Annotated in this window: 176 protein-coding genes, 4 tRNA genes, 2 pseudogenes and 1 riboswitch (2 of these 183 cut by a window edge); of the genes and pseudogenes, 95 read left to right on the forward strand and 87 right to left on the reverse strand. The window is 66.6% G+C overall.

Going from position 1 to position 230,686, the window contains the following annotated elements; all coding sequences use genetic code 11:
• Positions 1-511, forward strand: the 3' portion of a protein-coding gene (meaB, locus tag HNR01_RS01020) for a methylmalonyl Co-A mutase-associated GTPase MeaB (protein WP_017482785.1). It extends 479 nt beyond the left edge of the window; the window shows 511 of its 990 coding nt (coding positions 480-990); its start codon lies off the left edge, out of view; the stop codon is at positions 509-511.
• Positions 508-1,155, forward strand: coding sequence for a pyroglutamyl-peptidase I (locus HNR01_RS01025; RefSeq protein ID WP_017482786.1), 648 nt, complete (start codon positions 508-510; stop codon positions 1,153-1,155). Before meaB ends, HNR01_RS01025 begins: the two co-directional genes overlap by 4 nt.
• Here HNR01_RS01025 and leuD read toward each other — a convergent pair.
• Positions 1,137-1,742 carry a 3-isopropylmalate dehydratase small subunit gene (gene leuD / locus HNR01_RS01030; RefSeq protein ID WP_017482787.1) on the reverse strand — a complete coding sequence of 202 codons (606 nt, stop codon included), beginning with the start codon at positions 1,740-1,742 and terminating at the stop codon, positions 1,137-1,139. The genes HNR01_RS01025 and leuD overlap by 19 nt on opposite strands.
• A 156-nt stretch (positions 1,743-1,898) precedes the next feature.
• On the opposite strand from leuD, the gene HNR01_RS01035 reads away from it, so the two are divergent.
• Complete coding sequence (locus HNR01_RS01035) at positions 1,899-2,072, forward strand: hypothetical protein (protein ID WP_017482788.1); 174 nt, start codon at positions 1,899-1,901, stop codon at positions 2,070-2,072.
• 12 nt (positions 2,073-2,084) lie between these two features.
• Here the strand turns inward: HNR01_RS01035 and trpS are convergent, their stop codons facing one another.
• Both trpS and HNR01_RS01045 read right to left on the reverse strand, forming a co-directional pair.
• Positions 2,085-3,146, reverse strand: coding sequence for a tryptophan--tRNA ligase (gene trpS, locus HNR01_RS01040; protein WP_183666083.1), 1,062 nt, complete (start codon positions 3,144-3,146; stop codon positions 2,085-2,087).
• A 241-nt stretch (positions 3,147-3,387) separates the two neighbouring features.
• The gene (locus tag HNR01_RS01045; protein ID WP_017482790.1) at positions 3,388-3,717 is read right to left on the reverse strand and encodes an ArsR/SmtB family transcription factor; all 330 of its coding nucleotides are present in this window, start codon (positions 3,715-3,717) and stop codon (positions 3,388-3,390) included.
• 108 nt (positions 3,718-3,825) lie between these two features.
• Here HNR01_RS01045 and HNR01_RS01050 point away from each other — a divergent pair, with 108 nt between their 5' ends.
• Positions 3,826-4,572, forward strand: coding sequence for a glucose 1-dehydrogenase (locus tag HNR01_RS01050; RefSeq protein WP_183666389.1), 747 nt, complete (start codon positions 3,826-3,828; stop codon positions 4,570-4,572).
• 162 nt (positions 4,573-4,734) lie between these two features.
• Here the strand turns inward: HNR01_RS01050 and HNR01_RS01055 are convergent, their stop codons facing one another.
• Together HNR01_RS01055 and HNR01_RS01060 are read right to left on the reverse strand one after the other, a co-directional pair.
• A complete protein-coding gene (locus HNR01_RS01055; protein WP_183666086.1) occupies positions 4,735-6,804 on the reverse strand; it encodes an ethylmalonyl-CoA mutase in 2,070 nt (689 codons plus the stop codon).
• Between the two features lie 164 nt (positions 6,805-6,968).
• Positions 6,969-8,903 (reverse strand): Hint domain-containing protein, encoded by a 1,935-nt coding sequence (locus HNR01_RS01060; protein ID WP_183666088.1) that lies wholly within the window; start codon positions 8,901-8,903, stop codon positions 6,969-6,971.
• Between the two features lie 312 nt (positions 8,904-9,215).
• Here HNR01_RS01060 and HNR01_RS01065 point away from each other — a divergent pair, with 312 nt between their 5' ends.
• Together HNR01_RS01065 and ccrA are read left to right on the forward strand one after the other, a co-directional pair.
• A complete protein-coding gene (locus tag HNR01_RS01065) occupies positions 9,216-10,688 on the forward strand; it encodes a catalase (RefSeq protein ID WP_183666090.1) in 1,473 nt (490 codons plus the stop codon).
• 179 nt (positions 10,689-10,867) lie between these two features.
• Positions 10,868-12,166 carry a crotonyl-CoA carboxylase/reductase gene (gene ccrA / locus HNR01_RS01070; protein ID WP_017482797.1) on the forward strand — a complete coding sequence of 433 codons (1,299 nt, stop codon included), beginning with the start codon at positions 10,868-10,870 and terminating at the stop codon, positions 12,164-12,166.
• Positions 12,167-12,526: 360 nt separating this feature from the next.
• On the opposite strand, the gene HNR01_RS01075 is transcribed toward ccrA, so the two are convergent.
• The 3 genes from HNR01_RS01075 to HNR01_RS01085 all read right to left on the reverse strand — a co-directional run bounded on the left by HNR01_RS01075 (position 12,527) and on the right by HNR01_RS01085 (position 15,046).
• Positions 12,527-13,180 (reverse strand): pyridoxamine 5'-phosphate oxidase family protein, encoded by a 654-nt coding sequence (locus HNR01_RS01075; protein WP_153875372.1) that lies wholly within the window; start codon positions 13,178-13,180, stop codon positions 12,527-12,529.
• A gap of 165 nt (positions 13,181-13,345) precedes the next feature.
• Positions 13,346-14,365 (reverse strand): ketol-acid reductoisomerase, encoded by a 1,020-nt coding sequence (gene ilvC, locus HNR01_RS01080; RefSeq protein WP_017482799.1) that lies wholly within the window; start codon positions 14,363-14,365, stop codon positions 13,346-13,348.
• A gap of 33 nt (positions 14,366-14,398) precedes the next feature.
• Positions 14,399-15,046, reverse strand: a complete 648-nt coding sequence (locus HNR01_RS01085) for a TetR/AcrR family transcriptional regulator (protein WP_183666092.1) — start codon at positions 15,044-15,046, stop codon at positions 14,399-14,401.
• Between the two features lie 226 nt (positions 15,047-15,272).
• Here HNR01_RS01085 and HNR01_RS01090 point away from each other — a divergent pair.
• The 3 genes from HNR01_RS01090 (at position 15,273) to HNR01_RS01100 (ending at position 16,376) form a co-directional block, all read left to right on the forward strand.
• Positions 15,273-15,347, forward strand: a tRNA-Val gene (locus tag HNR01_RS01090).
• Between the two features lie 151 nt (positions 15,348-15,498).
• On the forward strand, positions 15,499-16,053 hold the full coding sequence (locus tag HNR01_RS01095; RefSeq protein WP_183666391.1) for a tellurite resistance TerB family protein: 555 nt from the start codon (positions 15,499-15,501) through the stop codon (positions 16,051-16,053).
• Between the two features lie 8 nt (positions 16,054-16,061).
• Entirely contained in the window at positions 16,062-16,376 is a 315-nt protein-coding gene (locus HNR01_RS01100; RefSeq protein WP_183666094.1) for a hypothetical protein, read from the forward strand.
• Positions 16,377-16,442: 66 nt separating this feature from the next.
• On the opposite strand, the gene HNR01_RS01105 is transcribed toward HNR01_RS01100, so the two are convergent.
• The 9 genes from HNR01_RS01105 to HNR01_RS01145 form a co-directional block, all read right to left on the reverse strand.
• A complete protein-coding gene (locus HNR01_RS01105; protein ID WP_017482803.1) occupies positions 16,443-17,975 on the reverse strand; it encodes an acyl-CoA carboxylase subunit beta in 1,533 nt (510 codons plus the stop codon).
• A 230-nt stretch (positions 17,976-18,205) separates the two neighbouring features.
• Positions 18,206-18,343: a hypothetical protein gene (locus tag HNR01_RS01110; protein WP_183666096.1), complete on the reverse strand. Its 138-nt coding sequence runs from the start codon at positions 18,341-18,343 to the stop codon at positions 18,206-18,208.
• Positions 18,344-18,514: 171 nt separating this feature from the next.
• Positions 18,515-19,318 (reverse strand): ATP12 family chaperone protein, encoded by an 804-nt coding sequence (locus HNR01_RS01115; RefSeq protein ID WP_183666098.1) that lies wholly within the window; start codon positions 19,316-19,318, stop codon positions 18,515-18,517.
• 76 nt (positions 19,319-19,394) lie between these two features.
• Positions 19,395-20,096 (reverse strand): HAD-IA family hydrolase, encoded by a 702-nt coding sequence (locus HNR01_RS01120; RefSeq protein ID WP_183666100.1) that lies wholly within the window; start codon positions 20,094-20,096, stop codon positions 19,395-19,397.
• 641 nt (positions 20,097-20,737) lie between these two features.
• Entirely contained in the window at positions 20,738-22,093 is a 1,356-nt protein-coding gene (locus HNR01_RS01125) for an RluA family pseudouridine synthase (RefSeq protein ID WP_153875377.1), read from the reverse strand.
• 102 nt (positions 22,094-22,195) lie between these two features.
• Positions 22,196-22,510 (reverse strand): hypothetical protein, encoded by a 315-nt coding sequence (locus tag HNR01_RS01130; protein ID WP_183666102.1) that lies wholly within the window; start codon positions 22,508-22,510, stop codon positions 22,196-22,198.
• Between the two features lie 93 nt (positions 22,511-22,603).
• Positions 22,604-23,851, reverse strand: coding sequence for an Hsp70 family protein (locus HNR01_RS01135; protein ID WP_183666104.1), 1,248 nt, complete (start codon positions 23,849-23,851; stop codon positions 22,604-22,606).
• Positions 23,852-23,950: 99 nt separating this feature from the next.
• Entirely contained in the window at positions 23,951-25,447 is a 1,497-nt protein-coding gene (locus tag HNR01_RS01140; protein ID WP_183666106.1) for a carboxypeptidase M32, read from the reverse strand.
• A 36-nt stretch (positions 25,448-25,483) separates the two neighbouring features.
• Positions 25,484-26,797 carry a replication-associated recombination protein A gene (locus HNR01_RS01145; RefSeq protein ID WP_153875380.1) on the reverse strand — a complete coding sequence of 438 codons (1,314 nt, stop codon included), beginning with the start codon at positions 26,795-26,797 and terminating at the stop codon, positions 25,484-25,486.
• Positions 26,798-26,928: 131 nt separating this feature from the next.
• On the opposite strand from HNR01_RS01145, the gene HNR01_RS01150 reads away from it, so the two are divergent.
• The 4 genes from HNR01_RS01150 (at position 26,929) to HNR01_RS01165 (ending at position 29,191) form a co-directional block, all read left to right on the forward strand.
• Positions 26,929-27,018: transfer RNA gene (locus HNR01_RS01150), tRNA-Ser, on the forward strand.
• A 438-nt stretch (positions 27,019-27,456) separates the two neighbouring features.
• Complete coding sequence (locus tag HNR01_RS01155; RefSeq protein WP_309236195.1) at positions 27,457-27,939, forward strand: response regulator transcription factor; 483 nt, start codon at positions 27,457-27,459, stop codon at positions 27,937-27,939.
• Positions 27,940-28,296: 357 nt separating this feature from the next.
• Positions 28,297-28,566: a hypothetical protein gene (locus HNR01_RS27990; protein WP_056198836.1), complete on the forward strand. Its 270-nt coding sequence runs from the start codon at positions 28,297-28,299 to the stop codon at positions 28,564-28,566.
• Positions 28,567-28,765: 199 nt separating this feature from the next.
• On the forward strand, positions 28,766-29,191 hold the full coding sequence (locus HNR01_RS01165; protein ID WP_309236196.1) for a response regulator: 426 nt from the start codon (positions 28,766-28,768) through the stop codon (positions 29,189-29,191).
• Between the two features lie 527 nt (positions 29,192-29,718).
• Here the strand turns inward: HNR01_RS01165 and HNR01_RS27430 are convergent.
• Positions 29,719-29,967, reverse strand: coding sequence for a recombinase family protein (locus tag HNR01_RS27430; RefSeq protein WP_246417346.1), 249 nt, complete (start codon positions 29,965-29,967; stop codon positions 29,719-29,721).
• Between the two features lie 856 nt (positions 29,968-30,823).
• Between HNR01_RS27430 and HNR01_RS01175 the strand changes: the two genes are divergently transcribed.
• From HNR01_RS01175 to HNR01_RS01190, 4 genes and pseudogenes are all read left to right on the forward strand, one after another.
• Positions 30,824-36,637 (forward strand): HAMP domain-containing protein, encoded by a 5,814-nt coding sequence (locus HNR01_RS01175; protein ID WP_183666110.1) that lies wholly within the window; start codon positions 30,824-30,826, stop codon positions 36,635-36,637.
• A complete protein-coding gene (locus HNR01_RS01180) occupies positions 36,634-38,721 on the forward strand; it encodes a response regulator (RefSeq protein WP_183666112.1) in 2,088 nt (695 codons plus the stop codon). The genes HNR01_RS01175 and HNR01_RS01180 overlap by 4 nt, the downstream gene beginning before the upstream one ends.
• 123 nt (positions 38,722-38,844) lie before the next feature.
• Positions 38,845-39,254 (forward strand): annotated as a pseudogene (locus HNR01_RS01185) (transposase); the annotation flags it as partial.
• Positions 39,255-39,283: 29 nt separating this feature from the next.
• Complete coding sequence (locus HNR01_RS01190; RefSeq protein WP_309236201.1) at positions 39,284-39,445, forward strand: hypothetical protein; 162 nt, start codon at positions 39,284-39,286, stop codon at positions 39,443-39,445.
• A 289-nt stretch (positions 39,446-39,734) separates the two neighbouring features.
• Here HNR01_RS01190 and HNR01_RS01195 read toward each other — a convergent pair whose 3' ends face one another.
• From HNR01_RS01195 to HNR01_RS01205, 3 genes are all read right to left on the reverse strand, one after another.
• Positions 39,735-56,147: a carbohydrate-binding protein gene (locus HNR01_RS01195; protein WP_183666114.1), complete on the reverse strand. Its 16,413-nt coding sequence runs from the start codon at positions 56,145-56,147 to the stop codon at positions 39,735-39,737.
• 158 nt (positions 56,148-56,305) lie between these two features.
• Positions 56,306-58,189 carry an HlyD family type I secretion periplasmic adaptor subunit gene (locus tag HNR01_RS01200; protein ID WP_198580315.1) on the reverse strand — a complete coding sequence of 628 codons (1,884 nt, stop codon included), beginning with the start codon at positions 58,187-58,189 and terminating at the stop codon, positions 56,306-56,308.
• A 31-nt stretch (positions 58,190-58,220) separates the two neighbouring features.
• Entirely contained in the window at positions 58,221-59,912 is a 1,692-nt protein-coding gene (locus HNR01_RS01205) for a type I secretion system permease/ATPase (RefSeq protein WP_246417347.1), read from the reverse strand.
• Here HNR01_RS01205 and HNR01_RS27435 point away from each other — a divergent pair.
• Entirely contained in the window at positions 59,896-60,102 is a 207-nt protein-coding gene (locus HNR01_RS27435; protein WP_246417348.1) for a hypothetical protein, read from the forward strand. The two genes, HNR01_RS01205 and HNR01_RS27435, sit on opposite strands and share 17 nt — an antisense overlap.
• Before the next feature lie 360 nt (positions 60,103-60,462).
• Here the strand turns inward: HNR01_RS27435 and HNR01_RS01210 are convergent, their stop codons facing one another.
• The 8 genes from HNR01_RS01210 to HNR01_RS01245 all read right to left on the reverse strand — a co-directional run bounded on the left by HNR01_RS01210 (position 60,463) and on the right by HNR01_RS01245 (position 81,326).
• Positions 60,463-61,596: a helix-turn-helix transcriptional regulator gene (locus HNR01_RS01210; RefSeq protein ID WP_183666119.1), complete on the reverse strand. Its 1,134-nt coding sequence runs from the start codon at positions 61,594-61,596 to the stop codon at positions 60,463-60,465.
• 1,057 nt (positions 61,597-62,653) lie between these two features.
• Positions 62,654-63,322 (reverse strand): response regulator transcription factor, encoded by a 669-nt coding sequence (locus tag HNR01_RS01215; RefSeq protein WP_153875239.1) that lies wholly within the window; start codon positions 63,320-63,322, stop codon positions 62,654-62,656.
• Entirely contained in the window at positions 63,312-64,274 is a 963-nt protein-coding gene (locus HNR01_RS01220; RefSeq protein WP_246417349.1) for a sensor histidine kinase, read from the reverse strand. Before HNR01_RS01220 ends, HNR01_RS01215 begins: the two co-directional genes overlap by 11 nt.
• A 211-nt stretch (positions 64,275-64,485) precedes the next feature.
• Positions 64,486-65,025, reverse strand: a complete 540-nt coding sequence (locus HNR01_RS01225) for a methanogen output domain 1-containing protein (protein WP_309236197.1) — start codon at positions 65,023-65,025, stop codon at positions 64,486-64,488.
• Positions 65,026-65,196: 171 nt separating this feature from the next.
• The gene (locus HNR01_RS01230; protein WP_183666121.1) at positions 65,197-66,543 is read right to left on the reverse strand and encodes an HlyD family type I secretion periplasmic adaptor subunit; all 1,347 of its coding nucleotides are present in this window, start codon (positions 66,541-66,543) and stop codon (positions 65,197-65,199) included.
• A 21-nt stretch (positions 66,544-66,564) separates the two neighbouring features.
• On the reverse strand, positions 66,565-68,757 hold the full coding sequence (locus HNR01_RS01235; RefSeq protein WP_183666123.1) for a calcium-binding protein: 2,193 nt from the start codon (positions 68,755-68,757) through the stop codon (positions 66,565-66,567).
• Positions 68,754-70,532: a type I secretion system permease/ATPase gene (locus tag HNR01_RS01240; protein ID WP_183666125.1), complete on the reverse strand. Its 1,779-nt coding sequence runs from the start codon at positions 70,530-70,532 to the stop codon at positions 68,754-68,756. Before HNR01_RS01240 ends, HNR01_RS01235 begins: the two co-directional genes overlap by 4 nt.
• Positions 70,533-70,592: 60 nt before the next feature.
• Entirely contained in the window at positions 70,593-81,326 is a 10,734-nt protein-coding gene (locus tag HNR01_RS01245; protein ID WP_183666127.1) for a peroxidase family protein, read from the reverse strand.
• A gap of 797 nt (positions 81,327-82,123) precedes the next feature.
• On the opposite strand from HNR01_RS01245, the gene HNR01_RS01250 reads away from it, so the two are divergent.
• The 4 genes from HNR01_RS01250 (at position 82,124) to HNR01_RS01265 (ending at position 85,236) form a co-directional block, all read left to right on the forward strand.
• Positions 82,124-83,614, forward strand: a complete 1,491-nt coding sequence (locus HNR01_RS01250; RefSeq protein WP_183666129.1) for an FAD-dependent monooxygenase — start codon at positions 82,124-82,126, stop codon at positions 83,612-83,614.
• A 176-nt stretch (positions 83,615-83,790) separates the two neighbouring features.
• Positions 83,791-84,114, forward strand: coding sequence for an ArsR/SmtB family transcription factor (locus tag HNR01_RS01255; RefSeq protein WP_183666131.1), 324 nt, complete (start codon positions 83,791-83,793; stop codon positions 84,112-84,114).
• A gap of 243 nt (positions 84,115-84,357) precedes the next feature.
• A complete protein-coding gene (locus HNR01_RS01260) occupies positions 84,358-84,783 on the forward strand; it encodes a YeeE/YedE family protein (protein ID WP_183666133.1) in 426 nt (141 codons plus the stop codon).
• Between the two features lie 3 nt (positions 84,784-84,786).
• On the forward strand, positions 84,787-85,236 hold the full coding sequence (locus HNR01_RS01265) for a DUF6691 family protein (protein WP_183666135.1): 450 nt from the start codon (positions 84,787-84,789) through the stop codon (positions 85,234-85,236).
• Positions 85,237-85,369: 133 nt separating this feature from the next.
• Here HNR01_RS01265 and HNR01_RS01270 read toward each other — a convergent pair whose 3' ends face one another.
• The 3 genes from HNR01_RS01270 to HNR01_RS01280 form a co-directional block, all read right to left on the reverse strand.
• On the reverse strand, positions 85,370-85,999 hold the full coding sequence (locus HNR01_RS01270; protein ID WP_246417350.1) for a hypothetical protein: 630 nt from the start codon (positions 85,997-85,999) through the stop codon (positions 85,370-85,372).
• Between the two features lie 339 nt (positions 86,000-86,338).
• Entirely contained in the window at positions 86,339-87,043 is a 705-nt protein-coding gene (locus HNR01_RS01275) for a DedA family protein (protein ID WP_246417368.1), read from the reverse strand.
• Positions 87,044-87,048: 5 nt separating this feature from the next.
• Positions 87,049-87,615 (reverse strand): class I SAM-dependent methyltransferase, encoded by a 567-nt coding sequence (locus tag HNR01_RS01280; protein ID WP_246417351.1) that lies wholly within the window; start codon positions 87,613-87,615, stop codon positions 87,049-87,051.
• A 305-nt stretch (positions 87,616-87,920) separates the two neighbouring features.
• On the opposite strand from HNR01_RS01280, the gene HNR01_RS01285 reads away from it, so the two are divergent.
• Both HNR01_RS01285 and HNR01_RS01290 read left to right on the forward strand, forming a co-directional pair.
• Positions 87,921-88,595, forward strand: coding sequence for a response regulator transcription factor (locus HNR01_RS01285; protein ID WP_183666141.1), 675 nt, complete (start codon positions 87,921-87,923; stop codon positions 88,593-88,595).
• Entirely contained in the window at positions 88,592-89,965 is a 1,374-nt protein-coding gene (locus HNR01_RS01290) for a sensor histidine kinase (RefSeq protein ID WP_309236198.1), read from the forward strand. The genes HNR01_RS01285 and HNR01_RS01290 overlap by 4 nt, the downstream gene beginning before the upstream one ends.
• A 155-nt stretch (positions 89,966-90,120) precedes the next feature.
• Here the strand turns inward: HNR01_RS01290 and HNR01_RS01295 are convergent, their stop codons facing one another.
• On the reverse strand, positions 90,121-91,317 hold the full coding sequence (locus HNR01_RS01295) for an acetate/propionate family kinase (RefSeq protein WP_183666143.1): 1,197 nt from the start codon (positions 91,315-91,317) through the stop codon (positions 90,121-90,123).
• Between the two features lie 36 nt (positions 91,318-91,353).
• On the reverse strand, positions 91,354-92,115 hold the full coding sequence (locus HNR01_RS01300; protein ID WP_246417352.1) for an IclR family transcriptional regulator: 762 nt from the start codon (positions 92,113-92,115) through the stop codon (positions 91,354-91,356).
• A 236-nt stretch (positions 92,116-92,351) separates the two neighbouring features.
• Here HNR01_RS01300 and xsc point away from each other — a divergent pair, with 236 nt between their 5' ends.
• A complete protein-coding gene (gene xsc / locus HNR01_RS01305) occupies positions 92,352-94,127 on the forward strand; it encodes a sulfoacetaldehyde acetyltransferase (protein WP_183666148.1) in 1,776 nt (591 codons plus the stop codon).
• A 64-nt stretch (positions 94,128-94,191) separates the two neighbouring features.
• On the opposite strand, the gene HNR01_RS01310 is transcribed toward xsc, so the two are convergent.
• The 9 genes from HNR01_RS01310 to HNR01_RS01350 all read right to left on the reverse strand — a co-directional run bounded on the left by HNR01_RS01310 (position 94,192) and on the right by HNR01_RS01350 (position 103,615).
• Positions 94,192-94,728, reverse strand: coding sequence for a c-type cytochrome (locus HNR01_RS01310; protein WP_183666150.1), 537 nt, complete (start codon positions 94,726-94,728; stop codon positions 94,192-94,194).
• Positions 94,715-96,004, reverse strand: coding sequence for a sulfite dehydrogenase (gene soxC / locus HNR01_RS01315; RefSeq protein ID WP_183666152.1), 1,290 nt, complete (start codon positions 96,002-96,004; stop codon positions 94,715-94,717). The genes HNR01_RS01310 and soxC overlap by 14 nt, the downstream gene beginning before the upstream one ends.
• 102 nt (positions 96,005-96,106) lie before the next feature.
• Positions 96,107-96,454 (reverse strand): SorB family sulfite dehydrogenase c-type cytochrome subunit, encoded by a 348-nt coding sequence (gene sorB / locus HNR01_RS01320; protein ID WP_051061546.1) that lies wholly within the window; start codon positions 96,452-96,454, stop codon positions 96,107-96,109.
• An 11-nt stretch (positions 96,455-96,465) separates the two neighbouring features.
• On the reverse strand, positions 96,466-97,671 hold the full coding sequence (gene sorA / locus HNR01_RS01325; RefSeq protein ID WP_183666154.1) for a SorA family sulfite dehydrogenase catalytic subunit: 1,206 nt from the start codon (positions 97,669-97,671) through the stop codon (positions 96,466-96,468).
• 106 nt (positions 97,672-97,777) lie between these two features.
• Positions 97,778-98,848, reverse strand: a complete 1,071-nt coding sequence (locus HNR01_RS01330) for a YeiH family protein (protein WP_375373196.1) — start codon at positions 98,846-98,848, stop codon at positions 97,778-97,780.
• Positions 98,849-98,943: 95 nt separating this feature from the next.
• Positions 98,944-100,326 (reverse strand): MFS transporter, encoded by a 1,383-nt coding sequence (locus HNR01_RS01335; protein ID WP_183666156.1) that lies wholly within the window; start codon positions 100,324-100,326, stop codon positions 98,944-98,946.
• Entirely contained in the window at positions 100,323-102,011 is a 1,689-nt protein-coding gene (locus HNR01_RS01340) for a GMC family oxidoreductase (protein ID WP_183666158.1), read from the reverse strand. Before HNR01_RS01340 ends, HNR01_RS01335 begins: the two co-directional genes overlap by 4 nt.
• A gap of 398 nt (positions 102,012-102,409) precedes the next feature.
• Positions 102,410-102,625: a hypothetical protein gene (locus HNR01_RS01345; protein WP_026105293.1), complete on the reverse strand. Its 216-nt coding sequence runs from the start codon at positions 102,623-102,625 to the stop codon at positions 102,410-102,412.
• A gap of 126 nt (positions 102,626-102,751) precedes the next feature.
• Positions 102,752-103,615 carry a LysR substrate-binding domain-containing protein gene (locus HNR01_RS01350; RefSeq protein WP_183666160.1) on the reverse strand — a complete coding sequence of 288 codons (864 nt, stop codon included), beginning with the start codon at positions 103,613-103,615 and terminating at the stop codon, positions 102,752-102,754.
• A 236-nt stretch (positions 103,616-103,851) separates the two neighbouring features.
• Here HNR01_RS01350 and HNR01_RS01355 point away from each other — a divergent pair, with 236 nt between their 5' ends.
• Genes HNR01_RS01355 through sucD form a run of 4 tightly spaced genes read left to right on the forward strand, consistent with a single transcriptional unit; the run spans position 103,852 to position 108,798 of the window.
• Positions 103,852-105,159, forward strand: a complete 1,308-nt coding sequence (locus HNR01_RS01355) for an MFS transporter (protein ID WP_017482859.1) — start codon at positions 103,852-103,854, stop codon at positions 105,157-105,159.
• Positions 105,160-105,218: 59 nt separating this feature from the next.
• Positions 105,219-106,715 carry an acylating sulfoacetaldehyde dehydrogenase gene (gene sauS / locus HNR01_RS01360; RefSeq protein ID WP_183666162.1) on the forward strand — a complete coding sequence of 499 codons (1,497 nt, stop codon included), beginning with the start codon at positions 105,219-105,221 and terminating at the stop codon, positions 106,713-106,715.
• Complete coding sequence (locus HNR01_RS01365; RefSeq protein WP_017482861.1) at positions 106,712-107,890, forward strand: succinate--CoA ligase subunit beta; 1,179 nt, start codon at positions 106,712-106,714, stop codon at positions 107,888-107,890. The genes sauS and HNR01_RS01365 overlap by 4 nt, the downstream gene beginning before the upstream one ends.
• Positions 107,887-108,798, forward strand: coding sequence for a succinate--CoA ligase subunit alpha (sucD, locus tag HNR01_RS01370; RefSeq protein ID WP_183666164.1), 912 nt, complete (start codon positions 107,887-107,889; stop codon positions 108,796-108,798). The genes HNR01_RS01365 and sucD overlap by 4 nt, the downstream gene beginning before the upstream one ends.
• Before the next feature lie 134 nt (positions 108,799-108,932).
• Here the strand turns inward: sucD and HNR01_RS01375 are convergent, their stop codons facing one another.
• The gene (locus HNR01_RS01375) at positions 108,933-109,160 is read right to left on the reverse strand and encodes a hypothetical protein (RefSeq protein WP_183666166.1); all 228 of its coding nucleotides are present in this window, start codon (positions 109,158-109,160) and stop codon (positions 108,933-108,935) included.
• A 468-nt stretch (positions 109,161-109,628) separates the two neighbouring features.
• Here HNR01_RS01375 and HNR01_RS01380 point away from each other — a divergent pair, with 468 nt between their 5' ends.
• Positions 109,629-110,171: a gamma carbonic anhydrase family protein gene (locus HNR01_RS01380; protein ID WP_017482864.1), complete on the forward strand. Its 543-nt coding sequence runs from the start codon at positions 109,629-109,631 to the stop codon at positions 110,169-110,171.
• An 88-nt stretch (positions 110,172-110,259) separates the two neighbouring features.
• Here HNR01_RS01380 and HNR01_RS01385 read toward each other — a convergent pair whose 3' ends face one another.
• Together HNR01_RS01385 and HNR01_RS01390 are read right to left on the reverse strand one after the other, a co-directional pair.
• Positions 110,260-112,485, reverse strand: a complete 2,226-nt coding sequence (locus HNR01_RS01385) for a xanthine dehydrogenase family protein molybdopterin-binding subunit (protein WP_153875215.1) — start codon at positions 112,483-112,485, stop codon at positions 110,260-110,262.
• A gap of 14 nt (positions 112,486-112,499) precedes the next feature.
• Positions 112,500-112,970 (reverse strand): (2Fe-2S)-binding protein, encoded by a 471-nt coding sequence (locus tag HNR01_RS01390; protein ID WP_153875214.1) that lies wholly within the window; start codon positions 112,968-112,970, stop codon positions 112,500-112,502.
• A 135-nt stretch (positions 112,971-113,105) separates the two neighbouring features.
• On the opposite strand from HNR01_RS01390, the gene HNR01_RS01395 reads away from it, so the two are divergent.
• A complete protein-coding gene (locus HNR01_RS01395; RefSeq protein ID WP_183666168.1) occupies positions 113,106-113,702 on the forward strand; it encodes a hypothetical protein in 597 nt (198 codons plus the stop codon).
• A 180-nt stretch (positions 113,703-113,882) separates the two neighbouring features.
• Positions 113,883-114,079, forward strand: a riboswitch (cobalamin riboswitch).
• Positions 114,080-114,203: 124 nt separating this feature from the next.
• Positions 114,204-116,420 carry a TonB-dependent receptor gene (locus tag HNR01_RS01400; RefSeq protein WP_017482868.1) on the forward strand — a complete coding sequence of 739 codons (2,217 nt, stop codon included), beginning with the start codon at positions 114,204-114,206 and terminating at the stop codon, positions 116,418-116,420.
• A gap of 58 nt (positions 116,421-116,478) precedes the next feature.
• Here HNR01_RS01400 and HNR01_RS01405 read toward each other — a convergent pair whose 3' ends face one another.
• Positions 116,479-117,366, reverse strand: coding sequence for a recombinase family protein (locus HNR01_RS01405; RefSeq protein ID WP_309236200.1), 888 nt, complete (start codon positions 117,364-117,366; stop codon positions 116,479-116,481).
• A 30-nt stretch (positions 117,367-117,396) separates the two neighbouring features.
• On the opposite strand from HNR01_RS01405, the gene HNR01_RS01410 reads away from it, so the two are divergent.
• The gene (locus tag HNR01_RS01410) at positions 117,397-118,440 is read left to right on the forward strand and encodes a substrate-binding domain-containing protein (RefSeq protein WP_375373194.1); all 1,044 of its coding nucleotides are present in this window, start codon (positions 117,397-117,399) and stop codon (positions 118,438-118,440) included.
• 161 nt (positions 118,441-118,601) lie between these two features.
• Here HNR01_RS01410 and HNR01_RS01415 read toward each other — a convergent pair whose 3' ends face one another.
• The 3 genes from HNR01_RS01415 to HNR01_RS01425 all read right to left on the reverse strand — a co-directional run bounded on the left by HNR01_RS01415 (position 118,602) and on the right by HNR01_RS01425 (position 125,055).
• Positions 118,602-122,054 (reverse strand): PAS domain-containing protein, encoded by a 3,453-nt coding sequence (locus HNR01_RS01415; RefSeq protein WP_183666170.1) that lies wholly within the window; start codon positions 122,052-122,054, stop codon positions 118,602-118,604.
• A 423-nt stretch (positions 122,055-122,477) separates the two neighbouring features.
• Positions 122,478-123,371 (reverse strand): class I SAM-dependent methyltransferase, encoded by an 894-nt coding sequence (locus HNR01_RS01420; RefSeq protein ID WP_183666172.1) that lies wholly within the window; start codon positions 123,369-123,371, stop codon positions 122,478-122,480.
• 250 nt (positions 123,372-123,621) lie between these two features.
• On the reverse strand, positions 123,622-125,055 hold the full coding sequence (locus tag HNR01_RS01425; RefSeq protein WP_183666174.1) for an aminotransferase-like domain-containing protein: 1,434 nt from the start codon (positions 125,053-125,055) through the stop codon (positions 123,622-123,624).
• A 357-nt stretch (positions 125,056-125,412) separates the two neighbouring features.
• Between HNR01_RS01425 and HNR01_RS01430 the strand changes: the two genes are divergently transcribed.
• The 11 genes from HNR01_RS01430 to HNR01_RS01480 all read left to right on the forward strand — a co-directional run bounded on the left by HNR01_RS01430 (position 125,413) and on the right by HNR01_RS01480 (position 136,298).
• On the forward strand, positions 125,413-125,895 hold the full coding sequence (locus HNR01_RS01430; RefSeq protein WP_058191264.1) for an MSMEG_0572/Sll0783 family nitrogen starvation response protein: 483 nt from the start codon (positions 125,413-125,415) through the stop codon (positions 125,893-125,895).
• Between the two features lie 62 nt (positions 125,896-125,957).
• The gene (locus HNR01_RS01435) at positions 125,958-127,031 is read left to right on the forward strand and encodes a Nit6803 family nitrilase (protein WP_183666176.1); all 1,074 of its coding nucleotides are present in this window, start codon (positions 125,958-125,960) and stop codon (positions 127,029-127,031) included.
• A complete protein-coding gene (locus HNR01_RS01440; protein WP_375373198.1) occupies positions 126,967-128,088 on the forward strand; it encodes an MSMEG_0568 family radical SAM protein in 1,122 nt (373 codons plus the stop codon). The genes HNR01_RS01435 and HNR01_RS01440 overlap by 65 nt, the downstream gene beginning before the upstream one ends.
• Positions 128,085-128,630 carry an MSMEG_0567/Sll0786 family nitrogen starvation N-acetyltransferase gene (locus HNR01_RS01445; RefSeq protein ID WP_183666178.1) on the forward strand — a complete coding sequence of 182 codons (546 nt, stop codon included), beginning with the start codon at positions 128,085-128,087 and terminating at the stop codon, positions 128,628-128,630. Before HNR01_RS01440 ends, HNR01_RS01445 begins: the two co-directional genes overlap by 4 nt.
• Positions 128,630-129,628, forward strand: a complete 999-nt coding sequence (locus tag HNR01_RS01450) for a sll0787 family AIR synthase-like protein (RefSeq protein WP_183666180.1) — start codon at positions 128,630-128,632, stop codon at positions 129,626-129,628. Before HNR01_RS01445 ends, HNR01_RS01450 begins: the two co-directional genes overlap by 1 nt.
• Positions 129,625-130,800, forward strand: coding sequence for an MSMEG_0565 family glycosyltransferase (locus HNR01_RS01455; RefSeq protein WP_183666181.1), 1,176 nt, complete (start codon positions 129,625-129,627; stop codon positions 130,798-130,800). Before HNR01_RS01450 ends, HNR01_RS01455 begins: the two co-directional genes overlap by 4 nt.
• Entirely contained in the window at positions 130,793-131,074 is a 282-nt protein-coding gene (locus tag HNR01_RS01460) for an MSMEG_0570 family nitrogen starvation response protein (protein WP_017482879.1), read from the forward strand. The genes HNR01_RS01455 and HNR01_RS01460 overlap by 8 nt, the downstream gene beginning before the upstream one ends.
• A gap of 63 nt (positions 131,075-131,137) precedes the next feature.
• Entirely contained in the window at positions 131,138-132,406 is a 1,269-nt protein-coding gene (locus HNR01_RS01465) for an MSMEG_0569 family flavin-dependent oxidoreductase (protein WP_183666183.1), read from the forward strand.
• A 315-nt stretch (positions 132,407-132,721) separates the two neighbouring features.
• Entirely contained in the window at positions 132,722-133,660 is a 939-nt protein-coding gene (locus HNR01_RS01470) for a pirin family protein (protein WP_153875203.1), read from the forward strand.
• A gap of 106 nt (positions 133,661-133,766) precedes the next feature.
• Positions 133,767-135,533: a monovalent cation:proton antiporter-2 (CPA2) family protein gene (locus tag HNR01_RS01475; protein ID WP_183666185.1), complete on the forward strand. Its 1,767-nt coding sequence runs from the start codon at positions 133,767-133,769 to the stop codon at positions 135,531-135,533.
• Positions 135,534-135,578: 45 nt separating this feature from the next.
• Complete coding sequence (locus HNR01_RS01480) at positions 135,579-136,298, forward strand: cytochrome c biogenesis CcdA family protein (RefSeq protein ID WP_183666187.1); 720 nt, start codon at positions 135,579-135,581, stop codon at positions 136,296-136,298.
• A 44-nt stretch (positions 136,299-136,342) separates the two neighbouring features.
• Here HNR01_RS01480 and HNR01_RS01485 read toward each other — a convergent pair whose 3' ends face one another.
• The 6 genes from HNR01_RS01485 to HNR01_RS01510 all read right to left on the reverse strand — a co-directional run bounded on the left by HNR01_RS01485 (position 136,343) and on the right by HNR01_RS01510 (position 139,678).
• A complete protein-coding gene (locus HNR01_RS01485; protein ID WP_017482884.1) occupies positions 136,343-136,612 on the reverse strand; it encodes a hypothetical protein in 270 nt (89 codons plus the stop codon).
• Positions 136,596-137,270, reverse strand: coding sequence for a hypothetical protein (locus HNR01_RS01490; protein ID WP_183666189.1), 675 nt, complete (start codon positions 137,268-137,270; stop codon positions 136,596-136,598). The genes HNR01_RS01485 and HNR01_RS01490 overlap by 17 nt, the downstream gene beginning before the upstream one ends.
• A gap of 9 nt (positions 137,271-137,279) precedes the next feature.
• Complete coding sequence (locus tag HNR01_RS01495; protein ID WP_183666191.1) at positions 137,280-138,734, reverse strand: APC family permease; 1,455 nt, start codon at positions 138,732-138,734, stop codon at positions 137,280-137,282.
• Positions 138,734-138,904 carry a hypothetical protein gene (locus HNR01_RS01500; protein WP_012452169.1) on the reverse strand — a complete coding sequence of 57 codons (171 nt, stop codon included), beginning with the start codon at positions 138,902-138,904 and terminating at the stop codon, positions 138,734-138,736. Before HNR01_RS01500 ends, HNR01_RS01495 begins: the two co-directional genes overlap by 1 nt.
• An 83-nt stretch (positions 138,905-138,987) precedes the next feature.
• Positions 138,988-139,383 carry a hypothetical protein gene (locus HNR01_RS01505; RefSeq protein WP_153875198.1) on the reverse strand — a complete coding sequence of 132 codons (396 nt, stop codon included), beginning with the start codon at positions 139,381-139,383 and terminating at the stop codon, positions 138,988-138,990.
• 1 nt (position 139,384) lies between these two features.
• Positions 139,385-139,678: a hypothetical protein gene (locus tag HNR01_RS01510; RefSeq protein WP_017482888.1), complete on the reverse strand. Its 294-nt coding sequence runs from the start codon at positions 139,676-139,678 to the stop codon at positions 139,385-139,387.
• 235 nt (positions 139,679-139,913) lie between these two features.
• On the opposite strand from HNR01_RS01510, the gene HNR01_RS01515 reads away from it, so the two are divergent.
• A complete protein-coding gene (locus HNR01_RS01515) occupies positions 139,914-140,528 on the forward strand; it encodes a DNA-3-methyladenine glycosylase family protein (RefSeq protein WP_183666193.1) in 615 nt (204 codons plus the stop codon).
• 5 nt (positions 140,529-140,533) lie between these two features.
• Here HNR01_RS01515 and HNR01_RS01520 read toward each other — a convergent pair whose 3' ends face one another.
• Positions 140,534-140,791, reverse strand: a complete 258-nt coding sequence (locus HNR01_RS01520; protein WP_153875196.1) for a hypothetical protein — start codon at positions 140,789-140,791, stop codon at positions 140,534-140,536.
• Between the two features lie 317 nt (positions 140,792-141,108).
• Here HNR01_RS01520 and HNR01_RS01525 point away from each other — a divergent pair, with 317 nt between their 5' ends.
• A complete protein-coding gene (locus tag HNR01_RS01525) occupies positions 141,109-141,327 on the forward strand; it encodes a hypothetical protein (protein ID WP_017482891.1) in 219 nt (72 codons plus the stop codon).
• 79 nt (positions 141,328-141,406) lie between these two features.
• On the opposite strand, the gene HNR01_RS01530 is transcribed toward HNR01_RS01525, so the two are convergent.
• Positions 141,407-143,104, reverse strand: coding sequence for a methyl-accepting chemotaxis protein (locus HNR01_RS01530; protein WP_183666194.1), 1,698 nt, complete (start codon positions 143,102-143,104; stop codon positions 141,407-141,409).
• Positions 143,105-143,481: 377 nt separating this feature from the next.
• Here HNR01_RS01530 and HNR01_RS01535 point away from each other — a divergent pair, with 377 nt between their 5' ends.
• Positions 143,482-145,104, forward strand: a complete 1,623-nt coding sequence (locus HNR01_RS01535; RefSeq protein WP_183666196.1) for an ABC-F family ATP-binding cassette domain-containing protein — start codon at positions 143,482-143,484, stop codon at positions 145,102-145,104.
• A gap of 7 nt (positions 145,105-145,111) precedes the next feature.
• Here the strand turns inward: HNR01_RS01535 and HNR01_RS01540 are convergent, their stop codons facing one another.
• The gene (locus HNR01_RS01540; RefSeq protein ID WP_183666198.1) at positions 145,112-145,468 is read right to left on the reverse strand and encodes an MmcQ/YjbR family DNA-binding protein; all 357 of its coding nucleotides are present in this window, start codon (positions 145,466-145,468) and stop codon (positions 145,112-145,114) included.
• A gap of 9 nt (positions 145,469-145,477) precedes the next feature.
• Positions 145,478-145,717, reverse strand: coding sequence for a hypothetical protein (locus tag HNR01_RS01545; protein WP_017482895.1), 240 nt, complete (start codon positions 145,715-145,717; stop codon positions 145,478-145,480).
• On the opposite strand from HNR01_RS01545, the gene HNR01_RS01550 reads away from it, so the two are divergent.
• Complete coding sequence (locus tag HNR01_RS01550) at positions 145,716-145,922, forward strand: hypothetical protein (protein ID WP_183666200.1); 207 nt, start codon at positions 145,716-145,718, stop codon at positions 145,920-145,922. The two genes, HNR01_RS01545 and HNR01_RS01550, sit on opposite strands and share 2 nt — an antisense overlap.
• Here HNR01_RS01550 and HNR01_RS01555 read toward each other — a convergent pair.
• The gene (locus HNR01_RS01555) at positions 145,919-154,294 is read right to left on the reverse strand and encodes an ExeM/NucH family extracellular endonuclease (protein ID WP_183666407.1); all 8,376 of its coding nucleotides are present in this window, start codon (positions 154,292-154,294) and stop codon (positions 145,919-145,921) included. The genes HNR01_RS01550 and HNR01_RS01555 overlap by 4 nt on opposite strands.
• 413 nt (positions 154,295-154,707) lie before the next feature.
• On the opposite strand from HNR01_RS01555, the gene HNR01_RS01560 reads away from it, so the two are divergent.
• The 13 genes from HNR01_RS01560 to HNR01_RS01620 all read left to right on the forward strand — a co-directional run bounded on the left by HNR01_RS01560 (position 154,708) and on the right by HNR01_RS01620 (position 171,462).
• Positions 154,708-156,315: a sigma-54 interaction domain-containing protein gene (locus tag HNR01_RS01560; protein WP_183666202.1), complete on the forward strand. Its 1,608-nt coding sequence runs from the start codon at positions 154,708-154,710 to the stop codon at positions 156,313-156,315.
• Between the two features lie 213 nt (positions 156,316-156,528).
• Positions 156,529-157,080: an OsmC family protein gene (locus tag HNR01_RS01565; RefSeq protein ID WP_153875190.1), complete on the forward strand. Its 552-nt coding sequence runs from the start codon at positions 156,529-156,531 to the stop codon at positions 157,078-157,080.
• A gap of 160 nt (positions 157,081-157,240) precedes the next feature.
• Positions 157,241-158,446 carry an acyl-CoA dehydrogenase family protein gene (locus tag HNR01_RS01570; protein ID WP_183666205.1) on the forward strand — a complete coding sequence of 402 codons (1,206 nt, stop codon included), beginning with the start codon at positions 157,241-157,243 and terminating at the stop codon, positions 158,444-158,446.
• On the forward strand, positions 158,443-159,777 hold the full coding sequence (locus HNR01_RS01575; protein WP_183666207.1) for an FAD-dependent oxidoreductase: 1,335 nt from the start codon (positions 158,443-158,445) through the stop codon (positions 159,775-159,777). Before HNR01_RS01570 ends, HNR01_RS01575 begins: the two co-directional genes overlap by 4 nt.
• Before the next feature lie 11 nt (positions 159,778-159,788).
• On the forward strand, positions 159,789-160,739 hold the full coding sequence (locus HNR01_RS01580) for an MBL fold metallo-hydrolase (protein ID WP_198580317.1): 951 nt from the start codon (positions 159,789-159,791) through the stop codon (positions 160,737-160,739).
• Positions 160,740-160,743: 4 nt separating this feature from the next.
• Positions 160,744-161,508: a sulfite exporter TauE/SafE family protein gene (locus HNR01_RS01585; RefSeq protein ID WP_183666209.1), complete on the forward strand. Its 765-nt coding sequence runs from the start codon at positions 160,744-160,746 to the stop codon at positions 161,506-161,508.
• A 171-nt stretch (positions 161,509-161,679) separates the two neighbouring features.
• Positions 161,680-163,041: a CmpA/NrtA family ABC transporter substrate-binding protein gene (locus HNR01_RS01590; RefSeq protein ID WP_183666211.1), complete on the forward strand. Its 1,362-nt coding sequence runs from the start codon at positions 161,680-161,682 to the stop codon at positions 163,039-163,041.
• A 5-nt stretch (positions 163,042-163,046) separates the two neighbouring features.
• Positions 163,047-163,886 (forward strand): nitrate ABC transporter permease, encoded by an 840-nt coding sequence (gene ntrB / locus HNR01_RS01595; RefSeq protein WP_183666213.1) that lies wholly within the window; start codon positions 163,047-163,049, stop codon positions 163,884-163,886.
• A gap of 11 nt (positions 163,887-163,897) precedes the next feature.
• Positions 163,898-164,878, forward strand: a complete 981-nt coding sequence (locus tag HNR01_RS01600) for an ABC transporter ATP-binding protein (protein ID WP_183666215.1) — start codon at positions 163,898-163,900, stop codon at positions 164,876-164,878.
• A 141-nt stretch (positions 164,879-165,019) separates the two neighbouring features.
• Positions 165,020-167,302 (forward strand): ATP-binding protein, encoded by a 2,283-nt coding sequence (locus HNR01_RS01605; protein WP_183666217.1) that lies wholly within the window; start codon positions 165,020-165,022, stop codon positions 167,300-167,302.
• A gap of 1 nt (position 167,303) precedes the next feature.
• Positions 167,304-167,765: a response regulator gene (locus HNR01_RS01610; protein WP_017482907.1), complete on the forward strand. Its 462-nt coding sequence runs from the start codon at positions 167,304-167,306 to the stop codon at positions 167,763-167,765.
• 62 nt (positions 167,766-167,827) lie between these two features.
• Positions 167,828-169,486, forward strand: a complete 1,659-nt coding sequence (locus HNR01_RS01615) for a response regulator (RefSeq protein WP_246417353.1) — start codon at positions 167,828-167,830, stop codon at positions 169,484-169,486.
• A 473-nt stretch (positions 169,487-169,959) separates the two neighbouring features.
• Entirely contained in the window at positions 169,960-171,462 is a 1,503-nt protein-coding gene (locus HNR01_RS01620; RefSeq protein WP_183666219.1) for a Do family serine endopeptidase, read from the forward strand.
• A 149-nt stretch (positions 171,463-171,611) separates the two neighbouring features.
• On the opposite strand, the gene HNR01_RS01625 is transcribed toward HNR01_RS01620, so the two are convergent.
• The 11 genes from HNR01_RS01625 to HNR01_RS01675 form a co-directional block, all read right to left on the reverse strand.
• On the reverse strand, positions 171,612-172,850 hold the full coding sequence (locus HNR01_RS01625) for an ammonium transporter (RefSeq protein ID WP_183666221.1): 1,239 nt from the start codon (positions 172,848-172,850) through the stop codon (positions 171,612-171,614).
• A gap of 159 nt (positions 172,851-173,009) precedes the next feature.
• The gene (yut, locus tag HNR01_RS01630) at positions 173,010-174,026 is read right to left on the reverse strand and encodes an urea transporter (protein ID WP_183666223.1); all 1,017 of its coding nucleotides are present in this window, start codon (positions 174,024-174,026) and stop codon (positions 173,010-173,012) included.
• A gap of 15 nt (positions 174,027-174,041) precedes the next feature.
• Positions 174,042-174,977, reverse strand: a complete 936-nt coding sequence (locus HNR01_RS01635; RefSeq protein ID WP_183666225.1) for an urease accessory protein UreD — start codon at positions 174,975-174,977, stop codon at positions 174,042-174,044.
• 3 nt (positions 174,978-174,980) lie between these two features.
• Positions 174,981-175,628 carry an urease accessory protein UreG gene (gene ureG, locus HNR01_RS01640; RefSeq protein ID WP_017482913.1) on the reverse strand — a complete coding sequence of 216 codons (648 nt, stop codon included), beginning with the start codon at positions 175,626-175,628 and terminating at the stop codon, positions 174,981-174,983.
• Between the two features lie 20 nt (positions 175,629-175,648).
• The gene (locus HNR01_RS01645) at positions 175,649-176,329 is read right to left on the reverse strand and encodes an urease accessory protein UreF (protein ID WP_183666227.1); all 681 of its coding nucleotides are present in this window, start codon (positions 176,327-176,329) and stop codon (positions 175,649-175,651) included.
• A gap of 41 nt (positions 176,330-176,370) precedes the next feature.
• Positions 176,371-177,075, reverse strand: a complete 705-nt coding sequence (locus tag HNR01_RS01650; protein ID WP_153876733.1) for an urease accessory protein UreE — start codon at positions 177,073-177,075, stop codon at positions 176,371-176,373.
• A gap of 23 nt (positions 177,076-177,098) precedes the next feature.
• Complete coding sequence (gene crcB / locus HNR01_RS01655; protein WP_153876734.1) at positions 177,099-177,482, reverse strand: fluoride efflux transporter CrcB; 384 nt, start codon at positions 177,480-177,482, stop codon at positions 177,099-177,101.
• A gap of 9 nt (positions 177,483-177,491) precedes the next feature.
• On the reverse strand, positions 177,492-177,875 hold the full coding sequence (locus HNR01_RS01660; protein ID WP_026105301.1) for a fluoride efflux transporter FluC: 384 nt from the start codon (positions 177,873-177,875) through the stop codon (positions 177,492-177,494).
• A 61-nt stretch (positions 177,876-177,936) separates the two neighbouring features.
• The gene (locus tag HNR01_RS01665; protein ID WP_183666229.1) at positions 177,937-179,655 is read right to left on the reverse strand and encodes an urease subunit alpha; all 1,719 of its coding nucleotides are present in this window, start codon (positions 179,653-179,655) and stop codon (positions 177,937-177,939) included.
• Between the two features lie 35 nt (positions 179,656-179,690).
• The gene (locus HNR01_RS01670; protein WP_017482919.1) at positions 179,691-180,101 is read right to left on the reverse strand and encodes an urease subunit beta; all 411 of its coding nucleotides are present in this window, start codon (positions 180,099-180,101) and stop codon (positions 179,691-179,693) included.
• A 24-nt stretch (positions 180,102-180,125) separates the two neighbouring features.
• Positions 180,126-180,428, reverse strand: coding sequence for an urease subunit gamma (locus HNR01_RS01675; RefSeq protein ID WP_017482920.1), 303 nt, complete (start codon positions 180,426-180,428; stop codon positions 180,126-180,128).
• A gap of 642 nt (positions 180,429-181,070) precedes the next feature.
• Between HNR01_RS01675 and HNR01_RS01680 the strand changes: the two genes are divergently transcribed.
• The 3 genes from HNR01_RS01680 to HNR01_RS01690 all read left to right on the forward strand — a co-directional run bounded on the left by HNR01_RS01680 (position 181,071) and on the right by HNR01_RS01690 (position 185,068).
• Positions 181,071-183,185 carry a TonB-dependent receptor gene (locus tag HNR01_RS01680; RefSeq protein ID WP_183666231.1) on the forward strand — a complete coding sequence of 705 codons (2,115 nt, stop codon included), beginning with the start codon at positions 181,071-181,073 and terminating at the stop codon, positions 183,183-183,185.
• Complete coding sequence (locus tag HNR01_RS01685; protein ID WP_183666232.1) at positions 183,182-183,913, forward strand: DUF4198 domain-containing protein; 732 nt, start codon at positions 183,182-183,184, stop codon at positions 183,911-183,913. Before HNR01_RS01680 ends, HNR01_RS01685 begins: the two co-directional genes overlap by 4 nt.
• 795 nt (positions 183,914-184,708) lie before the next feature.
• The gene (locus HNR01_RS01690) at positions 184,709-185,068 is read left to right on the forward strand and encodes an acid-activated periplasmic chaperone HdeA (protein ID WP_183666234.1); all 360 of its coding nucleotides are present in this window, start codon (positions 184,709-184,711) and stop codon (positions 185,066-185,068) included.
• A gap of 590 nt (positions 185,069-185,658) precedes the next feature.
• Here the strand turns inward: HNR01_RS01690 and HNR01_RS01695 are convergent.
• Both HNR01_RS01695 and HNR01_RS01700 read right to left on the reverse strand, forming a co-directional pair.
• Entirely contained in the window at positions 185,659-186,024 is a 366-nt protein-coding gene (locus HNR01_RS01695; RefSeq protein WP_153876610.1) for a hypothetical protein, read from the reverse strand.
• A 289-nt stretch (positions 186,025-186,313) separates the two neighbouring features.
• Positions 186,314-186,388 (reverse strand) — tRNA-Glu (locus HNR01_RS01700).
• Between the two features lie 147 nt (positions 186,389-186,535).
• Here HNR01_RS01700 and rlmB point away from each other — a divergent pair.
• From rlmB to HNR01_RS01745, 9 genes are all read left to right on the forward strand, one after another.
• The gene (rlmB, locus tag HNR01_RS01705) at positions 186,536-187,345 is read left to right on the forward strand and encodes a 23S rRNA (guanosine(2251)-2'-O)-methyltransferase RlmB (protein WP_017482925.1); all 810 of its coding nucleotides are present in this window, start codon (positions 186,536-186,538) and stop codon (positions 187,343-187,345) included.
• Between the two features lie 336 nt (positions 187,346-187,681).
• On the forward strand, positions 187,682-189,391 hold the full coding sequence (gene rpsA / locus HNR01_RS01710; RefSeq protein ID WP_017482926.1) for a 30S ribosomal protein S1: 1,710 nt from the start codon (positions 187,682-187,684) through the stop codon (positions 189,389-189,391).
• Between the two features lie 137 nt (positions 189,392-189,528).
• Positions 189,529-190,812, forward strand: a complete 1,284-nt coding sequence (locus tag HNR01_RS01715) for a class I SAM-dependent methyltransferase (RefSeq protein WP_246417354.1) — start codon at positions 189,529-189,531, stop codon at positions 190,810-190,812.
• Between the two features lie 331 nt (positions 190,813-191,143).
• On the forward strand, positions 191,144-192,112 hold the full coding sequence (gene sppA / locus HNR01_RS01720) for a signal peptide peptidase SppA (RefSeq protein ID WP_017482928.1): 969 nt from the start codon (positions 191,144-191,146) through the stop codon (positions 192,110-192,112).
• A 56-nt stretch (positions 192,113-192,168) separates the two neighbouring features.
• Positions 192,169-192,477, forward strand: a complete 309-nt coding sequence (gene ihfB / locus HNR01_RS01725) for an integration host factor subunit beta (protein WP_003600667.1) — start codon at positions 192,169-192,171, stop codon at positions 192,475-192,477.
• A 213-nt stretch (positions 192,478-192,690) separates the two neighbouring features.
• Positions 192,691-193,056, forward strand: a complete 366-nt coding sequence (locus HNR01_RS01730; protein WP_017482929.1) for a LapA family protein — start codon at positions 192,691-192,693, stop codon at positions 193,054-193,056.
• Between the two features lie 20 nt (positions 193,057-193,076).
• Positions 193,077-193,724, forward strand: a complete 648-nt coding sequence (locus HNR01_RS01735) for a phosphoribosylanthranilate isomerase (RefSeq protein ID WP_183666238.1) — start codon at positions 193,077-193,079, stop codon at positions 193,722-193,724.
• Positions 193,725-193,865: 141 nt separating this feature from the next.
• Positions 193,866-195,107, forward strand: a complete 1,242-nt coding sequence (gene trpB, locus HNR01_RS01740; protein WP_017482931.1) for a tryptophan synthase subunit beta — start codon at positions 193,866-193,868, stop codon at positions 195,105-195,107.
• 103 nt (positions 195,108-195,210) lie between these two features.
• Positions 195,211-195,287: transfer RNA gene (locus tag HNR01_RS01745), tRNA-Met, on the forward strand.
• 166 nt (positions 195,288-195,453) lie between these two features.
• Here HNR01_RS01745 and HNR01_RS01750 read toward each other — a convergent pair.
• Positions 195,454-196,317, reverse strand: a complete 864-nt coding sequence (locus HNR01_RS01750; RefSeq protein ID WP_183666240.1) for an alpha/beta fold hydrolase — start codon at positions 196,315-196,317, stop codon at positions 195,454-195,456.
• 914 nt (positions 196,318-197,231) lie between these two features.
• Here HNR01_RS01750 and HNR01_RS01755 point away from each other — a divergent pair.
• From HNR01_RS01755 to HNR01_RS01800, 10 genes are all read left to right on the forward strand, one after another.
• The gene (locus HNR01_RS01755; RefSeq protein ID WP_183666242.1) at positions 197,232-198,296 is read left to right on the forward strand and encodes a hypothetical protein; all 1,065 of its coding nucleotides are present in this window, start codon (positions 197,232-197,234) and stop codon (positions 198,294-198,296) included.
• A 45-nt stretch (positions 198,297-198,341) separates the two neighbouring features.
• Entirely contained in the window at positions 198,342-199,457 is a 1,116-nt protein-coding gene (locus HNR01_RS01760) for a TAXI family TRAP transporter solute-binding subunit (RefSeq protein ID WP_183666243.1), read from the forward strand.
• Between the two features lie 523 nt (positions 199,458-199,980).
• Complete coding sequence (locus HNR01_RS01765; RefSeq protein ID WP_183666245.1) at positions 199,981-201,441, forward strand: helix-turn-helix transcriptional regulator; 1,461 nt, start codon at positions 199,981-199,983, stop codon at positions 201,439-201,441.
• A gap of 318 nt (positions 201,442-201,759) precedes the next feature.
• Positions 201,760-202,101: a CsbD family protein gene (locus tag HNR01_RS01770; RefSeq protein WP_183666247.1), complete on the forward strand. Its 342-nt coding sequence runs from the start codon at positions 201,760-201,762 to the stop codon at positions 202,099-202,101.
• Positions 202,102-202,142: 41 nt separating this feature from the next.
• Positions 202,143-203,054, forward strand: a complete 912-nt coding sequence (locus HNR01_RS01775; RefSeq protein WP_183666249.1) for a PhnA-like protein — start codon at positions 202,143-202,145, stop codon at positions 203,052-203,054.
• An 87-nt stretch (positions 203,055-203,141) separates the two neighbouring features.
• On the forward strand, positions 203,142-203,345 hold the full coding sequence (locus tag HNR01_RS01780; RefSeq protein WP_183666251.1) for a CsbD family protein: 204 nt from the start codon (positions 203,142-203,144) through the stop codon (positions 203,343-203,345).
• A gap of 68 nt (positions 203,346-203,413) precedes the next feature.
• Complete coding sequence (locus HNR01_RS01785) at positions 203,414-203,797, forward strand: CsbD family protein (RefSeq protein WP_183666253.1); 384 nt, start codon at positions 203,414-203,416, stop codon at positions 203,795-203,797.
• 170 nt (positions 203,798-203,967) lie between these two features.
• Positions 203,968-204,450, forward strand: a complete 483-nt coding sequence (locus tag HNR01_RS01790) for a YidB family protein (protein WP_183666255.1) — start codon at positions 203,968-203,970, stop codon at positions 204,448-204,450.
• Between the two features lie 69 nt (positions 204,451-204,519).
• A complete protein-coding gene (locus HNR01_RS01795) occupies positions 204,520-204,948 on the forward strand; it encodes a PRC-barrel domain-containing protein (RefSeq protein ID WP_183666257.1) in 429 nt (142 codons plus the stop codon).
• A 263-nt stretch (positions 204,949-205,211) separates the two neighbouring features.
• Positions 205,212-205,823: an SOUL family heme-binding protein gene (locus HNR01_RS01800; protein ID WP_183666259.1), complete on the forward strand. Its 612-nt coding sequence runs from the start codon at positions 205,212-205,214 to the stop codon at positions 205,821-205,823.
• 164 nt (positions 205,824-205,987) lie between these two features.
• On the opposite strand, the gene HNR01_RS01805 is transcribed toward HNR01_RS01800, so the two are convergent.
• From HNR01_RS01805 to mdcA, 7 genes are read right to left on the reverse strand one after another with little or no spacing between them, the layout of a single operon-like run.
• On the reverse strand, positions 205,988-206,911 hold the full coding sequence (locus HNR01_RS01805) for an ACP S-malonyltransferase (RefSeq protein WP_183666261.1): 924 nt from the start codon (positions 206,909-206,911) through the stop codon (positions 205,988-205,990).
• Entirely contained in the window at positions 206,908-207,771 is an 864-nt protein-coding gene (mdcB, locus tag HNR01_RS01810; protein ID WP_183666263.1) for a triphosphoribosyl-dephospho-CoA synthase MdcB, read from the reverse strand. Before mdcB ends, HNR01_RS01805 begins: the two co-directional genes overlap by 4 nt.
• A complete protein-coding gene (gene mdcG, locus HNR01_RS01815) occupies positions 207,768-208,448 on the reverse strand; it encodes a malonate decarboxylase holo-[acyl-carrier-protein] synthase (protein WP_183666265.1) in 681 nt (226 codons plus the stop codon). The genes mdcB and mdcG overlap by 4 nt, the downstream gene beginning before the upstream one ends.
• Entirely contained in the window at positions 208,441-209,157 is a 717-nt protein-coding gene (gene mdcE / locus HNR01_RS01820; protein ID WP_183666267.1) for a biotin-independent malonate decarboxylase subunit gamma, read from the reverse strand. The genes mdcG and mdcE overlap by 8 nt, the downstream gene beginning before the upstream one ends.
• Entirely contained in the window at positions 209,144-210,088 is a 945-nt protein-coding gene (locus tag HNR01_RS01825; RefSeq protein ID WP_183666269.1) for a biotin-independent malonate decarboxylase subunit beta, read from the reverse strand. Before HNR01_RS01825 ends, mdcE begins: the two co-directional genes overlap by 14 nt.
• Positions 210,089-210,090: 2 nt before the next feature.
• Positions 210,091-210,399 carry a malonate decarboxylase acyl carrier protein gene (mdcC, locus tag HNR01_RS01830; protein WP_017483025.1) on the reverse strand — a complete coding sequence of 103 codons (309 nt, stop codon included), beginning with the start codon at positions 210,397-210,399 and terminating at the stop codon, positions 210,091-210,093.
• Between the two features lie 7 nt (positions 210,400-210,406).
• Entirely contained in the window at positions 210,407-212,053 is a 1,647-nt protein-coding gene (gene mdcA, locus HNR01_RS01835; RefSeq protein ID WP_183666271.1) for a malonate decarboxylase subunit alpha, read from the reverse strand.
• Positions 212,054-212,470: 417 nt separating this feature from the next.
• On the opposite strand from mdcA, the pseudogene HNR01_RS01840 reads away from it, so the two are divergent.
• The 3 genes and pseudogenes from HNR01_RS01840 to HNR01_RS01850 all read left to right on the forward strand — a co-directional run.
• A pseudogene (locus HNR01_RS01840) lies at positions 212,471-212,664 on the forward strand (malonate transporter subunit MadM); the annotation flags it as partial.
• 5 nt (positions 212,665-212,669) lie between these two features.
• On the forward strand, positions 212,670-213,356 hold the full coding sequence (locus tag HNR01_RS01845) for a GntR family transcriptional regulator (RefSeq protein ID WP_043376498.1): 687 nt from the start codon (positions 212,670-212,672) through the stop codon (positions 213,354-213,356).
• A 241-nt stretch (positions 213,357-213,597) separates the two neighbouring features.
• Positions 213,598-214,596: an SDR family oxidoreductase gene (locus HNR01_RS01850; protein WP_183666272.1), complete on the forward strand. Its 999-nt coding sequence runs from the start codon at positions 213,598-213,600 to the stop codon at positions 214,594-214,596.
• A 22-nt stretch (positions 214,597-214,618) separates the two neighbouring features.
• Here HNR01_RS01850 and HNR01_RS01855 read toward each other — a convergent pair whose 3' ends face one another.
• Positions 214,619-215,818, reverse strand: coding sequence for a DUF2252 family protein (locus tag HNR01_RS01855; protein WP_183666413.1), 1,200 nt, complete (start codon positions 215,816-215,818; stop codon positions 214,619-214,621).
• A 526-nt stretch (positions 215,819-216,344) separates the two neighbouring features.
• Between HNR01_RS01855 and HNR01_RS01860 the strand changes: the two genes are divergently transcribed.
• The 3 genes from HNR01_RS01860 to HNR01_RS01870 all read left to right on the forward strand — a co-directional run bounded on the left by HNR01_RS01860 (position 216,345) and on the right by HNR01_RS01870 (position 222,500).
• Entirely contained in the window at positions 216,345-218,762 is a 2,418-nt protein-coding gene (locus HNR01_RS01860) for a hybrid sensor histidine kinase/response regulator (protein WP_183666273.1), read from the forward strand.
• Positions 218,763-218,928: 166 nt separating this feature from the next.
• Complete coding sequence (locus HNR01_RS01865) at positions 218,929-220,455, forward strand: ATPase domain-containing protein (RefSeq protein WP_183666274.1); 1,527 nt, start codon at positions 218,929-218,931, stop codon at positions 220,453-220,455.
• On the forward strand, positions 220,452-222,500 hold the full coding sequence (locus HNR01_RS01870; RefSeq protein ID WP_183666275.1) for an ATP-binding protein: 2,049 nt from the start codon (positions 220,452-220,454) through the stop codon (positions 222,498-222,500). The genes HNR01_RS01865 and HNR01_RS01870 overlap by 4 nt, the downstream gene beginning before the upstream one ends.
• 109 nt (positions 222,501-222,609) lie before the next feature.
• Here the strand turns inward: HNR01_RS01870 and HNR01_RS01875 are convergent, their stop codons facing one another.
• From HNR01_RS01875 to HNR01_RS01885, 3 genes are all read right to left on the reverse strand, one after another.
• Positions 222,610-222,951, reverse strand: a complete 342-nt coding sequence (locus HNR01_RS01875; RefSeq protein WP_183666276.1) for a hypothetical protein — start codon at positions 222,949-222,951, stop codon at positions 222,610-222,612.
• A 48-nt stretch (positions 222,952-222,999) separates the two neighbouring features.
• Positions 223,000-223,617, reverse strand: a complete 618-nt coding sequence (locus HNR01_RS01880) for a hypothetical protein (protein ID WP_183666277.1) — start codon at positions 223,615-223,617, stop codon at positions 223,000-223,002.
• Positions 223,618-223,958: 341 nt separating this feature from the next.
• Positions 223,959-224,450: a helix-turn-helix transcriptional regulator gene (locus tag HNR01_RS01885; RefSeq protein WP_183666278.1), complete on the reverse strand. Its 492-nt coding sequence runs from the start codon at positions 224,448-224,450 to the stop codon at positions 223,959-223,961.
• Between the two features lie 768 nt (positions 224,451-225,218).
• Between HNR01_RS01885 and HNR01_RS01890 the strand changes: the two genes are divergently transcribed.
• From HNR01_RS01890 to HNR01_RS01915, 6 genes are all read left to right on the forward strand, one after another.
• The gene (locus tag HNR01_RS01890) at positions 225,219-226,352 is read left to right on the forward strand and encodes a hypothetical protein (RefSeq protein ID WP_183666280.1); all 1,134 of its coding nucleotides are present in this window, start codon (positions 225,219-225,221) and stop codon (positions 226,350-226,352) included.
• A gap of 221 nt (positions 226,353-226,573) precedes the next feature.
• On the forward strand, positions 226,574-226,906 hold the full coding sequence (csgH, locus tag HNR01_RS01895) for a curli-like amyloid fiber formation chaperone CsgH (protein WP_183666282.1): 333 nt from the start codon (positions 226,574-226,576) through the stop codon (positions 226,904-226,906).
• 303 nt (positions 226,907-227,209) lie between these two features.
• Entirely contained in the window at positions 227,210-227,842 is a 633-nt protein-coding gene (locus HNR01_RS01900) for a hypothetical protein (RefSeq protein ID WP_183666284.1), read from the forward strand.
• A gap of 39 nt (positions 227,843-227,881) precedes the next feature.
• Entirely contained in the window at positions 227,882-228,325 is a 444-nt protein-coding gene (locus HNR01_RS01905) for a curli production assembly/transport component CsgF (protein ID WP_183666286.1), read from the forward strand.
• Positions 228,326-228,458: 133 nt separating this feature from the next.
• Positions 228,459-229,382 carry a CsgG/HfaB family protein gene (locus HNR01_RS01910; protein ID WP_183666415.1) on the forward strand — a complete coding sequence of 308 codons (924 nt, stop codon included), beginning with the start codon at positions 228,459-228,461 and terminating at the stop codon, positions 229,380-229,382.
• Between the two features lie 25 nt (positions 229,383-229,407).
• On the forward strand, positions 229,408-230,262 hold the full coding sequence (locus HNR01_RS01915; RefSeq protein WP_246417355.1) for a lytic transglycosylase domain-containing protein: 855 nt from the start codon (positions 229,408-229,410) through the stop codon (positions 230,260-230,262).
• Between the two features lie 275 nt (positions 230,263-230,537).
• Here the strand turns inward: HNR01_RS01915 and HNR01_RS27995 are convergent, their stop codons facing one another.
• On the reverse strand, positions 230,538-230,686 hold the final stretch of the coding sequence (locus HNR01_RS27995) for a curlin repeat-containing protein (protein WP_183666290.1). 181 nt of this gene lie beyond the right edge of the window; the window shows 149 of its 330 coding nt (coding positions 182-330); its start codon lies beyond the right edge, outside the window; the stop codon is at positions 230,538-230,540.

A 230,686-nucleotide genomic window follows, 5' to 3' on the forward strand; every position in this document is an offset into this window, starting at 1 on the left:
GTCCGAGACGGCGGTCGCGGACCTCACCGACTTCTTCCTCGTGCTGATGCTGCCGGGCGCGGGCGACGAGCTCCAGGGCATCAAGAAGGGCATCCTCGAACTCGCCGACATGATCGCGGTCAACAAGGCCGATGACGGTGAGGGCGAGCGCCGCGCCAATGCCGCCGCCTCCGAGTACCGTGCCGCGCTCCACATCCTGACGCCGCCCTCCGCCACTTGGACGCCGCCGGTCGTCACGATATCCGGCCTACACGGCAAGGGGCTCGACGCCCTGTGGTCTCGCATCGAGGACCACCGCGGCAAGCTCACGGCGACCGGCGAGATCGCCAAGAAGCGGCGCGAGCAGGACGTCAAGTGGATGTGGGCGCTGGTCCACGAACGGTTGCACCAGCGCCTCGTCGGCAGCGCCGAGGTGCGCCAGGCGACGGCCGATGCCGAGCGGGCGGTGGCGGCCGGCGAGCACTCGCCCGCCGCCGGCGCGGACGCGATTGCGACGTTGATCGGTCTGTGAGCCGCCTGCTCATCACGGGGTTCGGTCCGTTCCCGACCGTGCCCGACAACCCGAGCGGGCGCCTTGCGCGGCGGCTGGCGGCGTCACCGCATCTACGCCGCATCCTCGGGCAGGCGCCGGACTGCCTCGTGCTCGACACGCGCTATAGCGCCCTCGAAACGCAGCTCGCCCCGGTCCTGGCGACGAGTCCGAGCGCGGTTCTGATGCTCGGTGTCGCCGCGCGGCGCCGTCGCGTCTGCGTCGAGACCCGCGCGGTGAACCGGGTCAGCCGCCTGTTCCCCGATACGGAAGGAAGTGTCGCCCGAACCCTCGCCTTCGAGTCGGAAGGGCCGGCGCAGCGACCCAGCCCGGCCTCGCTCCCGGTCAGGATCGCGCTGAAGCGGGCCGGGCTCGAGGCCGCGGCCTCGCGCGATGCCGGGCGCTACCTGTGCAACGCCTCCTACTACCGCGTCTTGGCGCTGGGCTGCCCGGCGGTGTTCCTGCATATTCCGCTGCCGCCGCGCACGCGGCGGCCGCAGGCCGGGGGAGGGCGCCGCCGTCCCGAGCTCGATCGTTGGGCAGAGGCTTTCGCCGAGGCGGCGCGGGTGCTCGCCCTGCGGAGCAGGGCGCGACCGTCAGCGGCCTCTCAAGCCCATTCGCGCTGAGCCAGCTTCGCCTCGTAGGCATCGATCGCCGGAGCCTTCTGCTCCAAGGTCAGGCCGATCTCGTCGAGGCCGTTGAGCAGGTTGTGCTTGCGGCCCTCGTCGATCTCGAAATGCAGGGTGCCTCCGTCCGGCCCCTTGATGGTCTGCGCCGCGAGATCGATCGTCAGCGTCGCGTTGGCCCCGCGCTCGGCATCCTCGAACAGCTTCTCCAGTTCGTCCGGCGAGACCACGATCGCCAGGATTCCGTTTTTGGCGCAGTTGTTGAAGAAGATGTCGGCGAAGCTCGTCGAGATCACGCAGCGGATGCCGAAATCCGCCAGCGCCCAGGGGGCGTGCTCGCGCGAGGAGCCGCATCCGAAATTGTCGCCGACGACGAGGATTTTGGCGTTGCGGTAGGCCGGCTGGTTGAGAACGAAATCCGGGTTCTCCGAGCCGTCGTCGTTGTAGCGCATCTCCGAGAACAGACCCTCGCCGAGCCCGGTGCGCTTGATCGTCTTGAGATACTGCTTGGGGATGATGCGGTCGGTATCGATGTTGATGATCCGCATGGGCGCGGCGACGCCCTCCAGGGTCGTGAACTTTTCCATCGGTCTTCTCGAAATCGTCGTCGGAGGCCGGGTACAGATCGCCGGCCTCGGTCTGCCGGTATCTAGCAGTCGAATCGTCCTGCCGGTAGACGGCCTGTTCAGGCCGGCACCGAGCTTGCGTTAGCATCGGGTTGGACGAGGGGGAGCAGGCGGACGATGGCCGACACGTCAGACACCTTCAAGAAGGCGCCGAAGCGCAAACCGTCGAAAGGCAAGAGCGTGTCCGTCTCGCCCGAGATGCGTCAGGCCTATGCCGACCTGATCAGGGAGCGCGAGGAGAAGGAGCAGGCCTATGGCCGTCACCTGCGCAAGGACGAGCCGCGCCGGTGACGGTGCGGTCCCTCACACCGCCCTGAGCGCCGGCCCTTTCCGGACGAAGCCGACGATGTCCTTGACCGCGTCGAGAGTCGGGGCCGCGATCGCTTCCGCACGGCTCGCGCCGTCGGCGAGAACGCCGTCGATATAGGCCGGATCGGCAACGAGCCGCTTCATCTCGGCACCGATCGGCGCCAGCATCTCGACGGCGAGATCGACCAGGGCCGGCTTGAAGCTGGAGAACTGCGCACCGCCGAAATCCTTCAGCACCTCGTCGCGGGTGATGCCGCGCAGCGCCGCGAAGATTCCGACGAGATTGTCGGCCTCCGTCCGGCCGGCGAGGCCGGTGGCCTCCGATGGAAGGGGCTCCGGGTCGGTCTTGGCCTTGCGCACCTTCTGCGCGATGGCATCCGCATCGTCCGTGAGGTTGATGCGCGAGTACTCGGACGGATCCGATTTCGACATCTTCTTGGTGCCGTCGCGCAGGGACATCACCCGCGCCGCCGGGCCGCCGATCAGCGGTTCGGTGAGGGGGAAGAACTGCTCGCCGTGACCGTGGGCCAGGATCGACTGCGCGAAGTCGTTGTTGAACTTCTGCGCGATGTCGCGGGTAAGTTCGAGATGCTGCTTCTGGTCCTCGCCCACGGGCACATGCGTCGCCCGGTAGGCCAGGATGTCGGCGGCCATCAGCACGGGATAGTCGTACAGACCGATCGAGGCGTTCTCCCGGTCCTTGCCGGCCTTGTCCTTGAACTGCGTCATGCGGTTGAGCCAGCCGAGGCGGGCGACGCAGTTGAAGATCCAGGCCAGTTCCGCGTGCTGCGGCACCTGGGACTGATTGAAGACAATGGAGCGCTTCGGATCGATGCCGGCGGCGAGAAAGGCGGCCGTCACCTCGCGGATCTGGCCCTTCAGTGCCTGCGGATCCTGCCAGAGGGTGATCGCGTGGAGATCGACGACGCAATAGAGGCACTGCGCGTCGCGCTCCTGCATCTCGACGAAACGCTTGATGGCGCCGAGATAGTTGCCGAGGTGCAGATTGCCGGTCGGCTGGACGCCGGAGAAGACGAGTTCGTTGAACGCGGCCATCGGCGCGGGTCCCAGGAATAGAGGTCCGGGCCGAGGCGATCTCGCATCCCGCTTGAAGCGGCGGTTTCTGGCAGAGCCGGCGGCGGCGGGTCAAGCAGGATGGACAGCTCGGATGCGCTGAGGCAGATCTCGAATCGTCACGTTGCAACGTCGTCGTCCGCGCGACGCGCGACCGAGGCGCTGAGCCTGCCTTCGAAACTTCAAGATCGGGCAGGCGCTGAGTCCGTCGGTCAGACCGTCTTCAGGACAGGCGCGCCGCGTAGGCGTTCATGATCGCGGACAACAGGCCCGGAAACCGTGCCTCGACCTCGGCGCAGCGCGAGTGGTTGCGCATCTCGACGCCGTGGCGCTCGCAGCGGATCAAACCCGCCTCGCGCAGAACCTTGAAATGGCTGGAAAGCGATGACTTCGGGATGACCTGATCGCCCACCGAAGAGACGGCGGAGCAAGCCTCCACGCAGCCCGCCTTCGTAATCCGGGCGAAGATCGCCGCCCGGCGCGGATCGGACAGAGCGTGCAGGATCGCTTCCGGCTGGACGTCCTCAATCGCAGGGTGAAACAGCGGCCTCATGATTCATCCATATGGGGGCTTGAAGCTCGCTTCCATAGTTCCGAAATCCCGAACTATGGGACAGCGGCAGCCGCACCGGAGCCGGCCCATCTCGAAGGGTTAGCACAGATGTCGAAGCTTGAGGGCAAGGTCGCGGTGGTCACCGGCGGATCGAAGGGGATCGGCGCCGCCATCGCCAAGGCGTTGGCAGCGGACGGTGCTTCCGTCGTCGTCAATTACGCGTCGAGCAAGGCCGGTGCGGATGCCGTCGTCGAAGCCATAACGGCGGGAGGCGGCAGGGCCATCGCGGTTCAGGCTGACATCTCGAACGCCATTGAGGCGCATGGCCTGATCGAAGCCGCCGTCGCGAAATTTGGCCGGCTCGACGTGCTGGTCAACAATTCCGGCGTCTACGAGTTCGCGGCGATCGAGGAGGTGACCGCAGAGCACTACCGTCGCCTTTTCGACGTCAACGTCCTGGGTGCATTGTTCGCGACGCAGGCAGCCGCCAGACACCTCGGCGAGGGCGGCAGCATCATCAACATCTCGTCCGCCGTCACTGATGTGCTGATGCCGACGAGCGCGGTCTACACCGGAACCAAGGCGGCCCTGAACGGGATCTCGGGCGTCCTGGCCAACGAACTCGCTCCGCGCAAGATCCGGGTCAATACGGTGAGCCCCGGCTACGTCGTCACCGAGGGTACGCACACCGCGGGTATCGCCGGCTCGGAGATGGAGGCCGGTCTGGTCGCGCAAACACCGCTCGGCCGCGCAGGGCAACCGGATGACATCGCTCGGGTCGTCGCCTTCCTCGCTTCGGACGACGCGCGCTGGGTGACCGGCGAGGTCATCAACGCCAGCGGCGGCGTTCGCTGAAGCTCAGGGACTGCGACCCCAGGACGTCCGTCGCGGGCGGGGGCTCTCGCCACGCCGCCTTCGGCACCGCCACAGAGCGGGTTCGACAGCCCTTTTCCTCGCCGAGAGGCAGAGGAGAAGGGCCGCTTCTCGTGCGTCTTACCCGAGACGGGACCGCCGCCCTCAGAAGACCTGCGCCGCGGTCCCGTTGTTGCGCTTCGGCGCGCCCGGGACGCCGGCCTCCGTATCCGCCCGATCGGCGGCGCGCTTATCGAGCGCTCGCTCCACCACCTTGGCGAGGCCGACCATGATCTTGTCGAGCTCGTAATCCTTCGGAGTGTAGACGGCGGTGACGCCCATGTTCTTGAGCACCAGCTCGTCCTCGCTCGAGATGATGCCGCCGACGACGACCGGCACGTGATCGAGCCCGGCCTCGCGCAGCTTGGCTTTCACCTCACGCACCAGCGGCACGTGGCTGCCGGAGAGAACGGAGAGGCCGATGACGTGGGCGCCGCGTTCCTTCGCCTTGGCGACGATCTCCGTCGGCGTCTGCCGGATGCCGTCGTAGGTCACGTCGAAACCGACGTCGCGGGCGCGCAGGGCGATCTGCTCGGCCCCGTTGGAATGGCCGTCGAGACCCGGCTTGCCGACGACGAGCTTCGGGGTTTCGCCGAGCCGCTCGCCGAGATCGGCGATGAGCAGGCGGGCCTCCTCCGCCGCGCCCGACGTGACAGTCTCGAGTGTGACGCCGGTCGGCGCGCGATACTCGCCGAATACCTCGCGCAGGCGCTGGCCCCACTCTCCGGTAGTCACGCCCGCCTTCGCCGCAGCGATGGAGGGCGGCATGATGTTGGCGCCCGAGCGTGCCGCCTGCTCGAGGTCGTCCAGCGCCCGTGCGACCGCACGGTCGTCGCGCTTGGAGCGCCACTCGCGGATGCGCGCCTCGGCCTCCATCTCCACCGTCTCGGAGACGGTGAAGATCGCGCCGTCTCCGGCGGTCAAGGGCGACGGCTCGCCCTGCTGCCACTTGTTGACGCCGACGACGATCTGCTCGCCCTTCTCGATCGCTGCGATGCGCTTTGCATTCGATTCCACCAGCGCCCGCTTCAGCTCGCCCGCCTCAACCGCCGAAACCGCGCCGCCGATCTCGGCGATCCGCTTCAGCTCGGCCCGGGTCTGCTCCTTCAGCGCCTCGACGCGGGACTCGATCACCGTCGAGCCGTCGAAGATGTCGTCGTATTCGAGCAGGTCGGTCTCGAAGGCCAGGATCTGCTGCATCCGCATGGACCATTGCTGATCCCAGGGCCGGGGCAGGCCGAGCGCCTCGTTCCAGGCCGGGAGCTGCACCGCGCGGGCGCGGGCGCGCTTGGAGAGCGTCACCGCCAGCATCTCGATGAGGATGCGATGGACGTTGTTCTCGGGCTGCTGCTCGGTGAGCCCGAGGGAATTCACCTGGACGCCGTAGCGAAAGATCCGCTTCTTGGCATCGGTGATGCCGTAGCGCTTCTGGGCGATCTCGTCCCACAGCTCGGCAAACGCCCGCATCTTGCAGATCTCGGTGACGAACCGCATCCCGGCATTCACGAAGAACGAGATGCGGCTGAAGACGTCCGAGAAGCTGGCCTCGTCGAAATCGGGATCGTCGCGCACCGTGTCGAGCACGGCGATGGCGATGGCCAGCGCGTAGGAGAGCTCCTGAACCGGCGTCGCCCCCGCTTCCTGCAGATGGTAGGAGCAGACGTTCATCGGGTTCCACTTCGGCACGTTCTTGGTCGTGAACAGGATCACGTCCTTGGTCAGCCGCAGCGAGGGCGCAGGCGGGAAGACGTAGGTGCCGCGCGAGAGGTATTCCTTGATGATGTCGTTCTGCGTCGTACCCTGAAGCGCGGCGATCGGCGCGCCCTGCTCCTCCGCCACCGCGAGATAGAGCGACAGCAGCCACGGCGCCGTGGCGTTGATCGTCATCGACGTGTTCATCTGCGCCAGCGGGATCTGGTCGAACAGGGTCCGCATGTCGCCCAGATGCGCGATCGAGACCCCGACCTTGCCGACCTCGCCGCGGGCGAGTTCGTGGTCGGGGTCGTATCCGGTCTGGGTCGGCAGGTCGAAGGCGACCGAGAGGCCAGTCTGACCCTTGGCGAGGTTGCCGCGATAGAGCTTGTTCGATTCCGCCGCCGTGGAGTGACCCGCATAGGTGCGGATGATCCACGGCTTGTCGCGCTTGACCTCGGTGACGCTCGCTTGCGCGCTCATCCCACTCGACTCCCTCATCCGATGCGATCGCGCGCCTTCAGGCGCGGCTGTTGGCCGGCACCGTAGCGAAGCCGCCGCGGCTCGTCATCTGGGAGAAAGGTCCACGATCGATGGCCTTGCCGTTGGAAAAACTTGAGGAGGCGTGAAGCGGATTTGGATATCCCTCACGTCGAAGGGGCCGCGAGAGCGTTTGTGCTCCAAAGGCAGGCTTGTTCGAGTCGATAAGCGAATACTGCATTCAAACGGATGCGCTCCGCCTCCACGAGCGGACCCTCGAAATGGACGGCCCGGCAGCGTCCGCGCCATCCCGGCGGTATGAAATCAGGATTGTGGAGCGCGTGGTCGGAGGCCTCGGCGAAGAAGCTGCGATCTCCGCCATCAAGGTAGCTCTCCGCCGCCAGACCTTCCGCGAGCAGGATGTCATGCGCATCGAGCTCGACATGCCAGTAAGCGATATCGGTCACTGTCTCTCGCCGGATGGTGGTGCCGTTGATCAGGCAGAGGATCGGCACGAGCGCCTCGCTTCCATCGGCCGCCTCGATCAGGACGGGGTGGCCGGGTGAGAGGAGAAGATCGCGCCTAGGACGCGGTTGGCCTTCGCCGTTCCAGCCGAAGGCGCCCGTGCGAATGCGGATCGGGGCCTGATCCGGCGCGATGGGCCTGTCGGGCGAGCCGAGCTGCCGATGCCCGATCCAGCGGATGACGCGGCGTCCGCCTCCCGCAGTCAGGGCGATGTCGCCGACGCGCAAGCATTCGACCGGGACCTCGACGGGACCGCCGTCGCGCATCAGAGCGATCCGGGTACCTGTGGTGAAGCAGACCGGAGGCCCGGAAAACTCGATCGTCTCGATGTTTGTCAGGCGGTCCGTCGCGCCGGTCAGCTTGTTCACGGCGAGGGTCGCACCGTCCGGGCCTCGCGAGATCGCGAAGTCGCTGGCGGCGCCGGCAAGGTAGACCGTATCGGATCCGGAACCGCCGTCGATCGTGTTGCCGTTCCCGTTCGTGAAGAACGTATCGTTTCCGCTGCCGCCGATGGCCTTGTCGATCCGCGTGTCGAAGGCGATGCCGATGTTGTTGACCAGGGTTCCGTTCTCGCTCGCGCTGCTGAATGTTCCTGGGGCCAGGTTGATCGTGCTGTTTGTCCTGAATCCCGAAACGTCGAGCGTGTTGCCAATCCCGCGATTGTAGATCGTTAGGACGGGGTCGAGGTTGTTCGTGAAGTCGTAGAATTGGCGGGATGTGCCCGCGATGTTCGTGTTGAATCCGTATGTCTGGCCGCCTGCGAAGGTGTTGCTTGTCGAGGCACCGTAGATGCGCTGCATGCCGAGGATGTCGAGCATCATCGGTGTTTGGGAGTGAAGCCCATAGACCGCGCCGGAATTATTCGTTGACCAGTTGGTTCCCTTAACCGGACTCAATGCGTTGAACGCGCCCGCCGTGTCATCCGGCTTAACATACGACATCACCGACCAGAGTTGGCTGTCGTAGACGCCCGATTGCGCCGAAAAGTCCGCGCCGTTGTATCGACCCGCATGGCCGAGACCCAACGCATGACCCGTTTCGTGGATCACCGTGCTGAGGGTGTAGGCGGCATCTGGAGAGAAGCTGTTGAAGTTCTGATCCGGCGCGTTGATGCTGATGTGGAGTTGTCCGCCTCGCGTATTGGGGGAATTCTGTGATGGAATCGCGGTGACCCCCTTTCCCGTATCGGAGGCACCGTTGCTGGGTACGAAGGTGATCCCGGCCCCCTCGTTCGTCGGGTCGAAACGGATGCCGGCGGATGCGATGCTGTCGGTTTGTCGAAATTGGATGTTCGCGACATCGGACCAGAGATTGAGGGCCGCCGCGTACGCCACCTTCTCCTGCTCCGAGAGGCCCGACGCGAATGCGTAGGTGACGGTTCCGCCCCCCGTGCCCGCCGGACTTGATGCGGAGCGCACCACGCCGTTCCCGTCATTGTTGAATTTGGAGAGCCAAGCTCGGCCAAGATCCTCTCCCACGCTCCAGGTGAAGTACGTGTTGGCGGCGATGGCTCCGTTCCCGTCGATGCCGGTCAGAAACGTCAGCTCGTCCCTTTGGCCTGTCGTCAGATCCGCCATGTCCGCCTGTCTCGTCCTCGAACTCGAAGCGCTCACCGAGAGGTGCTCTTCGGTTTGTCGAACGAGGCACGAAAATTGACACGCGGCGCGTTACCGGTCCCGCCGACGCGCCGAAGGCGCAGTCGCTTCCCCTTCGAGGCCTCGAGACCGAGCGATCGACGCCATCGGAGGAGGCGGCGCGGTGAATCGCCGTTTCGAACGGCTCCAAACCCTGTATCGTGCGTTGAGGGGCGGCGGCCGGTGCACCGTCTGCGGGCGTTTGGTGCGAAGAGCCCTGATCGCACCGCCGGCCGCAGATGGAGAGACACAGCGATGGCAGACCACAGCCCACGCCTGACCACGGCCTTCGGCAACCCGATATCCGACAATCAGAACTCACTCACCGCCGGCCCGCGCGGGCCGGTGCTGATGCAGGACTATCACCTCATCGAGAAGATGGCCCACTTCAACCGGGAGCGCATACCGGAGCGGGTGGTGCACGCGAAGGGCTACGGCGCCTACGGCACCTTCCGGCTGACCAAGTCGCTCAGCCAGTACACGCGTGCCAAGGTGCTGACCGAGGTCGGCAAGGAGGTGCCGATGGTGGCCCGCTTCTCGACCGTGGGCGGCGAATCCGGCTCGGCCGACACCGCCCGCGACCCGCGCGGCTTCGCCCTCAAGTTCTACACCGAGGAGGGCAATTGGGATCTCGTCGGCAACAACACGCCGATCTTCTTCGTGCGCGACGCGATCAAGTTCTCCGACTTCATCCGCACCCAGAAACGCGACCCGCGTACCCATCTGAAGCCGCACTGGCGCCGCTGGGACTTCTGGAGCCTGTCGCCGGAGGCGATCCATCAGGTGATGTTCCTGTACTCGGATCGCGGCACGCCGAAATCGGCCCGCTTCATGAACGGCTACGGCTCGCACACCTTCTCGCTCTGGAACGACCGCAGCGAGCGCTACTGGGTAAAGTTCCACTTCCACACCAAGCAGGGCATTCAGAATTTTTCGGCCGACGAGGCCGATGAGATCGCGGGTAAGGACCCGGATTACTCGTCCGCCGACCTCTCCAACGCCATCGAGCAGGGCGACTTCCCGAAATGGAAGGTCTCGGTTCAGATCATGCCCGAGCTGGAGGCCGACACCTACCGCATCAACCCGTTCGACCTCACCAAGGTCTGGCCGCATAGCGACTACCCGCTGATCGAGATCGGCGAGATGGAGCTGAACCGCAATCCCGACAACTACTTCGCCGAGATCGAGCAATCGGCCTTCGAGCCCTCGAACGTGGTGCCGGGCATCGGCTTCTCGCCGGACAAGATGCTGCAGAACCGGGTGCTGTCCTACGCCGACGCCCACCGCTACCGGCTCGGCGTGAACTATCAGCAAATCCCGGTGAACCAGGCCAAGAATGCCTCGGTGCAAACCTATCACCGCGACGGGGCGATGCGGACCGACGGCAATCACGGCGCTCAGGTCGATTACGAGCCGAACTCGTTCGGCGGGCCGAAGCAGGATCCCTCGTTCAGCGAGCCGCCGCTGCGCATCAAGGGCGATGCCGGTCGCTACGGCTGGCCCGGCGACGACGAGGACCTCTACGGACAGCCGAAGCTGTTCTGGACCAAGGTGCTCGACGAGGGCGGCCGCAAGCGGCTCATCGAGAACATCGTCACCTCCATGGGCGACAGCCCGCGCCACATCCAGGAGCGGATGATCGCCCACTGGTTCAAGGTGCACGAGGATTTCGGCCGCGGCGTCGCCGAGGGGCTCGGGATCGACACCGCGCGGGCCGCCGCCGAGTAGTAAAATCAAGTTTATTTTGAATACAGAGGTGCCGGCTTCCGTCGGTGCCTCTTTTTTGTGCGGATGCGGCGAAGCCTTGTCTTTTAGGCCACTTGGAAGGCCGGAAACATCGTGCTTATAGCGTCGGCCAAGGTCGCGCGGTTCGTCACGCGCGTGCCAGGACAACAGGGAGTGCCACGATGGCTGCAAGCGCAGCGCCGGCCTGGACCGGGCAGACGGCGGAAGCCAAGGACCTTTACGAGCTTGGTGAGATCCCCCCGCTCGGCCACGTGCCTGCCAAGATGTACGCCTGGGCGATCCGCCGCGAGCGCCACGGGCCGCCGGAGCAGTCGCACCAGCTCGAAGTGCTTCCCGTGTGGGACATCGGCGACGACGAGGTGCTCGTCTACGTCATGGCCGCGGGCGTGAACTACAACGGCGTCTGGGCCGGCCTCGGCGAGCCGATCTCGCCGTTCGACGTGCACAAGGGCGAGTACCACATCGCCGGATCGGACGCCTCGGGCATCGTCTGGAAGGTCGGCGCCAAGGTGAAGCGCTGGAAGGTCGGCGACGAGGTCATCGTCCACTGCAACCAGGACGACGGCGACGACGAGGAGTGCAACGGCGGCGACCCGATGTTCTCGCCGACCCAGCGCATCTGGGGCTATGAGACGGGCGACGGCTCCTTCGCCCAATTCTGCCGGGTGCAGTCGCGCCAGCTCATGGCCCGGCCGAAGCACCTGACCTGGGAAGAGGCCGCCTGCTACACGCTGACGCTCGCCACCGCCTACCGCATGCTGTTCGGCCACGCGCCGCACACCGTGCGTCCGGGCCAGAACGTGCTGATCTGGGGCGCCTCGGGCGGCCTCGGCGTGTTCGGCGTGCAGCTCTGCGCGGCCTCCGGGGCCAACGCCATCGCGGTGATCTCCGACGAGTCGAAGCGCGACTACGTCATGAGCCTCGGCGCCAAGGGCGTCATCAACCGCAAGGACTTCGATTGCTGGGGCCAGCTGCCGAAGGTGAACAGCCCTGAGTACAACACCTGGCTCAAAGAAGCCCGGCGTTTCGGCAAGGCGATCTGGGACATCACCGGCAAGGGCAACGACGTCGACATCGTGTTCGAGCATCCCGGCGAGGCGACCTTCCCGGTCTCGTCGCTGGTGGTGAAGCGCGGCGGCATGGTGGTGTTCTGCGCCGGCACGACCGGCTTCAACATCACCTTCGATGCCCGCTACGTCTGGATGCGCCAGAAGCGGATCCAGGGCTCGCACTTCGCCCACCTCAAGCAGGCCTCGGCCGCCAACCAGTTCGTCATGGACCGGCGGGTCGATCCCTGCATGAGCGAGGTGTTCCCCTGGGACAAGATCCCGGCCGCCCACACCAAGATGTGGAAGAACCAGCACCCGCCGGGCAACATGGCGGTGCTCGTCAACTCGACCCGCGCCGGTCTGCGCACGGTCGAGGACGTGATCGAGGCCGGACCGCTCAAGGCGATGTAAGCCGGCCTACGTGACACGAAGAAGCCCGCGTATCCCGGTGGATGCGCGGGCTTCTTTCGTTTGAGGACACGCCCAGCGGTAGAACAGCTTCGAGAAGGCGTCGCCACCGCGCGTCCTCACCTCTGTCCGTTCGCGGCAGAAGTCGTTGGCCGGGCTGTCGCGGAACAGACCCGGCGACCTGGCGAGGGATGCGATCGCCCGCTTGATCTGCGGGTGGTTCTGCAGAGTCCGTACGAGGAGCGTGATGCCGTGAGGCGGTCTGCGCGTTGTTCGAGACCGCGAGCACGACCCGGCACGGCTCGTTGAGCCGGCCGGATCGAACGATCGCGAGAGGTGCGGCAAGCGCCCTGCGGTTCGACCTCAGGCCTCGCCGCGGGCGACGAGCACCTCGTATTCGGAGACTTCGAGGCGGCCCTCCTTGGCGACCCGCGCCTTGTCCTCGTCGCTGATCACGTCGCCGGCGAGGTCGAGCCGCTTCCACGCCGCGAGCGGTGTCTCGCGGTCGGGGCGCGGAACGTACTTGTTCTGCTCGAGCTTCTTGTATTTGTGGATGTAGCGGGGGCAGTTGACCCAGATCTTGGTCACATCGACCTTCACGAGGTACTTCGCTTCCGTGTACTCGGCCATCAGCGGATCGTCGCGCAGCAGCGAGGCGTGGCCCTGCACGCGGATGCGGTGCGGCGTCTCGAAGTCGATGAACAGGAGGCCGACCTTGGCCTGCCCGGCGATGTTGCCGACCGAGTAGAACATCCCGTTGCCGTCGAAGCCGGGGAAGACCAGGGTCGAGCCGTCGAGCACCTTCACGAAACCCGTCGGGCCGCCCTTGTACGAGACCGTCGGCATGCCGTCGGGATCGACGGTGGACAGGAAGAACATGTCGCGCGAGCCGATGAAGGCCGCTTCCTCCGGCTGGACCGTCTCGTGCACCCAATCCTCGTCGAGGCGCACGGCGAGCTTGGTCGTACCGAATTCCTCTTGGAGCGCGCGGTGCGCCTCCGAATAGAGCGATGCCATCAGCGTTTCCTCCGGGGCCCGTTGCCTCGGGCCTCCTCGGGCAGCGTTTACGGCAAAGCGGTGCCGTCGCAAACGGGGCCGCGAAAAAGGCCGGTCACGCTCGCGCGAACCGGCCTTCTTGCTCAACGGAGGAGGCCGAGCGAAGCACGGCCTCCCAATTCGCAATCAGTTCTTGGTCTTGTCGACCAGGGCCTTCTCGGAGATCCACGGCATCATGCCGCGGAGCTTGGCGCCGACTTCCTCGATCGGGTGGGCGGCGAGCTTGGCGCGGGTGGCCTTGAACGAGGTCTGGCCGACCTTGTTCTCCAGCATCCAGTTGCGGGTGAAGATGCCCGACTGAATGTCGTTGAGGACGCGCTTCATCTCGGCCTTGGTCTCCGGCGTCACGATGCGCGGGCCAGTGACGTACTCGCCGTACTCGGCGGTGTTCGAGATCGAGTAGTTCATGTTGGCGATGCCGCCCTCGTAGATGAGGTCGACGATCAGCTTCACCTCGTGCAGGCACTCGAAATAGGCCATCTCTGGGGCGTAGCCCGCCTCGACCAGCGTCTCGAAGCCGGCCTTGATCAGCTCGACGAGGCCGCCGCAGAGCACGGCCTGCTCACCGAACAGGTCGGTCTCGCACTCTTCCTTGAAGGTGGTCTCGATGATGCCGGCGCGGCCGCCGCCGTTCGCCGAGGCGTAAGAGAGGCCGAGGTCATGGGCGTTGCCCGATGCGTCCTGAGCGATGGCGATCAGCGTCGGCACGCCGCCGCCCTTGAGGTACTCGCCGCGCACGGTGTGGCCGGGACCCTTCGGGGCGACCATCAGCACGTCGAGGTCCTTGCGCGGCTCGATCAGGTTGAAGTGCACGTTGAGGCCGTGCGCGAACAGAAGCGCGGCGCCCTCCTTCATGTTCTTCTCAAGCGACTCCTTGTAGATATCGCCCTGAAGCTCGTCGGGGGTCAGCATCATGACGACGTCGGCCTGCTTGGCGGCATCGGCCACGTTCATGACCTTGAAGCCTTCGGCCTCGGCCTTCTTGGCGGTGGCCGAGCCCTCGCGCAGCGCGATGACGATGTCCTTCACGCCGGAATCGCGCAGGTTCAGCGCGTGGGCGTGGCCCTGGCTGCCGTAGCCGACAATGACGACCTTCTTGCCCTTGATCAGGTTCAGGTCGGCGTCGCGATCGTAGTAGACGCGCATGGTGATGTCCTCTCTGCTTGGATGGGCTTCGGTTCAGGGTTTCGCCTGGCGGTAGAGGGCCAGGAACTGCTCGACGGCACGGGCCGCGTCGCTTCGGATCCCGGCGGCGTCGAGGTCGAGCGCGTCGCCGAGGAGAAGTCGGATCTGGATATCGCGGCCGACCAGACCGAAGAAGGTCCGGAATGCCGCTTCACTATCATCGAAGGCGAGAAGACCCGCCATGCGGCCGGCCTCCAGAACGGGCTTCACCCGTTCGCCGATGGCGAAACGCCCATTCGCCAGCACGATGCCACCGAGATTGCTCTTGCGCGATCCGGTCTCGGCGATGGCGATGCGATTGAGCGCCACCGAAGTGCGGCTACAAATCACTGCAAGCCAGCTCTCGGCGAAATCGAGGAGGTTCTCCCTCAGGGCCACGGCATCGAGATCACTGACCTCGTAGCGGCCGGCATGAACCCGCGAGGCCTGCCAGCGCACCGTGGCCGTGAGCAGACCATCGCGGTCGCCGAACCACTTGTAGAGCGTTTCCTTCGAGCAACTCGCCCGGCGCGCCACCGCATCCATGGTGAGCGGTTCGCCGCCATCGACCATCAATGCCAACGCAGCGTCCAGCACGGCCTGCTGGCGCGGGGATGGCGCCTCGGTCGTGGGCGCTTCGGCTTTGAGGGGGCTCGCCCGCATGAATCGACTTAAAGACAGTACCGTACGGTACGGTACGCCTCCCTAGCCGACCCGTTCGGAAGCGGCAAGACGAGGTGTTCAGATATCCTGCGAAGATCGTCGCCGGCACGATTCTATCGTGGCGGCGCGGAAGCCGCTTGCCGAGCGCACGGCCTCGGCGTATACGGCCCTCCGTCGCCACGGCGACGCCCGTGCCGCCTTCTCCGCAGGTGGCACCGTGGGGCTCGGGTGCGTAGCTCAGCGGGAGAGCATTCGCTTCACACGCGAAGGGTCACAGGTTCGATCCCTGTCGCGCCCACCACCGCCCTTTCCGATCTTGAGTGCTGCAGTCCTTGGATCGCTGATGATGCCGCCCTTGGATCGCTGATGATGCCGCCCGTTTGACCCTCGCGCATCAGCGTGTTGGGCTATCCGGTGATTCGCATCATTTGTGCGTTCGCGGAGACTGCCTGTTGCCGATCCTCATCATTTTTGGCGCCGTCATCGTCAGCGTGTTGTTCTGGCTGCTTCGAGCACACTACACCGTCAAGCAGCTCAAAGAGATCGATCAGGACACCAAGGGACTCCAGCGCAAGGCGAAATCGGTGTTCGAGAACCTCGTCGGCACGCCGCTACAGCGGGTGAACGACGTGAGCCTCGCCGCTGTGATCCTGATGATCCAGATCGTGCGCACCGGTAGTCCGATCACGGCGTCGGAGAAGACGCGTATCCTCGAACTCATGGAGAGCCCGCTCGAGATCCAGTCGATCTCCGCGACCTTCAAGCGAGCCTGGCGCTACACGCAGGAGCGGCGCCCCTTCTCGCTCGTGGCGGATCCGCTGCTGCCACTGTTTCGCGAGAAGCTGACGGAGGCCGAGCGGATGCAGCTCGTGGACATGCTGACTATGGTCGCCTCTGCCCATTCTGCCCCGAGCGAATTGCAACGCGAGGCGCTGGTGCGGCTCAGGCGGCGGCTTAGCGGCGGCATGCCGGCTCTCGCGACGAACCGCGCCGGCAACTTCGACTGAGCCACGCTATGCTCGCACCAGACGCGAAGCTGTTCGTGTTCACCGCGCAGGCGGTGGCGGGTGAAAACCTGTCTTTCCGACCGGGCGCCCGACATGCCCTGCTCATCTACACCACCGCTCCTGACGCGGAGCGGGCGGCGCGGACGGCCGTGGAGCGGGTAACGGCCGAAGGCTGGCTCCACGTCGATCTGCTGCGCAGCAAGGTGATATCGACCGAGACCGGCCTCATTTCCGACGATACCATCCGGGCGGCCGCGGAGAGCGCCCTCTCGGATGGCTGTGCCTTCATCATCTACGGCATTCCGATGCGGCCCGACGCCTGAAGGCGCCGGCCCCTATCGTCACACCCCTTCAGCGATCGCTCGACGAGCGGTCGCACCCGTTCCGGCTCAGAGCGGGATGTTGTCGTGCTTCTTCCAGGGCTGCTCCATCTCCTTGGTGCGCAGCATGCCCAGCGCCCGCGCGATGCGCTTGCGGGTGGAGTGGGGCATGATCACCTCGTCGATGTAGCCGCGCTCGGCCGCGACGAAGGGCGAGAGGAAACGATCCTCGTACTCCTTCGTGCGCTCGGCGATCTTCCCTTCGTCGCCGATCTCGGCACGGAAGATGATCTCGACCGCACCCTTGGCGCCCATCACCGCGATCTGTGCGGTCGGCCACGCGTAGTTGAGGTCGGCGCCGACATGCTTCGAGGCCATGACGTCGTAGGCGCCGCCGAAGGCCTTTCGCGTGATGATGGTGACGAGCGGCACGGTGGCCTGCGAGTAGGCGAAGAGCAGCTTGGCGCCGTGCTTGATCAGGCCGCCGTATTCCTGCGCGGTTCCAGGCAGGAAGCCCGGCACGTCGACGAAGGTGACGATCGGGATCGAGAAGGCGTTGCAGAAACGCACGAAGCGCGCCGCCTTTCGGGAGGCGTCCGAATCGAGCACACCCGCGAGCACCAGCGGCTGGTTGGCGACGAAGCCGACGGTGCGGCCCTCGATCCGGCCGAAGCCGGTGATGATGTTGCGGGCATAGGCTGCCTGGATCTCGAAGAAGTCGCCCTCGTCCACGACTCGGCGGATCAACTCGCCCATGTCGTAGGGCTTGTTCGGGTTGTCCGGGATCAGGGTGTCGAGCGACTTGTCAAGGCGGTTGACGTCGTCGAAGCTCTCGATCTCCGGCACACCCTCGATGTTGTTGGCGGGCAGGAAGTCGAGCAGGCGGCGGATCTGCAGGATCGCCTCGACGTCGTTCTCGAACGAACCGTCGGCGATCGACGACTTGCTGGTGTGGACTTTCGCGCCGCCGAGTTCCTCGGCCGTGACGACCTCGTTGGTGACGGTCTTCACCACGTCCGGGCCGGTCACGAACATGTAGCTCGTGTCGCGCACCATGAAGATGAAGTCCGTCATGGCCGGCGAGTAGACGTCGCCGCCCGCGCACGGCCCCATGATGACCGAGATCTGCGGGATGACGCCCGAGGCCGCCACGTTGCGCCGGAAGACTTCCCCGTAGCCGCCGAGTGCCGCCACACCCTCTTGGATGCGGGCGCCGCCGGCGTCGAAGATGCCGATGATCGGCGCGCGCATCTTCAGTGCCATGTCCTGCACCTTCACGATCTTGGCCGCGTGCGCCTCGGAGAGCGAACCGCCGAACACCGTGAAGTCCTTCGAGAACAGGAAGACCGTGCGCCCGTTCACCGTGCCCCAGCCGGTCACGACGCCGTCGCCGGGAATCTTCTGCTTTTCCATCCCGAAATCGGTCGAGCGGTGCTGGACGAACATGTCGAACTCCTCGAACGACCCGTGGTCGAGCAGAAGTTCAATGCGCTCCCGCGCCGTGAGCTTACCGCGCTTGTGCTGCGCCTCGAGCCGCTTCTCCCCGCCACCGAGCCGGGCCTGGGCACGACGCTCCTCAAGCTTTTCGAGAATATCCTTCATGGCTCGGCGAGACTCCCTGGCAATCAAATCGTTTTTTGAATGCAGATCAGAGCGTAAGAGCTTGACCTTGCACCGATCCGTCGCCCTTAGCACGCGTTCTTGCCCTCGGGAACGGCCCGGCAGGAGCCGATCGAAGCCAATTCTCGCGGCCTCTCCCCGGCGCGGCGGTCCCGGTCCGTGGACCGCGACCGCCAGCCTTCGAAAAGTCTCTTGCGGCTGGATCCGACTGCTCAACCCTTCTTGACGAGCGGCGTCGGTTCGACGGGGGCGGGCGGGGGCTTTGTGGCGCAGGCGGCAATGCTCAGAGCGAGCACCGCGGCGACGGTGGCAAGGATGACCTGCCGGGCAGTGAGAGGGAGGATCGGCACGTTCGTCTCCAAAGTCAGACGCGAAGGAGACTGGAGCGCGAGCCGGCCGGCCCGATAGTGCAGGGGAGCGACACCGGATCTTAAAGCGACTAATACAGTCCAATCGCTCTAAGAAGAGGCATATTGCGAATCAAATGAACGCTACAGTCCAGGCGGCGTGCAGTGCGAGGTTCAGGCGGTTCGCTGAGCGATGACGGCCGCCGCCTCGAACTCGGTCCGGCGGTGAGCGAGTCGGGCTTCGGCCTCCGCGTCGCGACCCCAGATGCTGGCCTGATAGCTCTCGTCGACATGGGCCGCCGCCCAGGCCTCGGCGGCGCTCAGGCGCCTGTGCAGCACCGCCAGCGCGATCACGAGGGAGCCGGTCAGCGTCGTCAGGGCGTGAAGCGCCGCCAATCGAAACGGATCCTCGACCGCGTCGATCGCGGCACGGAGGGCCGCCACCGAGTCTTCCGGCTGCTCGACATGCATCACTCCCTCGGCAAGGAACAACCGCGCGCCCAGTGCTTCTGCGGCCCAGTCCACCAGCGGATCCCACGCAGCGGCCTGTTCGGCGACGAGGCGCTCCGGCGTCCCGGCGCGGTAGGCCACGAGATCGGTGCCGGCGAAGGCGCCGAGATCCTCGGCAACCGCGGCACGGCGTTCGACGACGCCGTCGATCGTCGTGTTGACGAGGCGGGTCAGCGGCATTGTGCGGGGATCGATCACCGCTTCCTGCGCCGCCCACTCCGCCGCGAGCGCTTCGCCGAGCCCGAGATCCGGGACTACGAGCGGTCGGCGACCGGGCGTGTTGGCGCCACGCCCATCGAGAACGAGGCGAAAGCCGCCCTCGGCCGGCGCGACGGCGGCCTGCCCGTAGAAGCGCTTAGGCAGTGTCGGAGCCGCACTTGCGCGGGCTGCTTTAACGGGATCGGTATTTCCGTCCTCGCCGGGTTCGCCCAGCCAATCGCGGGTCACGTCGTCGCCTGAGATGCTCATGGCTCGCAGATAGGACGTCTCGAAGCCTCGTGCGAGTCTCCGATATCGGCGGAGCTTTCGGCGAACCCCGATGCGTCTACAAGGCGGCGAGCCGCGGCGTGACCGGGCCGGCTTTCGTGTCGTTGAGCGGGCCTGAGAACAACTCGCCCAGGGCCGTGGACGTATCGACCACGGTCACCGCGCCGGCGCTGAACAGGGCACCGGGCGCGTGGTAGCCCCAGCCGACGCCGATGGCCGCCACGCCCGCGTCCCTGGCCATCATCATGTCGTAGGTCGTATCGCCGATCATCACCGTCATCGACGGTTCGGCGCCGGCCTCTGCCATCGCCTGGAGCAGCATGGTCGGATCCGGCTTGGATGGAGCATCGTCGGCGGTCTGGATGGTGGCGAACCAGCGCTGCCAGCCGTGCTTGTCCACGAGATGATCGACGCCGCGGCGCGACTTGCCCGTGGCGATGCCGAGTTGGATGTCGTCGCGGCGATGCAGCCGCTCCACCAGTTCGGCCATCCCCGGAAAGAGCGGCTCTTCGTAATCGGGATCGACGCGCAGCGCCTGGAACGCCCTGCGATAGCTATGCGAGAGCGACTCGATCGGTCCGGCCTCTCCGACCAGCCGGCGGAACGCGTCCGGCAGGGACAGCCCGACGACGGACAGGGCATCCTTGCGCGGGGGCGCCTCCAGGCCGTGCTCGGAGAAGGCACGCCGCTGGGCCTCTACGATCAGGTGCTGGCTGTCGACGAGAGTGCCGTCGACATCGAAGACGATCAGCTTGAGCACGATTGCGGGGCCTCGCAGGCTCAAGGCCGGCGGGTGGGCGCCGGCTGCGAGGCCGGGCGCCGCTCGTAACCGAGACGGCAGCGAACGAGAAAGCGGCGGCGGGCGCCGCCGGAAAGCTTGCGGCGATGTGATTCGCGGTTGCAGGCCGCGTAGGAGATACGGCGGCGCCGCTCCGCGGCACGGGCGGCAGGACCCTGCGAACGCGGAGCGGGCGTTGCCTGAGCGGGCTGAACGGTCGATTGCGGCGGGGCCTGAGGCAGCGGCTGTGCTTGGCCTTGAGGCTGCGGTTGCACCTGGGACGGCGCCTGCGCCCCCTCGCCGGGCGGCGCCGCGCCGGCCGACACGACAGCGCAGAGCAGGCCGGCAAGCGCGACGGAGAACAGCGTGACGGCCCTCATGCGATCCTGAACCTCGTTGCACCGTCAGCCGACGGCAGGAAGACGCTCGATTGGCCCGACAGCAAACCCTGTCGCGGCCCCTCGCTCCGGGCGCCGTTGACCGGCTTCGCCGGATCGAACGTCGGCGAGATTGAAGCATCTCGCCGCGATCCCGTCCACGCGGAAGGCCTGCCATGCAAGACGTATGGCAGGAGCCGCGTCTTCCAAGGCGCTCCGCGTATTTGTGAGGGACCCGCAGACGGGTCAGGCTTCCGGCGCCTCGACGATCGGGTCGTAGCGGGCGGCGTCGAAGCCGAGCAGGTTCCAGCTTTGGGCCATATGCGGCGGCAGCGGGGCGCTGACGTCGATCGGCTGGCCGCTGCGCGGATGCGGAATCACGATACGGCGGGCGAGCAGGTGCAGGCGGTTCTGGATGCCGCCGGGCAGCTCCCAGTTCTCGACGTCGAAGTATTTCGGGTCACCGACGATCGGGTGGCCGATATGCGCGGCGTGGGCGCGAAGCTGGTGCGTGCGTCCGGTGACCGGCTTCAGCGAGAGCCAGGCGAGCTTCTGCGCCGCCTGATCGACGGTGGCGTAGTAGGTCAGTGCGTGGCTCGCTCCCTCGTCGCCGTGCTTGGCCACCCGCATACGCGCATCGGCGTCGGTCGGCTCGTCCTTGACGAGGTAGGTCGAGACCCGGCCCTGACGGGTGCGGGGCACGCCGGCGACCAGCGCCCAGTAGATCTTGCGCGCGGCGCGGGAGCGGAAGCTCTTGGCCAGGGTCGCGGCGGCGAGGCGCGTCTTGGCGACGATCAGGCAGCCGGCCGTGTCCTTGTCGAGGCGGTGGACCAGGCGCGGGCGTTGCCCGTCCGGTCCGGTCAGCGCCTCCAAGAGGCCGTCGACGTGGCGCACCGTGCCCGAGCCACCCTGCACCGCCAGACCGAACGGCTTGTTGAGGATCATCATGTCCGCGTCCTCGTAGAGGATCAGCGAACGCAGGAACTCGGCATCCCCCGCGACCTTGGCGGCGCTGCGCGGCCGGTCGGCCGGCTGCTCCAGTTTCAGCGGCGGTACCCGCACGCTCGAACCCGGCTCCAGGCGATCGTTCGGCTTGGCGCGCTTGCCGTCGACCCGCAACTCGCCCTTGCGGACGATGCTCTGCACGCGGGTGAAGGGAAGCTGGGGAAAGCGGGCGCTCAGAAAGCGGTCGATGCGCATCCCGGCCTCGTCGGGTGCGACCGTCAGGGTTTGGACGCCGCTCGCCAGCGTGGCCGAGGCGGCGGCACGCTGCTCGCGCCGCGTCGGGCCGGCGGGCGGGGCAGGGGACTCGCTGCGCCCCGCCCCGGTGCCCGGCCCCTTCGAAACCGAGGGCTTCGCACGGGTCCGCGAAGCATCCGGCTTCGCTGCGGCAGTTCGCGGAGCACGCTGCGGGCGCGGCGCGCTCTCGGTGCCCGCGCCGTCATCCCAGGGCGAGCGGTCGCTGACATCCTCGCCGCGGTTGCGCGCAGCACGTTGCGCGGCATCCTTGGCCGAGGTGCGCGGCCCCGTGCCGGCGCGCGGCGCATAGCCGCCGGGTCCGCGTTTCGCGCCGGACCCGCGATGTGGAGGACGTCCCTTCATGCGCCGCTGCTATCATCCTGAGATGTCGGCGCAAAGCGCGGCGAAGCGTTGTCGGGCGAATTCGCCGGCCACGACCCGCGCTTGACGCCGCCTTGGACGGCCTCAGCGTCCGGTGCTGCCGCCGCCGCGCGACATCCCGGTGCCGGTCGAGCCGCTGCGCGCGCTGGTATTGCCGCCCTGTCCGGCGTCCGAACCGCTGCCCGACACCTGCCCCGACCCACCGACGGATCCGGCGGCCGTGCCGTCGGCACCGCTGTTCGAGCCGCTTCCGCTCATCCGTGAGCGAGCGGGGCCGGCGGGATCGCCGGCGGACTGAGCGAGGACGGTGCCCACGGGAGTCATCAGCAGCAGGGTGGCCAGAGCCAGGCCGACCCGCAGGCGGCGGGACGAAGGGATCGTCGTCGATGTTTCGGACATGCGGATCCTTGCCTTAAGCGGGGCGATCGCCGTCGACGGGGTTCCGGGACATGCGCGGTCCGTGAGCGAATGTTCCGCGGCGGCGTCAACACGTCAGGCCGCGAGCCGCATCGCCTCGAGGGTGAGGCCGAGACCGACCGAGCCGAACGTGTCGCCATCGACCACTCGCGCCATGGGCACGCAGCCGGTCAGCGCGGCGCGCACATGGGGCAGACCGGTCGAACCGCCGGTGAGAAACAGCGCGTCGATCCGGCCGGCGGACAGCCCCGCCTGTTCGAGGCAGCGATCGATCCGCCGCGCCATCCGGTGCGCGAGGTCGTCGGTATGCCCGGCGAGCCGGGTGCGATCCACGTCGGCCGCGAGCCCCGCCTCGACCCAGTCGAGATCGATCGTGCCGGTTCCGGCGTCGGAGGCGGCGATCTTGGCGCCCTCCACCGCCATGGCGAGCGAGTGACCCCGCTCCGCTTCCACGACGGTGCGAAGACGGGTGACGAGTTCCGGCTGGGCCGCATCGCGCACGACCTCGTCGATCTCGCGCAGGGTCTTGGAATTGTAGAGCCGGTTGATGCTCGACCACGTCGCGAGATCGTGGAAATAGGCGTTCGGCACGGCGAGGTCGGCCCGCTTCATCGGGCTCCCGAGCCCGAGGAGCGGCATCACCACCCCGAGACTCAAGGAGCGGTCGAAATCGGTGCCGCCGATGCGGATGCCGTCATTGGCGAGGATATCGTCGGCGCGCTCATCGCGCCGGTGCCGCTCGGGCGAGAGCCGGACGATGGAGAAGTCCGAGGTGCCGCCGCCGATATCGGCGATCAGCGCGATCTCTTCCGTCGTCACCGTGCGCTCGTAGTCGAGCGCCGCAGCGATCGGCTCGTACTGGAAGCGGAAGTGGCGGAAGCCGATGCTTTCGGCGATCTGCCGAAGCGTGTCCTCCGCTTTGCGATCGCCGGCCGGATCGTTGTCGACGAAATGGACTGGGCGGCCATGGACCACCGTGTCGAGTTCGAGACCGGCCTCCGCCTCACCGCGCGCCTTGACCAGGGTGAGATAGCGGGCGATGACGTCGCGGAAGCGGATCCGCTCACGCCCAACCGGCGTGGTCTCCTCGATCAGGGGTGAGCCGAGCACCGATTTGAGCGCCCGCATCAAGCGACCGGGCGTACCCTCGACATAGGACTCGATCGCCGCCCGACCGATCTGCGCCTCGCGACCGGGTGCGAAGAAGATTGCGCTCGGAAGGGTACGGTGCCTGCCCTCCAGCGGAACCAGGACCGGGCGTTGTTCCGCGCCGATCCCGAGAGTGGTGTTGGACGTGCCGAAGTCGAGGCCGCAGGCCGCCATGGGGACCGGATCGCTTGGTTTCTGAGGAGGAGGGCGGCCCCGTTACGGTCCCGGGCCGCTGAGCGCAATCCCCGAAACGCGACAGCGGCGGCCCGACCCTTACATCTCTGCGCCGAGATAGCGGCGGCGCAGATGGGTCAGAAAATCGTCGGCACCGAGCGGCTTTCCGGTTGCGGCGATCAGCAATTCGTCGGTTTCCATCAGGCTCGCACGGGAATGAACGTGCTCTCGCAGCCACCCGCGCAGTTGCGAGAAATCGCCCTCGGCCAAGGCTGGGCGGATTCCAGGATGCGCGGCGCAGGCGGCCCTGAACAGTTGCGCTGCCGCCAGCGCGCCGAGGGTGTAGGTCGGGAAATAGCCGAAACTGCCTCCGGGCCAGTGAATGTCCTGGAGACAGCCGTGCCGGTCGTCGGACACCGTCAGCCCCAGCAGCTCCTTCATCCCGTCGTTGAAGGCACCGGGCAGGTCGGCCACGATAAGGTCGCCCGCGATCATCGCCGTCTCCAGGCGGTAGCGCAGGAGGATGTGGGCCGGGTAGGTCACCTCGTCGGCATCGACCCGGATGAAGCCGGGCTCGACGCGGGTGTAGAGGCGGTGCAGGTTCCCCGCCTCCCAGGCCGGCCCGACGCCATTGAACGCCCCACGCAGCGTGGGCGCGAGGTAGGCGCAGAACTCGGCCGAGCGGCAGGCCTGCATCTCGACGAGGAGCGACTGACTCTCGTGCAGACTCATGCCGCGGGCCCGGCCCACCGGCTGGTGGCGCCACGCGGCCGGGCGACCCTGCTCGTAGATGGCGTGACCGGTCTCGTGCAGCACGCCCATCAGCGCCCCGGTGGCGCTGGCCTCGTCGTAGCGGGTGGTGATGCGCACGTCGTCGGTGGCGCCACCGCAGAACGGGTGCAGGCTGACGTCGAGCCGTCCGCGCGTGAAGTCGAAACCGACGGCCTGCATCAGCCGAAGACCGATCTCCCGCTGGATCGCCACCGGAAACGGACCCGGCAGCGGAAGGGGAGGAGCTTCCGACGCCTGCCGCTCGCGCACCGCGGCGACGAGTTCCGGCAGCACCCCGCGCAGCTCAGCGAAGATCGGATCGATCCGCGCGCGCCGCATGCCGGGATCATAGCCGTCCAGCAACGCGTCGTAAGGGTCGAGCCCGAGCGCCGTCCCCTTGGCTTCGCCGACGAGGCGCTGAAGCCGCAGCACCTCCTCGAGATGCGGGCGCAGCTGCGCGAAATCGGAATCGCGTCGTGCCTCGCGCCAGATCATCTCGCAGCGCGTCGTCGCTCTCGAGGCAGCCGCGACGAGGTCGGCCGGCACCGCCGCCGCATGCGCGTAGGCCCGACGCATCTCGCGCAGGTTCGCACGCTCCCACTCGTCGAGGCCGGCCTGGCTCTCGGCCGCATCGAACCGCTCGGCATTGCGGGGATCGGTGAGGATCTCGTGGGCGAGTACGCTCAGCACGGCCAACTGCTCGCCTCTGGTGTCAGCGGCGCCGTCGGGCATCTGGGTCTGCGTGTCCCATCCGAGGATCCCGCTCGCATCCTCCAGGGCGCCGAGGCGGGCGAAGGTGGTGGTGAGCGTCGCGTAATCCTGCATAATCGGTCGAGATCCCTCGGTCGTCGCGCGAAACGGTCAGTCTTCGCCGCGGCGTTCCTGCCGCAGCCGTTCCCAGTAGGCGAGCCGTTCCCGGTAGCGTGATTCCATCCCCCGGTCGGTCGGCTCGTAGAAGTGCTGTCGCCCGAGGGCTTCCGGCCAGTAATCCTGACCCGAAAAGGCGTCGGGCTCATCGTGATCGTAGCGGTAACCCTCGCCGTAGCCGATCCGCTTCATCAGACCCGTGGGGGCGTTCAGGATGGTGCGCGGCGGCGCGAGCGACCCGGCGGCCTTCGCCACCCGTGTCGCCGCCTTGTAGGCGGTGTAGACCGCGTTCGATTTCGGCGCGCAGGCAAGATAGACGGTGACCTGTGCCAGGGCGAGTTCGCCCTCGGGCGAGCCCAGGAAGTCGAAGGCGTCCTTGGCGGCATTCGCCACGACGAGGGCCTGCGGATCGGCAAGCCCGATATCCTCTACCGCCATCCGCACGAGCCGCCGGGCGATGAAGAGCCGGTCCTCGCCCGCATCCAGCATCCGGCAGAGATAGTACAGGGCCGCATCCGGATCCGACCCGCGCACGGTCTTATGCAGGGCGGAGATGAGGTTGTAATGTCCCTCCTGCGCCTTGTCGTAGATCGGTGCCCGGCGCTGAACGAGCGTCTGGAGCTTGTCCGCGTCGAGGATCTCGTCGGGGCGGGCGGAACGCCATACCTCCTCCGCCAGCGTCAACGCGGCGCGCCCGTCCCCGTCGGCCATGCGGATCAGCGCGGCGCGCGCCTCTTCGTCGAGGGGAAGAGGCCGGCCGTCCATCGCCTCGGCCCGCGCGAGAAGCCGGGCCAGGGCCGCCGCGTCTAGGGCACGGAACAGAAGCACCCGAGCACGCGAGAGCAGGGCGGCGTTCAGCTCGAAGGAGGGATTTTCCGTTGTTGCGCCGACCAGCGTGACGGTGCCGTCCTCCATGACCGGCAGGAAGGCGTCGAGTTGCGCGCGGTTGAAGCGGTGGATCTCATCGACGAACAGCAGGGTGCCCTGACCCGTCGCCCGGCGCCGGCGCGCCGCCTCGAACACCTTTCGCAGGTCGGCGATGCCGGAAAAGATCGCAGAGATCTGCTCGAAATGCAGGTCTGTCTCGTGGGCGAGAAGCCGCGCGACGGTGGTCTTGCCGGTGCCGGGCGGACCCCAGAACACCAGCGAGCCGAGCGAGCGCGACGCAAGCAGTCGCGTCAGCGCCCCATCCGGCCCGGTCAGATGCTCCTGCCCCACGACCTCGGCGAGCCGGCGCGGGCGCAGACGATCGGCAAGCGGCCGGGGCGCACCCGTCTCAAGGCCGGCGGAAACGAACAGGTCGGACATGCGTGGCATCAACACCGCAGCCCGCGCCATCCGCAAGAGCCTTGAAGCCGGATGACCACTTCGTCGCGAAGCCGGCTTGTGGGACCGCCCGACGCATGCTAGGGCGCATCCCGTCGATACGACACCTCTGCGGAGAGGTGGCAGAGCGGTTGAATGCACCGCACTCGAAATGCGGCATGGGTGCAAGCCCATCGGGGGTTCGAATCCCCCCCTCTCCGCCAAGTCGCCCTCAAGTCCTGCGATAACGGTATCTTTCTGATTCCGTAGGCTTCTCAACTCGCTCCTGCCACGAAGGAGTGCTACGAAGCCATGAGGCAGATGGTGGGCTTGGTCCAACGTCGGGGCATCTTCTATTTCCGTCGTACCATCCCGGAAGCGCTGCGCGCCGGCATGCCGGCCGTGCTCGGAACGGCAAGGCCTGGGATCTTCGACGAGAGCGCCCCTGTCTCGCTGAAAGGGAGCCGAGCGGGCTGGGAGTTTTGGGTCACGCTTGCAACCCGCGATGAGGATGAGGCCCGAAGCCGGGCTCGCCGGCTGGACGGCGAAGCCGACGCCCTGAGGCGCTGCGCTGGCTGCCCGACGAGCCTGCCGCCACGAACGTCGTGCCCCTGCGTGGCGTGACGGACCCCGGCGCGACGGAGGGCGGGCGAGCCCGCGTCGTGCTGGCAGACGACAACGCGGACATGCGAGCCTACGTCGAGCGTCTGCTGGGGCAGGACCATGAGGTGGTCGCGGACGACGCCGAGGCGCTGAAGGCGCTCCGGGCCGGGCCGGCGAACCTGCTGCTGACCGACGTGATGATGCCGGTGCTGGACGGCATCGGGCTGACCCGGGCGGTGCGCGCCGACCCGTCGCTGTGCACGGTGCCGGTAATCATGCTCTCCGCGAGAGCTGAGGCGGAGGCCGGAGTCGAGGGTCTTGAGGCCGGTGCCGACGACCATCTCGTCAAGCCGTTCTCGGCGGCCGAGCTCCAAGCACGCGTCCGGGCGAACCTTGAGCTGGCGCGCCTGCGGGCGGAGGCGCAGGAGCAGGCCGTGCAGGCCCGTAAGATGGGGGCGGTCGAGCAACTTGACCGCGGGTGTCGCGCATGCGGGCCGTCAGGCACGCGCACGCCGAGGGAGGAGACCTCCATGAGGCGTTAGGGGTGCCAGAAGTCCAACACGTGCAGGGGGGCGTCTCATCGATGACTGGCTCGGGGCGAGGATCAGGCAATCCAGCTTAGGAAGGCACACCACATCAGCGGGCGACCGCCTGTCGAGACTTCCTCTCAAAATCGGAAAGAAGGCTGTCCGAGCGGAGTGAGCATCACGCGAGTGTCTCGGATGACGTGATCGTGGCGCTTCCCGGCGCGCTCTGCGATCTCCAGGCTCGACATGGTGGGCTGCTCACCGGGCTGCGGGAGCAGGTCAGGTGCCGGCGTTCGGCACCATCGCTCACCTCGGCAGTTAGTTTTGTGAAGCGCGGTGCACTGCCAGCGCAACACATCAGGAGCTGATTCCATGAAGCGGCTATTGCTCGCCTCTGCCCTCGTCCTGTCTCCGCTCGCTCTGTCCGCGACGGCTCAGGCTCAAGGGACCATCCGCGGTGCTGAGCGCGGCGTGGAAGACGGCAACCGCGCAGCGGGCCCGGTCGGGGGCGTTGTGGGCGGTGCCGTAGGGGCTGCGACCGGGACCGTGGGTGGCGTGCTCGGGGTCGATCCTGATGCCCGCCGTGAAGAGCGCATTGAGCGGCGCGAAGAGCGGACCGTCCGTGAGCGTCCTGCCCGGTAATCGAGGCTGAGAGAGCCGGGGGTGATTGCCGCTCCCGGCCCCTTCAAGGATGCCGGTCTTCGACGCCACACCCAAGCCCAAGTTCACGGTCTTTTTTGCCCTTTCCTCAAGCCGCTCCCCCCGCCACTGGAACGCATCTTCCTCCTTCCTGTTCTCTCGCCAAGCTTGCGCGCTTACAGCCGCGCCGACGTGAGGGCCGATGAAGATGGACATGGTCGGAGGCGGCACTACCAAGCCTATCGCATTGGTCGTAGACGATGACTTCCTCATCCGCATGGATGTCGCGAGCATCCTCGAAGATGCCGGGTTTGACACGCTCGAAGCCGGTGACGGTGACAAGGCTATCACCCTTCTGACGAACGCCAACGAAACCGTGCAGGTGGTGTTCACAGACGTTCAGATGCCGGGAAGTCGAGACGGCTTTGCGCTGGCTCGTGAGGTGGCTCGACGGTGGCCAGACATCGGCATCGTCGTCGCGTCAGGGACCAGACGCCCTGGGCCGGATGAGATGCCCGAGGGCGCAACCTTCATCGCCAAGCCGTTCGGTGCCGAGACCATTCACGAACATCTCTGCAAGGTGCTGCCAAACGAGCGCCGGCCAGCACCGTTACGGGATAGAGCGTGATCTACCAGCGCGCCTGTGGGCCCACATCACGCCACGGCGCCCGGCATCCTCACGCTTAGCGATGGGAAGCTGTCGAGAAACCTGCCTCGCTCCCAGAGGTCCACGCCGTACGCATTGGCCATGCGGGACGTGAGGGCGATTGCCTCATCATCGTTGCGGGCATCAATGCGCTCTACCCCTTCAACTCCACCCGAGGAGCTGAGGCGAATGGCACGATAAGCGAGGGGACCAGGATCAGGGGCGAAAGCGCCAACGAGCGCGGTCAACATGTACACTCCTTCTGCGATCAGGCGGGAGCACACGTCTCTCTCAGCCGCTGGTGCCCAGAGTTGTGACCAGCGATACAGGCAGCCTACCTCCTTCGTGTGAGGAGGCCACTACCTGGGTTAACCGATGTGGGTGGTAAGGCGCCGCAGCCTGAGGGTCGCTCGGCAGCTCACAGGGCCTCGCTGACTGCGTCCAACCTGTGCGTGAAATAAGTCTGCTTAACTTCCGCTCGCGGGCCCATTGCCGCCTCGCGCGCCCCTCTACGCGGCAGGAGCGGCTGGATTCAGCACCCGATGCACAGAGCCGCTTCCGATGCCCAGTTCGGCCCCTATGGCGCCCATGCTTACGCCCTGTTCGGCAAGCGCCTTGATCTCCTCCGAGCGGGCCCGAACGGTCGGCTTCCGGCCCTTGTAGCCGCCCTCGGCCTTGGCCTTCGCGATGCCCTTACGCTGCCGCTCCAGCATCATCTCCCGTTCGAACTCAGCCACGCCTCCGAGGACGTTGAGCATCAGCTTGCCGGTGGGCGTCGCGGCATCTACGCCCTGGTCCAGGATGCGTGGGGCACGCCTTGGCCTTAAAGATCTCGATGATCTTGCCCAGGTGGACGACGCTACGGGCGAGGCGGTTCAGCTTCGTCACTATGCTGAGCTTGGTCTTCAACCATGCCGTAGCAGCGAACCCGGAGATTGGCAGCAACCCGGTTGGTCGGCTACCTGACGCAGCGGAAAGTCCAAATGATAGCGTCGGCGTCAGCCACCACGAGTTCTAGCCGAGCAGCATCAGCATCGATGTCTAGCCCGCCTACGAGTGTCCGCTCCTCGCAGCGAAGGAGACATCTCGGATCAGCGAGCGCAATTTCCGCAACGGCTCAGGAGTTCGCATTCCTCTTGTTCGGCTTTGCCCATCAACGGACGGTCGTCTGCCGCCAGCGGATGGTTTGCTGTTGCTACAAGTTAAGCCCGCCATGCGGGCAATAATTGGTTCTCTGAGGGCCGACATAATTGGGTGCAGGGTTAGTATCAGATACATCAGACGGGTAGGCTTTCTGGGACAGGCTCATATTTATCATCTGAGCCTCCCAGCCCGGCAAGGCCATAACAGCATCTAGCTTGCTGCTCGTATCGGCAGAGCGCGCCGCGAAACGAAAAAACAACGATCTGCCCTGCTACGAGCGGGCCTATTCTCAGCCGAACGGCCATGCATCGGAAAGAGCAACGTGCGGGGCCGCTCTGCGGGCCGAAGGATTGAGCAACCATTTACGTTGCGCCCTATTGCCGTTCTTCCTCGTCAGTGGTTTGTCACAGCCGCCGACGACCCAAAGAATGCCTCGCTGGGCTGTATCATCTACCCTAAGGGTGTAACCGAATGACGCCGACTACGTTGCAGTTGGAGCCGAAGCTCCTTCTGAAGAGCCTTCGTGCGTTTCGGAAAGGTGATTTCTCGACCCGGCTGCCCCTGGATCTCACCGGCATCGAGGGGGAGATCGCGGAGGCGTTCAACGACATCGTCGAACTCAACCAGGGACTTGCGCGCGAACTCGACAGGGTCGCGCGCGCGGTCGGCAAGGACGGGCGCATCGGCGAGCGCGGCAAGCTTCCGACCGCGACCGGCGGGTGGAACGACTGCGTCGAGTCGATCAACACCATGATCGGCGACCTGGTTCAGCCCACCACCGAGGTGGCGCGGGTCATCGGAGCCGTCGCCAAGGGCGACCTCGGCCAGACCATGCAGATCGAGATCGAGGGCCGGCCCCTGCGCGGCGAGTTCCTGCGCATCGGCAAGGTCGTCAACACGATGGTGGATCAGCTGAACTCCTTCGCCTCGGAAGTGACCCGCGTCGCCCGCGAGGTCGGCTCGGAGGGCAAGCTCGGCGGGCAGGCGCAGGTCAAGGGCGTCGGCGGAACCTGGAAGGACCTGACCGACAACGTGAACCTGATGGCGGCCAACCTGACGGGCCAAGTGCGCAACATCGCCGAGGTCACCACCGCGGTCGCCAACGGCGATCTCTCCAAAAAAATCACCGTCGATGTGAAGGGCGAGATCCTCGACCTGAAATTGACCATCAACACGATGGTGGACCAGCTCAATTCGTTCGCCTCGGAAGTGACCCGCGTGGCCAAGGAAGTAGGATCGGAGGGCAAGCTCGGTGGTCAGGCGCAGGTCAAGGGCGTCGGCGGCGTCTGGAAGGACCTGACCGACAACGTCAACATGATGGCCGAGAACCTCACCGGCCAAGTGCGCAACATTGCCGAGGTCACGACCGCAGTCGCGCGGGGCGACCTGTCCAAGAAGATCACCGTCGATGTGAAGGGCGAGATCCTCGCCTTGAAGCTGACCATCAACACGATGGTGGATCAGCTGAACTCCTTCGCTTCCGAGGTGACGCGCGTTGCCCGCGAGGTCGGCACGGAGGGCAAGCTCGGCGGGCAGGCGCAGGTCGAGGGCGTCGGCGGGACCTGGAAGGACCTGACCGACAACGTGAACATGATGGCGGCCAACCTCACGGGCCAGGTGCGCAACATCGCCGAGGTCACGACCGCGGTCGCCAACGGTGATCTCTCCAAAAAGATCACCGTCGACGTGCGCGGCGAGATCCTGGAGCTCAAGAACACCATCAACACGATGGTGGACCAGCTGAACTCCTTCGCCTCCGAGGTGACGCGCGTTGCCCGCGAGGTCGGCTCGGAGGGCAAGCTCGGCGGGCAGGCGCAGGTGCGCGGCGTCGCCGGCACCTGGGCCGACCTCACCGACAACGTGAATTTGATGGCGGCGAATCTCACCGGACAGGTGCGTAACATCGCCGACGTGACCACGGCGGTCGCCAACGGCGATCTCTCCAAAAAGATCACCGTCGACGTGCGCGGCGAGATCCTGGAGCTCAAGAACACCATCAACACGATGGTGGACCAGCTGAACTCCTTCGCCTCCGAGGTGACCCGCGTCGCGAAGGAGGTGGGCTCGGAGGGCAAGCTAGGCGGTCAGGCCCGCGTCGAGGGCGTGGCCGGCACCTGGGCCGACCTCACCGACAACGTGAATTTGATGGCGGCGAACCTCACCGGACAGGTGCGTAACATTGCCGACGTGACCACCGCGGTCGCCAATGGCGATCTCTCTAAAAAGATCACTGTCGACGTGAAGGGCGAGATCCTGGAGCTCAAGTCGACCATCAACACGATGGTGGATCAGCTGAATTCCTTCGCCTCCGAGGTGACGCGCGTTGCCCGCGAGGTCGGCACGGAGGGCAAGCTCGGTGGTCAGGCGCAGGTCAAGGGCGTCGGCGGCGTCTGGAAGGGCTTGACCGACAACGTCAACATGATGGCGGCCAACCTGACGGGTCAGGTGCGCAACATCGCCGAGGTGACGACCGCGGTCGCCAACGGCGACCTGTCCAAGAAAATCACGGTCGCCGTCGAGGGCGAGATCCTGGAACTTAAATCGACCATTAACACGATGGTGGACCAGCTGAACTCCTTCGCCTCCGAGGTGGTCCGCGTCGCGCGTGAAGTCGGCATCGAGGGCAAGCTCGGCGGACAGGCGCAGGTGCGCGGCGTCGGCGGGACCTGGAAGGACCTCACCGACAACGTGAATATGATGGCGGCCAACCTCACCGGCCAGGTGCGCAACATCGCCGACGTGACCACAGCGGTCGCTAACGGCGATCTGTCAAAAAAAATCACCGTCGATGTGAAGGGCGAGATCCTGGAGCTCAAGTCGACCATCAACACGATGGTGGATCAGCTGAATTCTTTCGCCTCCGAGGTGACGCGCGTCGCCCGCGAGGTCGGCTCCGAGGGCAAGCTCGGCGGACAGGCGCAGGTGCGCGGCGTCGGCGGGACCTGGAAGGATCTGACCGACAACGTGAACATGATGGCGGCCAACCTCACGGGCCAGGTGCGCGGCATCGCAGACGTCGTCACGGCGGTGGCGCAGGGCGACCTCAAGCGGAAACTCTCAGTCGATGCGAAGGGTGAAATCGCAGCGCTCGCCGACACCGTCAACGAGATGATCGAGACGCTCGCGACCTTCGCCGACCAGGTGACCAACGTGGCTCGCGAGGTCGGCGTCGAGGGCAAGCTCGGCGGACAGGCGCGGGTGCCGGGCGCGGCGGGCCTCTGGCGCGACCTGACCGACAACGTGAACCAGCTCGCGGCCAACCTCACGACCCAGGTGCGCGCCATCGCCGAGGTGGCGACCGCCGTGACCAAGGGAGACCTCGCGCGCTCGATCTCGGTCGAGGCCTCCGGCGAGGTCGCCTCGCTGAAGGACAACATCAACGAGATGATCCGCAATCTGCGGGACACGACGCTCAAGAACGCCGAGCAGGACTGGCTGAAGACCAACCTCGCCAAGTTCACCCGCATGCTGCAGGGCGAGCGCGATCTCGCCACGGTCTCAAACCTGATCCTGTCCGAGATTGCATCGCTCGTGAACGCCCAGCGCGGCGTGTTCTACATGGTGGAGAACGAGGGCGGCGAGCCGGTCCTCGACCTGATGGCGAGCTACGCCTTCACGGAGCGCAAGAACCTCTCGAACCGCTATCGCCTGCGTCAAGGCCTCGTCGGCCAATGCGCATTCGAGAAGAAGCGCATTCTCCTCACCCACGTGCCCGGCGACTACATCACCATCGGCTCGGCTCTGGGCGAGGCGCCGCCCCTCAACATCATCGTGCTGCCCGTCCTCTTCGAGCAGGAAGTCCGAGCGGTCATCGAGCTGGCGTCGTTTAACCGCTTCAGCGAGACCCACCAGTCGTTCCTCGATCAGCTGACCGAGTCGATCGGGATCGTGCTCAACACGATCGCAGCCAACATGAGGACGGAAGGCCTCCTGAAGCAGTCGCAGCTCCTGACCGGCGAGTTGCAGAGCCGGCAGGAGGAATTGAAGAAGACGAACGATCGCTTGGAGCTGCAGGCCGCCTCGCTGCAGCAATCCGAGGACCTCCTGAAGAACCAGCGGGAGCGACTGCAACAGACCAACGAGGAGCTGGAGGAGAAGGCGCGCCTGCTCGAAATCCAAAAGCGTGAGGTCGAGGGCAAGAATCGCGAGGTCTCGATCGCCAAGTCGGCGCTGGAGGAGAAGGCCGAGCAGCTGAGCCTGACCTCGCGCTACAAGTCGCAATTCCTCGCCAATATGAGCCATGAGCTGCGCACACCGCTCAACAGCCTCCTGATCCTCTCGAAGCTTCTCTCCGAGAACCGCGACGGGAACCTCACCGACAAGCAACGGGAATTCGCTAAGACGATCAACGCAGCAGGGACCGACCTCCTGTCACTCATCAACGACATCCTCGATCTCTCCAAGATCGAGTCGGGCACGGTGTCGCTTGAAATCGGCGACGTTGGGCTGCAGGACATCAGCGAGAACCTCAACAGAACCTTCCGGCAGATGGCCGAGGAGCGCCACCTCGCTTTTGTGATCGAGGTCGATCCTGGCCTGCCGCGCTCCCTGCGGACGGACTCGAAGCGCCTACAGCAGGTCCTGCGCAACCTTCTCTCCAACGCCTTCAAGTTCACCGAGAAAGGGAGCGTCTCGCTCAGGATCAGTTCGGCGGAGGGCTCGCCCCTGCGCGCCGGGACCCAGTGGATCGCCATGTCCGTCACCGATACCGGGATCGGCATCGCCGAGGACAAGCAGCGGATCATCTTCGAGGCGTTCCAGCAGGCTGATGGGACCACGAGCCGCAAGTACGGCGGCACGGGCCTCGGCCTCGCAATCAGCCGCGAGATCGCGCGCCTGCTGGGCGGTGAGATCGTGGTCGAGAGCCGGCTGGGTTCGGGCAGCACCTTCACCCTGTTCCTGCCCTTCGAGCCGCCCGCGCAGGCGGTCACCGGCCGCGCGGCGGAGCTGTCCGACGGGCACGCCCCATCGGCGCCGATGGGCCGCCAGCCGAACGCCGCGATGGCGCTCTCGTCTTCGGCGGACGATCGCCACGCGATCAACCCGGGCGACCACATCGTGCTCATCGTGGAGGACGACGCGATGTTCGCCTCGGTGCTGCTGGAACTCGCGCGCGAACGTGGTTTCAAGGGTTTGATCGCGCAAGACGGAGCCGGCGCGCTGAGCCTCGCGCACCGCTTCAAGCCACATGCCATCACCCTCGACATCGGCCTGCCCGACATGGATGGCTGGGCTCTGCTCGACCTCCTGAAAAACGACGCCCGCACTCGGCACATTCCGATCCATGTGATCTCGGTCAACGACGAGAAGAAGCGCGGCCTTCGCGCGGGCGCATTTGGGTTTCTAGAGAAGCCGGTCGAGCGCGAGGGCCTGATGCGCGCCCTGGAGCGCTCCAAGGAGCTTATCACGCGGCCGGTGCGCAACCTCCTGCTCGTCGAGGACGACGAGAACCAGCGCGCCAGCATCACAGCGCTCCTGAGCGAAGAGGACGTCAAGATCTTCGGGGTCGGCACCGCCTCCGCCGCGCTGGAAGCCTTGATAGGCGGTCGGTTCGACTGCGCGATTATCGATCTCGGCCTGCCCGATATCAGCGGTTCCGAGCTGATCGAGCAGATCCGTGCCTCCCAGGACGGAGAGGAGTTGCCAATCATCGTATATACGGGCCGCGAGCTGACGGCCGCCGAGGAGCAGCATCTGAGGCACACCGCCTCGACGATCATCCTCAAGGACACGCGCTCGTCCGAGCGGCTTCTCGACGAGACAGCGCTGTTCCTACACCGCGCTATCAATCGTATTGCAGTCGAGGAGCAGATCCTCGTCGAGCGGAAGGACGCGGTGTCACTTCAGGGCTGTCGGGTTATCCTGGTCGATGACGACTTACGCAACATCTTCTCGCTCACGAGTGCCCTCGAGCAGCACGGACTGGAAGTCTTGTTCGCCGAGAACGGGCAGGACGGCATTGCCCTCCTCAAGTCCAACCCGAACGTCGATGCGATGCTGATCGACATCATGATGCCAGGAATGGACGGTTACGAGACGATGCGCGCGATCCGGGCGGAGGCCAGCTTCGGTAGCCTGCCGCTCGTCGCGGTAACCGCGAAGGCCATGAAGGGCGACCGCGAAAAGTGCCTCGAGGCGGGCGCCTCCGATTACGTCTCAAAGCCGATCGACCTGGATCAGCTCCTCGCGGTGCTGCGGGTGCAGTTGGCCCAACGTGGCGAGGTCGCACACGGCCCCGCGCCCACGCTCGGCGATGCGACGACCCTCTATCGGCAACCACAATGAAGGACGGGCTGAGTTTCCTTCCAACCGAGACCGGCAGCTACGCCGAGCAGCCGAGTGCCCGCACTGAGCCCGATCCGGTTCGGGCGAAGATCCTGATCGTCGATGATGATCGGCGCAATCTCCTCGCCGCCTCCGAGGTCCTCGCCGATCCGGCGATCGACCTCGTTCTGGCGAATTCGCCGGAAGAAGCCCTGCGGCAGGCGCTCAGGGAGGATTTTGCCCTGATCCTGCTCGACGTGCAGATGCCGCGCATGGACGGCTACGAGGTCGCCTCCCTGATCCGCAGCCGCTCGCGAACGTCCCGTGTCCCGATCCTGTTCCTCACGGCCCATAACAAAGAGGACATCCACATCTTCCGCGGATACTCCGCCGGAGCAGTGGACTACGTGTTCAAGCCGATCCAACCGCTCGTCCTTAAATCGAAGGTCGACGTCTTCGTCGACTTATACCTGAAGACCGCAGAAATCCAGCGCAAGGCGGCGGCCGAAAAGCAGCTGCTCCTGGAAAACCTGCGCGTACGTGGCGAGAAGCTTGCAGCTGAGCAGGCTCTGCGAAGGCGTGAAGAACACCAGGCAGCCGTCCTGCGCGGCCTGCCCATTGCGCTGTACACCTCACCGTTCCGTGGAGACGATCGACGGCTTCACTTCACGAATGACAGCATCGAACGCATCACCGGCTTCACGCGCGAGGCCTTTGCTGAATCAAACCTATGGGAAAGGCAACTTGAACCGGATGACAGGTACAGGATCTCTGCAGATTTGAGCACGGTCTCGGAAGCTGGCGCGGCAACTCTCGAATATCGCTGGCGCAACGCAGACGGCAGAGAGCGGCACATCCTCGATCAGATCGTAATCAACGGTGATGCGAACGGTACGCCGGCCGAACTTTTTGGGATGTGGTTTGACGTAACAGAGCGCAAGGAGCTTGAACTCAGCTTGCAGCACGCCTCTAAGCTCGAAGCGGTTGGCCGTCTGACAGGCGGTATTGCGCACGACTTCAACAATATGCTGAGCATCGTGATCGGCAACCTCGACTTGGTGAAGAACTCGTTGCTGGGCAACGAGAAAGCGCTTCGCCGCGTCGAGAGCGCCATCGAGGGAGCCCACCGCTGCGCTGAACTTACCAGCCGTCTGCTGGCCTTCTCCCGGCGCTCGCCTCTTCAGCCGAGAGCGCTGGACTTCACAAGCTTCATACCTGGGCTGATCAGGCTCCTAGAACGCACTCTTGGGGAGCGGATTGCGATCTCCGCGGACCTGGAGGATGGACTGCCAGAAGTCTGCGTTGATCACGCTCAGTTCGAGGCCGCCCTCATCAACCTCGCTGTGAATGCGCGGGACGCGATGCCGGACGGGGGGGCCTTGGGCATTCGCATCAAGCGGCATGAGGCCGTCGCGCAGGAGGACTCCGAGCCGTTGCACTCAGTAGAGATCGCGGTCACCGACTCGGGCACAGGGATGTCTCCAGCTGTTCTCGCCCGCGTATTTGAACCCTTCTTCACGACAAAGGAGGCCGGTAAAGGCACCGGACTCGGTCTGAGCATGGTCTACGGATTCGTACAACAGAGTGGCGGAACCATCGCCGTCGACAGCAATCCGGACCAAGGCACCCGGTTCATTATCACGTTGCCCGTGCTTGCCGGGCGGACTTTTTCGTCGGAGGAAATCGATCTAGGGGACGCCCCTGAACAGCTGAACCCGATGAATGGTGCAGGGGGAGCCGTACTCGTCGTCGAAGACGACGCTGATGTTCGCTCTACAGTTATCTCGACTTTTGAGGCGCTTGAATTTGAGGTTTTCAGCGCGCAGGACGTCGACGAGGCCCTCCGCATCCTGCAAACAGAACCGAACATTGTTCTCGTTTTCAGCGATGTGAATATGCCTGGCGCTATGAACGGTATCGAGCTTGGGCACATCATTCGCCAGCGATGTCCAGGCATGCCAATATTGCTGTCGTCTGGCTACCTTCGAGAGGATCAGGACGCGAACGGCTTCTCATTGATCCAGAAACCGTACCGCGCAACCGAATTGGTTGAAGCCCTGCGTGGCTTGCTCAACAATGCGCATGAGACAACGCCACTCGAATAAGAGTTGGAGATGTACTTCTTGCAAGTGATGCCCGACCCGACAAGTGCCATGCCGTGACGGGTGACCTTGCCCCCTGGCCTGCCCTCGTTCTGAAGCTAGGGTCCGTCGATGAGGAGACGGACGATGAAGAAGAGCCGGTTCAGCGAAGAGCAAATCATCGGCATCCTGAAGGAGCAGCAGGCGGGGCTACCGGTGGCTGAGAGCTGCCGCCGCCACGGCATCAGCGACGCGACGTTCTACACGTGGCGCTCGCGCTTCGGCGGCATGGAGGTCTTTGACGCGCGGCGTCTGAAGGCGCTCGACGAGGAGAACCGCAAGCTCAAGAAGCTCCTGGCCGAGGCGATGCTCGATGTGGCGACGCTGCGTGAGGCGCTGGGAAAAAACTTCTGACGCCCGGCGCACGCGGAACAGCCGTGAGCTGGGCCATCGAGGAGAAAGGCTATTCCCAGCGTCACGCCTACGGGCTGATCGGCCTGGAGCCGAAGACGTACCGCTACGCCTCGACCCGCGGTGACGATGCGGCCGTGCGGGTTACGTCGGCTCCGTCCACGTGCTCGTCCGGATGCTCGACGTGCTCGTTCGGGTCGCCGAGGTCGAACGGTTGATGCAGCGTGCTGCGAACTCGCCCGCCATGCGGACCTCTTCATCGCCGCTGCCCGGCGTGACGTGGCGGATCCGTCTGATCTCGCCGACTTGGAAGATCGCTATCAACGGTTCGGCGTAACTGCGCCAGTCGCCGATGCCTAACCCCTGGAACGTCTGCAGGCCCCTTCGTCAGGGAAGGTTCGAGAGATGGCCGCAGGCCTTACAATGCACGGCGGATGGCTGCTGCCGCTGCAAACCGCAGTCACATCACAGGGAAAGCGGAATATGCAACAAGCAGCACGTTTGAGTGATTGCCGCCATTATAAGAACCTCGACTTGAATACTAATCGGCACACTGTGCCGCCCAAAGTGAAGCAGAGCGGTGCAGTGTGCCATGATGAGAGCCTATCAGCACATTCTCCTGCCTGTCAGGCGATGTGCATCAACATCTCCAACTCACCCAGTGCTGGTGAAAGTGGTTCGGGAAGTTGATCACTTGAAGCCTGCTCCAAGGGCGGCAACTGGAAGCCGACCGAGTCGGGCATCACAGGCATGGCGAAGCGTACTCCAAAGTTGAAATGCGTCGGCGTGCTGAACAGTGCCTTGGGAACGGCGATGCCGCTCTGCGCGTCCATGAACACTGGCAATCCGAGGTCCGCTTCGGCCGCAAAAGGCAGGTGTGGATCCGCTGCCGCACCATGACCCGCTTGCGAGAACGCTTCGAGGCCATTCAGCTCGGACATCGCCGAGATCATCATCGCGTATGCATCGTTCGGGGCCACATTCGCGAGATTCCAGGCGAATTTCTCGGCTGCTCCAGTTTGCATCGTGGCGGAGAAGGCGCTGTCCGTTTCGTGCGCGCCGAGGCCGGTGTCGGATTCGGCCGTCAGCGCGGACAGAGCATTCGGGCCGGGCTCGCGCAGGTCGAGAGTGAAGGAGCGCAGATCCAGCAGGTAGGGTGAGCCGGCCTGAGGCGTGCCGTTGAAGGTCAGCCGCAGGGTCTGCACCCCCTCTGCCAGGTTGACCCCGATCGGCGCCGAAGCCTGGAACGGCGCCGCGTCGAAGCTGGTGCCACCGTCCTGCAACTGTGCCGTGCCGAGCACCGTCGTGCCGTTGAGCGACACCGCGATGCTGGCGTTGCCGAGCGGCGTCTTGGCCAGGAAGCTCAGATCGTAGATGCCGCTGGTCGGAGTGTTGATCGTGTACTCCACCCACTCGCCCGGCCGAACGTAGCCGATGTCGTTCTGGCCGTTGACGAACTCGACCGCTTCACCGGCACGGAAGGTCGTGCCGCCGTCGCGTCCGGCATTGTCACTGTAGGCGATGCCCTGGCCGCCGGTGTCGAAGTTCGACGCGTCCACCGTCAGCAGGCCATTCGTGAAGGTCGGGGCCGTCCCGCCGAACGGGTTCTGAAGGCCGCCCGGCACGGCCGCGACGGCGACCGCGAGAGGCGTGGAGACGCTCGCCGCGCCGTCCGAAGCCGTCACCTGCAAGGTGAGCGAACCGGCGGTCAGGGGCGTGCCGCTGATGACTCGGGTCGCCGCGTTGAAGCTCAGCCCCGCCGGCAGGCCCGTGACGGTGTAGACGAGCGCGTCGCCGTCGACATCCGCGAAGGTACTGGCCGGAACGGTGTAGCTGAAGAACTGTCCCTGCGTCGCGCTGGCCCCCGTAAGGGGCTGCGCCACGGTCGGCGCCACGTTGGCGCGATCGATCGTGAAGGTGTCGAGGTCGAAGGCGCCGCCGCCGAAGCTGAGCCGGACCGTCTGGACACCAGCGGCCAGGCTGACCTGGACGGGTGCCGTGGCGGTGAACGAGGTGTAGTTGTTGGTGTCCACCACAGCGGCCGAGGCCGCCGTGACATAGGTCGCGCCGTTCTGCTCGAACGAGGCAGTGATGGTGCGTCCCGGATCGGGCGAGGCGGCGGCGAAGGTCAGCGTATGCACGCCGGCCCGCGCCACGTTGATCGTGTACTCGATCCACTCGCCGGCCGCGATGTAGCCCACGGCCTGGTTGTTGCCGACGACGTCGACGCCCTCGTTGCGGCCCTGGGAGCCGCCCTCGTCGTTCGCCGTCGTATCGTTGTAGGCCACACCCTGACCGCCGAGATCGAAGCGCGTGGCGTCGATCACTACCGGGGCCGCCCCGATCAGCGGCGCGGTGCCGCCGAACGGCGTCTGAGCCGTGTTCGTCGTGTCGAAGAAGTTGACGAGACCGTCGCGATCGCTGTCGTTCTGCAATGCGTCGTTGATACGGTCGCCATTCGCGTCGTTCACACCCGTCAAGACATGCGGCTTGACGTTTTTGATGACGAACATGTGGTCGTTGTAGTCGTAGTTTCCGGCGCCCGGATAGTCCTGGATGCCGATATACGTCCCCGCGATCACCGCTCCATTGGCATCGCGCGCTTCGAAGAAGCGGATCAGGTGGCCCTGGTCGTCGCCGACGAGTTGACCGAACTGAGGATCGATGCGGTTGGCGACTGGATCGGTCCAGGACGAGTAGGTCGGCCGGCCATCGACGGAGATGTAGAGGCCGAACGGCGTGCTCTGGTTGATGGTCCCGCGCGCCACGTTCGCGCCCGCGCCCGCACCGGTCACCAACTGGTCGGGCAGCACGGTCTGGCCCTGCTGATCGTCGTTGGCGAACAGGTTGGTGACCTGGGACGAGGCGAGGCCGTGGAAGCCGAGCCGCGCCACGTTGCCTTGGTTGAGGAAGGCCGCGACCTGGATGACCTCGACCGCCTTCGAAGCGTCGAGCCGCTCCAGGTAGGGCATCAGGACCTCGTTGCCGATGGTCTCGACGCGCCCGCCGTTCGCGAGGTCGCCCTGGGCCATGTCCGTGCTGTAGCCCAGCGCCTTGACGATCTGCGCGACCGTCGGCTCCGAGTTGTTCTCCGAGAACTCCTGGGCAAGACCGGCAAGCGCGATCACCTTCTCGCCCTGGGCGAAGTCGTTCGAGCGGATCGTCAGGGTCGACTCGGTGAGATCCGCGCCGGCGGACGTACCGCCATGCGTTCCGACGAAGCGGACCGTGACGGTCGCGCTCGCGCCCGCCGCGATCGAGGTTGGCGGCGTGCCGACAATCTGGAAGGCCGGGTTGCCGGTCGTCACGCTCTCGATCGTGAGCGCCGCGGCGCCGTCATTGGTGATCGTGAACGTCGCCTCGTTCCGGAACGCCTGCGAGGCGTTGGCCGGCGTGTCGATGTTGGTGAAGACGAGCCGGTCGCCGGCCGCCGCGTCGTCGAGTCCGGTCACGACCATGTGCTGGCCGAAGCCAACAGGCGCCACACCCTCGATGACGAACAGGTTGTCGTTATAATCGTAGTTGATGCCGGTATAGTCCATGATCCCGAGATAGACGTTCGGGATTGCGTTCCCTTGCGCGTCGAGCGCCTGAAACATCTTGACGGTGTGGCCCTGCTGCGCGCCGGGGACTTCGACGTTGCCGCGTGGATTGAGCCGCGGATCGGTGGAAAGTCCGGCGACCGAGATGCCGAAAACGTCGTTGCCGGCCCAGCCGTCCGGAATCGTGCCCCGGTCGAAGGTTCGCGTCGCGAACGTGGTGTCGTTGCCGGCGTTCGGCAGCAGGCGCTGATTGTCTGTTCCTTCGTGATTCCAGAATTGGAGGTTGGTCCCCTTGTTACCGGGATTGTGGATGTGCAGCGTCGCGCCGCCGGTACCGTGGAAGGCGGCGATCTGGGTGATCTTGGCCTGCGTGACCCCGTCCGCAATGCGCCAGTAGGGCGACAGCACCTCTGTTTCGTCGGTCTTGGAGAAGACGTCGTTGGTGCTCAGCACGGAGTTCTCGCCGCCGCCGCGCAAGGTCAGACCTTCGACCACATTGCCGAACCCGAAGATTTTCCAGATTTCGTTGACGTTCGGCTCCTGCCCGCTCTCATCCCGCGCCTGCCAGAAGCCCGCGAGATCGATCGTGGTGACCGGCGTGTCGGCATCGTTGGTGATGAGCTTCAGCGCCCCGGTGAAGACCGTGGAGGTTGCGTCGACGTTGGTGGTCGGCGGCGTGTAGGCGGCCCGGTTGAACAGCACCGTGACATCGACCGACTGACCAGCCGCAATGGCGAGCCCGTCGAGCTGGGTCGGGTTGGCGAGGACGAAGGGCCCGGTGAGGTCGTGGTCGGTGAAGGTCAGGGTTTCGGTGCCGGTATTGGTGATCCGAACCGTACCGGAGTCCTTGAAGTCGCGATCGGCATCATCGGGAGCAATCGCGTCCGGATCCTCCAGATAGCTGAAGTGCAGCCGGTTATCGTGGAAGGCAGGATCGAGGCTCTGGACCGCTATGTCGGCGTTCGGATTGCCCGGTGCCCGCCGTACGTCGAGGTAGTCGAGCGCGTTGGCACCCGGCGCCGTCGAGAGCACGCGCAGGTCGTAGGACGTGCCGGCTTCGAGATTGACGTAAACCGTCCGCTCGCCCGCCGTCCCGGCGCCCGGGAAGGTGACCTCCTCGATCGCCGCGCCGTTGAGGAACAGGCGCAGGGTCCCACCGTTGGCCGCACCGGCATTGGCCGCGAGGTCGAGGGCGTAGAGCCCATTCGACGTGACCTTGAAGTAGAACTCTACGGCTTGGCTGTTGAGGATGCGTGTCGAGCTGTCGGCGGTCTGCTCGAGCTCGATCCGGGCCTCGGAGGAGACGGGCACGTAATCAGGCTCGAACGGGGGAGCAGCGGTGCCGGTGGCGACACGAAGCTGATCGATGTTCGGACCGACGGCGTTCGGGGCCGTGACCGTGACGGTGTTGACGCCCTGCCGGAGGTTCACCAGAGCCGTCTGGAACTGCCAGGTGTTCTCCGCATCCGGTCCGAAGCCCTCGAAGTTGACTGGGCCGAGATTGATGCCGTTGACCGTGAGCGAGAGCGGGCGGTCCGCCTTCGAGGCGGCCAGCGCGTAGCGGAAGCCGATCTCGAACGAGCCGGCACTCGCCGCATTCACCGTCCAGGTGATCGATTGGTCGCCGGTCCCGTCGAAATCGACGAAGCCGGTGCCGACCTGGTTGCGGCTTTCCGTGACGACCTTGGCGCCGACGATCTGCGCCGTCTCCGCCTCGTAGAAGGTGTAGGGATCGCTCGGCACCGCTGCCTCGGGCACTAGAACCTCGATCTGATCGATGTTCGGGCCCGTCGCCGCGATTGACCGGAAGGTGATGGTGTTCAGGCCGGCGACCAGATTGGCGGGCACGTCGACCGTCTGCCAGACCGTCCACGCCGGGTCGCCCGTAACGCCGGCGGGCGGGACAAAGCTGACATTGCCGAGGCTGACCCCGTTCAGCACCGCCTCCAGCGGCCGGTCCGCGGTGGCACCGTTGGCGTAGCGAACTTTGATGACACCCGCGCCGGCCTGGGTGCTCGGCACCGAGAAGCTGAAAGTGACGAAGTCCGCGTTGCTGGAACCGAAGTCGGCGTAGCCGCCCGGTACGCCATCGGTGTTGCTGGTGTTTCCGTCGAGACCCACCGCGCCCGGACGCAGGCCGTTCACGTAGCCCGTTCCGCTCACGCCGGGTTCGGGGTTGGCCGCGCTGCGAATCTGGATCTGCGCGGCCGAGCCCGTCGCCACGGTGACGGCGGTGCCGTCACCCGGCGTGGTGTCCTCCGCCTGGATCGTCATCAGGGAGACGAGGCCGGTCGGGCCGGGGTTCTGTCCGGGGGTGAAGCTCGCGGTCGTGGAGGCGCGGTTGAGCGCGTCGTCCGTGACTTCGACCGTGGCGATCACCGGCCCCGTCACCGTGCCGAGATCAACGGTGAAGCGATTCTGAGCGTTGAGCGTGACGGTCTGGCTCGACCCACCGTTGAACGACACCCGCACCGCAGTGATGTCGCTGTCGAGCCCGTTGAGCTGGAAGACGGCCGCCGCCGGGTTGCTGACGTTGACGGCCACGAGCGCGAGGTCGCCGCCCTCGTCCGCCGTGAGGTCCTGCGTCACGCCGCCGGGGGCGGGGGTCAGCAGGATGAGCTGGCTCGCCCCCGTGCCGCGGTTCAGCGTCATCAGGTAGAGCTGACCGGTGACCGGGTTCTCGATGATGTCGAGTGGATCGATATAGTTGTTGATCACCGAACCGTCGGGCCGCCGCAGCACGTCGTCGCCGATGATCTTGCCGCTCGCATCGACTCGGATCGCGCGGACGTTGTCGCCGGTCGAGAACTGCGCGAACAGCACCGCACCCTTAAGGTTCGTGCCGAAGGCGCTGCCCTTGTACTCGATCGCTCCGTTGGGAGACTGGTTGCGGCCAAGGCTGTAGGCGCCGTCGATGTCATAGTTCGGGTCAGGCCGGACACCGGGATCGTAGCCGTCGGTGTTCGGATTGCCGTCCTTGCGATCGGTCACCTCGTTCTTGTCAACACCGGACGTCGGATTGCCGCCATTGAGGATGTACTCGTCGCGCAGGATGTTGGGGTGGCCGTAATATTTGCCCTGCTCGACGGTGAAGAAATAGTCGTCTTGAGTCGGCGAGTTGACGATGACCTGGCTGCCGGCTTGTGTCGGGTCGTCGAAAGTCTTGCCGCCCGACGCCGTGCCGTTTGTGGGCATGTAGAGGTGGCCGTTGGAGTGCCAGACGAGATCGTAGGCGTTGCGGATGCCGGTGGCGTAGATCTTGAGGACGGCATCCGCCGCATAGGGGTTGTAGAAGCCCGGATAGGTGCCGTCGCTATTGAAGCTCGAGAGCGGGTTCTGCGTGGTCGGAAGCGTCACCGGCTCCGTGCGCACGTCGAAGCCGCCGGCGGGTGCCTTGCGGGTCGGGTCGATCTCAAGAACGGAGGCATTGAGCAGCCGCTCGGGCCGGTTACCCCAGGCGCCGTCGGGCGCACCTGCAGCCGAGTTCGACCCTTGGGACAGGTAGAGGAGGTAGGCCGGCTCACCAGCCTGCCCCGCATCGGGGTTGGCGCGGAACTCCAGGCTGTTGGTGACGTGGTCACCGCCCGAACGCGGCAGACCGGTGATATAGGTCTCGGCGGTGGCACCCGTGAACGAACCGTTCTGTCCCAGGGTGATCTTGCTTACCCGGCCGGAGAATTCCGGCGTGTCGAACGCCTTGTTCTCGCGCGGGATCGGATAGTTGTCACTGATCCAAATCGTGTTCGGGTCGGTCAGGTCGAAGGTAAACCCGATGATTCCGCGCCGATCCTCGCCCGACTGCAGGTAGTCGAGGGTGAGGCTTTCCTTCGACGCCTTGTTGATCGAGCCGTCCTGGTTGACGCTCCAACGGAAAATCTCGCCCATGATGGTCGCGACGTAGAGTTTTCCGTCGGGGCCGAACTCGATCGAGGTGAAGCCCCCGGCGCCGTCGACGAAACCGTTGAGGAGCGTCGATGTCGTGAAGGCGACCTCGCGTGCCACCTCCGTCGGCGCCACGCCGGTCACGAAGGTCGTCGTGAGATCCTGCATCTGGCGGATGGCGGCTGCGGCATCCGTGATGCTGCCGAGGTCGAGCACGTCCTCGACCTTCAGGGTGTAGCTGGTATTGGCCTTCAGCGCCTGTAGCGGACGGATCGTCAGCGAATCGGCGCCGCCGGAGATCTGCACGTTGATCGCGACCTCCTGGCCGGTCAGCGTTTCGACGAGCTTGATACCCTCGACATGGGCGATGTTCGGGCCGCGGTGGTTCGGCGCCTGCACATTGACGCCGACGACGAAGCTCGACAGCGGGTTGATGCCGGTCGGCAGTTGCCCGTTCTCACCGAGCGCGATCGAGACCTGATCGTTCAGGTAGGCGGCGCGCGGCGCGGCGAAGGTCGAGTAGTCGAGATCCGCCGTCCGTCCGTCGGTCGGCGTGAGGTCGGGCAGGCGGTCGATCTCGAGATACTGGATCTCGGTGTTGGTGCCACCGATCGAGTCGATCGTCAGACGCCCGTCGGAGACCTGCACGATGCCGGTGACCAGCGTCGAGCGGAAGCCGCCGCCGTTCTGCGAGCCGTCGATCGGGTTGACCGGCACCCAGGAGGGCATGAAGCGCTTGCCCTCGATGTTGAGGGCGTAGTTGCTGTCGAAGGCGCCCGCGGTGTCGCCGATCGAAAGCTTGACCTGATAGGTCCCGTTGGCGAGCGCCATCTCCCAGGCCCGCGCCCCAGCCGCACCGGCGCCCGGATACTCGAAATGGGCATAGGTCTTCTGGAGGTTGGACGCGCCCGTGACGATGTTCTTGTACCAGTGGGCGTTGGCAGGCTGGGCGGCCGCGATGGTACCGTTGGCGGTGCCGTCGGCGACGCTCGCCTCGGTCACCCAGCCGTAGCTGAAGCCGTTGCCGCGGTCGCCGTAGGCGGCACCCGTGTCGGCGAGGTAACCGGCGGGCGTGACGTAACCGGCGGGCAGGCCCTGCGTGGTCTGCCCCGGGGCCGGCTCGAAGTTGATCTTGACGACCTGCTCGAACAGCTCGCGGCCGCGCGGGTCGACCGGGGAGCCGTCTCGGCTGATCGTGACGCTGTCGATGTTGGGACCGTTATCGATCGTGTTCGCGATTCTCACCGTGTTGGCGCCGGCCGCCAGATCGATCTCGACAGTCGCGGTCTGCCAGTTGTCCCAGCCGTTCACGCTGGTGCCGGGGAACGAGAGCGACTTGGTGACGCCGTTCACCGTCACCGTCATCGCGCGATCGACCTGCGGGTTGCCACCGTTCGAGTAGCGGAACGCAAAGGTGTAGGTGCCGGCTTGCGGAGCCGTGAGGTTGAACGAGGCCGCATCACCGGCCTGCGCGCCCATGTCGAGGTAGCCGGCACCGGTGAAGCCGTCCCACAGCCCGTCACCGTTGACGTCGCGCAGCAGCGGAAGGGTCGGCTCCTTGTTGGCGAGCGTGCGCGCCTGGGTGATCGCGTTGCCGGTTCCGGTCGTGTCGATCGGCGTGAAGGTCTCGGCCTCGATCGTGAGCAGGAAGGGCTGCGGCTGGCTCGGCCCGCTTCCCTGGTGGACGAAGCGGATCTCGTCGATGTTCGGCCCGGCAATCCCTCCGGTCGGGATCGCCAGCGCGATCGTATTCGCGCCGGCCTTCAGGGTCAGCTCGACCGTCTTCTCGACCCAGGATTCCCATCCGGACGCAGTCGCGCCGGTGCCGATCACCGGACCGGGAACGAAATCGACCGAGAGCGCCGTGCCGCCGTTGAGCCGCAGGTCGAGTGGCCGATTGGCTGTGCCGCCGTTGGCATAGCGGAAGGTGACGAGATAGGTGCCGGCTGCGGGCGCATCGACGTTCACCGTCATAGCGTCGCCCGCATTGGCACCGAAATCCATGTACGCGCCGCCGACCGCACCAGCCCGGTAATTGCCGGTCGCATCCGGATGGGCCGCGTCCACCACACGGGTGAAGTCGGTGTTGGTCGGAAGGCCGGTATCCTGGACTGTGACCTTCGTGGCGTCCTCGGCCTGGATTGTGAAGGGCGCCACCGTCACGGTGCCCCCGATCACGATCGACATCGAGGATGAGGCCACATTGCCGGCACCATCGGTCACGTAGACCCGCGCCGTGTAGGATCCCGCCGCGAGGCCGGAGCCGTCCGCGACGAAGTCACCGTCCGCATCGGGCCGGACGAGCGTGCGGGTGACGCCGTTGTCGAAGCTGATCTCGGTCTTGACGATATCCGCGTCGACGCCCGCGATCTTGAAGTTGATCGACTCCTTCGCCGCTCCCGTCAGCTCGCCGGTCGGACCGGAGAGGAACAGGGGGATGTCGTCGGCATCCGCCGAGACGTCGGCCGGTGCCTGCGGCTTGCTGAGCGTCAGGCTGTCGATGTTGGGGCCGTTGACGCGCCCGGCAGGGATCGCGAGCGAGAGGGTGTTCGCCCCCGCCGCGAGAGTGACGGTCACCGACTTGGTGACCCAGACGTTGAAGCCGTCGACCGCGGTCGTACCGCTCGCCGGCGTTCCGGTGCTCGCGAACTCGACCAGAGTCGCGGCTCCGGTGCCGACCGCCAGGTCGAGGGCCCGGGCGTCGCCGGACGCGTAGCGGATGGAAAGCTCGTAGGTCCCGGCCTCCGCCACAGTCACCACGAAGCTGGCCCGGTCCCCGGCATCGTTGCCGAAGTCGAGGTAGCCGGTCCCGGTATAGCCCGCCCGCAGCCCGTACTGGTCGAGGATCTTGGTGGCGCCGGGCGTCTCCGGATTCGCCGTCATGGTCCGCAGCAGCGTCGAGTTGGCATCGGGCGCCTGCGTCAGGGTGACGGTGGCAGCCTCACCCTGGATCACGATGGGCTCAAACGGCTCCGGAGCCCCGGGCTGCTCGACCGTGACCGTGAATGCCACGGGCGTCGAGGCGAGTTCGCCGTCGCTGGCGATGGCTTCGATCGCGTAGGCGCCTGGCGCAACGCTCGGCGCAACCCGCAGGACGTTGCCGTCGAGGACGATTCCGGTCGGCAGCGCGCCGCCACCCGCGAGACGGACGGACAGCGTCGTGGCATCACCCGCATCCGGGTCGGCGGCCGTGAGCACCGCGAGGCTGACCTCGCCGCCGGTGTCGCTCTGGAAGACTTGGGCCGCGATGGTGCCGGTCAGCGTCGGCGCCTCGTTGACGTCGGTGACCGACAGCGTAACCTGCGCGGTCGTTGTCGCGCCGCGGGCATCGGTGGCCACGACGCTGACGCTCGTGCCGTGATCCGTCTCGTGGTTGAGGCTCGCGCCGGCGGCCAGACGCAGCTCGGTCTGGCCGGTCGTGGTGTTTCGGACCACGACGAAGCGCGGATCCGACACCGTGAAGCTGACGGCGTCACCCTCCGCGTCCGTGGCCGAGAGCAGGCCGACGAGGGCGCCCGCGGCGTTCTCGGCCACCGCTCCCGTGAGGCTGATGCCGGTCGGCGCGGCGTTCGGAGCCTCGACGCGCTCGAAGGTGAAGCGGTCGATGCGCAGGGACTCGCCCCCGATCGCCTGGCCGTCGAGCGTCATGACGCTGCCGGCCTCGACGCGGACGATCGTGTCGAAGGTGATCGCCTTGAGGTTGCCCGGGTTCGCGGCCGTTCCGCGTGGCGCCAGCGGGTCGACGAACGTGCCCGGACCCGCGTCGTTAAGGACGACGGTCGAGGTTCCGCCGATCCGCAGCGGGGTGCCGTCGACCGAGAGCGTGAAGGTGCTGGCGCCGTCCGTCTCGTCGAAGACGTAGGCGGTGACCCGGTAGAAGCCGTCGGCGAGGCCGTTGGCCGCGAGGTTGGTCGAGACCGATCCGGCATCGCCCTGATTGAGCAGGATCAGCCGGTTGCCGGAGGCGGCGGTGGCCCCGGTGGCGAAGAAGCCGTCGGCGATCGAGATCCCCGTGAGGGCCTCGGCCTCGACCGAGACGACGTTGCCCGCGCCCGACGCCTCAACGACGAAGGTCAGGGTGAGCGTGTCGGACAGGCCGGTCGGATCGGTCGCCCGGACCTTCACGGCGAAGGTGCCCGACGCGATCGGGGTGCCGCTGACATAGCCCTCCGCGTTCACGCTCAGGCCCGGCGGCAGATCCTCGATCGTGAAGGTGAGTGCCTCGCTCTCGGGATCGCTGAAGAACGACGACAGTGCGTTGATGTCGAAGCCGGAAAAGGCCGTGCCGACGCGACCGAAATACGGTTCAAGCGCCACATCCTCGGCCACAGGTGCCTTGTTGACGTGCGTCACCGTCAGCGAGAAGTTGTCCTCCGCAAACGCCGTCCCATCGCTCGCCCGCACCGTGACGGTGAAGACGCCGTCGCCGAGGGCCGCGACATCGCCGGAAAGGATACCGTCGGTGATCGTCAGGCCGCTTTGCGGGACGACGACACCGGCCGCATTCTTCACCTCGAGCGTGTAGGTCAGCGCGTCGCCGTCCGGATCGAGGAACGGCAGGTCGATCTCGAGCGAGCCGGTCTCCGGGATCGTACGGTCGGCAATGCCGCCGCCGACCACCACCGGCGCGGCATTCGCGTCGGCCGCCTCCACGAACCGCATGTTCGTGTAGGTGGAGGAGCCTAGGTCCGGACGGCTGTCGTCGTCGTTGATGACGACCAGCGACGTCAGGGTCTTGCCGGCATGGGCGCCGAGGTCGATGACGAAGCGCACCGTCCCGTCGCCGTTCGGAGTGCCCGAGCCGCGCAGATCGATGAACCCGCCCTGGGTCTGGCTGCCGCCGAGCTGATAGATGCTGGCATCCGCGTCGAACGGATCCTCGTCGAGGTCGAAGCCGATCGCCACGATCTCCGGAAGTTCGCCTCCGGTTCCGACGCGCAGGTCGAATTCGAGCTTCGTTGCTTCCGTGATCGTGTAGCTGCCGATGCTGACGCGCTTCCAGAAGTTGCCGTCGAGCGTCAACGAATCGGGGGTGGCCGTGACCGTGCCGCCATCCTGCGGCCGATCCTGGGACGAGTAGGGCGTGATTGCCCCGAAGACGATCGGCACCGGTCCGCCCTCGGCGACGTCGGTGACGGAGACGCCGACGGTCCTGACAGTGGTGAGGCTGCCGTCGCTCACCGCCACCTCGACGTTGAAAATCTTTCCGGCGGCGAGCGCCTCGAAGTCTGGCGCAACCTTGAAGGTTAGCGCGCCCGTCCGGGCGTCGATCGCGAACAGACCGTTGTCGGTCGCCGCGTTCGCGGTCAGCGCGTAGGTTAGCGCGTCGCTGTCCACGTCGGTTGCCGACACGATGCCGACGGCCGTCTGGTTCTCCGCGGCCGAAAGCGCGGTCGTGGTGATCACCGGCGCCTCGTTGACGTTGGTGACCGCGACCGCGAGCGTCTCCAGGGTCCGTCCGGTGCCATCGAACGCCTCGACCTCAACCGTGTAGGGACCGGCGCCGCGCGCGCCCTCGAAATCGGGCGCGGCCTTGAAGCTCAGCGCACCCGTCCGCGCATCGATGGCGAATAGGGCGTTGTCGGTCGCCGTGTTCGCGGTCAGGGCGAAATCAATCCGGTCGCCGTCGAGGTCGCTCGCCGTCACCGTTCCGACAGTCACCGTTCCCTCGGCAACCGTGAAGCCGGCCTCCGTCACGACGGGTAGCGCGTTCGGGGCCGTGAAGGTCGCGGTCGAGCCCTGGCGCGTGATCGCGATCGCGTCGAGGTTGGGACCTGACGTGAAGCCCGCCGGAATCGCGAAGGCGATGGTGTGCGTGCCGGCGGCGAGCTGCACCGTGACCTTCTGCACGGACCAGTCATTGAAGCCGTCCGCTGTGCCGACCCCATCCGGATCGGTCGAGAGGAAGGGCAGGTTGGGCTGCGCCACGCCATCGAGCCGGAAGGCGAGCGGGCGATTGCCGGCGGAAGCATAGCGGATGTGGATATCGTAGCTGCCGGCTTCCGCGACGGTGAAGCTATAGCTCGCGGTGTCTCCGGGCGTGTTGCCGAAGTCGAGATAGCCGCTGCCGGTAAAGCCCGGCCGCAATCCGTTGACGAGACCGGCTGCGTTCGACGTCTCCTTGTTCCAGGGATTGCGGATGACGGTGTCGTTCGTGTCCGCGTCGGTGTCCACAATCGTCAGACGCCCGGCCTCGGCCTGGATCATGATCTGCTCGAAGGGCTCGGGCATGGGAGGAGCCTGGATCGTGAGGGTGAAGGGGACGGCGGTGGAGGTCAGTTGGCCGTCGGTCGCGAAGACCTCGACCGCGTAGGCGCCAGGCGCGACGCCTGCCGCGACGGTCACCGCCCCGCCGCTGAGCCTGATGCCGGAGGGCAGATCCCCTCCGCCGGCCAGACGCAGCCCGAGCGCGGGCGTGGTGCCGTCCGGATCGATCGCCACGAGGCCCGCCAGCGACACCGACCCGCCGCTCGCCGGAACGCTGACCGGAGTCAGTGCACCCGTCAGCGTCGGCGCCTCGTTCACGTTGGTGACGGAGAGCGTGACAGATTGGGTGAGCCCATCGACGGACACTGAAACTTCGGGCCGCGCGCCTTCGAAGTTCAGACTTTGCCCCTCGCGCAGCGCCAGTTGCAGCGCGCCCGCGCTGCCGATGACGTGGAACTTTGCGGCATCCGCGCCCGACACTGCAACGTCTCTTGGACCGTAGAGGCTGTCGATGTCGCTGATCGCGATGTTGGCCACGACTGCGCCGGACACGTTCTCGGCCACCGGCACGGCGGTCAGGCTCAGCGCGGTCGCGGCATCGTTCACCGCCGTGACAGCAACAGCGAGGGAAGCGGAGGCGGAGAGCGCGGGCGAGCCGCCGTCGGTGACGGTGTAGGCGATGTCCGCTTGGCCGTAGAAGTTGGCAGCCGGGGTGAAGGTGATGACGGTGCCGTTGACCGAGACCGTCCCCTGCTCAGTCGGAACCGTGGCCGTAACGGTGAGGGGATCGCCTGCGTTGGCGTCCCGGATCAAGCCGGCGACATCGATGGAGACGGTGGTGTCCTCGCGGGTCTCGGCAGTACCATCCTGAGCCGTCGGCGCGACGTTCGTCTGGGATGCAGGCGCGTCGTCGGACGGATCGTTGGCGACCACGAGCGTCACGGTCCGAGTAAGATCGCCGACCGTCACCGTGATCTCAGGCCAATCGCTTTCGAAATCCAGGGATACGCCGTCGCGCAGCGCCACCTGCAGGGCGCCATCGTTCATGATGACGCGGAACAGAGCGAGATCCGCTTCCGACAGGGCGACGTCGTCCGGGCCGTAGTTGGTGTCGATGTCGCTGATCGCGATGTTGGCCACGACCGCGCCGGGCACGTTCTCGGCCACCGGCACGGCGGTCAGGCTCAGCGCGGTCGCGGCATCGTCCACTGCCGTGACGGTCACCGCGACGGCGGCAGTGGCCGAGCGGACGGGCGAGCCGCTGTCGGTGACGGTGTAGGCGATATCCGCTTGGCCGTAGAAGTTGGCAGCCGGGGTGAAGGTGATGACGGTACCGTTGACCGAGACCGTACCCTGCTCGGTCGGAACCGTGGCGGTGACGGTGAGGGTGTCGCCCGCGTTGGCGTCCGCGATCAGGCGGGCGACGTCGATGGAGACAGCGGTATCCTCGCTGGTCTGGGCGGTACCATCCTGAGCCGTCGGCGCGAGATTCGGCGAGGGCGCGGGCGCATCGTCCGATGGATCGTTGGCGACCGTGAGCACGAAGGATTTTTCGACGGACAGGCCGTCTGCATCGGTCGCGACGAGCCGAAGCGGGATGCTGGAGCCCGCCTCGAAATCGAGGGCTTGGTCAGCACGGAGCTTGAGCTCGCCGTTCACGACTTCGAGGCGGGTGCTGACGCTCTCACCCTCAAAGACCTTGATGGTGTGTGCAGTGGAGTCGGCGTCGGTGACGCTCACGAGGCCGACCACGGCCCCGGGGAGGTTCTCACCCACTGTTAGCTTGGCGAGTGTGATGTCGGACGGGGCAACCGGCTCGGGCTCAAAGGCCTCCACCAGCACGAACTCGAACTTGTCGATGTTGGGTCCGTTCGTGCCAGAGAGGCGAAGAACGGTGGTACCCGCCTTGAGCGTCACATTTACGGTCAGGGAGGACTTTGCCCATCCTTCCCATCCAGTCTGGTCGGGCGCGGTTCCCACGTCACTTCCATCCGTAGGCCGCACCCCCGTTGCGAGATCCCCATAGAAGTCCGGGTAGGCCGTTGGAGCGATCGTGGGCGCAAGGGCGAATGTGCCGATCGCAGTCCCATCCTGATAGGTGAGCGTCAGCGGCCGATTCGTGGTGCCGCCGTTCGCGTAGGTGATGGTGATGCTGTAGTTGCCGGCCACCGTTGCGGTGACGGGGATTTCAAGGGTGTTGGCGGCCGAGCCCCAGTCGAGATAGGCATCGCCTTCCGCCCCGACACGGAAGGTTTCCGCCGGTGTTTTGGTGTTCAGGAATGAGAGCGTCATCGGCCGGTTGACTGCCGTCGATGTCATATCGATTGGCACGGACTTCAGCAGATCCTCGGCCTGGATGACGATCCGGTGCGGATCCGGGCTGCGGATTTCCAGGTAATCGAGGTTCGGCCCACTGAAGCCGGTCGCCGTCAGGCGGACCGTCTGGGTGCCGGCCTCCAAAAAGACGCGCGTGACGGTCTCGCTGTAGGTCGTGTTGGCGCCCGTGTTCTGGAAATCGAACAGACGATCCCAGACCTTTCCGTTCACTTCGAGACGCATCGGCCGGTTCGAAGCCGCCGTCGAGAAGAACGCGTAGCCGAACGCGAGATCGTAGATGCCCGCCGCGGGAACGTCGAACGACCACTGCAGGTACTCGCCCGATCCGGCGTTGAAGTTGTTGTTGAATCCCGCGAAATCGACGTAAGCGTCCCCGTCGGCAGCCTCGGCGTTCGGCCGGTCGCTCGCGCTCGCGTTCGCCGTCGTCACCACCACGGGGGTCGACGTCGTCGTGCCGCCGCCGACATTCCCGCGCGTGACGCCCGTGGTTGCCTCGGCCTGAAGGCGCAGGGTCTGAATCACCGGCAGCACCGCGTCGGCCTGGGGCGCCGCTGACTCACTGCCTTGATCGGCAGCGATGGCCAGGCTGCTCGTCATACGCGCACCCGCCGAGCCGCTACCTCCCTTTCCCGAGCTGACCGCACCGGGGATGGAGGCCGCTGACGCCGCCTCGAAGGTGTCGTCGGCTACTTCGGGAGCAGGCGCCGAGACGCGGCCTGAACTCTGGATCAAGCTGCTCGAGCCGACTTTGGGGGCCGGTGACTCCACCGCTTCGACCAGCGTCGGACCCGTATCATCGCTGACATACGCCCGTGCCGAATGGGTATTGCGGCTCTGTGGAACCGCCGACGAGCTCGGCGGAGCCGATGGAAGATCTTCGACCTCAAGGGACACAGAGCTTCCCTGGGCGAGGGGCGCCTTCGGCAGAGCGGGCGGCTGTACGGCGGCCGACGCCTGCCCGATGGCGTTCTTGCCCTCGTCGAGGGCGAGCACCATGGCTCCGGAGGCCAGTGCCAGGACCGCTTCCGTCTTGTTGCCGGACTTGCCCTTGCCAAGCTTGTTGCGCGCCATGATTGGCTCCCGTGTCTGCGTGCGGAGCGTGGTCCGCTGCGTCGTGCTGGGGTCGGATCGGCCGGCGCGGGGCGGCGGCCTTGGACGGATCGGTAGGCTGCGTCGTCCACCCGGCGATCGATGGCCGGATGCGTGGTGGGGCGGATCGGCGAGTCCGGTCAGGTCTCGCGGAAGCTCTTGTTGATGGACTCAAGGAAGGGCCGCACGAGGTAGTCGAGGGCCGTCCGCTCACCGGTCAGGATGAACACTTCGGCCGGCATGCCGGCCACGAGCTCGAGGCTCGAATTGAGTTCGCGGATCTTGGCCGCATCGACCTCGACCTTGGCGATGAAGTAGCTCTCGCCCGTCCGCTCATCGGTCATGCGGTCGGCCGAAATTGAGCGCAGGCGGCCGTCGATCTGCGGCAGGTTGCGTTGGGCGAAGGCCGAGAAGACGACTTTGGCTCCCATGCCGGGCCGCACGACATCGACGTCGATCGGCCTCACCCGCGCATCGACGATGAGGCTCGCGTTCTGCGGGACGATTTCGAGGAGAGCCTCGCCCGGCCGCACGACGCCGGATTCGGTCGTCACCCGAACGTTCATGACGATGCCGTCGATCGGCGCGGTCACGAGCGTGCGATCCAGGACGTCCGTGCGAGCCGGCAGCTTGCTGCGCAGCGAGGCGAGTTCGGCGCGCACCGTGTTCAACTCCTCGTTGACCTTCTCGCGGTCCTGCTGGCGCATGGTGAGGAGTTCCATGTCGGCCTCGCCGACCGCCTGCTTGTTCTTGGCGATGCGGGCGAAGTTGCTGGCGCGCGCGCCGCTCAGCTCGGCCTGCACCCGTTGCAGCGACAGAAGACGGGGGAGGCGCTCGAGTCCCTGGCGCAGCAGGGTTTCCACCGTCGCGACCTCCTGCTTGATCAGCGCCTCCTGCTCGTTCTGCGAGGCGATGACTTGGCGCAGTCCCTCGCTCTCCTCGTGCAGCTGCAGAATGCGTTGACCTAGGATGCGCTCGCGACCGGAGCGGGTCTCACGGCGGCTGATGAACAGGGTCTCCTGACCACGCAGAGCGCTCGCCAGGGCGGCTTGATGCATCAGCGGCGCGTCTTGGGGGGGGATGGCGGTCGCACCGGCCTGCTCTGCCAGCAGGCGCGCCTCTATGGCCAGGAAGTGGACGAGGCGCTCGCTCAGCTCGGCCATGTTGGCCCGCGCGAGCGTGTCCTCGATGGTGACGAGCCGGTCGCCCGCGCGCACCAGATCCCCCTCGCGCACGTGGATGCGCTGGACGATGCCGCCCTCGAGGTGCTGCACGGTCTTGCGGTGACCATCCGGGCTGACGAAACCGGGAGCGACGGCCGCCCCCGCCAGGGGGATGGCGGCCGCGAGCGTCGCGCCGCAGCCGAACACGAGCAGGATCGTTGCCCAGCCGAGCCGACGCGGCGCCCGAACATACTGGGACAGGCTCTCGGACCCGTCCTGAGCACTGGCGCCTTCGCCGGCCTTGGCACTCAGGATGAGGGCGAGGGCGCAGGCTCCCAGCAGCAGCACGAGACCGATCGAGGGGTCGATGCCGGTCTCCCGCAGAAGCGCGAACGACGGATCGATCCAGGTCTCACGCAAGCCTGCGGCCGACGGGAGCCACGCCGCATCGCGCAGCGCCGCCGACGATGGAGCCGTTGCCGCGCCGAACAGCCCGGCAGCGGCGGTCATACCGGTGACGAGAGCGAGGAGGAACACGGCAAAGCCTCCGATCCTCGTCTTGCGCGATGAGGGGCGGGAGGCACGGCGAGCCAAGGTCCAACATCCCGCAGTGAGGAGAACGAGGCCTGCCACGGCCGCCAGTTTCGCCCCGAGAAGCGGATCCGCGATGAAGGGGGCGTAGACGTCGTCCAGAATTGTGCCCGCAAGGCCCACGAAGCCGTCGAAGGTGGCTTGAGCGAAGGATTGCACCGGCTTCAGCAGGGTCTCGACGCCGGCTTGGAGACTGGACTGCGCCGCGGGTTGTGCGTGCGGTTCGCCGGACAGGGCGGGTGCCGGGAAGGATGACAGGAGGGCGAGCATGGGATCGGCCTTCGACAAGACACTCGGCGGGTCACTCGGCGGGGGCACGCGCGGCCAAGGGGGCGGCAGCGAAGGGCGCGGCAGCGAAGGAGGCCGCCGCGGGTCCGACCGGCGCGCTCCGGGGAGCGGGGGTGGTCGCCTCGTCGCGTGGCTTGGGCACCATGAGGTGCTTGAGCACCTCGTCGCGCGGACCGAACGCTCCCACTGCACCGTCGCGCAGCACGAGGAGCGTGTCGGCCGTCCGCAGAGCGCCGGGCTGGTGGGCGACGATGACAACCGTGCGGCCCAGGCGCTTCAGCTCGATCAGGGCGCGGTTGAGCGCCTGTTCGCCGTCGCCGTCGAGGTTGGAATTGGGCTCGTCGAGCACGACGAGGACAGGATCGCCGTAGAGCGCGCGGGCGAGGCCGATGCGCTGGCGCTGCCCGCCCGACAGCCGGTTGCCGAGGCGGCCGACATCGGTGTCGTAGCCCTCCGGCAAGCGCAGGATCATCTCGTGCACATCGGCCAGCATCGCTGCCCGCGCGACCTTCTCGGCATCCACGACGCCCATGCGGGCGATGTTCTCCGCGACGGTGCCTGGGAACAGATCGATCTGCTGTGGCAGATAGCCGATGGAGCGGCCAAGCTGGGTCGGGTTCCAGGCCGTGATGTCGGCTCCGTCCAGGCGCACATGCCCTGAACTCGGCACCCATGCCCCGACGATGAGCCGGCACAGGGTCGACTTGCCGGAACCGGAGGGACCGAGAATGCCGCAGGTCGTACCCTGTTCGATGCGGGCGTCGATGCCGCGCAGCACCGGTTCGACTGCACCTGGGGGCGCGTAGCGTACGGCTTCCATGGCGAGACGCCCAACCGGTGCCGGGAGATCCATGGGACCCGCATGATCCGGCAAGGCGTCGAACAGAGCGCGGAGATTCGCGTGCGCTGTCCGTGCGGAGACCCAGCTCCGCCACGCGGTGAGAGCCCGCTCCACGGGCGACAGTGCGCGCCCCAGGATGATCGAGGCGCCGATCATGCCGCCCGATGTCAATTGACCGCGCAGGACGAGGAGTGCGCCGACACCGAGGATGACGATCTGGAGGCCCAAGCGGAGCGCCCGGGTGAGGTTCGAGATCGTCTCGGTTACGTCCTGCGTGCCCTGCGCACCGGCATGGACGGCGCCCTGTCGATCGCGCCAGCGGCGCAGCATGGGATCCACCATGCCGAGCGGCTTGAGTGTTTCGCCATGCTCGACCATCTGCTGTGCACTGAATTGCAGTTGGCGCGCGTCGCCGGCGGACCGTGCCGAGGCCGAACGGGTCAGCACGTCGTTGAGAACGGCAAGGCCGAACAGGATCACGGCACCGGCGACCGCGACAGCACCCAGTGCCGGATGCATCAGCCAGATTACGATGATGAAGATCGGCATCCAGGGTGCGTCGAGGAAGGCGAGTAGTGCCTCCCCGGAGATAAAAGTCTTGAGATCCCCGACATCGGAGGCGCTCGCTTCACTCCTGACGCCGGCGAGCCTCGCATCGACGCCGCGGCGGATCACCGGCTGTGACAGCCGCTGCTCGACCCAAAGGCCCGTGCGCGCCAGGACACGGCGCCGCGCTTGCTCGATAACCGCATAGGCCGCGATTCCCAGGAGCGCCGCGATGGTCAACCACAGCAACGTGTGTAGCGATCCGCTGGCCAGGACCCGATCGAAGACCTGCATCATGTAGATGCTGCTGATCAGCATGAGCAAGTTGACCGCGAGGCTGAACCACATCACGGGCATCACCTGCCGGCGCACTTGGCGCATACAGTTCTTGAAAACGCCGTCCGTCGTCATTGTCGTACGCTCTACAGAAATGTTGATCGGCGTATTGAAGATGGACGATATTTGGACTGATCAGCGTGCCGGTCTCGGCTCGCGCTGGCAGACATGACTCCTCGATCTGTGACGCATCGAAGCATCACAGGGGATCAAGGAGAGGAGCGGGCACAATCTGGCCGCGCTCGAACTGTCTATTTGGATTTTTCCTCCCGCCCGAGGACGGTTCCCTTGTTTCTTATCTGGATCTGAACCGGTCGCTAGTCACTTCGCACTACCCAAATGGGGAGAGTGAATAATAATATTTAACCGAATTTTAACTTAGGTAGTCATCGCAGGCGCCATGGCGCTCCGGGCGCAGCCGAAACTTCGCGGAGCTTCGAGTGATCGGCGTAGACGTATCGTAGTGCTGCCGCAGAGCCGACGACACGATGGTCGGCTTCCGATCGGTCCGAGAATATGATCGCTCTTAAGCCTATCGTGAGCGGCGCAAGACAGACAATCCACTCAGCAATCCCACGAGGTCGGCCTGTCTGACCAACCCAGTCTTGGCGAACACACCCTTGAGGTGGAAACGAACCGTACCGACGGTAACGCCCGTTTTCCCGGCAATCTCTTCGAGTTTGTCGCCGGCTGCGATGCTGTGGGCGACCCGCGCCTCGGCGGCGGTCATGGCAAAGAGTTTTTGGAGCACATCTTCCTTCGGCACAGCCGGTCGGACGACGTGCGTCACGAGGACGAGAAAGGTCGGCACCACGAGGGGACCTGAAATCAGGTGGTCGTCGTCCCGGATCACATGCATCAGAAGGGGGGGCTGGTCGCCCTGCGCCGGAATGGGGATGAATTGCTGAGGCAATGTGGTCGCGGCTGCGCCGCGAAGGCTTGCTGCCAGTCGTGTCAGTGCAGCGACGATTCGACCATCGCGTGCCCCGTCCGTCGGACGAGCCCTTCCCAGCTGCTCTGATTTCAAACGATCCGTTTTGGAGAGATAAGGCCGGAATGCTCGATTGCTCCGCGTTACTTCGAGACCGGCTCCCATCGCAATCGCGGCGGCGATTCCGAGATAATCGAACATTTCCACCGCAATCGATGTGCTTCGCTGCACAATTTGTGCAGAAAAATCGAGCGATCGATCCAATTCTAGTCTTACATATCGCAGATTTTTCTTAATCGAATCTATGTAGGCGTGCATTTTCGAAGTAAATTCGAAAAAATAGACAATTCTATACTGACCGCAGAACATGAACACTGAGAAAGCGTACAACCGAGTGCCCCCGGATTCGACGCCTTTCTGCGCCACATGGGCCCCATCAGACGAGTTGGTTGAAGGGAGAGTGCAGAGATGCCAGCCGTCACTCTCACGTTCCAGACAGGTCGATAAGATGATCTTTGAGATCGCCGTCAGCGCAAACATTGTGCCCCGATCAGGCATCATCGTCGACGTGACGATGCGTTCGATCTCTCCATCCTCGCCGCCGAGCAGACCAACCCATCCCCTTTCCGCACCGACGAAGGCAACGATCTTGCTGAGCAGATCAGGCCGAGCCATTTCCGCGAAATCGGCATCGAAAGCGAGCCTGTCTGCGTAGTTTAACTCAGACCTTGTCATTTCAGATATCGCTTTAGCGCTCGGCATATGACGGCTTTTAAACAGTTTCATATTTATAGGCAATTCAACCGTGCATTTTGCGCGCTACGCATGGTTGTCCACATAAAACGAGAGCTGCCATACATATTAGTTTGATACAAGAACGCGAACATTATCCAATGAATTGCTTGCAATATTGATGTGCACGTCGCCGCATTTCCAGTACTTCCCTCTCAAGCACAGGGAATTTATGCAGCGAAGGAAATTCGTAGCGCGAAGTTAAATTGCCGTGAGGCTGTGACGAAGCGACCGCGCGTGGAGCGCTCCTTCGGAGCATGAAGAAGACGAAGGCGAGGACGTGCAGGTCGGCTAACGTGCTTGCGGAGCGCACGTAGACTTTGATGGGACAGCGTGACGTGTCGGGTCACAAGGTGGCCGAGCATATCCACTGCCAGCTGCAGCTTTGAGACTGCTTGCACTCGGCCCTACCGTAGCCGGCCCTCTCATCGCACTTGAGTATCGCCCAACATTCGGCCGTCGAGGATGGCTGCTGACAATTCGGCCTTGTTCCCTGCCACCAAGAGCAACACGGCGCAGCGGTCCTGGTCCGTTGTTCGAAGCAGTCCGCCGACAATTTTCACCGCGCCTGCTTGTCGATGGCTGGTCAGGGCGGAAGGCCACGCGCTCACTACGTCAAAGCGGACTGCATTCTCCTCCTTCGGCTGCTCGATTGTAGCGTTTCGATGCGCAGCACGGTACGTGCTGACGCTTAGAACGCCGTTAGTTATGAGCCGACGTGCTCGTGCTGCGTCCCGGGTCGGAGGGCCCGGCATGCGGCTACGACGAGGGTTGGCGAACGCGGTCGTCGGTCCACCCGCGGCCGGTCGCGTCACGGCGTGGTGCTTCCGCGATGAGGCGTGACCGCACAAGACGTTCGAGCGCCTGCGACCAGGCGGCATGATAGAAGGCAAGGCTCAGGGCTTTGGCGGGCCTGCCCGACGATAGTACTCCGATGGTTCGGTAAGTGGATCGGTCTGAGGCTGAGCGTAGCAAGGAGACGTAGCAAGGAGACAAGGTGTCACCGGACGGGAATTTCGCCGTGGAGCCAACCCTGCAGGATCGCGAACTGAACGATTTGGGCTCGGCTTGTCAGGCCCAGTTTGGTGCAGGCCCTGGCCTTCTGGGTCTCGATGGCCTTGGGTGTCGCTCCGAGGCGGTCGGCGACTTCCTTGCTCGTGAAGCCGAAGGCGACGAATCGGAGGATGTCCTTCTCGCGCTCGCTCAAGGTCGAGCAGGCTGCCTCGTCCACGCTGGAGTGCAGGAGACGATGCGGAACGGTGCGTTCCGGCAGTGCCGGATCGACGTAGATGCCGCCCTCATGAACCGCCCGCACCGCGCTCGCAATGTGCTGGAAGGCGGACCGCTTGAGGACGTAGCCGCGAGCGCCCGCCTCGAAGGACTGGTCCACGTAAACCCGACTCTCGTAGACGCTCAGCATGATGGCGCGCGTGCGGCTCCTCAGCTTGAGGAGATTGCGGACGACCGCGACGCCGTTCATCTCCGGCATGTTGATGTCGAGGATGGCGACATCCGGTTCATGCTCGACGATCGCCCGATAGGCGGCTGATCCCGTCTCGACCGACGCCACCACGACGACTTCGCCGGTGTCGGCGATCAAGCTCTTCACGCCGTGTCGGAAGACCGGATGATCGTCCGCCAGCACGACGCGAATCGGATTACTCGGCATGTCCGCTCTCCTTGGCGGACAGGTAGATGCGGGCGACGATGCTCGTGCCCTTCCCGGGAGCGGCCTCGATGTTCAGGGTGCCTTCGACCAGCGACAGCCGCTCGCGCATCCCGAGGAGGCCGAGTTTTCCCTGAGAGACGAGGAGGCTCGTGAGAGCCTCGTCGGCTTCGAACCCACGACCATTGTCGTCGATCGTCAGCGTGACCTGGAGCGCGCTGAACCGCAGCACGATCGACACACAAACGCCCGGTCCCGCGTGCTTGGCCACATTTGTCAGCGCCTCCTGAGCCAGCCGATAGAGCGTGATGGCCGTCTCAAGCGGAAGGTCCGCTTCCTTGCCGACAATCTGGAACTCTGTCGCGATCTCCGTCACCCGGCTCCACTCGTCCAAGAGGGACCGCAATGCGGTGACGAAACCGAATTCCTCAAGGGCCGCGGGCCGGAGCTCGAGGGTCACCCGCCTGAGTGACTGCCCGATGTCCTGCGTGTGTCGCAGGAGCTGCTCGACCTCATGGATCGCCGTCGGGCACGACAGGCGTGACGCAATCTTCCTCAGTCCGAAGGTCAGGGTGACGAGCTGCTGACCGGCATGATCATGAAGGTCACGCGCAAGACGCCGACGCTCGTCCTGTCCAGCCCGATAGAGCCTGGACAGAACCGCGTCCCGCTCGGCCTCGGCGCGCTGGCGGGCCTGCGCATCCTCCTCAAGGTGGGCCAACAATCGGCTGCGCTCGGCCAGGAGCGCCTGCATTTCGATTTCACGGCGCTTCCGCTCCTGCATGACGCGCCGTGCATCGCTCAGCCGATCGGTGAGGAGGCGAAGTCGGCCCTCCAGGCTGGTCGGCGTGAGATGCAGCAGGACGAGCGGCTCGCCACCATACGCGCGTAGGACGATGCGCGCGCCCCGGCACGGATGACGGCGATAGCCCTCGGCCCCGGCATGGACGAACAAGGCACCGGGAAGCGGATTCTCGGTCCGCGAGCACAGGTCGAGGTAACGGCTCATCCGCTCGCGCTGCGTCCCCTCGACCGGCAGGGGAAGGCCGACCGCGAGATCCGGCACTCGGTCGAATGCGGCTGCATTGGCGTCCTCCACGAGCCCGAACTGGCGCACGAGGATCAAGGGATCCGCAATGAAGGCGAACAGGGCCGCGAAATCGGCCTCAGGCCCAGGCTCGCCGATGATGCCGCCGTCCGCCGCCGGGTGTGTCAGGGTCGAGGTTGATGACAATCCGGCACTCGGACGCCCCCGCGGCGATGGTCTCGGGGAGATCGACTCGTGCATATCCCTGACTCTCCGCGGCCAGATGCCCACACACGTTCGCTGTCAGCATGCACAGCGAGGGACATTTCTTCGCCAGCTCTCCGAACGGGCAGCGCCTGTTGCCGAGGACGATGCGTTGCTCGGTCTCCTCCACGACATAGAAATCGCTTCCGATCCGGCGCTTCATGTCGAGCAGGGCGTCGATCATTCCTCTCCTGTCGAGGTGGCTCGCGCCGCTCGCCTGAAGGTACTCTTCCTGAATCTTCTCTCCCACCGCGAGTCCGACCAAGCTGATGAAGCCGCCAGCTTCACCGGATCCGACTGTGTCCTCGAACAGGGATCCCATGGTTGTCACCACGAGATCCATGAATATTTCACGATCCATGCGGATCTGCGAGCCGCACAAATCACTGCGCGAAGCCGCCACACTCTGTTCCACTGCCGCCTCCCAAGCAGCGCCACTCTCAACAGATATCACGGGTGGTATCTGCACATCAATAGTTAGTACTATGCCATGGTTACTACGAATGGAAATTTGGAGGTAATCGGGCAAGCTGCACGGTGCGTATGGCTCAGCCAGAAGGCGGCATAAGACGGTCAGACGATGTGTTCACCGTTCGCGAAAAGCACGACTAAACTGATCTTGCAGCGGTTTCATAAGGTAGGACATCGCTGTTCTCTCGTCAGTGGCCACTTGAACCTCGACGGGCATTCCGGGCACGAGGCGAGCGGAGCTTCCTAACCGTTCGATCTCCCCGTCCTGCAGCTCGATGTGCCCGACATAGAAGGACTCGTCGCGCGGGCCCTTCGTCGTGGACGGCGAGACATAGGTCAGCACCCCCTTGAGTTCGGGCGTGGTGCGCTGACTGAAGGCAGTGAAGCGGACGCGGGCGGCGCGACCGACGCCGGTCTGATCGATGCTGGTCGGCGGGATGCGGATCTCGATCCTGAGCTTTGCATCCTCGGGGACCACGGTCGCCAGAATATCAGCCGAGGTGACGACGCCGCCGACCGTGAAGGTCTTCAGTTCATGGAGAATGCCGGTCACGGGCGCACGGATCTCGGTGCGCGTCAGGCGATCCTCAAGGGCCACACGGCGGTTGCTCAGCTCCGCCGCCTTGGCATCGACCTGGCTGAGTTCGCGCTGCGCCTCGGTTCGCGCGGTATCCCCGATCGCGATGATCTGAACGCGGATCTCGCTCGTCCTCGTCTTCGCCCGTGCGATCGATGCTTCCAGCGAACCCTGCTCGCCGGCGAGGCGATGCTTGTCGCGCGTGATCGGGAGGAAACGGGAGCTCTCGTACAACTGCTTCTCCACGAGAATCGACAGCTTGCCGTGCTCATGGGTGAGAACAGCCAGTTCGTCCCTCTTCGCATCCCGCTGCTTCGTAAGGCCGGCGATCTCTTCGGCGATCTGTCCGATCTGCAGTTCGAGCTGCTGGCGCTGACTGTCCCGGCTGGAAAGATTGCCCAGGAATAGCCGGAGTTCACCTTCCAGGATCGACTGCACTTCGCCGCCCTGATGAAGCAGGGTCTGCGGGAAGTTGACCTCGCGCTGGCCGTCACGCTCCGCCAGGAGCCGGGCCTTTTTCGCCGCGAGTTCAACAAGCTGACCCCGAACGATCGCGAGTTCCGCGCGGGTCTGCGCGTCGTCGATCCTCAGCAGGACCTGACTGGCGGTGACCGCTTGCCCGTCGCGCACGAGAATTTCTCCGACCACGCCGCCATCCCGATGCTGCACGGATTTGGCGCGTTGATCGACCGCGACGGTTCCCGACGCGAGGATCGCGCCGCTGAGATCGGTCGTGGCAGCCCAGCCACCGACGCCGCCGACGAGCGCCACGCCGAAGACGAACCCTGCGACGATGCGAGGAGCGACCGCGAACGCGACGTCCGCGCGGGATTGCGGGTCACGCCGCCTGAAGGGACGGACTCCGCGATCGGGAGATGTACGCATGATCCTTCTCCTTGGTCGATCTCAATTGTGGAGTGTCGGCGGGTCGGGGAACTGGGCCGTCGAGAAGCGCAGCGCGTGCTCGCCGTCGAGGATGACGGTCGTCTCGTAGGCATCGTCATGGTCGAGATCGGCCGAGACCACCGTGCAGTCCCTGCCGTCGAGACGTTCGAGCCGGTACTGGATGCCGGTCGGGGCATCGGTCCCGCCGCGGAGCGCCTCCGCGAGAGGGCGTCCGGTCGCGGATTGCTCGTCGAACAGCGCGTAGCGGACGAGGTCGATGTAATCGCCGACGGAGAAGTCCGTGATCTGCACGACGAGAGTGCCGTCGCGCTTCACGGAAGGGACGGCGAAGGCGTAGACGTCGCTTCCATCGCCGCCGGTGAGGACGAGATCCCGCTCGCCCACCACGAAGCGGTCGTCGCCCGATCCTGCCATGACCGCCTCGATCGAGGTGATCCGGTCGAGGCCGAGGTCCCGAGCGGATATGGTCTCGTTTCTCAGGTCCACCAGGAGATCGACCGTGGCGGCGGACAGGTCGAGCGTGTCCGATCCGGAGCCGCCGTCGATCGCGTCGTCGGCACCGTCGAGGGCGAGGATGATGACGTCGTCGCCCGCCCCACCCGCCACGACGTCGCGCCCGGCGCCGTCAGAGAGGATGTCCCCACCCTCATCGCCTTGCAGCCGGTCGTCGCCGGCATCACCGACGAGCACGTCCGTTCCAGCGCCCCCGGACAGGTCGTCGGCCCCCGCGCCGCCATAGAGACGGTCGTCACCTGCGTCCCCGAGAAGGCGATCGTCGCCGTCCCCTCCATCCAGGATGTCGCGTCCCTCGCCGCCGTCGAGCAGGTCGTCGCCTGCGTCGCCGAACAGGGAATCGTCGCCCGCCTCACCGAACAGTCGGTCGTGACCCGATCCGCCCGAGACCACATCCGCGCCCGCCCCGGCGAACACGATGTCGTCGCCCGGCCCGCCGAGGACGGTGTCGGCACCGGCCCCGGCGACCACATGGTCGCTGCCGCTTCCGGCGTCGACGAGATCGTCGCCGCTGCGAGCGTCGACATTGTCGTCGCCGTCGCCGGCGGTGATGTCGTCCGCGCAGGGCGTCCCGAGGATCAGGTCGTCGCCATCCGTGCCGCTGAACACGGCACGGTCGAGAACCGTCAGATGGGCCGTACCGGCGACCGAAAACTCGCCGTCGGTCACCGCGTAGGTGAGGGTGACCGGACCCGCAGCGTCGGCGTCGAACACCCATCCGGACCCGTCGGCCGTCACGGTGCCGGAAGAGGCCCGGACGTCCCTCACGGAGAGGGTGTCGCCGTCCGGATCCGTGGCGCCGCGCAGAAGGTCGGTCAGCGCGATGGTAAGAAGTGCGCAGCCCGCGACGTCCCCGAGCTGGACGGGGCCATTCACGACCGGTGCTCGGTTGCGTTGTCCGGCCGGTCCCTCGTTCTCGCCGCGTGGAGGCGGGGTCGGACCGGTGGGGGAGGGGGCGTCGCCTGGCATGGCACCGGGAGGAATGCGGGGACCGCCCTCCGCCTGTCCAGGATCCTGCGGATCCGCTCCTCCCGGCGGCTTGGAACCGCCTTGCCCGGCAGAGCCTTGATCCGACGTGCCACCCGCCGCCTTCTCGGGCGGCTGCTGGGAGCCCTGCGCCTCGTCGCGCGGGTCTCGTGGATCCGGTTCCGGACGAGCGGAGTCCTGCGGCCGTCCACCGCCGCTCGACAAGCCACCGCCGCGCGCGCCCGATCCGGCAGCCAAGGATCCGCCGTTGTCGTTGATCGGCTGGGGAATGACCGGCGATGCCTTGAAGTCCCCCAGGTCGGGGTGTGGGTCGGGCCTCGCGAAACGCAGGCCGCGTGCGAGCAGTTCGTGCCCGTCGTCGAACAGTGACATGCCGGATTGCGGCGCCGGCGACGGCGGCTCGGCGAGCGGCCGCGGTGCCTCGGAGGGTTGCCCGGAGACCGGGGCTGCGAGTTCCTCGGAGTGTACGAGGCGGAGGGCGTCCGCTCGGGCGGCCAAAGTCTCAGGATCGGGTTCTTCCGCCAAGGTCGCCTGAGGCAGAAACAGGGATTTCAGGTAGGCGGCCACGGCCGCGACCGCGACCGCAGCGTAGTAGGGGACCGCCGAGCGGCGGTCGGCACTGCGCAAGACGTAGCGCTCGGCCCCCTCGGATGGGTCGCGGCCGGGTTTCGTGCCCTTGATCTCGATCGTCATGCCGGCACCCGCTCCGGCACGGAGCGCTCCCTGTTCGATGCGTTGACCGCCTGGGTGCGTTCCGGCCTGGGCGCGCCGTCGCGGGCGACCTTGCCGAGGATCGCCTCTTTCGGGCCGAACGCCGTCAGCTTGCCGTCCTGGATCACTGCGACGACGTCCACGGCCGCCAGCACGCTGGGACGGTGGGCGATCACGATCGCGACGCCGCCCCGGGCACGCACGCCGTGGATCGCCGCGGCCAGCGCCGCCTCGCCCTCGGCATCGAGATTGGAATTGGGCTCGTCGAGGACGACGAGGAACGGGCTGCCGTAGAGTGCGCGCGCGAGGGCGATGCGCTGCCGCTGCCCACCCGAGAGCGCCGTCCCGAGCGGCCCGAGTTCGGTCTTGTAGCCGTCGGGCATGCGCAGGATCATCTCGTGCACGCCCGCCGCCTGCGCGGCCGCCACGACCAGCGCAGGGTCCGCATCCTCCGCCAGGCGGGAGATGTTCTCCTCGACGGTCGCGTCGAGAAGGCAGACCTCCTGAGGCAGGTAGCCGATCATCCGCCCGAGACTCGCCTCGTCCCATTGCGGGAGGTCGGCCTCGTCGAGCCGGACGCTGCCGCGCAGCAGCGGCCAGATTCCGGTCAGCGCGCGACCGAGGGTGGTCTTGCCGCCGCCGCTCGGCCCGATGACCCCGAGCGCCTCGCCGGCCTTGAGTTCGAACCCCACATCCGAGAGGAGCACGCGACCCGTGCCGGGAGCCGCCACCGTGATCTGGCCGACCCGGAGCGACCGGCGGGCCGGCGGCAGCGGCATCGGCGGCTCGACGGCGGCGAGGGCGATCACGGTCTCCTTCAGGCGCCGGAACGCGGTTCGCGCGGCCAGGATGACCTTCCAGTTCCCGATCGCCTGATCGATGGGTGCCATGGCGCGGGCCGATGTGATCGAAGCCGCGATGATCGCCCCGGCGGAGAGCTCGCCGCCGATGACCAGATAGGCGCCGAGCCCGAGGACGGCCGACTGCAGGATCATGCGCAGGACGCGCGCGATCGCTCCGAAGGTTCCGCTGATGTCGGTCGTGCGGGTCTGCAGGTCGAGGTGTTCGTCGTTGGCGCGGCGGTAGCGATCCACCGCTCGGTCGGCGAAGCCCATTGCCTTCAGCACGTCGGCGCTGCGGGCGTTCGAGTCCGCGATAGCGTTGCGCGCCACAACCGCCTGCTGCGTAGCGCCGGTCCAGCGTCGGGTCAGGAGCTCCGCGAGGATCGTCAGCAGCGCGAGGACGACCGCACCCGCGACGGTGAGCGCTCCGAGATAAGGGTGGAGCATGTAGACGAAGACGAGGAAGACCGGCACCCACGGCAGATCGAACAGGGCGACGAGGCCCGGACTGCCGAGGAAGCCGCGGACGGTATCCACGTCGCGGCCGCGCTCCATCGCCTCCGCGGTCGAGAAACCGAAGCGCGGCATGTCGATCCCGACCCGCTGCGCCAGCGGTGCGACCCGACGGTCGAACTGCGCCCCGAGCCGAACGAGGATCTGCGAGCGGAGAACGTCGAACAGGCCCTGCGCCAGATAGAGGCCGACGGCGAGGATCGAGAGCCCGACCAGCGTCGGCAGACTCCCGCTCGGCAGGGCGCGGTCGTAGACCTGCAGCATGTAGAAGGAGCCGGTCAACGCCAGGACGTTGATGATGCCGGACATCCCGAACAAGAAGACGAAGGGCCCCCGGATGCTCCGGGTGAGCTGCTCGGCGCAACGCTGTTGAGCGAGCTTCTTCTGATCTCTGGAACGCATGGCGGACGCTTCCCTTCAAGAGACAGGGAGACCGGGCCCCGGAGCGGGGCCCGGTCGGGATCAGAGCGAGAAATCCGCCGCCGTGGGAGCCGTGCTGCCCTTAATGGACAGCTTGAACTCGGGCGAGGCGTCGCCGGCCGTGTTGCCCTGGACGACCACGTAATCCCCGTCGTCGCGCGCCTCCTGCGTCACCAGGAGTTGTCCGACCCCTGTGAAGGCCGCACCGGTGGCGAGCGTGAAGGCTTGGTTCCCCGCGAGACCGGCATCGGCGTCGATCGCGCTGAGGTCGATCTTGTCGCCCGGCCGGAAGCCCTCGATGGTGTCGCCGTTCGCCGCGGCCGCGGAGCCGAAGCGATAGGTATCCGTGCCCTCACCGCCGTCCATCACGTTCACGGCGTCGCTCGCGGTGATGTCGTCGTCGCCGGAACCGGTGACCACGTTCTCGACGCCCCAGAGGACGTCGCGACCCGACTGGGTGCTCGTCGCGCTGCCGCGTCCGGCCAGACCCGTCCCGAGATTGACCGCGATGTTGGCGGTGATAGCCGACATGTCGAGCGTGTCGCTCCCCGTGCCGCCGCCCGTCTCGTCGCCCCAGTAGGTGTCGTCGCCGTCGCCGATCTCGGCCACGAACAGGTCGTCTCCCTCGCCGCCTATCACCGTGTCCCGGCCGGCGCCGGCCGTCACGATGTCGTTGCCGGCTCCTGCGAGGATGCGATCGTTGCCGCCGTCGCCGTACACCATGTCGGCGCCGCTCCCGGCGAGGACGTCGTCGTCGCCCCCTCCGGCGAAGACCACGTCCCGACCCTCGCCGGCATCGACGAAGTCGTTGCCCTCGCCGGCTCGGACCACGTCGGCACCGCCTCCCGCGAGGACATTGTCGTCGCCGTCGAGACCGAGGATGGTATCCGACCCCTCCGTTCCTCTGAGGATGTCGGCGCCGGACCCGCCGGCAACGACGCCGGGAACGTGGTTGACGGGCGGGTTCGGGCCGGGGCCGGTCCCCGGATCGTCCTCGTCGCCGTCGTCTCCCCCACCGACCGGGTCGGTCGTCCCGTCCCCGTCGCCCTGTCCGTCGTCATCGTCTCCGTCGTCATCGTCGTCGCCGGGACCGTCCCCGCCTCCGACAGGGTCCGTGACGCCGTCGTCATCGTCGTCATCGTCGTCATCGTCACCAGGATTGTCGCCGCCGCCGACCGGATCGGTCGCGCCGTCGTCGTCATCGCCGGGCTCGCTCCCTGGCCCGTCCTCGTCGGACACCGCGAAGATGTCTTCAGGCAGGATCGTCAGGCCGGTGTTCCGGGCAACGATGTCCGAGAAGCCCTGACCGTCGATGAAGTTTTCGTAGAAGTCGAAATTGTCGAAGCGCTCCAGATAGTAGAAACGGTCGCCGTCCTGCAGCCGATCGAACTGCTCGTGCAGCACGACCCAGAAGGTCTGGCCGACGATGCCGCCGTTGATATGCTTCTCGGCGAGGCCGCCGACCCAGAGATCGAGCCGGTCGATGCCCTTCACGACGCCGGTCCCATCGGCCTGCAGGGCGACCGCGATGTCCGAATTGACCGAACGGAACGCGGCGATGTCGGAGGCGGCGAGGACGAGGTCCGGATAGGCTTGCCGGAACTGGGCCATCACCGCGTCACTGAGGCCGTTGCGCGCCTGGAAGTCCTCCCAGGAAGCGTAGGGGGAGAGGTCGCCGCCGGCGAACCCTACGGCGTCCCTGATGTAGGGATTGGCGGAGGCCGCGAGATCGGCACGGACCTGATTGAGGGTGCCGAGTCCCACGTCCCAGCCGCGGGCCACGTTGAAGGCGAACAGGTCGGCCCGGATGCGCACGAGGTCGTTGCGGACCGCATCGACGATGTTGAAGTCGACGTCCTCGGCCGCCTGTTCGATGGTGCCTCCGATGATGCTGCCGACGCCGTACTGGGCGTAGCCGGGCTGAGGCACGTAGCCGGGGGGCAGGGGCGCAGTGAACACCGAGGGATCGTTGCTCGGGTTGAGGAAGGCGTCGAACAGGCTGACCGGGACGGTCGCGCCGTCGGCACCCTTCACGTTCAGCGTCTGCCCGATCAGCGAGTGCCCGAAGCGGAACACGGCCGCCGCGAATTCATGGCTGATCGCGACGTCCACACCCGGATCGTAGGCCTCGAAGCCGTGCGTACCGTCCGAGCGCAGCCCGCCGATCAGGGTTTCCAGGTACTCGTCGAAGACGACACGCTGGTACTCCGCCTCATTGACCATCTTGGCGGCCTGGAACACCTGCTCGGGCGTGCCCTCGAAACCGGACTCCAGCAGTTTCTCGACGTGGTGGTTGTGATTGCGCGCCCAGATCGTGTGGATCGAGGTGAGAGCGAAGTTCTCGTTGGCCCGCCCGTCGCCGGCGACGAAGTGATCGAGGACGCTGATGAAGGGGTTGGTGTCGAGGAGCAGCGGGTGGCCCGAGCCCATGAAGTCCCCGACGAGCTTCGTCAGCACCTGTGGGTCGAACGCCCCGGACTCCGTGTTGAACAAGGTGCCGGTCACCCCCTCCGACAGGGCGAAATTCGTGTAGTAGGCCCGGAAGCTGATCGGTCCGTCCGGTCCGGTGAAGACCGTATCCGCCTGCCAGTGGTGATTGATCAGTTCGCGCAGGGTCGGCAGCAGGTTGAAGGCGGGGTTGGATGGGTCCGGCGCGCCCGCCAGGAGCCGCATGCCGACCCCTTGCGCCCCGTCGCTCTCCCGCAGGAACTGGCCGACCAGCGCGTTGGAGCCGTAGGCCTGGTTCTGATCGATGTAGGGTGAGGTCTGGTTCTTGTGCTGCGGGATGCCGTTGGCGTCGACGGCCATGACGGTGCCGCGGGTCAGGTCGGCCGGGTTGTTGGAGCCCGGTGCACCACCGCCGGGCGCGCCGATCACGATCGAGCCGTTGCCGCCCTTGGGCAGGAAGTCCAGCCCGTGGTCGATGTACTGGCCCATCGCCATGAAGAAGATGTTGGCCTCGTTTCCGGCCTTGGGCAGGCCGGCCTCCTGCGTGCCGAGGATGTTGCTGATCGTGCGCGCGTCGAGGCCGTTGAAGATCGGGTTGATCGCACGGTTGCCGTTGGCGTCGGGCTCGCCGTAGCGGGCCTGCGTCAGGCGGATGAAGGCCTGGTCGGCGCTGCCCCAGGTCGGGTGGTCGAGGTTGTTGCCGTGCCCGCTGAGCTCGCGGTAGCCCGTCGGCACGTCGTCATCCCCCGCATTGTCCGGACGCTGGCCGCGCACCAGCGCCTCCAGTCCGTCGATGTCGGCGGTCGTGTAGGCGAAGGCGCCGGTGACGCCCTCGCCATTCCCTCCGTCCGCGCCGGCATCGACCGCGATCCGCGGCATGCCGCCCGCGGCCGAGAAGGTGATGCTGTGCGAGCCGTTGGAGAGGATCGTCATGCCGTTCGCACCCGCGGTCGTGACGTAGTCCGCCCGGTTCGAGCCGGTCGGCAATTCGATCACGTCCTGCGGGCGCAGCGTGCCGACGATGGTGTCGTGGCCTCCGTTCGAGCGGAAGACGATGCGGTGGGCCGAAGCCAGCCCCGCCATGTCCACGGTGTCGTCGCCGGACGAGCCGTCGATGGTGATGGTGTTGAAGTTGAGGCTGGTGCCGGTGAAGCTGCCGATCACCTGGATCGTGTCGCCGCCATTGGCACCGCCGTTCTGGCCGCCGGGCGACGTCACCTGGAGCGTGTTGACGCGGATTTCCTCGACGTTGTCGAGTTCGGCCACGATGGCACCCGCACCCGTTCCGTTGCGGGTGATGACGATCTCGGTCCCGGCAGCGAGTTGCGCCTCCGTGTTGCCGGCGACCTGCAACCAGGCCGAGCGGCTGTAGATGCGGAAGGTCTCGGGCCCCGCGACGCCGTTCAGCTGGTAGGTATCGGTGCCAGCTCCGCCATCGACGAGATCGCGCCCGTCCGTGCTGGACTGGATGAACGTGTCGTTGCCGCGCCGGCCGTTCAGGACGTCATTCCCACCGCCGCTGTTCATCGTGTCGTTGGCGAAGGCGTTGCCGTCGGCCCCGTTCGCAATGTCGTCGCCGGCCGTGCCGTTGAAGGTCGTGAGAAGGAACGGGACTCCCGTGAAGTTGTCACCCACGACGCCGGTCGGCGCCGAGAACAGCTCTTCCGGATTGCCCGCACCGTCGGTGAAGCTCACACGAAGCCTCAAGAGATCGCCGACCTGGGCTTGGCCCGGCGTGTAGTTCACCGTTCCGGCGGCATTGCCCGCGATATCGGTCCAGGTCTGACCGTTGTCGCCCGATTGCTGCCAGCGGAGCGTGAAGGTTCCGAGACCGTCGCCGTCCTGGATCGCGGTGAGCAGCGCGCCGAGCGGTTGGCCCTCCGTCGGCGAGACGAGTCCGTTCGTCGGCGTCGCGTCGGTGACGACCGGAGCCCCCGTCGCGACCGAGTTCACGACGACCTGCTCGACGTTCTTGAGTTCGGCGATCACGATTCCGTTGCGCACGACGACGGTCTGCGTGTCGTCGCGGAAGGCGAGGTTGGCGAACTGCGCCCGCGCCTGCGCCAGCGTGAGCTGCTGGACGGGGCCCGTCCCGTTCATGATCCGGAACGTGTCCGTGCCGGTGCCGCCATCTATGAAGTCGCGGCCGTCGCCCGTCCGCCACAGGACGGCGTCGTCGCCTGCTCCCGCGAAGACCAGGTCGTTCCCCGCTCCACCCGCAAGGATGTTGTTACCGACAGTGCCGACCACGATGTCGACCGCCGCCGTTCCATTGGCGCCCAGCGTGTAGGGCGTCACGTCGTTGCCCATCTGGATTTGCTCGATCGTGACGAGCGTATCGACACCGTCGCCCTCGGCCCCGAGATTGTCGCTGACGACGACCTCGCCCTGCGCGTTCCGCTCGAAGCTGTAGGCCGCGATCGGTCCCGCGAAGACGGCGGTATCGGTGCCGGCGCCGCCGATCAGGCGGTCGTTGCCGTGCCCACCGGAGAGCTGGTCGTCGTCGTTGCCGCCATCGAGCGTGTTGTTGCCGGTCCGACCGATGAGGGTGTCGGCACCGTCGTTGCCGAAGAGTGTGTCGTCACCTTCGCCGCCGTCGACCCGGTCGTCGCCGTTGCCGGCGTAGATGGCGTCGTTACCGACATCGCCCTCGATATCGTCGTCGCCGTCGCGTCCCAGGATGACGTTGGGCGAGGCGGAGCCGGCGATGTCGTCGTTGGCAGCGGCTCCCACGAAGGCCGTCTGCACCGAGGCCGTCTGCTGCGGGCCGACATTGCCCGCGACGGTGCTGGTCCAGTTCGCGACCACGCGGATCTCGGCGCCCGTGGCGCCGGTCGGTGTGAAGAAGGTGCCGCCGTTCGTGACTTGGCCGTCCGCACCCGTCACGTTCCGCCACTGTCCGTTATCGCCGAGGACCTGCCATTGCAGGGTGACCGGGCGGGTGGCCGGGCTCACCCGGTTGACCAGCGTCGCGACGAGCGTCGAGGAATCGTCGCCATCCGCGTCGAGGGGTCTGATGGTGAGGCTGTCGAAGGGCTGGTTGAGAACCAGCGCGACGTCGACCGTGCCGTCGGCGAAGCGCAGCTTCTCGATGTTGCGCAGCGTGTCGGTGCCGTCATCGACGGCCGGATTGCTCAGCGTGGTGTGGGCGACCGTGAGCGTCCCGTTCGCCGCGCGAGTGATCGTGTAATTGGCCCGGATGTCGTTGAAGACGGCGGTATCGACATCCGCCGCCGTCGCGCCGGTGGTGATCACCTCGCGGACGATGTTGAGTTGCGTCGGGCTGATCACCCGATCGATCATCAGCTCGAAGAGCGACTTCCCGGCCCAGCCGCGCGCCTGATTGGCGGCGCTGTTGTCGAAGACGTGCTTCAGGCTGTCGACCGTCGCCATCTCCTGCCCGGCATTCGCCGGATTGCGGATGCTGATGCGCACGTTCAGCCAACGGTCGCCGTCGAGGATGTCGTTGCCCCCGTTGCCCTGAAGCGTGTCGCTGCCCCCGCCGCCCAGCAGGATGTTGCCGGCCTCGAAGAATTGCTGTCCGGGTGCGAGCGACACGATCTGCTCGAGACCCGCGATCCGCGCGATGCCGGCCGCATCGAGACCGTCGTTGAAGAACACGCCCTCGTTGGCCGCCGTCACCGGAGCGCCAGCTGCTTCCTCCGGGTCCGCGTTCGTGGGCGCGGTCCGGTCGTCGCCGATGAGCGTGTCGTTGAGCCTCCAGCCCGAGAGCCCCTCCGTCTTGTCGAAACGGTTGCGCAGGATGTCGGCTTCTTCGGTGGTGAAGATCGGGATGCGCATATCGGCATTGGCCGCGATCTGGACGCCTTTGTAGATCGCCCAATCGAAGCCGAACATGCCCTCGTTGCGGATCACACTCTCGCCCTGAACCATGATGTCGTCGCCGGACTCGGCGTCGAAGTCATGCTCGTCTGATCCGGCGAACATGACGTCGTGGCCCTTGATGGCCGAGTTGAAGAACAGCTCCGAGTTGTCTCCGGCCGTGGTGTCGAAGCCGCCGCCGGCCTCGATCCAGTCGTCGCCCTCGTTGCCCATCAGAAAATCGGCGCCGTCGCCGCCGAGGATGAAGTCGTCGCCCTCGCCGGCAAAGACCTCCGTCGCATCGACCCCGACGAAGATCGCGTCCTTGCCGCGCCCGCCCATCAGGATGTCGAGGCCGTTCGAGTTGGCGATGACGTCGTTGCCGTCCTCGCCCTTGAGGAAGTCCCCGGAATCGCCGGAATCGGTGATGATGTCGTCGCCCGCCCCGCCATTCACGAGATCGACGCCCGCGCCCGCCTCGATGCGGTCGTCGCCGGCATCGCCCCAGATTCCGTCGTCGCCGAAATCGGTGATGATGGTGTCATTTCCGTCCGTGCCGCCGACCAGGACATGTTCGCCGCCGGTGAAGCGGAGGTAGTGCCCGATGGCGAACGGCTGGTTGAGCGCGGCCGGATCGACGATGGTCACGTCGAGACCGGCGCCGGCCGGGCTGGCGATGCTCTGCCCGGTGCGCAGGACTTGGCCGCTGGCATCGCGCATGAACGGGTCGGCGGCAGGATCATATCCGGGCGTCTGCGCCGGCGTCAGGTCGGACCGGTAGGCCGGCGCGCTGCGCACGAGTTCGACGTCGTCGACGAGGATCTGGGCGTCGCCGGTGCCGGTGTTGCGGATCTCCAGGCGGAGCTGAAGCCCCGCCACGGCCGTCGGGACGACCCCCGTCGCGAGGGTGAAGGTGCCCCACTGGCCGTCAGCCGGCTCGCTCAGGGTCAGCGTGCTGAGGGTGACCGGGCTCGTCCCGCCGATGGCCACGAGGCGCGCTTCGGCACCCGGCCAGGCGAAATCGGTGCGGTCCCCGACCCGGAAGCTGTAGGTGTAGGTGACGCCGGCCTGGAGCGTGGTTCCACCTTCCTGCGAGAGCGTCGCACCGCCGCGCAGCCACACGACATTCGCGCCGTCGCGGCCACCGGGATCGACGACCGAGTCGGCGGGCGCGTAGAGGCCGCCGACGCCTCCGGCGATGGTCCAGCCGGTCGGATTCGTCGTGGTGTAGTTGCCCTTGGCGTCGAGGTTCACGCCGTCCTGTCCGGCCACCAACGCCAGATCCTCGAAGCTGCCATTGGTCACCGCCACCGCCTCGGGAACGGCCGAGCCGGGAGTGAAGGCAAGACGGCCGTCGGCGCCGATCCGGAGCATCGGCGCGTCCAGCATGTCGGCTTGGCTCAGTGCGATCCCGAGCTTCGCCGCATTGGCCTTGAGATCGGCCCAGGTCACCGGGCTTCCGGAGTCACCGACGCCGTCCTCGCTGCCGTCCACGAGGGCGCCCGTGGGATTCCCGTCGGCGCCGTAACGGCGCACGAGCGCGTTGATCGAGGCGTGGAAGCCGCTCGCTCCCTCGTCGGCGACGGTTCCGGGATCGTCGCGCACAACTTTGCCGAGGCCCATCGCCTCCAGCACCGGATCGTTGCCGGTCGGGTCGCGGCCGGGGGCGGTGCCGTTCTGGTCGAGCTGGTTGGCGGCGTTCACCTCGAGCTCGAAGTCGTAGTCCGCGAAGGCGTCGACGCCGATATGACGCGGCACGATGTCGTCGGCCGTTCCGCGGATACCGTCGGGCCCCGGCAGGGACAGGCTCGAATTGGCGAGCATGATCTTCGAGAACGAGTTCTGCTCGAGCTCGTTGAGGAAGTTCTGACCCTGGACGCGGCTCAGATAGTAGAATCTGTCAGCATCCTGCAGGTTCTCCATCTGGGCTTCGAAGATGGCGTTGAAGGTCGAGCCCAGCATGCCGCCGAACGGCATCTGCTTCTCGGCCAAGCCACCGATCCAGAGATCGACCGCACCGAAGCCCGTTTCCCGTCCGGCCCAGCTCCCGCGCGAATTGAGGTAGTCGAGACGGTCGGCCGGCGCGCCCTCGCCGCCGAAAACGAGCATCATGGCCGCGTCGCGCTTGCCCGCGAGTGTGGTCGCGGCGGCGACGGTGGCATGGGTGCCGTAGGCGGCGATGAAGTTCACCACCGAGAGCGGGTTCTTGAGGTTGGCCGCCATCTCCACCCAGCTCTTGTAGGGGGTGAGGAAGGTCGAACCGGTCGCTGCGTAGAGCTGCGCGCGCGCCTCGTTGAGCGTCGGCGTGCCGGTGTCGCGACCGCGGGCGATGTTGATGGCGGCGAGGTCGAGCGGCAGTCCGAGCAGGTTGTTGCGCAGGGCGCCGACGACAAACTCGTCGATCTCGCTTCCGCGTTCGATCGTCATGCCGCGCATGATGGCGGCCGCGCCCTCGTCGTGGGACAGCCCGCCGTCATTGTCGAATGCCAGCGGGTTGAGGAAGGCCTCAATCAGGCCGAGATCGGCATCGAGCGGCTCCCCGTCCGGCCCGAGCCGCGGCATGTTCTCGGTCAGCATCGAGTGACCGAAGCGGTAGACCGTGTTGGCGAACTCGGCGAAGATCGACGGGTCGATCTCGGTGATCGAGTTGAAGACGAAGGGATCGACCTGCGGCTGGATCTTGCGGGCGAACTCCTCGAAGACGAGGTGCTGGTACTGCATCTCGGTGGCGAAGCGCGCCGCTTGGAACAGCCGCTCGCCGTCCCAGGACAACGTGTTGGCGTAGGCGAGCTGCGCCAGCGGCGTCATCTGCGCGAAGTTGCCCGGCAGCGCCGCGATGTCTGTCGCGAGCCATTCGTTGATGAACGCGAGATTGCCGGATTGCAGGACGGTGAGCTTCTGGGCGTCGACCTGCCGGTTGTGTTCGGAGTGGAAGATGTGATGGACGGCCGTCAGACCGATATTCTCGTTCCCGCGCCCGTCGCCGGTGACGTAGTGCCGGTCGAGAAGTTCGTTGTCGTATTCGAGATTGCGACCAGTCTGCGGGTTCATCTGAACCGCATTGCCCGTGAGCGCGTCGGCGTCGGGCCGAAGCACGCCGTTCACCATGACCGGCACCGCGTTGTGGGCGATGTCGTCGAGGAAGGCGTTCATGGTGCGGGCCGCCGCGACCGTCTCACCGGCCTCGATGACGTTCTGCGTGCCGTTGGGTCCCATCAGCACCGTTCCGACGGGAAGCTGGATGGCCGAGAGCTTGAGCGGTTCGGCGAGGCTACCGCTGGCATAGACGGCCTGCCCTGTGGGTCCCACGCCAACCATTACCTGCGGCAGGCCGTTCGCACCCCGAACGAACTCGCCGTAGGCATCCACCAGCAATTGCGGGACGGAGGAGACGTCGGCGTCCGTCAGCTCGATGCCGAGCATCGTTCGCGCCTGGATCTTGACGTCCGCCCAAGTGGCGAGACCGCCGTCGGCGCCCCCGAGCAGACGTCCGGTCGCGATCGGCCTTCCATCCACGAGGACGTATTCCCGCAGGAAGACTTGGTGTGAGGCGTTCGAGGTGTAGGTCTGGTTTTGATCGACGAACGGCGTCGTCACGTTGCGCTGCGAGCCCTCGACTTGTGTCGCGCGCGTCAGCGTCATGAAGCGAAGGTGCGGCGCGAGGTCGTCGGCCGTGCCAGCGATGCCGTCCTGTCCGAGCACGAGCGGGTCGTCGGCGGCGAGCGGGACATAGACGGTGCCGTTCCCGCCCTTGGAGATCAGATCGAGGCCATGGTCGAAGAACTGGCCGAAGAAGGTCATCCAGGCATTGAAGGGTTTCGACAGTCCTTCGTCGGGCGAGACGTTCAGGACGTCGATGGAGCCGTTCGTGACCGAGACACCCGCCTGTTCCAGCAATGAATCGAGGTTCGATTGCAGGGTCGTGTGATCCCCCGCCGGGTCCGCCGCCCTGGCGGCCTTCAGGGCCTCGTGCGCCGCCGTGATGGCGCGCTGATCGGCGATCACATTGTCAGATCCGGCGATCCGAAGCGCTGCGGCGATGGCGGCCGGGTTGTCGAGCGTGGCATCGACCACGAGGTTCGAGATGATGCGCGGGTCGGCATCGGCGACGGAGCCGGGCGTCCCGTAATTGTTGTTCGTGATGACCGGAGCACCCGGTCCGAGTGCCATCGTGTCTCCATCCGCGTCGTTGAGGTAGGTCGGCTCGAAGATCTGCGGCATCGGCTGGCCCGACGAGCCCCACGTTTCGCGGCCGGGCACGATGTTGTTGTAGGTGCCGTCGACGGTGCGCAGCCCGTAGGGCACGTGAGGATCCGGGATCGCCTTCGGCGCCGCGGCGTCGCCGAGCCAATTGCCGGCGGAATCGTAAAGGGCGCGATCCATGAGAGGCGTGCCGGCGGCATCGACGCGCAATTCCGTAAGCTTGATGCCGCTCGCGTGCGCTTCGGCGATTTTGATCTGCTTGAGGATGAAGGTCAGATCCTGGAGATTGAGCTTAACGGCCATGGCCACCTCCCAAACACGGACGCAGGCGGCATCAGCCGGCCCGGTGATGGATCGAGAGCCCCTTGTGCCCGGGGCATCATCGAAGTGGCCGCAGCATTCCATCCGCCGCGCGAATTGGCTGGAGTAAAAAAACACCTAACGAAAAGGGAAAAACTCTCGGGTGAGGGTTTTTCCTTCATGCACGAATGGTGGATTGCCGACCCGCGGACTTGCAGTCCGTCTTTGTGTAAAGCGTTGAAATTTGCACAGCGTCTGTGCTTGTATATCTTGAAAATTTCCAATCAAATAATAGAAACAATAAGGTGACACGTTCAAATAATAGCCTTTGATTTGCAGAGATAATCAAAAGATGAATTAATAGATATCAAAATTTATTTGTTTTGATCGTTAATATATTTTGCATGCGTGGGTTGTGTCCGATCTTTTGGAGTGTCAGGTCGGAAGGCCGCCGATTTATGCTCGAGGTTGCATCTGCCGATTAGATTCCGGACGGGATCAAGGATGCTGATAAGCTGGCTCGGAAGCTCGCTCTGCGGCTGCCCGTCGCCGGCCCCGTGTGCCTTCTCGACAGCGACGAGGCCGAGTGTCGTCCCGTCGAGGCGAATGTGCTCGCGCGAACTTGCGAGACGAGCGAGATCTACGGACGCGAACGAAGAGGCGCACCCACCTCGACCGCCGATCTCGGTCACCAATCGCGGAATATTTCTGTCGGCTGTGTTCGCGCGCTTGATCGTCTCCACTTGACGGCCGACGGGGCGACCGAGCTGCGGCGACCGGGTGAGATGGAAGGAGCCACCATGACGGACTGTCTCATCGTTGGTGCTGGCCCCGTGGGCCTGACCATGGCGGCCGAACTCGCCCGATACGGTGTCGGCGTGCGCCTCATCGATCGTGCGCCGCACGCCACCGAGACCTCGAAAGCCCTCGTGGTCTGGTCACGCACGCTCGAACTCATGGACCGTATGGGCTGCAGCCAGGCATTTCTGGAGGCGGGCCTCCGAGCGCCTGGCGCCTCGATCCGCGGCGGCGGCCGCACTCTGGGCCATCCCCGCTTCGACACGATCGCGAGCGCCTACAACTTCGCCCTGATGATTCCGCAGCGAGACACCGAGCGTCTCCTCGCCGCGCATGCGCGCGCCTTCGGCGTCGAGGTCGAGCGGCAGGTCGAACTCATCGGGTTCACGGAAGCCTGCGACGGGGTCGAGGCGCGTCTGAGGCATGCCAACGGGTACGAGGAGACGGTGCAGGCGCCCTGGCTCCTCGGCTGCGACGGTGCCCATAGCGCGGTGCGGCACGGTCTCGGCCTAGCCTTCACGGGTTCGGCCCAGGGGGACGACTGGCTGCTCACCGACGTGCGCCTCGACGGTCCGGGTGCACCGCCGCCGGACGAAATTGCGACTTACCTGCACCGCGATGGCCCCTGCGTGATCTTCCCCATCCCGAATGGTCGGGCCCGCGTCGTCGCGACCGTGGGCAAGACGGAAGCCGGCCACGCGCGCCCCGATCCCACTTTGGCCGAGGTGCAGGCACTCGTCGATCGTCGCGCGGGCGGAGATATCCGCGTGTCCGATCCGGTCTGGCTGACCAACTTTCGCATCAACGAGCGCAAGGTCTCCGAATATCGGCGCGGGCGCGTCTTTCTCGCCGGCGACGCGGCGCATATCCATAGCCCGGCGGGCGGCCAGGGTATGAACACCGGCATGCAGGACGCGGTGAACCTCGCCTGGAAGCTGGCGATGGTGATCCGGGGCATGGCCGGCGAGGGTCTGCTCGACAGCTATAGCCCGGAGCGGAGCGCCGTCGGTGATCTGGTGCTGCGCAATGCCGGACGGCTCACCGACTTGGCGACCCTGTCGAACCCGGCGGCCCAATTCGCGCGCAACCTTGCGCTTCGCTTCCTGCTCGGACTGCACGCCGTCCGCGACAGGATAGCCACGACGATGAGCGAGATCGAGATCGCTTATCGCGAGTCTCCTCTCTCACACGGGCCGGGGGCCGGCGCGCGCTGGCCACCGGAAGCCTATGCCGGACTGCCTCCGGGCGCGGGCGGGGAGCCGCGATTCGTTCTCTACGCTGCCGATATGCGGCGCGGGGCAGCCCTGACGAGGCGCTTTCCCCGCCTTTTGGAACCGGCGCCGCGCCCGTCGCCGGAGCGATCCGACCTCGTCATCGTCCGGCCCGACGGCTATGTCGCTCTGGCTGCGCGCGAGGCCGCGTGGGACGATGCAGAGCGCTACCTCTCGACCCTCGCCCGGGCCGACGAGCGTGGGACAGGGGCTATCTCGTGAGGGCGCCGAAGCCGGTCCGCGGAGGATCGTCGCCCGCGTCTCCGCGGCTGAAAGCGGAGATACCGCGCTGATGCGGTGTCGCCTTTGGCTCTTTCACCCTACTCGGATCTGCAGCCGACGAGACTATATTAGGATTGCCTAAATCAGGTCGAGCGAATGGACTGGGATGTGGATCGATGGATGCCGTGACGCCGACCGACCTGCTGCGGCTTCAGGACAAAGCTTCGGACGCTGCGCGCCTTCTGCGGCTCCTTGCCAATGAGAAGCGCCTCCTCATCCTGTGCCTGCTGGTCGCTCGCGGCGAGATGGATGTCACGAGCCTCGCCGCAGCGGTCGAACTCAGCCAATCGGCCCTGTCGCAGCACCTTGCCAAGATGCGCGAGGAAGGGCTCGTTGCATTCCGGCGCGAGAGCCAGACCCTCTACTACCGGCTGGAGGATCCGAGGGTCGGGCGGGTGCTCGAGACCCTGAAGGACATCTTCTGCCCGGACGTGCGCTGAGCAGATCGGGCAATTACCGTCGTGCGCGGCGTTTCGGGAGCGGGACGACGGTCGTCACGGCCCGCGCAGAATGTGTCTGGTCCGATGGGAGACCCGCCGTACCACTTCGACGGAGTCAAACTGTGATCCTTGACATTACATTAGATAAAACTAATTAAGCATGGTCTGATACAACGGTTTCGGCGCGACCTCCTACGGCCCGCGTCGACGTGGCGGCCCAGCCGGTTCTCGGGAGTGATGACCATGGACGGTTTCACGCCAATTCACGCCGCGATCGGCGGCCTGATGATCGGCGCCTCTGCGGCACTACTCCTGCTGCTCAACGGACGCATTGCCGGCATCAGCGGCATTCTTGGTGGATTGCTCACCCGATCCTCACGCGAAATCGGCTGGCGGCTCGCCTTCGTGGCCGGACTCATCCTCGCGCCGCTGGTCCACGCCGGCCTGAGGGGCAGCCCGGTCGCGGTGACGGTCGACGCCTCGTTCCCGCTGCTGGTGCTCGCCGGTCTCCTCGTCGGCTTTGGCGCGAGCCTCGGCGCCGGCTGCACCAGCGGTCACGGTGTCTGCGGCATCGGTCGCGGCTCGCCCCGGTCCCTGGTTGCGACCGGCATCTTCATGACTGTCGCGGTCGGAACCGTCTTCGTCGCCCGCCACCTCGTCGGCTTCTGAGCCATGGCAAAGATCGCGTCCGCCTTCGCCGTCGGCCTTCTGTTTGGTCTCGGTCTGCTCATATCCGGCCTGGCCAATCCCGCGAAGGTCCTCGCCTTCCTCGACCTGGCCGGGCGCTGGGACCCAAGCCTTGCCTTCGTCATGGCGGGCGCCGTCGCCGTCTCGGCCGCCGGCTTCCTTGTCGCGCGGCGGCGCGATCGGCCGGTGCTCGCGCCCCGCTTCGAGATCCCGAGACGACGTGACCTCGATCCGCGGCTGATCGCCGGCGCTGCGATCTTCGGCGTCGGCTGGGGTCTCGTCGGCCTATGCCCCGGGCCGGCGCTGACCCTCCTCGCGATCGCTCCGGCCCAGGCCGCAGCTTTCGTCGCCGCCATGATACTCGGCCTATGGCTGTCCCGCCTCGTGCCTGCGGCGTCGTTCAGACCGCAGGCGGCCCGAGGCGCCGACGCGTGACGCTCGACGGATCTCTTCCGGTTTCACCGCCGGCCCGGAGCCGGCGGCGGCGGAAACGGCCGGATCCGCGCGCAGCGCAGTCGCTTCATCAGGGTGGAGTCCGATGGCATTCACGCCACCGGCTACCCCAAGCTCAGGACGCTCCGGCTGATGGCACAGATCTCTTGGGCGCAGCCTCGTCCCATTCGCGGTCCCGCGCACGCAACAGCTCGGTGTGCGCCTCCTGGTTCCGCACATCGCTCGCTGCATCCTGATCGTGAATCGGCGCCGATTGGATGCGCTGCCTCTCCGGCAAGAGGGCGCGAACGAGAGCGGAGACGATTGCGTCGAGATCCGCGGCCGATAGCCCGAGCGCCCGCGCCGCCTCCACGCGCCGCATCGCGGCAAGGTCAGCCCAGGTCGGATCGGCCGAGCCGGACCGTTCGACGAGAGGCGGAACGAGAAGCAGCGCTCCCGCCGGCATGGCGCGAAGACGGTCGAGGCGTCGCTGATCGGTCGCGCTCTGATCGTGCGTTGCTCGCGCGTCCGGGAGCAATCGGGCCAGTTCGTTGAGGATGTGGGCCCGGATCGCAACGACGCGCACAGGACCGATCTTACGCACAGCCTTTAGGTTTGCCGGCGTCGCGCGGGCCAATGCCTCCATATCTGAAAAGCCGGCTTTGCGGAGCCGTGCCCGCAGCGCTGCACTGAGGAGCCTGCGACCGAAGCCGCCGGCCGCGAGGCGATCGACAGCGGCGTCGGTCAGGTCATCGAACAGCGGCAACTGCGCCGATGCCTCGTCGAGGAGGGTTTGAGGGGGCAACATCGGGGGGCAGGTAGGCACGGGCGCTTGCCCGGAGCGTCGCGCTCCGAGTCAGAGCCATAAGAAGGACAATTGCGGCCGGCTGTGGATGGCCTGCACCGATAAATCCTCTGGAGTTGCCGGTCGCAGCGATTTGCGTCGTTGCGCGGTTCTCGTTGAGCGCGATCGCTAGGGACGACCTATCGCCGAGGCGACCGTAGGCGATTGGCTCGCTCGGAGCATGCGAAAATGTCGCCGCTTCTCCGAGCCGGAGTATCGATGAGACGATTCAAGCAGCGGCGGAACCGCAGTGGTATCCGGTCATGAGCCGGGGAGGCAGGGAGCAATGTCGCGACGGCTCCCGATTGCCGCCGGCATCCGGGGCACGTTGCCCGGTCCGAGATCGGCGGCGGCAACCGACGGCCGCCGTTTCCGGATTCGGAAGAGAAGCCGGATTCCGGCGACCACGCCGACTTCCGTCGCGACGATCGCGATCGAGACCCAGAAGCCGACCTCGACCGGATCATACGCGCTCTCGCGAAGGAGATGGCCGAGCGTCAGGAACGGCGTGTTCCACAACAGGATGCCGATCGCCGCCGCGGGGACGAAGGCGGCAGGCCGCAACTTGAGCACTCCGGCCGGCAGGGCAAGATAGATCCGCGCGACGGGGACGGTCTGCCCGATCAGCGTCACCCGAAAGCGGTTCTCGCGGTAGGCGGCGGCGAGACGCTCGTAGGTGCGGGGCCGGAGAAACACGTACTTGCCGAACCGGGCGACCGCGGCCCGAACCCTTCGCTCGCCCAGCCAGCGTCGGACCCCATACCATCCGAGCGAGGCGGCGAGAGAGCCCGTCGCGGTCGCGAGGAGGGCAGGAAGCAGCATCGCGGAATCCGTCACGGTCATGCCGAGCAGCATCAGCATCACGTAGGACGGGATGATCGGCACGAGCTTCTCCGCGAAGGCGATGCCGAACATCCCCGGAAGGCCGAGACCGAGGAAGAACGCGATGAGATCGGAGGATGCCATCGCGCTCACGCGTCCATCGTCCGACGCCGCGAGAGCCGATAGACGGAGGCCGGCGGGATGTTTCGGACCGTCCGGCCGATGAGGATCGCCTCCAGATCGAGCTCCTCGAGGAGCGTGTCGGGGACCGAGCAGCGCCCGCCATAGGTATAGAGGAAGAAGGCGCCGTCCGGCCGCAGGAAGCGGAACGCACCCCGAAGGATCTCGGCGACCTTGCGCTGCTCCATGTTCAGAATGCCCAAGCCGCACACCACGGCACCGATCGAGGCTTCCTGGAAGAGCACGTGGCGGTTGAGCGCCGCCGCATCCATCCAAAGGACCCGGGCCTGCGGGAAGCGCATCTGGAGCAGACGCGCGAAATCGGATCCGTACTCGACAAGCGTCAGATCCTGCTCCGGGACACCCCGCTCGATGAGGGCATGGGTGATGACGCCGGTCCCGGGCCCGAGTTCGATTACCGGACCGGTCGCAGACGAAATCTCCTGCGTGATCAGCGAGGCGAGCGCACGGCCCGAGGGCGCGACCGAGGCGACGCTGCGGGGATTGCGGATCCACTCGCGGAGGAATGGCACCATGTCGGCGATGGAAGGGCCGAACCCGCGTGCCCGGTTCGCTGCAGGCGCATTGAGGGCAGTATAATTATCGATGTGCATTCTCAACCCCAGATGAACAGTGCCGTAACTAGGATCTACGCTTGGCACTGCCGTGATCGACTGGGTGTCACATCTGCCTGTCGGCAATCTGTCGCCGGAAGATCTACAGAAGATTTTAGAAAAAAGACGTCATCGCGCCGTTCCTGCAAGGCTGCCGACAGGCAACTGCGATAGACTCGCGCTCGCAGGGTCTCGCTCTCGCATGCGGGCCCCCACGAGGATCGTCCATGCGTGTTTTGTTGGTGGAAGACGAGCCGGAGATGGCCTCCGCCCTGCGGACGGTGCTCGCGCGCCACGACATGATCGTCGATCATGCGGCTGACCTGCGTGAAGCCGAGGAGATGGCGGCGGCCAGCAGGCACGACGTTCTCGTCATCGACCGCCAGTTGCCGGACGGCGACGGGCTCTCTCTCATCCCGACGCTGCGTGCCGGCGGCAACCGCGTGCCCGTGCTCGTGCTCACGGTGCGAAGCGAGATCGCCGACCGCGTGATGGGGCTCGACCACGGAGCGGACGACTATCTCGCCAAGCCATTTGCCTTCGAGGAGTTGCTGGCGCGGCTGCGCGCGCTCCTGCGGCGGCCGGCGAACGTGCAGTCCGAGGTCGTCCGGGCCGGCCGCCTGTCGTTCGACGTGCCGAACCGCGAGGCCAGCATCGACGGCAGGGTGCTCGAACTGACGCGGCGCGAGACCCTGGTTCTGGAAGCGCTGCTGCGACGGGTCGGGCGCATGGTCCCGCGCGCCGTGCTGATGGAGGCGGTGTTCGCACTCGACGACGAGGTCCAGCCCAACGCGCTCGACACCCAGGTCTCGCGCTTGCGCCGCAAGCTCGCGGACGCGGAAAGCGGTGTGGTCGTCAACGGCGTCCGGGGCGTCGGCTACCTCCTGCGGGAGGTTGCGTGAGCATCCGGCATCCGCGCTCGCTCAAATGGCGCCTCGTCACCTGGGTCGCCGCCGCACAGGGCACGATGTTCGCACTGTTGATCCTCGCCATGACGGGCGTGATCGGAGCGCTGTGGATGCGGGGCTCGATCAGCAGCGGCATCTACGAGCGCAGCACGATCGAGGCGCTCACCGAGGCGGTCGGCCGCGGCGCGCAGGGTGAACTGATCCTCCAGACGACGCCGGAACTCGAACGGCTGCGGCGGGAGATCCCGGATTTCTGGTTCATCGTTCGGGACGCGCAAGGCCATGACGTGTCCGAAGGGCATGCTCCCGCCGAGCTGGCGCTCCTGATGCCGGGACTCGACAGGATCGAGAGCGCGGTTCTGCGAAGCGACCGTGTCGGGGAGGGGCCGTCCCTCGCCATCGTGCAGCGGCTCGATACGGCGGCCGGCAGGGTCCAGATGCTCACGGGAGGGCGGGGCCGCCTCCTGCTGCACCAGGTCGTGGCCGCTTTCCTGCCCATGCTGTACCTGACCCTGCTCATCATCGGACTGATGACGGCGGCAACCTTTCTCGTCACACCGTTCGTCGTCCAACGTGCGCTGGCGGGGCTGGGGCGGGTGGCCGACGAGGCGCAACGGATCGACATCACCCGCAGCGGCACGCGCCTGCCGGCCGTCGGCGTGCCCGTCGAGATCGTTCCGCTGGTCAACGCCGTCAACGGTGCCCTGGCCCGGCTCGACAGGGGCTACGAGGGTCACAAGCGGTTCCTGGCCGACGCCGCTCACGAACTCCGCACCCCGATCGCGATCCTGACGACGCGCATTTCCGCGCTACAGCCGGGCCCGGACAAGATCCGCCTGCTCGAAGACACGACCCGGCTGACGGTGCTGACCGGCCAACTCCTCGATCTGCAGCGTCTCGACCGGGAGCAGGCATCCTTCGCCCCCGTCGACCTCGTCGCGCTGGCCGAGCGATCCGTCCTCGATCTCGCACCGCTCGCCTTCACGGCCGGATACGAGATGTCGTTCGAGGCCGAGACCGGCGAAATCAGGGTCGATGGCGATGAGACGGCGCTCGACCGCGCGCTGATGAACCTGATCCAGAACGCGATCGACCACGGTGGCCGGCGCGGCACCATCGCTGTCCGCGTCGCCAAGGCGGGCTGGATCGAGGTCTGCGACGATGGCGACGGCATCCCGCCGGATCAGAGGGAGCAAATCTTCGAGCCGTTCCATCGCCTTCGGCAAGGAGGTCGGGGCGCCGGTCTCGGGCTCGATCTCGTTCAGCGGATCATGCGCCTGCATGGGGGGCGGGTGGAGGTCGTGACCGGCCCTTCGGACGGAGCCTGCGTCCGGTTGGTCTTCCCGCAGGATCGGCAGAGCTGAACACGGCGAGCGAAATCGCGAACGGGCTCGGTGCCGGTTCCGTCGACATCTCCATGAACTGAGTGGGTCAGCTCCCCGGCTTCGATCTGGCGCACATTCCTTCGCCTTGCCGGCACTCGTCTGCGGTCACGAACGCCCTGCCGCCGGATCAAAAATCAAGCCGACGGAAACTGGACGGCGACGGCACGGGCGATCGGTCGCTCTTCGTCGGCGGGGATGACGTAGACGGGGACCTGCGCATCATCGGCACTGATGCGCGTCTCGTGCGCCGCGTTCCGATCCTCGTCGAGCTTGAGGCCCGTCCATGCCAAGCCTTCTCCGATCGCCGCGCGGATCTGGGCCGAGCGCTCGCCGATGCCGGCGGTGAAGACGAAAGCGTCGAGGCCACCCAGCGCCGCGATCATCGATCCGCTTTCGCGCACGACACGGTAGGCGAAGAGGTCGAGTGCCTCGGCGGCCCGCGGCTCCTTGCTCGCCAGCAGTGTGCGGGCATCGTTGCTGATGCCGGAGACTCCGAGCAGGCCCGAGCGCCGGTTCAGGATCTCGGAGACGTCGGCCGGCGCCATCCCGCGCTGCTCGATCAGGTAGAGAACCAGACCGGCGTCGATGGCGCCGCAGCGCATCCCCATCATCAGGCCGTCGAGCGCGGTGAATCCCATGGTGGTGGCGACGCTGCGTCCGTCGCGCATGGCGCAGAGGCTGGCGCCGTGGCCGAGATGCGCGACGATGACCCGGCCCTTCGCACGCTCCCCGGCGATGCCCGGCAGCACATCGGCGATGTGCTGGTAGGACAATCCGTGGAAGCCGTAGCGGACGAGACCCTCATCGGTGAGCGCGTGCGGGATCGCGAAGAGCTGAGCGAGTCGCGGCATCGTGCGATGAAAGGCCGTGTCGAAACAGGCCAGCTGCGGCAGGCTGGGCCAAGCCTCCGCCACCGCCCGAATCGCCGCAAGGTTGTGGGGCTGGTGCGCCGGTGCAAGCGGGATCAGACCTTCGAGAATCGTCATCACGCTCTCGTCGATCACGACCGGCTTCGATAAGTCCGGACCGCCATGGACCACGCGATGTCCGGCGGCACAGAGCTCGATATCGTCCGCCCGCCGGAGGCGGTCGAGAAGCCACTGCGTCGCCGCTTCGTGGCTGCTCCCTTCAGGCAATTCAGCGCCGTCGAACAGATGCGCCCTGCTACCGGAGGCTCCGCCGAATCGTGCCCGACTGCCGATGCCTTCGATGCCGCCGCGACAGAGCGGTCGAAGCCCATCTGCCTCGAAGAGCGCGAACTTCACGCTCGACGAGCCGGCATTGAGCACCAGAATGGCGGCGTTCGCAGACCGCGTCACCGGCTGCATCATGGGCGTGTCTCCTCTCCCGACGCGCCCCTCGGGCGCTTATCGCAGCGTGACGGCCAAGGCTTCGGCCGCCTCTTTCAGGGTGGGCAGACACTCGACCGCGTTCGCGCGAGCGACCCGCACGACCGGCGCCTGAAGGGCGAGGGCGGCGATGCACTCGCGCCCGCTGTGATCGAAGATCGGTACCGCCACGCAGAACAGGCCGGACAGGTATTCCTCGTCGTCGAAGGCGTAGCCGTCGCGCTTGATCCGGCCGAGCTCGCTCCGCAACGCATCCGCGTCGGTGAGAGTGTTGGCGGTGTAGCGCTCCAGCGTCAGCGTTCCGATCAGGCGATCGCGCTTGGCCGGCGGCATCATGGCCAGGAAGAGCTTGCCGCTCGCCGAGGCATGTGCCGGCACACGCGATCCCTTCTGAAAGGCGACTCGCAGCGGCGCGGCGGCTTCGACACGGTCGAGGTACATCACCTCGCTCCCCTCGAGCACCGTGAGGTTGCAGGATTCGCCCAGTGTGCGGACCACCCGCTCAAGGATCTGGTGCCGCTGCGTCGAGCCGGCGTTGTTCGACAGGATCGCGAAGGCGAGGGCGGTCGCGCGTGCCGCGAGCTCGTAACGACGCCCATCCGGCATCCGTCTCAGGAGGTCGGCGCTCTCCAGCATGCTCAACCACCGGTGCAGGGTGGGCTTTGGCAGATTGGCAGCCTCCGTCAGCTCCGCCAGCGTCGGCGGGTGATCCATCTCGGCGATGATCTCCAGCAGGCTGAAGGCCTTCAGCGCTGGCGAGGACTCGGGGGCATCATCCATGGCTGAGGCTCTCATATTCCGATTTCCTGAACGTTTAAAGCAAAAAAACGAGATTTCTATTGCGTCGTGACGTCGGCAGGAGCTAGGTTTCCACGGGACGAGGATGGGCAGACGCGGGATTGAACCCGGCCTCTCCTCGCATCGGCGCGGCCCGACTGCCACGGCCCAGCGCCGCCATCCGAACCGACGAACGACCATCGCGACGATCAAAGAAAGCCAGGGTGGGAGAGCGCGCCATGAAGATGACGACGGAAGAGGCCTTCATCAAAGTCCTGCAGATGCACGGGATCGAGCATGCCTTCGGCATCATCGGCTCGGCGATGATGCCGGTCTCCGACCTGTTTCCGAAAGCCGGCATCACCTTCTGGGACTGCGCGCACGAGAGCAACGCGGCGCTGATCGCCGACGGCTATTCGCGCGTGACCGGCAAGATGGCGATGGCCGTGGCGCAGAACGGACCGGGCGTGACCGGCTTCGTCACCGCGATCAAGACGGCCTACTGGAATCACACGCCGATGCTGCTGGTGACGCCTCAGGCGGCCAACAAGACCATCGGGCAGGGCGGCTTCCAGGAAGTCGAACAGATGGCGCTGTTCGAGGACATGGTCTGCTATCAGGAGGAAGTCCGCGATCCGACCCGCGTCGCCGAGGTGCTCAACCGGGTAATCGAGAAGGCGTGGCGCGGCTGCGCACCGGCGCAGATCAATATCCCGCGCGATTTCTGGACGCATCAGGTCGATATCGCTTTGCCGCAGATCGTCCGGCTGGAGCGTCCGACCGGCGGTCGCCAGGCGATTGCCGAAGCCGCCGCGCTCCTATCGAAGGCGAAATTCCCCGTGATCCTGAACGGTGCGGGTGTCGTCATCGGCGACGCGATCCAGGAATCCGTCGCGCTGGCCGAGCGCCTCGACGCGCCGGTGGCCTGCGGCTACCAGCACAACGATTCCTTCCCCGGTTCGCACCCCCTCGCCGCCGGGCCGCTCGGCTACAACGGCTCGAAGGCAGCGATGGAACTCATCGCCAAGGCCGACGTGGTGCTGGCGCTCGGCACCCGCCTCAATCCCTTCTCCACGCTGCCGGGTTACGGCATCGATTACTGGCCGAAGGACGCCAAGATCATCCAGGTCGACATCAACCCCGATCGGATCGGTCTGACCAAGCCGATCACGGTCGGCATTTGTGGCGATGCCAAGCACGTCGCTCGCGAGATCCTGCAACAGTTGAGCCCCGAGGCGGGCAATGCCGGCCGTGAAGAGCGGCAGGCGCTCATCCACCGCACCAAGTCCGCCTGGGCCCAGGCCCTGTCCTCGCTCGACCACGAGGACGACGACGAGGGTACGAACTGGAACGTCGAGGCGCGGGAGCGAGAGAGTGAGAAGATGTCGCCGCGTCAGGCGTGGCGCGCGATCCAAGCCGGCCTGCCGGCAAACGCGATCCTCTCCACCGACATCGGCAACAACTGCGCCATCGGCAACGCCTATCCGACCTTCGACCAGGGTCGGCGATACCTGGCGCCGGGCATGTTCGGTCCATGCGGCTACGGTTTTCCAGCGATCATCGGCGCCAAGATCGGCTGTCCGGATCTACCGGTCTTCGGCTTCGCGGGCGACGGCGCCTTCGGCATCTCGATGAACGAGATGACCTCGATCGGCCGTGACGAGTGGCCGGCGATCACCATGGTGATCTTCCGGAATTTCCAGTGGGGCGCCGAGAAGCGTAACTCCATCCTCTGGTACGACAACAACTTCGTCGGCACCGAACTCGACACCAAGCTGAGCTACGCCAAGATCGCGGAAGGGTGTGGTTTCAGGGGCGTGCGCGTCGAGACGCAGCGGGCGCTCACCGAAGCGATCCAGCAGGCTGGCGAGGCCCAAGCCGACGGTGTGACGACCTTCATCGAAGTGATGCTCAACCAGGAGCTCGGCGAACCCTTCCGCCGCGATGCGATGAAGAAGCCGGTCGTCGTCGCCGGCATCGATCGAGGCGACATGCGGCCTCAGCTTTCGGCCTGATCGTCGGCGACGGACCCGGGACCTCGATGAAAAGGGCTCCCGGGCCGGTTCGCCGCGACAACCGTCAGCGGATGTCGGGGCGCGGGTCGGGCACGAAGCCGTCCCGGTTCGGCATCCTCACCGCCCGCAGCGTCTCGGCATCCATCACCGCGTCGTCCGGAACGAGGCCGTTCAGATTGAGGACGTAACCGACGACCGCGTAGACCTCGTCGGGAGTCAGCGACTGGGGCGCGTTCATCGGCATGGCGCGGTGGATGTAGTCGAACAGGGTCGGCGCATAGGGCCAGAAGCTGCCGACCGTCTTGACCGGATTATGTGTGGCCAGCGAGCCCTGGCCGCCCGCAAGCCTGTCGCCGATCCCGCCTTCGCCCCTGAGGCCGTGACAGCTGGCGCACTGGGCTTCGAACAGGACCCGGCCCTGGACGACGCTGCCGTGGCCCGGCGGCAGTTTTCGGCCGTCGCGGTCGATGTCGATGTTCCAGCCCGCGATCTCCTCGGCGGTCGGCGCGCGGCCGAAACCGAAACCACCCTCGGCCTGAGCCGAGGACGCGAGCACCGCCACGGACAGCGCGAGGATCCGGACGAGCTCAGACGTAACCATTGGACACCTCGCCGTCGGCGGCGATCCGCCAGGGAACGATCGCGTTGTTGTGGTAGAAGGATTTCATGCCGCGGATCGCAGTCAGGTCAGCGAAGCTCGGCTGCACGTAGCCGGTCTCGTCCGTGGCGCGGCTCAGGATGACGGTCGGCCGGCCATCCCACGCCCATGGATAGCGGAAGCGGGTGAAGGCCCGGCTCAGGACCGGCTGCTGCAAGACAGCAGGCTGCCACGTAGTGCCGCCATCGACCGACACTTCGACGCCGTTGATGCGTCCGCGCCCGCTCCAGGCCAGTCCGGTGATCTCGTTGAAGCCGGCGGCAATCCGCTGCGTGCCGGACGGACGGGTGATGATCGACTTGGCCTCCATGGTAAAGGTGAACTGGCGCGCCGTGCCGTCGGGCATCGAATCCGTGTACTTGGCCGTCTCCTCCCGCGAGTAGGCGGGCTCGGCGACGACGTTGAGGCGCCGGAGCCATTTCACGCTCATGTTGCCCTCGAAGCCCGGGAGCAGGAGGCGGACGGGGTAGCCCTGCTGCGGGCGCAGCCGCTCGCCGTTCTGGCTGAAGACGAGAAGGGCGTCGTCGAGACACTTCTCCAACGGCACACTGCGGGTGAGGGCGGCGGCATCGGCCCCCTCGGCGACGACCCATTTCGCCTCCGGCTTGAGGCCGACCTCCTCGAGGATCGTCTTGAGCCGGACGCCCGTCCATTCGCAGCAGCTCGCCAGGCCGACGAGGTCTGACGCCGTCTTGCCTTGCTTGACCGTTTCGAAGCCCGGATTGCCGGAGCATTCCAGGAAGTAGATGTGCGACTCGGTCGGAAAACGGCGCAGCTCGTCCATCGTCAGGAGCAGGGGCCGCTCAACCAAGCCGTGGATCATCAGCCGGTGCTGGGCGGGATCGATAGCGGGGATGCCGCCGTGATGGCGCTCGTAGAACAGCCCGTTCGGGGTGATGATGCCGTCGAGCTCCTGAAGCGGCGTGCGGCTCGCCGACGAGGTGTACTGCTTGCCGTTCTTCGGCACGTTGCGGATGACGTCCTTCTCGAATTCCGAGGGCTGGCCGTAGAGCTGGCTTCCGACATCCGCGCCGGGCTCCTTCATCCAGCGCGGCACGTGAGGCGGCGTGTTTTCGATGCCCCCCGTCGTTTCGGCCCTGGCCGGGAGGGCGATCACCTCGGCGAGGCCACCGCCGACGAGGGCAGACCCCGCCGCCAAGATCTGCCGCCGTGAACGCGGCGTCCGCCGGACCGCCTCCGGCGCTGCATCGTCGCTCATCGTTTTCTCCTCGGGTGACACGCGCCACCGCACGACCGAGACCGGGCCGCGCGCAGCCCCTGTGCCCCGATTGAGGGCTAACGCGCCGGTCAGCGCCGACGATCAGTAGGACGCCGCCAGGTAATCCGCGATCGCCTTCGCGTCGGCCTCTCCGATCGGTGCGCCGTAGACCTTGATCATCTTCGTGACTTCGGCGGTCCAGAAGGCGTGACCCTTCTTGGGCGGCTGCATGGCGATGTAGTCGGGCGAGTGACAGGTCAGGCAATGGCTCTCGGCGATCTCGACGCCGGGGCCGGGACGGAGCTTCGCGGTATCCTCCGGCAGCTCGTAAGTGACCGGTCCGGCCTCGGCAGCGTCGTAGCAGGCCGAGACCAGGAGCAGGGTGAGGGCGGCAAGCCCCGTGCGCGCGATCCGCCCGGCCGATCGCGTCGTTGGTGTCGACGATGTCATGGGCCCCTCCCTCAGCCTGCGGTGACGCGCGTCGTCTCGACGACGTTGCGCAGGTAGCCGGCCGGATTCCAAAGCGGCTCGAGCGGCTGCGACTGGCCGATCCGGTTCACCGCCCGCACCCGCAGCCTGTGCTCGCCGGCGGGAAGCCGCAGGCTCGTCTCCCATCCCCGGAAAGCGTACCGGCCCTCGTCCCGGCCGAGCCTGGCTGTGCTCCAGCTGCGTCCGTCATCGCCCGAGACCAGAACCTCGGTCAGGCCGTAGCCGCCGTCGAAGGCGATGCCGCGCAGCGGGGTCTCGGCTCCCGCCGCGACCGTGGCGCCATCGGTCAGGTTGGTGATGAAGGATCGGATGGTGAAGCGGTTGATCGGGACCGTCGCGGTCGGCGTCTTGCCGGGCTCGGTGCAGCCGCAGGCATTGTCCGGGATGCGGTAGGCCGGCTTCATCCAGAAGTTCTCGAACGTGGTGTCGAGCACGGTGATCGCATTGAGGTGCTTCAGCCAGTAGGTGCCGTAATAGCCCGGCACGACGAGGCGGAGCGGGAAGCCGTTGAGGAACGGCAGATCCTCTCCGTTCATGGCATAGGCCAGCATCACCTCGCCGTCGCGGGCGTGATCGAGGTCGAGCGCCTTGGCGAAGTCGGGCGTTTTCTCGAGCACGGGTCCGTCGAGGCCCTCGAACATCACCTGCCGCGCCCCTGCCTTCACACCCGCCCGGTCCAGCACCGTCTTGAGCGGTACGCCCTTCCAGCGGGCACAGCCCATGGCGCCATTGGCGAGCTGTCCGCCGGCGACCCGCGGCTCGAAGAAGCCGCGAGAATTGCCGGAGCACTGGTTGACCGCCACGATCTCGACCGGTTCGAGCGCCTTCAGGTCCCCCAGTGAGAGGCTGAGCGGCTTCTCGACCTTGCCCTTGATCTCCAGGCGGAAGGCGTCGGGGTCGATCTCGTTCGGCAGACCCGCGAGGTGGTAGCGCACGAAGAAGGCGTCGTTGGCCGTGATCGTGCCCTCGTCGAAAACCGAGAACGGCGTCTCCAGTTGCGGCGGCCGGCTCGTCATCTGGATCAATGGACGCTTGCCCGGATACGCCACGAGCGGGCGCTCCCCGTTGCCGAAGGGAAGCGTGATCCGCTCCGACGGGGCGGCGCGGGCTTGTCCGACCGCGGCGCCCGCGAGCAGGGCGGAGCCGGCGCCGCGCAATAGGGCGCGTCGATGCAACATGGTTTCCTCCTTTTGCGGGCGAATCTCGTTTTCGGATTCGCCTTTCGTCGCGGCATTGCACGCGGCATCCGATCGATCCCTGGGGGAGGGCGGATGCCGGTTTCTCTCAGCCGAGCCGAAGAAGGTGGATCAGGCCGAGGCTGATCAGCAGAAGCAGCACGAGCGACAGTGTCACCGCCGCCGTGACGCGACCGCCCACGCGCCCGATCACGCGCACATCGACGCCGAGCCCGAGGGCGGCCATCGACACCACGGTCAGAGTGCCGGCGACCCGGGTGATCGGGCCGACAGCGACATCGGGCACGAGCCCGAGCGACCGGAACGCGGCCAGCACGAGGAAGCCGACGATGAACCACGGCACCAGCTTGAACGGATCGAACCGGCGCGCGCCTGCGGCCTCCGCCGCGGTTGCGTTGAAGCGGGGCGCCAACAGCGAGAGGCCGACGACGACGGGACCGAGCATGAGCACGCGTACGAGCTTGACCAAGGTGCCGATCTGCGTCGCGACGAGCCCGGCCGGGACCGTGGCAGCGAGAACCTGCGGCACCGCGTAGACCGTAAGTCCCGCGAGAATGCCGTACTGGCCGGCACCGAGGCCGAGCAGCGGTATCAGGAGCGGCAAGCCGAGCACCATCAGCACCCCGAGGATGGCGGTGAAGGAGATCGAGGAGGCGACGTCGTCGCTATCGGCGCCGATCACTGGCGCGACCGCCGCGATGGCCGAGTTTCCGCAGATCGAGTTGCCGCAGGCGATGAGGATCGAGATCCGCACCGCGAGCCCGAGCAGGCGGCTGATCGCGAAGCTCGCGGCGATCGTGACCGCCACCGTGGCGACGATCGCCGCGAGAAGGACCGGACCGGAGGCGACGATCGCCGCGAAGCTGATCGAGGCGCCGAGCAGCATCACCGCCACTTCGAGCAGCTGCTTGGCGCTGAAGGCGATGCCAGAGCGCCAGACGGGACTCGGTGCCCAGAAGGTGCGGATCGCCATGCCGAGCAGGATCGCGATCACCAGGGCCTCGATATAGGGATGCTCGAACGCAGCCTCTTCGACGTGCTGTAGGCCGATCGAGACGAGCGTGACCGCGAGGCATAGCGCGATCCCGGGCGCCAGCTCTCTTAGACGGGACAGGGAAAAGCGGGGTTCCGGCGGCTTCGAAACGCGGTTCATCTGCAACATCGTCGTCCCCCGACACCGCATCCCGGCATCGCCTTCTTACCACCTTGATAGCAAAACCCACCTGTCTTGCACGATTTTAATGGAATAATCTGCTATATCTGTTCCGTATTGTGGAACGTTCTTCGCACCAGGGGGAGTGAGGCCCCGGAGCCGAGCGGCGCATGCTCTCCGGCAGCCCCCCGCCTTGCGGCGCGGCCGATCCAGATCGCGGAGCCCGCGCTGACGAGGCCGGCGAAGGCACAGTAGGCACAGACCAACCACGGACGGTCCGCGCCGGAATACTGCAGAAGAGCAGTTGCGATGATCGGTGTCAGGCCGCTCGCGAAGATGCCGGAGAACTGGTAGACAAAGGAGATGCCAGTATAGCGCACCCGCGCCGGAAACAATTCGGAGAACAGGGCCGCCTCCGGTCCGTAGACCGAGGCGTAGAGGATTCCGAACGGCACGATCAGCGCGAGCCAGATCGTGCCCGTGCTGCCGCCGCTGTTGAGGAAGATCCAGAAGGCGGGGAAGGCCGAGAAGCCGGTGAGCAGCGAGCCCCATGCATAGACGCGGGTACGGCCGAGACGATCCGAGAGCCAGCCGGCCATGGGAATCGTGAGGCAGAGCAGGAGCGCGGCGGCCGTAACGCCGAGCAACGCCTGCGTGCGCGGCACTCCGACCGTGCCGGTGAGATAGCCGATCGAGAACACTGCGAAGATGTTGAAGAACACGCCGTCGATCGTGCGAGCGCCCATGCCGGCGATGACGTTGCCGGGGAAGTCCCGCATCATCGACACGAAGGGGATCGCCGCCTCCCGGTTCGTCTCCTTCACCTGCGCGAATTCGGGTGTCTCCATGACGTTGAGGCGGATATAGGCGCCGACCGCGACGAGAACCGCGCTGAGCAGAAACGCCAGCCGCCAGCCCCAGGCGAGAAACTGCGCGTCGTCCAGTCCGTAGGAGAGGGCTGCCACGACGCCCGAGGCGAGGCACAGCCCGAGCGCGAGGCCGATCTGCGGAATGCTCGCGTAGAGACCACGCTTCTCCGGCGGGGCGTATTCGAAAGCCATGAGCACGGCCCCGCCCCATTCGCCTCCGAGGCCGATGCCCTGAACGATGCGCAGGAGAAGCAGCAGCACGGGGGCGGCGACGCCGATCTGCGCGTAGGTCGGCACCAATCCGATCAGGAAGGTCGCCACCCCCATCAGCATCAGGGTGATCACCAGCATGCTCTTGCGGCCGATCCGGTCGCCGAAATGCCCGAAGATCACACCGCCGAGCGGCCGGGTGACGAAGCCGACCGCGAAGGTCGAATAGGCGAGCAGCGTCGAGACGAGGGGGTCGTCGGCGGGAAAATACAGCTTGTTCAGGACGATGCCGGCGACCACGCCGTAGAGGAAGAAGTCGTACCACTCGATTGTCGCGCCGATCAGTGCCGCCGTCACGACGCGGCCGAGACCGCCTCCGCCGGGTGCCGCTTGCCTCGTCGTCATGCCGGACTCCCTTCTCGTGCCGGCTCTGGGAGCACGCTGGATCGCCCCGCAACCGAATCGACGGCGATGGCCGGGCTCGAGCCGGCCCGTACATCGGCCAGGATCATGTCGGCGGCCTTCTCGGCGATCATAACGACGGGCGCGCTGGTGTTGCCGGAGATGAGCGTCGGCATGATCGAGCAATCGACGACGCGCAGGCCGCCGACCCCATGGACGCGAAGACGGGCATCGGTCACCGCCTGCGGGTCCGAGCCCATTCTGCAGGTGCCTGAGGGATGGAAGATCGTGGCGCCCGAGGCCCGGGCAAAATCGAGCAGGGCTTCGTCGCCCTCGACCTGAGAGCCCGGCTTCACCTCCTCGGTGAGCAGCCTGCGCAGCGGCGCGGTGGCTGCGAGGCGGCGGGCGAACTTCATGCCCTCCACCACGCAGCGGCGATCGGATTCGGCCGCGAGATAGTTCGCCCGCATCACCGGCGCCGCGAAGGGATCGGCGCTTCGCAACGTGACGCTGCCGCGGGATTCCGGGCGCAATTGGCAGACAGAGAAGGTGCAGCCGGACCAGGGATGCGGCGCACCGCCGGCCATGTCCGCCGAGAGCGTGGCGAAGTGGAATTGCACGTCCGGTGTGCCGGGGCCGGGCATCACGCGGGTGAACAAGCCGCCCTGGTTGATCCCCACCGCCAGAGGCCCGCTGCGCGTCAGCAACCATTGAAGGCCGATGCGCGCCTTGCCAACCAGCGTGCGCAGATCGTCGTTGGTCGTGATCGGCTTTGCGACCCGATACATCAGCCGGATCTGGAGATGGTCCTGTAGGTTCGCGCCGACGCCGGGAAGCGGGTGCGCGACGGCGATCCCGTGGCGCAACAATTCCGCCTCGGGGCCGATGCCGGACAGCATCAGGAGCTGCGGGCTCTGCAAGGCGCCGGCGGCAAGGATCACCTCGGTTCCGGCGCGTGCCTCCTGCATCCGGCCATGCCGGCGAAAGCGGACGCCGACGACGCGCCGCCCCTCGAGGATCAGGCCCGCGGCCTGCGCGTCGGTCTCGACGCGAAGGTTCCGCCGCCCGCGCGCCGGGCGGAGATAGGCGACGGCGGTGCTGCAGCGCCGGCCGTCGCGGGTGAAGAGCTGGTAGTAGCCGACGCCGGTCTGATCACCGGCATTGAAGTCGTTCGTGCGCGGTATGCCGAGTTCGCCCGCCCCCGCGATGATAGCCTCGATCAGTTCGTGCCGATGCTCGATGTCGGAGCACCAGAGCGGCCCGGCGGCGCCGTGAGCGGGACCCGCTCCCATCGTGTTGTGCTCGGAGCGGATGAAGTAGGGCAGCACGTCGGTCCAAGACCAGCCGGAATTGCCGAGCGCAGCCCAGTGATCGTAATCCTCGCGCTGCCCGCGAACGAAGATCAGACCGTTGATCGAAGAGGAGCCGCCGAGCGTCCGACCGCGGGGCCAGTAGATGCGCCGATCCTTCATGGTCGGCTCCGGCTCGGTGTAGAAGCCCCAGTTGAGGGACTTATGGAACATCGTCTTCCCGTAGCCGATGGGAAGATGGATCCAGGGCGACCGGTCGCGCGGGCCCGCCTCCAGCATCAAGACCCGATGCCGGCCGTCGGCCGAGAGGCGATTGGCAAGGACGCAGCCCGCCGTTCCACCGCCGACGATGATGAAGTCGTAGGGGGCGACAGCCATCGCCTGCACCTCGCCGACTGCGTTTCCTCGTATTTCGCCTCGCTTCGAGAGCGACTGTCTCAGAAAGCGGAACGTTATGTTCGATTAGATGAGGATTCCGACGAGGTGTCAATGCATGCCGACGAGCTCGGGCACACGTCCTCGGCGCCACCGGGCGGGTTCACCGCACGAGCAGCGAGTGGGACGGGTCAGTCGAGACGGGCGATGCTTGCGCCCTGGAAGCGCTGGGCTTCAGGCGCCTGAAGGCTGGCGCCGACAAGATCGGCGAGCAGATTTTCTCAACGCGCTATCTCTCGACGGGGCCGTCGCAACATCATCGGAACGCGCCCAAGGCGGACCGCCAAGGGGAAAGCTCCCGCGGCTGCGCTCGAACAACCCGGCGCGATCGGCCACCAGGGTTAGTTACCCGGATAGCCGAACGCCATTTCAGCCTGCTCGTTCTTGGCGATCTCGAGCATGTGCCACTTGAGACCAGACAGGAGCGAGGCGACCGAAACACCACCATGCGAGGTCGAGTAGGCCGGCTGGACCGCCTGGAGCTGAGCCACGCTGAAGGCGAGATAGACCGCCGCGGCAAAGGGCAGGATCTGGCGGAGGCGCTCGACGGGCGGCATGATCAAACAGAGATTGCTGCGATGCACGCAACTTAGTTTCCGTGATTGTGCAATGCAACGGCAGGGCCTGTGTCCCCGGAACATGAGAGCCTTGTCGCCCATGCGCATCGCGAAGGCGGCGGCTCGTCATCGACCGATGTTCCCGATACCTGCCACCATATATTCGGCTAGATGCTCCGCAGCCGCCGCGATGCCGCTCGGCTTGCGCTGCAGGACGATTTCGAGGTTCGGTAGTTCAGGCAGGCCGTCCGCGCGGCCGAGGCGGCGGACATGCGGGCCGACGGCACAGAGCGGGAAAGCCGACACGGCGAGGCCGGCATAGACGGCGGCTTGAAGCCCGGCGATGCTGTCGCTGACCGCAGCGACGCACCATGGCCTGCCCACCTGCCCGAGTGCATCGAGGGCATATTGCCGGTAGACGCTTCCGGCCGGCAGGAGGGCGAGCGGCAACGCGCCCTCCGCCGCGAGCGCGTATTCCCGTGCCGCCACCCAGACCAGGGGTTCCTCGCGAACGACAAAGCCTTTGCCGAATTCGGGCTGACGCGTCATCAGGGCGATGTCGATCTCCTCCTGCTGGAGCGCTGCGTGCAGGTTCACGCTCCGCGAGCACCGCAGCTCGATCTCGACCTGGGGATAGGCCCGCGAGAACCCGCTCAGCACCGATGGCAGCAGGAACGCTGCGTAGAGATCGGGCACGCCGAGCCGGACGTGACCTGTGATGTCGGGTGCCTCGAAACGACCGCGGATCTCATCGTTGAGACCGAGAAGCGTCCGGGCGTAGCCGAGCAGCATTTCTCCCTCACGCGTCAGTGTCAGATGGCGGCGATCGCTCTGGAACAGGGGCTTGCCGAGCGATCGTTCCAGACGCTGGATCTGGTGCGTGATGGCCGGCTGAGTGCGGCCGACTTGCTTGCCAGCTAGCGTTATACTGCCGGTTTCGACCACGGCGACGAAGGTCCGAAGCAGGGGAATTTCGAGATCCGGAATCATAATGATAAATATCCTGCATGATCTCGATGCAGAGAATAAATTTCTCCGATGCCGAGGCAATCGGTAGGGTAAAACCGACGGGCGGGACAAGCCATGATTCAGGACGATCAACGATCCTGAACGATCCGCAGCCCGGAAGACGAGGAACGCTCAACGGATGTCGGGGACTTTACCGCCCACTGCGCGATACTGAGCACAGGCGGAAGAAGTCTGACGCAATTCGGCAGGAGGGCAGAATGCTGAGGCTTGTACGCTTCAAAGCCACAGACCGCGTGCTGCTGATTATCTGTCTGATGTATCTGGTTACGTATATCGACCGGGTGAACATCGGCACGGCGGCGCCAGCGATGCAGAAGGAACTCGGGCTCACCAATTTCGAGCTCGGACTCGCATTCTCTGCTTTCGCCTATCCTTACGCATTCTTTCAGATCGCTGGCGGCTGGTTGGGTGACCGTCTCGGCCCGCGGATGACGTTGCTGATCTGCGGCGCGATCTGGTCGGCCGCGACCGTGGCCATCGGTTTCGTCGAGGGAGCCATCTCGCTCGTCATCGCCCGCTTCATCCTGGGGATCGGAGAGGGATCCGCCTTCCCGACCGCCACGCGCGCGCTGGCGAACTGGATGGCGGCCGATCGGCGCGGCTTTGCACAAGGCATCACCCACGCCTTCGCGCGGCTCGGCAACGCGTTAACGCCGCCGCTCATCGCCTTTCTCATCGTCGCCCTCTCCTGGCGCGATTCATTCATCATCGTCGGCCTGATCAGCTTCGCCTGGGTCGCCCTCTGGTTCTGGTACTTCCGGGACGATCCGCGCGACCACAAGCACGTGACGCCGGAAGAGATCGCGGTACTCCCGACCGTGAAAATCGCCGGCGAGCGCAAGGCCGTGCCGTGGCGGCGACTTCTCAAGCGCATGATGCCGGTGACGATGACGGATTTCTGCTACGGCTGGACGCTGTGGCTGTTCCTCAACTGGATCCCGTCCTACTTCCTCCATCAGTATCAACTCGACATCAAGAAGTCGGCGATCTTCGCCTCCGGTGTGTTCTTCGCTGGGGTCGTCGGTGACACGGTCGGCGGAATCGTCAGCGACCGGATCCTCAAGCAGACCGGCAGCGTGTCGAAGGCGCGAGTGAGCGTGATCGTCGTCGGCTTCCTCGGGGCCTTCCTGTTCATGCTGCCGGTGTTGTTCGTCACGGATCTTCTGACGATCACGTTGTGCCTGTCGGGCGCCTTCTTCTTCGCCGAACTCATCGTCGCGCCGATCTGGGCCGTGCCGATGGACATCGCGCCCCAGCATTCCGGGACCGCCTCCGGCTTCATGAATTTCGGCTTCGGCCTCGCCGGGATGATCTCTCCGGTCGTGTTCGGCGCCGTCATCGACGCGACCGGCCGCTGGGACCTCCCGTTCGTGGCCTCGCTCGGCCTGCTCCTCCTCGGTGCGGTGCTTGCCCTGCGCATGCGTCCCGACGAGCCCTTCCTCGACGAGGTCGAGACTCCGCCGCCCGTCGTCACAGCACCCGCGGCGGTCAGGCCGAGCGCCTGACCGCAGGTCCCGCTCTCCCTTCGCCCTCCCTCTCGACAGCCGCATGAGGAATCCGCGCGATGTCCGTCGCTCGTCTCAAGGTCCCGGAGCGCTCCAGCGAACGGCAGGAGCCGACCCCGTCAAATCCCGGTGAACAGGATCCGGTCGATGCCGTGATGGCGCGTGCGAGAGCCGCGCAAAGAACCTTCGCACATGCCGACCAGGAGACCGCGGATGCTGCCGTGCGGGCTCTGGCCTGGTCCCTCTACAACCCGAAACATGCCCGCGAACTCGCCGAGCTGGCGGTCGAGGATACCGGGCTCGGAAACGTCGCCGACAAGATCGTCAAGAAGCAGCGCAAGACCTTCGGCACCTTGCGCGATCTCCTCCGCGCCCCATCGGTCGGCGTGATCGAGCGCGACGAGGCGCGAGGTCTGGTCAAATATGCCAAACCGATGGGCGTGATCGGCGCGGTGACGCCCTCGACCAATCCGGGCGCGACTCCGGTCAACAAGGCGATGATGGCCTTGAAGGGCCGCAATGCCATCGTCATCGCTCCGTCGCCCCTCGGCTACCGCACCACCGCCCGCATCGTCGATCTGATGCGCCAGGAACTCGCGGCGATCGGCTTGGCCGAGGATTTGGTGCAGATCCTTCCCGCTCCGGTGACCAAGGAGGCGACGGAAGCGCTGATGAAGTCCTGCGACCTCATCGTCGTGACCGGCTCGCAGGACAATGTCCGCCGCGCCTATTCGAGCGGGACGCCAGCCATCGGGGTCGGCGCCGGCAACGTTCCCGTGATCATCGACGAGACCGCCGATCTCGACGCGGCGGCCGCGCGGATCCGCGACTCGAAGATCTTCGACAACTCGACTTCCTGCTCATCTGAGAACGCCGTCGTCATCGTCGATGCGGTCTACGACGCAGCCATCGCCGCCCTGGAGCGGGCCGGCGCCTATCGCTGCACGCCGGAGGAGCGCCAACGCGTGATCGAGCGTCTCTGGGTCAAGGGGAAGCTCAACCGCGACCTCATCGCCCGCAACCCCGACGTGCTGGCCCAGGCCTTCGACCTGCCGGCGCAGGCGCAGGGCAGGAGCTTTTTCCTCGTCGAGGAGACCGGCATCGGCAAGGGATACCCACTCTCGGGGGAGAAGCTCGCCCTCGTCCTCACGGTCTATCGCGCCAGCGATTTCGCGGACGCCAAGGAGCGCGTGCGCGCGATCCTCGAGCATCAGGGCAAGGGGCATTCCTGCGGACTGCACACCACGGACATGGACCGCGCCCGCACGCTCGCGGAGGATCTCGAGGTGGTGCGGGTCCTTGTGAATTTCGCCCACACCTTCGGCAACGGCGGCGGTTTCAATTCCGGCCTCGGCTTCACCCTCAGCATGGGTTGCGGCTCCTGGCAGAAGAATTCGATCTCCGAGAACCTGAGCTACCGGCACATGATCAACATCACCCACCTCGTCACGCCGATCCCGGAGGACAAGCCGACCGAGCAGGAGCTGTTCGGACCGCATTGGAAGCGGATCGGGTACGAGGCCGAATCGGCCGGGCAGATGGAGGCCGCGCGATGAATTTTCTTGAGCACGTTGCCAAGGCGCGGGTGCTGGCGCCCGCCGGCATTCCCGTCCCGCGCGCCGTCCACTGCGGCACACCGGAGGAGGCACAGGCCGCCTTCGCCGAACTCGGTCCCTGCATGGTCAAGGCGCAAGTGCCGACAGGCAAGCGCGGCAAGGCGGGCGGCATCAAGCCGGCGAACACGGCCGAGGAAGCGCGTGCCCGTGCGGCCGACATCCTCGGCATGCAGATCGACGGACATCCCGTCGGCTCGGTGCTGCTGGAGGAGCAGGCCCGGATCGCGCGCGAGTTCTACGCGGCGATCCTGATCGATACCGTCGGCCGCCGCCCGCTGGTCCTGTTCTCGACCGAGGGCGGGATGGATATCGAGGAAGTAGCCGCAACGCGTCCGGACGCTCTGCGCCGCCACCGGGTCGACCTCGACAGCGGCTTCGACGCGGCGGCGGCGCGCGCGATGCTGTCGGGCCTCGACCTTTCGGGGGCCGAGGAACAGGTCGCCGGCATCCTTGTCGCGCTTTACGCGACCAGCGGCAGGATCGATGCCGAGCTGATCGAAATCAACCCGCTCGCGCTCCTCGCCGATGGCCGCGTCGTCGCGCTCGACTGCAAGCTCACGCTCGACGATTCGGCCGCCTTCCGGCAGACCGATCTCGCAGGGTCGGCGGCGGAAGAGCCGATGACCGACCTCGAGCGTGAGGGAGCCGCCAACGGGCTCAAGTTTATCCAACTCGACGGCGATGTCGGCGTGCTCGCCAACGGCGCCGGGCTGACCATGACGACGATGGACGTGATCAGCCATTGCGGCGGTCGTCCGGCTAACTTCCTGGAGATCGGCGGCGAGGCCTATACCAAGTCGGAAGCGGCGCTGAAGCTGGTGCTGTCCAATCCCGGTGTCAAAAGCCTCGTCGTCAATTTTTGCGGGGCTTTCGCCCGCACCGATGTGATGGCCGAGGGCGTCGTCACGGCCTGGAAGCGGCTTGCCCCGGACATCCCGGTCTTCTTCTCGATTCACGGGACCGGCGAGGACGAGGCGGTCCGCCTCGTCCGCGAGGGACTCGGACAGGAGCCCTTCGACTTGATGGAGGACGCGGTCCAGGCGGCCGTCGATGCCGCCCATTCAGGGGCACATCCGGCCGCACAATCGCAAGCGAGCGGGGGAGCCGCACGATGATCATCTACCGTCAGTCCGCCCGCGTGCTCGTTCAGGGCATCACCGGCAAGCAGGGCACCTTCTGGACCCAGAAGATGATGGAATGCGGCACGCGGGTGGTCGCCGGCGTCAACCCGAAGCGGGCCGGCGAGCAGCATCTCGGGGTGCCGGTCTACGCCACGGCGAAGGCCGCCATGGCCGAGTCGCCCTTCGACGTCGCAGTGATGTTCATTCCACCAGCCATGGCGCGCGAGGCCGCCCTCGATGCGATCGAGGCCGGAGCTCGCACGGTGGTGATCCTGACGGAGCACATTCCGGCGCGCGACGTCATCGCGATCCATCATGCCGCGGCGCGCCACCGGACCCGCGTCATCGGACCGAACACGGCCGGGATCGTCACGCCGGGCGAGGGGTTCGTCGGCATCATGCCGGGGCACAACCCGAACATCTTCCAGCCGGGCGAAGTCGGCGTGATCTCGCGCTCCGGCAGCCTCGGCACGCTGATCTGTCTCAATCTCACCCGCGCCGGTTTCGGCCAATCGGCCTTCCTCGGCATCGGCGGCGACCCGATGATCGGCACCACGACGCGCGATGCCCTCCAGGCACTCGACGAGGACCCGCGCACCCGCGCCGTGGTACTCGTCGGAGAGATCGGCGGCGCGATGGAGGAAGCGGCGGCGGAATACGCGGCCGGCATGGCGAAGCCGGTCGTGTCCTTCATCGCCGGACGTGCCTCGCCGCCCGGCAAGAAGATGGGGCATGCCGGCGCGATCGTCTCCGGCACCCTGGGCAGCTACGATGGGAAGCGCCGTGCTCTCGAGGCGGCGGGCGTCGCCGTGGCCGACACGCCGGCCGAGATCCCCGGGCTGCTCGGCGCGGGACCGCGCGACAGGCTGCGTCAACCGGCGGCTCACGCCCTTTCGGTTTGAAGCCGCGCCGGGCGCACTCTTCGCGGCAACTTCAATCTTGAGGGGCGGCCCGATTACGAACCGAGCAGGCCGTCCCGGGTCCGGCGGATCCCTTTGGCTCGATGGATCTCAGCTACGATGGGGCCGGCGGCGTGTCAGACCCCGACAATGGTCCTGACATGTCCAACGAGCGCGGCGACGCTGCTGAACCGCTCGGCAAAATCCGGATCGAAATAGATCGCGCGGGCAGCGACAATCGCAACGACCGCCGCCCAGAACAAGCCGACACCGGACCGCAGCGCGATACGCGACGCGGCGGTGTGCTCCTGATCGATCGCCTGGGGGACGGGCTCGCCGAAAGAGTCGAACTGAACGGGGCGCATGGCAACCGGTGGGATAGCGACCGAAAGGGTCTGCGGAGAAGCCGAATGGCAACTCTAAAGGTTGGGTGAGTGTAGCCTGGAAGCAATGGCGCTGTTTTTCGTATTTGCGGCGCAAACGAGAGACTCCTTCTCTCGAAACCAAGCGCGAGAGAAATTTTGTCCCCGCCGCTCGGAACGACGGGCTTCGTCCGGGTCCGCGCGATCGAGCTCAAGGCGCCGCCAAGCCAGCGATCCGATTCCATCCCGTCGCACGAGCCGCGAGGGCGCGTCCTCGCAATCGGATCTTCACCCCCGCGGCGCCACATCCGGTCCATGCCAGCGGATGAGCTTGTACGAGGGTGTCGTTTTGACGAAGCCCTTCTATGTCAGGCGCGACGTCCCTACGGTCGATGATGATATCTTTGCCCTCAACCCGCCGGGCTGGCGTGCCGGGCGCGCCGGGGCTGACGCGACCAGAAAGGACGGATCATGGCGCTCTATCGGCTGGGCGAGCACGCCCCGCATATCGCGGACCCGAACCGGATCTGGATCGCTCCGGGCGCCCATGTCATCGGCCGGGTCCGGATCGGCCTCGACGTCGGCATCTGGTTTGGCGCGGTGATCCGCGGAGACAGCGATCCGATCGAGATTGGCGAGCGCACCAACATCCAGGACGGGGCGGTGCTGCACGCCGACCCGGGCTTCCCCCTCACGATCAGCGAGGGTGTCACCGTTGGGCACGGCGCGATCGTTCACGGCTGCACGATCGGCGCCGACACCCTGATCGGCATGGGCGCCACCGTGCTCAACGGGGCCCGCATTGGCCGAGGCTGCATCGTCGGCGCGAACGCCTTGGTCCGCGAGGGCGCGGAATTCCCCGACGGAAGTCTCATCGTCGGCGTGCCCGCCAAAGCCGTTCCGCCCAAAGACATGGACATCACCGCGATGACCCGGCAGGTGGCCGAGCACTACGTCCGCAACGGCCAGCGCTTCCTGAAAGATTTAGTGCCCGTCGTACCGGAGCGCTCTTGAGAGGTTCCGATGCTGGAGAAGCGGCGAGCGCCTGCTGCGTAAGGCGGGCAGCAGGCGCTCCGAGGCCGGGATGGCTGCCGCCGCCCCGTCAGGTTGCCTGGAGGGCGGCCTTCACCTTGGCCGGCGTGAACGGCACCGAGCGCAGGCGCACGCCCGTCGCGTCGAAGATCGCGTTCGAAATCGCCGCCGGGACGATGGCGGCCGAGGGTTCGCCCGCGCCCCAGGGCTTCTCGGTGGGCCGGTCGATCAGGTCGATCACGACTTCCGGCACATCGGGGAAGGTCAGAATCGGGTAGCTCGTCCAGTCGAGGCTCGTCACCGCGCCCCGGTCGAACGTGACCTCCTCCATCAGCACGCGGCTCACCGTCTGGATGACGTTGCCATCGACCTGATTGCGCACGCCGTCCGGATTGATGATCTGCCCGCAATCCTGAGCCACGAAGAAGCGCGGCACGCGGACCCGCCCGGTCCGGCGATCGACCTCCACCTCGGCCACGCCGGCCACGTAGGTCCGATTCAGCTCGTACTTCACGTAGGACAGACCGCGCCCGCGCAGAACGTCGCCGGACGCCTCCTTCGCAGGCGATGGCCGGCTCTGCCACCCGGCGATCTCGGCGGCCCGCTTCAGCACCTCGATGCCGCGCGGATCCTTGAGCGCACGAAGTCGGTAGTCGAGCGGGTCGGTTCCCGCCGCCGCGGCACACTCGTCGAGGAAAGCCTCGTTGGCGTAGGTGTTCTGCATCCGGCCCGGAGTGCGGATCCAGGACGGCCGGAACGGCGTCGTGGCCAGGCGATGACAGATCGTACGCACGTTCGGGAAGGCGTAGGGCAGCGCCGAGTTCTGGATGATGTTGCCCGGCGACATCGTGGTTTCGTGCGGCAGCCCGGCAAGGTCGGCCGCCACCAGCGGCACGTTGCCGGCCGCACCCTCCGGGACGTGGAACTGCGAGGACCAGGCGGCCACGTTGCCCTGGCCGTCGAGCCCCGCCTTCAGGTCGATCAGCGTCGGCGGGCCCTTCGGGTCCCAACCGTGCTCGTCGGCGCGCGACCACTGCACCCGCACCGGCCGGCCGACCGCCCGGGCGAGCAGCGCCGCGTCCCCTGCCGCGTCCTCGTGGCCGTTGCGGCCGTAGCAGCCCGACCCCTCGACGTAGATGCAGCGCACCGCCTCCGGCGCGAGGCCGGTCATCGCCGCAAGCTGCTTGCGCAGCGCGTGCGTCATCTGCGAGGCCGTCCAGCAGGTGAGCAGCCCGTCCTTGAATTCCGCGATCGCGCAGGAGGGCCCGATCGAGCCGTGGGTGTGGATGGCGAAGTCGTAGCTCGCCTCCAGGACGCGCGCGGCCTGTCCGAGGGCGGACTCGGCATCGCCCGTGCTGCTGGTGACGTCGTCCTTCGTCACACGGGTGGCGCGCACGTGCTGCCAGAGCTTGTCCTGCTCGGGAAGGCCCTCCCATCGCGACCATGTCGCCTTGAGTTGTCCGGCGGCCTTCACGGCCGCCCACTCCTTCTCGGCAACTACGGCGAGGAAATTGCCCTGACGGACGACCCGGATGACGCCGGGGATCCCCGCGACCGAGGTCTCGTCCACGCTTTGCAGCTCCGCGCCGATGGTCGGCGGACGGACCACGCGGGCATGCACCATGCCGGGCACGCGGTAATCCTGCATGTAGGTGAAGCGGCCGGTGATCTTCTCGGGAATGTCGATGCGAGCCACCGATTTGCCGACGAGGGCGAAGGTCGCCGGGTCCTTGGTGGTCACGGCGGGATCGATCTTCAGGTCGAGGCGCCCGTCCTTTATGAGTTCCGCATAGGTGATGCCCGTCCCGCCGGCCTTCGGCCTCACGGTGCCGTTCTCGCTCACCAGCGCCTCGGCGGGCAGGCCGAGTCGCTCGGCGGCGAGGCGAACGAGGCGGGTCCGCGCTGTCGCGGCCGCCTGCCGGATCTCGACGCCGCCCTTCTGGATCGACAGGCTGCCGTAGGTCGGCCCCTGATCGGGGGTCAGCGCGGTATCACCCTGCACGACCGTCACGCGCTCGAGGGGCAGGTCGAGTTCCTCGGCAGCCATCTGCGCCAATGCGGTCTTGATGCCGGTGCCGAGATCGACCTTGCCGGAGAAGATCGTGGCGCGACCGTCGGCGCCCAGCGCCAGGAAGCTGTCGACTTGATCCGGCGCGACCGGCTTCGAGAAGCCGTTGGTGGCGACCGGCGCGAAGACCGGCTGCGCGAGGGCATCGCGACCGGTCAGCGAGAAGCCGACGACAAGGGCGCCGCCCTGAAGGAGCAGGCTGCGACGGGAGAGTGTGGGCGCGTTCATCGCTGTGGCCTCCCTCAGAGCGTGCCGGCGGCGCGCTGGACGGCGCGCACGATCCGCAGGTGGGTGCCGCAGCGGCAGAGATTTTGCGCCAGCGCCTGGCGGATCGCCGCCTCATCCGGCTTCGGTGTCTGGTTCAGGAGGGCCGCCGACTGCATGATCATGCCGTTGATGCAGTAGCCGCACTGCGCCGCCTGCTCCTCGATGAAGGCCGCCTGCACCGGGTGGAGCTTGTCCGGCCCCCCGAGGCCTTCGAGGGTCACGATCTTCGCTCCCGGCTTCAGGCCGGAGACCGGCGTGATGCAGGAGCGCACCGCCTGCCCGTCGATATGCACCGTGCAGGAGCCGCACTGGCCGAGGCCACAGCCGAAGCGCGGGCCGTGCAGGCCGAGATCGTCGCGCAGAACGTAGAGAAGCGGCGTTTCGGGGTCGTCCACGGTCACGCGCGCCGCGTGCCCGTTCACGTCCAGCGACATCTGCTGTGCCATGGGGCGTCTCCCTGGAACTATTCTCGAATGCTGGGCCTATACCCGGCGCGGGGCCGGGGCAACGCGACCGGGTCGCAACCAGCGTTTCAATTCCGCCGCGATACCGGTCCGACCCGGTGTCGCCAGGGAGGTTTCATGTCTTCGTCTGGCATCCGCCGTCCCGCCTTGGCCGTCGCGCTGTTCCTGACAGTCGGTCAAGCCGGCGCCGCCGAACCGATCGCCCAGGACTGGCCGGAGCCCGCACGCAAGGCCGCCGCCGCGATGGTGGCGAAGTACGGGGCTCCGCAGGAACAGACGGCAACCCTGCTGATCTGGTACCGGAACGGGCCCTGGATCCGAACCGTGGTGCATAAGGTGGGCGCCGAGCACGACTTTCCGGCCAAGCATAGCGACGTCTTGGAGCAGAGCCTGCCCTACAAGGTGCCGCTCAACCTCTACAGTGCGGTGGCGACCTTCAACGGCAGCGTGATCCCGGATCGGACACGGGGAACCCTCACGGCCTTCGGTGCGACTGAAGCCGACAACGTGCTGAGCCTGAACCTCGCCCGCGCGGTGGTGCGTGGCGAGTTAAGTCCGGAACAGGCCCGGGAGAAGCAGGTCGCCGCGACGCGGGACATGCGGGAACAGAAGGTGCCCGAGCTGGCTGCGAAGCTGACGGTCGAGCAGCAGCAGGAGGGCGACGTTTCCGACCCGGACACCGCGATGATCCTGCCCCCGGGACGCGCCCCGTAGCTGCCTTTCCTCCCATTTCGGGCTGCTCCCTTACGAGGGAACGCAGCGACCGCCTTGAAGACCCGCATCCTTGCGGCAAAGACGTGGTATCGGGCGCACCTGTTGTCTCCGGCTCTGCCGTTAGTCACATCGATGGAACGTCAGGTCGAGGCGAGGGAATTGACAGCGCCCATCGCCGCCGAATAGCTAAGCTTCGACGGTTCCCCTCGGGGATCAAAAGGGAACGCGGTGAGGGCGCAAGCTCGATGCCGCGGCTGCCCCCGCAACTGTAAGCGGCGAGCCTTCCGCCACCATGTCACTGGGCAGCCTCGCCCGGGAAGACGGTGAGAGGGCAGCGACCCGCGAGCCAGGAGACCTGCCGTCAGTCGTGGTCACACGCGAAACGCGTCGGGCGGGGTGTCCTGACGGGTGTCGAAGCCCCGCTCTTCCTGAGAGGAGGCGGTGCGCCGAGGCCTCGTTCGCGGTGACGTGCCACTGCCGTTACCCGAGGCTCCTCGTTCCATGTTGCCTGCTGACCGCACCCGCTCGCCCGTCGAGCGCCTGCCCGCTGCCCTGTTGCTCTCGACCGGCACTCTGGTTCTGAGCGCGACCGCTCCGACGGCGCAGGAGCGCTCGGAAAGCGTGACGCAATCCCACGCCGTCGCCCTGGACGAACTGGCCGTTCAGGGGACTGGGTCCGGCACGCGGCTTCTGGCGGGCGCGCCCTACACGGCCGCGCCGACCGGGCTGAATCTCACCGCGCCGAACCGGAGCGGCAGTCGCCTCGACTTGTCTCCGCTGGAGACGCCCGCCAGCATCGAGGTGATATCGGGCCAGAAGATCCGCGAGCGCGGGCAGGAGACGGTGCAGGAGGCGATCACGCAGAACGCTGCCGGCATCACGACGATCGGCGCACCCGGAAATGGTCTCGGCGCCTACACATCCCGCGGCTTCGCCGGGGTCAACTCGGTGATGCAACTGTACGACGGCACTCGGCTCTATGTCGGGGCCGGAACGATCACCTACCCCTTCGATACCTGGAACGTCGATCGCATCGAGGTGCTCCGCGGGCCGGCGTCCGTCCTGTATGGAGACGGCGCGATCGGCGGTGTCATCAACGTCGTGCCCAAGAAGCCGGTCGCCGTCCCGATCAACACCGCCCGTGCCGCGCTCGGATCGGACGGCGTCAAGCGCCTCGCCTTCGACAGCGGCGGACCGGTCGGCGAAACCGTGTTCTACCGCCTCAACGTCAGCGCCAATCAGGCCGATGGCTGGCTGCGCCAGAACGGCGCCTTCGCCAACCTCGCGATCTCGGGCGCCGTGCTCTACCAAGCCACGCCCGACCTCGCCTTCACCCTCTCGCACGATTACGGCTACCAGGAACCGTCGCGCTACTTCGGCACGCCGCTGATCGTCGGCCGGATCGATCCGCGCACACGGTTCAACAACTACAACGTCGATGACAGCCGCATCGTCTTCAAGGACAACTGGACCCAGTTCAAGACCGAGTGGACGCCCAGCGCCGACATCACGATCCGAAACACGGCCTACCGCCTCGTATCGGACCGGCACTGGCGCAATGTCGAGACCTATGCATTCGTGCCGAACACCGGCCTGATCCGCCGCACCAACCCGATCGAGATCTTCCACAACCAGGAACAGATCGGCAATCGCTTCGATGCCGCTTTCAAGGGCGAGCTGTTCGGCCTTCGCAATGAATTCGTCGCCGGCTTCGACGTCAATCACATCAGGTTTTCGCACACCAACAACTCGCCCTATCGTGGTGAGTCCGTCGTGGACCCGTTCATTTTCAGTCCAGGCGTCTTCTCCAGCCTCGATCCGACCACGCTCGGCTACGTGACCACGTCCGATCAGTACTCTCTGTTCGCGGAGGATCGCCTCGTGCTGACCGATCAGCTCTCGCTGATCGCCGGTGTGCGCTACGATGCACCCACGGTCCACCGGGAGGATCCACGCAGTCCTTCGGCAGGATTCACCAAGGATTTCAGCGCGCTCAGCTATCGCTTCGGCGCGGTCTACAATCCAACGCCCGACAGCTCGCTGTACGCAAGTTACGCTACCGCGGTCGATCCCGTGAATTCCCTGATCACGCTGACGCTCGCGCAGAAGGATTTCGAACTCTCGACCGGCGAGCAGATCGAGATCGGCTACAAGCAGTCGTTCTGGGAAGGCCGCGGCGAGTTCACTCTGGCCGGCTACCGGATCAAGAAGGACAATCTGCTGACGGCGGACCCGCTACGGCCGTCCGTGTCGGTTCAGGTCGGCAGCCAATCCTCGCACGGCGTCGAAGCGTTCGCCTCCGTCGGCCTATGGGAGAACTGGCGCGTGGAGGGCAACATCGCGCTGCTGCTCGCCCAATACGATGATTTCCAGCAGGCCGTCGGCGGCGTCGCCGTCAACTTCGCCGGAAATCAGCCGATCAACGTTCCCGAGCGCATCGCAAATCTCTGGCTGAGCTGGTCGTTCGCTCCGCGCTGGCAGGCTCGCGCCGGTGTGCAGTTCGTCGGCGAGACCTACAGCGACTTCGCCAACACGGTCCGGCGGCCGGCCTACGAGGTCGTCAATGCGAGCGTGGACTATCGCGTCAGCGAGACCTCGCACTTCAGCGTGCGCGCCTACAACCTGCTCGACAAGATCTACCCCGTAACGGGCAGTTCGGCGTCGTGGCTGCTGGGGCGGCCCCGCTCGGTCGAAGTCGCATACGCCGTCACGTTCTGAGGGCGCCTAGTCAGGCCGTGCGAGCGGAGCAAGCGGCTCCGGCTCGGCGGTCGGTCACTCAGGCCGGCCGCGCCTCAAGTGTTCGGTCCGAGCGGGACCGGGCACCGATGGAACGCGAAAGCTTTGAGCGTGCGTCATCCTGAGCTGCGGCCGCGGCAAGACGTTTCTCGATGCGCGTGACCTGCATCGGATACCAGCGGCTTCCCCTCGCGGAAGGAATGCCGAGGGCATTGAGGGCGTTGGCGACCTCCTCCAGCGTGAGCGCGCCGGCCGCGCGGATCTCACGGAGGATCGGCGCCACCTCCGCTGCCCGCTCCCGGCTTCGCGACGTGGCTTCGCCGCGGTGCAGGCTTTCCGCCAGCGGGCGCGGCGGGATCGCGACGGAGGCATCGGATCGGACGGCCACGGGCCTCACCTGTCGTTCCGCCGTGAAACGTGCATAGAACTCGCGGCGGCGCACCAACGTCTCCGGCGTGCGGCTGATGCCGTGGCGCGCCTCGGCTTCCGCGACTGCGGCCATGATGCCGAGCGAGTGCTCGCTGACCTCCGGACGGTCGGCGGCCGAAAATCGCACGTTCCGCGCACGCAGGTCCCTTCCGAGTGCTCGAAGGAAGTCGGCATCCCCGCTCAGCGGATCGAACTCGGCCATGAGCAGCGCTGCCCCGTGGCGGAGGCAGACGGCGAGCGCCGCCTGAAGGCCGGGCCGCTGCGGATCGGACGCGCGCTCGACGACCTCACCCACCAGCCGCCCACACCGGCCGACATGCCGCGAGACCGCCTCGCGCTGAGAGGTTAGGCTGTCGGGAAAATTCTGTCCGGTCGCAGCGGATCGAAGGTAGGAAACAAACAGATCTGGAGACATCTGCAGTCGGCCGCTCTTGCGTCCTTGTGGGAACGTCGTGCCGGCGCTCTGCTCCGGGACGATCCCCTCGATCGAACATCGCACCGCGAACTGCCCCGATGCGGAGATACGGTTGTGAACGACAGCTACGGCGCCATCAATATGAATCAGACAGCCGTTGATGTGAGACTCGAACTTGGTGGGACGGTTGGTGTCGGAGGGAACTCCGTGGCGGTGTCCGACCTGATGGTGGTGTTCGAGGCCATCACCCAGACAGGTTCTGTCCAGGGCTTCGCGGATGCGCTTGGTCTCTCATACCGTGCGGCTTGGGCGCGCCTACAATCCTACGAGGCGGCCCTGGGTCGACCGCTGGTGCACAAGACCCGCGGTCACGGAACAGTCCTCACCGAATTCGGCGCGTCGCTGGCGGACGCGTTCGCCGCCGCAGCTGGTGGGCTCGAAGCCGGTCTCCTGCGCGAGACTCGCGCCATCGAGTTGCGCCTTCGTGAACTCCTCACGGGACGGACGGGCGCGCTCACCCTGGCTGCGAGCCACGATCCATTGCTCATCGAGGCCCTGGGCACGGTCGGCGGATTCGACCTGTCGGTGATGGGCAGCCGTGCCGCGGTCGACCGCCTTCTCGATGGCGCCGTCGATGCCGTGGGCTTTCATTGCGGCGCGCGCGGCCCCGGTGCAGCTGGTCCTCCCTTCTCGTCGATCGAGGCGGCCGGACTCACCCTTCATCCGCTTTTCGAACGCGAACAGGGGCTGCTGCTCGCCCCCGGCAACCCCCACGGCATTCGCAGCCTGACCGACCTGACGGCCGAGGGCGTGCGCTACGTCAATCGCCAGAAGGGATCGGGCACACGCGACTGGTTCGACCGCATACTGGCCGAGGCCGGCCTGCCCGCCACGGCGATTCAGGGTTACGCGGTTGAGGAATTCACGCACCAAGCGGTCGCCGCCCTGATCGCCTGCGGGGCGGCGGATGCCGGATTGGGGGTGCGGGCGTCGGCCGAGCGGCTCGGCCTCGAATTTCTTCCGGTCGGATGGGAGACCTATTATCTCGCGTCGAGCCAGTCTCTGGTCGCGCCGGCTCTCGACGATCTGATCGCCGCGGTGCGGACGCGGGCCGCTGGCCTGTCCGGCTATCGACCGATCGATCCGGGGACAAAGTAGGCTGAAGAGCGCGGTTTCCGGAGCCTCGCATTCGGAACTCGCCGCTGCGGAGTCGAGCTGCTCCGGGCGGCGCAATGCGGGATCGTCACCGACCCGGCGGTTCCCGCCTCGGTCATGCGATCACCGCTTCGGTGTCCCATCACCGGCCGAGTTTCGGAGGCCTATCGGCGCCTCGCTTCGGAGCGCTGCGCCGTGACCCGCTGCAAGATGCGCGAGAGCTGCTCGGCCGAGTAGGGCTTCTGCAGGAGCTCGAAACCGTGGCTGCCTTCCTGGGCGAGCACGTGGCTGTAGCCCGAGGTCAGCACGACGGGCAGATTCGGGAACCGCCGCTTGATCTCCTGGGCCAACTCGACGCCGTTCTTGCCCGGCATCACCACGTCCGAGAACACCGCGTCGAACAACGCGCCCCTCTCCGCGAGATGGGCCAGCGCGGCGTCCGCATTGGCTGCCCACGTCGTCACGTAGCCGAGATCCTCCAGGATCTGAGTGGCGAAACGCCCGACTTCGACATTGTCCTCGACCACCAGCACCTGCTGGCCGAAGCCGCCGGGCTCGACCGGACCTGTCATCCCGTCTTCCTCGACGGCTGAGGCCTCGGGCTCGACCTCGGGCAGGTAGAGCGTGAACGTCGTGCCACGACCGGGAGTGCTGTCGACGGCGACATCGCCTCCCGACTGCTTGGCGAAGCCGAAGACCTGAGAGAGGCCGAGGCCGGTGCCCTTGCCGACCTCCTTGGTGGTGAAGAACGGCTCGAAGACGTGCGCCAGGACAGCCGGTGCGATCCCGGAGCCGGTGTCATGCAGCGAGACCGCCGCGAATGGGCCCTGCGCGCCCGCATGGCCGCGGATGGCGGGCAGCGAGACGCCGCGATCGAGGCGCAGCGTGAGCGTGCCTTCGCCCTCCATCGCGTCACGGGCATTGACCGCCATGTTGACGAGGGCGGTTTCGAACTGGCTCAGATCCACCTTGACGAAGCAGCGCCTGTCCGGGAGCTCGGTCACGATCTGAATGCGGGCGCCGGTGACTGTGTCGAGCAGGTCGGCCACGCTGCGCAGGCGGGCGCCGACATCGAGCGTCTCGGGCTTGAGCGCCTGCCGCCTCGCGAAGGCAAGGAGCTGGCCGGTCAGCTTGGCCGCCCGATCGACCGTTTCGGAGACAGCGATGAGGTAGCGGCTCCTGCGCTCCTCGGGCAGGTCGGGGCGGCGCAGGAAGTCCACCGACGAGCGGATGATGGTCAGCAGATTGTTGAAGTCATGGGCCACGCCACCGGTCAATTGGCCGACGGCCTCGAGCTTCTGCGACTGGCGCAGCGCCTCCTCGGCCTGCCGCAGCGCCTCGCCTTGTGCCCTCTCGGCGGTAACGTCGCGTCCGTAGGCATAGACCAGGTCGCCCTCGATGGCGGTGCGCCAGGAAATCCAGCGCGGGTGCCCTTCCTTATGCCGGTAGCGGTTCTCGAAATCGGTGAGTGGGCCGGTGCTGACGGCGCGTTCCAGGGCGGCCTGGGTCAGCTCGACATCGTCCGGCCAGATGAACTCACCGAAATGGCGGCCCACGACCTCTGCCGGGCCGTAGCCGAGGATGGCCTCCCAGGCCGGGTTCGCCGCGCGGAAGATGCCGTCCTCGCCGACCACGACGAGCAGATCGCGTGAGTTGCGCCAGACCCGGTCGTGCTCGGCCGTGCGTTCGGCCACCCGCCGCTCCAGGGCCTCGTTGAAGCTCACGAGCTCGGCCATCACCCGCTTCTGATCGTCGATATCGGTGCTGGTACCGACCCAGCGCAGCACCGCGCCGTCGCCCGCCACGACCGGCTGGCCGCGGCCTAGGAACCAGCGGTAGGTGCCGTCCGCCCGCCTCAGCCTGTATTCGCACTGGTAGCTGCCGACGGCCGTCACCGCGGCGAGCCATTCACGCGCCACCCGCTCGCGATCATCGGGGTGGATGATGGCCCACCAGCCCTCGGCATCGAGCTGGCCCTCGATGAGGCCGGCATAGGCGTAGACGCGCTCGTTGAACCAAGTGGCGCGCTCGTCCGCGTCGGTGGCCCATACGAAGTTCGGCAGCACCTGCGAGAGGACCCGGAACTGCTCCTCGCTCTCCCGTAGTGCAACCTCGGCGCGGACCCGGTCGGTGATGTCCACGCTGACGGCCAGCATGGCTGCAATCGTGCCGTCCTCGGAGCGCACCGCCGAGACGCTGTTGCGCACCCAGACGATCTCGCCGTCCGGACGGACATACCGCTTCTCGATGTCGAACGCGGTGCCATCGCGAGCCGCCGCCTCGAACGACGGGGCGTTGCGCGTGCGATCGTCCGGATGCGTGATCTCGAGCATGCGCGAGCCGAGCACCTCGTCACGCGAACGGCCGACGATGGTGCAGTAGGTCTCGTTCACTTCCGTGAAGCGGCCCTCCAGGTTGCTCAGGGCGAGCCCGGCGCCGGCCTGAGCGAAGACCGCCTTGAGGCGTGCCTCGCGATCGAGCAGGGCCGCCTCGGCCTGCTTGCGCGCGGTGATATCGATGGCCGTGCCGAGGACGCGCAGGCAACGCCCGCCCTCGAAGACGCCCCGTCCCTTGGCCGCGACCCAGCGCACGACGCCGTCCTCGCGGCCGATCGTGCGATACTCGACATCGTAGAGGGCGCGCCTGTCCGGATCGGCGGCGGCGGCGTAGGCGGCGCTGGTCGCCTCGCGATCTTCCGGGTGCAAGCCGGCATAATAGTCCGCCATCGACACCGGCACGTCCGGCGAGATGCCGAACATCGCCTTCACCCGCGCCGGCCAGAACAGGGTCCCGTTCACCTCGTCGACGTCCCAGAGCCCGATTTCCGCTGCCTCCGTCGCCAGGCGCAAGCGTCGCTCGCTCTCGCGCAACTGCTCCTCGACCTCCCGGCGAGCCGTGTCGTCGAGGTGAAGTCCATCCCAGATCAGGTGGTCGCCGACGTCGCGCGGTGCCGAGACGATCCGTGTCCAGAGGATGCTGCCGTCGGGACGGCGCATCGGTGCCTCGACGTCGAAATGTGCGAGTTCGCGGATGGCGGCCGCCTCGGCCTCGGCGACGCGCCCGCGATGGTCCGGCAGGAAGAGGTCATAGGCGGCGGCCGGATCGGCGAGCACCGCCTCTGCCGGCAAGCCGGTCATACGCTCGAAGCCCTGGGACACGTAGAGGAATCGGCGATCCGATCCGTCGCGCGGCGTGGCGATCTGGAAGACATAGCCGCCCGGAAGGTGGTCGGCGAGCGCCCTCTGGCGCGCCTCCGCCTCGCGCAGGCCGATCTCGGCACGGACACGGCCGGTCGTCTCGGTGCAGGCGCAGAACATGCCGGCGACCCGGCCTTGCTCGTCACGTATCGGCGAGTAGGAGAAGGTGAACCAGGTCTCTTCGGCGTAGCCGCGCCGATTCATAGTCAGCGGCAAGTCCTCCGACCACGTCGGCTCGCCCGCCAGTGCCCGGTCGATGAGTGGCTCGATGTCGGGCCAGATCTCCGGCCAGATCTCTTGAAAGCGTCCGCCGAGCGCCTTGGGATGCTTGTCCCCGAGGATCTCGGCGTAGGCGTCGTTGTAGAGGAACCCGAGTTCAGGTCCGAAGGCCACGAACATCGGGAAGCGCGACCCCAGCATCAGGCTGACCGTCGAGCGGAGGCAGGGAGGCCACGACGCGGGATGCCCGAGCGGCGAGCGAGACCACTCGTGGGAGCGCATCATCGCGCCCGTTTGCCCGCCTCCGGCGAGGAAGGGGAAGGCCGTGGCAGTGGCATTCTCGAACATCGGACCGGGGCAGTCTCGACCATTTCCGGATGGCTTCCCGCCGCACGATCCGGCTCAGGTTCAGCGTACCGGTATGACATCTGAAGGAAGAACCTAGAGCATAGAAGATCTGAGCAAACGGCTTTGATCGGCACATTCTTACCGAGTCGCGCGATTCCCGTGCGGGTCGGCCGAATGCAACTCTACGGGGTGTTGGGCCACCCTCGGGTAACCTTCGAATCCGCACCTGAAATGCATCGTGCGCCGATGGTAAGTCCCGTTCATCGCTCCGACCGGTCAAGCGGTCGCGAGCAGCCGCGCCGTCCGCTGCTGCCGTGTCAGGATTCCGCGCAGATGGGCGACGGCGCCTTCCTGCATGCCGCGCAGCGCCTGTGGATCGGTTTCTCCGTCGCGTCGCATCGAGACGTAGAACTCGAATCCCTCCGGCTCCGTCCCGGCGATCCGGTTCAGAACGAACGGAAACAGACCGAGCCGCGAGGCCGCCTCGACGACGTCGAGGAAGGAGAGGGGCGTGAAGACCCAGCAATGGCAATCCTGGTAGCGGCCCGAAGCGAGGGCCTCGCTCGCCTGCCGATGAGCCAGCGCCAAGGCGGCCTCGCCGCACAGCCGCGGTGCCCTCGCCGGATCGTCACCGGCCCAGATCTCGCCGGGGCCGATGGCCAGCGTCTCGTAGGTATGAGCGAAGATCTGGCGCGGACTTGGCCGGACGTAGTCCAGCAGATCCGCCTCGACCAGTTCCGCGATGGTGGACGCGGTCCGGCCGGCATCGAACATGAAGCGCCGGTCGGGAAGCGAGAGGTTGAGGACGCCGCCCGGCCGCAGGATGGCATGGATGCCGCGACACCATCCGAGCAGGTTCGGTACGTATTGCGCGACCTGCGCGGCGATGGCGAAGTCGAGCCCGTCCTGCCCGATCGACTCCGCCAGCGAGCCTGTGCCGGTCCAGGCATGATCGATCGGAACCGCTCCGGACAAGCCAGCCTGAGCATCGTGGGCATGATCGACATAGGCCACGCGGATGCCCTCGGGCAGGGGCGTCGGGTTGTTCGCCGGGCCGAATTCCAGCCCTTTCGCCTCGGGAAGCGGAACATCGTGCGTGAGGCGTGCGAGGCGCCGGTCGGTTGCTCGCCGATCTAGGAAGGCATCCAGTGACAGGGTACCGGAATGCATGCCGCGGATGCCTCGTCTCTCGGGCGATAGAAGGCTTGAGATTAACCGTCCGGCTTGGCCGCGTGCAATCGTCGGTGCGGGCTTTAGCGGGGACAGGGCAGGCGGCACTGACGGCGACCGGACAGCCAGACGCCCGCATCGGCGGGAGCGATGGCATCGCGGCCGAACCGGTCGCTGTCGGAGAACCGGACCGAGAGCGGGGCACGGACCACGACAGGCGGGCGCCGAGGCACTCGGTCGAGCGCGCGGCTCAAATGTAGGTCGAGGCGAGAGCTGGCGAGCCTTCGAGCGCGTGGGCGAGCATTTCAAGCCCGTGCGTGATTTGCTGCCGGGTCGAGGGGCCGCCGAGGCAGAGGCGCACCGCCTCCGGCGGCGTCCCGGCCACGCAGAACGGGTCGCTGCCGACCACGCCGAGCCCCGCCGAACGGCCCTGGCTGGCGAAGGCGGAGCGCGTCCATCCCTCCGGCAAGGTGATCCAGACATGGAAGCCGTTCGGATCGGCGGTGTAGCTCGCCGCCGGCAGAAGCGAGGCCGCGATGCGCTGGCGCGCGCTCGATTCCTGACGGACGAAGTCCACGATGGCGTCTGCGGTGCCGTCCATGATCCAGCGCGTCGCCAGCGCCGTCGAAATCGGCGACGCCATGACGGTCGCCGCTCGCAGCGCGCCGCCGAGGGGGAGGGCCGACCGGGCACTCGGCGCGACCAGAAACGCGAGCCGAAGGCCCGCGCCGAGGCATTTGGCGAGGCCCGCGACGTAATAGGTGATCTCGGGCGCGAGTTCGGCGAAGCTTTGGGGCGGAGCCGGACAGATGTGGGCGTAGGCGTCGTCCTCGATGATCGTGACGGCATACCGACGCGCCACGGCTATGATCGCCTCGCGCCGCGCCCGGGGCAGGGTCGCGGTGGTCGGGTTCTGCAGGAGCGGATTCAGGTAGATGGCCTTCGGGGTCACCTTCGTACAAACGGCCGCGAAAGCGTCCGGATCCACCCCGTGGCGGTCCATCGGAAGATCCACCAGACGAAGGCCGAGATGCGCCGCGAGCGCGCGGATGCCCGGATAGGTGATCCGCTCGGCGCAGATCGTGTCGCCGGGCCGGGCGATCTGACCCAGAACGCCGACGAGCGCGCTATGAGTGCCGGGACAGATCAGCAGGCGCTCCTGCGCCGCATCGATCCCTCGGCCCTTCAGCCAGCGCAGTGCAGCCTGCTTGTCCTCCTCCGTTCCGCCGAAACCCTGATAGCGGAGCAGGTTGCCGAGATCGCCCGACAGTTCCGCGAAGGTTGCCTGCATGCGTGCCCGCAGCGCCGGTGCATCGGGCTCGGGCGGCAGGTTCATCGTGAAGTCGACCGGCCCAACCCGCGGCGCGGCACCATTTGTACGAGCCGCTTGGGCCGGATCAACCACGAAGGTGCCCTGGCCGACGCGGCCCTCGATCAGGCCGCGCTTATGCGCCTCGACATAGCCGCGGGACACGGTCGTGAAGTTCAAGTTGAGCGTTTCCGCGAGCGCGCGCTGGGTCGGAAGCCGTGTACCCGGCGTCAAACGCCCGGTTCGGATGTCTTCGGTCAGGGCGTCCGCGATGGCGAGGTAATGCGGCTTTCCCCAGAGCTTCAGGTCAAGGGTCCAGCGTGCCGGGCCGCCGACCTGAGAGCCTGCTCGTCCATCTCGATCAGCCGCCGTCATACGCCCCGCGCTCGCACCGTCTCGATACGATCAATCTTGATTGTATGGCCTGCAATCGCCGTTCCGCTCCAGCGGCCTTCAATGACCCAATGGTTGATCCATACAATGCTGTCAATTGGTGATCATCCTTTGCGGCAACTATGCAAAAAAACCATGCATCGAGTGCTGCTCAAGCGAGCTGTCTCGAAGCACAATTGTCAATAAACGCAGGAAATTGGTCGCATTATTGTATGCACCCACAAGGGACCGATTGATCGGTTTATTGCCGTGTTCGGCTGGCATGCCGCTTGCCAAGATGACCAGGCGATCGTTCGCAGCTCCGCCTGCCGCGGTCCCATCCTTCAAGGAGCGAGAGCCATGCCTGCCGTGAACCGCGAACCCCACAAGAAGGGCGACTTCCTGGTCGATTACGAGGAGAAGGTCTTCGAGGACGTGAAGGCGGAGCCGGGCCAGAAGGCGCTCGTGACCTTCCACACCGTGGCGTTCGAGGGTTCGATCGGCCTCGTCAATCTGCTCCAGGCCACTCGCCTGCAGCGTAAGGGCTTCGAGACCTCGATCCTGCTCTACGGCCCCGGTATCACGCTCGGCGTTCAGCGCGGCTTCCCGCGCCTCGGCGACGAGGCTTTTCCCGGCCACCTGAACTTCAACAATCAGCTTGAGAAATTCATGGCCGAGGGCGGCAAGGTCTACGCCTGCCGCTTTTCGACCCAGGCTCTGTACGGCCATGGCGAGGCCGCCTTCATCGAGGGCATCCGCATGATCAACCCTCTCGACGTGCTCGACTGCATCCTCCTGCACAAGCGCGACAACGCGGTGATCATCGACACCTGGACCGTCTGACGCCCGCCTATCGCATCCGGCGGCCGCCCGGAGCGGCCGCCGATCCAGCCGGAGGGAGTGCCATGTCAGACAGCCGGATCGTGCGGGCTGCAGCCGTCCAGATCGCGCCGGACCTCGAGCGACCGGACGGTACCCTCGAGCGCGTGCTCAACGCCGTGGACGAAGCCGCCGCCAAGGGCGCCCGCTTCATGGTCTTTCCCGAGACCTTCGTACCCTACTATCCCTACTTCTCCTTCGTCCTGCCGCCCGCCCTGCAGGGCGGGGAGCACCTCAAGCTCTACGAGCGCGCCGTCGCGGTCCCGGGGCCAGTGACGCAGGCGGTGGGGGTGGCCGCGCGCCGCCACGGCGCGGTCATCGTGCTCGGCGTGAACGAGCGAGACCACGGCTCGCTCTACAACACGCAACTGATCTTCGACGCCGACGGCAGCCTGAAGCTCAAGCGCCGCAAGATCACGCCGACCTACCACGAGCGCATGATCTGGGGGCAGGGTGACGGCGCGGGCCTCGACGTGGTCGAGACCGCAGTGGGCCGGGTCGGCGCGCTCGCCTGCTGGGAGCACTACAACCCGCTCGCCCGCTACGCCCTGATGGCGCGCCACGAGGAGATCCACGCCGCCCAGTTCCCAGGGTCGCTCGTGGGCCAGATCTTCGCCGACCAGATGGAGGTGACGATCCGCCACCACGCCCTGGAGGCGGCCTGCTTCGTCGTCAACGCCACCGGCTGGCTGACCGACACGCAGGTGGCGGAGGTCTGCCCCGAGGAGCGCCTGCGCGGTGCCTGCCGCGGCGGCAACTGCACCGCCATCGTCTCGCCCGAGGGCAAGCACCTCGTCGAACCGCTGAAGGAGGGCGAGGGGATCCTGATCGCCGACATGGACCTCGCGCTCGTGACCAAGCGCAAGCGGATGATGGATTCGGTCGGCCACTACGCCCGCCCCGAACTTCTCAGCCTCCTCCACGACGATCGTCCGGCCCCGTTCGTGCACCGGCCGATCCGTTCCCAGACCGACATCCGGAGCCTCGACCATGAGCAGCACTCCGCTTCCGACGAGCCTTCCCTCACCGGCGGCCATGGCGGGCTTGGTCGGGATGCCGACGGAGCGCCTGATCAACGCGTTGCAATCCTACGGCGTTAGGCTTGCTGACAGCCGCGCGGGTGCTCCGAGCCGCCGCGGCGGCGCCGGACCGTCGGACCACAAGGCCATGATCATCGCGGGCCGGACCGTGATGGTCCCGGTCCATACGGAGAGCGCCTTCGACTCGCCCTTCCTCGTGCGCCGTCCGGATGCCGACGGAGTCGCGGTGATCGAGCACGAGGGCGTGGTGATCGGGCGCGCCACCTTCCCCGGGAAGCCCCGCTTCTATTCCCTCTCGACCTTCGACGGCGTGCCCTATTCCAAGATCGCCGTCCTGCACGGACGGGACGTGCTCGCCACCACCGTGCTGCAGACCTGCATCCGCTACGCGAGCCGAGCCAAGACCTGCCAGTTCTGTTCCATCGGCCAGTCACTGGCCGCCGGCCGCACCGTCGCGCACAAGACACCGGAGCAGCTGGCCGAGGTCGCCCGCGCCGCTGTCCTGCTCGACGGTGTCCGGCACATGGTGATGACCACCGGCACGCCGAACGCCACCGATCGCGGTGCGGCCGTTCTGTGCGAGAGCGCCTTCGCCGTGAAGGCTGCCGTCGACCTGCCGATCCAGGCGCAGTGCGAGCCGCCGGACGACGACCGCTGGTTCGAGCGGATGAAGCAGTCGGGCATCGACGCCCTCGGCATGCACCTGGAGGCCGTGACCCCGGAGGTTCGTGCCCGCATCATGCCGGGCAAGGCGAGCGTGCCGCTGGAGCGGTACTACGCCGCGTTCGAGGCTGCGGTCCCGGTCTTCGGCCGGGGGCAGGTCTCGACCTACATCCTCGCCGGCCTCGGTGACGCGCCCGCCGCCGTTCTGGAGATGGCTGAGCGCCTGATCGGGATGGGCGTCTATCCCTTCGTGGTGCCCTTCGTGCCGATTTCGGGCACGCCGCTGGAAAGCCACCCGGCACCCGATCCGGATTTCATGCACGCGATCCTGCGGCCGCTTGCGCAGATGCTGTCCGGGGCCGGCCTGCGCTCGGCCGATATGAAGGCCGGCTGCGGACGCTGCGGCGCCTGCTCGGCGCTCTCCACCTACGAGGGCGCGGAGGCGGCGGCATGATGTTCGAACCCGTGCCGCCGTATCGGCCGAGCCACTTCAAGGTGAAATTCGCGGTTGCGCCCTGGGAGCGTCGGGCCTGCTCGGCCCTGCGCCGCCAGGTCTTCTGCAAGGAGCAGAGTCTCTTCGCGGACGACGACCGGGACGCCATCGACGCGCACGCCATTCCGATTTGCGCCCTCTCGACTCTCGGAGGCGACGCGGACGCCGTCGTCGGCACCGTGCGCATCCACGCGGTCGCCGAGCGTCCCGGCGAATGGTGGGGCTCGCGCCTCGCCGTCGCCCGCCCGTTCCGCGGGACCGCCGCGCTCGGCGCCGGGCTGATACAGGTCGCGGTCTCGTCTGCCCACGCCCGCGGCTGCACGCGCTTCATGGCTCACGTGCAGGAGCAGAACGTTGCGCTGTTCCAGGCGCTGCACTGGACGAGCCTCGGCGCGGTCGCGCTGCACGGACGTCCGCATCATCTGATGCAGGCGGACCTCGCCGCCTATCCGCCGATGCACGACCCCGAGCACGGGCTCCTCACCTTCCGCAGGGCCGCGTGATGACCGCGGGGTTCGATATTCAGGCCCTGGCCCGACAGATCCGGGACGCGCGCGGTCTCGCCCACAAGCGCGACATCGACGCCGTGGTGACGCGGCTCGGTCTCAACGCCCGGAACGCCCGGGTTCCGGTCGGCGACGACTGCGCCGCCATTCCCGACGGGGACGGCCATCTGCTTCTCGCCATCGAGGGCTTCCTCGACAGCTTCGTCGCCGCCGACCCATACTTCGCCGGTTATTGCGGCATCATGGTCAACCTTAGCGACGTGGCCGCCATGGGCGGGCGCCCGCTCGCCGTCGTCGACGCCCTGTGGAGCCGCGATGACGCGGCCGCGGACCCGGTCCTTGCCGGTCTGGCCGATGCCGCCGCCCTCTACGGCGTGCCCATCGTCGGTGGCCACACGAACACCCGCGCCGGCGCCGGCAACCTCGCGGTGGCGATGCTCGGGCGAGCGGGTCCGCGACTCCTGACGAGCTTCGACGCGGCGCCGGGCGACGACCTCGTCGCCGCCATCGACCTGCGCGGTCGCTTCCGCGAGCCGCACCCGTACTGGGACGCCTCGACCGGCAGCCCCGGCGAGCGCCTGCGCGGCGACCTTGAGGTGCTGCCGGCGCTCGCCGAGGCGGGGCTCGCCCGCGCCGCCAAGGACATCAGCATGGCCGGCGTCGTCGGCACGGCACTGATGCTGCTCGAATGCTCACAAGTCGGCGGCGTCATCGATCTCGACGCGATCCCGCGCCCCGAAGGTGTTCCGCTGCCGCGCTGGCTCCCGGCCTTTCCGAGCTTCGGCTTTCTTCTCAGCGTTCGACCCGACGGCACACCGGCCGTTCTCGCCCGCTTCGCGGAGCGCGGCGTCGCCGCCGCCAAGATCGGCACGCTCGATACGAGCCGGGTCGCGCGGGTGCGCGATGCCGCCGGCGAACAGGCCGTGGTCTGGGATTTCTGGGCGAGCCCGCTGATCGGCTGCGGCCGCGACGAGGCTGCGGGGATCGCACCGTGAGCGGCCTGCGTATCGCGATCCTGACCCATTCCACCAATCCGCGCGGGGGCGTCGCCCACAGCCTCGCGCTCGCCGAGGCTCTGTGCCGGCTCGGTCATGAAGCGGTGGTCCATGCGCCCGATCCCGCTGGCCGCGGCTTCTTCCGGGACGCGGCCTGCCCTACCGTTCCGGTGGCTGCCAAGGCGGTGAACGGCGGCACAGTCGAGCTCGTGCGATCCCGCATCAACGACTACCTGCGCCACTTTGCGACGCCGGCCGCCTGCGACTTCGACGTCTTCCACGCCCATGACGGGATCGGCGGCAACGCGCTCGCAACCTTGAAGCACCGCCGTCTGATCCCGGGCTTCGCGCGCACGGTCCACCACGTCGATAGCTTCTCCGACCCCGTTCTGGCCGATTGGCAGGACCGCTCGATCCGCGAGGCCGCCCGCCTGCTCTGCGTCAGCCGGACTTGGGCGGAGTGGATCAGGGCTGATCTCGGCGTCGAGGCGGATGTCGTCGGAAACGGTGTCGACCTCTCGGTCTACCGATGCGCGCCCTCCGAAACGGACGCGGCCGTGCGCGACCGCTGGGGTCTTGGTCCAGGGCCTGTGATCCTCAGCGTCGGCGGATTCGAGGAACGCAAGAACACCGCCGGAATCGTCGCGGCCTTCGCGCGCCTGCGTCAGCGTCACCCGCAAGCACAGCTCGTCGTCGCGGGCGGCGCCTCGCTGCTCGATCACGCCTCCTACTGTGCCCGCTGCCACGCGGCCCTAGCGGCCGCCGGGCTCGCGGTCGGTCCCGGGCTGGCCGTCATCGAGACAGGGCCGGTGCCACAAGCCGACATGCCGGCGCTGTATCGGCTCGCGCACCTCCTGGCGTTCCCCTCCTGGACGGAAGGTTTCGGTCTCTGCGTGCTCGAAGCGATGGCCTGCGGCACGCCCGCCCTCGTTTCGAACCGCCCACCCTTCACCGAGTACCTGACCGCGACGGAGGCCCTGTTCGTCGATCCCGCGGATCCGGACGACCTCGCCGAGGCCATGGCGTCGGCCCTTCGGCCGGCAACCCGCGCCCGCCTGAGGGCGGCCGGACTGAAGCGGGCCGCTGACCATTCCTGGCGCACCTGCGCGGAGCGTCATCTCGAAGCCTACGCGGCCTGCGCCCGTGTTCGACAGGAGCCGATTCATGCCTGAGATGCGCTTCCATGTCCGCTGGCCCGACGGCCGGCGGGAGGCCTGCTACTCACCCTCCCTCGTCGTGAGGGATTACCTGACACCGGGCGAGAGCTACACGGTGGACGATTTCGTCGAGAAGACCCGTGCGGCCCTCACCATCGCGAGCGAGCGTGTCCGCGAAAAGTACGGGTTCGCCTGCTCCTCCGCCATCGACCAGCTCGCGCGCATCGAGGCGGCGGCGAAGCGGCAGCCCCCGGACGGCCGGGTGACGGTCGAGACCTTCGAGCCCTGAGCCGGCCTGTCCCGCCGTCACGGACCAGGACAGCACTCACCCCGTCGTCACGGAGCCCGCGCCATGACCGCCATGCCCAGTCACGTCCCGGTCGTCATCGTCGGAGGCGGCCAAGCCGGTCTCTCTGTCAGCTATCACCTCAAGCAGCGCGGCATCGAGCACCTCGTCTTCGAACGGGAGACCGCCGCGCACACGTGGTCGACGCAGCGCTGGGACACGTTCTGCCTCGTCACGCCGAACTGGCAATGCGATCTTCCCGGTCACCCCTACGACGGACCCGACCCGGACGGGTTCATGAAGAAGGACGAGATCGTCGCTTATCTGAAGGCCTTCGTCGCCAAGGTGAAGCCGCCGATCCGTGAGGGTGTCGCGGTGACGCGCGCGGAGCGACGCGAGGACGGCCTCTTCTCGGTACGGACCTCGGAGGGCGACTACACCGCCAACGAAGTCGTGGTCGCGTCCGGCGGCTATCAGGTCCCGATTGTCCCGCGCATGGCCGAGAAGCTGCCCGGCTCGATCATGCAGATGCACTCCAACCAGTACCGCAATCCGGCGCAGCTCCCGCAGGGCGAGGTACTGGTCGTCGGCTCGGGCCAGTCCGGCGCCCAGATCGCCGAGGATCTGCATCTGGCTGGCCGCAGGGTGCATCTGGCGGTTGGCGACGCGCCGCGCTGCGCCCGCTTCTATCGCGGCCGCGACGTCGTCGCCTGGCTCGCCGACATGGGCTACTACGACATGACGGTCGACCATCATCCCTTGCGCGACGGCGTGCGTGACAACACCAACCACTACGTGACCGGCCGCGACGGCGGGCGCGACATCGACCTACGCCGCTTCGCCCTGGAGGGTATGAAGCTCTACGGCCTGATGGAGGGTTATTCGGACGGCGAACTGCGCTTTCGCGACGACCTCAAGCACTCCCTCGACCAAGCGGACCGGACCTACAACGGCATCAACGCCGCCATCGACCGCTACATCGCGGAGAACGGCATCGAAGCGCCTGCGCAGGCGCGTTACGCCCCCGTCTGGGAACCGGCCGAGCCGGTCACCAGCCTTGTCCTTGAGCAGTCCGGCATCACCAGCATCGTCTGGTGCATCGGCTTCTCGCCGGATTTCCGTTGGCTCGACGCGTCGGTGTTCAACGGGGCGGGCAGCCCCAAGCACAAGCGCGGCGTGACGAGCGAGGCCGGCGTCTACTTCATCGGCCTGCCCTGGCTCAACACCTGGGGTTCGGGCCGCTTCGGTGCGGTGGGCGGCGACGCGGAATACGTCGTGCAGAGGATTCAGAAGCGCCTCGCCACCCAGCGGACCGCATTCAAGTACGCGGTTTGAAACGGTTCTCATCCGGTCGGGGCGGAGACGGTTCGCCCGCTCTGCCAGATCCGACAGCGGGGCTTCGATCCCCTGCAGAAGGGGCCGCCGGCGATCGACAAGATATAATTCGAGAAGTCGGGTCGGCCATTCTCAGTCCCGATTGCTGTTCTTTTTCGAAACGATGGATTTCCTTCGTTTCTGTTTTCGCCCGCTTGCATCCGGACCATAAGACTCTCCAGCGGCGCACGATATGGTGGCGTCGTTGCACACTGCGGCGGAGGCGGTTCGTGATCCGCGCCGCCGTCAGTCCCCGAAGTTGGAGGGAGGAGAGCGATGAGCTGGCACAGTGCGGATGACCCGATTCCCGGCGACCATTTCAGCTGCGATGCGATCCAGACCCTGATCGTGCCCCGCTCCCGCGATCTCGGCTCCTTCGCCGTGCGCCGCGCACTTCCCTCGGCTGAGTGCCGAATGGTGGGGCCGTTCATCTTCTTCGATCAGATGGGTCCCTCCGAGTTTCTGCTCGGCCAGGGCATGGATGTCCGCCCGCACCCCCATATCGGCCTGTCGACCGTCACCTACCTGTTCGACGGCGAGATCATGCACCGCGACAGCCTCGGCACGGAGCTTCCGATCCGGCCGGGCGAGCTCAACTGGATGACGGCGGGTCGCGGCATCACCCACTCGGAGCGCACCGCCCCGACCCTCCGGCAGACCGGCTCACGGCTGTTCGGCATCCAGAGCTGGGTCGCCCTCTCGGCCCGCGACGAGGAGAACGCGCCGGCCTTCGAGCATTACGAGGCCGACGCGCTTCCGGTCCTGACGGGGGAAGGTAAGACCGTCCGGCTGATCGCGGGCGAAGCGTTCGGGGCGCGCTCGCCGGTTCGGACATCGAGCCCGATGGTCTATGCCGACGTAATGCTGGAGGCGGGCTCCGTCCTGCCGCTCGATCCGACCTACGACGAGCGCGCAATCTACACCGTCGCAGGCGCAATCGAGATTGCCGGCGACGGTTTCGGTCCCGGCCAACTCCTGGTGTTCCGGCCGGGCGACCGCATCAGCATCCGTGCGACGGAAACCGCCCGGTTCATGGTTCTGGGCGGCGAGCCGATGGACGGCCCGCGTCACCTGTGGTGGAACTTCGTGTCGTCGCGGCCCGAGCGGATCGCGCAGGCCAAGGAGGACTGGCGCCAGGGCCGCTTCGATACGGTGCCCGACGACGCCGAGTTCATTCCTTTGCCGGAAGAGCCTCAGCCCGTCCGCTATCCCTGATACGAAGGCGCGCGGGTCGTCTTCAGCCCGTGCAGCCGCCGACCGTCGCCTTCGAGCGTGATCGAGGGCGCCGCCATCCGAAAGTTCGAAAGAGGCTCGTCACATCATGGCTGTCGAAGCGTCCGGTGCCGCGAGCGAGCTCGTTCAAGTCGTCGCCCTTCTCGCCGCCGGCGTCGTCGCCGTTCCCCTGTTCAAGCGGCTCGGGCTCGGCTCGGTCCTCGGCTACCTCGTCGCCGGGCTCGCGATCGGCCCGTTCGGGTTGGGGCTGTTCACCGACGCCCACGCAATCCTCCACGTAGCCGAACTCGGCGTCGTCATGTTCCTCTTCATCATCGGACTGGAGATGGAGCCCTCGCGGCTCTGGGGGATGCGGCGCGAGATCTTCGGTCTCGGCCTCGCCCAGGTCGGCGCCTGCATCGGCGCCCTGACGCTCGTCGGCGTCGCCATGGGATTCCCGGTCGTGGTCTCCTTCGTGGCAGGCACCGGCTTCGTCCTGACCTCGACCGCCATCGTCATGCAGCTCCTTGAGGAGCGGGGCGCCCTCTCGACCCCGAAGGGCCAAAGGATCGTCGCGATCTTGCTCCTCGAGGATCTCGCGATCGTGCCGCTGCTGGCCGCCGTCGCCCTTCTGGCGCCGGGTGGCGCCGAGACCAGCGGAACGGACCGAGCCGTGGCGATCCTGATCGCGCTGCTCTCCGTCGCCGCGCTGGTGGCCGCGGGCCGCTGGCTGCTCAACCCGCTGTTCCGCCTTCTCGCCGCGGCCAAGGCGCGGGAGGTGATGACCGCGGCAGCCCTGCTCGTCGTGCTCGGCTCGGCGCTGGCGATGCAGCTCGGCGGCCTCTCCATGGCGATGGGCGCCTTCCTGGCCGGTGTGCTGCTCTCGGAATCGAGCTTCCGCCACCAGCTGGAAGCCGATGTCGAGCCGTTCCGCGGTATCCTGCTCGGCCTGTTCTTCCTCGGCGTCGGGATGTCCCTCGACCTTGCGGTGATCGCCGCGAACTGGGGTCTGATCCTCCTGAGCGTGGCCGCCTACATGGCGGTCAAAAGCCTCGTCATCTACGCAATCGCTCGACTTCTGCGGGCCGCGCATGCCGAGGCGCTGGAGCGCACGGCTCTGATGGCGCAGGGCGGCGAGTTCGCCTTCGTCCTCTACGCGGCGGCCGCGGGCGCGGGCATCATCGACGGCACGACCAACGCGGTCCTGACCGCCACCATCATCCTGTCGATGGCGATCACGCCGCTCACCGTCATCGCCTTCGACCGCTTCGGGCCGAAGGCGTCCGCCTCCACGGATGGCGTCGAAGCCCCGGAGGACCTCGTCGGCAGCGCCCTGATCATCGGCTTCGGGCGCTTCGGGCAGATCGTCAGCCAGCCGCTGATCTCGCGCGGTTGCTCGGTCTCGATCATCGATACGAACGCCGACAACATCCGCCTCGCGGAAGGGTTCGGCTTCAAGGTCTATTACGGCGACGGTGCCCGGCTCGACATTCTGCGGGCGGCCGGCGCCGCCACCGCACGGGCGATCCTGATCTGCGTCGACGACCGCACGATGGCCAACCGCATCGCCGAACTGGCGAAGGCGGAGTTTCCGCTGGTCCCGGTCCTCGCCCGCGCCCGCGATCGCGAACACGCGGTCGAGCTGATCGAGGCCGGTGTCGCCTACCAGTTGCGCGAGACGCTCGAATCCGCCTTTGCCTTCGGTGAGCAGGCGCTGGTGACGATCGGTGCCGAGCCGGAGGCGGCGATGGACATCATGGCCGAGGTTCGGCGGCGCGACGCGGAGCGTCTGGATCTCCAGGTCGTCGGCGGGATCTATGCGGGTCGCGAGCTGATCCGGGGCAACGCCGGACAGCCGGCCCACGGGCACGGCTGAGCGCCCGGGGAGGGAAGCGCGGGGCAGGAGGCTCGAGAGCGAACCATGGCCATCCATCTCGGCCTTGCCGGCCTCGCCGGCCTTCTCTCCGTGCTGTCCCCCTGCGTGCTGCCGCTGCTGCCGCTGGTGCTCGGCGCCGCCGCCACGGCGCACCGGCTCGGACCGTTGGCCCTGGCGGCCGGCCTCGCGTTCTCCTTCGTCGCAGTGGGCCTGTTCGTGGCGACGATCGGTTTCGCCATCGGCCTCGACGGCGACCTGTTCCGCAAGATCGCGGCGGCGCTTCTTCTGGCGCTCGGCCTCGTTCTGATCGTCCCGGCGGCGCAGACGCGGCTCGCGACCGCGGGTGGTCCGGTGAGCGACTGGGCGGAGCGGCGGTACGGTGGCTTCTCGACCGCCGGTCTGACGGGTCAGTTCGCCGTCGGTCTTCTGTTGGGCGCCGTCTGGAGTCCCTGCGTGGGTCCGACCCTCGGGGCCGCCACGCTCCTGGCGGCTCAAGGTCGCGATCTCGGCAGCGTCGCGCTCACCATGCTGATGTTCGGAATCGGGGCGGCCCTCCCGCTCGTGGCGCTCGGAATGCTGTCGCGCGAGATCCTGATGCGCTGGCGCGAGCGGATGCTCGGTGTCGGCCGAGGACTCAAGGCGGCTCTCGGCGTCGTCCTTATCGTCACGAGCGGACTGGTTCTGTCGGGCACCGACCGGGCGCTGGAAACCTTGCTGGTGAATGCCTCGCCGGACTGGCTCACGGCGCTTACGACGCGCTTTTGATCCCCCGCGAAGCGAGACCTCTGACCGCCTCCTCGGAGCCGAAGTCAGGAGGATGCCCGCTCCGCCCAGACACGGTCGAGACGGGCGCCCCGGTAAGCGTCGGGGATGGAGAGCGCCCAGACGAAGAAGCCGCCCGCGTGGCGCCCGACGAGGCTTGCATCGGGCGCGGCGAACCGGGCGGTGAGCCATCCGCCGAGGAGAGCGAAGAGAGCGAAGCCGAGTCCCCGCGCCGCGCGGCCCGTCCAAACGTGACCCATACCCGGCAACAGCATCGCCACGAGCAGAACGCGGGTGGGATCAGGCGGCGCACGCATGGCGAGTCTCCGAGGAGGGTTCGGACAGGGTCCGAGCGAGGTCGAGGCCGTCGCTCAAGGCGCCGGCGAGCTGGTCCGATTCGAGGCGCGACAGCGGAAAGCGGCTGCCCCGCAGGAGCAGGTAGGCGCCTCGTGCACCTTGGCTCGCCTGCACCGTCAGGCGCAGGCCGTCGGGCGTCACCAAGACCTCCTTCACCCTCGGATCGGCGAGGACGCGGCTCAGAACGGGCGTCAGGCGTGCGAGGGGAACGTCCGCTCCAGCCGTTCCGCGCACAAGCGTATCCGCCGGCCACGCCGCGGGCACGGGGAGGCGGAGCGGAAGTTGATCGGGTGCGTAAAATTCCGCGCCGGCCGGACGGCGCAGGACATCGAGGACCGCCTCGGTCTCGAGCGGCATCCGAAGGGTGACACGGAGCCAGAGCTGCGGCAGCCGTCGGTGGACCAGGGTGTCCGGAACGAGGCGGACGTTGACGACCGCCGGACCGACGCGGCCGCGCAACGTCGCGAAACCGGCCCGGTCGCGGCCGAGGCGCGGCTCCGAGAGGGGTCCGGTGCAGTCGTCGAGGAGGCCGGCTCGCCAAGCTGCCTCCCTCCGGTGCTGGCGCACGCAGAACGCGGCGCTGCACAGGAGAATCAGCAGGGTCAGCCCGGCGAACATCGGCGTCACTCAGTAACCGCGGGGCTTCGGCCAGGGCATCGTGAATTGGTCGCCGCGGCGGACATACTTGTAGCGGTGCAGGACGAACCAGGCCGAAGCGGTGATGTAGAAGGCCATCATCGCGAGGAGCTGCGTGCCGTAGCCGAGGAAGACCGCCAGATAGGTGACCACGCACAGGACGAGCAGCAGCACGGCCGGCAGCGGGTGGAGCGGATGCACGTAGCCGCGCTGGATCGACCCGAGCGGCCACTTTCGGCGGAACAGCACGATCGACAGCGCCATCAGCGTGTAGCCGAGCAGTCCCGACAGGATCGAGAAGGTGATGGTCTGGTCGAGCGGAGTCGAGACCGCGAACAGGATCGCGATCGGCACGAAGAAGACGATGGCGCGGTAGGGCGTGCGATAGGTCGGGTGAACGGCGCCGAACCAGACCGGCATGTAGCGGTCCCGGCCCATGGCGAACCACGCCCGCGAGGCGTCGTTGATGCAGCCATTGGCCGAAGCGACCGTGGCGAACAGCGTGCCGAGGAACAGGAACAGCTCCAGCCAGCGGCTGCCCGTGAGCCGGGCCGCGTCGTAGAGCGGTGTCACCGCCTGACCGAGATATTCCCAAGGCATCAGGCCGGAGCAGACGTACCACGTCAGCGTGGCGGCAATCAGCAGGGTCATCATGCCGGTCATGGTCCCGAGCGGCAGGGCGCGGGCGGGCGAGCGGACTTCCTCGGCGGCCTGGGTCGTGCCCTCGATGCCGAGATAGAACCACAGGCCGAAATGCATCGCCGCGAGGATGCCGAGCGAGCCGTAGGGCAGGGCGCCCAGCAGCGCCTCGTGCTGCAGCACCGCACCGGGCGCCCAGGGCTGGGTCGCGACGAACAGCACGACGATCGCGGCGAACGCGGCGGCGGTGATGACGAGATTGAGGGTCAGCGTGGCGAGCACGCCGCGATAATTGAGGAAGGCGAGCGCCACCACGGTGAGCACCATGAAGGCCCGCTTGTCGATCGCGCCTTCGAGCCCGAGGCTCTGGGCGAAGGCCTCGATCAGGTCGCCCGTCACGATGGCGTTCGACACCTCCAGCATCGTGTAGGCCATGACGAGATAGAGGCCGACATTGAAGGCTGCCAGCGGCCCGATGATGTGCTTGGCCTGGGCGTACTGGCCGCCGGCCGCGGCGACCGTCGAGGTGATCTCGGAATCGATCATCGCGACGCAGGTGTAGAGGATCCCGGCGAGCCAGCACGCAGCGAGCGCCGCAACCGCGCCGCCCTTTCCGACCGCGAAGTTCCAGCCCATGAACTCGCCCACGAGGACGATGCCGACGCCGAGCGCCCAGACATGCCCCGGACCCAGGACGCGCAGCAGCGCAACTCTTCGACTCGCGGCTGGCGCCTGCGCGGCGGCGGGGATCGCCCCGCCGGCCGGAGGAGCGGAGACGCGCTCTGCCATCGGTTGGACCGTCGTCATCACGACCTCGCTGCCGTCTCACCGACCTCGGAATCGACGATCTCGCCCTCCTCGGACGAGAGCAGGTAGCTCTCGTCGTAGGTTCGGTTGGTGCGCAGGAGGTCGAAGCCCATCCAGAGGGCGAGAGCGGTCGCGGCCGCCCAGGCGCCCCAGTTCATCACGGACACCATGATGTGTTCCCCCGATCTGCAGGAAGGTGCGGTAGACGACCTCGGCAGCAGGGAAGGCGGATCGAGCGGCGGACCGTTCGAGTTCAGGCCTTCGGCGCGCCGTCGAAACGCTCGGCGATGACCTCGCGGTACTCTCGATCCGAGTAGCGAAACATGAAGATGAAATAGCCGACGATGATCGCGGCGGTGAGCGCCACGAGGCTCCAGTTGAAGGCGTAGTCGAAGCGGGTGCCGATGATCCCCGCGGCCTTCTCCGGCGTGAAGCCGAGCTTTTCCCACTGCCCGGCCATGGTGGGGTTCTGACCGAGGGACTCCCAAGTCGGGTTCGAAGCGGCCGTCGTGCTGGTGCCGCCACCGGCGAGCTTGAGCCACAGAGGCAGGTAGAGGGTGATGAAGACGAGAACCAGCATCAGCACGGCGTCGACGATCTGTCCGACGACGGATTGAACCGGCGGCTCGTAGGGCGTGCGGCCGGCCATGTCAGGCCTCCCCCGCCCGGCGCATCTCCCGCAGGCGATCGAGGTAGTACAGGTCGGTTCCGTAGATCGCGTCGCGATCCTCGCGGTAATGCCGGATCATCGCCGCGATCGCCGCTGTGTTGAGCAGGACGACACAGGCTCCGACCCCCAATACGAGGTAGGTGATTCCGCACGTGTCGCAGGCCTGCCGCATGGTCCAGAAGGTGAAGGCGTAGACGAACCAGACCATGCCGACGGCGAAGATGGCAGCCGCTCGATCTCGACCGAACATGGCTGCGACGCGCGCATCCTGCATGGCACATCTCCTCCCGGAGGATCGTTCTTGCAAGGAATTCTGGCTTCCTTCAGAGAAATATCCTGCCGTTTCGGACGTGCGTCAAGCCAGAATCGCTGCCGCACTGCACCATATTGCCGAAGGCTTGCGCAGATTGTGCCGTGATTGAGCAGCGTATTGCCTCGGTAGTCGCCGTGAGGGAGCGGGGGGCGAGGCGGGGCGTTTCCCCCGCGCTGCCACTGCAATGGAAAGATACATGCTCGACGCGGCGATCTACGACCGCCTCCTCGGCACCGCCGCCGCGATCTCGGAGCCGCTGCGGTCGGCCATCGCGGCGGTCGGCCTGATCGAGATCGCGCCGCCGGCTCATGCCAGTATCGCCGAGCGCCTCTTCGTCGAGGTCGTCAATCAACAACTCTCGACGAAGGCAGCCCTGTCGATCTGGACACGCGTCGAGGCCGCCGCAGCTCTCCATGCGGTCGCGCCGCGCGACCTTTTCGTTCCGGGCTACGAGAGCCTGCTGCGCGATTGCGGCGTCTCGGCGAACAAGGTGCGCGCTCTGCAGGCCATCCGGGAAGCAGAGTCCGCCGGTCTCTTGAGCGCGGACCTGGCGGACCTCCCACATGCCGAGCGCTCGGCCATCCTCTGCCGCATCCGCGGCGTCGGCCCGTGGACCGCCGACATGGTCGGCATCTTCCACTTCCTCGACCCCGACATCTGGCCCCTCGGCGACGTAGCCGCCGTCGGAGTCCTGCGCCGTCTCACGGGAATCGACGACACGGAGGCGGTCGCTGCGGGCTTCGCGCCGTACCGCTCGATCCTGGCCCGCTACATGTGGCGCAGCCGGGATACGGCGTCCGCCGCCGCGTGATCCGGTCAGCGGCCGGCCTCAAGGAAGGGCCGGAAATTCTCCAGCCACTCGCGCAGCCAGACCTCGGCGGCCCGCTTGGCGCCGTCCGCTTCCGGAGCATGGCCCCAGATGTCTTCCGCCAGCGGGCTCCACCACGTCCAGAGGTGGTTTGACCCATCGTATTCGACGGTCGCGACCTCGATGGCGCCGATCCGGCCGGTAAAGCGCCGGAGGGGCACCTCGGAGATGCCGCCCTGAGTCCAGATGATCGCGTCGTTCGACATAGCTTCCCAACGCTGCGGCCGCACACGCGTTCGATGACGGATCGCAGGTGAATTCGGAATGTGACGGCCGCGATGATTCACACCGCGCAGCGCCGTTGCCCCTTGACCGAAGCGAACCGATCCGGCATGCGCGCGCTGTCTGCCCATCGTCGCCGCGCGCGTGATGTGCGGCTCCACAGGAACTTCCGACCCCCATGCCCGACGACAGTAGTCGATCGACCACGCCGCCTTCGGCCAACCGCGTGATCTGCGCCTGATCGTCTGATCCGGCTCACCCGCGACCGGCCTTTGGCGGCTGGTCCGACAAGAGGTGAGCCATGACTGACTCCAACGTCATTTCCCGGCGTGCCCGCTCCCGCGCGGCGAAGTCCGGCCGCAACAGCAGCGTCGTGCTCGTCGTAGCGCTGATGATGGCCCTGGTCTTCGTACCCGTGCTGGCTCTTCACGCGGCCGCCCTCTCCGGCGCCGTGTCCGGCGACGAGACACGACCCGACGAGGTCGCCACCGCCGTCACCCACAAGAAGGTGCCGGGCTGAGCGTCACCGCGAAAACCCCTCCAACAAAAAAAGGGGGCGCCCTGGGCGCCCCCTTTTTCTTGGTCCTGCCCAAGCAGCTTCAGGCCGCGCGCACCGTGGAAAGGAAGCGCGCCACTTCGGCCCGCAGATGCTCGGATTGCCGCGACAGTTCGGAGGCGGATGCCAGAACCTGAGTCGCGGCGGCGCCGGTCTCCTCGGAGGCCTGAGCCACACCTGCGATATTGCCGGTCACCTCGCCTGCACCGGCGGCTGCCTGCGAGACGTTGCGCACGATTTCCTGCGTCGCCGCGCCCTGTTCCTCGACCGCGGCCGCAATCGTCGCGGTCACCGCGTTGATTTCGCGGATGCGCCCGGTGATGCCGCCGATCGCCGACACGGCCTGACCGGTCGCGCCCTGGATCTGGGCGATCTGACCGGAGATCTCTTCCGTCGCCCGCGACGTCTGGGCCGCCAGTTCCTTCACCTCGCTTGCCACCACGGCGAAGCCCCGGCCGGCCTCGCCGGCGCGGGCCGCCTCGATCGTTGCGTTGAGCGCCAGAAGATTGGTCTGACTCGCGATGTTGGCGATGAGATTCACAACATCACCGATCCGGGCCGCCGCTTGGCTCAATTCGTGGACGAGGACGGCACTCTGGTCCGCCTCGCCGACCGCGAGCTGAGCCATGCCAGCCGACGTGCCGACCTGTCGGCCGATCTCCTGCACCGACGCACCGAGCTCCTCCGCCGCGGCGGCGACGGTGCCGACATTGGAGGCGGCCTCCTCGGCCGCGGCGGCGACGGTGGTCGACTGGCTCGCAGTCTGCGTGGCAGTCGCGGTCATCTGTTGAGCGGTGGCCTGCAGTTCGGTCGCCGAGGAAGAGACCATTCCAACGACGCCTCCCACCGCACGCTCGAAGCCGTCGGCAAGCTCGATCATGGTGCGGCGGCGCTCGACCGCGGCAGCCTCGTCCGCCACGCGCTTGAGCTCGGCCTGCTCGGCGGCCTTGCGCGCGACGAGGGCTTTGATCCCCTCGACCGCGCGGGCGACGGCACCGATCTCGTCGCCGCGGCGGGCCTCGGCGATATCGGTCTCGATCTCGCCCCCGGCCATCCGCTCGAGCACGCGGACTAGGCGTCCCATCGGGCGTACGACCCCGGCGATGGCGATCAGACCGAGCAGGCTGAAGGCGATCAGAAGGCCGGCAGCCGCGATTGCGATCAGAGCCATCGCGGCGGACTGTCCGACCTCCTGGGCCTGCTGTTTCGCGGCCTCGAGGTCACTGATATTGGCCGTAACGCGCTTTTCGATCGCTTCGATCGCCTTCGTCCGCACCGGACGAACCACGTCGGAGGACACCTTCGCCGCCTCGACGTTCTGGTTCTTCAGCCCGAGCTCGATCGAACGCTCCGCCGTTGTGAAGAAGCCTGCAACCGTGGCTTTGAGCTCACCGAGCATCGTGCGGCGCGCATCCGTATCGGCCATGGCGATCAACCGATCCACGCCGCTGAGGGCCCGTTCCCGCGCCGCCTCGAACCGCTTGTGTTGTGCCGCGAGCGCGGGTCCGTCGGTCTCGAGAATGATGTTCTTCTCGCTGATCACCGCCTCGTCGATGGCGAGGGCGGTCTGCAGCGCGGTGATGACCCGGGCGGCACGGACGTCCACGACCTCCTGTGTCGTTCGCTGCAATCGATCGAGCGTGTTGTGCGCCAGGATAACAATACCGGCCGCGACCATCGCGACCAGAACGGCCGGAATGGCAAGTTTCCCAAGAAGTCTGAGATTGGTGAACCAGCGCATCTGTCTGCGTCGCGGGACCGTAGTTGAACGTCCGCGGGCCGCCCCCGCCACATCGGATCACGATCATGTGAGGATCCGACGGTTAATAAGAAACAAATCCTTCAAATTGCGCGAGCGACTTTCGCTAATCACCTATGTTAATAAGCGGAGCCAATGCAGTCGGCAAACTTGCTACTCGCGATCATCGTTGGAAAGTGTTTCCCGAAAACGGTTGGAACCTATCGCCGCCTAACGGAAAGCGTCCCCACTCATCACTGCCTCGACACCGTCCCTGCCTTGCGTGGCGCCGCCTTCCGCTCCCGGCAAGCATGCCTTAAGGCCCTGCCGAGAACGCTCCCGGCACCCCCTCTCCATCCTTATCCAGGCCTCGCGGACGCATGATTCGTCTCGACAAGATCGGCAAGCAGAACGGTCGTCAGATCGTCTTCATCGAGGCATCGGCCGCCCTGCAGAAGGGCGAGAAGGCCGGGCTCGTCGGCCCGAACGGTGCCGGCAAGACCACGCTGTTCCGCATGATGACGGGCCAGGAGCAGCCCGACGAGGGCCAGGTTTCGTCGGAGCGCGGCATCACCATCGGCTATTTCAGCCAGGATGTCGGCGAGATGGCGGGGCGCTCCGTCGTTGCCGAGGTCATGGACGGCGCCGGGCCGGTCAGTTCCGTGGCGGCCGAGCTGAAGGAGCTGGAGGCGGCGCTCGCCGATCCCGACCGTGCCGACGAGATGGACGCCCTGGTCGAACGCTACGGCGAGGTCCAGGCGCGCTTCGAGGAACTCGACGGCTACGCGCTGGAGGGCCGCGCCTACGAGGTGCTGGCCGGCCTCGGCTTCTCGCAGGAGATGATGGACGGCGATGTCGGGCGCCTCTCGGGCGGCTGGAAGATGCGCGTCGCGCTCGCCCGCATCCTCCTGATGCGCCCCGACGTGATGCTGCTCGACGAGCCGAGCAACCACCTCGACCTGGAGAGCCTGATCTGGCTCGAATCCTTCCTCAAGGGCTATGACGGCGCACTGCTGATGACCTCGCACGACCGCGAGTTCATGAACCGTATCGTCTCCAAAGTGATCGAGATCGACGGCGGCACGCTGACGACCTATTCCGGCGACTACGTCTTCTACGAGCAGCAGCGTGCGCTGAACGAGCAGCATCAGCAGGCGCAGTTCGAGCGCCAGCAGGCGATGCTCGCCAAGGAGATCAAGTTCATCGAGCGCTTCAAGGCCCGCGCCAGCCACGCCGCGCAGGTCCAGAGCCGGGTGAAGAAGCTCGACAAGATCGAGCGGGTGGAGCCGCCGCGCCGTCGGCAGACCGTCGCCTTCGAGTTCCAGCCGGCGCCCCGATCCGGCGACGACGTCGCGATGCTCAAGGGCGTGCACAAGCGCTACGGCAGCCGCATCATCTACGAGGGGCTCGACTTCTCGATCCGCCGCCGGGAGCGTTGGTGCGTGATGGGCATCAACGGCGCCGGCAAGTCGACGCTCTTGAAGCTCGTCACCGGCACGGCGCAGCCCGATGCCGGGACGGTCGCCGTCGGTGGCAGCGTCAAGCTCGGCTACTTCGCCCAGCACGCGATGGATCTCCTTGATGGCGACCTGACCGTGTTCGAGGATCTGGAGAGCACCTTCCCGCAGGCCGGCCAGGGCTCGCTGCGGGCGCTCGCCGGCTGCTTCGGCTTCTCCGGCGACGACGTGGAGAAGCCATGTCGGGTGCTGTCGGGGGGCGAGAAGGCGCGGTTGGTCATGGCCAAGATGCTCTACGACCCGCCGAACTTCCTCGTCCTCGACGAGCCGACCAACCACCTCGACATCGCCACCAAGGAAATGCTGATCGACGCGCTCTCGGGGTTCGAGGGGACGATGTTGTTCGTCAGCCACGACCGCCACTTCCTGGCCGCCCTGTCGAACCGGGTGCTCGAGGTGACGGGTGACGGCATCCGGCAGTACGGCGGCGGCTACTCGGAATACGTGGCGAGCACGGGTCAGGAAGCGCCGGGCCTGAGAAGCTGAGGGCCGATCAGGGACCGAGCGCGAGGCTCTCGTAGCGCGTGACGAGGCCGGACGGCGCGACGATCCGCCAAGCGGTCAGCAGCGCGGCGCGCAAGGCCTCCTCCTCGGCCATGTCGAGGTCGAGGCTCGTCCAACCGCGCGTGCCCCAGGCGCCCGGAACGGGCTCGAACGCGTCCGGGTCCGTGTCGAGCAGGCGCGCCTGCGCCTCCGGCGTCAACCGGACGACCACCCGTGCCTCGTCGGTCCAGAGCGTCGCGAAGATCCGCCCGCCGACCCGAAAGTCGGGATGGCCCTGATGCGCCCCCTCCAGCGCTTCAGGCAGCATGAGCGCGAGGGCGCGTACATCCTCGGGCAAACAGGCCATGACGGCAGGCTAGGCCCGGCTCGACGGCACCTGCCAGGCGGTGCCCGGATGCTCGCGCACGTCGCCACTCCGGGTCCCGGTATCGCTGTCGCTCACCCATTCACCGGGCTCGGCGATCTCGACGACCTCGTCCTCCGGGTAGGCCGCCTCGACGAACAGGCGAGCCTCGCCCTCGGCCGCGGCCCGAACGGTCACCAGCGGGCGCTCGCCGCCCGCACCGCGCACCCGGGCGATGAAGAGTTTCGACATGGATGACATTCTCCGTCCGCTGCCCCAGGACCGGATCAACGCCCGCATGGCGGAAGAGATCATCGGCTGTGGTTCGCAGACCGCTTCTTTCACGCCGCAGCGACCCCGGCATCGATCGTGCGGCGGCCCGAAAGCGTTCGGACCGCACCGGGGCGCGATCCGATCAGGCTGGACGGAAGACTGGGCCGGAACGCTGCCGTGCTAGACGAGGGCGCCGTACCGGAAGCCGCCGTCGGCGAAGTCCGACCGACCCTCGTAGAGGCCGTATTGCAGGAAGTGCTGCATCGGATCGAGCCCGGCGGCGGCCACATCCTTGTAGGTGGAGAGGTAGGTCGCGGTGTCGAACGAGGCGGACGGGTCGCGGCCCTCCTTCCAGCCATACTGGTCGTAGTGGGTCAGCGGGTTGATGCCCGCCGCCTTCACGTCACCGTAGGCGGCGAGGTACCCCTTGGTGTCGAAGACCGCGTTCGGGTTGCGACCCTCCTTCCAGCCGTATTGCTCGAAATGCTGGGCGGCGAAGGTGAAGGCGTTGCCGCTGCCGGCAGCCTGCGCCACGTCGGCATTGGCGAGGAGGTAGAACTCGGCGTCGAAGCCGCCGCGGATGTCGCCCGCCCGGCCGACCGCATCGTGGATCGCCCGGCCCTCGCTCTGCCCGTATTGAAGGTAGTGCGCGAGCGGGTTCAGCCCGGCGGCCTTCACGTCGGGATTGGCCGCCAGATAGAACTCGTTGTCGAACCGAGCGCCCGGATCGCGTCCCTCCTTCCAGCCGATCTGCTCGTACTGATCGAGCGGGTTGCTTCCGGAGGCCCTCACCTCGGGATTGGCCGCCAGATAGCCCTTGGTCGAGAAGAAGGCATTCGGGTCGCGGCCCTCGCGGGCACCGTACTGGGCGAAGTGCGTGTCCGCGTCCTGGCCGGCCTGGAACACGTCCTTGTTGCGGGCGAGGTAGTAGAGGTCGTCGACGAGCGGCTTGCCGTCGTTCACCACGATCGTGGCGTCCGAGAACAGGTAGCGCTCGAAGCCATCGACGAGGTCGCGCCCTTCCGGCCCGGTGACGACCGTAAACCGGCCGGCCTCCGAGACGGTGATGTTCGCGAAGGACGAGTTGAAGACGAGCGTGTCGATGCCGCGCCCGCCGGACAGGATGTCGTCGCCGGCGCTGTTGGTGATGACATCGTCGCCCGCGCCGCCGGAGAGAAGGTCGGCGAAGGGTGTTCCCTGCAGCACGTCGTTGCCGCCGGTTCCGGGCTTGTTGACGCCGCGGGCCAGCACGCTGTCACCGCGGAAGGCAAGGTTCTGGATGCGCGTGTCGGCGGCGGGGCCGGTATCGGCCTGGCCGAAGGCCGTCACACTGAAGAAGGCCTTGAGATACTCGGCCATGGCGTCCTGCTCGGTGCCCTGCGCCGCGAAGGTCTCGGTGTTGGGCAAGGAGGTCGGCGTGGCACTGCTCAGCGCGACACGGTTCTCCCCATAGGCCGGGAAGGGATAGTTGTCGCCCCCGAGCCCCGGCGCCGCGCTGGTTCCCGTGGTGAGGAAGTCCAGGGTGACGGCGCGGATGCCTCGGTTCGGGTCACCGACGAGCTGGCCGTTCTGCACCAGGGTGTCGATGAGGTAGCCGTCGGCATCGACGATCGCGGCCGAGACGATCCGCTGTCCCTCGCGAGTGACGTTGCCGTTGGCGTCGAGCGTCTGAGCCTGCCGGCTCGCGTCGAACGAGAAGCTGATGCCGCCGATCTGCGGGAAGGCCCCGGGCGTCGCCCCAGGCGCAACCGACGAGACGGCGTGTTCGAGCACCCGCTCCAGCTCGGAGGCCGTGACCGTGACCATCGCGAGCGCGTTGTTGAAGCGCAGCGAGTTGGTGACGTCGAGCTGCGAGATGTCGCCCGCCGCCTTGCCCGCCGCCGGGTTGGCGGCCGGCGGGAGCTCCGCAGTGCCGCCGCCGGCCGTCGAGAACGATCCGATCGAGTCGCGGATGCCGCCGCCGTTCTTGATCGAGACGGCGACGGTGCCGTCGAACTGCTTGGCGTACCAGAGATTGGCGTCGGCGCTGAGATTGCCGAGGTTGGTCTCCTCAGTGCGGACCTCGCCGCGGCGGCCCTCGAGATACACGCTGGTGCGGCCGAGGATGTTGCCGTCCTGCTGGCGGATGATGTCGGCGATTCCCGCCGTCTCCTGGATGCCGTCATTGTTAGCGTCCAGGCCCTCGATCACCTCGCGCACGAGGTAGCCCTTCGAGCCGGGGGTGAAGGCTGCGGCCTTCGAGCCCCATAACTGCGCGACGGTAGCGTCATCGACGGCGACGGCACCGGAATTCTCCGGGGTGATCGAGTTGCGGATGACGTTGCCCCGATCGTCGAAGGTGACGTTGAGCCGGCCGACATAGGAATACTCGGAGGCGGTGTTCACCAGGGCCAGCGTCTGGCCGGACGCGTTGGTGAAGAATTGCGGGTAGGCGCCGCCCGCCTTGTCGCCGGGCAGGAGCCGGTCGTTGCCGTCGGCGAGCAGGGTGTGCGAGCCGCCGCCGATCAGGACGTCGACGTTGCGCAGGAGCGGGGCGAGCGCCTGCTCGTTGGCGAGCTGCTGCAGGTGCGTTCCGACGATCACCTTGTTGAGGCCCGGATTGGCTGCGAGCACGCGATCGACTTCGGCATTGATCTGATTGGCCAGGAGCGCGATCTCGTCGCGTCCGGTAAAGCCGTCCAGCGTGACGTTGCCGAGCGTCGTCAGCAGCGGCTCGAGCTGCGTCGTCGCGCCGATGAAGGCGATCTGCTCGCCGTTCTCGACGATGACCGTCGACTTGGCGATCTTGTCCGCGCCGGTGCCGGTCTGGGTTGAGGTCGGTCCGGTCTGCGCGAAGGTCGCCAGATCGCCGTCGCGATGCACGAGACCGGACAGAGCGGCCTCGCGGGAGAAGTTCAGGTTGACGGAGAGGTAGGGGAACTGCGCGCCGACCCAGGTGTCGTCGGCGGCGCCCGACGCATTGCCGAGGTTGGCGCCGATGATGTTGGCGACCTCCGTCGGTCCGGAATCGAACTCGTGATTGCCGAACACCGCGGCCTGGACGCCGATGATGTTCTGGATCGTGACGTCGGCGCGGCCGGGGGAGGCGGCGAGCCGGCCGTAGGCGCTGGCGCCGGAGAGCCCGTAGAGCTGGTTGTAGACGCCGTTATACGTCGCCGCCATCTGCGGGTCGGCACCGGCGATGAAGAACGGACTCGGGATCCAGCCGTCGCCGGTCGAGAGCGTGATCGAGTTCGGCGTCGCATCCTCGAGTTTGTCGATGATGGCCGCGAAGTTGGCTGCCCGCTCGGTCGCCAGCAGGCCGGCCTCCCAATCCGAGGCGTGGAGGATCTGAAGGGTGTAGGTCATGGGGCTGGCCTGCTCGGTGGTGAAATCGAGGCTGTCGCGGGCGATGCCGGCGAAGGCGTTGCCGGCGGTGTCGGTGAAGGCGCCGGCGGGCACGATCACGTCGTAGGCGGTGCCGGGCCGCAGATCGGCGCTCGGGTTGATCGTCACCGCGTCGCCGCTGATCCGGACCTGCGTCGTGTCGGAGACCGCGATGGTGCGCGTGTCCCCCGCGCCGTCGGTGAGGGTGATGTCGCCGTTTCCGGCCCGCACCGCCTCGCTGAAGCGCAGGACGATGTCGGCGCCGCGCGCCACGTTGGTTCCGTTGTCGGCGGGCGTGGCCCCGACGAGTGTCGGTGCGGTCTGGTCGAGGCGCAGTCCGACGAGGACCGGATCGTGGTCGGATTCCCGTGCGGGCGAGCGGCCGTCGAAGTAGCTGGCCGAGCGGCCGAAATCGAGGTTGTAATCGATCGCGTCCGCCTCGTCGGCGTTGACGTGCCACTCGGTGACGCCGGTGACCTGACGGTTCAGGCTGCTGCTGGCGAGGGCGTGATCGAGGGCGCCGTAGGCGCCGTCGAAGACGTAGGAATAGGGGTTGGCGAGCCGATCCTCGGCGAGGTTGGTGAAGCCGGCCGCCTTGAGGATGTCGAGGGCATCTTCCTTGATATAGGCGTTGAAGTCGCCGAGCAGGATCTTGTCGCTGTCCCGGCTCCCCGTCGGGTTCAGGGCGAGCCACTGGGCAAGCGCCGTCGCCGCAAGCTCCCGCTGCTGCTGCCAGGCACCCTGGCCGTCACCCAGGTCGGCATCGGCGCCGGTCCCGGTTCCGCCCTTCGACTTGAAGTGGTTGATGACCGCGGTGAAGGTCTCGTTCGTGGCGATCTCGTTGAAGGTCACCGCGAGCGAGGCGCGGCTGGTGTTGGCGCCGTTGAAGATGTGGCCGAGGGTGCTCTGCTGCAGCAGGGCGGGATTGAAGGCCGCAACATCCGTGTCGTCGAGCCGCTCGATCGTGGTGTTCATCGCCACGCCGACCCTGCTCGGCTTGTAGATGAAGCCGACCGCGATCGCGTCGCCGCCGAGGAACTGGCCCTGGTCGAGCTGGGCGCCGGGATTGACGTAGGCGTAGGTGCCGGCGCCGGCGCGCAGGTTGAGTTGACCGACGAGGTATTCGAGCGCGTTGCCGGGGTCGCCCGGACGGAACTGGTTCTCCAGTTCGGTGAGGCCGAGCAGGTCGGCGCCGGTGCCGATCAGGGTCGTGACGAGCTTGTCGGTCTGGCGCGCGAGTTCCTGCGCGGTGTTGGCGCCCCGCGGCTCGAGGCCGATCGCCGTGCGCGCCGAGGCACCCGTGTTGAGGGTGGTGAAGTAGTTGAGGACGTTGAGGCTGCCGACCTTGAGTGTGCCGCCGACCGCGTCGGGTTCGGCCGGTCGCGGATTGGCGGCCACGAAGCGGTTGTCGCCGTCGTCGATGGCCCGCACCCGGTAGGCGCCCGTCGGACCGAAGCCGAGAGTGCCGGTCAGCCCCGTCACGGTGTCGCCCATCCGCGGGGCACTCGCCGTGCCGTAGGTCGGGCCGAAGCCGTCGAGATTCTCGACCGGGAGATTCTGGGCGTTCTGGCCGTCGTCGTAGGTGATCGAGCGGGCCGCCGTCTGAGCGAGGTAGGCGGCGTAGGCCGCCGTGTTCGGCTCGAACTCGTTAGTGAAGGTCTCGGGCCGCCCGCCCGCGGCGAGGCGGATCTCGTTGAAGCGGTCGAGATTGAACTGTTCGGTGATCGAGAGCGTCTGGGGGAAGCGGACCAGCATGCCCTCGTAGCGTTCGAGGTCGGGCTGCGCCGTCGTGCCGGTGCCGATCGTGGCGGCTGCCGGGAGTTCGACGGCGACCGCCGACGCCTTGACCTGCTCAGGCGTCAGCGCTCGCGGCGTCACCACCTGGATCGCGCCGGCATCCCGGACGGCGATTTGCGTCTCGCCGTTGAACTCGGTGACGGTGCCGGTGACGCGCACCCGGTCACCCTCGGCGACATCGACGAGGCGATTGCCGGTGCCCTCGAAGACGAACACGCCCTCGGAAGTCCGCGGGTTGCCGTCCTGATCGGCCGCCTCTTCCTGCAGGTAGAAGCCGCCGAGATTGCGCTTGGCGTCGGGATCGCCGTTCTGGAAATCGCCGACGACGATCGCCTCGACGGTGACGGTTCGGCCGACGAGCGGGCTCGCCGCCCCCTCGCCCTGAACCGATGAGATCAGGCTCACATCGTCGTTGACGATCGTCCCGGCCGCAGTGGCGGCCGTCGAGCGCACGGTGGCGGCGATCCCGGTCTGGTTCGAGGCCGCGGAGCGCAGGGTCAGGGCGAAGGTCTCGTCGGCCTCCGGCAGGGCGTCGGCGCTCACACGGACGCTGACCTGCGTCGAGGTGGCGCCGGCGGGGATCGTACCCGCGACTGTCAGAGGCAGGCCCGGCGCGCCGGCAAAGTCGGCACCGTCGGCCGCGTTTGCGCCGGTGCCCGTCAATTCGGCGGTGAAGGAGACCGCACCCAGCGTCCCGTTGCTGCGCTCCACCGTGAAGGTGAACACGGTCTCGCCGGCATTGCCTTCCGCTTTGCCGACCGAGAGCGAGTTCGCGGCGAAGCCGATCTCCTGCGTGAAGCCCTGGGGCAGCGCGGCGTAGAGGACGGCGCCGCCATTGGCGACCTCGTTGGCGCTGACGAGCAGGGGCGTGCCGGTCGGGTTGCGGTCGGCGGCGATGAAGGTCAGCACCTCCGGGCCGAGATCCGTCGTCGCGCCGGGAAGCGGCGGGACGTAGGACACGTAGGCCGCGTTGGCCGGATCGGTGACGTCGTAGACGATGACGCCGCTCTGCCGTTCCAGACCGACGAAGGCGTAGATGCGGTCGTTGACGGTGCCGATGGTGATGCCCTCGGGCTCCGGCCCCTTGTTGTCCGAGCGGTCGTCGGGCGTATTGACGAGCACCTGATCGTTGTTGAAGCGCTCCGGCGCGATCTGGGCGAAGATCTTCTCGAACTCGCCGCCGGTTTCCCGGACCTTGGTGACGGTCCCGTCGGCGTTCTGGCGGAAGATCGAGATGCCGCGCCCGCCGAGCGTGTGGAGTTGGTCGATCACGCCGTCGTTGTCGGTGTCGCCGACCCGCAGCAGGACATTGAGGCGGGCGTAGGCCGGGTCCGACTTGAGGGCCTGAAGTTCGGGCGTCAGCCGGCTGTTGGCGATGCTGCTCAGCCGGGCGACGTCGCCGGAATCGTCGGCGCCGCCGATCACCCGCTGATCGCCCTCGTTGGCGGTGACGAAGTAGGTCGCGCCGCCGGTGGAGAACGAGGCGACGGCGTCGGGCTGGAGCAGGCCGTAGATCGGCGTGTTCGCCGGCGTCGCGGCGATCCGGATCGAGGCGGTGCCGGCCGGGCCGTCGCGGTCGGAAGCGTCGAATTCGTTCCCGGCCAGTGAATGGTTGACCGCGCCGAGCGGCTGGATCGCGATCGGCGCCGTGCCGGGATTGGCAAGGTCGATGATGGCGACGCCGTTCACTTCCTGCAGGGTGACGTAGGCGAAGCGGTTGTCGGGCGAGATCGCGATGTATTCCGGCTCGATATCGGCCGCCGCGCCCTTCCCTGGAGTGACGGCGAGACCACGGGCCCGCAGGGCGGCCTCGCTGCCGTCGAGGCCCTCGAATCCGACGGTCGCCGTAACGGCCGCGTTCGCCGCACCACCCGAGACGTCGATGATCGAGACGCCGCCGACCGGGTTGCTGCCGGCGCTCGCCTGCTCGCCCTCGTTGGCGACGAGAAGACGGTGGCCGTCACGGGTGAAGACGATCTGGTCGGGTCCGACGCCGACCGTGAGCGAGCGCAGCAGGCTGCCGTCGGCGTTGAACAGGGCGACCCGGCCGGGCGCGTCGCCGGTGACGTTGGCGTAGGCGACGGCCACAAGGCCGTTGAAGACCGCGACCGAGTTCACCGAGCCGTACTGTTCCAGGCTCGAGAGCCCGATTTCACCGGTCTTGGTCAGGCTACCGGTCGCGTCGAGCGCGACGATCTCGATGCGGTTCTCGTTGGTGTTCTGGACGTAGAGGCGGCTCGTCGTGGAATCGTAGGCGACGACCTCGGCGTTTGGGGCCGCCGGCGTCGCCGGGTCGTTCGAGGCGGCGTAGGCGCCGAGCCGAACGAGCTGAAGCGCGTTGGTCGGGACGGGCGCCGACGTCGCCGTCGCCCCGGACAGGCCCTGGAGCGAGGGCGCCGCGTCGAAGATGGTGGTGCCGTTGATGCGGATGCCGATGTCGTCGGTGAGGATCGTGCCGATGCCCTGGCCGTCCGCAACGATGGCACCTCGTACGTTCGAGACCGAGACGGTGAAGGTCTCGCTGGGCTCGACCGCCGTGTCGCCGAGAATGTCCACCGCGAAGGTCGCGCTGGTCTGGCCCGCCGCGATGGTCTGGCCGGTGACCGCCCGAGCCAGGTAGTCGCTGCCGGCGGTGGCGGTGGCGTCCGTCGTCGCAATGTCGAACGTGACGCCGCCCGCGGGCGCCGGCGCGCTCAGGGAAACGGTGAAGACGAGCTGCTTCGTGCCGCTATTGCCCTCGACGGCCTGAACGTCGTCGATCGACAGGGCAGGAACGACCGCGGCGGAGGTCACCGTGAAGGCGCCGTAGCTGCCGGCACCGACGCGCAGGGTATTGTCCTGGCTCCAGGACGCGGCCGCGCCGATGGCCGCCAGCAACTGTTCGGACGTGCCGGATACGGGGCCGTTGTAGCGGCCGTTATCGGCGCCCAGGGCCACGGCGGTGCGCCCGAGCGTCAGACCCGTCGGGAGCGCCGAGGTGTTGGAATTCGTTCCGTTCGTCGCGAACGCGCCGGCGCCGTCGGCGAAGTTGATCGCGTAGAGGAAGGTCGGGTTCGCCGCGCTGCCCTGGTAGGCCAGGATCTGGTCGCCGTCCGTGCTGAAAGAGAATCGCGGCGCGTCGGCGGCCGTGTAGACGGGAATGTTCAGACCTCCGGCAGCGCTGTCGGCCGTCGGATGGATCACCGTGCCGGCGGCCAGCGCCGTCGGGGCGGTGTAGGTAAAGCTTCCCTCGCTCGTCAGAAGCGTATTGGTGCTGCTGCTCCAGCCATTGTCTGTGAAGGTGATGGTGGTGCCGGCCTCGACGTCGCGCAGGATGACGAAGGCGAAGTCGTCGGGATTGTCGGCATCGTATCCGACGAGGGCGATGTCGCCGGCGGCGAGGCTCGTGGCCATGTCCGTCTCCAGGCAGCCGAGCGAGCCGGGGGCGCAGGCCGCCCGGTGCAAAGCCAAGGGTTGATCCTCGGCCGGATGCGAGAAGACGCAGGGGTCGTGGGCGTCCCGCCAGCGGGACCCTCTCGGCACGACCACAGCGTTTCGACCTATGCCAGCCGCGTTCTTCGCTAGCGGCGTTCCGCAACAGTACTGTGAAGCCTGGATAGCCTCGCGACGGGCCGCTGCGGTCGTGTTCGCGAAATGCTCGTGGTCGGTCGCGCGGCACCGCATCGGTGTCCTGATGGCTGGGGAAGCTCAGCCGGACCGCGCGGGCGGGATCGTCGCCTCAGGCTTGATCGAGACCTGTGAGCGGTAGGGTTGCACGAGGCTTGCACGCATCCACACGCCGATCGAGGGACCGAGGTGCAAGAGGCATGGATGGACGTGCGGGCAAGGCCGGCTCGGCGGCGCATTGGCGCACGCAGGAGATGTTCCTCATCCAGGAGGTGATGAACCTGATCGGCAAGGGACTGCGCCTCGATCAGGTCGCCCGGGAGATGCTACATCTCCTGTCCGAAATCGTCGGACTGAACCGGGGGCGCATCGTCCTGAGGGATCCAAGCGGCGAAGGCTTCCGGATCGCCTATTCCTACGGCCTGACCCGCGAGGAGGCTGCCCGCGGCCGCTATGCGTTGGGTGAGGGCATCACCGGGCGCGTTATCAAGGACGGCCACCTGATCATCGTCCAGGACATCGACAAGGATCCGACCTTCCTCGGGCGGGCCGTGACGCGGGCACAGCTTCCCCGGGGCGCGGTGTCGTTCCTGGCGCTGCCGATCCGGGTCGATCACCGGACGGTCGGGGCGATCGCCTGTCACCGGATCAGGCATCGGGAGCGGGCGCTCTCGGACGATCTGACGATCCTGCGCATCATCGCCACGATGGTCAGCCAGCTGCTGACGCTGAACGAGCGCGTGGAGCGGAAGACGCGCGCACTCGAGGAGCACAACGACATGCTGGCGCGCGAGCTGCGCATCAGGCGCGCGCGCTACGGCATCATCGGCACGTCACCCGCGCTGCTGCGGGCGCTGGTGCAGGTCGAGAAGGTCGCGAACGCGACCGCGAGCGTGCTGCTGCTCGGCGAGTCGGGGACCGGCAAGGAGCTCTTCGCCCGCGCTCTCCACCTTGCGAGTCCGCGGCGCGACCGGCCCTTCATCAAGGTGAATTGCGCGGCGATTCCCGACACCCTGTTCGAGTCGGAACTGTTCGGGCACGAGCGCGGCGCCTTCACGGGGGCCGTCGAGGCGCGGGCCGGCTGGTTCGAGCAGGCGAGCGGCGGCACGATCTTCCTGGACGAGATCGGCGAATTGCCGGCGGTCCTCCAGACCAAGCTGCTGCGCACCCTGCAGGAGGGGACGGTGGTGCGCCTCGGCGGCAAGCGCGAGATCCGGGTGGACATGCGCCTCGTGGCCGCGACGAATCGCGACCTCGCCAACGAGGTCGCCCACGGCCGCTTCCGCGAGGACCTGTTCTACCGCCTCAATGTCGTGCCCATTACCTTGCCGCCGCTCTCGGAGCGGCGCAGCGACATCCCCGATCTGGTCCTGCACTTCCTCACTCAGGCGAACCAGAACAACCAGCGCAACGTCAACCTGACCCAGTCGGCCGTGGCGCATCTCGCCCGCCAGTCCTGGCCAGGCAACATCCGCCAGCTCGCCAACTTCATCGAGCGGCTCGTGCTTCTGGCCAGCGAGGGCCTCCTCGACATCGAGGACCTGCGGCCGATGCTCGAAGGCGCCGTCGTCACGGTGCCGGTATTGCGCGCGCCGGGGCCGTCCTCGCTCCTCGCGCACGAGAGGGAGGCGGCCTTCCGTGCCATGGGGACCGTACGCCCGTATCTGCCAGCCGACTCGCACGACCACGAAGCGCTGCGCATGGCCCTGACTCAGGCCGGTGGCAACAAAACCCGGGCTGCCCAGCGCCTCGGCCTGACCGAACGCCAGTTCTCCTACCGCTGGCGCAAACTTCAGGCGACCTCATGAGTCGCTTCCGCGCAAATCGACAATGTCGACAAAATGTTGACATTCATCGACATGCTGCAATCGACGCGCATCCAAGACTTTTCGTTAAGTTGCTCATGTTATTGGATTTTATGAAATAATCTTCGATACGCCGTCGCTGGCATCCGCCTTGCGCAGGTCCCTCCGAGCCGGCCCCGATGAAAGCGGTGGCCGGACCGCACAAAGGAGTTGCCGATGAGCGCGAGCGTCGCCCCCACCACCGTCTCCACCTATCTGCGCCCGATCGATCGCGACGGCCTGATGCAGTTCGCCGAGAAGGGGCGCTGCAATCCCGGCTCGCGCGGCACGAACCGTGTGCACACGGTCGTCGAGGGCCAGTACCGCACCCTGAGCTATGTCGGCGACCACGCGCCGGTCGTGGTGGACGAACCTCTTCACCTGTTCGGTGAGAACACGGCTCCGGCGCCCGGCGAGATCGTCCTCTCGGCGCTCGGCGGCTGCCTCGCCGTCGGCATCACCGCCGTCGCGACCTGGAAGCAGGTGCGTCTCTCCCGCCTCGAACTCCATCTCGAGGGCGATATCGGCAATCCGGCCGCCTGGGGGGCCGGTGGGGCCGAGAAGCTGCCGGAAGACATGGGCTTCCAAGAGATCCGTGTGGCCGTGACCATCGAGGGCGACGCGAGCCGCGAGGAACTCGACGAGATCGTGCGCCACGCGAACCGGTACTCGCCGGTGGCCAACTCCATGCGCAACCCGATCCCCTTCACGATCGGCCTGGCCGGCTGAGCCGACTGGCGGGACCGATAGGCTCCCGCCGCAAGAGCACCGTGCTCGATATCAGATCCAGCACGATGCTCCGGGCTCCTGTCTTTGCATCGTCTTCTTCCAGCGGCCGGCGGCCGACCTTCGGGACGATGCTCGATCCCCGTTCTGAGGAGACTGCACGATGCCGAGCGCCCTCGCTCTCCGGCCGGCGCACGCCCCGGCTTGTTCCGCGGCAGACCCGCCCCCGGCCCGACCGGATGCCGACGAATGGACGGACGCGGCCGTTCTCGCGGGAACGACCGCCATCGCCGACGGCGCGTTGAAGGCCGCCGCGGCGGCGATCGATGGCGGCACCTACCCGCTCGACATCATGGCGCGGCTCGGGGCTGCAGGTGCGTTGGGCGTCCATCTCGACCGGTTCGGCGCCCGCTTCGGCCTGGCGGTGGCCGCGATGCAGGCCGCGAGCCGGTCATGCGGCGCCACCGGCTTCCTGATGTGGTGCCACGACGTCTGCGGCCTCTACTTGGAGCAGTCGGGTAATCCCGCGCTTTCCGGCGCCGTCCTCGACGACCACGCCGCCGGCCGCACCTTCGGCGGCACCGCTTTGTCCAATCCGATGAAGGCGTTCGCCGGGATCGAGCCAATCCTGCTGCGCGCGCGCCGGGTGCCCGGAGGCTACCGTGTGAGCGGCATGCTGCCCTGGGTCAGCCATATCGGGCCCGGCCAGTATTGCGGCGCCATCGCTGGCGTGACCGGCGCGGGCGACACGATCAGCCACGAAATCATGTTTCGCCTCGACTGCGACCGCGCCGAGTTGAAGCCCTGCCCGCACTTTTCGGGCATGGAAGGGACAAGCACCTGGGGTGTGCGGCTCGACGATGTGTTCGTCGGACAGGACGACATCATCGCCGATCCGGCCCGGCCCTTCATCGGCCGTATCCGCGGTGCCTTCATCCTGCTCCAGTGCGGCATGGGTCTCGGCGTCGCCGAGGGCAGCCTCGACGACATGCTGGCGGTCGAGGAGGCGCTGGGCCACGTCAACCAGTACCTCGACGACCGTCCCGAGACGATCGCTGCCGAGCTCGCCGAACTGCGCGCCCGCGTGATGCGGCTCGCCGAGACGCCCTATGACGGCGCTCCCGACTACCTGATCGACGTCCTCGACGCCCGCGCCCAAGTCTCTGAACTCGCGCTGCGCGCCTCGCAATCGGCTCTGCTGCACCAGGGCGCGCGCGGCTACCTGATGTCGGCGGCGCCCCAGCGCCGCATCCGTGAGGCGCATTTCGTCGCCATCGTCACCCCGGCGATTAAGCATCTGCGCCGGGAGATGGCCCGGCTCTCGCAAGAGATTCTGCCGACTGGCAGCCTCCAGGGAGGCCGGCCATGAGCCTGCTCGAACCGACCGACGGTCTCGGCCCCTGGAACCAGTTCCTCTGCCGGGCCTGCGGGCTGATCTACGACGAGGGCGAGGGCGACCCCGACAGCGGCCTTCCTCCGGGCACCCGCTTCGCCGACATCCCCGAGGATTGGGCCTGCCCGATCTGCGGCGTCACGAAATCGGATTTCGAGCCCTACCAGCGAAGGGCGCCCGTCGCGCCGGCATCGATACCCGCCGCGCCGCAGCGGCGGGCAGGCGTGGTGATCGTCGGCGGCGGCATCAGCGGGTGGAGCGTCGCCGAGGCGATCCGGGCGGAGAATGCAACGATTCCGATCACGCTGGTGACGGCCTGCGACGGCAGCCTCTACCACAAGCCTGAACTCTCGGTCGCCCTCGGGCGCGGCCTGTCGCCGGACGCGCTGCGCCGCGAGACGGGCGTGACGGCGGCGGCGCGCCTCGGCGTGCGCCTGATGGCCGATACGGTCGCGGTGGGCCTCTCGCCGGAGCGACACAGCCTGCGCACGACGCGCGGCACGCTGCGATACACCCATCTCGTCCTCGCCCACGGCGCCCGGCCGGCGCTGCCGTCCAGTCTCGATCCGGCCTTGTGCTGGCGCGTGAACGACCTTGCCGCATGGTCCGGGCTCCATGACGAACTGGCCCGGGGGCCGCGCACGGTCGCGGTGATCGGCGCCGGCATGGTCGGTTGCGAAATGGCCGAGGATCTGGCGCGAGCGGGCCACGCCGTCACCCTCCTCGGGGCCGCGACGCTGCCCTTGCCCGACCTTCTGCCGGAACCGGCCGCGCGGCGCCTGCTGGCAGGGCTTCAGGGCGTCGGGGTCCGCTACCAGGGCGACAGCCTCGTGCGCGGCCTGAGCCGCCGGCCGGACGGCGGCCTCACGATCACGCTCGCCGATGGGACGAGCCTCGCCGCAGCGACCGTCATCGCCGCGACCGGCCTTGCCGCCCCTTCGCGCCTCGTGCGGTCGGCCGGCCTCGCGTTCGATCACGGCATCGCGGTCGATCCGACGACGCTGCGGACGAGCGGACCGGACATCTTCGCGCTGGGCGACTGCATCAGCATCGAAGGGCGGCCCTGCCGCTTCATCGAGCCCATCGGGCGGCAGGCCGCCGTCATCGCCCATACGATCCTGGGCCGCGTGCATCCGGGCTACGCGCATGCCGCCCCGGTCATCCGCCTGAAGACCCGTTCGGCACCAATCGCGCTGCACGGTGCCCCCGTCGCCGGATCGCCGTGGCACGTGGTCGAGGAGAGCGAGCACCGGCTCGCCATGGAGCAGCGGCACGACGGGGCCGTCACGGCCTGGCTCGCGGCCTGAGGGAGGACACGATGACGGATGCCATCCGCCCCGCCGATCTCGCTCTCGCTCGGGCGTGCGATCAGGTCATGGCGTGCCGCTCGGGCGCCGCCCCGCGCCCGGTCGTGCGCGGCTTTTTCGACGAGCCGACGAACACCGCCACCTTCGTGGTCCACGATCCCGACAGCCGCCAGGCGGCGGTGATCGACAGCGTGCTCGACTTTGACCCGGCGGCAGGAGCCCTGTCCTACGAGGCTGCCGACAGGGTGATCGCCTATGTCCGCGAAGAGAACCTCTCGGTCACGTGGATCCTCGAAACCCATGTCCACGCCGACCATCTCTCCGCCGCCCCCTACCTTCAGGCGCAGCTCGGGGGTCGGCTCGCCATCGGGCGCGGCATCCTTCGGGTGCAGGAGGAATTCGGTAAGCTGTTCAATGCGGGCACCGAGTTCGCCCGCAGCGGTGACGAGTTCGACAGGCTGTTCGACGACGGCGACCGCTTCGCGATCGGAGCCTTCGAGGCCGTGGTGCTGCACGTGCCCGGCCATACCTCGGCCGACCTCGCCTACGTCATCGGCGACGCCGCCTTCGTCGGCGACACTCTTTTCATGCCCGATTACGGCACGGCGCGGGCCGACTTCCCCGGCGGCGATGCGCGCCAGCTCTTCCGCTCGATCCGGCGCCTGCTCGCGCTCCCGGCCCCGACGCGCCTGTTCCTCTGCCACGACTACAAGGCACCGGGCCGGGACAGCTTCGTCTACGAGACGACGGTCGCCGATCAGCGCAGCGGCAACGTTCACGTCCGCGATGGAACGGCGGAGGACGATTTCGTGGCGATGCGCGAGGCCCGTGACCGGGGCCTCCGGGCGCCGCGGCTCATCATGCCCGCGATCCAAGTGAACATGCGCGGGGGCCGCCTGCCCGAGCCCGAGGAGAACGGAACGCGCTACCTCAAGATTCCGCTGACCACGGGACGGGCGTGAACGGATGCTGGACCCCGTTCAGTATGCCCTCGGCGCGACCTCCGGCTCGATCGTCGGACTGATCCTCGGACTGGCCGGCGGCGGCGGATCGATCCTCGCCATTCCGATGCTGATCCATGTGGTCGGCCTCAGGAATGTCCACGTCGCGGTCGGAACCGGTGCGTTCGCGGTCGCCGCCTGCTCGCTGGTCAACCTCGTCGGCCACCTGCGCGTGGCGCGGATCCCCTGGCACGCCGCCGGCTGGTTCGGCATCGCCGGCATCCTCGCAGCCCTTCTCGGCGCTGATCTCGGCAAGCGGCTCGACGGGAGCCGGCTGCAATTCCTCTTCGCACTCGTCATGCTTGCCGCAGCGGCCCTGATGGTAAGGCGGCGTTTCGCGCCGCCCGGCCCGGCGTCGAGCGCGAAGCACGGAAGCGTGTCCAGGCTCGTCGGCTACGGTGGCGCCACGGGCCTGATGTCAGGCTTCTTCGGCATCGGTGGCGGCTTCCTCGTCGTACCCGGGCTCGTCGCCGCGACGGGGATGCCCCTAATCAGCGCCGTCGGCTGCTCCCTCGTCGTCATCGCCGCCTTCGGTATCACCACAGGGCTCAGCTACGCCCTCTCACACCTCGTCGACTGGTCCCTGGTCCTGGCCTTCGTGACCGGCGGCGCGGGCGGCGGTCTCATCGGGCTTCGGCTGCGCTCGGCCTGCGCCGCCCGCAAAGGTCTGCTCGAAACCGTCCTGGCCGCACTCATCGCGGGCGCCGGCCTCGCGATGCTGTTCCGCTGAGCGGAGGCCTGCCGACATTGTCGACATTTGATCGACAATGTCGTGGTCCCGGCTCCAGACCATTCCACTCTCGCCCGCCACAAGCCTCTCATCTGATTGATAAAATATTTTACTTCAGATCTTGGCGCGACTGTTGCTGAGAGCCTGAGGTCAGCCCTGCCGGAGATCGCGATGGCCCTGTTCGACAATCCCTTTGATGCCAGACGCCGTTTCGCCCGCGGCGGCTGCTCGTGCGGCGCGCACGAGACCCAGGCCGCGCATGAGGCAGCCCTGCCGACGGGAGATGCCGCGATCGAGCGCGCCGTCGACGCGACGATGATGCGCGCGCTGTTTCCGCATCAGGCCGAGCGCCGCGCCTTCCTCCGCAGCGTCGGCTTGTCGACCGCGGCGGCGGCCGTCAGCCAGTTCCTACCGACGAAGTTCGTCGCCGAGGCCTTCGCGGAGGCCGGAAAGCCCGAGAAGACGGACCTCAAGGTTGGATTCATTCCAATCACCTGCGCCACGCCGATCATCATGGCCAAGCCCATGGGCTTCTACGAGAAGCAGGGCCTCAACGTCGATGTGGTGAAGACCGCCGGCTGGGCGGTGGTGCGCGACAAGACCCTGAACAAGGAATACGACGCAGCCCACATGCTGGCGCCGATGCCGCTCGCCATCACCATGGGTCTTGGGTCGAACCCGGTGCCCTTCGCGGTACCGGCCATCGAGAACGTCAACGGACAGGCAATCTGCCTAGCAAATAAGCACAAGGACAACCGCGACCCCAAGAATTGGAAGGGATTCAAGCTCGCGATCCCCTTCGATTACTCAAACCACAACTATCTGCTGCGCTACTATCTCGCCGAGCACGGCATCGACCCCGATACCGACGTGCAGTTGCGCTCGGTGCCGCCGCCCGAAATGGTCGCGAACCTGCGGGCCGACAACATCGACGGCTTTCTCGCCCCCGACAATGTCGTCCAGCGCGCGGTCTATGACGGCGTCGGCTTCATCCACATCCTGTCGAAGGAGATCTGGGACGGACATCCCTGCTGCTCCTTCTCGGTGGCGCAGGACACGATCCGCGAGATGCCGAACGCGACGGCCGCGCTCCTGCGCGCCATTCTCCAGGCGACGGCGTATGCCTCGAAGACGGAGAACCGCAAGGAGATCGCCGCGGCGATCGCGCCTGCGAACTACCTCAATCAGCCAGTGACAGTGGTGGAGCAGGTTCTCACCGGCACCTACGCCGACGGTCTTGGCAGCGTGAAGAAGGACCCGAAGCGCGTCGCCTTCGATCCCTTCCCCTACGAGAGCTTCGCGATCTGGACGCTGACGCAGATGAAGCGATGGGGCCAGATCAAGGGCGATGTCGACTACGCGGCGGTCGCGAAACAGGTCTACCGCGCCACCGACGCCGCCCGCCTAATGAAGCAGGACGGAGTCACGCCACCGGAGGCCACGACCAAGACCTTCGTCGTCATGGGCAAGACCTTCGATCCGGCCAAGCCCGAGGAATACCTCGAGTCCTTCAAGATCAAGCGTGCGAGCTAGAGCCCATGCAACGCACTCTCTCGCTTCGCGCCGGCATCCTCTCCCTGGCGCTGCTGGCGCTCATCCTGCTCGGCTGGCAGGTCGCAGTGAGCGGCTCGGCCCGGACCGAGGTCATGGACCCGGAATACGCCGCCCTGATGGGGCAGACCGCCACGACCGGGAAGTCGGCCATGCCCGGCCCCCTCGATGTGGGAGCCACGATCTGGAAGCACCTCAAGGACCCGTTCTACGACCGCGGGCCAAACGACAAGGGCATCGGCGTCCAGCTCGCCTACTCGATCGGCCGCGTGGCGCTCGGCTACGGCCTCGCGGTGCTGGTGGCGATCCCGGTCGGCTTCCTCATCGGGATGTCGCCGCTGATGAGCCGGGCGCTCGATCCGTATATCCAGATCCTGAAGCCGGTCTCGCCGCTGGCCTGGATGCCGCTCGCTCTCTACACGATCAAGGATTCGAGCCTTTCCGCAATCTTCGTGATCTTCATCTGCTCCGTCTGGCCGATGCTGATCAACACGGTCTTCGGCGTCGCGGGCACGCGCAAGGAATGGCTCAACGTCGCCCGTACCCTGGAGGTGAGTCCGATCCGGCGCGCCTTCACGGTGATCCTGCCGGCGGCCGCTCCGACGATTCTGACCGGCATGCGGATCTCGATCGGTATCGCGTGGCTCGTCATCGTCGCCGCCGAAATGTTGGTCGGCGGCACCGGCATCGGATACTTCGTCTGGAACGAGTGGAACAACCTCTCGATCACCAACGTGATCACGTCGATCCTGGTGATCGGCCTCGTCGGCATGGTCCTCGACCAGCTCCTGGCGCGCGCCCAGCGCCTCGTCACCTTCCCCGAATGAGGTCCGGCGCAATGAGTAAGCTCCTTCCCTTCGCGCGGCGAGCCGGCCGCTCCGCTCCCGCGACCGCCGAGGCCGGGACCAGCCGCATGTCGACATCGGAAAAGTTCATCTCGATCGAGGGCATCGCCCGGCGCTATCCGGCACCGGGCGGGACCACCACGACGATCTTCGAGAACCTGTGGCTGCCGATGCGGCGCGGCGAGTTCGTGTGCATGATCGGCCATTCCGGTTGCGGCAAGACGACGGTGCTCAACATCCTCGCCGGGCTCGATGCCCCCTCCGAGGGGGTCGTCATCGTCGATGGACAGGCCATCACCGGTACGAGCCTCGACCGCGCCGTGATCTTCCAGGGGCACGCCCTGCTGCCCTGGCGAAGCGTGCTCGGCAACGTCGCTTACGCGGTGTCGTCGCGCTGGCGGAAGGCGGGGCGCGCCGAGATCGAGGCGCGCGCCCGGAAGGCGATCGCCACCGTTGGGCTGGCCGGTTCCGAGCACAAGCGCCCGTCCGAGCTGTCGGGCGGCATGAAGCAGCGCGTCGGCATCGCCCGGGCGCTGGCGATCGAGCCGAAGATCCTGCTCATGGACGAGCCGTTCTCGGCCCTCGACGCGCTCACCCGCGGCACGCTGCAGGACGAGGTGCGCCGGATCTGCGTCGAGACCGGCCAGACCGTGTTCATGATCACGCACGATGTCGACGAGGCGATCTATCTCGCCGACCGCATTGTGCTGATGACCAACGGTCCGGAGGCGAAGGTCGCCGAGATCGTCGAGAATCCGCTGCCGAAGGCCCGCGACCGCACGCAGCTCCACCACGCGCCCGGCTACTACGCCCTGCGCAATCACCTGATCGATTTTCTGGTGACTCGGTCCCGCACTCTGCGGGACGCGATGCCGGAGGGCTACGACTCGCGCCATCCGCCGACGGTCCGGCCTTCCCTGAGCGAGGCCGACGCGGCGGCCATCGCCGCCGAACCGCCGGCGAAGCGGGCCTGAGGTTCGCGCTTCCTGCGGGCTCGCTCCACAAGGGCGGTCCCGTGACGCGTGCCTCCGCGGAGGTTCGAGCCGGCAGGTGGGTCGCGCTCGCAGCGATGCCGCTGTAAGGTCCCGCCCCAATCCGTTGAGGCGGGAGGATATATGGACGGTTCCGGCGCCCGGCCGCCTGGAGCAGCGGATCTGACTGCGTGCGACAGGGAACCCATTCATCTTCTCGGCACGCTCCAGCCGCACGGCTTCCTGCTCGCTCTGAGCGAGCCCGACCTGCGGATCGTTCAGGCGAGCGCGAACGTCCCGGATCTGCCCGGCCGCCCGGCAGGGAGCGTCCACGGGGCGTCCCTCCGCACGGCTTTCCCAGAAGCTGAGGCGGTACTGGCGCACTACCTGTCGCAAGCCCAGCCGCTCGAAGGGGCCGCTTTCCTGACCACCCTGGCCCTGGGGGGCGGGGAGGGCGTCCGGTCCTACGATCTGGCCGCCCACCGAGTCGGTGATCTCGTCGTCCTCGAGTTCGAGGAGGTCGCGAGCGAGGCCGCTTCCGCTCAGAGCCTCGACGCGCTCTATCCGCGCCTGAATGCGTTCGTGGAAGGCCTGCACGCCGCCGGCTCCGTGGCCGAGCTCTGCGCTCTTCTCGCGTCGGACATCCGCCATATCACCGGCTTCGATCGCGCCCTGGTCTACCGGTTCGACCGGGACTGGCACGGCACCGTGGTGGCCGAGGACGGCAACGGCGTGCTGCCATCCTATCTCGACCTGCGCTTTCCCGCTTCCGACATTCCGGCCCAGGCGCGCGAACTCTACCGGCGCAACCGCCTTCGCATCATTCCCGATGCCGGCTACGAGCCGGTCCCGATCATCCCGTCGCACGCGCCGTCGACCGGAGCGGCCCTCGATCTGAGTCAGGCGGTTCTGCGCTCGGTCTCGCCCGTCCACGTCGAGTACATGCGCAACATGGGCACGATGGCGTCCATGTCCGTTTCGATCCTGGTGGACGGGGCGCTCTGGGGCCTGATCTCCTGCCACAACAAGGCGCCGCACCGCGTGCCGCTCCAGGCCCGCAACGCCTGCGACTTCCTCACCCGGATCTTCGCCCTGCAGCTCGCCGCCAGGGAGCGGGGTGCGCTGGCCGAGCAGCGCATCCGGCTCGGCGCGATCCAGGCACGCCTTCTCGCCTACATGGCCGAGGAGGAGCACTTCATCGACGGCCTCCTGAACCATCCCGAGGACGTGCTGGCGCTCGTCGACGCGGCGGGCGCCGCCGTCGTGACCGCCGAGGGCTGTCGCCTGCTCGGTGCGACGCCGGCTGCCAGCGAAGTTCGGGGCATCCACGAATGGGTGTCGGGCCAGCCGGTCGGCGAGGGCCTCTTCGTCACCGACAGCCTCGGCGAAGACTATCCTGCGGCCCGAGCCTTCGCCGATCGCGCGAGCGGCCTGCTCGCCATCTCGATCTCGCAGAAATACGCGAGCTACGTTCTCTGGTTCAGACCGGAAGTCGTGCAGACCGTGAGTTGGGGCGGCAACCCCAGCAAGCCGGCGACCGCGGATCCGGACGGCGGACCGGACCGGCTGCATCCGCGCAAATCCTTCGAGACCTGGAAGGAGACCGTGCAGGGCCGATCGCTGCCCTGGTCCGGTCCCGAGGTCGACGCCGCCAAGGACCTGCGATCGGCCGTACTCGGCATCGTGCTGCGCCGGGCCGAGGAACTCGCGGCCCTGAGCGAGGAGTTGCAGCGCTCCAACAAGGAGCTGGAGGCCTTCTCCTACTCGGTCAGCCACGACCTTCGGGCTCCGTTCCGACACATCGTGGGCTACTCGGAGCTCCTACGCTCGCGCGAGGGCGCGAACCTCACCGAGACGGGGCGCCGCTACGTCGACACCATCGCCGACGCGGCTCTCTCGGCGGGGAAGCTCGTCGACAACCTTCTCAACTTCTCGCAGATGGGGCGGAACTCGCTGAATCGCGTGTCCGGCGATATGAACCAACTCGTCGAGGAGGTTCGCCGGAAAACCTTGCGGGATGTCCCGCCGAGCCGCGCCATCCGCTGGCAGGTCGGCTCCCTCGGGCGCGTCTATGCCGACCCGGTGATGTTGCGCCTCGTCATCGAGAACTTGCTCTCGAACGCGGTGAAGTACACCCGCGACAGGCCCGAGGCCTTGATCGAGATCGGACGCGAGCCCGATCGCGACGGCGAGGCGGTGTTCTACGTGCGCGACAACGGCGTCGGCTTCGACATGGCCTATGTCGGCAAATTGTTCGGTGTGTTCCAGCGCCTGCATCGGGTCGAAGACTTCGAGGGTACCGGCATCGGTCTCGCCAATGTCCGCCGCATCGTTGAGCGTCACGGCGGTCGAACCTGGGCCGAAGGCGCTCTCGGCCGGGGCGCGACCTTCCACTTCACGCTACCCTTGCGCGAGGGGGCGCGCTGACATGGCAGACCTGAAGCCGATCCTGCTCGTCGAGGACAACCCGAACGACATCGAACTGACGCTCGCTGCGCTGGAGCAGAGTCAGCTCGCCAACGAGATCGTGATCTGCCGCGACGGCGCCGAGGCCTTGGACTACCTTCACCGGCGGGGCATCTACGACCGACCCGACGTGCAGGATCCGGCCGTAGTGCTGCTCGATCTGAAGCTGCCGAAGGTCGATGGGCTGGAGGTGCTCGGAGCAGTGAAGAGCGATCCGCGCACCCGGGCCATTCCCGTCGTGATGCTGACCTCCTCACGGGAGGAAAGCGATCTTGTCCGCTCCTACGAACTCGGCGTGAACGCGTTCGTCGTAAAGCCGGTCGGATTCAAGGAATTTTTCGACGCCATTCAGGATCTCGGCGTATTCTGGGCCGTCCTGAATGAACCGCCGCCGCATCGGGGAGGCTGGCCATCGAACACCTGACGGACGGCGCGAGAGGCGGTGCGGAGACGCCCCTGCACATCCTGCTCCTCGAAGACAGTGACTTGGACTCGGAGCTTCTCACCGTCGTCCTCGACGGCGCAGGCCTGACATATCGGCTCGAGCGGACCATGACCCGCGAAGCCTTCACGGCAGCGGCTGTCGAGTGTCGACATGACCTGATCCTGGCCGACTATGTGCTGCCGACCTTCGACGGCCTCAGCGCGCTGGCCATCGCCCGCGAACACTGCCCCGAAATCCCGTTCGTGTTCGTCTCCGGGACGCTTGGCGAGGACATCGCCGTCGAGGCCCTCAAGAACGGCGCCACGGATTACGTCACCAAACAGCGTCTCGACAGGCTGCCCACGGTGATCGTCCGCGCCCTCGCGGAGGCACGGGCGCATTCGGAGCGCCGCGCCGCCGAGCGCGCCCTTCGCGCGCTCAACGAGACGCTCGAGACGCGTGTGGCCGAACGCACACGGGAACTTGCCGAGGCAAATGTTGCGCTGCGGCGGCAGATCGTCGAGCGCGAGCGCGTGGAGGAAGCGCTGCGGCAGGCCCAGCGCCTGGAGGCGGTCGGTCAGCTGACGAGTGGCGTCGCCCACGATTTCAACAACCTCCTCACCGTCATCGCCGGCAACATCGAGTTCCTGGCCCGGGCGGTCCCCGACGACCGGTCGCGGCACAGGCTGGAGATGATGCGCGGTGCGGCCGAGCGGGGCGCTCGTCTGACTGCGCAGCTGTTGGCCTTCTCCCGGCGCCAGCGTCTCGATCCGGTTCCTGTGCGGCTGAACGAGACGGCCGCGTCCATGCGCGACCTGCTTCAGAGCTCCATCGGTGGCGCGGTGCGCATCGAGATGACGTTGCAGCCGGACCTCTGGCCCGCACTCGTCGACGCCACGCAGATCGAACTGATCATTCTCAATCTGGCCATCAACGCTCGCGATGCCATGGCCGTCGGCGGCTGTCTCACCATCGAGACCGCCAACGTCCGGCTCGGTGCCGCCCCGTCGCGCCCCGAGGAGCCGCCTCCGGGCGAGTACGCCATGGTGGCTGTCAGCGATACGGGGTCCGGCATCCCACCGGAGGTGCTCCATCGGGTCTTCGAGCCGTTCTTCACGACGAAGGAAGTCGGAAAGGGCTCGGGCTTGGGGCTCGCGCAGGTCTACGGCTTCGCCAAGCAGTCTGGGGGCGGGGTGCGGATCGAGACCGAAGCCGGGGAGGGGACCACCGTTCGCGTCTATCTTCCGCGGGTGGCCGCTGACGAGGGCGTCGAGGCCGCCGAGCCGGGCGAGATCGAGTGCGCGACTTCGCGCAATGCCGGCGACAAGCCTGCGCTTCTCGTCGTCGACGATGACAGCGCCGTCCGGGAAATCACCGTGACCAAGCTGAGCGAGGCCGGGTACGTGATCCGTGAGGCGGGCTCGGGTCTGGCCGCCATCCACGTGCTCGAGCAGGACCCCTGCTTCGACCTTGTCGTGGTGGATTTCGCGATGCCCGGCATGAACGGCGTCGATGTCGCCGCCGAGATCCGGAAGAGCTGGCCGGCCATCCCCGTGATCTTCGTGACCGGGTATGCCGATCAGACCGCCTTGACCCGCGGCGGCATCGGTGAGGACCGGATCGTGCAGAAGCCGTTCCTCGACGGCGAGCTCGAACGCAAAGTCGCGGCGGCCCTTCACACGTACCGCGCGCCCGGCCTGAAGCTCGTCTCCAATCGTTGACGTTGCCCTCTGGCCGAGCCGGTCGAGAGCCCGACCCTTCGGCAGTGGGCCGGAGGAGCATCCGGCCCCTGTTCCGGTTCGCCCTGCCGGCGACGCAGCATCCGGGCGCGAAGCCCCACGGCGCCTGATCTTGCACCCCTGATGCCCTGGATCCGCGTTCCGTCGATCAGAGACGGCGGATCGAGGTCCAGTCCAGCGAAGATTCGACCGGTCGCGCCCCGGAGAAGAACTGCGAAGACGCGTCTGCGCAGGAAAAGACCTGCACCTCCTCGACGGCGGTCCGTAGATCCGCTCCGCTCATCCTGCCGTGGCAGCACCGGTGACGAAGTTCCCCGGTCGGGCTGCAACCTTCCCACAATCGGCGAGCGGATGGCACAACCTAGACTTTCGCTCATTGTCCAAGAGTCCGACGTCCGGCTGCATTCCGGCACGTCAGGGCGGCATGCCTCAGTGATCGACCGTTGGAGACCTCCATGACTCTGATCGTCCGCCGCCGTGCCTTCGCCTCTGTCGCCGCGGCCGCCCTCGTCGCAGGCGGCGCCGCCGGCTTCGGCCTGACCGAACCCGCCACGTCCGCCTATGCCCAGGCCCTGCCCAAGACCCCGATCGAGGCGCCCGAGCACCCGCCCGGCTCCTTCGCCAACGTCGTCGACAAGGTGAAGCCCGGCGTCGTCGCCGTGAAGGTGAAGCTCGACAGCGCCCTCGACGACGATGACGACGGCCCCGGCAGCCCGAACATGCAGCAGGTGCCGCCGCAGCTGCGCGAGTTCTTCAAGCGCTTCGGACAAGGTAACGGACAGGGCGGTCGCGGCATGCCGCAGCGCGGCGAGCGCGGCGCGGTCGGCTCGGGCTTCATCATCTCGGCGGACGGCTACGTGGTCACCAACAACCACGTCGTCGACAAGGCCAAGACCGTCCAGGTCACCCTCGACGACAGCCGCACCCTCGACGCCAAGGTGATCGGCAAGGATCCCAAGACCGACATCGCCCTGCTCAAGATCACCGAGAGCGGCAGCTACCCCTACGTCCAGTTCGGCAAGGGTGCGCCGCGCGTCGGCGACTGGGTCGTGGCCATCGGCAACCCGTTCGGCCTCGGCGGTACCGTGACCGCCGGCATCGTCTCGGCCCGCGGCCGCGACATCGGTGCCGGCCCCTACGACGACTTCCTGCAGATCGACGCGCCGATCAACAAGGGCAATTCCGGCGGCCCGACCTTCAACGTCAACGGCGAGGTCGTGGGCGTGAACACGGCGATCGCCTCGCCGTCGGGCGGCTCGGTCGGCCTCGGCTTCGCCATCCCCGCCGAGACCGTGCAGACGGTGGTCGATCAGCTCCGCACCGATGGCAAGGTGGTGCGCGGCTATCTCGGCGTGCAGGTGCAGCCGGTGACCAAGGACATCGCCGAGGGTCTCGGCCTCGACAAGGCGAAGGGCGCCCTGGTCGATCACGCCGAGAACGGGACGCCGGCCGCCAAGGCCGGGCTGAAGCCAGGTGACGTGATCGAGTCGGTCAACGGTGCGCCGGTCAACGATGCCCGCGACCTGTCGCGTCGCATCGCCGGCCTCAAGCCCGGCACCGAGGTGAAGCTCGCCTATCTGCGCAACGGCAAGAGCGACGTGGCCACGGTCGAGCTCGGCACGCTTCCGACCGACGGCAAGGTGGCGAGCCGCGGTGACAGCTCATCGGGCGGTCAGCCGCGCCTCGGCCTGAGCCTCGCTCCGGCGAACGACGTCGGCCTCGGCGACGAGGGCGTGGCGGTGATGGACGTCGATCCGGACGGCCCGGCCGCGGCCAAGGGCATCGCGCAGGGCGACGTGATCTTGGATGTGGCCGGGACCAGCGTGTCGAAGCCCTCGGACGTTCAGGCGCAGATCCGCGCGGCGGAATTGAACGGCCGCAAGGCGGTGCTGATGCGGGTGAAGAGCGCGAGGCGACAGACCCGCTTCGTCGCCGTCGGCCTCAACAAGGAGGGGTGAACCGCTCTAGCATCGCGGCGGGACCCATTGCGGCCCCGCCGACTTTGCGGACGCGCCATCAGGCTGCCAGATCACACCGCCCGCCGGTCCCCCGACCTGTATTGTGGACGCTATGTCCCGCCCTGCCGTGGCCCGCCGTCGCAGCAAGGCTACTTCGGGAGGGTTCGATCCATGTTCCACAGGTTGAAGGCGCGCTCGCCGAGCATCGTGTCGAGACCCTCTTCCTGAAGCTCCTCCGGCACCCGCAGCGTCCCGAAGTGATCGAGACCCTTCAATATGAGGAGGGTGACGACGGAGGCATAGGCGCCAACGACCACGACGGCGAGAAGCTGAACGCCGAATTGCTGAAGACTCGCCGAGACTTGATTGATGTGCGGGCTGGCCAGGAGACCGATGAGCAGGGCACCGGTCAGGCCGCCGACGCCGTGAGCCCGCCAGACCTCCAGCGTGTCGTCGATCTTCAGCCATCTCTGGACGTGCTTCGCATAGTAGCAAGCCGTCGCGCCGATTGCGCCGATTGCCAGGGCGGCGATGGGCTCGACATAGCCGGAGGCCGGCGTGATCGTCGCCAGCCCCGCCACCGCTCCGACGAGGACGCCGGAGAAGGACGGCTGCTTGGTCTCGCGCCACTCCCAGAACATCCACACCAGCATGGCGATGGAGCCTGCGAGCATGGTGTTGGTGAAGGCATAGGCCGCCAGGGCATCCGCCGCGTAGGCACCGCCGGCGTTGAAGCCGAACCAGCCGAACCAGAGCAGACCCGCGCCCAGCGCGACCAGGGGAAGGCTGGCAGGCGCGGATTCGGACTCGCCCGCCGCCACCCTCCTCTTGCCGAGAAACTTCGCCGTCGCCAGCGCCGAAAAACCAGCGGAGGTGTGGATGACGATGCCCCCGGCGAAATCGACGACGCCCAACTTGGCCAGGAACCCCCCGCCCCAGACCCAGTGGGCGGCGGGCACATAGACGAGGATGGTCCAGGCCGTGATGAAAAGCAGGTAGGCGCCGAACCGAAAACGCCCGACGAAGGCGCCCGTCATCAGGGCCGGTGTGATGATGGCGAACATCATCTGGTAGGCAAAGACCATGATGAAGGGGACATTCGGAGCATAGACGGGATTGGGTTCAATGCCGACCTCGTACATGCCGAAGTAGAAGGCGAAATCACCGATTGTGCCGCCGATATCCGGTCCGAAAGCGAGGCTGAAGCCTCCGAACACCCAGACCACGCCGACTACACCGATGCAGACGAAGTTCTGGATCATGACGGAGAGCACGTCGCGCTGTTTGACGAGACCGCCGTAGAAGAGAGCCAGGGCCGGCGTCATCATGAGCACCAGCGCGGTGCAGATGAGGATGAAGGCCGTATCGCCGGCATTGATGCTTGGCATAGCATGCTCCTTGGTCTGTGGACCTCGAACGAGGGACGTGATGGCCTTCGCGCGGCGCAGTGGGCTCGGCTCGCGACCGGGACAAGGCTGTTCGATCGAAACGGGATCGATGCCGTGCGTGCGTTCGGGGCGTCCGAAAGGGGACGCTCCGAGACGCCGTCACCGCGAGGAACCGGCCGCAGAGACCGGCGTCGTGTCCCGGTCATCGATCATGGGATCGGCGACGGGTCCGTGCGGATGGGGTGCCATCAACTTCTTCGGCGCGATGAAGAGGTACATCGTCAGGACGTAGGGGGCCGTGAAGGACGGGATCCCCGCCGGCGCGACCATGACGTCGAGCGCGCCCTGGACGAAGACGGTCACCACGGTTGCCAGGCCGGCATAGACGGCCACCCGTGGCGAGGGCGTCAGGAAGATGACGCCGACGGCCATTGCCGTCAGAACCGGGCTGAAACCGTAGAGGCCCTTGCCCACGGCCGACGGATCGGCACCGAGCGTGATCGCGACGATCAGGCTGAGCAGGGACCCCGCAGCCGCGGCAATCCCGGCCGGGATGGATGCGATCAGGACACCGATCAGGATGATGGCGCCACTGACGGCGCTGCCGAGGAGATAGACCTGCGCGATGTTGCGAAAAAAAATCGCGACGAGCTCCATCGGCGCCGGAATGTCGAGGGTGTGCGAGGTCGCGTCGCTGGCGAGCTTGGGGACATCGCCCATCACATGCAGACCGCCGAAGGAATAGGCGGCGGCGACCATGAGCCAGCCAGTCAGTACGAACGGTCCGGTCGAGCCGGGAATGCCCCATTTACCGGTCAGAGTCGCGCTGAAGGCGGCGGTGAAGACCGTGCTCGCTGCCGCGCCGATGACGATCGCGGCCCACAATTGCGGTGAGGCGGCGATGAAGGTCGGAAGCGCAGCACCGACGAGAACGCCATTGAATCCGTAGAGACCGGAGGAGACAGACGGCTCGTCGCATTCGAGAAGGCGCGCGGTCAGTGTCGCGACGCCAACGCCGATCGCCGCCCCGATCGTGGTGGCCCAGACGCCGCTGACCGCGGAGGCATAAGCCATCGCGGCGAAGAACAGCACGCCCGTCAGGGCATTCTCCATGAAGAAGACTTGGCTCGTACCGCGCAGCGACTGGACGAGGAAATTGCTCTGCCCGCGTGGCATCGGTCCGATCCTTCCTCAGCGCCAGTAGGATTCGGTGGGAAGGGAGCGGCCGCGCACCTCCTCGCGCACGATGCGCCAGAACCGGCGAACCTCGTTGCGCACGTCGTAGGTCTCCACACCCACCGCGCGCAGCATCAACCCGGCGGCGTTGGGCAGGCGGCTCACGCCGGACGCCGCGCGCGGTGCCTCCGACGGGAAATGGCTCTCGAAGCGCTCCTTGATGCGCGTCGCCGTCCCCGGGGGAGTGACGCAGAGAATGTTGGCGAAGGCGTCGAATCCCTGCATCACCGCGGCGAAGGCGATGGTCGGATCGCCTTTCTCGATCAGGGTCTTCTCACCGAACAGCTTGCGCCCGTCGGGACGCCGCACGGTCACGTCCATCGACAGCAGGTCGAAGCCGAACCGCTCCTCGACATGGTGATGCTTGCGGCCGGCAAGCACCATCTCTCCGTAGAGCAGGGTGGCATCCGCCGCGACGATGAGGTCGGAGCGCGCGATGAAGCGCGACCCGCGATAGGGAATGGTGAAATCCGGCAGATACTCGAGATAGCCGCCGGCCCCGACGATCACCATCTGATGCTGCGAGGCGTAGTTCGCGTCCATGCAGTGGATGCGGTTGGCGCCCTGCGTGGAGATATGCGCACAGGCGCCTTCCTCCAGGGTGATGTCGATCGTGTAGCAATCCCCCTGCAGGATGCCTCCACCGACCGAGATGATCGGGCAGACCGGCAATTCCGGCATCGCCTCGTCCCAGTAGAGCGCCTGCTGCACCAGCAGCGGGGCGACCCGGTAGAGATCGTGGAGAACGGAGCGGCCGTCGCGCATGGCGAAGCCGAGCCGCAGACGGCCGACTTTGCCGGGCGCAGCCGCCCGCATCTGTGCCGGTTCCGTCTGGAAGCCGCGCAGCTCGCGCGCCGCGTCGAGTACGCCAAGTGCGGCGGGCAGGGTCATGACTCAGGCGCTCGCCGCAAGCGGGCGGTTCGTCTTCACATCGAACAGCGCCATGTCGAGGATGAGGGCGAGAAGCGCGTCGACGCCTTCGCCGGTCTTGCAATTGGTGAAGAGGAACGGCTTCTTGCCGCGCATGATCTTGGAATCACGCGCCATGACCTCGAGGCTCGCACCGACATAGGGGGCGAGATCCTTCTTGTTGATGACGAGAATGTCGGACTGGCAGACTCCGGCGCCGTTCTTGCGGGGTATCTTGTCACCGGCGGCGACGTCGATCACGTAGATGTAGAAGTCAGCCAGCGCCGGGCTGAAGGTGAGCGTGAGGTTGTCGCCGCCGGATTCGATCAGGATCACGTCGCTGTCGGGATATTTGTCCTCGAGCTCCTCGACCGCAGCGATATTCATCGACGGATCTTCGCGGACTGCCGTATGCGGGCAGGCTCCGGTCTCGACGCCGACGATCTTTTCCTCGATCAGCACGCCGTTGAGGGTACGGCGCACCTGCTTGGCATCTTCCGTGGTGACGACGTCGTTGGTGATGATAAGCGGCTTGATACCCCGCTCGATCAAGCGCGGCGTGATGGTCTCGATGACAGCAGTCTTGCCCGAGCCGACCGGGCCGCCGATGCCGATACGAGTGATCTTCTTCATCTCGGTTTCCTTTGCCGCACTCAATTCATGAACAGGCGGACATGGACCGTGGTGTGATGGGCGACGAGCACCTCGAAGACCGGCGCGAAAGCCGCCATTTCATTAAGGGCGAGGTCGCGCACGGCGAGGTACTCGTCCTCGACGCGGCCCTGCGCGGCGAACAGGATGCGCTGGGTCTCGAAATGGTCGATCCGCATCAGCCGGAGCGCGGCGCTCAGGATCATCGAGGCCATGCCGTACTGGTGGACGACGAAGGCTTCCGTCTCGTCCGCGCCGAGACCCGCGAGGGTGATCGCCTGTCCGATCGGCAGACAGCCCGGTGTCGCATCCGACCGAATATCCGCGAGCCAGCGCTCCAGCATCGGCGAGGGGCTGACCCGGAGCGCCAACTCGGCGAGCTTCTTGCCCATCCGCGTCAGCATCATCTGCTGCTCCTCGCCGACGCGGCGACAGAGCAACTCCCGGTCGGCGGTGACGACGCCGGAATAGTCCTCCGCCAGGGCGGCGCGATGGGCGTGCAGCAGTGCGACGCCATCCACCCGGGCGTTCTGATGCAGGACGAATTCGACGAAGCGCGACAGGCCGTCGGCGTCGGTGACGATCCCCGTCTGCAACGCGGATTCGAGCCCGTTGGAGAAGGCAAAGGAGCCGATCGGCAGCGTCGAATCCGAGAATTGCAGCAGGCGCGCGAGATGAGCCATGCCGCGCGGCGCCGGGAGGGCCCTCGGCTCAGCGTGCCGCATCACGCCACCGAACCGTGACGATGATGATGCCCGTGCGCTTGATCATGCGCGTGCCGATGACCGTGCGCAGGAGCGTGGGGGCCATGATCGTGGGGGCCATGATCGTGGGACGTCTCGGCCCGCGGATCGTCCGCGGGCTCCGTGCCGTGACCGCCGTGATGGTGATGCGGAGTGGCGTCGGCACCCGCGAAGAGAAGTCGGACCTCCTTCGCATCGAGCTTCGCCGCGACCTCCTCGCCCGGAACGAAGCGGGTTCTTACATGCGCGAAGGCGTGCGTGCGCATGACCGAGGCCATGACCTTCTGATCGACCGAGAGCGGCACGTAGACCGTCGATCCCTTGATGACCGCCGGCCAGTGCTGATTGCCGAGGCCGTGCCCGAGTTCGAAGCAGACGCGCAGGATTTCGTGCGGGGCGAGGCGCTCCAATCCCTCCAGCTCGATCACCAGCACGTCCCTGAGGGCGATCCGGGCGACGACGATGAGCCGCTGCGCCGCGTCGTAGTGGAGCACGTCGCCGTCGTGCAGGTGCTCGGCGCGCGGCAGCGAGACCGCCAGCTCAATGCCGCTCTCGCTGGCCTTGCGCAGACGGCTCTTGGGCGCCTCCCATTGCTCCAGCACCAGCGGATCGACCCGCCCCTGCCGCGCGCGCTCCTGCCAGACCGGATCGCTGAGGTGACCGAGCTTGTGTTCGACGAGGATCATTCGTCTCTCCCAACGGATCGCGCTCAGGCGCGTCGCAGGCGTTTCCCGAATTCGATTCCGAGTCGGATCGCGGCGTAGCCGACGGTCAGGCTGGACAGGCCGTAGAGGACCGCGAGGCCGGCTTGCCCCGGTGCCATCGCCTCGGACAGGAGGCCGTAGGCGAAGCTCGAGAAGGTCGACATCCCGCCGCAGAAGCCGGTGCCCACCAGAAGCATGAACTCGTCCGAGACGTGGCCGGCGCGGTGAAGGCCGAAGGCGGCGCCGAGGCAGAACGAGGCGACGACGTTGGCGGTGAAGATGTCGAGCGGAAAGGCACCATTCTGCTGCGGGATCAGCAGCATCAGCAATTCCCGCGTGATCGCGCCGAACCCGCCGCCGATGAAGACGAAGACGGTCTGCGCCCCCATGACAACCGCCTACGCTCGTGCCAGGGCGACGCCCGCCGCAGCGGCGCAGAGGCCGACGCCGACCGACGCGACGAGGTACAGGGCGGCAAGTCCATGGCGGTTCTCCATCGCCATCTGCGCCGCGTCGAGCTGCATCGAGCTGAACGTCGTGTAGCCGCCGAGAAAGCCCGTCAGCACGAGCGACGACACCACGTCGCCGTGTCGGTGCTGCCATCCGAGAGCCAGAGCGGCGGAGAGATAGGCAATCGCGAAGGCGCCGCTGACATTGACGAGGAAGGTGCCGTACTTGAAGCGTGCGGGGATCGCGCGATCGATGAAGCCGCCGAGCCCCCAGCGCAGGAGCGAGCCGGCTCCGCCGCCGAGACATACCCAGATGATGTCGATCGGTCTCATCAGCGCGTGCACCGGTTGTGACGCCGGCAACGGGAGACATCTCCCGCTGCACGACGGGAGGTCAGCTGAAGAAGTGAAGCTGAGCGAGCGGGAGATGGGTGGCCGGCTCGATCGTGGCGTGCTTGCCGTCGACCGTCACCGCGAAGGTCTCCGGATTGACCTCGATGACCGGGAGGCGGTCGTTCCGGACCATCGACGCCTTGGTGATGGTGCGCGTGCCGTAGACCGGCACGACCTTGGACGTCAGTTCGTATCGATCCGCGATGCCAGCCTCGTATGCGGCATGGGACGTGAACGTCACGCGCGTCTTCGCCACCGCCTGACCCAGACCGCCGAACATCGGGCGATAGACCACCGGCTGCGGTGTCGGCAGCGAGGCGTTGGGATCGCCCATGATGGCCCACGAGATCATGCCGCCCTTGATGACCATCTTCGGCTTGGCGCCGAAGAAGGCCGGTTCCCACAGGACGAGATCTGCCATCTTGCCGACTTCGACCGATCCGATCACGTGCGAGACGCCCGCGGTGATGGCGGGATTGATCGTCACCTTGGCGACGAAGCGCAGTACCCGCTGATTGTCGTTGCCGGAGCCATCGCCCGGATAGGCGCCGAGCCGGGCCTTCATCAGGTGGGCCGTCTGCATGGTGCGCGCCCAGTTCTCACCGACGCGGCCCATCGCCTGGCTGTCGCTGGACAGGATCGAGATCGCGCCGAGATCGTGCAGGACGTTTTCCGCCGCGATCGTCTCGGCGCGCACGCGGCTCTCGGCGAAGGCGACGTCGGTGGGGATCTTCGGGCTGAGATTGTGGCAGACCATCACCATGTCGAACAACTCGGCCTGCGAATTGATGCCGTAGGGCATGGTCGGGTTGGTCGAGCTGGGGAGGACGTTGGCGATGCCCGCGACGCGGATGATGTCCGGCGCGTGGCCGCCGCCGGCCCCTTCCGTGTGGTAGGTGTGGATCGTGCGCCCTTCAAAGGCGGCGATGGTGCTCTCGACGAAGCCCGCTTCGTTCAAGGTGTCGGTGTGGATGCAGACCTGGATGTCGTGGTCGTCCGCGACGGTCAGGGCCATGCGGATCGCCGCCGGCGTGCTGCCCCAGTCCTCGTGGACCTTGAGACCCACCGCGCCGGCCCGGATCTGCTCGTCGATCGGCAGCGGGGCCGAGCAGTTACCCTTGCCGTGCACGCCCGCATTGACCGGCCAAGCATCGAAGGAGCGGAGCATCATCTCGATGTTCCACGTGCCCGGCGTAATGGTCGTTCCGTTGGTGCCGTCGGTCGGCCCGATGCCGCCACCGAACAGCGTCGTCACGCCGTTGCTGAGGGCGGCCTGCGCCTGCTGGGGCGAGACGAAGTGGACATGCGCGTCGATGCCGCCCGCGGTGAGGATCAGGTGTTCGCCGGAAATGGCGTCGGTTCCCGGGCCGAGCGCAAGGCCCCGCGTCACGCCCGGCATGGTGGCCGGATTGCCGGCCTTGCCGATCCCGACGATCAGGCCGTCCTTGATGCCAAGATCGGCCTTGATGACGCCGAGCACCGCATCGACGATCGTGACATTGGTGATGACCAGATCCGGCGCGCCCGCCGCGCTGGTCAACTCGTTGTCGTAACCCATGCCATCTCGCAGCGTCTTGCCGCCCCCATAGACCGCTTCCTCACCGTAAACCCGAAGATCTTTCTCAATCTCGATGTAGAGGTCCGTATCGGCGAGTCTGACCTTGTCGCCGGTCGTCGGTCCGTACAAATCCGAGTATTGTCGCCGCGAGATCTTGTTCATCCCAGCGCTCCAGATTCGGCCATCGAGGGGGCAGGTTACGGCTTGTTCTTGAACCCGAAGCGGTTCACGCGATCGAGCGCGTCGGCCAAGCGTGGACGGTAATCGTCGTAGGATTCGTCGCCGACCCAGCCGTTGACGAGGCCGTTGAAACCGAGCACCCGCTGCTTGCCCTGAAATGGAACCAGCGAGACCTCCTTCTCATCGCCCGGCTCGAACCGCAGAGCGGTCGTTGCCGGAATATTGAGCCGCTTTCCGAAGGCTTGCTGACGATCGAATTCAAGCGACGCATTCACCTCGAAGAAGTGGTAGTGCGATCCGACCTGGATCGGCCTGTCGCCCGTATTTCTGACTTTGATCGATGTCGTCGGATATCCCGCATTGATTTCTATATCGCCAGATCCGAAAATGATGCCGCCGACCGGGGTCTTTTTCTGGGCAGGACTCATCGCTGCACCTCCATACATCCTGACTTACTTGATGGGAGTATGCACGGTGATGAGGCGTGAGCCGTCCGTGAACACCGCTTCGACCTGAACGTAGGGAATCATTTCCGCGACACCGTCCATGACGTCGTCGCGTGTGATGGTTTTGCCCGCGAGTTCCATCACCTCTTCCACCGTCTTGCCGGCGCGAGCACCTTCCAGAGCGGCGACGGAGATGAGGGAGACAGTTTCCGGATGGTTGAGCTTGAGTCCCTGGTCTCGACGGCGCTGTGCAACCTGGGCAAGCATATAGATCAGCAGCTTGTCGGTCTCGCGCTGAGTGAAATGCATGAGCGTTTTCCCGAGCGAATACGGTCCGCCGCAGCGGCCATGTTATTGGCACCCAGAGAATATCTTGCCTTCAACCCATAGCAGCATTTCAATCTGCGTGGCTAGTCCCGATTGAATATCAATGATTACTTCATCAAAAGACTTTTTCGCTCATAAGTTGTTGTGATGATAGAGAATTCACGCTCAGCTTGGGAGCCGCCGAACAACGTGGCCGCCCTCACCACCGAACTTTTTCCGAGACATCGAGGGGGAATCGTCAGCGAATCGCGACGCTTGAGTTGCACAAGCCGGCCTCTCAGCATCGGTTCGTTCGATGTTGGAACGAGTCATCTGGCAACAGGCACCGCCGCTCATTGGGCGGGCCCGGCTCGTCAGCCATTCACTCGAAGATCTTTCTTGGCCGAAGACTGAAAGAGCTGGGCGAGTGGCTCAGCCAACCACGCACATCCGAAATCGACGCCCCGGAGGAGGCAATCGCGAGGAGGGATTTGCCGTTCAAACCTGCGGCCGGTACGATCGCGACGTTTGCGAAAGCCTGCTCGTTCTGCCGAAAAAAACACGAGTATGCAAAATTATCAGCTTGTGCATACTCATAATTTGAAGTTTAGTAGACGCCGAATCATCTATCGCCTGGGTTGCGTGATGACGCCGCTTCTGACGCGCCTGCTCGCATCGGCCAGCGTTCTCGGCGCGACGACGATTTCCGGCCATGCGATCGACACGATCGCGGTCGAGCTGGAGGAATTGCAGGTCACGGCGCAGGGCGGATCGACGGCTTCCGCTGCGACGGTCGCGGCACCGAGCTCGGATCCAAAGACCCGGCTCTCGCCCTCGGCTCTGGCCCTTCCCGCGAACAGCACGGTGATCGATGCGGCGGAGATCGCCCGCCTGCCCGTGCAAAGCTACGGCGACCTCTTTCGTCCCGTGGCAGGCTTCGATGTCTCGAATTACGGTCAAGGCGGCGTCGGATACGGCATCGCCCTGCGCGGTTTCAGCGATGCCGAGCACGGCCGCGACGTGGCGGTCTTCATCGACGGGGTGCCGGTCAACGAGGTCTCCTCGATCCACACCCCGAACTACGTCGATCTCAATCCTCTGATCCCGGAGACCATCCGCTCGATCAGCATTGTGCGCGGCCCGTTCTCCGTCGAGGCGGGCGACGCCAATCTCGGCGGCTCGATCTTCATCGAGACCAAGCAAGCCGAGCCCTTCTCGACGCTCGGCGTCTCGGGCGGCTCCTTCGATACGGTTCGGGGTCTCACCACCTTCAGTCAGCTCGGGCCGGGGATCCAGCCCTTCCTCGCCTACGAAGGCTACGGCACCGGCGGCTATCGCGAGAACGGCGACCTCGGGCGCTACAACGCCTTCAACAAGGTCACCATCCCGCTCGATCTCGGCTCCAGACTGTCGCTGAGGGTGCAGGCCTACGGCACGCGCTTCGGGCAGCCCGGCTACCTGGAGCGCGACCTCGTCCGCGCCGGCCTCGTTTCACCGCGCGCCGCGACCAATGTCACCGATGGCGGCGGCAAGACCTTGCAGACCTTCGTAGCCAACTACGTCAACGGGCCGCCCGACGACGAGCTGTCGGCGCTTCTCTACGCCAGCCACGACGTGTTCAGCCGCTTCTCGGATTTCGGTGCCGGCCAGCGCGGGCAGGTCGAGGAGCGGGAGACCGTCGGCGGGCGCATCCGCAAGGTCTGGACGACGAACCTGTTCGACGCCCTGCCGACCCAGATCCTCGTCGGCGGTGATTGGCGCACGGACGCGCTCGATGTGAACACCGGCCCCACGGTCGCGCGCAGCTTCACTGCGCGCAGTCTCGACCTCGATATCCTGCAGCACAACCTCGCCGCCTATGCACAGGTCCAGGTCAAGCCGGTGCCCTGGCTCAAGCTAACCGGCGGCGCCCGCTTCGACCAGTTCTTCTACGACGTCCGCAACAACCTCGACCCAGCGCTCTCGCCCAAGGTCAGCCCCAACGTGGTCTCCCCCAAAGGTGGCGCGGCGCTCACGCCCGTCGACTGGCTGGAGCTGTTCGCCAATTTCGGCCAAGGCTTCCGCAGTCCGTCCGCATCGAGCGAATTGACGGGCAATCCCCGTCTGGTCCCGCTTACGATCGAGAGCACGGAAGGCGGCGGCCGGCTCGTGTTCGAGCGGTTCAGCCTCCTCGGCACGGTGTTCTTCACCGACATCGCCAACGAGGTGTTTCAGCCCGCACCCGGGCTGCCCGTACAGAATCTGGGCAAGTCCCGCCGCGACGGCTTCGAGATCGAGGCGAGAATGCTGGCGTATCGTGAAGGTCTCGACCGCGTAGCGCTGTTCGCCAATTACTCGGGCGTGTCCGCGCGACTGCTCAACGGCGTACCGTCGGTCTTCATTCCGAACGTACCGGCCTACCTCGCAACGGTCGGCGCCGAATTCGACATCGGAGCACCGGCTGCCCTGGCGCCCGGCGGGCGCCTGACAGGAGCGGCCTACCTGTCCTTCATCGGCGCCAAGCCGTTGACCGAAGATGGTGTCTTGCGGTCCTCGCCCTATCCGCGGCTCAGCGGCCGGATCGCCTACGTCCACCCGAGCGGCTGGACGACCTACGGGCAGGCTACTTGGTATCCCGGCGATCGCACCAGCGAGAGCATCTTCAACTTCGGCTCGCCGGTCTCCGCCGTGGCCGCCGAGATCTTCACCAGCCCTCAGCCGCGCCTGACGCTGCTGGCCGGGCTCACCTACGGCTTTGCAACAGGAGCACCGCCCCGATGAAACCAACCGCCCTCCTCGCCGCCCTTCTCGCGCTCACCGCCCCGGCCGCCGCCCACGACCTCTGGCTCGACCCGACCGGCAGCGGCGTGCAGGTGCTCTACGGGCATCCCCACGAGCCGGAACTGCCGAGCGCGGGCAAGCTGATGAGCCTGACCGCCTACGAGCCCGCCGGCGCGGTGGCGCTGAAGGCCAGGCTGGAGGCCGGCCCGGCCCCGACCCTGAGCGCCGCCCATCGCGGCGACGCGCTGTTCGCGGCTGCTTACGACAACGGCTACTGGGTGCGCCTGCCCGACGGCAGCTACCGCAATGCCAGCAAGCGGATGCTGCCGCAGGCCGACAAGAGCCTGTGGTCGGTGAAGTTCGCCAAGGCGGTGTCCGGCCCGGCGGCGGCGTGGGGGACGGTGGTCGGCCAGACGCTGGAGATCGTTCCGCTGGAGGCGCCGACCTCGGCCTCGGGCCAGATCCGGGTGCGGGTGCTGTTCGAGGGCCGTCCGCTCGACGGTGCCAGCGTGGTCGCCACCGACGGGGTGAGCTTCAAGAGCGAGGCGGATCAGGCCCGTGCGACGACGGACGGCTCGGGCGTGGCGGTGGTGCCGCTGCGCCGCGCCGGCCCGCAGGTGCTTGGTGTCAGCCACCGCGTCACCCCCTCGCAGACCCCGGCCCTCGCCGATGCGGATAGCTACGGTGCGACGCTCGCCTTCACGGTCATTGATCCGAAGACCAATTAAGCGCAATCCTCGCTGACGCTCGGGCGGCATCGGCCCTCGAAGCCGTCGCCGTTTGATGCTGCTGCGCACGCACGACTGACGGCGCTTCGAGGCGCGCTCGATCGGATCGCGGGCAGAGGACGAGCGGATGTTGGCCGTGGAGGCGGCATGCCCCGCCAGAGATCAGACGGCCGCGGCGGCGGAGAGGCGCAGGACCGATCGCGCGACATTGCCGCCACCAGCCATCCTCCGGTTCAAAGCCGCCACGATGTCGCATCCGGTTGCACAGAAAAAAGTCCGACCTCTCCTCACCGGTCGGTCGGAACGAAGAGATTGACGAATGTCGGCTTGCCGGCACGCAAGGAAAAGTATCGCGGGCAACGCAAGGCTAGCATCCGCTTGGTTGTCTCGGTCTGCATCACCGATTTGGCCGCAGCTAAGAAGCGATTCAGCGCAAACCGCATCTTTTAAGTTGCAAATTTTTGGAACAACCCTTCTTGGAGACCGTTCATGCTGTAATCGGGGCGCCTAAATTCAAGACGCACCCGATCGCATGAACGATGCCTGAATACGAACCTCTGTCATCTTCAGGTCGGTTCGTGAAAACCGACCGGAGTTATTCTGCCCCGTCGGCTCGGAAGACCGAATCTCCAAGCTGCATCGAAAACTGGACGATAATTATCTCAAACCGATGAGACCGGCGGCAAGCCGGCTGAGAGCCGGTACTGGGTCGTTGAACCGACTTCCGGGATTTCGAAGCGTTTGCCTCGAACAAAATCCAGACAAATTCATGAAAACGAACCGATGGAGTCCATCATGCGCACAGGATACCTGTCGTCTCATCTGCTGACTGCCGCTGCAATCGCTCTCTCTGTTAGCGTCGCTCACGCTGAAACTGCCAGCGGGAAGAGTTCCGATACGAAATCGGGAAAGCTATCCGGCAAGATGCTCGACAAGGTCACGTGCGAAGAATTCAACGGTCTCGACGAAACATTCAAACCGAAAGTCATCGCATGGGCTGCCGGGTACAGGCAGGGCCAGAAGAAACCGGATGCAGTGGCGATCGATATAGACGGAATAGAGAAGGTGACACCCTTTGTTGCGGAAAAGTGCAGGAAGGCGCCGTCCGCGTCGCTATGGTCAAAGATCGACGGAGAAATGAAGAAAATATTTTAGACATTCGCGCTGGCATCATCGGATCGTCCGATTTACGGGCGATTTTACGGCATCAAGCTTTATCATGTTCATCACGAATCGCTTTTCGGCTGCAGTTGGCAGCACATCTAGCAGTCACTCGAAGCTATTTCGCCAAGATGTTATTATAGTATTGCAGCAGAACGATTAAAATCAAGCGCGACATCCAGGCGCCGTGTCGGTCGCAAACTCCGATGGAGATCCGTGCATGCTGAAGCGATTGATCATCATCACCGCGGCACTGGCTACGAGCACGGCGTCCATCGCACAGCCGTTTCCACCACCACCTCCGCCCGGTCCCCCGCCGCCCCCACCGTTGGTTTTTCCTCCGCCGCCGCCGCCACCTCCGCCACTGGCATTGCCACCTCCACCTCCGCCTCCGCCGCCACCTCCGCCGCCTCCGCCCCCCTGACCGGTCCGAAACATCAGCGCTTCGAAGAGGGACACGATCCGGAGCGGACATTCCCGCTGCGTGTCATCGCCACTCGGAGGCACATCCTGAGTTGACGAAGTGGCAGGTGTCGTCGTCGGGACCGACGAGACCGAAAACCTGTCCGGCGGCGGCATGCAGCTCAGACAGTCTTGAGCCCGTTGTTGCTGATGACGGACTTGAGCGCTGAGACGAGTTGCTTGGCGGGATTGGAATCGGGGCTGGTCAGCAGCAGGAACAAGCGATGGGTGCCGACGGTCCGGCTGTCGGCGCGGAAGGCTTCGCTCTCCTGGCGGCCGAGGCTGTCCGGGACGACGACGTCGCGGGTCCCAGCGTCGGCGTGAAGCCATAGAGACAGCCAGACCGGCAGCCGCCCGTGAACCTCATCGCCATCACAATTCGGCACGAGCTCACCGGCGATCGGCGGCACCCGCATCGCATCGCGACCGTAGGGATCGTGGCCTATGCAGCCGATTTCGCGGTCACGGCGGCGACGCGGCGTCAGCATGCGCCGGAGCGTCCTCCCACCGTCGATTGACATGTGCCCGCCAGCCGTTCCGGTTAGGGGAAGAGGCAGGCACGGTCACGACATTGCCGATGCGACACGATGCGATCGCTGCGCGACGACATCACGCCGGCGAAATCCCCTTCCGCGAGGCTTGGCTGCAGTCGTTCGTCACCGAGGCGAGATCGGTGACAGTGTCTTCCGCAGCGTCGATGACAAAGCCAACCGGACATCACCGATAGCCGGCGGCAACGCTGCGGCCGATCCAGGTGTTCGCAGTTCTGCACGGGATTGGCGCGCCCTGCGGGAATCGAACCCGCCTTTTCAGCGTGAAAGGCTGACGTCCTAACCGATAGACGAAGGGCGCTGTCCGACGGCGCCCGGTCTATAGTCGGGTTCGTAGCCGACGGCAACGGCCTTGCCGCATGATTCCGCCGCTTGACGCGGAGGGGTCCCATCGGTTTCTCGATCAACCGACACGCCGCCACCGTTTCTTGTCTCGAAAGACCAGCCCATGACCCCGCCGCGCGACCGCCCGGCCAAGCCGTACGGCTTCCGGCCCCGCCCGCGAACGCAGCAGCCGCCGGGACCGATGGCCCGCGAGGGGAGGGACCATGTCGTCCTGTATGGCTGGCACCCGGTGTCGCAGGCTCTGTCCAATGCCGGCCGTCACTTCCATCGGCTGCTTGCGACCGAGAACGCGCTGGCCCGCTTGAACGAGGCCGGGGTCGCGCTGCCGATCGAGCCCGAGATCGTCCGCCCGAGCGCCATCGACCGACTGCTCGGCCCGGACGCCGTGCATCAAGGCCTCTACGCGGAAGCCGAGCCGCTCACGGCGCCCGCGCTCGACGCGATGCCGGACGACGCGTTGCTGCTCGCCCTGGACCAGATCACCGACCCGCATAACGTGGGGGCCATCGTCCGCACTGCGGCGGCCTTCGGAGTCACCGCGATCGTCACGACGGCGCGCCACTCGCCCAACGCCACCGGTGTTCTGGCGAAATCCGCCTCCGGCGGCCTGGAACATGTGCCCCTCGTAATCGTGCGCAATCTCGCCGAGGCGCTGATCACGCTCGGCGAACGCGGCTTCACCCGGATCGGCCTCGATTCCGACGCCGGCACCTCGCTCGACGCCGTCGGTCCGCGCCGGCCGGCCGTGCTCGTGCTCGGTGCCGAGGGCAAGGGCCTGCGCCAGCGCACGACCGAGTGCTGCGACCTGCTCGTGCGCATCGACGCGACCGGCGCGATCCGCAGCCTCAACGTCTCGAACGCGGCCGCGATCACGCTCTATGCCCTGACCCGCTCCGTCGGGACGCCGGGCTGAGAGCGGGAGCCTTCGCGCGACACCGGTGCGGGCGATCTGACTGGCGCAGCTCGAACGCCTCGATCGCAAGATCTTGCAGGACGTTGCGTCGTCGACGCGGATCCGGTATCGCTCGCACCGATTTCCTCATCGGTACCGTCAGGATCCGGGCGTCCATGCTCGGCGGTCGCATCGCCGGGGAAATCGGCCCTCGACCATCGCTTTAAGCATGCGTCGGCCCTCCGAGAGGAGGCGAGCCCGACCGGATCGTCCATCCGGCGGGCGGCGGTGACGGGGGCAATTCGCAACACGAGCCGCCGACGCGGCCTCACGAAATGAGGCCATTCAGGAGAAAGAATGTCTGCTGGTCTGAACGCAAGCTCTGCGGCCCGCGAGGATTTCGCGGCCCTGCTCGAGGAATCTTTCCTCCAGCACGAGATCACCGAGGGTTCGGTCGTCAAGGGCACCGTCGTCGGCATCGAGAAGGATGTCGCCGTCATCGACATCGGTGCCAAGACTGAGGGGCGTGTCCCCCTCAAGGAATTCACCGGCCCGGGCCGCGAGGGCGAGCTCAAGGTCGGCGATGAGGTCGAAGTCTACGTCGACCGCATCGAGAACGCGCTGGGCGAGGCCGTCATCTCGCGCGACAAGGCGCGCCGCGAGGAGAGCTGGGTCAAGCTCGAGAAGGCCTTCGAGGCCAACGAGCGCGTGACCGGCACGATCTTCAACCAAGTCAAGGGCGGCTACACCGTCGACCTCGACGGCGCCGTGGCGTTCCTGCCGCGCTCGCAGGTCGACATCCGCCCGGTGCGCGACGTGACCCCGCTGCTCGGCACGCCCCAGCCGTTCCAGATCCTCAAGATGGATCGCCGCCGCGGCAACATCGTCGTGTCGCGCCGCACCGTGCTCGAGGAGAGCCGCGCCGAGCAGCGCTCGGAGCTGGTGGCCAACCTTGAGGAAGGTCAGGTCATCGACGGCGTCGTCAAGAACATCACCGAGTACGGCGCCTTCGTCGATCTCGGCGGCATCGACGGCCTCTTGCACGTCACCGACATGGCGTGGCGCCGCGTGAACCACCCGTCCGAGGTCGTGACCATCGGCCAGACGGTGAAGGTCAAGATCATCAAGATCAACCACGAGACGCACCGCATCTCGCTCGGCATCAAGCAGCTGCTCGCCGATCCGTGGGAGGGCATCGCCGCCCGTTACCCCGAGGGCGCCAAGCTCAAGGGCCGCGTGACCAACATCACCGATTACGGCGCCTTCGTGGAGCTGGAGCCGGGGATCGAGGGCCTGATCCACGTCTCCGAGATGAGCTGGACCAAGAAGAACGTCCATCCGGGCAAGATCGTCTCCACCTCCCAGGAGGTCGAGGTGCAGATCCTGGAGGTCGATTCGGTCAAGCGCCGCATCTCGCTCGGCCTCAAGCAGACCCTGCAGAACCCGTGGGAGGCCTTCGCCGAGAAGCACCCGGTCGGTTCCGAGGTCGAGGGCGAGGTCAAGAACAAGACCGAGTTCGGCCTGTTCATCGGTCTCGAGGGCGATGTCGACGGCATGGTTCACCTGTCGGATCTCGACTGGAACCGTCCCGGCGAGCAGGTCATCGAGGAGTTCAAGAAGGGCGACATGGTGCGCGCCCAGGTTCTCGACGTCGACGTCGAGAAGGAGCGCATCTCGCTCGGCGTGAAGCAGCTCGGCGGCGATCCCTTCGCGGAAGCCGGCGAGATCAAGAAGGGTCAGGTCGTCACCTGCGAGGTCGTCGAGGTGAAGGATTCCGGCCTGGAGGTGAAGCTCGTCGACACCGACATGCAGACCTTCATCCGTCGCGCCGAACTCGCCCGTGACCGTGGCGACCAGCGTCCCGAGCGTTTCGCCGCCGGCGAGAAGTTCGATGCCCGCGTCATCCAGTTCGACCGCAAGGCCCGCCGCGTGCAGGTCTCGATCAAGGCGCTGGAAGTCGCAGAGGAGCGCGAGGCGATGGCCCAGTTCGGCTCGGCCGATTCCGGTGCCTCGCTCGGCGACATCCTGGGCGCTGCCTTCAACAAGAAGAAGGGCGACGAGGAGTAATCCTCGGTCTCCCTCGAAGCGATGCCTCGGGGCCGGCTCTGCCGGCCCCGAACTTTTGTGGGTTCCGTTTTTCGAAGCATCTTGAGGCGAGCGCGATGGCAGACCGCCTCCCGGGCCTGGGTGCCGGCCTGAGATGGTTGAAGAGGAAACGCGGCGACGGCTTTGTCGAACCGCTTCCGGGCGATTTTGCCCCCGGGCTGTATCTCGATCTGAACGCCGACGTGGCGATGGCGATCGAGGCCGGTCATATCGCCTCCGCGGAAGAGCATTACCGCTTGTTCGGCCGCCGCGAAGGCCGGCCCTACCGGGTGCCGGCCGCGGGCACGGAACTCGGCGGCGGGATCGCCGGGCCGTGGACCTATCGCTATCCCTATCGCGCCTGCCCGGACCTGCCGCCGGTCGCATTCGCACCGCCCCGGCCCGGTCCCGAGGACGAGACGATCGCGCGCCGGCTCATCGCCGCTTGGCGGTCCGGTGCCGGACGCTCGCCGGCACAGGCGGACAACGAGGGCATGTGGGCGGCCCGGGCTCAAGGATTTTCGGCATTCCATAGCGCGCTACGGACCGGGGACGCCGCGATGCTGGCCGATCTCCTCAACAATCTGTTCCAGTCCCATCTCGCGCACGGCATCGCCATGGGGCGGACGATGGCGACGCTGGCGCGACAGGCGCCGACGCCATTTTCCGCGAGCTGGTGCGACCGGCTTCTGAGGCTGTCTGAGGCTCTCGGCCTCGCCCATGTCCGCTCACCGGAGCAGGGCGACTACACAGCTCCTCTGGCCGGCGCCCTGGTCCAGCAGATCGAACCGGGCCGCCTCGAAGCCGAACTGGGCTTTCCCCTAGTGTTTCCCGATGTCGGAGCGCCGTTCGGCGTGCGCTACGGCGCCGGCATCCTGCCCGAGCACGCCTTCAGCCATGCCTACGCCGCGTGGCGAATCGGGCGACTGGGGGATTTTGGAAGCGTGGTGGAGATCGGCGGCGGCTTCGGCGGCCTCGCATGGTTCCTGCGGCGGCCGTGCCGACGCTACACGATCCTCGATCTGCCCTTCACCAACGTCCTTCAGGGCTGGTTCCTGCTGAAGGCGGGCCTCGACCTGTCGCTGGCCGGCGAACCCGAGGCGGCGATCCGCGTCCTGCCCTGGTGGGACATCGAGCGGGACGAGAGTTACGATCTGGCCATCAACCAGGATTCGATTCCCGAGATGCCGCCGGAGACGGCGGCCATGTACATCGCGCGAATTCGTACCATCGCTCCGATGTTCTACTCGATCAATCAGGAGGCGGCGGCGCCGAACACCGACGACTTCCGACAGGTCGTCGTCCCCGACCTCATCGCGCAAGACGGCGGTTATCGGAGATTGAACCGGCAGCTCTTCTGGATGCGCGACGGCTACGTCGAGGAAGTCTACGCTCGGCGTTGAACCCGCGCCGGTCTGAGCACATCGCTTTCGACGATGGTGGATCCCGGTCGTAGCCGCGCGAACGGAACAGGCTCTTGCCCGTCCGCCTCGGGCAGCGTTAAACACGAGCCGGACTCGGCAGTCGCAATCGAATCCAAGCCCATCAAGGACTTGGCCGACATCCGGATCGATCAGCGACGCTGGTGCCGGGATACTCTGCCGGATCGCCTCGCTGCGGCGAGGCGGGCAGATCCACGGATCAATCAGGGCTGCGCTCCGGCTGGGCGCAACCTGCACGATCCCAACAGAACAACGGTCGGCAGGGACCGCTTGGAGAGGAGTTGATCGTCGGATGGCCGCAGACGCCGAGTTTCTCATCGACCGCCGCCGTTTGCGCCGCAAGCTGACGCTGTGGCGCATGCTCGGCATCGGGGCCGCCATCATCGCCGTCGGCGCGGTGGGCTATCGCGCGCGGGTCGGCGACGGCCGCTTCTTCCCGGCCACGGAGAAGCAGATCGCCCGTATCTCGATCGGCGGGTTCATCGCCGGCAGCGAATCGACCCGCAAGCTGATCGAGCGCGTCGGCAAGGCGGATGCCGTCGAGGGGGTGGTGATCTCGATCTCCTCGCCCGGTGGCACGACCACAGGCTCCGAGGAGCTCTACCGTAACCTGCGCGCGCTTGCCGCGAAGAAGCCGATGGTCGCCTTCGTCGACGGCACCGCCGCATCCGGTGCCTACATCACCGCGATCGCCGCCGACCATATCGTTGCCCGCGAGACCGCGCTGGTCGGCTCGATTGGTGTGCTGTTCCAGTACCCGGACGTCTCCGGCCTGCTCGACAAGGTCGGCGTCAAGGTCGAGTCCGTGAAATCCTCGCCGCTGAAGGCGGAGCCCTCGGGCTTCAGCCCAACCTCTCCCGAGGCCCGCGCGGCCTTGTCCTCGATCGTGCTCGACACCTACGGCTGGTTCAAGGGCTTGGTGGCGGAGCGCCGTGGCATGGACGACAGCCAGCTGTCGGTCGTGGCAGACGGGCGCGTCTTCAGCGGTCGCCAAAGCCTGCCGCTGAAGCTCGTCGATGAACTCGGCGGCGAGCGCCAGGCCGTAGCGTGGCTGGAGAAGGAGAGGAAGGTGCCTGCGAACCTTCCGGTGAAGGATTGGAAGCCGAAGGCCGAGGGCGGGTTCAAGCTGTGGTCGGCCCTCGGGATCGGCGCGGACCTACTCGGGCTCGATGGGCTCGCCAACCGCCTCCGTGCGGTCGAGGACGAGGCTGCCGGCGTCGCCCATGGCGGGCTTCTCGCTGTCTGGCGCCCGGCTCCCTGAGGTTTCGCGCCCTGTCGCGCCCTGTCGCGCCCGCCCCGCATTCGGAAGAGAGCCGCATGATCAAGTCGGAACTCGTGCTCAAGATTGCTGAGCAGAATCCCCACCTCTACCAGCGCGACGTCGAGACTCTCGTCAACGCGATCCTGGACACCATCGCCGATGCCCTGGCCCAGGGGGATCGGGTGGAACTGCGCGGTTTCGGTGCCTTCTCGGTCAAGCGCCGCGAGGCCCGCCGCGGTCGCAATCCCCGCACCGGCGAGTCGGTGGCGGTGTCGGAGAAGGCGATTCCGGTTTTCAAGACGGGCAAGGAGATGCGTCTGCGCCTCAATCGAGCCGGCATCGGCGACGAGCAGCCGAGCGCCTGATCGCGTCGATCGAAATTTTCGTCCCGGCGGTGGCCGATTGGTTCGGCAGCCGCCGTGACGCTTCGTTCGATGTCCGCTGCGCTGAGCCGCCATCCCCATCGTTGACTTGCGCTCTAGTTCTGCGGTCTGAGCTGCGAAAGGCGCCCGCTCGAAAGCCACGCGGCACCGAGCGGGGTCGGCCGAGGCTCCTGCCATCCGTCGGAGATCCGTTGTATGATCCGTTTTCTGAAGGCGCTGGTTCTGCTGCCGATCGCGGTGGTGATCGTCCTGCTCGCGGTCGCCAATCGTGAGGCCGTGACGCTCTCCTTCGATCCGTTCTCGCCCGAGCCGGTGTTCAGTCTGGTCCTGCCGCTCTACGCCGTGCTGTTCGGTGCGGTGGCGCTCGGCATCCTGGTCGGCGGCATCGGCAGCTGGCTCGGCCAAGCCGGAACGCGGCAGCGCGCGCGCTATCATCGCCGCGAGGCCGATCGCCTCGCCAAGGAGGCGGCGGAGTTGAAGACCTTCGGCACGCCGGGATTCGAGCCGGGCTACGCTGGAGCCGGCACCCGTACCGCGCTGCCGGCTCCGGCGGCGCGCTGAAGTCGCGGAGCCCCCCATCGATGACCGAGGTGCGCGTCAAGATCTGCGGCCTCAGCGGCGAGGAGACGCTCGACGCGGCGCTCGATGCGGGTGCGGACCTCGTCGGCTTCGTTCATTTCCTTAAGAGTCCGCGCCACGTGAGCCTGGACAAGGGCCGCCGCCTTGCGCAGCGGGCGCGAGGGAGGGCGGAGCGTGTCGTGCTTCTGGTCGATCCCGACGACACCCTCCTCGCAGCCGCCGTTGAGGCGCTCGATCCGGACTGGATTCAGCTTCACGGCGGAGAATCGCCGCAGCGCATCGCCGAGATCCGCGCACGGACCGGACGGCCCGTCATGAAGGCCGTCGGCGTCGCCGCTGCCCACGATCTCATCGCGCTTCCGGATTACGCGGCCGTGGCCGACCGGCTCCTGCTCGACGCCAAGCCGCCCTTGGGCGCAGATCTGCCCGGCGGCAACGGACGCAGCTTCGATTGGGATATCCTGAAAGGGGTCGTGCTGACTTCGGGCACGATGCTGTCCGGCGGCCTCGATGCCGACAACGTCGAAGAGGCCCTGGCGCGCACGGGGCTCGCCGCTGTCGACGTCTCGTCGGGCGTCGAGGTTCGTCCGGGCGAAAAGGATCCGGCCAAGATCGTGGCCTTCGTCGCCGCCGCTCGTCGCCGGCGCTGATCATCGCCGTCGAGGCCCGCTTCCCGCCGCATCGCCCTGCGGAGACGTTCCGACGCGTTTGTCCGGCTGTGCCGCATTGCGGCCGCCGTCCCATGGGTCTAGCACGCGAGCCAACGATCGATTTCGCGAAGGACCGTCCCCGTGACGCTGAACCCCGCTCCCAATTCCTTCCGCACCGGGCCGGACGAGCGCGGCCGCTTCGGCATCTTCGGCGGCCGCTTCGTGGCCGAGACGCTGATGCCGCTGATCCTCGACCTTGAGAAGGCTTACGCCGATGCCAAGGCCGACCCGTCGTTCAAGGCGGATATGGAGTCCTACGGCACTCACTATATCGGGCGGCCGAGCCCGCTCTATTACGCCGAACGCCTGACCGAGCACCTGCGCGCTCAGGCGCCTGCAGGGCAGGGGGCGAAGATCTACTTCAAGCGCGAGGAGTTGAACCACACCGGTTCGCACAAGGTCAACAACGTGCTCGGCCAGATCCTGCTGGCCCGCCGCATGGGCAAGCCGCGGATCATCGCCGAGACGGGTGCGGGTCAGCACGGGGTCGCCACGGCGACCCTCTGTGCCCGCTTCGGGCTGAAATGCGTGGTCTACATGGGCGCGGTCGATGTCGAGCGGCAGGCGCCGAACGTGTTCCGCATGAAGATGCTGGGCGCCGAGGTGGTGCCCGTGCAATCGGGCACGCGCACCCTCAAGGACGCCATGAACGAGGCCCTGCGCGACTGGGTGACGAACGTCGCTGACACCTTCTACTGTATCGGGACGGTGGCCGGACCTCACCCCTATCCGGCGATGGTGCGCGATTTCCAGTCGGTCATCGGCATCGAGACGAAGAAACAGATGCTGGAGATGGAGGGCCGCCTGCCGGACTCGCTCGTCGCCTGCATCGGCGGCGGTTCGAACGCCATGGGGCTGTTCCATCCTTTCCTCGACGATCGCGAGGTGGAGATCTACGGCGTCGAGGCCGCGGGTCACGGCGTACAGAGTGGCCTCCACGCCGCCTCGCTCACCGGCGGGAAGCCGGGCGTGCTGCATGGCAATCGGACCTACCTCCTGATGAACGAGGATGGCCAGATCGCCGACGCGCACTCGATCTCCGCGGGCCTCGATTACCCGGGTATCGGCCCCGAGCACGCGTGGCTGCACGAGATGGGCCGTGTCACTTACCTGTCGGCGACCGATTCGGAGACGCTGGAGGCGTTCAAGCTCTGCTCGATGCTCGAAGGCATCATCCCGGCCCTGGAGCCCGCCCACGCGCTGTCGAAGGTGCTGGAACTCGCGCCCGCCAAGCCGGCCGACCACCTGATGGTGATGAATCTGTCCGGACGCGGCGACAAGGACATTCCGCAGGTCGCCCAGATCTTCGGTCAGACGCTCTGAGCGGGAGAATGGGCTCGGGGACCGCAACAGACCGTTGACACCGCCACGCCCTTCTCCATATACCGCGCCCACCGGACGACGCCTCGGCGCCGTCCGCGAGTGTGGCGGGGTAGCTCAGCTGGTTAGAGCAGAGGAATCATAATCCTTGTGTCGGGGGTTCAAATCCCTCCCTCGCTACCAACTACTTCAGTGACTTAGCTCAAAATTTTACTCCGGCGTGTGAACCGTCTTCGAGGTGAGTTGCACCGGAGGCTTGTCGGCCGATCGCGATGGGGATCTACGAACCCGCGATCTGTGTGCTCTGTTCCATTCTGCCTCGGTTGCCGGTCGGTTCGGACCTCCCGCTTTAGCCTTTGGCGATCTTCCGACCGAGAAAATCGCGCATCAGCCGCGCGACCTCCGCGTGGTGCGTCTCCAATGCGAAGTGACCTGTGTCGAGGAAATGCACCTCGGCTTCGGGCAGGTCACGCCGGTAGGCCTCTGCACCGGGCGGAATGAAGAAGGGATCGTTGCGTCCCCAGACAGCCAGCAACGGCGGTCTGTGCGCCCGAAAGTAGGCCTGGAACGCGGGATAGAGCGCTACATTCGTGCGGTAGCTCAGGATCAGATCCAGCTGGATCTCCTGCGCCTCGGCCCGGCGCATGTAGTGCATGTCGAGGATCATTCCATCGGGCGAGACGAGGCCGGCAGGGGCACCGTGTTCGTACTGGACGTGGATGGCCGCGTCCGACAGCGAGCCGCGGCAGGCCTCGCGGTTCTCCGGGCTGGGATCGCGCCAGTAGGCCTGCCACGGCTCCCATTCGCTGCTTAGCCCCTCAATGTAGGCGTTGCCGTTTTGGGTGATGATGGCGCTGACGCGCTCCGGGTGACGCATCGCGAGGCGCAAACCCGTCGGCGCACCGTAGTCGAAGATGTAGAGCGAGTAGCGGGTCAGTCCCATCGCGTCGACGAATCCCTCGAGCACCTCGGCGAGACGGTCGAAGGTGTAGGCGAACGCTGCGCGCCCCGGCGCGACCGTGTTGCCGAAGCCGGGCAGGTCGGGTGCGACGACCCGATAGCGATCCGCGAGGAGCGGGATCAGGTCGCGGAACATGTGACTTGCCGTCGGAAAGCCGTGCAGCAGGAGGATGACGGGCGCGTCCTGCGGACCGGCCTCCCGATAGAACATCTCGACATCGCCGACCTTCCGAGTCGCGTAATGGACAAACATCCTGATCTCCCCTCCATTCCGCCGGGCGCAAGCATCGGGCGCTGCGGACAGAGGACAGGCAGCGTCGGCACCGGGCCGATCCTGAGCCCCAACTTGAGCGCCGCGATCAGGCGGCAACGCTCCGATCCGTCTTCGACCGATTTCGTTGCTGCTGCGCGCCGGACTGCGTTGCGGAACAGGTAGCACTCCACGCGATTTGCAATAATACCGGTTACTTGCAAGATCCTGTTTCAGGATTTGCAATAGTGTATCCTCTCGACGCCGCAGACCTGTTCGTTGCCGTCAGGGACGAGGGCTCCTTTGCAGCGGCGGTGCGCAGATCCGGCGTAGCGCCGGTGAGTGTCACTGGGCGGTCGCGGTGTTGTTAAAGCGGCTTAGCGACTGACTGATGCACTGCTCGTTCCGCGCGCTGCGCCTGATGGAGAGCGGGGAACAGCAAGCAGCTGTGCACTCCATCCTCCGGCCCACCTCGTCCAATGCCGCACCCTGCTCCGCCCTTCGCAGGGCAGCGGCGATCTGTTCGTTCGGGAGGCCGTTGCGAGGCATGGCATCCACCCTCCGAAAGGGTCCGAGAGGCTTGAAACAAATCGCCTTCAGCTAGGACCAGTTCGGTGGGTCCGGGTCATGCGAAATTCGCCTTTGCAGCTGGGCCGGGCAGGGCCGGCTCGTCGCAAATGCCCGCTCGATCGCACCCGAAGGACTCACGATCCGAGCTGGCACAACAGAGATTATCAGCGGCCGTGTGACGGATTTTGTTCCTGCGGCATCAGGAAATTCTGCATCGGCATCGCTCGAATATGGCTGAGTTCTCAGCGTCAGAACGAATACCAACCAAAATCAATTGACGCATATTATTTAGCCCTGTAATCAAATCGACATTCTAGCGGAAAGGCGTCTGACAAGGATGGCGTCCGATGGAACCGAAACGCACAAATACGACCGGTTACATACCGGCTGTGGCAGCTATCGTCTCGATAGTCTATTTTTCTCTGCCGGCCTTTGCACAAGTCACGGACAGCCGGCCTCCTGCCGATGCCGCTGCACCCGGCAGCAGAAGCGATGCAGATCCTGGGCAGGGCAGCACATCTGAGGTCTTCTTTGCTACCCACGATGTTTCCGGGAAGCTCGGCAATCCTCTCCCGCTGGAAATAAAGCTCGTCCGTACAGGCAGCATCTCGATCGAAGCCATCCTCCTTCTGGGCCTGCCCCGAGGCGTGACGATCAGTGACTCGACCAACTCCTTCTCGCCATCAGACGACAAAGGAGACGTGGACATCAGAACGTGGGACCTCCCGAACATAAAGATCATGCAGACCGACGAGCGCGAGAGCCGCTTCTCGCTCGCCGTAGCAGCGATCTGGACTTCGGGGTCCGGCGGAAAGACCAATGTCGCGACGAGCCTTGTCAACGTCAGTTTCCGCCCCGATGGTCCTGATCGTACCATCACCGCCGGCGGCGAGCTGCGAAGCTCCGAGACGCCTGCGGCCGCAAGCCGGGAGACACCGTCCCCCCTTCAGGTCACCGCCAGCGCTGTGGCCTCCGATTCACCGGCCAGGACCGAAACTGTCGTGGTGCCATCGGCTCGAGGCACACCTCTCACGAACACGGCAGAGATCGATCGTCCGGCATCGCCCGCCGTCCCAGAGAAAAGAGTGACCGCTGAGGGCGACACGCCGCGGCTCACGCCTCCCGTGGAAACCGCACGGCCGACGGTGCAGGCGGACCCGCTGGTTGAGCGAGCCAGAGGCCTGATACGGCTCGGCGATATCAGCGGTGCCCGACTTCTGCTGGAGCGCGCACAGGCGCGCAATGCACCGAACGCGACCTTCCTCCTGGCACAGACCTGGGATCCGGACATGCTGCGGCGCTGGCACGTGCGTGGCCTGAGGGCCGATCCGGATCTCGCCAGAAGCCTATACGCCAAGGCCGCAAGTCAGAGACAGACGGATGAGCGGCTGCTCGCCGCAACAGGTCGCTGACGGCACGCCGTGAAGTAGGTCCGACGACCACCGAGGGACACGCATATGTCGAGGCTTGCCCTGTACACTGCCATCCTCGGGATCGCCTTGATGGCGAGCGATCCTGTCGCGGGTGCCTCTGACACTGCACCGGTCGATGCCGGCCCCACCACGGAAGCTGCCCTCGGCGAGCGCATGAACGCCAACACCGTCACGGTGGTGACCGGTACGCCCGGCGGAACCTACTTCCGCGTCGGCGCCGAGTTGTCCTTCGTGCTGGATGACGGCGATAAGCTGCGGATCTTACCGATACTCGGCAAAGGAGCGGGCGAGAACGCTTACGACATCCGCTTCCTGAAGGGCGTTGATCTCGGTTTCGTTCGCACCGATACCCTGGATCAGCTGCGGCAAGACAAGCGCTTGAAAAACATTGAGCAGCAGATCCAATACATTGCCAAGCTATTCAACGACGAGCTGCACATCATCGCGCCGAAATCGGTGCGATCCGTGAGCGATCTCGCCGGCAAGCGGATCAGCTTCGACGTCAAGGGCAGCGGTACCGACTATAGCGGCCGGGCCATGTTCCGCGAACTCGGCGTCACTGTGGACGGTATCAACGTCGATCAGCCCACTGCCCTCGAGATGCTGCGCAACGGGGAAATCGAGGCGGTCGTGTCGGTGGCAGCCAAGCCGGTGGCTTTCATCGCGAACTTCGATCCGGGCGAACGCTTCCATTTCGTGACGGCGCCCTACCCGGACACGATGAACGAAGCCTACGTCCCCGCGACCCTGACGCGGACTGATTATCCGAAATTTGTCGGCGAAGAGGCAGTGGAGACCGTCGCCGTCGGCACAGTTCTCGGGGTCTACAACAGCCCGAGGGGATCGGCGCGCTATGAGAAGCTCGTCCGCTTCGTCGAGGCCTTCTTCGGCAAGTTCGACAAGTTTCTGGCTCCGCCGCGGCATCCAAAATGGCGGGAGGTCAACCTCGCGGCTTCGGTGAAGGGTTGGAAGCGCTTCCGGCCGGCGCAGGATTGGCTCGACCGCCACAAGGAGCAGGAGGCCCTCGCCCAGCCGGATCTGGACCGGTTCTTCCAGTCGCAAGCCGAGCGGCCGGCCGGGAAGGAGGAGATCTACCAAGCCTATCTGAAGTGGCGGCAAGCGCAGACACCGGCTCGATAATCTTAAAGTTCAGCACTCTCGAACATGCCAGTTTTGATGCTCGGGTCCCGATCAAAAGACGGAGTTTTGCAGACCAACGACATGAAAGTTGATCGCCGGGAAAAATAGGGCGTTGATCCGCCATCGGATCATGCAGGCTTTGTCGTGATGCTCATTGCCCGATGGGCTGCCGAAGATTCGAACCGACCGGCCATCCGCGACCCTCGTCTCTCATGTTGCGCGATGCGCGTCATCGATCGAGCCCTGAGTAATCAGCCGAGTGGCTGTGCCGAATGCCCGAAGCAACCACTGAGGGGCGCCGACGCACCGACCGAATCTGTCACGATGATCCCAGCGCCCGCGCGCCCGCGGCCGTGGCCGTGGCCGCATCCGGCACAGGATATACTGCCTAAAGCAGAACAGTCCGCCGGTATCAGAAACGTGATCTCGAAATACCAGCAAGCAGCCGGAACCGGTTTGTGCGCAACTCGTTTGTGCACCGCTGCCGTCTTGGCAGTTCGAGGTGTGAGGGAGCGGCGCGTCCGTGACGGTCGATGTCGACAGGCATGAGCTGCGGCAGATCATTGCCGGCCTGAGCGAAGGCGTGATCCTGGTCGAGCCCGATCAGACCATCGCCTACGCGAACGAAGCCGCGCTCGCCATGCACGGGGTCGACAGCATCGACGAGCTCGGGACTGACGTCGATGCCTATCGCGCGCGCTTCGCCCTGCGCTATCGCAACAACCGGACGCCGGACCATTATCCCATCGAGCGCGTCGTCGCAGGCGAGCAGTTCCACGACGTCGTCGTTGAGGTTCGGCGCGCCGATCGGCCGGAGATCGACTTCGTCCACTCCCTGCGCAGCCTGGTCGCAACCGACCGGGACGGGCATCCGAGCTGTCTTGCCCTGATCCTGAAGGACGTATCTGATCAGTTCGAGGCCGAGCAGCGGTTCGAGGCCACGTTCAACGCGAACCCGGCACCGGCGGTCATCACCCGGCTGTCGGATCTGCGACACGTCAAGGTCAATGCCGGCTTCCTCGAGATGACCGGGCACACCCGCGATGCCGTCATCGGGCGCAGCGCCTACGAGGTCGATGTCCTGGCCGGCGCACGCAACCGCGAGCTTGCCATCAACCGTCTGAACGAGGGCGCCACCATTCCGCAGATGGAGGCCTGCCTGACGCTGCCGGATGGCGACAGCCGCTTCGTCATCGTCGCCGGCCAGCCGATCGAAATGGGCGATGAGCCCTGCATGCTCTTCACGTTCGCCGACCTCGAATTGCGCCGCAAGGCCGAGGCCGCCCTGCGCCAGAGCGAGGAGCGCTTCGCCAAGGCGTTCCGGCTGACGCCTGTTCCGACCCTGCTTGCACGCTTCGACACCTTCACGGTGACCGGCGTCAACGAGGCGTTCACCCGGGTCTTCGGTCACGGTGAGGACGGGGTCGTCGGGCGCTCGTTCACCGAGATCGGGCTGTGGGTCGCGGAGGGGACGCGCGAGCGGTTCGAGGACACGGTGCGGCGAACCGGCTTCGTCTCCGGTCAGGAGGTTTGTCTCCGCCACGAGGACGGAACCGAGCTCGACTGTCTCGCCTCCGGCGAACGCATCGAGATCGGGGAGGCGACGTTCGCGCTTCTGGTGCTTCAGGACATAACCGAGCGCAAGCGCGGCGAGCGGGAGTTGTTCGAGGCGATCGAGGCGGTGATGGCCGACACCTCGTGGTTCAGCCGCGGGCTCATCGAGAAGCTGGCCAACCTGCGCCAGCCCGGACCTCAGGACGGCGATGGAGCGAGCCCGACCCTGACGGTGCGCGAGCGACAGATCCTGAACCTGATCTGCTCAGGACTCGCCGACGACGCCATCGCCAAGCGGCTCAACCTCTCGCGCAACACGGTGCGCAACCACGGCGCCGCACTCTATCGCAAGCTCGGCGTCCACAAGCGGGCGGAGGCGGTGATCTGGGGGCGCGAGAACGGCTTCCCACTTCCATCCCCCGGTACTTAAAAACCGGTCTACTGGTATTTCCATACTATTGAATAGCGCAATCGATCGAACATCTGAAGCGCGCCGGAGACTTTCCGGCAACTGACGTCGCGCCTGTGATCGAGGGCGCGAAACCAGCTTCCGTCGAGCACGTGAAGGGCTCGCTGAAGAAGGCCATCGGAAAGCTCACCGGGGATGCCCGCGTCGAGGCCGAGGGCCGAACGGAAAAGCGCAGGATGCGACCGCCGGAGACGGAGTCGCCCCGCGACTGAGCCGGGATTCAACCGGCGCCGCGTGAAGGCGGTGCCTCTCAGGACCGACACTAAACAGGAGACCCACATGGTCGATACGGACAGGATCACGGGTGCCGCGAAGGAACTCGGCGGCAAGGTGCAGGGCGCGGTCGGCGACCTGACCGGCTCGCGCAGCGACGCGGTCGAGGGCCGCCTCCGCGAAGCCCAGGGCAGCGCCGAGAACGTCTACGGCCAGGCCAAGGATACGGTCCGACAGGCCGCCGACGAGGCCTACGAGGCAGCCGAGGACGCCTACGAGCAGGGGCGGCGCTACCTGCGCGGGGGCTCGCGCGAAGTCGGTGAGTACGTCTCCGACGCGCCCGTCGCCTCGCTTCTCGTCGCGGGCGCGGTCGGCTTCGTCCTCGGCCTGCTCGTCAGCAAACTCTGATCCTTCCGCATCCCGCCTTCAACGACCATCGGAGTACACGCGTGACCACGATCACAAGCCCTTCCTCCGTCGCATCCGCCGACACCCGGGCCGCCCTTCTCAACGAAGTGTCCTGGGGGGCCATTCTGGCCGGCACCGTCATCGCGATCGTGACGCAGGTCGTCCTGAATCTCGTCGGTGTTGGGGTCGGCCTAGCCTCCGTCGGGACCAATGCCGCCGACAACCCAACCGCCTCGACCTTCTCGCTGGGCGCGGGGCTGTGGTTCGTGGCTTCCGGCATCGCCGCCTCGCTGGCTGGCGGTCTTGTCGCGGGTCGCCTGTCCGGCAAGTCCCTGCCGGGCGCCGCGGCCCTGCACGGGCTCGTCTCATGGGCGGTCACCACCCTGGTGGTTCTGTATCTGCTGACTTCCGCGGCGAGCGGACTGGCCGGCGGCACGCTGAGCACGGTCTCGAGCGCACTCGGAGGCGCGGGCAACCTCGTAGGCGGCACCGTGCAGACGGCCGCCCAGGCGGCGGCACCGTCGCTGTCCAAGATCTCGAACCCGCTCGACGGGATCGAGCAGAAGGTCCGCGAACAATCCGCCGGTCAGGATCCGCAGGCGGCGCGTGACGCCGCAGTCGCCGCCGTCCGGGCCGTTCTCACCGGCGATCCTGCGCAGAAGGAGCAGGCCAAGAACCGCGCGGCAGACGCGCTCGCCAAGGCGCAGGGCATCTCTCCGGATCAGGCCAAGACGCAGATCGACGATTACCAGAAGCAGTACGAGCAGGCCGTGACGACGGCCAAGCAGAAGGCTGAGGCCGCTGCCGTCACCGCCAAGTCCGCGGCCACGCAGGGTGCCTTCTACGCCGCCCTCGCGCTCGTCCTCGGTGGGCTCGCCGCCTTCTTCGGCGGCCGCCTCGGCGCCCCGGCCCCGGTCACCGCATTCGGCACCTACGACGCCCGTCGCGCCTGACCGCTTCCCCTCGGCTTCCGCCGCTGGGCGGGAGCCTCCCCAACCGGCCGAGCCGGTGACCACTCCCTCGAGACAGGAGCACATCCGATGAGCAGCACGACCGACAAGATCAAGGGTCTGGCCAACGAGGCCGTCGGCAACATCAAGCAGGGCGTCGGCAACGCGACCGGCAATGACCGGCTCGTGGCCGAGGGCAAGGCGCAGGAGCTCAAGGGCGAGGCACAGAAGACAGTCGGCGACGTCAAGGACGGCGCCAAGAACCTCGCCGACGAGGTCACCGGCAAGCGCTGACCTGGGGCACGGGGCCGGTCATCCCGGCCCCGACCTCCCGAACCCTGTCTCGACTGAAGGAGAGCATCATGAACCGCGATCAGTTCCGCGGCGCGTCCCGTCACATCAAGGGCCGAGCCCAGACCGCCCTCGGCAGCGTCACGGGCGATCCCGCCCGCCAAATGCGTGGTGCCGTCAATCAAGTCGCAGGCGGCGCACAATACGTCTACGGCGGTGCCCGCGACCGCGCGGAGGATCTGGCCCGCGACGGCCGCCATCTCGCCCATACGGCCCACGCGCGGGCGGACGACCTGATCGATGAGGGCCGCCGCTTCGTCGGAGAGGCCCGTCGCCACGGTCGGGACTACGGACGGCGCGCCGTCCGCTACGCCGAGACCAATCGTACCTCGAGCCTGCTCGGACTCGTGGCCGCCGCCTTCGCGCTCGGCTGGCTCGCGCGCCCCACGCGCTGAACGTCTTCGACCCGGGACACCACCATGATCCGCAAGCTTCTCACCGCCCTAGTGCTGCCGAGGGTCATCGCCTTCGTCGGCCGCAGGCTGACCGGCCACGTCACGGTGCCGTCGCGCCATCGGCGCTAAGCTGGAGACGGCCCCATCATGAAACGGGAAGAGGACACACCATGAGCAAGGGATATCCGTCGATGACGGCCCTTCTGGGATTGCTGGCGATTGCCGGCTACCAGAACCGGGACAAGATCGCCGAGCTTCTGAAGGGGCAACAAGACCGGATCGGACATTCGTCGGTCCCGCCGTCCCCGAAACCCGCTACGAACCAGGGCGGCTCCGGTCCGCTCGACAACCTCGCGGGGCTGCTCGGCGGCGTCGGCTCGGCGGGGGTGGGCGGCCTGATCGCCTCCGGTCTGAGCGAACTGGTCGAGCATTTCACCAAGGGCGGCCACGGCGAGGCCGCAAATTCCTGGGTCTCGCAGGGACCGAACCGCGACATGCCCGAGGCGGACTTGGAGCGTGCGATCGGCTCGGAGACGCTCGATCGCATCGCGCAGCAGACTGGTCTGAGCCGCGCCGCCGTGCTGTCGCGGCTCTCGCGGGAACTTCCGTCGGCGATCGATCGGTACTCGCCGGAGGGCCGCCTGCCGGTCTGACCATTCCGGACCGGGCGCGCCGCCCGGTCCGCCGCACCCTTCCCATTGCCAGACGGAGACCACCGCCCGATGACGTTCCGCTCTCTCTCCTGCACCCTTCTGCTGCTGGCGAGCGTGCCGGCGCTGGCCCAGGAGCCTGCACCCGTGGCCGCCCAGCCGGCAACGCTGAACGACGACTTGCGGGCGAAGTTCGTCGCCCAGACGCCGGACGACGTGGTCGCCTCGAAATTGATCGGCCTGAGCATCCGAAATGGCGACAACGCGACGATCGGCTCGGTCGCCGACGTGGTGTTCGACAGCCGGCGGGCGGTGAAGTCCTACGTCGTCAGCGTCGGCGGATTTCTCGGTCTGAATGCCAAGTACGTCGCCGTCGCGCCCGAGACCCTCAAGCTTTCACGCAACGACGGCGGAACCCTCGACGCGGTGATCGAGACCGACAAGGATCAGGTCCGCGCCGCACCAGAGTACGTCTATCTCGGTTCCGAGCCGAAGAAGTGAGCGCGCCGGCGAACGCGGCGGACATGTCCCCGCTTCTGCAAACTCGCGGAAGTTTTGCCTGAACGGCATTCACGTGCCGCCGTTAGGTCAAATCCTTCCCAGATCCGTCATCGCGGGCTCCATCGTGACGGACGCTCCCGGCAACGACGGCCGCGATTGAGGACGCCTTCGATCAGACGCGCGCATCGTCCCGGCGGAGCGGACGGAACGGCTTTCGAAGAACGGCCTTTGTTGGTGTCTCGCTGTCTCGGATTCCGCCCACGATGGACAAGTTTCTCTACTACCTCGTCACCTTCCTCGAATCCGCCCTGTCGGTCGTCGGCATCCGCGCGACCTTCGAGGAGCCGCGCTACGCGGTGGTCGAGCGGCTCGATCGGGGCGTGGAGATCCGTCACTACGACAGCCGGATTGCGGTCGAGACCGACGCGAGGGGCCAGCAGGACGGCGAAGCGTTCGGCCGACTGTTCCGATACATCACCGGCGCGAATGGCGCGATCGCCCGCATCGCGATGACCACGCCCGTCGAGACCGGAGGACGTCTGATCGCGATGACCGTACCGGTCGAGCAGGGCGCGGCGGGCACGATGCGCTTCTACCTGCCGCGGAAGGTGGCCGAGGCCGGACCACCCGAACCGACCGAGGCGGGCGTCCGGCTGACGCAGATCCCGCGCGAGCGGCTGGCGGTTCTGCGGTTCTCCGGCACCGCGACGGCCGAAGTCCGTGAGCAGCAGTCCCGCATCCTCGCCGAGGTGCTGGACAGAGCGGGACAGAAGCCGACGGAGCCACCGTTCTTCATGGGCTACGATCCCCCCTTCTCGATTCCCTTCCTGCGAAGGAACGAGGTCGCGGTGCGGTTGCCCCCTACGAAACCATGAAATGCAGCGGCGGCCCGATCGGAGGGGTACGCGTGGCGCAGCCTGGACCACCGCATTCCGATAATGAGCAAGCCGGGTCGCCAGAAGAATGCGCCCCACGACGCTGACTGAGAGCCGTCAATGATGCAGTCAGCTCGGATAGGGCCCGAGGCATCGCAGCGTGCTCAGCGGCCAGCGACCCAATCCGCGGCTCCCGAGGCGGAGCGGAATTCTTCGAGGGCATGAACCCGTGCCCCGGGGATCGCTTCGCGGGCCATGGTCGCCAGCGCGTGGCCGGGTCCGAGTTCGAGCACGGTCTCGCAGCCGTATTCCCGGCAGGCCACAAGGCAGGCAGCCCAATCGATGGTCTGAGAAATCTGGCCTGCGAGCTTGGACAGCCCTGCCTGAACGTCGAAGACGGCGGCGCCGTCGAGGCCGCTGATGAGCCGCGGAGCCCCCGGTGGCGGGCGCCGCGTACGCTCCGCAGAGAGCACCTCCTCGAAGCGTCGGCTCGCCTCGCGCAGAACTGGCGTATGCGAGGGCGTACGCACCGAAAGGACCACGGCCCGATGCGCACCGGCGGCGCGAGCCGCCGAACAGAGCTCTTCGAGTGCCGCCCGCAGACCGCCGACGACGGCACTGTCCGCGGCGTTGCGGATCGCGAGATGGCAGCCGAAGCCTCGGGCCATCGCCTCGATCTCGGCGAGGCGCAGCCCCCGGATACCGGCGAGCGCGAAGCCCTCGCCGCTGGCCGCATCCATCGCTTCGGCGCGCTCGGCTGCGAGACGCAGGATCGCTTCCGCATCGAAGCGTCCCGCGCAGCCCCAGGCGGCGAGATCGCCGATGCTGTATCCCGCCACGATCACGCGGGCCGGGCGCGCCGCCGCGACGATGGTCCAGCCCGCCAAAGCCGCGACGCAGCAGAGGATCTGGCCGGTGCGGTTGCCGTGCAGGTCGGCGCCCGGTGCGCGGACGAACGCCCGGGGGTCCTGGCCGAGGACAGGCTTCGCCGCCGCGAACACCGGATCGGCGGCCGGCCAGTCCGCAGTGAGATCGAACATCCCCGGATGCTGCCCGCCCTGGCCGGAGAGGAGGACGGCGAGCGTCATGGACGATCCTCGATGGCGTCCACGAACAGCGTCATGGCCAGGAGATCGGCCGCTCCGCCGGGACTCAGGTTGCGGGCGACGAAGGCGCGGTGCAGCGTCTCGGCCCGTGCCCGCCAGTCGGATCGAGCGACACCGCCGGCCGCGATGAAGCCCGCTGCCTCCGCGCGGGCGAAAGCGAGTCCCTCGGCTCCGCCCCGATGCAGCAGGTTCGTATCCTCGAGATGCGCGATCAGGGCGAGGCAGGCCTCCACCCGTGCGGCGGCGTCATCGCCGGGACGGATCCGCCGGCCGCGCCGGAGGGCCGGCAGGCCGACGCAGTAGAGGCTGGGAAACCCGGCAGCCGCCTCGACCGGCGCGCCGCCGACCCGGTGGCGGCGACGCGCCTGCGCTCCCGGAGCGTGCAGCAGTACCGGACCGTCGAGGATCGCGGCTCCGTAACGGTCGCGCACGAGGGCGCCGAGCGCCCCGGCGGACGGACGGGCCAAGGCTCCTGCCGCGGCGCACAGAAGACCGAGCCCGAAAATCGCGCCGCGATGGGTGTTTACGCCCCCCGTCGCGGCCCGCATCGCCGCCTCCGCATCGAGGCCGATGCGGCGCAGAACCGGCATCCCCGCCCCCTCGGCCCCGGCCATGGCGAGATCGCGGAAGAAGGGCGTGATCGCCGCATTGCTTGCCCGGAATGTGCGCGCGTCCATGTCGGCGTGGCTGCCGGAGTCGATCGGACTGACGAGGCCGGGCTTCGGGTAGGTCTCGAGTTCAAGACGGAGGGCGCGTTCGGCCGCCCGCGCGATCGTGTCGAACCGAAACGACCGGCCGATATCTTCGTCCGGAGAGACCGCAAGCGCCGAGAACAGGTTCATCCCGCAGCTCCTGCCAAACGGGCCGCCGGCCCGCCGGCCAGAACGCCGGCCTCGCGGAGGACGAGGCGGTCGCGGTGCTTGACCAGAACCGTGTCGCCGGGTGCCGCGGCGTGCAGTTCGCGCCAGTTCACGCCGCTTCCGTCCGGGAACAGGATCTCGCCATCGAGGCGCATGGGCGCGCAAGCCTCGATGTGCGCTAAGCCATCGAGCAGGCCGGGAGGGATCGTGATCCGGACCGGCCAGAGCAGGTCGAGGTCCGACCCCTCTGAAAGGTAAGGTAGGCCGGTGAGGCTCTGCCAGAGCAGGCTTCCAAAGGCGCGCGGTGCGAGGCCGTGCCGCTCGCCGAGCGCGATGACGGCCGCCAGCGTTGCGGCCCAGGTGGACGGGCAGGCGCCGCGCGCCTCGGCGAGGAGGAAGGGACGGCGCGGACGGACCGCATTCAACGGGAGAGTGAGGCCGATACGGCGCTTGCCGTCGCGCGGCGGCAGCGGCAGGCCGACCGGGACGAGCCCCGCATCCTCCCCCGGATTCCGCCGGCGCAGGATGACCGGCCGCCCGTCCACCACCCATGCCGCGACGTGCGGCACACCGACGAGATCCGCTCGCGCAGCGATCGCCGCCGCCCAGGCGCCTAGCTCCACGTCGAGCAGGTCGTGGCGCCGGTAAGCTTCAGCCAAGAGCCGCGTCCCGGACCACCTGCGCCGCAACCTCCTCCGCGACGGGCCGTCCGCCGCGCTCGCGTCCCAGACGATCGCGATGATCGTCCTCGGGCATGGCATCGATCACGGCGGCGATCTGGTCCGCCAGGGGCAGATCCGGGTCGAGAACGGCCTGCACCGCCCCGGTGCGCACCATGTTGTCGAGGCCTGGTGCGAAGACCGGCGTGTCCTTGGCCATCGCCTCCAGCCGGTCGAGCGGCAGCTTCGTCACGCGCGCCACGGAGGGCAGGTCCATGACGCTCGGGTTGGCGCCCGGCAGGCCGACGAGGACGCGGGTCGCCAGAGCCGTGGCGATGAAGGCGCCGGCCGCCGAGTGGCCGTAGATCAAGCCGACGGTCGGGTGACCGTGCGCGTCGGCGAGGAGCAGCGTCTTGGCGAGATGAGCGAGGTATTCGTTGAGACCGAGCAACTCGTCGCGCCGGCTCATGCGCTGGCTGTCGGAGTCGATGGCGACGAGGATCGGCGTGCCGCCGCCCCGGCGCACGACGTCGAGGACATCGCCCGCGAGCCGGCAGGCGCCGTCGACGCCGAGCGCCGTATCGCCATCGATCCCGATCACCGCGAGGCGTCCGCCTCGGAACGGTCCCTCGCCGCTGATGAGCCCGTCCGCAATCGTAACGGTATGGCCCTCGGGAAACAGCGAGGCCAGGATCTCAGCGAGCATCATGCGTCGTCTCTCCCAGGCTGACGAGCAGCGTCTCGAAGTCGGCCGTGGTCAGCGCCGGCACCGATTCAGGATCGTTCACTCCGAGCTGGCCCCAGATCTCGGTGGCGTCGCGGCAATCGCCGAACCGGACGAGGCGCTCCTCCAGCCGCCTTTGCTCCGCCTCCAGCGTGGCGAGATCGAAGGCCGGGGCGCGGCCGATCTGGTCGAGGGCCGCCTGCCGGAAGGCCTCGATCGTGTCGTCCGCATAGGCATCCGCGCCGCCGGTGAGGCGCCGGTGTTTGCCGCCCATGGTGCGCCAGACCAGGGCACGATCCCGGGAATCGAACTCTTCGGCGCCCTTGTTGGTCTCGATCACCTCCGGACCCGAGACCGAGATGCGCCCCCCCTCGGAGACGACGAGCCGCGAGCAGGTGCCTGCGATCAGTCCACCGCCGCCATAGGCCCCGGCCCGGCCACCGATCAGACCGATGACCGGCACGCCGGCCGCGCGCACCCGCATGATCGCCCGCATCACCTCGGCGATGGCGGTCTCACCGGCATTGGCCTCCTGAAGACGCACACCGCCGGTGTCGAACAGAATCAGCACCGCTGCCGGCTTCAGTTTCAGAGCGGCGCGCAGGAGACCGACGAGCTTGGCGCCGTGGATCTCGCCGAAGGCGCCGCCCATGAAGCGGCCCTCCTGCGCAGCGACGAGAACCGCGCTGCCGTCGAGACGGCCCGATCCGACGATCATCCCGTCGTCGAAGGCGCGGGGCAGGTCGAACAGTGGCAGGTGCGGACTCATCCTGCGCTGCTCCGGACCGATGACCTCGCGGAAGCTGCCCGCATCCAAGAGGCCGTCGATGCGGGCCCGGGCACTCGCCTCGTACCAGCTCGTGGCCCACCCCCTGCCTTCTCCCCTGGCGGCAAGGTCGATGATCCGCTCGTTCATCGTCAGACCTCCATCAGCCGGGCGCCCTGCAGCAGTCGCAGGGACACCGTATCAGGGCGGGCGCCGCCGTCGTTGATGGTAATGCGCAGTCCCCCGGGCTCGGCACGGGCGACGAAGTCGGCCACCACCGCCTCCCAGACCTCGCCGTAGCCGCGGATCGGCGTCTCGATCTCGACCGTGCATTCGGTCGGCGGCAGCGTCCGTTCCAGGAGCACTTCGAGGTTGCCGGAGGCGACGACTCCAGTGATGGCCTGCGCTTTCGCGCCGGGCAGCGCACGGGACGTCGTATGTCGGAAGCTGAGCTTTTCCATCGCGGCCTCACCAGTTCCGGAACTTGGCCGGCGGCTCGTAGAGGCCGCCCGACCAATGCACGAGGTCCTTGATCGACTTGGCCGCGAGCAGGGAGCGGTCGGCATCGAGGGGTTCGATGCCGAGATCCTCCGGGCGGCGGACGATGCCGCGCTGGCGCAGCCGCTCGACCATCGCCCGGTCGCGCCCGCGGCCGATCTCGGTGTAGCCGGCGACCCCGCGGATCGCCTGCTCGCGCTCGTCGGCGGTGCGGCACAGGAGGAGGTTGGCGATGCCCTCCTCTGTGACGATGTGGGTCACGTCGTCGGCATAGACCATCACCGGAGCGAGTTCGAGGCCGATCTTCTTGGCCAGTTCGAGCGCGTCGAGCCGCTCGACAAAGGTCGGCACCAGCCCGTCGCCGAAGGTCTCGACGATCTGCACCACGAGCTTGCGACCCCGCATCAGGGCCGGATCACCCGTCACCTGCGCCTCGCGGCCCGCCTTCATCCAGGTATCGGAGGGATGGCGCCGCCCGTGCGGGTCCGACCCCATATTGGGCGCGCCGCCGAAGCCTGCCACGCGGTTCTGGGTCACCGTCGAGGAATGACCGGTGAGGTCGATCTGCAGCGTCGAGCCGATGAACAGGTCGCAGGCATAGAGGCCGGCCGTCTGGCAGAAGGCCCGGTTGGACCGGAGCGAACCGTCGGCACCAGTGAAGAAGATGTCGGAGCGCTCGCGGATGTAGCGGTCCATGCCGACTTCGGAGCCGAAGCAATGGACCTGCTTCACCCATCCCGACTCGATCGCCGGGATCAGGGTCGGATGCGGGTTGAGCGCCCAGTGCGTCGCGATCTCGCCTTTTAGCCCGAGGCGCTCGGCATAGGTCGGCAGAAGCAGCTCGATCGCCGCCGTGCCGAAGCCGATTCCGTGGTTGAGCCGGCGGATGCCGTACTCGGCGTAGATCCCCTTGATCGCCATCATGGCCATCAGGATCTGCGTCTCCGTCATCGCCGCAGGATCGCGGGTGAAGAGTGGTTCGACGTAGAACGGCTTGTCGGCCTCGACCACGAAGTCGACCCGGTCGCCGGGGATGTCGACGCGGGGCACGCGATCGACGATCTCGTTGACCTGCGCCACCACGACGCCGTTCTTGAAGGCGGTGGCCTCCACCACCGTCGGCGTGTCCTCGGTGTTGGGCCCGGTATAGAGGTTACCGTCCCGGTCGGCCGAGACGCCGGCGATCAGCGCGACGTTCGGAGTGAGATCGACAAAGTAGCGGGCGAACAGTTCGAGATAGGTGTGGACCGCGCCGAGCTCGATCTGGCCGCCGTAGAGCATGCGGGCGATGCGCCCGCCCTGCGGCCCCGAATAGGAGTAGTCGAGGCGCTTCGCGATCCCCTGCTCGAAGATGTCGAGATGTTCGGGGAGCACAATGCCGGACTGGACCATGTGCAGGTCGTGCACGCGCGACGGGTCGCACTGGCTCAAACCGCGCGCCAGGCAATCGGCCTGCTTCTGGTTATCGCCCTCCAGACAGACGCGGTCGCCCGGCCGCAGGATCGCCTCGAGCAGATCGACCACCTTGTCGGCGGCCACGACCTTGCCCTCGGCATGGGATCGGCCTGCCTCGATCCGCGCATCGCGGGCTTCCCGTTCCCGACGCCAGCCGCTCATCCGGTCCGCTCCCTATGACGACTTCGCTGCGCATACGGCTGCGGGTCCGACGCCCCTGCCGGATCTTCTGCGACGCCTCACCACGGCTTTTGTATGCCCACCTACGGGCGTGTCAATATATTGCATACGATGTGGTCAAAGAAACGGATTTTGGCATACAACAGGACGGCGTCGGATTGTCTAAGAATGCACGATGCTGGCGCTCCGCGGGTTACGGGTCGCGGTCGCCCAAGAAAGCTCCGGTTCAGGGAGATCGGACGATGACGATCCTCAGCGTCGAGCAGCTCGCGCTGTATCGCGGCGTTTCCCCGGGGCGAGCTGCCTGGAATGCTGCTCGACGCGACGGCCCATGTCGGCGGCGGCATCGTCCTGTTGCTGCCGATCGCCACCCGGACCTAGCGATTGCGCCACGGTCGGCTCGGTCTCGACAACCTGCGCACCGCAAAGGGCTATGGCGGCCTGACGGGCATGGTCAGCGGGGTGGCGGGCTCGCCGCCACCGATCCCAAGCTCCTTTCCTACGGAGCGTTGACCGCGACCTTCCACACCGGCATCGGCCGTCTCGGCGGCCCGTCGCCGCTGTTCCTGATCGTGCGGACTTCAACGGAGTGATGCGGATGGGAGAGGGCGGCGACATGGATGGCATGGCCGAGGGGCGCGGCCTTCTCTCCGACCAGATCCGCAACGCTTTGACCGACGAGATCGCCTCCGGCGTCCTTGCCGCGGGCATCGCCCTCGACGAGCAGGACCTCGCCGACCGCTTCGGCGCCTCGCGCACGCCCGTCCGCGAAGCCCTGCGCCAGCTCGCCTCCAGCGGCCTCGTCGAGATGCGACCGCGGCGCGGCGTCGTCGTCACCCGCATGACGCCCGAGCGGATCATGGAGATGTTCGAGACGACCGCCGAGTTCGAGGCCCTATGCGTGCGCCTCGCGACCTACCGGATGACGCCGCTCGAACTCAGCGCGCTGATGGACCTGCACGAGCAATCGGCGGAACCGGTGGCAGCGCAGGATTATGATACGTACGACGCCCTCAACCGCGCCTTCCACGAGGCCTTGTACCGCGCGACCCACAACGGCTTCATGGCCGAGCAGGCGCTGGCGATCCGCTCGCGCCTCGCCGCCTTCCGCCGGACGCAGCTGCGTCAGGGCGAGCGCATCCTTCGCTCGCGCGCCGAGCACGGCGAGATCCTCCAGGCGATCGCCGAGGGTGACGGCGACGCCGCGGCACGACGCATGCGGGCCCACATGCTCAATGCCGCGAGCGCCCTCGGGCGCTACGTCGCCGAACACGCGAGTGCGTAGATCCGAAGACGATCCGCGCATCTCGTGCACGCCGCAGGACCATCGCTCCCGCTTCGGGTTCGGGCCGCAGATCTAGAAAGTGCCGGCTTGGCTTCCCTGCTGCGCGATCGGCCACCGCGCGGCTCCAGAGAGTGCCGGGGTACCGGACCTGCGCGCTTTGCGCGCGGTCCGAAACAGATCGGCCTGTCGCGCGTACCCCCAATCGCGGTCGATCGACGAGACAGGACAGGAGCGGGCCGGGATGGGACACAAGCCACTGCGCGAGCAGGTCGTCGTCGTCACGGGAGCATCCAGTGGGATCGGGCTCGCAACCGCGCGGATGGCCGCGCAGCGCGGCGCCCGCGTCGTGCTCGCGGCCCGCAGCGAGGATGCCCTGGCCCAAGTCACGGCCGAGCTCGGCCCTCGCGCCACCTACGTCGTCGCGGATGTCGGCCGGCGCGAGGAGGTCCAGGCCATTGCCGAGCGGGCGGTCGCGACCTTCGGCGGCTTCGATACCTGGGTCAACGTAGCCGGACTGACGGTCTACGGGCCGCTTCGCGCGATCGCACCCGAGGATCACGAGCGGCTGTTCCGGACCAATTTCTGGGGCACCGTGTACGGCTCGCTCATCGCTGCCGAGCATCTGCGCGAGCGGGGCGGCGCCATCATCAACGTCGGCAGCATCGCCTCCGACCTCGCCTTCCCGTTCCAGGGGCTCTACGCCGCCTCGAAACACGCGGTGAAGGGCTTCACCGACACGCTGCGCATGGAGTTGCGGGCAGAGGGGGCTCCGGTCTCCGTGACGCTGGTGAAACCCGCCTCCATCGACACGCCGCTGCCGAACCGGGCGCGCAACTACATGGACCGAGAGCCGACGCTTCCGCCGCCGATCTACCCGCCGCAGGAGGTCGCCAACGCGATCCTTCACGCCGCCGTGCATCCGCAGCGGGACATCTTCGTGGGTGGAGGCGGCAAGCTCTTCGTCATGGGCAAGGAATTCGCGCCGGGGGCCTACGACGAGCTCGCGCCGGCCATCATCGCCCTGCAGAAGAGGTCGGAGCCCCCGCGCAACCCGGAAGGGGCACTGCACGCGCCCCGGGCCGCCGGTCGGGAGCGCGGCGACCCGCCGGTCTACGTCATGCGCACGAGTGCCTATACCCGCGCGACCCTGCACCCATTCGCCACGGCCGGACTCGCGGCCGGGCTGGCGGCCGCGGCGGCGCTGGTCCTCGGGGGTCGGCAGACAGGCCGCCGATCCTGAGGACAACGACGCCGCCTTCCCGTCAGGCGGCCTGATGGTCGGCGTAGCGACGGCAGTGCTGAAGGTAGCCGACCTCGTGGCGGCCCGCGAGTTCGACCACGCTCGACCAGAGCCAGGACGGTGCCCCATCCCCCGCGCCCCGGGTTACCTCGGCGCGCCAGCCCGAGCGTGCCTCGGTCTCCATCTGGCGACCATGGGCCTTGCCGACCACGTAGGCGAGGTAATGCGCGGCTCGGACCGCCTCCTCGCGGGTGAACTGATCGACGTCGAGCTTCAGGTCCTGCGGCGCCAGTTCGCGCATCACGACGGGCCGACCGAGAAGGCGCACGGGCAGCATGCGTTCGCCCAGGTTCGGTGACAGCGCCCGTGCACCGGCCACGACGCGTTCGGCCGGATCCGACGGCATCTCGGCATCGGAGGCGGCCGGAGCCGCCGGCGCGACGGCTTCTTTCAGGTCCACCAGGGCGAGACGGCGCTTGCTCTCGAACTCGCCGATGGCGACGAGCGCGGCGTAGCGCAGGAAGCCCAGCGAGCTGCATCCCTTCATCCAGTAGGCCGCATCGATGAGGCGCGCTTCGGCCTCCTCACTTCGCCCATTCAGCGCCAGCACGAGGCGGCGCACCTTCTTCTCTTGGAAGAGGTCGTCGAGCGCCCGGCGCTCCTTCTCATCGAGAGCCCAGAATTTGCGCCCCAGAGGGATGGTCGGCTCCGCGCCCTTCAAGCGCTCGCGCGCGAGGTGCTTCCAGTGCCGGCCGAGGGCACGGCGACGCACCGAGCGCACCACGTCCGGCTCGGCAGGCCGCCTGTCTCCCTCATCCTCCCCCAGGCCCGCCGCGTAGCCCGCAATCATCTCCTCCAGCATCCGGGCCGTCACGACACCGGGCAGGTCCGAACCACGGGCGGCACTCGCGAGCGACAACCCGAGGCGGACGAGGTCGTGCGTCGGATTGCCGACCACCGTCTGGTCGAGATCCCGGATCTGGATATCGACCTGACCGTCGGCGTCGGCCAACGGACCGAGATTTCCGAGATGACAATCGCCGCAGATCCAGATCGGCGGTCCTTCCGGCAGAGTGCCCCGCGGAAGCCCGTCCAGCCACTCGTAGAACTTCAGGGTGTTGCCGCGAACGTAGGCGTGAGCCGACCGAGCCATTTTGAGCGTGCGCTGACGCTCCAGCACCATCGCACGCTCTTCAGGCCCATACGTGCCGTTCATACGCATCAAGACACCTTCACTAGAACACCTGCGGCCCGAATGCCGAGCGACCGGCACGGCCCGAAGCGTCAACGCGCGCGAATGGATCGGTGAAGCGCGGCCGATCGTCCTCGAAGCGGATTATCTGGGAGCACAGAACGTGCTGACGCGGAATGGCGGTGCCGAGGCTGAGAGCGGCAACCAGTGGGTTGTACTCCGAAGTTCGGTGCCACGATTGCGCAGCATTCGTCGACGGATGGTGAGCATCAAAAGCTAAAACGGAAACTTTTCCGCACATTCGAGCTGCATAGGAGGTCAGCCAGGGATGTTTAGTCCGAATTGACATATTGCTTCCGACCATGTGACGAGAGCGCATGCCTTCGGCGAACCCTGACAGAATTTTCTCCTATGGCGACCCGGGCGTTCTTCTCAGGTACTGGGCTGTCTATGGTGGGAAAAATCCCGTGGAAGGGCTCGTCCGCTTCCGACGTCTGACAGCGGTTCCGGCCTTGCGCTTATCCACCGTTTCTCGAAGTGAGGATCCCCAGGCGTGATGAACGCTGAGGCCGAGGCACTGCGCCGGCGTGTGGCCGCGCTGGAGGCCGAGAACGGGCGCCTGCGTGACGCGCTCAGGGACCGGAACGATGGGACCGACGTCGAGCCGCAGGCGATGCCCGCCGCCACCTTGGCGGACAGCGGGGTGGATCTGCGCGAGGCACTGACCATCACGCTGGTCGGCGGCATCTATTTCGACCTCGATGGCCGGCTTCTCGACGCCAATGACGCGTTCCTCGCCATGTGCGGTTACAGCCGCGAGGATCTGAAGGCCGGGCGGCTGAGCTGGCAGGTGCTGACACCGCCGGAATGGCTCGACATATCCTGGCGCGCCTTCAACGACCTGAAGACCACGGGGCACACCACGCCTTACGAGAAGCAGTATTTCCGTAAGGACGGCTCCCGGTTCTGGGCCCTGTTCGGCGCCACGCTGCTGGAAGACGGTCGCGGCTTCGAATTCGTCATCGACATCACGGACCGCAAGCAGGCCGAAGCCGATCGCGCCGCACGCGAGGCGGAGCTGCGCCTGATCGCCGACGCGATGCCGGTGCTGATCGCCTTCATCGACCGCAGCTTCACCTACCGTTTCGCCAATTCGGCCTACGAGACGTGGTTCGGCCGCACCCCCGAGCAGGTTCTAGGCCGAACGATCGAGGACCTCCTCGGCGCCGCCGAATTCGAGGCCCGCCGCCCCTTCATCGAACAGGCCATGGCCGGTGCGGACATTCATTTCGAGCGGTCCTGGCCCTGCGCGGACGGCCAGCCGCGCGAAGCGGCGATCCGCTACATTCCGAGCTACGGTCCGACGGGCGAGGTCACCGGCATCTACGTCTTCGTGCAGGACATCACGGACCGCAAGCAGACCGAGGAACTGCTAGCCCTGCGGGCCCAACAGCTCGAAGCGCAGGTGGCCGAGCAGGAGAAGGCCCGGGATCGAATCTGGAACCTGTCGCCGGTTCTCAAATTCGTCGCGCGCCGCGACGGCGAGATTCGGTCGGTGAACCCATCTTGGACGCGCTCCCTCGGCTGGACGGAGCAGGAAACCATTGGGCGCAACGTGCTCGATTTCGTCGCCCCCGACGGACGGGAGCAGGCCGCCTCCGACCTGATGCGGCGGGCCGCCACCCCCTCGTCGGGCGACATCGAACTCGCACTCCTCACGAAGGACGACGGACCGCGCCATGTCTCGTGGACCGTCGTGCCGGGGGACGACCTCCTCTTCGGGTTCGGCCGGGACATCACCGAGCAGCGCGTCGCGGAGGAGGCCCTTCGCCAATCCCAGAAGCTGGAAGCGGTGGGTCAGCTCACCGGCGGCGTAGCGCACGACTTCAACAACCTCCTGACCATCATCCGCTCGTCCATCGACTTCCTGCGCCGCCCGGAGCTGCCGGAGGACCGCAAGGCACGCTATCTCGACGCGGTCTCCGAGACCGTGGATCGTGCCGCCAAGCTCACGGGGCAGCTGCTGGCCTTCGCACGCCGCCAGACGCTCAAGCCCGAGGTCTTCGAGGTTGCGGGGCGCCTGCGTGCGATCGCCGACATGCTCGATACCCTGACGGGTGCCCGCATCCGGGTCGTCACGGAGGGACTGGAGACACCCTGTCACGTCCGCGCCGATGTCAGCCAATTCGAGACGGCGCTCATCAACATGGCGGTCAACGCCCGTGACGCCATGGAAGGGGAGGGCACTCTGACGCTGCGTCTGACATCGTCGGTGCCGATGCCGCCGATTCGCGGCCATGCCGGTGCTCAGGGTCCGTTCGCCGCGATCGCCCTCTCCGATACCGGTTCAGGTATCGCGGCCGACCGGATCGGCCGCATCTTCGAGCCGTTCTTCACGACGAAGGAGGTCGGACGCGGGACGGGTCTCGGCCTCAGCCAGGTCTTCGGCTTCGCCAAACAGTCCGGTGGCGACGTCTCGGTCGAGAGCGCGGTGGGTCACGGCACGACCTTCACCCTCTACCTTCCCGAGACCGAGGCCGCACGGGAAGCGGAGCCAGACGGGAGGTACGGCAACGAACCCCCGATCGGTGCCGGCCAGCGCATTCTCGTCGTCGAGGACAATGTCGAGGTCGGGCGCTTCGCGACGCAGATCCTGCAGGATCTCGGCTTCGAAACGCGGTGGGCGGCGAACGCGGAGGAGGCCCTGGATGCGCTCGGGGCCGAGGATGCGGCGTTCGAGGCGGTGTTCTCCGACGTCGTGATGCCGGGCATGGGCGGGATCGAACTGGCCAAGCGGCTCCGCCGCACGCATCCGGGTCTGCCGGTGATTCTAACCTCGGGATACAGTCACGTGCTGGCTCAGGAAGGCGCGCACGGCTTCGAACTGGTGCAGAAGCCCTACTCGGCCGAACAGGTCTCGCAAGCCCTCTGCAAGGCGGTCGCTCCGCGGCCCAGGGCCAGATGGGGCCTGTAAGAGTGGCGGAGGGAGCGGCGGTGGCCACGCCCCGCGCGAATCCGCCCCGAGCTGGATTAGGGCCAACCGCCCGGCCGTGTGATATCGCTGACGCTGGACGTTGACACCACCAACAGTCCCGCTTGTTCGAGAGCCGTGACACGGCAGGGGAGCTCCGTCGAAACCAATGAGCGAGGCAAGTGGAACGACAGGTGATCGGACCGATGCCGACATCAGGATCTCGACCGGCGTGTCCGGCTTGAACGAGGTTCTCGGCGGCGGACTGACGCCGGACCGGCTCTATCTGCTCGAGGGTACCCCTGGCACCGGAAAGACGACCCTCGCGCTGCAATTTCTTCTCGAAGGCGCGGCGCGGAACGAGCGAAGCCTCTACGTGACGCTATCGGAGACGGCGGATGAACTCCGCGCTGCGGCGGCGAGCCACGGCTGGTCCCTCGACGAGATCGACATCTACGAACTGGTGAACGAGATCGGCCTCGATCCCGACAGCGAGCAATCCATTCTCCACCCATCCGAGATCGAACTCGGAGAGACCGTCAGGGAGGTCATTGCCCGCGTCGAGAGCGTGAAGCCCGACCGCGTGGTGTTCGATAGCCTGTCGGAGCTGCGCCTGCTGGCACAGAGTCCGCTGCGCTACCGCCGCCAGATCCTTGCTCTCAAACAGTTCTTCTCCAAGCGGTCCTGCACCGTGCTGATGCTCGACGATCGCACTTCCGAAGCCGGCGACCCGCAACTCCACAGCATCGCTCACGGCGTGATCTCCCTCGATCAGACACCGCGTGAGTTCGGTTCCGAGCGTCGGCGCCTGCGCATCATCAAGATGCGCGGCATCAAGTTCCGGGGCGGCTATCATGACTTCGTCGTCGAGACCGGCGGCATCGAAATCTTCCCGCGCCTCATCGCCGCCGACCACCACGCGACCTTCGACGCGAAGGCGCAATCGACGGGTTCGACGGAACTGGATCTGTTGCTCGGCGGCGGCCTCGTTACCGGCACCAACACGCTGCTGCTCGGGCCGTCCGGCGTGGGGAAGACGACGACCGCGCTTCGATGCATGCTCGCCGCGCTCGATCGCGGCGAGACGGCGACGTACTATCTGTTCGACGAAGGGCTCCACACCCTGCTCACCCGCGCCGCCTCACTCGGCATGGACGTGCGCCCGCATATCGAGGCGGGACGGCTCACCTTCAAGCAGATCGATCCGGCCGAGCTCTCGCCCGGGGAGTTCGCCGCGATCGTCAAGGAGGCCGTCGAGGCTCGTGGATCGACCTTCATCGCCGTCGACAGCCTGAACGCGTACCTGCACGCGATGCCGGGCGAGGAGTATCTCGTGCTGCAGATGCACGAACTGCTGAGCTATCTGAACCAGAGCGGGGTGACGACGCTGCTCGTACTCGGGCAGCACGGCGTCGTCGGAGAGATGCGGACGGATGTCGATCTGAGCTATCTCAGCGACTGCATCCTGCTGTTCCGGTTCTTCGAATCGAGGGCGGAGATCCGAACTGCGCTCTCCGTCGTCAAGAGCCGCGTAAATGCGCACGAGCGCACCATCCGCGAGTTGCGGCTCTCGAACGATGGGCTCCGTGTCGGCGAGGCGCTGGACGACTTCGAGGGCCTGCTCACCGGCCTGCCGGCCTACCGTGGACGGGTGGCGATGTTGTCGGATCCGGACGCGCCGGGGACCGAGGCGTGAGCGGATCGTCCGAGGAGCGCGCCCTCATCCTGGCTCCGCGCGGGCGGGATGCCGCGGTGATCGAGCAGGTGCTGGCTCGTTCGGGCATCGACAAGGCCGTCTGCGCCGACGCGGCGGAGTGGGTGACCTGCCTGCGTGCCGGCGCGGGAACCGCGATCGTGACCGAGGAGGCCTTGGCCGACGCCGACCTCGCGGAGCTGTCGCGCTGGCTCGATGCGCAGGCGCCGTGGTCGGACTTTCCCTTCATCGTACTGGCCACGCGCCAGGCCGGCCCGCGGACCCGGAACGCCGCCGAGTTGCTGAAGCGGCTCGGCAACGTGGTCCTGCTCGAGCGCCCGATCAATGCCGAGACGCTGACCAGCGCCGTCCTGTCGTCCCTGCGTGCGCGGCGTCGCCAGTACCAAGCACGGGAGCATCTCCTCGAAAGAGAACGGGCGCAGGACCAGCTTCGGCTGGCGAACGAGGAGCTGGAGCAGCGCGTGGCCGCGAGGACGCGCGAGGTCGAGGCGGCCCACGAGACTCTAGCCTTCGCGCTCGACGCGGCCGGGATGAGTTCGTGGGACTTCGATGCCGTGACCGGACTCCAGCGCCGCTCGCCGCGCTTCGATGCCGTGTTCGGCTACGAGGGCGGGGAACAGGCCTGGGATCGCAAGACGTTTCTCAGTCACGTGCTCGACGAGGACCGGGGCATCGCCGAAGAGGCTTTCGCGGGCATCATCGAGACCAGTCGACTCGATTTGGAATGCCGCATCCGGCGCGCGGACGGAGCGGTGCGCTGGATCGCCATGCGCGGTCGGGTCAAGCGCGACGAAGCCGGCCGGCCCCTGCGCGTGGCCGGCATCCTGATGGATCGCACGGAGCAGCACGTCACGGAGGAGGCGCTGCGGCAGGCGCAGAAGATGGAGGCCATCGGCCAGCTGACCGGGGGCGTGGCGCACGACTTCAACAACCTGCTGACCGTGATCGTCGGAGGCCTCGACATGATGCTGCGCCGGCCGGAACAGGCCGACCGCGTGAAGCGGTTGGCCGAAGCGGCCATGGGCGCGGCGCGGCGCGGCGAGCAATTGACCCAGCAGTTGCTCGCCTTCTCACGCCGTCAGATGCTGCGGCCGCAGACGCTCAATCCGAACCGGCTGCTGCTGGACTTCAGGCCGCTCGCCGAACGCGCGGCCACTGGATCAGTCGAGCTGATCTTCGATCTCGACCCGGCGCTCGACCCGATCCGCATCGATCCGGCGCAGTTCGAGGCGGCGGTGCTGAATTTGATCGTGAACGCGCGCGACGCCTTGGAGGGCAGCGGCGCGCCTGCGCGCATCGCGGTCACGAGCCGCAACGTCCGGCTCGGCACCGCCGCGGTCGCCGACAAGGGCGTACCACCGGGTCCCTACGTCATGGTCTCTGTCACGGATACCGGCAGCGGGATCCCGGCCGACAAGCTCCAACGCGTCTTCGAGCCGTTCTTCACCACCAAGGAGGTCGGCAAGGGGACCGGCCTCGGGCTCAGCCAAGTCTATGGGTTTACCCGCAGCGCCAAGGGCTTCGCGCAGATCGAGTCCGAACCGGAGAAGGGAACGACGGTCAGCCTGTACTTTCCACGCTCGACCGATCCGGCCGGCGAGGAGATCGGGACCGGGCCAGTGGGCGCGATTCCGCTGCGCCGGGCGGGAGAGGGCGAGACGGTGCTGCTGGTCGAGGACGACGAGCAGGTCCTCGGCATGGCGGTGGAGAGCCTGGAGGAGTTGAGCTACCGGGTTATCTTAACCCGTAACGCCAGCGAGGCTCTCGAGTACCTGCGCGGCGTGGAGCGCATCGACATCCTGTTCTCGGATGTCGTCATGCCGGGCGGCATGAATGGCTCCCAACTCGCGGTCGAGGCACGCCGAATTCGACCCGACATCAAGATCCTGCTGACTTCGGGCTACGTGGCGAATCTCGACGACGGGCAAGTCATCGGTGAGGGCGAGCTCCCGGTGCTCAACAAGCCCTACCGCCGCGACGAGCTTGCTCGATCGCTCAGATCGGTGCTCGGCGGCGAGAGGGCCTGATCGGGTCCGCAGCACCGATCCATCGGAGGCGACAGGCTCTCATCCCGACCGTGTCGGGACTTGAGCTGGGTTCCGGTCGGACGCAGCGGCCGAAGTCGCCGCCCCATCGTCAGTCGTTGAGATCGATCACCCTGCGCTTCGACGGGGGCCGGTCCGGTGCCTTGCCGGAGCTGCCCAGCCACTCGGGAGAATCCTTGTAGTTCGCGGCCGGCGGCGTCTTGCTGTTGAGCTGGTCCCGCTCGGCCTGGGCCGGGCTCTCGACGGGTGGGATGGGGGCGGATTGCGGGTACTGCGCTGCGGGCCCGCGCAACTGGAACCCGTCAATGCAGCGACGGAGCGCGATCGGATCCGTGATGAACGTGCACTCGTTCACGTTGGTGATGGCCTGGGCCATACCCCTCTCGGGCGAAATCGAGAGCAGGATGGCAAGAGCGAACAACTTCCCTCCCATCGGTCGCCTCCCTCCTCTCCGCTGCTCCTTTGACCGTTCGAGCCGTCCTCAGCGGCTTGCCGAAGGAGCGACCTGACGGATCTCCACTTCGCTCGGTTCACTCGGCTTCGGCCGTTTCACTTGAGCCTGCGGCGCCGGGGTGACGGCCTGTCCGCGCCCGGCACCGGCCGAGCCGGAGGGGAGGGCGCCCGCCCCTGCGCTCGCGCCCTTTCCGTCGATACGTCCAAGGCGCACTTTGACGCTACGAACGGACCGGCTGGCCGTATCGTAATCGCATTCGTAGGTGACACGCACCCACTGCCCCTGCGGACTAAGGAACCGCACGGAGTCACCGCGGAACTTGACGACAGTGTCCGCTCCAGCCGGCGGTTCGGCTTCTTGGAAAATCGATCCGGTCGGCCGATTCATCCACTCGAAGTCGCTCGGTGCCTGGCGCTCGATTCCCGGCACGCAGGCCTGCACGGCTGCGGGAATGGCCTGACGCGCGCAGGCCGCGTCGCACCCGGCCTTGGCGCCTTCCGAAATCACCTTGCCGTCCGGCTTCGCATCTTGGGCGGAAGCGGCACACAGGCTCAAGCCGAGCCATCCGATACTGACCAGGGCACGGCCCCATCCGGACAGGGACACGGTCCAACCCGCCTCCGGTCGAGCCACGATCCGCGTCATCCGTGAAATTCTCCATGACTTGTGCGAGCACGCCGGTGCCCGGGTGCAACAAGCGTCGGAAGGCCTGCCGCCACATAGACGCCTTTTCCAGGATGAACCACTATCGATCGGTCGAACAGAGTCACTTTCCCACCGCCGAACTGAACATTGCGCGGCGCTGTTGCCGAAATGTAAATCGAGGAAGCCCGATCAGAAAACCACTCACCCATTCGCGAAGTCGAATTCAGTTGCTTCGATCGCTTGGACGCTCCGACAGCCTCTATGGGCCAGCCCGCTCCGACCATCCAGCGCAGGATGATAGAGTGCATCGCCCCTTCGACGATCGATGGTATTTATCGGAATCAGCGAACCGGATCCGGCATTAGCGAGAACTGACAGACGCGAGCAAGGAGCGCGACCAGTTCCGGCTGACGCGACGTTCCCGTCTTGCCGAAAATCGACGCGAGCTGCGTGCGAAGCGTCGCGATACTGACTCTGCGGCTCTGCGCGATCGTGGAAAGCGGCACTCCCCTGCTGAGTTCGGCGGCGAGGCGCCCCTCGGCCGCGGTGAGGCCGAAGATCTTCTCCAGCGCCGGAGCGCAAACCTGCGTCCGGTCGGCGAGATCGATCAGGATCAGCAGTCGATGAGCCTCTCCCATCGCGATGATGTCCATGGCCTGAAAAACCAGCCGCTGATCGAGGTGGGGCCGCTCCAGTTCGACAGTACCGAACGGTTCCGACAACGCGGTGCCGATCATTCGAGACGTGAACGGCTCGGCCTCCAGCGGCACGACTTCAGGAAGGCCCGCCAGAATGATGCGCGTTGCGAGCCTGTTGCAATCGACCGTCTTCATGCGGCAGTTGATCAGTACTGCCGCGGATCCGACTTTATCGAGTACATGAAGAAGGGCGATTTTTTCGGGCATATGACACGTTTGCGAATTTTCAATCCATCGACGTTTCTCGATGCCGTCAATTCTTCCGCTTATCCGACTGTGTGTAGAGTCTACAACCTGTGTCGATAGCGAAATTAACGATATAAATCCAGTGATGCAACGGAGCCACTAGCGAAAATTGCGGAACACGTGGCATTGCACGCGACGCCAAACTACGCACATCCCGGCATATTCCGGGTGGTAACTGGCATAGGAAGCTCGCTCTCAGCCCGCGCTGCATAGATGTCATGCAGCGAAATTATCCCGATCGCACTGAAATCCGAATACAATCGATGATCTCATCTGTTCTGTGAAAATCCTTCCAAAAACACAGATCAAGATTTCCATCAAAGTATGGTACAATCTCAGATCGGAATTATTGGCGCAAACACGGTCCGATCACCCAAAAATTCATGTCCACCATGCCGTTGATGCCGGTCTCGCTTGAACAATCGAGTGCACGATCTTCGCAAATTTTGCCAACCCATTAAGGTAAACAGTCCCTTTCGCCCTGATCCGGCATCTTATCATTCGAATGAATGATGCGACTTTTGGCGACCTCTCGTATTTAACCTCTCGTTAACGACTGCACGAAGCAGCCACTCAATCCGCCGGGCCGACCAGCAGTCGGTAGAATTCGGCGAAGCGCCTGCCGGATGACAGAAAATAACTTACAGGGGATCAGTCATGAAGCACTTCACGATCGCGGCCATCAGCACGCTCGCCCTTTTCGCGGCCTCTCCGGCGCTCGCTGCCAGCAACAACTCGGCCGAGACCACTCAGGACGGCAGTTACAACGTGCTCGATCTCACGCAGACGGGTGACGGTGGCACCGCCAACATCACGCAGTCGGGCAAGAACAACGGCGAGCCGAAAATGGGCGCCTCGAGCACCCAGTCCGGCAAATCCAACTCGGTCACGGTCGTCCAGAAGGGCTCGAAGAATTCCTTCATGACGGAACAGAAGGGCGGAAGAAGCAACTCGATCGATCTGACCCAGACGGGCGCCCGCAACTCTTCCGACATTTCTCAGGAAGGGGGCCGGAGCGCGGCCGTGACGGTGTCGCAGGATTCGACTGAAAGCGGCGCGAAGGGGCACTCGGCCAACTCGACGCAGAAAGACGCTTACAACTCGCAGATCGACATCGAGCAGGTCGGGTCGAAGCAGGCGGCTTACGCCCGCCAGGAGGATGGCACTCGAAACGATTCGAAGATCCAGATCGAGCAGTCGTTTGCCGAAAACATGGCAACGGCCGGTCAGTCGGGTGCTGCTGCGTCCACCGTGTACATCGGCCAGGCCGGATACTACAACTCGGCGGTCGCCAGTCAGGTGGACACGAACAGCACAAACGCCACGATCTACCAGTCTGGTTTCGGTCAGTCTGCTGATATCGCCCAAGCCGATACCCGCAATTCGACGGTTGCGGTCATTCAGACCGGCTCTTACAACGACGCCTCATTTTACCAGACCGGTTCGAAGGGAAGCGACATCTTCGCGACCCAGTTCGGCGTCGGCAACGACGTAAAGGCGTCGCAGGTCAGCTCGGACGGCGCGCGAATCGAGGTGACGCAGTTCGGAACGGCCAACCAGGCCGACATCAAGCAGAATCTTTCGAACAACTCCGGCATCTACCTGACCCAGGCCGGTCTGCTGAACTCGGCAAAGCTCGAACAGACTGAATCCGCCGCGAGCACGATCACTGGCTTCCAGATCGGCACTGCGAACGTTCTGAATGCTTCGCAGGTCGGCAGCGCGAACAGCACGATCCTGAGCACCCAGACGGGCACAGGCAACATCGCGAACATCGCGCAGCGTCGCTAAGGCTCGCAACTCGAGCGAGAGGCGTCGCTGCCCTGAAACCGGGCAGCTCCGCCCACGCAGCGACCGTAGCCATCGACCTGCCTCATCAGGCCGATGGCTCTTCTCTCTCCGACATCGTCGACGAGACGCGAGCCATCGCGGGCTTGCCGCATCCGGGTCTCTGGACAGGTGGGCAAGTCGCACGAGGCGGCCGTCCGAGCTTCACAGGGACGCGGCAGACCATGATGACCGGCGACCTTCCGCCTCCTCCCATCGTCTGCATGCTTTCGGAACACCGCGAGGGCTCGCTCGTACAGATCCAAGGGGAGATTCGATCGGCCTCCGTGAATTCAGGGACCTACCGCCTGCTGGTTCGGAAGCAGGGACCGTCCGGCACCGCTCATGTCAGTCAACAATCGGACTTTTCCATCTCTCCGGATTCCATTGTACGACTCGATGGACTGCGCTTCTCGCTCGAGCCGGACGGGCGCTATCGAGCCCAGCTCTCCGTCCGCGTCGGCACCGTCGAGTACATGTGCGAGCGCGAGGGGCCGGACCTGTCCACCCCTCTCTGAACCCCATTCGAACTCGAACGCCCCCTGGCCAAACAGATGGCGCCGGAATTCGCATCTCGCCTTCGCGCTGTGGCGCCCCTGTCACGCTGTCCCGGTGGAACGATCCTCGGTGGTGCAACTGAAACGGTTTAGCGTTGACTTCAATCGGCGCACAACACAATACAAATCTCGCACCGCGATAACAGTCTTTGTCTGTAGGGCATTTTTAATATGTTCTGCGCTATGAGAAAATTACAAGAAAGTTTTCAATTCTCTGAACGCGGATTTGGTCAGACACAAGCTCTGAATGGACGGAACAGCAACATGATCAGTACCGTTCACAGGCTCCGGATCCGACATACAATCGCGTTCTTTGGGGTTTTCTGGCTTTTCTCGATTTATTCCGGGAACTCGTCGGCACAGCAGGCAGGTCTGATTGCCCCCATGTCTGGGCAGCCGATCCCCACCGAAGTCGCCGTTGAGTACGCGACGATCGGCGCGATGTCGCTCCCGATTCGGATCCTCGGTCTCAACGGAAACGGTGCCGGATCGGGCGGTCAGGTCGCCTACAATCAGCAGATCGGCAGCGGCAACCGGACCGATATCAGTCAGATCGGCAAGGGCAACGCTGCAGCCGTACAGATCTTTGGCGACGGCAACTTGGCGACGATTGCCCAGCAAGGGACCAACAATATCGGGCAGGGTGCGATCACCGGCGGTGCCAATCGCTTCGATCTGCAACAGAACGGCATCGGCAATCAGGCCGACATGAGTGTCAACGCGCCTGCAGGCGCGAACCTGCAGATCCGGCAGGACGGCAACGGCAACAGCGTCTCCGGCTCCGTACCGAGCGCCGCCAATGTCGTCGTCAACCAAGTTGGCAGCGGCCTCTCGCTCGACGTGAGCCAAGCCGGCGTCCCCAAGAGCATCAACATCCAGCAAGTCCGCGCCCGCTGAGGCGTGGGCACACGACGCGTGAAAAGGTGAAGTCCGCCCATGACGACACGCATCTTGGCCGCAAGTGCTCTGCTGATGCTCTCGGCCGGTTCAGTTATGGCCGGCAATCTCATCTATCAGCCGGTCAATCCCGCGTTCGGAGGGAGCCCTCTCAACGGAAACTGGCTGCAGAGCGAGGCCAACGCCCAAAACATGCCGCAGGCCCGCGAGCAGCGCCTGAATCAGATCTTCACGAGCCAGACTGGTCGGAACGGCCAATCGCTGACGCCCAGCCAGATCTTTGCCCAGCAGTTGCAGTCGCAACTCTACAGCTCTCTGGCGAACCAGATTACGCGGGCGATCTTCGGCGAGAATGCGCAACAAAGCGGTAACTTTGAGTTCCAAGGGACAAAAATAAACTTCAATCGCGAAGGTCCGAACGTGCGGATCGAAATTTTCGATGGGCAGACGACCAGCACTGTTTTGGTGCCTGCTGGTCCATAGCTGTCGCGAGATCGACATCACCGTCGTCCTGCAGCTCCGGAACCAGATCGGAGGCGAGGAATGCGGTGTTCGCGCCACGATAATCCGAAGGTCGCACCAAGCGACCCCGTCATGATCGGGATTCTTGATCCTTATGTGGGCTGAAAACTTCTCGATCCGACGCCTCGCCGTCGGTAGTCTTCTCGCCGCAGCACTCAGTTTGGGTGGCTGCGTCGCCATTGGCGAGCGCGAACCGCTCAATGAGGCGCCGACCGTCACCGAGACCTCGCCGACAGGCTTGAACCTCGAATTGCTTCCGCCGCCCGCAAAAGCCGTGGACCTCGCGGTCTACAGCTTTCCCGATTTGACCGGGCAGAACAAACCCAGCGACAACTTCGCCGAGTTCTCGCGTGCCGTGACGCAGGGCGGCGCCGCCTTCCTCGTGGATGCCCTGAGACGCACCGGCGGGGGCAGCTGGTTCCGCGTCGTCGAGCGCGGCAGCCTCGCCAATATCTTGCAGGAACGGCAACTCATCCGCGCGACCCGCCAGGAATTCGATCAGGACCAGGCCAAGCCCCTGCCGCCGATCCGCTTCGCCGGCCTGTTAGTCGAAGGCGGCATCCTTGCCTACGACGCGAATTTCGTGACCGGCGGCATTGGCGCCCGCTATCTTGGAATCGGCGGCGACATCCGCTATCGGCGCGACGTCGTGACGGTCGGCATGCGTATCGTGTCCGTCCAGTCGGGCGAGGTGTTGACCAGTGTCACGACGACGAAGACGATCTACTCGATCGGGCTCAACACGAACACGTTTCGCTACGTCGCGGTCAACAAGCTGTTCGAGTTCGATGCGGGTGTCACGCGCAACGAGCCGACGCAGTTCGCCGTGCGGGAATCGATCGAGCTGGCCGTCTACTCGACCTTGATGGAGGGCGCGCGCAAGGGGCTTTGGAAGTTCCGCGATCCGACGATCGGCCAACGGCTTCTCCGGGAATACATCGAACGGGACAAGCCGCTGCCGCCCGCCAGCGCGAATGCCGAGATCGTTCAGGAAGCCGTCGTCGTCGCGAAGAATTGAGACGATGCGCGCTCGACGAGCATGGATGGCGCCAGTGCTGTTGGCGGCGGTTCTGTTTGCCTCCCCCACGCAAGCCGACCTTCGCGCTCGTGGAACGGTCCTGGATCTGACCGTGACGGCGCAGGCTGAGACACAGAGCGAACCGCCGATCCCAGCGGTGATCGCGATCGTCGAGAGGATCGTGCCGGAGATCTCCGTCGCAGGGATCTCGGCGCTGATCACGCAGGCAGCGATGAACACCGGCGTTCCCGCCGATTTTCTTCTCCGGTTGCTCAAGCGTGAGAGCAACTTGAACCCCACGGCCGTGAGTCCCAAAGGAGCGCTCGGGATCGCTCAATTCATGCCGGCGACCGCGGCCGAGCGCGGATTGGCCGATCCGTTCGATCCGGTTCAGGCCATTCCCAAGGCAGCCGAACTCCTGCGCGATCTGCGGCAGCGTTATGGAAGCTGGGCTCTGGCGGCGGCGGCCTACAATGCAGGTCCCGGCCGGGTCGATGCTTGGCTGCTTGGTCGCCTGGAACTGCCGAAGGAGACGGTGGACTACGTCGTCAACATCACCGGGGTGGACACGCTGAGTTCGGCCGCGGTCTATCGTCCAGCCCAATCCGGGGGGCCACTCCAGATTGCGTCCTTCGCCGCCTCCCTCCCCTTGTTCGCGGTCGCATCGGAAGGCTCCGCCCTCCGCGCATCGGATCATCGGGAGACCTCGGCGGAGGCGAAACGGGCGGCGAAATCGGCTGACGGCGTCACGGCGCCGCTCACGACAGCTCAACTGCGCGCCGCGGCTGGGGGCATCTTGCGGCCTGCGGCCGGGTTGAGCCCGCCCTGCGCGGCTCTGCTCAACTCGAACGCGCCATGTCTCAATTTGAGCCGTTATTGAGCCGCTCGATACGGAGTCCTTCCGAAGGGTTCGACCCGCCCTCCGTCATCCCTAGGCGCCGAGAGCGAGACCGGAACCCGGAATGGCCCTCGCGCGGCCGTATGCCTCTCATCCAGAATGGAGTCCGGATTTCAACACGCCCCTACGGAATCAAGCGGGCGACGTAATCGAGGAAGGCGGTCGGAATCAGTCTGCACTCACGGCTTTGCGCCGGATGCCGCGAAGAGGGTGCAAGCACCGTCCGTGCAGAACCGACGACGACCCGCCGTATCTCGTCAACGTCCCTGCTTCAGCGTGATCTGGTTGAATGAGCCGGATTGCGCGATGACAGCGCTGTTGGACACACCGCTCTGCATGATGCGAATGACGTTGCCGATGCCGGTCTGCGTCGCGTCAATACGATTGTACTGACCTTCCTGCAAAC

The organism is Methylorubrum rhodesianum, from assembly GCF_014199985.1.
In the GTDB taxonomy this organism is placed as follows: Bacteria; Pseudomonadota; Alphaproteobacteria; order Rhizobiales; family Beijerinckiaceae; genus Methylobacterium; species Methylobacterium rhodesianum.

Bases quoted from the DNA above. Each gene is read 5' to 3' on its own strand.
- HNR01_RS01265 (WP_183666135.1), top strand. From the start codon at position 84,787: ATGGCAAAGATCGCGTCCGCCTTCGCCGTCGGCCTTCTGTTTGGTCTC.
- HNR01_RS01440 (WP_375373198.1), top strand. From the start codon at position 126,967: ATGGCGGGCTTGGTCGGGATGCCGACGGAGCGCCTGATCAACGCGTTG.
- HNR01_RS01430 (WP_058191264.1), top strand. From the start codon at position 125,413: ATGCCTGCCGTGAACCGCGAACCCCACAAGAAGGGCGACTTCCTGGTC.
- HNR01_RS01860 (WP_183666273.1), top strand. From the start codon at position 216,345: ATGAACGCTGAGGCCGAGGCACTGCGCCGGCGTGTGGCCGCGCTGGAG.
- HNR01_RS01395 (WP_183666168.1), top strand. From the start codon at position 113,106: ATGTCTTCGTCTGGCATCCGCCGTCCCGCCTTGGCCGTCGCGCTGTTC.
- HNR01_RS01135 (WP_183666104.1), bottom strand. From the start codon at position 23,851: ATGGCGGCCTGCGGCCTCGACTTCGGCACGTCCAACACCACTCTCGGG.
- HNR01_RS01885 (WP_183666278.1), bottom strand. From the start codon at position 224,450: ATGAAGACGGTCGATTGCAACAGGCTCGCAACGCGCATCATTCTGGCG.
- HNR01_RS01465 (WP_183666183.1), top strand. From the start codon at position 131,138: ATGACCGCCATGCCCAGTCACGTCCCGGTCGTCATCGTCGGAGGCGGC.
- HNR01_RS01385 (WP_153875215.1), bottom strand. From the start codon at position 112,485: ATGAACGCGCCCACACTCTCCCGTCGCAGCCTGCTCCTTCAGGGCGGC.
- ccrA (WP_017482797.1), top strand. From the start codon at position 10,868: ATGGCTGCAAGCGCAGCGCCGGCCTGGACCGGGCAGACGGCGGAAGCC.
- ureG (WP_017482913.1), bottom strand. From the start codon at position 175,628: ATGAAGAAGATCACTCGTATCGGCATCGGCGGCCCGGTCGGCTCGGGC.
- HNR01_RS01475 (WP_183666185.1), top strand. From the start codon at position 133,767: ATGGCTGTCGAAGCGTCCGGTGCCGCGAGCGAGCTCGTTCAAGTCGTC.
- HNR01_RS01675 (WP_017482920.1), bottom strand. From the start codon at position 180,428: ATGCATTTCACTCAGCGCGAGACCGACAAGCTGCTGATCTATATGCTT.
- HNR01_RS01335 (WP_183666156.1), bottom strand. From the start codon at position 100,326: ATGACGACGAGGCAAGCGGCACCCGGCGGAGGCGGTCTCGGCCGCGTC.
- HNR01_RS01250 (WP_183666129.1), top strand. From the start codon at position 82,124: ATGACGGACTGTCTCATCGTTGGTGCTGGCCCCGTGGGCCTGACCATG.
- HNR01_RS01375 (WP_183666166.1), bottom strand. From the start codon at position 109,160: ATGCGCCCCGTTCAGTTCGACTCTTTCGGCGAGCCCGTCCCCCAGGCG.
- HNR01_RS01795 (WP_183666257.1), top strand. From the start codon at position 204,520: ATGACGTTCCGCTCTCTCTCCTGCACCCTTCTGCTGCTGGCGAGCGTG.
- HNR01_RS01550 (WP_183666200.1), top strand. From the start codon at position 145,716: ATGGATGACATTCTCCGTCCGCTGCCCCAGGACCGGATCAACGCCCGC.
- HNR01_RS01480 (WP_183666187.1), top strand. From the start codon at position 135,579: ATGGCCATCCATCTCGGCCTTGCCGGCCTCGCCGGCCTTCTCTCCGTG.
- HNR01_RS01510 (WP_017482888.1), bottom strand. From the start codon at position 139,678: ATGCAGGATGCGCGCGTCGCAGCCATGTTCGGTCGAGATCGAGCGGCT.
- HNR01_RS01380 (WP_017482864.1), top strand. From the start codon at position 109,629: ATGGCGCTCTATCGGCTGGGCGAGCACGCCCCGCATATCGCGGACCCG.
- mdcC (WP_017483025.1), bottom strand. From the start codon at position 210,399: ATGGAAAAGCTCAGCTTCCGACATACGACGTCCCGTGCGCTGCCCGGC.
- HNR01_RS01215 (WP_153875239.1), bottom strand. From the start codon at position 63,322: ATGCCGAGTAATCCGATTCGCGTCGTGCTGGCGGACGATCATCCGGTC.
- HNR01_RS01575 (WP_183666207.1), top strand. From the start codon at position 158,443: ATGAGCCTGCTCGAACCGACCGACGGTCTCGGCCCCTGGAACCAGTTC.
- HNR01_RS01805 (WP_183666261.1), bottom strand. From the start codon at position 206,911: ATGACGCTCGCCGTCCTCCTCTCCGGCCAGGGCGGGCAGCATCCGGGG.
- HNR01_RS01100 (WP_183666094.1), top strand. From the start codon at position 16,062: ATGCTCGCACCAGACGCGAAGCTGTTCGTGTTCACCGCGCAGGCGGTG.
- HNR01_RS01165 (WP_309236196.1), top strand. From the start codon at position 28,766: ATGAAGATGGACATGGTCGGAGGCGGCACTACCAAGCCTATCGCATTG.
- HNR01_RS01140 (WP_183666106.1), bottom strand. From the start codon at position 25,447: ATGCAGGATTACGCGACGCTCACCACCACCTTCGCCCGCCTCGGCGCC.
- HNR01_RS01905 (WP_183666286.1), top strand. From the start codon at position 227,882: ATGACGACACGCATCTTGGCCGCAAGTGCTCTGCTGATGCTCTCGGCC.
- HNR01_RS01210 (WP_183666119.1), bottom strand. From the start codon at position 61,596: ATGACAAGGTCTGAGTTAAACTACGCAGACAGGCTCGCTTTCGATGCC.
- HNR01_RS01300 (WP_246417352.1), bottom strand. From the start codon at position 92,115: ATGGATGATGCCCCCGAGTCCTCGCCAGCGCTGAAGGCCTTCAGCCTG.
- HNR01_RS01260 (WP_183666133.1), top strand. From the start codon at position 84,358: ATGGACGGTTTCACGCCAATTCACGCCGCGATCGGCGGCCTGATGATC.
- HNR01_RS01295 (WP_183666143.1), bottom strand. From the start codon at position 91,317: ATGATGCAGCCGGTGACGCGGTCTGCGAACGCCGCCATTCTGGTGCTC.
- HNR01_RS01900 (WP_183666284.1), top strand. From the start codon at position 227,210: ATGATCAGTACCGTTCACAGGCTCCGGATCCGACATACAATCGCGTTC.
- HNR01_RS01190 (WP_309236201.1), top strand. From the start codon at position 39,284: ATGCTCGACGTGCTCGTTCGGGTCGCCGAGGTCGAACGGTTGATGCAG.
- HNR01_RS01415 (WP_183666170.1), bottom strand. From the start codon at position 122,054: ATGCTGGGGTCGCGCTTCCCGATGTTCGTGGCCTTCGGACCTGAACTC.
- csgH (WP_183666282.1), top strand. From the start codon at position 226,574: ATGATGACCGGCGACCTTCCGCCTCCTCCCATCGTCTGCATGCTTTCG.
- HNR01_RS01105 (WP_017482803.1), bottom strand. From the start codon at position 17,975: ATGAAGGATATTCTCGAAAAGCTTGAGGAGCGTCGTGCCCAGGCCCGG.
- HNR01_RS01195 (WP_183666114.1), bottom strand. From the start codon at position 56,147: ATGGCGCGCAACAAGCTTGGCAAGGGCAAGTCCGGCAACAAGACGGAA.
- HNR01_RS01060 (WP_183666088.1), bottom strand. From the start codon at position 8,903: ATGGCGGATCTGACGACAGGCCAAAGGGACGAGCTGACGTTTCTGACC.
- HNR01_RS01910 (WP_183666415.1), top strand. From the start codon at position 228,459: ATGTGGGCTGAAAACTTCTCGATCCGACGCCTCGCCGTCGGTAGTCTT.
- HNR01_RS01780 (WP_183666251.1), top strand. From the start codon at position 203,142: ATGAGCAGCACGACCGACAAGATCAAGGGTCTGGCCAACGAGGCCGTC.
- ihfB (WP_003600667.1), top strand. From the start codon at position 192,169: ATGATCAAGTCGGAACTCGTGCTCAAGATTGCTGAGCAGAATCCCCAC.
- HNR01_RS01760 (WP_183666243.1), top strand. From the start codon at position 198,342: ATGTCGAGGCTTGCCCTGTACACTGCCATCCTCGGGATCGCCTTGATG.
- HNR01_RS01505 (WP_153875198.1), bottom strand. From the start codon at position 139,383: ATGGCCGGCCGCACGCCCTACGAGCCGCCGGTTCAATCCGTCGTCGGA.
- HNR01_RS01500 (WP_012452169.1), bottom strand. From the start codon at position 138,904: ATGGTGTCCGTGATGAACTGGGGCGCCTGGGCGGCCGCGACCGCTCTC.
- HNR01_RS01400 (WP_017482868.1), top strand. From the start codon at position 114,204: ATGTTGCCTGCTGACCGCACCCGCTCGCCCGTCGAGCGCCTGCCCGCT.
- HNR01_RS01825 (WP_183666269.1), bottom strand. From the start codon at position 210,088: ATGAACGAGCGGATCATCGACCTTGCCGCCAGGGGAGAAGGCAGGGGG.
- sorA (WP_183666154.1), bottom strand. From the start codon at position 97,671: ATGTTGCATCGACGCGCCCTATTGCGCGGCGCCGGCTCCGCCCTGCTC.
- HNR01_RS01530 (WP_183666194.1), bottom strand. From the start codon at position 143,104: ATGCGCTGGTTCACCAATCTCAGACTTCTTGGGAAACTTGCCATTCCG.
- HNR01_RS01660 (WP_026105301.1), bottom strand. From the start codon at position 177,875: ATGAGACCGATCGACATCATCTGGGTATGTCTCGGCGGCGGAGCCGGC.
- HNR01_RS01620 (WP_183666219.1), top strand. From the start codon at position 169,960: ATGACTCTGATCGTCCGCCGCCGTGCCTTCGCCTCTGTCGCCGCGGCC.
- HNR01_RS27435 (WP_246417348.1), top strand. From the start codon at position 59,896: ATGCTGCTGATCAGCATGAGCAAGTTGACCGCGAGGCTGAACCACATC.
- HNR01_RS01650 (WP_153876733.1), bottom strand. From the start codon at position 177,075: ATGATCCTCGTCGAACACAAGCTCGGTCACCTCAGCGATCCGGTCTGG.
- HNR01_RS01075 (WP_153875372.1), bottom strand. From the start codon at position 13,180: ATGGCATCGCTCTATTCGGAGGCGCACCGCGCGCTCCAAGAGGAATTC.
- HNR01_RS01735 (WP_183666238.1), top strand. From the start codon at position 193,077: ATGACCGAGGTGCGCGTCAAGATCTGCGGCCTCAGCGGCGAGGAGACG.
- HNR01_RS01560 (WP_183666202.1), top strand. From the start codon at position 154,708: ATGGATGGACGTGCGGGCAAGGCCGGCTCGGCGGCGCATTGGCGCACG.
- HNR01_RS01610 (WP_017482907.1), top strand. From the start codon at position 167,304: ATGGCAGACCTGAAGCCGATCCTGCTCGTCGAGGACAACCCGAACGAC.
- HNR01_RS01785 (WP_183666253.1), top strand. From the start codon at position 203,414: ATGAACCGCGATCAGTTCCGCGGCGCGTCCCGTCACATCAAGGGCCGA.
- HNR01_RS01435 (WP_183666176.1), top strand. From the start codon at position 125,958: ATGTCAGACAGCCGGATCGTGCGGGCTGCAGCCGTCCAGATCGCGCCG.
- HNR01_RS01275 (WP_246417368.1), bottom strand. From the start codon at position 87,043: ATGGCATCCTCCGATCTCATCGCGTTCTTCCTCGGTCTCGGCCTTCCG.
- HNR01_RS01645 (WP_183666227.1), bottom strand. From the start codon at position 176,329: ATGGCTCATCTCGCGCGCCTGCTGCAATTCTCGGATTCGACGCTGCCG.
- trpS (WP_183666083.1), bottom strand. From the start codon at position 3,146: ATGGCCGCGTTCAACGAACTCGTCTTCTCCGGCGTCCAGCCGACCGGC.
- HNR01_RS01525 (WP_017482891.1), top strand. From the start codon at position 141,109: ATGACTGACTCCAACGTCATTTCCCGGCGTGCCCGCTCCCGCGCGGCG.
- HNR01_RS01890 (WP_183666280.1), top strand. From the start codon at position 225,219: ATGAAGCACTTCACGATCGCGGCCATCAGCACGCTCGCCCTTTTCGCG.
- HNR01_RS27990 (WP_056198836.1), top strand. From the start codon at position 28,297: ATGAAGCGGCTATTGCTCGCCTCTGCCCTCGTCCTGTCTCCGCTCGCT.
- leuD (WP_017482787.1), bottom strand. From the start codon at position 1,742: ATGGAAAAGTTCACGACCCTGGAGGGCGTCGCCGCGCCCATGCGGATC.
- HNR01_RS01790 (WP_183666255.1), top strand. From the start codon at position 203,968: ATGAGCAAGGGATATCCGTCGATGACGGCCCTTCTGGGATTGCTGGCG.
- ilvC (WP_017482799.1), bottom strand. From the start codon at position 14,365: ATGCGCGTCTACTACGATCGCGACGCCGACCTGAACCTGATCAAGGGC.
- HNR01_RS01065 (WP_183666090.1), top strand. From the start codon at position 9,216: ATGGCAGACCACAGCCCACGCCTGACCACGGCCTTCGGCAACCCGATA.
- HNR01_RS01730 (WP_017482929.1), top strand. From the start codon at position 192,691: ATGATCCGTTTTCTGAAGGCGCTGGTTCTGCTGCCGATCGCGGTGGTG.
- HNR01_RS01390 (WP_153875214.1), bottom strand. From the start codon at position 112,970: ATGGCACAGCAGATGTCGCTGGACGTGAACGGGCACGCGGCGCGCGTG.
- HNR01_RS01340 (WP_183666158.1), bottom strand. From the start codon at position 102,011: ATGGCTGTCGCCCCCTACGACTTCATCATCGTCGGCGGTGGAACGGCG.
- yut (WP_183666223.1), bottom strand. From the start codon at position 174,026: ATGCCACGCGGGCAGAGCAATTTCCTCGTCCAGTCGCTGCGCGGTACG.
- HNR01_RS01310 (WP_183666150.1), bottom strand. From the start codon at position 94,728: ATGGTTACGTCTGAGCTCGTCCGGATCCTCGCGCTGTCCGTGGCGGTG.
- HNR01_RS01845 (WP_043376498.1), top strand. From the start codon at position 212,670: ATGGGAGAGGGCGGCGACATGGATGGCATGGCCGAGGGGCGCGGCCTT.
- HNR01_RS01865 (WP_183666274.1), top strand. From the start codon at position 218,929: ATGAGCGAGGCAAGTGGAACGACAGGTGATCGGACCGATGCCGACATC.
- HNR01_RS27430 (WP_246417346.1), bottom strand. From the start codon at position 29,967: ATGCTCAACGTCCTCGGAGGCGTGGCTGAGTTCGAACGGGAGATGATG.
- HNR01_RS01085 (WP_183666092.1), bottom strand. From the start codon at position 15,046: ATGCGGGCGAGCCCCCTCAAAGCCGAAGCGCCCACGACCGAGGCGCCA.
- rlmB (WP_017482925.1), top strand. From the start codon at position 186,536: ATGACCCCGCCGCGCGACCGCCCGGCCAAGCCGTACGGCTTCCGGCCC.
- HNR01_RS01255 (WP_183666131.1), top strand. From the start codon at position 83,791: ATGGATGCCGTGACGCCGACCGACCTGCTGCGGCTTCAGGACAAAGCT.
- HNR01_RS01670 (WP_017482919.1), bottom strand. From the start codon at position 180,101: ATGAGTCCTGCCCAGAAAAAGACCCCGGTCGGCGGCATCATTTTCGGA.
- HNR01_RS01125 (WP_153875377.1), bottom strand. From the start codon at position 22,093: ATGAAGGGACGTCCTCCACATCGCGGGTCCGGCGCGAAACGCGGACCC.
- mdcB (WP_183666263.1), bottom strand. From the start codon at position 207,771: ATGAACCTGTTCTCGGCGCTTGCGGTCTCTCCGGACGAAGATATCGGC.
- HNR01_RS01045 (WP_017482790.1), bottom strand. From the start codon at position 3,717: ATGAGGCCGCTGTTTCACCCTGCGATTGAGGACGTCCAGCCGGAAGCG.
- HNR01_RS01285 (WP_183666141.1), top strand. From the start codon at position 87,921: ATGCGTGTTTTGTTGGTGGAAGACGAGCCGGAGATGGCCTCCGCCCTG.
- HNR01_RS01055 (WP_183666086.1), bottom strand. From the start codon at position 6,804: ATGAGCGCGCAAGCGAGCGTCACCGAGGTCAAGCGCGACAAGCCGTGG.
- HNR01_RS01445 (WP_183666178.1), top strand. From the start codon at position 128,085: ATGATGTTCGAACCCGTGCCGCCGTATCGGCCGAGCCACTTCAAGGTG.
- HNR01_RS01800 (WP_183666259.1), top strand. From the start codon at position 205,212: ATGGACAAGTTTCTCTACTACCTCGTCACCTTCCTCGAATCCGCCCTG.
- HNR01_RS01590 (WP_183666211.1), top strand. From the start codon at position 161,680: ATGGCCCTGTTCGACAATCCCTTTGATGCCAGACGCCGTTTCGCCCGC.
- HNR01_RS01145 (WP_153875380.1), bottom strand. From the start codon at position 26,797: ATGTCCGACCTGTTCGTTTCCGCCGGCCTTGAGACGGGTGCGCCCCGG.
- sppA (WP_017482928.1), top strand. From the start codon at position 191,144: ATGGCCGCAGACGCCGAGTTTCTCATCGACCGCCGCCGTTTGCGCCGC.
- HNR01_RS01345 (WP_026105293.1), bottom strand. From the start codon at position 102,625: ATGCCGCCCGTCGAGCGCCTCCGCCAGATCCTGCCCTTTGCCGCGGCG.
- HNR01_RS01570 (WP_183666205.1), top strand. From the start codon at position 157,241: ATGCCGAGCGCCCTCGCTCTCCGGCCGGCGCACGCCCCGGCTTGTTCC.
- HNR01_RS01665 (WP_183666229.1), bottom strand. From the start codon at position 179,655: ATGAACAAGATCTCGCGGCGACAATACTCGGATTTGTACGGACCGACG.
- HNR01_RS01515 (WP_183666193.1), top strand. From the start codon at position 139,914: ATGCTCGACGCGGCGATCTACGACCGCCTCCTCGGCACCGCCGCCGCG.
- HNR01_RS01365 (WP_017482861.1), top strand. From the start codon at position 106,712: ATGAATTTTCTTGAGCACGTTGCCAAGGCGCGGGTGCTGGCGCCCGCC.
- HNR01_RS01230 (WP_183666121.1), bottom strand. From the start codon at position 66,543: ATGCGTACATCTCCCGATCGCGGAGTCCGTCCCTTCAGGCGGCGTGAC.
- HNR01_RS01915 (WP_246417355.1), top strand. From the start codon at position 229,408: ATGGCGCCAGTGCTGTTGGCGGCGGTTCTGTTTGCCTCCCCCACGCAA.
- HNR01_RS01600 (WP_183666215.1), top strand. From the start codon at position 163,898: ATGAGTAAGCTCCTTCCCTTCGCGCGGCGAGCCGGCCGCTCCGCTCCC.
- HNR01_RS01545 (WP_017482895.1), bottom strand. From the start codon at position 145,717: ATGTCGAAACTCTTCATCGCCCGGGTGCGCGGTGCGGGCGGCGAGCGC.
- rpsA (WP_017482926.1), top strand. From the start codon at position 187,682: ATGTCTGCTGGTCTGAACGCAAGCTCTGCGGCCCGCGAGGATTTCGCG.
- sauS (WP_183666162.1), top strand. From the start codon at position 105,219: ATGTCCGTCGCTCGTCTCAAGGTCCCGGAGCGCTCCAGCGAACGGCAG.
- HNR01_RS01680 (WP_183666231.1), top strand. From the start codon at position 181,071: ATGACGCCGCTTCTGACGCGCCTGCTCGCATCGGCCAGCGTTCTCGGC.
- HNR01_RS01520 (WP_153875196.1), bottom strand. From the start codon at position 140,791: ATGTCGAACGACGCGATCATCTGGACTCAGGGCGGCATCTCCGAGGTG.
- crcB (WP_153876734.1), bottom strand. From the start codon at position 177,482: ATGGGGGCGCAGACCGTCTTCGTCTTCATCGGCGGCGGGTTCGGCGCG.
- HNR01_RS01770 (WP_183666247.1), top strand. From the start codon at position 201,760: ATGGTCGATACGGACAGGATCACGGGTGCCGCGAAGGAACTCGGCGGC.
- HNR01_RS01850 (WP_183666272.1), top strand. From the start codon at position 213,598: ATGGGACACAAGCCACTGCGCGAGCAGGTCGTCGTCGTCACGGGAGCA.
- HNR01_RS01495 (WP_183666191.1), bottom strand. From the start codon at position 138,734: ATGACGACGGTCCAACCGATGGCAGAGCGCGTCTCCGCTCCTCCGGCC.
- HNR01_RS01540 (WP_183666198.1), bottom strand. From the start codon at position 145,468: ATGGCCTGTTTGCCCGAGGATGTACGCGCCCTCGCGCTCATGCTGCCT.
- sucD (WP_183666164.1), top strand. From the start codon at position 107,887: ATGATCATCTACCGTCAGTCCGCCCGCGTGCTCGTTCAGGGCATCACC.
- soxC (WP_183666152.1), bottom strand. From the start codon at position 96,004: ATGAGCGACGATGCAGCGCCGGAGGCGGTCCGGCGGACGCCGCGTTCA.
- HNR01_RS01535 (WP_183666196.1), top strand. From the start codon at position 143,482: ATGATTCGTCTCGACAAGATCGGCAAGCAGAACGGTCGTCAGATCGTC.
- HNR01_RS01635 (WP_183666225.1), bottom strand. From the start codon at position 174,977: ATGACCCTGCCCGCCGCACTTGGCGTACTCGACGCGGCGCGCGAGCTG.
- HNR01_RS01425 (WP_183666174.1), bottom strand. From the start codon at position 125,055: ATGACGGCGGCTGATCGAGATGGACGAGCAGGCTCTCAGGTCGGCGGC.
- ntrB (WP_183666213.1), top strand. From the start codon at position 163,047: ATGCAACGCACTCTCTCGCTTCGCGCCGGCATCCTCTCCCTGGCGCTG.
- HNR01_RS01350 (WP_183666160.1), bottom strand. From the start codon at position 103,615: ATGATTCCGGATCTCGAAATTCCCCTGCTTCGGACCTTCGTCGCCGTG.
- sorB (WP_051061546.1), bottom strand. From the start codon at position 96,454: ATGACATCGTCGACACCAACGACGCGATCGGCCGGGCGGATCGCGCGC.
- HNR01_RS01585 (WP_183666209.1), top strand. From the start codon at position 160,744: ATGCTGGACCCCGTTCAGTATGCCCTCGGCGCGACCTCCGGCTCGATC.
- mdcA (WP_183666271.1), bottom strand. From the start codon at position 212,053: ATGAGCGGCTGGCGTCGGGAACGGGAAGCCCGCGATGCGCGGATCGAG.
- HNR01_RS01880 (WP_183666277.1), bottom strand. From the start codon at position 223,617: ATGACGCGGATCGTGGCTCGACCGGAGGCGGGTTGGACCGTGTCCCTG.
- HNR01_RS01855 (WP_183666413.1), bottom strand. From the start codon at position 215,818: ATGCGTATGAACGGCACGTATGGGCCTGAAGAGCGTGCGATGGTGCTG.
- HNR01_RS01420 (WP_183666172.1), bottom strand. From the start codon at position 123,371: ATGCATTCCGGTACCCTGTCACTGGATGCCTTCCTAGATCGGCGAGCA.
- HNR01_RS01755 (WP_183666242.1), top strand. From the start codon at position 197,232: ATGGAACCGAAACGCACAAATACGACCGGTTACATACCGGCTGTGGCA.
- HNR01_RS01280 (WP_246417351.1), bottom strand. From the start codon at position 87,615: ATGGTGCCATTCCTCCGCGAGTGGATCCGCAATCCCCGCAGCGTCGCC.
- HNR01_RS01175 (WP_183666110.1), top strand. From the start codon at position 30,824: ATGACGCCGACTACGTTGCAGTTGGAGCCGAAGCTCCTTCTGAAGAGC.
- HNR01_RS01690 (WP_183666234.1), top strand. From the start codon at position 184,709: ATGCGCACAGGATACCTGTCGTCTCATCTGCTGACTGCCGCTGCAATC.
- HNR01_RS01050 (WP_183666389.1), top strand. From the start codon at position 3,826: ATGTCGAAGCTTGAGGGCAAGGTCGCGGTGGTCACCGGCGGATCGAAG.
- HNR01_RS01490 (WP_183666189.1), bottom strand. From the start codon at position 137,270: ATGTTCGCCGGGCTGACCCTGCTGATTCTCCTGTGCAGCGCCGCGTTC.
- HNR01_RS01565 (WP_153875190.1), top strand. From the start codon at position 156,529: ATGAGCGCGAGCGTCGCCCCCACCACCGTCTCCACCTATCTGCGCCCG.
- HNR01_RS01460 (WP_017482879.1), top strand. From the start codon at position 130,793: ATGCCTGAGATGCGCTTCCATGTCCGCTGGCCCGACGGCCGGCGGGAG.
- mdcE (WP_183666267.1), bottom strand. From the start codon at position 209,157: ATGATGCTCGCTGAGATCCTGGCCTCGCTGTTTCCCGAGGGCCATACC.
- HNR01_RS01470 (WP_153875203.1), top strand. From the start codon at position 132,722: ATGAGCTGGCACAGTGCGGATGACCCGATTCCCGGCGACCATTTCAGC.
- HNR01_RS01875 (WP_183666276.1), bottom strand. From the start codon at position 222,951: ATGGGAGGGAAGTTGTTCGCTCTTGCCATCCTGCTCTCGATTTCGCCC.
- HNR01_RS01450 (WP_183666180.1), top strand. From the start codon at position 128,630: ATGACCGCGGGGTTCGATATTCAGGCCCTGGCCCGACAGATCCGGGAC.
- xsc (WP_183666148.1), top strand. From the start codon at position 92,352: ATGAAGATGACGACGGAAGAGGCCTTCATCAAAGTCCTGCAGATGCAC.
- HNR01_RS01180 (WP_183666112.1), top strand. From the start codon at position 36,634: ATGAAGGACGGGCTGAGTTTCCTTCCAACCGAGACCGGCAGCTACGCC.
- HNR01_RS01750 (WP_183666240.1), bottom strand. From the start codon at position 196,317: ATGTTTGTCCATTACGCGACTCGGAAGGTCGGCGATGTCGAGATGTTC.
- HNR01_RS01355 (WP_017482859.1), top strand. From the start codon at position 103,852: ATGCTGAGGCTTGTACGCTTCAAAGCCACAGACCGCGTGCTGCTGATT.
- HNR01_RS01200 (WP_198580315.1), bottom strand. From the start codon at position 58,189: ATGCTCGCCCTCCTGTCATCCTTCCCGGCACCCGCCCTGTCCGGCGAA.
- HNR01_RS01245 (WP_183666127.1), bottom strand. From the start codon at position 81,326: ATGGCCGTTAAGCTCAATCTCCAGGATCTGACCTTCATCCTCAAGCAG.
- HNR01_RS01035 (WP_017482788.1), top strand. From the start codon at position 1,899: ATGGCCGACACGTCAGACACCTTCAAGAAGGCGCCGAAGCGCAAACCG.
- HNR01_RS01685 (WP_183666232.1), top strand. From the start codon at position 183,182: ATGAAACCAACCGCCCTCCTCGCCGCCCTTCTCGCGCTCACCGCCCCG.
- HNR01_RS01695 (WP_153876610.1), bottom strand. From the start codon at position 186,024: ATGCTGACGCCGCGTCGCCGCCGTGACCGCGAAATCGGCTGCATAGGC.
- HNR01_RS01240 (WP_183666125.1), bottom strand. From the start codon at position 70,532: ATGCGTTCCAGAGATCAGAAGAAGCTCGCTCAACAGCGTTGCGCCGAG.
- HNR01_RS01580 (WP_198580317.1), top strand. From the start codon at position 159,789: ATGACGGATGCCATCCGCCCCGCCGATCTCGCTCTCGCTCGGGCGTGC.
- HNR01_RS01485 (WP_017482884.1), bottom strand. From the start codon at position 136,612: ATGCGTGCGCCGCCTGATCCCACCCGCGTTCTGCTCGTGGCGATGCTG.
- HNR01_RS01625 (WP_183666221.1), bottom strand. From the start codon at position 172,850: ATGCCAAGCATCAATGCCGGCGATACGGCCTTCATCCTCATCTGCACC.
- HNR01_RS01130 (WP_183666102.1), bottom strand. From the start codon at position 22,510: ATGTCCGAAACATCGACGACGATCCCTTCGTCCCGCCGCCTGCGGGTC.
- HNR01_RS01555 (WP_183666407.1), bottom strand. From the start codon at position 154,294: ATGGCCACGAGCCTCGCCGCCGGCGACATCGCCCTCGTCGGATACGAT.
- HNR01_RS01235 (WP_183666123.1), bottom strand. From the start codon at position 68,757: ATGACGATCGAGATCAAGGGCACGAAACCCGGCCGCGACCCATCCGAG.
- HNR01_RS01115 (WP_183666098.1), bottom strand. From the start codon at position 19,318: ATGAGCATCTCAGGCGACGACGTGACCCGCGATTGGCTGGGCGAACCC.
- HNR01_RS01205 (WP_246417347.1), bottom strand. From the start codon at position 59,912: ATGCTGATCAGCAGCATCTACATGATGCAGGTCTTCGATCGGGTCCTG.
- HNR01_RS01605 (WP_183666217.1), top strand. From the start codon at position 165,020: ATGGACGGTTCCGGCGCCCGGCCGCCTGGAGCAGCGGATCTGACTGCG.